We start from the raw sequence: 230,686 nt of genomic DNA on the forward strand, positions 1-230,686 counted from the left end.
GCTGTTAGTCCTCCGTCGGTTAGTTGTGGGTTCAACGTTGTCGGAGTATCTTGACCACAATACACAAAGCCTTGCTTCTTTATTGCGGTGTCATGTGACGGCTCTTTACAACCCAATAGGCCAAGTAAAGTGAAGCAAGCAATCAAAAGACGACTGTAAGCGCTCATATTTAATAGGCGTTAAATGAAATTAAGTCTTTAAATTTAACATTTTTCCCTTAGTGTCACCAAGTTATCCTGCTTTATTTAAAGGGAATTAGGTTAAAACCGTTACTTCTCTTGAATAATCAGGATAAATTGGTTGATTAATCACCGTTTACGGGGATGTCATATTTACGGATCAAGCCTCTTAACTGGTGATAACTTAAGCATAAAAGCTCAGCCGCTTTAGTTTGATTGTATTTGGCTTGCTCAAGAGCATTATTGATCAGCATGATCTCTTGATCTTGTAAGTATTGACGTAAATCTAATGGCAGTGTTGTTGTATTTACCGATAATTCATGAATTTTATTGGTCGTCGTTTTATCAATAACATTCGTATTGGCGGTTGTGGGACTAGGTTGCCATGCTGTTGCAAAAGGATCGGTATAAATCTCTTCAATTACTTGGTCTTCGATACCATTACGAAATACAGAACGTTCGACCACATTTTTTAGCTCTCGAATGTTACCTTACCATGTGTAGTCTAATAATTGCTGCTTAGCGTGATGAGAGAAACCAGCGAAATAACCAAAGCCTAACTCTCGGCACATACGAACAGCATAGTGTTCAGCAAGGGGAAGAATATCTTCTTTGCGCTCACGCAGCGGTGGAAGGTGAATAATTTCAAAGGCTAAACGGTCGAGTAAATCAGCGCGAAATTTACCTTCTTCAACCAGTTGTGGCAGGTTTTGGTTAGTGGCACAAATTAAACGTACATTGGCTTGGCAAGGTTTACTACCACCGACACGCTCATACTCTCCGTACTCAATCACACGTAACAACTTTTCTTGTACGCCCATAGGTGCGGTTGCTAATTCATCTAAGAATAAAGTGCCATTTTCTGCACGTTCAAAACGTCCTTGATGACGACCTTTAGCCCCCGTAAATGAACCGGCTTCATGACCAAACAGTTCTGAATCAATTACACCTTCGCTTAATGCGGCACAGTTAAGCGTAACCAGAGGGTGATCCCAACGTTTAGATAAATAGTGCACACGTTGTGCGATTAACTCTTTACCTGTGCCACGTTCACCCAAAATGAGGATAGGGCGATTAAGCGGCGCTAGGCGAGATGCTTGATCAAGCACACTTAAGAACGCTTCAGATTCACCGATTAAGTTTTCTGTTTTACGCATTGGTTAATCTCACTAAAAATTGGTTAAACTCACTATATCATAGTGATGGCTAAAAGTGACTTAATTTTAAGTTATTGTAATTTAAAGATATAAAAGTTGGCACACTACTTGATATATCTATGTGGTAACACAACTAAATTAAGTTAGTATCACTATATAAACCTGTAAGCGTGATCACTGTTAAATGGGTTTAATCAAGGAGTTTAATGATGGGTATTTTTTCTCGTTTTGCTGATATCGTAAATGCTAACGTGAATGCGTTACTGGATAAGGCTGAAGATCCTCAAAAACTAATTCGCCTGATCATTCAGGAGATGGAAGACACATTAGTTGAAGTTCGTACTTCTTCAGCACGTGCGCTTGCTGATAAAAAAGAGTTACACCGTCGTATTCAAGCGATTGAATCACAAATTGAAGATTGGCAAGGTAAAGCGAGCTTAGCGCTACAGAAAGGTCGTGAAGATTTAGCGCGTGCGGCACTGATTGAAAAACAAAAACTATCAGATGTAGTACTAACGCTGAACGAAGAATATAAGTTGGTTGAAGAAACCATTGAAAAATTATCATTAGAAGTGGCTGAGCTTGAGCGTAAATTACAAGAAACACGCGCACGTCAACAAGCATTAGTGACTCGCCATAAAGCAGCAGGTACACGTCGTGACGTTCGTCGTCAGCTAGATACCAGCAAAGTAGATGAAGCGATGTCGAAGTTCGAACAATATGAGCGTCGTATCGATGAAATGGAAGCGGAAGCAGATAGCTATAGCTTTGGTCGTGGTAAAAGCTTAGAGTCAGAATTTGCTGATTTACAAGCACAAGACGAAATTGAAAAAGAACTTGAGCGCCTAAAAGCGAACATCAAGGATAAAGAATAAACACAACGAAATAGCGTCGTTGTTTCATTGATTCTGCGCGAAAGGAGAATAAAAAATGTCGATGGGTTTTATTAGCGTTCCATTAGTGGTGTTCATGATTGTTGTCGCACCACTATGGTTAATCCTTCACTATCGCAGTAAACGTCAAGCTGATGAAGGGCTGTCAGGTGAGGATCAGAAAAAGTTAGAGACCTTAGTGGCACGCGCAGAAGATATGCAAGAACGTATTGTCACGTTAGAGCGTATTCTTGATGCGGAAGTGCCAAGATGGAGGCAAAAATAATGAGCAAAACCTTATACCGTGATCCTAAGAAAGGAAAACTGGGTGGTGTGTGTGCCGGGCTTGCTGAGTACTTCGGCGTAGAAATCTGGTTAATGCGTATCCTTGCGGTATCTGCTTTTCTTCTTGGACTAGGCTTTTTTGCTACCTTAGCCTACATTGCTGCTTGGTTGATTTTAGATAAAATGCCACCGCAACGAAAAGAGCAACAAGATCTGTATACCGAGCATAACGTAAAGCAAAAACCATGGCAGGCTGGGCGTTCTGCTCATCAAATTCTGCAAAGTGTCGAGTCTGAACTTGATACCGCAGAGAAAAAAGTACAGCGCATGGAAGCTTATGTAACCTCATCTGCATTTAAAGTGGATCGTGAATTTAGCAAGCTTTAACTGTTGATAGAGTAAATGGTGATAAGCAGGTACTGATAATGTTCAGACCTGCTTTTTTTTGTCAGAAAGGCGTAATATAGAGCAATCGCTTTATTAATGTTTTTTAGAATAAAGTTGTTAAACCTAAGAAAAAAAACGAAAAAAGTTAGGGTTAGTAATGAATCGAATAAGTAATGAGTTGAACAAAATTGTAAATCGTAGTTTAGATAGACATGTTCGACTTGCGGTAACGGGGTTATCTCGAGCAGGTAAAACTGCGTTTATCACATCTTTAATTAACCAATTGCTGCATGTAAGTACGAATGCACGTTTGCCTATGTTCAGTGCGGTGCGTGACGGTCATTTATTAGGGGCAAAACGTGTTCCGCAATTAGATTTGCATGTACCTAAGTTTGGTTACGATGAAGGCATGCAATCTATATTATCGACACCGCCAGCTTGGCCTGAGCCTACTCGCGATGTTAGCCAAACGCGTTTAGCACTGCGTTATAAACCACAGAAAGGAGCGTTGAAGTTATTTCAAGATACTGCCACCTTGTATCTCGATATTATTGATTATCCAGGTGAGTGGCTATTGGATTTACCACTGTTAGATTTAGATTTTCTTGCGTGGTCAAAACAGCAAAACCAAGTGTTAAAAGGTAAACGTCTTGAACTGGCAACGGATTGGTTAGCACTAACGGAAAGCTTCGATCCTTTTGCACCTGCTGATGAAAAGCAAATTGAGCAGATTTCAGCTGCATTTACGGCATACCTACATCAATGTAAAGCGGAAGGTGGGCTACATTGGGTACAACCGGGGCGTTTTGTGTTGCCAGGTGAATTGGCAGGCGCGCCTGTATTGCAGTTTTTCCCATTACTTTGGGATCAAAAATACCCTGAAAAACAACTGTTAGATGCCGATGAGAATACCAATATTGGTATGTTACGCAGTCGCTATAAGTATTATCAGCAACACGTTGTAAAAGCGTTTTATAACGATCATTTTTCTAAGTTTGATCGTCAAATAATCTTAGTCGATTGTTTGCAGCCACTAAATGCTGGGCCAGAATCATTTAACGATATGCGTCAAGCGTTAGATCAATTGATGCAAAGCTTTAAATATGGTCGAAGTTCTTTGCTACGACGCTTGTTCTCACCACGGATTGATAAAGTGTTATTTGCTGCAACGAAAGCGGATCATATAACACCAGAACAACATCCTAACTTAGTTGGACTATTACAACAGCTAGTGAACGAAGCGTGGCAAACGGCATCGTTTGAAGGCATTAATATGGACTGTGTGAGCTTGGCGTCGATTCAAGCGACAGAGCCGGGGTTTGTGACCCATCAAGGTCAGCAAGTACCTGCATTACGTGGCTCTGATATGGCTGGAAATCCACAAACATTGTTCCCTGGTGAAGTGCCAAAGCGTTTACCAAACGAGGCTTTCTGGCAGCAACATAGCTTTGATTTTATTAATTTCCGCCCATTACCACAGCAAAGTGACGAACCGTTACCGCATATCCGAATGGATAAAGCACTTGAGTATTTGCTGGGAGATAAATTGCAATGAGTGAGCAACTTAAAAGTAAAATTGTCTTTGATGAGCCATCAGCTCAAGTTGAGCAATTAAATATTGCGTCAAAATTAGAGTTTGCAGAAAAATCTGACTTTCTGCCGGATGTGACTCAAGAACCAGAAACAGAAATTGAGCAAGACTTAAAACAGGTCTTGGCAGCGAAACCTAAACGTCGTTATGGCTTTTTAAAAGCGTTAGCGGTGGCGGGTGCTGCAATGGTTGGGTGGCAAACAGTTGATCACGTAGTTACTGCGTATCAAAGTGCAGATTGGCTATCACTGGGCTGGAGCGCCATTGTTGCAGGTGTTGCGGTAACGGGTATTAGCGCTCTTGGGCGTGAATTCTTTAAGTTACGTCGTTTGAAGTTACGCCAATCTGAACGTGATGAAGCACAAATCTTGTTGGATGGAGACGGCATTGGTCATGGTAAAGCATTCTGTACCAAGCTTGCTCAGCATAGCCATATTAGCAGCGATAATCATGGTTACGATCGTTGGATTAATTCATTAGATGCAACCCATAACGATCGTGAAGTTTTAGAGCTATACGATCATTTAGTGGTAAGTCAGCAAGACAAATTGGCACGTAAGCTGGTGGCGAAATACTCCAGTGATGCGGCGGTCATGGTGGCATTAAGCCCGTTAGCGGTGGCTGATATGTTGCTAGTGGCTTGGCGTAACTTACGATTAATTGAACAAATCTCTCGTGTTTATGGGGTGGAATTAGGTTATTGGTCACGCATTAAATTGCTGAAGTTAGTATTAGCTAACATGGCATTTGCTGGTGCATCAGAGGTGATCACAGATTTAGGTATGGACATGCTATCTATGGATCTAGCGGGTCGCATGTCAACGCGTGTAGCACAAGGGGTGAGTATTGGCTTACTAACAGGGCGATTAGGACTAAAAGCGATTGGTTTAATGCGCCCATTACCTTGGTTACCGGGGGAGCAGCCTAAGTTAAGTGAGATCAGAAAAGATCTTGTCGCTCAGCTAACGCATAAAAAAGATGATTAAAAGATAGTCTTTTCAAATAATTAACATATAAGCTTATCGGTAACGGTAAGCTTATTTTTTATCTGAAGAATCATAGGGAATGAAATGAGAAAAACGACGCTGCTATTGCCATTAGTTTTTTTATTATTTGGCTGTGATGCGCAAACATCTGCAACGAAAACAATCGATGCAGCAACGGTTGAGCAATGTAGCCAAGGTGAATACGCCTATTCATTGCCTGTTGATCTGGAAAAATACACTCACGCGATGGCGCTATTTAGCCAAGAAGGGGGTGATAACCCTTATGAAACGACAAAATTTAAGCAAACTTGTCAGTCATTGCCACATATTGAAGATAAATTAGCGTATATAGCAGAGCAAAGTGCGCAAGCAACGTTACCTTACCCAGAAGCTGGCAAAGTGCTTTATTTCAAACAAGTTGATGATACGGCTTATGTTGTATTAGCTGCGCAAGAAGATGGATGGGCTGGGGTATCAGCCGCAATGGCAGCGGCTGAGCCTGTTATTACACGTAATATTCAGTTAAACAGTTCAATTCAGCATGTCACGTTTGGCTATGCACCTGGTGATGAAAAACAAAGCTAACGAAGATATTTATCAAACATAGACAGCGTTATCATCAATTGAGAATAAATGGTGGAAATTGGCTTACTCATCACCATTTAATCTCATATCTTAGATTTCTATCTTGACTATAAATAGGCTTAATAGCACACTGCGTGAATGTCACGTTAAGTTGACAACCCGAATGTTACCTCTTCTAAGTTATTATAATTTAATTGATTTTTTAAAACTTAGTTGAGTCAAGAATAGGCTACATCTAAGAAGGCGACAAGTATGAGGCTACAGGTATTTTGTGAAGATCGAGTTGGTATGACTCGCGAGCTGCTAGATATTCTGACTAGTCAGGAGATTGATCTTCGAGGGATAGAAATTGATCGTGTAGGTATTATTTACCTTAATTGTCCCGAAATTGAATTTGAGCAGTTTAGCCAATTAATGTCACAAATTAGACAGTTAGATGGCGTAACCGATGTAAGGAAGATTAGCTTCATGCCGAGTGAGCGTGAACATACAGAGCTTTCTGCACTGTTACAAACACTGCCAGATCCCTTCTTTTCTATCGATCTTAACGGCAAAATTGATTTTGCTAACCAAGCTGCTGAAAGGCTGATGACCCATCATCATAGCTCGCTTCACAATGAAAGTATCCATACATTATTGGGCTTTAATGTTCAGCGTTGGTTAGATAAAAAACACGCTGAAAAGCATACCGAAATGGTTGTGATAGCAGGGCTTGATTACCAAATGGAAGTGATGCCAGTTTACATTAATGATGAAACTGATGTCCCTGTACTTGCTAGCGCATTGATTTTGTTGAAATCCTTGTCTGAAGCGACGATGCCTATTGTGACTCGCCAACTAGACGGAGATAGTGGTTTTGAGCATTTAGTCGGTCAGTCTTCTCGTTTTAAGCATTTGGTGGCGCAAGCAAAAAAATTGGCATTGCTTGATGCACCATTGTTGATCCAAGGTGAAACAGGTACGGGTAAAGAAATGTTAGCGCGTGCTTGTCACCAACGTTCTACGCGACGTGATAAGCCATTTTTGGTTGTAAACTGTGTATCTATGCCTGATAACGCGGCTGAAACTGAGTTATTTGGCTTTGCAGGTAGTGCAACTGAGCCAAGTAAAAAAGGCATTTTTGAACAAGCTGATGGCGGTACGGTTTTCTTGTATGAAATCGGTGAGATGTCGAAGCACTTACAAATTAAGCTACTACGTTTTTTACAAGATGGTACGTTCCGTCGTGTAGGCGAAGAAGCAGAGAAGAAAGTTAACCTTCGTGTCATTTGTTCGACGCAAAAGAAACTACCCGATTTGGTTGCGGCAGGTGATTTTCGTGAAGATTTGTATTATCGCTTGAATGTATTGGCTTTAGTTGTGCCACCGTTACGTGAGCGTAGTGCCGATATTGTACCTTTAGCTGAGTTATTCCTTACTCAGTTATCACAAGAATTGCATCAAGCAAAACCGCAAATATCTGAAGAGTTAGCAGAATACCTTAAACAATATGCGTGGCCGGGCAATATTCGTCAGCTTCGTAATGTGTTATTCCGTGCTATGACGCAATTAGATAGTAGCGTTATGACCTCTGATGATGTGCAGTTACCTGAAAATGAATCGAGCAGTATTATTAGTGATGAAACGCTAGATGGTTCATTAGATGAGATCATGAAACGTTATGAATCAGGTATTTTATCTAACCTTTATCGTAGCTATCCATCTACCCGTAAGTTGGCAAAACGATTAGGGGTTTCGCATACTGCTGTTGCCAATAAATTGCGTGAATATGGTTTAACAAAACGTAACTAATCGTCGAATTAGAAAAGAAAAAAGAGATAATTTAATTATCTCTTTTTTTATGAATTCAGCATAAGTAGGGATAGCGTTAGGCTAGTTCATGCTGGTGGTCTTCAATCAAGATGGTTTTTCCAGATTCAAGCGCTAAGAGAAGGGCAACCATATCAGCACCATAGCGGTAACCACATAGGTTTTGATCGCTGTTAAGGACACGGTGACAAGGGATAATGATGGGAATAGGGTTAACGTTTTTCGCCATTCCGATAGCTTGGCTGGCAGCAGGGTTGCCAATATCAAGGGCGATTTGTTCGTAACTGGATGTTTTACCGAAAGGGATATCGGCAATGGCATGCCAAATTTGCTGTTGGAACAGCGTTCCTTGAGGAGCGAGTGGGAAAGTGAAGCGTTGGCGAGTGCCTAAGAGATATTCTTTTAGCTGTCTGATGAAGGGTTCCATAAAGCTTGGGTTATGTTGCCATGATTCATCAGGCATATAACCGGGGCTATTGACCGTTAACCTTCTCAAGCCTTGGTGATCGGCTAACAACATGATGCTGCCTAATTCAGTTTCTATACAATCGTAATACATCCATAACTCACTAAATGCGTTAGTAATTAATAACATTGCTGAGCTAAGATTAACAGATAACAGTTTGATAACATATAACAATCTGTTTATTAGTTATGCTAATCTTACGATAGCTTCAACGCTCAGAACCTCTCTTATTAACATCCTTGTGTCGAGGTAATATTTTGTTCCATTCAATTATAAACCGTTCATCAACGATTGTGCTTGATGATATAAAAATTCGACTGATTTCTAGTCAGGATGTAGCAAAAATAACTGTTTATTATCAAAAAAATAGAGCCTTTTTAAAAGCGTGGGAGCCAGTTAGAAATGAGCTGTTTTTTTCTGAGCTTGGATGGCAGAAAAGAATTGAGCAAATTGAGACATTGCATCGTCATGAAATGGCTTTTTACTTCGTGATTGAAGACAGAGAAACCAATGAAATTATTGGTGTGATCAACTATAGCAACCTAGTGAAATTTCCGTTTCATGCATGTCATGTCGGCTATTCGCTCGATCAGGATTATCAAGGGCGCGCAATCATGCGACGAGCATTGAAAGAGACTGTGAGTTGGATGTTTGAAGTAAAAGGCTTTCACCGCATTATGGCAGCCTATATGCCTCATAATGAGAAAAGTGCAAGCGTCTTATATGCCGTGGGTTTTGAAAAAGAAGGGCTCGCGAAAGATTATTTATTGATTGATGATCAGTGGCAGGATCATGTATTAACCTCATTAATAAACCGTCAATGGTCTGCGCCTGTTACTTGGTCGGCAACCTAATGTCTACTCAGCAATTATAAAAAAAGGCAACACAAGGTTGCCTTTTTTTGATCAGATAATGTGAGTGATTACTCAACCGTTAGGATACGCATATTGTTAGTAGAACCAACGGTATCCATTACGTCACCTTGAGTAATGATCACAAGATCGCCTACTTGAACAAAGCCAGCATCACGTAGTACGTCTAATGCATGTTTTGCAGCTTCTAGACCAGCATCGCTATCACGGTCGAAGTAAACCGGTGTAACACCACGGTAAAGTGCTGCTTGGTTTAGGGTATTTTCGTTACGAGATAGAGCGAAAATAGGTAGACCAGAAGAAATACGAGACATCATCAGTGGAGTGCGACCCGATTCAGTCATTGCCACCATCGCTTTCACACCAGCCATGTGGTTAGCTGCGTACATTGTTGACATCGCAATCGTTTCTTCAGGTGAAGTGAATGAGCGATCTAAACGGTGGTTAGACACGTTAATGCTTGGCTCTTTCTCTGCACCTAAACATACACTTGCCATTGCTTTAACTGTTTCTTCTGGGAACTGACCTGCCGCTGTTTCAGCAGAAAGCATTACTGCATCAGTACCATCTAGCACAGCGTTAGCCACGTCCATTACTTCTGCACGTGTTGGCATTGGGCTAGTGATCATTGATTCCATCATTTGCGTTGCCGTAATAACCGTACGGTTTAGGCTGCGTGCACGACGGATAAGTTTTTTCTGAACACCAACTAGCTCTGGATCGCCAATTTCAACACCAAGATCACCACGTGCAACCATTACAACGTCAGATGCTAGAATGATGTCATCCATTGCTTCAGTTGTTGCTACCGCTTCAGCACGCTCAACTTTAGCGACTAATTTTGCATTTAGCCCCGCTTCAGTTGCTAGGCGACGTGCATATTTCATGTCTTCGCCATTACGTGGGAAAGAAACCGCTAAGTAATCAACACCCATAGCTGCTGCTGTAGTGATGTCTGCTTTGTCTTTGTCTGTTAGTGCTTCAGCTGAAAGACCGCCGCCTTTTTTGTTGATACCCTTGTTGTTTGAAAGAGGACCAGCAACTGTTACTTCAGTGTGAACCTTGTTACCTTCAACGGCTGTTACTTTTAATTGAACACGACCGTCATCAAGCAACAAAATGTCACCTGTTGTTACATCTTTTGGTAACTCTTTGTAGTCAAGACCTACAGCGAATTGGTCGCCTTCACCTTTTGGAAGATCGCTATCTAGAGTGAATTTATCACCGATAGCGAGTTGGATTTTACCATGTTTAAACGTAGATACACGGATCTTTGGACCTTGTAGATCACCTAGAATCGCTACGTTCTTGCCTAGCTTTGCTGCAATCTCACGTACTTGTTTTGTACGTTGAATATGATCTTCTGGACTACCGTGAGAGAAGTTCATACGTACAACGTTTGCACCTGCGGCAATGATCTTTTCAAGGTTATTATCACGATCAGTTGCAGGACCAAGGGTAGTTACAATTTTTGTACGTCTTAGGCGTTCAGACATGTGAAACTCCATTTTATTGAAACGGGTTTTATTGGCGCTTAGCAGAAAATTTAGCATGGCTAAGTTAGCAATAAAACTTGAGATAGTTTTGATATCATATCTCGCTTATTGGGCTAAATGATGTATATCAAAAGACGATAAACTGTCACTGCTTTTATTCTCGTTAGTTGTAACAAAACGTATGTAACGAGATTATTGCAATAAAAAAGCGAAGCTTCAGGCTTCGCTTTTCATGGGTTACAAGCCAGGATTATCTTTGGAAAAACGGGAGTCTTTCAATGACTCTTTCACGCGTTTTAAGTTATCTCTAAAACCTGCACCACGACGTAGCGTAAAGCCTGTCGCTAACACATCAATAACGGTCATCTGTACGACACGACTCGCCATTGGCATATAAATATCAGTATCTTCAGGCACATCTAAACAAATAGACAGGGAGCATTCACGCTCTAAAGGCGAGTCTTTTGCTGTAATACCGATGACGGTAGCGCCATTAATACGTGCCATCTGCGCAATTTCAACCAAACTCTTAGTTCGGCCGATGTGGGAAATTACCACAACCACATCACCGTCAGAGCAGTTAATCACGCTCATGCGTTGCATCACAATATCATCAAAACAGACGATAGGAATGTTGAAACGGAAAAACTTATTTTGCGCATCATGAGCAACAGAAGCAGAAGCACCTAATCCGAAGAATGAGATTTTTTTGGCTTGAGTGAGCAGATCAACCGCACGGTTGATTTGCATTGAATCTAGGCTATTTTTGGCAACATCTAAACATGCCATGGTAGATTCAAAAATCTTTGCTGTATATGCCTCTGGGCCATCGGTTTCTTCGACATTACGATTTACGTAAGGTGTGCCGTTAGCCAAACTTTGGGCTAAATGCAGTTTAAAATCAGGGAAACCTTTAGTATCTAAACGACGACAAAAACGGTTAACTGTCGGCTCACTGACATCAGCCATTTTCGCGAGGGTCGCAATGCTAGAGTGAATGGCAGTTTGAGGAGAGGCAATAATAACTTCGGCGACTTTTCGTTCGGATTTACTGAAGTGTTCTAAGTTATTTTGAATTTTTTCTATGGTATTCATAGCTAGTCATGCACTTCGTTATTGAATTTCATTTGTAGCAAACTTGTCATCAAGATGCGTCTTTAATGAAACTATACTACTTAATTTTGATTATCTCCTAGCTAATCGGGTGATTTTGCGGGCTAATTTTATGAGTTTATGACCGGGATCGACTTTTGGCTTTCAGTTTTGAAACCCTGTTCGACGAATAATTACAAAATAATCTCTTTAGATTTCGATATTGTTGCTATTTCTTTCATATATAAGGATTTATTTTACAGCTTGAAATAATTGGCTTGTCGTTATTTATTATCATTTCTAGTAATAAATCAGAAAAGTGAGCGTTGTTGGTGTTATTTTTCTTATATAAAAAGCATTAATGTAAGGAGTTCGTATGCAGGTAGCAATTTGTGGGTGTGGTTGGTTAGGGTTACCACTGGCGAAAGCGCTATATCAGAAAGGGTACAATGTTTACGGCACTAAAACAGCCTTGGTGGATGCCAAATTGTTAGCACAATGGGGAATTAATGGCTTTCAAATGCAGTTGCCATTAGAGACAAACGAGCAAATGGAGTATTTAGCACCGTTACTAGCCAGTGATGTGATGGTGATCAATATTGCAGCGGGTCGTCAGAGTGTAGATAAAGAGCAGCATTATCAAAATATAATGTCGCTTTCTCATCGCGCAAAAAATGCTGGGTGTAAACGTATCATCTTTATTAGCACGACATCCGTTTATGATGGTCGACAAGGAAGAGTGGTGGAGACGGATGATGTAATGCCTGTCACTAATTCTGCCTTAGTTCATGTCAAGATTGAACAGGCGTTACGTGAACAGTGGGGTGAGCAGCTGACTATTTTGCGTTTATCCGGTTTGATTGGTGACGATCGACATCCTGTTAAGTTTTTAGCAGGTAGACAAGGTATTAAGGATGGTAATAGCCCTGTTAACTTGATTCATTTAGATGATTGTATTGCTGCAATCTGCCGTCTTGTTGAGAAGAAAGCGGAAATGCCTGTTTTACATTTAGCCGCGGATTTTCATCCTTCTCGTCATGACTACTATACCCAAATGGCAAAACAACGATCGCTGCCTTTACCTCAATTTGAGATAGACAGAAGTGATTACAATGGAAAGGTGATTGACGCCAGCGCAACCTTAGCGTGGTTGGGGATCAGTTTGAAGCATAACGATTTGCTTAGCAGTAAATAAAAAAAACGCTGAACATCTGTTCAGCGTAAAGTTGCAATTAAGAGTTAAATTGCAGTGGCAATTTGGATTATCAGTGAATGTTCGACGGCCAGTTAAACAAATTTCACTAATAATATGGATTCTATATATTCAGACTGTCAATCTAGCAATGAGTTCAATAAATATTGAAAAAAAAGCTGGAAAGATGATTTTTATTTAATGAACGATGTTTTTATTTGTTTTCTCTCAGCATTAGGCAAAAAAAATCCCATTAAAAATAGATTTAATGGGATAAAAAAGTTCCGTAAATATAACAAAAAAGTTCAGCAGTAGTGGATATCAAACATAAAAAAATCTGTAACATACTGATTAAATAACCAAAGGCATAGTAGGGTATTCAACCAATCATACTAGTAAGACTAGGCAAATTTCTGTTAGTTCAAAAAAAATGAAAAAAAATGCGATTTTCTTATGCTGCGGTCTAAACAAGCAATTTTTCGATAAAAAAAGCCCGCTAAAAAAGGTAGCGGGCGAAATAAAATTTACAATTAGGAGTTAAAGCAGTAGTGGCATTTACAATGATAAAAATCGTCTAAACAGCATGTTTCGTAAAATCTTTATCAATATGAATACATTAATTATGACTATGCCTATGGGCAAAGGTTCCTAAAATATTCACATTTTTTGATAGATAATTTTTGCAGCTTATAACTCTATGATTCTTATAGCTAATTAAATGCGACTGCTCACCATCATGCTGTTGCATTTACCTTTAATGATTCATTCTTTTCTGGTTGGGTATTAGTTGCTGTTTTAGCCGCAGGATTTTTGGTTAGGACTGAGAACACTAGCGCTACACCCATGATGGTTGCAGAGTAGAAGTAAGCCAGCTCATAAGTACCTGTTGAATCCACCGCTGCTGCAGCAATAACAGGACCAATGAAACCACTCACCCCCCATGCCGTGTAAACGACACCATAGTTAGTACCGTAGTTCTTTAAGCCGTAGAAACCAGCTGCTAATGATGGGAATACCGCTGGTAATGTACCGTAACAAAGACCTGCGACAGCCATACCAAGGATCAAGCCTGCATGGGTTGTGTAGTGTGGGAATAGGATCATATTGGCAATAGAAAGGACAAAAGACAGTGTTAGTGTCTTTAGACCACCAATTTTGTCACAGAGCATGCCTGCAAATACACGACCTGATGTATTGAATAGGGCAAGTATCACAACAAGGTGTGCTGCGTCTGTCATGTTCGCTTGTGTTGCTGCAATAGAAGTAATATTACCAATGATCATCAAACCAGTAGACGACGCACATAGGTACATGATCCAAATGCTGTAGAACTGCGTTGTTTTCAGCATATCTGTCCAGCGCATTTCTGCCTGTGCAACAACCGCTTTTTTCTCTTCTTTATTTGTTGATGCTACTACGACATAGTTTGCTGGTGGGTTTGTGATAGTAAAAGCAAGTGGTGTCGCGATGCACAACAAAGCAATACCTAAGATATTAAAGCTGTAATTAATACCGTAGCTTGCAATTAAAGATGTGAGTAATGGTGCTAGATATACGCCAGCAAGACCAAAACCTGCAGCAATTAAGCCATTCACTAAACCGCGCTTTGAAGGGTGAAACCATTTCATTGCAGCTGGACTTAAACAGGCGTAACTAAAGCCAATACCACCGCCAGCAAGAATACCAAACGTAAAGATTAATTGAGTAGGGCTAGTGATGTAACCCGACGCAATTAAGCCTAAGCCTGAGCAAATTGTACCTGCGATTAATACACGTTTAGGACCAAATTTGTCTTGCAGAATACCAGCTAAAAGAAGAGTTACAGAGAATGTAATAATAGCAACAGTATAAGGCAAAGATGCTTCAGCGTTTGACCAGCCTAAATTAACAACAAGGGCTTTTTTAAATACGCTCCAAGTAAACAAAATACCAATACATAAATTAATACAAAAACCAGCAATAAGAATTTGCTTTGCTCTATCAAACATGAAGTTTCTCTCTAATGTGTTTTTTATAACGAAATGTCATACAAATACAGCGGTGTAATATTTTGAAAAAATAACTTACAAATATTGCGTGTTAATTTCTTGCAATGGATTCTATTGATAAAAATGGTTATGACAAGTAAAAAAATGAATTTATATAAGGCTTTGATATTAAAGTAATTAATGGTGTTATTTTGATTTAAGATAAACGTTTAGTAATTGTTGTTTGTATAATAAATAACAAGCTGATTATAGCTATTTTTTAATGCTTAAAATAATCATATAAGTAGTTTTAATTATAATTAATAGAACTGATATTAATGATTAAAAACTGTCGGTTTGTATCTAATTATATTAAGTCATTATTTAAAAATGTGATTATTAAATAATGATTTTAAAAAAGGATAGATCTTTTTAGATGTGGTTTTATTTGTTCAAATAAATATATCTAAGAATGGTAAATGAGTAATTATTAATAGGGTTTGTGTAGCTAAGCGGTACTGATATCGAACCAATCAAGAGTAGTCTGTACGGAAAGCTAGTCTTAACCGACAAGATAAAGAAAACCTACTCCAAAAATGAAGTAGGTTATGAAGGAATAACTTCAAGAAAAAAGTAGTGGCATAAAATGAGACTCTTCACACAGAGTTAAGTTCCAAGATATGTGTTTTTTTTATCATTCTTTTTGTATTTGTTGGTTGAACTTATAGGTTTGCTTTATAACGGGCTGATTTTAAGCGGATAAATTGATGGTTTATAGATTTTAGAAAAGTATTAGCGTTAGGTCGCATTATGAAACAGTCCACTTGTTAAATTTGTTATCGAAATGTAATATTTAAACATGTGTTTAATACAGGTGAATTAAAATGGCAGGCAAAGGAGAAACCAAGAGTCGGATTTTAGATGCTGCAGAGTTGTTGTTTGCTGAGCATGGCTTTAATGAAACCTCATTGCGAACCATAACCAGTAAGGCAGGGGTAAATCTGGCTTCTGTGAATTATCACTATGGAGATAAAAAGACATTAGTTCGCGCTGTGCTAAGCCGCTACCTTGATGTTTTTATGCCAGCATTGGAAGGAGAATTAGAGCGGTTACTAACCCGTGATGACTTTACAATGGAAGATGTTTTCCAATGTGGGAAATCGCCTCTAGTGAGTTTAGATAGCTACCGAACTAATGGGGCAACTGTGTTTATGTCTCTACTTGGCAGGGGCTACACTGATGTGCAAGGGCATTTACGTTGGTTCATTACCAATCGTTACAAAACCGTACTGTCGTTGTTTGTTCAAGCGGTTTGTCGCGCTAACCCATCTTTAGATCCGGAAACCTTATTCTGGCGATTACATTTCACCTTAGGGGCGGTTGTTTTTACCATGGCTTCCAGTACTGCGTTGTGTGAAATTGCCGAAAATGATTTTTCTAGCCAGGTTAAAACTGAAGATTTAATTGATCGTCTTGTGCCTTATTTAGCCGCGAGTGTAGCTGCACCCATAGAGCCCAGCTTATTTCTCGTAAAACAAGTACAAAACTAAATTAAGAACGTATACCTACATGAACTAAAAACGATAAATATAAAAGAAACAAAAGGATCAGAATTATGAGCACTCTATCAGCGATGCGAAAACGTTATCTCAGCGATCCCGCCTTTAAGATGTTTAAGAAAGTGTTACCACCACTTTCTGACACCGAGCGAGAAGCAATGGAAGCTGGGAGTGTATGGTGGGATGGCGAGCTATTTAGCGGTCAACCTAATTGGAGCACGCTGCTTAACTATCCAAAACCTAAACTGACCGATGAAGAGCAAACTTTTATAGATACCAAACTTGAAGTTTTGCTCGCCATGTTGAACGACTACCAAATCGTACAAGAAGATAAAGATTTACCGCCTGAAGTGTGGCAATACCTCCGTGATGAAAAGTTCTTTTCACTGATCATAGGTAAAGAATATGGCGGATTAGATTTTTCAGCACATGCCAACTCAACCATCGTTGCTAAAATCGCCACACGCAGTTTAAGCGCTGCGGTGTGTGTCATGGTACCTAACTCATTAGGGCCGGGTGAATTATTAACTCATTACGGCACTCAGCAACAAAAAGACTATTGGCTGCCTCGTTTAGCACAAGGTAAGGATATTCCTTGTTTTGCGTTAACGGGACCAGATGCTGGCTCGGATGCTGGTGGTATTCCTGATGAAGGCATTGTTTGTTATGGCGACTATCAAGGTGAGCAAGTATTAGGACTGCGTTTAACATGGAATAAGCGCTATATCACGTTAGCGCCCGTCGCTTCAGTGTTAGGGCTTGCGTTTAAGATGAAAGATCCTGATGGTCTGATAGGCGATAAACAAGAACTTGGGATCACCTGTGCTTTAATTCCCGCTGATCATCCGGGGGTAGAAATTGGTGAACGTCATGATCCATTGAATATGGGTTTTATGAATGGCCCAATCCGAGGTAAAGATGTCTTTATTCCGATGGATTGGCTGATTGGTGGTCAAGAGTATGCGGGTAAAGGTTGGCGTATGCTGGTGGAGTGTCTATCAGCAGGGCGTGGTATTTCATTGCCTGCATTAGGCACGGCGATTGGTCATTTAACCGCGAAAACGACTGGCGCATATGCCGTCGTTCGTAAACAGTTCGGTACTTCAATTGGTAATTTTGAAGGTGTTGCACAAGCGTTAGGACGTATTGGTGGCTTTACTTATATGCTTGAAGCGTCACGTACATTAACAACAACCTCACTAGATATGGAACAAACACCGGGAATTGTGACTGCAATTGCCAAATATCATATGACAGAAATGGCACGAACGATTCTAAATGATTCGATGGATGTACATGCTGGGCGTGCGATTCAGCTTGGTCCAATGAATTACCTCGGCCATCACTATTTCGGTATGCCTGTTGCGATCACCGTGGAAGGGGCGAATATTCTTACACGAAACTTAATGATTTTCGGGCAAGGTGCCACTCGTTGTCATCCTTATGTACTAGATGAAATGGAAGCTGCAGCCAATCCTGATGCAAAACAAGGAGCAGAAGAGTTTGATCGCCTGTTGGCGAAACATATCAGTTTTGCAGTGGGCAATGTCAGTAAATCATTATTGAACGCTTTTTCTGGATCTTGTTTCAATCGCACACCCGTTAGTGGTGAAACCGCAGTTTATTACCGACACCTATCTCGGATGGCTAAAGCTTTAGCCGTGAGTGCTGATTTTGCTATGTTGAGTTTAGGTGGTGAACTGAAACGCCGTGAGCTTGTATCTGCCCGTTTAGGTGATGTACTGAGCCATTTATATTTAGCGTCTGCGGTATTAAAACGTTACGAAGACGAAGGACGTCAACAGCAGGATTTACCTATGGTGAAATATGGGGTAGAGCACTGTTTGCACCAATGTGGAATCGCATTTAATGATGTATTTAATAATTTTCCGCGCAAAGGTGTTGGGCGTTTATTACGTACACTGAATTTCCCATTAGGTATTCATTATCATGCACCTACAGATGATATAGCGATCAAAATATCAGCATTATTAATGTCACCAGGCGCTCATCGAGAGCGATTAACTCACCTTTGTTATGTTGGCGATAAAGCCGATGATCCTGTGGCAATTATGGAGCGTGCATTTCTAGCTATGCATGAGATCAAACCTTTAGAGCGCAAACTAATGAAAGCGACACGTAGAGGTGAGATCCCACGCAAAGCTTCATTAACAGATAAGTTACAAGTTGCATTGGATGCGGGAGTTATCACAGAAGAGGATGTGAAAAAAATAGAAAATGCTGAACAGCTAAGGCAGAAGGCGATTCAAGTTGATCACTTTTGTGCAGACCAATTTAAAAAAGCTAGCATACAACCAGGGAAGGCAGCTTAGGTAGCTTAGTTAATGATATATAAACCTGGAATCTCCCGTGTGCCACGTTTAACGTGGCACTTTTTTTGACCAAAATTTCTTATAACACCTCCAACCACTGCGTTTTTTACCGTTTTATGTCATAAATTTAATGCGCATTGGACGCTAACCTTTTATCCTATCGACAACTATGTAAGGGAAGTTGAAGATGATCATCAAACCTAAAACTCGTGGATTTATTTGTACAACAACGCACCCAGTGGGTTGTGAAGAGAACGTAAAAGAGCAGATTGCTTACACTAAAGCACAAGGCCCAATTGCAAACGCACCTAAGCGTGTACTTGTTGTTGGTTCATCAAGTGGTTACGGCCTATCGTCACGCATTGCAGCTGCATTTGGTGGCGGTGCTGCAACTATTGGTGTGTTCTTTGAAAAGCCAGGTACAGAGAAAAAGCCAGGTACTGCAGGTTGGTATAACTCAGCAGCATTTGACAAGTTTGCGAAAGAAGAAGGTCTTTACTCAAAAAGCTTGAATGGTGATGCTTTCTCTAACGAAGCAAAACAAAAAACGATTGATTTGATCAAAGAAGATCTTGGTCAAGTTGATATGGTTATCTACTCATTAGCGTCACCAGTGCGTAAATTACCTGAAACTGGTGAAGTTGTTCGTTCATGCCTAAAACCAATGGGCGAAACGTACACGGCAACAGCAGTAGATACTAATAAAGACGTATTGATCGAAGCAAGCATTGAACCAGCTACAGAGCAAGAAGTTGCTGACACAGTAACAGTAATGGGCGGTCAAGACTGGGAACTTTGGATTGATGCGCTATCAGATGCAGGCGTATTAGCTGATGGTTGTAAGACTGTGGCTTACAGCTATATTGGTACTGAAATCACATGGCCGATCTACTGGCACGGTGCGCTAGGTCAAGCGAAGATGGATCTTGATCGTGCAGCGAAAGAACTAAACGAGAAGCTAGCGAAAACTGGCGGCTCAGCAAATGTTGCGGTACTTAAGAGTGTGGTAACACAAGCAAGTGCTGCGATTCCGGTAATGCCACTGTACATCGCAATGGTATTTAAGAAGATGCGTGAAGAAGGTGTACACGAAGGTTGTATGCAGCAAATTCTACGTATGTTCAATGAACGTCTATTTAAAGCAGACGGTACAGCAGCAGAAGTGGATGGTGAAAACCGTCTACGTCTAGATGACTGGGAACTACGTGAAGATATTCAACAGCACTGTCGCGATTTATGGCCGAACGTAACAAATGAAAACTTATTTGATGTTGCTGATTACCAACAATACAAAGATGAGTTTTTAAAACTGTTTGGTTTTGGCATTGAATCAGTTGATTACGATGCTGACGTAAACCCAGAAGTTAATTTTGATGTACAAGACATCTAATTAATTCTGCAATAAAAAAACCGCCTAAGTTGAGGCGGTTTTTTTGTATCAAAAGAAAGTAACTTAGGAAGATTTCTTCTCTTTATGTAGCCAACCACACTGGTTACAAATATGAATTCTTCGTATATAAAGCCGATGCCATAACTTACGTTTTATCCTTGAGGTATCAAAACTTGCACACTTCTCGCACTGCATTTAATTAATCCTTTTCTTGCATCTATATACAATGAAAAATAATCATCAGTGACAATTTTGACGATAATAGAGAAGATGTCTATTAAAGCGTGTCAAATTATTGGCGTTTCATGCTAGTATATAGAAACTTGGAAGTTGTAACAAATTTTTAATATTAAAGTTAGTCATTGAGCTTCGGTAAGTTAATGACAAATGAAGCACCTTCTAATTCTGATTCTTCAACATAAATCTTACCTTGGTAGCTATCTACAATCTCATGGCAAACAGATAACCCGATGCCTTGTCCCGGATTAAGTTGATCAGAGCGAACGCCACGCTGAAAGATAGCTTCTCGCATATCAGGTTTTACACCTGGGCCATCATCTTCAATCTTGATCGTGATATAAGAGTCAGTATCTTCAACACTGATACGCACTTGGCTAATACAAAAACGAAATGAGTTTTCGAGCATGTTGCCGAACAGCTCCATTAAGTCATCTTTGTTCAGTGGCAGCATAACATCATCGCTAAAATTACAATGAAGCTTTGCTTGTTTATCAGCATAGATTTTACTCAGCATGTGATTAAGGCTAGTTACTACTGGCATTAATTTAGAATTACTCTTTTGTAATCCTTGCTGACCGACCATTGCACGTTTTAATTGATATTGAACCAAATCATCCATTTGGCTGATTTGCTCCATAATGCGCTGATTTAATTCGTGACGTTCTAGAGTTTTATCATCTAATAAGGCATTGGTTGCTGCGAGGCGAGTTTTTAAACTATGGGCTAAATCGTCCATTGCATGACGGTATCGACCTTTTTGATCGTGACTAATACGGCTTAAGCGGTTAACAGCTTTAGTCACTTCTTGCAGCTCCATTGGATAATCGTTATCCAAATTATCACGCTTTGCTTCAGCCATTTGATCTAGTTGCGCTGCCAGTTTACGTAGAGGTTGGAAACCCCAATGGAAAGCGGCGATCAGAAATGCGACAGCAATAAGCACAAACAAGCCTAGATAGAATGCTGTACGTTGGTGAAGTTTAGCGAGTGCTTTTTCGTAAGAATCGGCTGAGCGCAATACTACGAGTTGGTAAATATTACCATTTTCACGATCGCGGCTAAGGTTATAGGCAATATAACCTTTATCACCGCCCATCTTGATAAGTGTGGGGGTCGGGATCTCTTCTGGAAGATAACGGCAGACATTTTTTAGATTTGCTTTATCTGCTTCATGGGAGAGCCACGTAGTGTTATCTGCCTGATCACAAACAACTGCAATGTAGTCTGTATCGGATGGATCAAGAGAATCAATCCATTTGTCAACATCTTTGATCAAACCTGCTCTGTTAAGCTGCGCAACGACCATTGGCATTTGCGCAACAAGCTCAGAAGAATAAGACGCCATGTAACTTTGGGAATAAAGTTTATTAATCACAGCAGCTAATGCGGATGTGACTAAAGCAATAATAGCAACCGAGGTGATTAATACCCGGCGTCTTAAACGAGGTTGTATAAACTGCTTCATTGGGCACTCAGTTCAAAGATATAGCCCTGACCACGAATGGTTGAAATAGGGTTATCTTGACCTGTTTTGGTGAATTTCTTACGTAGACGACTGATCATCACTTCAATCGTATTTGGATCACCTTCTTGATCTTCATACAACACATCTAATAGACGTTGCTTCGATACAACTTGGCGACTGTGGCGCATTAAGTACTCTAATAGGTCGTATTCAAAAGCGGTAAGCTCAAGTAAGCTTTCTTGAACATAAACTTGCTTTGCTAATAAATCGACACGAATATCGCCAGCTGTCATTTCTGGTTTTACAAAACCTGCACTGCGGCGCACAAGTGCACTTAAACGTGCCACCATTTCTTCTTTTTGGAAAGGTTTCACGAGATAATCGTCAGCACCTGCTTCAAGGCCTGTGACTTTGTCTTGCCAGTTAGAACGTGCAGTAAGAATAAGGATGGGTAGGCGAAGACCTTTTTTACGCATGTCTTTGATTAAGCTAATACCATCACGATCAGGCAAGCCAATATCGACAATTGCGATGTCATTAGGGTAGTTTTCCGCAAAAAATAGGCCTTCTTCTGCAGTATTTGCACACTGAACTTGGTTGCCTAATTCACTGAGCTGAGACTTTAAGTGATGGCTAAGGATGGCATCGTCTTCGACAATAAGAATTCGCATAAATTAAAACACCCAAGGTAACTATTTGTATTTATAAGTATATATGGTACGAAATATTGCCATTATTCGCATTATTTATCGTTACCATAAATTGAAATTAGTGCGCTAAAGCAGAAAAGTGAGCGATGTATTAAGCTGCTTTGAGTTATCAATCCTAAGGGGTAATTAATAACAAATTAACGCTATGAGGGTTAGTGTAGGTATCTTGACTGAATAGGGGCTGACTCATGAGATAACTCATTTACCAGCCCCTATAATTTTGACAGGGTTAATGATTCAAGATCACTTCAATATGATAATCAATGTACCTGCAATGGTAAGTAATACGTTAGCAATAGCATAAGTACCTGCGTAACCTAATGCTGGGATCGTACTACGTGCGTGAGCGTTAATCATATCCATTGCTGGCGCACAGGTACGCGCACCAATGATGGCACCAAACAATAATGCACGGTTCATTTTCAGTACATAAGCACCGAATAGATACGCAAGTACAACAGGAATAATACTTACCATTAAACTGGTGACAAATACGGTTAAACCTATGTGTTCAATGGATGCAAATAGATTCGAACCTGCACTTAAACCAATTCCTACCATAAAGACCATCAAACCAAGATCCTTGGTCATATTCAGTGCTCCTTGCGGAACATAACCGAAAGTAGGGTGGTTAGCACGTAAGAAACCAAGTGTAATACCTGCAATAAGAAGGCCAGCCGCACTACCTAAACCAAAGGCAATATGACCAAACTTCATGGTGATCAAACCCAGTAGCAAGCCAATAATAAAGAAACAACAGAATGCTAATAGATCGGCAATTTGACTGTGGATCGAGATGAAACCAATGCGCTCAGCGAGACCATGCACACGACTCTTTTCACCACTGACTTGCAGAATATCCCCTTTGTTTAGCAAGATATTGTGATCCATCGGCATTTCGATCTGTGCACGAACTACACGGTTTAGGAAACAGCCGTATTCAGACAGGTTAAGCTCTGATAAGCGTTTACCTGCAATACTGTCGTTTTTCACCACGATTTCTTCTTCAATAACACGAAGATCAAGTAAGTCGCGGTCGAATACTTCTTTACCGTTACGGAAACTTGGGTCAAGACGCGCATGGCTATCAGGATAGCCCACTAATGCTATCTCATCGCCTTCTTGTAAAATCGCATCACCGTCAGGGTTCGCTAAGATACCGTTACGACGAACACGCTCAATGTAGCAACCTGTTTGGCGGTAGATACCCAATTCACGTAGATTGCGTCCATCAATCCAGTTAATTAGCTCTGGACCGACACGGTAAGCACGGATAATTGGTAGGTAAACTTTACGTTGTGCAACTTCACCGATACCACGTTCACGGGCGATCTGTTGTGATGATTCCGCAAGGTTTTGCTTTTGTAGTGTCGGCATTAATTTAGCGAGAAAGATCAAGCTAACAAGACCAACCAAGTAAGACATCGCGTAACCAACACTTAAGCTCTCTGTTAATTGCTTAATAATAGTGGGATCGCTAATACCAGAAAGCCCTGTGTTTAATGCATCTTTTGCACCCACAAGCACAGGTGTTGCTGTTAATGAACCCGCCATTAAACCCGTAGCTAAGCCAATATCCATATGAAGATAATGTGCCATAGTCATGGTAATAGCGATTGAAGATAGTAGAACAACAAGCGCTAGTAATAGGTAGTGTTTACCGTCCCGAAAGAAGATACCGAAAAAGTTTGGGCTAGCCTCAATACCTACACAGAAGATAAACAGCATAAAGCCGATATTTAGTGCATCTGTATCAAAGGTAAATCCAGCATTACCGAACAAAAGTGCGGTAACTAAAACGCCAATTGAATTACCTAAGCTCATCTTTGCAAAGCGTAATTTGCCAATACTTAAACCAACGGCAAGTACAACAAAGAGTAATAAAATATCGTTTTGGTGTAGAAGCGCTGCTACATCAATGTTCACAACAGAATTTCCGACAATAAAGTGGTAGTAAAAGTAGTCAAATTCTAGCTGATTTTTTCTAATGGTTATAGCGCATATTCCAAAAAAACATTGAAAACTAGCGTTAATATCTTCTGATTTAATGTCTTTTATTTTTTAAAAGAGAACAGCTGATAAAACAGGTTACTATACGTTAAAAATACTGTTCATTTAGGTTGAGTAAACGTGATAACTGAAAGGCAAAAATAAAAAAGGCCGAACAATGTCGGCCTTTTAAAAGATAAGTCTTGCTTATTGGAACAGTAGGTTATGTTCTTTTGAGTACGCTTCAAATTCAGTACAACCACCAATATGCTCTTGGTCAACGAAGATCTGAGGTACTGTTTCAACAGGTTTACCAACGGTTTTTTCTAGATCAGCTTTGCTGATACCTTCAGCATGAATATCAACGTAACGGAAATTAAAATCATCACGTTCAGCTTTAATCTTTTCTGCTAATTCCTTAGCACGTACACAGAATGGGCAACCTGGGCGACCAAAAATTACTACGAACATAAAATCTCTCCTGCAAAATTATGGTTGTACTATAGCGTGAGTTTATAAATAGAGAAAGAGGGTTTTACCTGTTAGAGCAATAGATAAAATCGATGAAAGACAGTGATAGCGAAAAATAAAAAAGCCAAGCGTAACAGCTTGGCTTTTTAGCGTATTTCAATATCGATGATTAGAAGTCGTAGCGAATACCTACTTGTAGTTCGTCATCTTCACCATCAATTTGGTTAAATAGGTAACCTGCGTATGTGCGTAGGTTTTTATTGAATTTGTAGATACCTTCTAATACGAAGTAATCTACATCATCTGTTTTAACGCCAGCTTCTTCTGATTGCTTAAAGTTGTATGCAGCTTGAGCAATGAACTTATCCATCTTAAATGCAGTTGCAAGCTCGTAACCTGTTAGATCGGTGTTACCTTTTTCACCGCTTGCATAAGTAGCACCAGCGTAGAAGTTATTGAACTCGTAGCTTGCTGCTAGGTTATACTGGTTTGCGTCAACGTCAGTACCGTCTTGACCATTAACATAACCTGCACCTAACGATAGACCAAATGGGAATGCGTATTGGGCTGCAATACCGTAGCTATCTGAATCTTTTTCTGCATCGTTGTTTTCAGCAATGTAGTTTGCAGCAACGGTGAAGTTGTTAAACTCACCTGCGTATAAGAAGTTATTTTCACGCTTATCTTTGTTGCCATCAACAAGGTCAACACCGTCGCCACCAAATGTAGCAAGGATATCAGTGTAGTCTGTTAGCATTACTTGCGCAGAATCTTGCTTACCGTAAGAGAAAGCGCCCGCTTGAGTATCGAAACCAGCATATACGTAGCGGCTCTTAACTGTAGTATCGCTGCTGTCTGAAATTTCAGCTTCATATTTACCGAAAGCTGTTACGTCATCAGTAATTTTCGCTTTACCTTTTAGGTTGATACGCGCACGGCTTTTATCTTTAAACGCGTTACCAGTACCATCATCACCTTTGTTTGCGTCTGAAATATTAAAACGTGCTTCAGCTCGGCCGCCAATACTTAGTGATTTACTATCATCTTCGTAAACAGTTGCTGCATTCGCTGTACCTGCTACGAGTGACGCTAAAATTGCTGATGCCAATACTGCTTTTTTCATTTTTTATTCCCCTAGAAATAATGTAATTCGGGCTTCTGTGCCTCTTGATTGGCAGCAGATTAGTGCAGCAATGTTAAAGTTTCGTGTAAGTAAAAAGTTACTTTTATTACATATATCAATGAGATAAATGTGTGTATTTTGTGAGCTGGTACGTATTATGGAAAAAGCTATATTTGATAACAGGAAAAGCTTGTTTTAGGTCAATACCTAGATGAAGTTACTAGATAACGTAAGTTTGCAACGGTGGGATTAAATTAATTATTTTGTTAATAAAATTTGCTTTTTAGCGCTAAGTTTCTGATTGCTTAAATAATCGCAATATAGGGAAGGGCTGTATGTTTCAATTTATGACATCAACGAGAATTGTTTTTGGTGAAGGGGCGTTGCAGGAGTCATTGTCTCTTTTGAATCAATTTGGTTATTGCGTCTTGTTGGTGACAGGTCGTGATGATGAACGTTCAAAGCCATTAGAAACCTATTTTAAGCAACAGAACATGCGTTATCAGCGTGTTGCTATTTTGGGTGAGCCATTAATCGCAACTGTAGAAGAACTTGCTGTGATGGGGCGGAAATTTCGTCCTGATATGATCATCGGTATTGGTGGTGGTAGCGTGATTGATGTGGCGAAATCATTGGCTGCGATGATCCCCAATCAAGGCTGTGTCTATGACTATGTTGATGTCGTTGGTCGAAACGTACCGCTTCAAGTTAAGCCTTTACCCATGATTGCAATACCGACCACCGCAGGTACTGGTGCAGAAGTGAGTAAAAGTGCCGTTCTTCAATCTGCGCAAGAGCAAGTTAAAGTGAATTTGAGTAGTTTAGAGTTGTTTCCCGATCTCGCGATTATTGATCCCACATTAAGCTATGGTATGGATCCAATTATTTCAGGCTACTGTGGTTTAGATGCGTTAACTCATTTAATTGAAGCCTATGTTTGTGGAGAGCCTAATCCGTTAACTGACATGATCTGTGAAGAGGGAATACGCAGAGTCAGTGGTGCATTATTTACTGCGTGTTTAGATGATCACTTACTATCACGAAGTGACATGGCATTTGCGGCAATGCTGGGTGGAATGGCTCGAACTAATGCAAAACTTGGTGCGGCACATGGTTTAGCATCTGCGCTTTCCGGTCGTTTAAAAGCACCTCATGGTTTAATTACCGCAAGGTTGTCTCCTTATGTAATGAGAGAAAATATCAATGTGGCGCTAGAGGTCGGGCGTAATGACGTACTAAGCCGTTATCGTAAAGTGGCAACTTTGCTTACGGGTGACGATATTGCAGATATTGAGCAGGGGATTGATTGGGTGGTGGACGCGATTGAAAAACTCAATCTACCAACATTATCTGAGTTTGGGTTATGTAATACCTTATTTGAGATAGTGGCTGATGATGCATTGCGCAGTCATGCCATAAAGGGAAATCCATTGCCGTTAACTCAGTTACGTTTGATCAATATTTTACAGCAGGTATGCCATTGTCATCGTGATACAGATGAGCTGTATATTGAGTAAATTTAGTTGGAGTAGGGTGTTCGTTTTTTGCACATTTTGCAATTTAATCGCTTTTAGGCATAAAAGTGGTTTAGATAGCTATTTTAAAGGCTAAAAACAAAAAAAATTACAATTTATCTTACAAATATCCACTTTTTCTCTGCTTAATATTGACGTGCATGCGTAAAAAAGAAGTGATTGTAACATGAATTTTTATTTGTATGACTTTTTTGATTTTATTTTAATCAATGGCTTAAGTGCTTTATTGGTTGATTAAATGGTTAATACGCAATAGTTATTCATATTTTTACGTTTCCTAACAAATTTCGGTCCTTGTTATTATCTGTAATCTTTACAAAATCGAATTCTTTCCAAAGATTTTTTATTTTGTTGCTGTTTTTGTCGTTTTTACGTTGATCTGGCTCGCTGCATTGATTAGAATTCGCCGCGCATTTCGCATGCAACCACATTTTAATCTTTATCACTTTTGTTGAATTACTCCTGCAGGGAAATTAGATGTCTACGAAATTAGCTAACCCAGCGCCACTTGGCTTGATGGGTTTCGGTATGACTACCGTTCTTTTAAACATTCATAACGCTGGATTCTTTCCATTAGATTCAATGATCCTTGCTATGGGTATTTTCTACGGTGGTTTAGGTCAAGTTCTTGTAGGCATGATGTGCTTTAAGCGTGGTGACACGTTCGGTACAACAGCATTTACTTCTTACGGTCTGTTTTGGCTAACGCTTGTTGGTCTAATTGCAATGCCTAAGATGGGCTTTGCTGCAAGCCCTGCACACTTCATGGGCTGGTACCTAGCACTTTGGGGTGTATTCACTGCATTTATGTTCGTAGGTTCACTACGCTACCCACGTGCTAAGCAAGTAGTATTCGGTTCACTAACGATCCTATTCTTCCTATTAGCAGCGCGTGATTTCACAGGTAATGCAACTATTGGTTTCATCGCTGGTATCGAAGGTATCTTCTGTGGCGCAAGCGCAATTTACTTTGCTATGGCACAGGTACTAAACGCTGAGTACGGTCGTACAATTCTACCAATCGGTGAATTGAAGAAAGAGCAAGCAAGTCTAAAAGCTGCTGCTTAATCTTAAAATATTAAGAATTGAAGAGCCTCGTTGAAAAACGAGGCTTTTTTATATCTGGAATTCGCCTCTATCAGATATAAAAAAACCTCGCGATAGTATGGCGAGGTTTTGTGTATGTGAAACTTATTAATTAACAGCAAGATTGTGTAATTTGCACATTTGGCTTATAGGTAAAATTACCATCAGTATTCACATCATTCTCTCTACGAGATGTCGTTCTAAATTGTGATGGGGTAATACCGTATTTACGCTTAAATGCATCACAAAAATAAGCGGCACTACCAAAGCCTGAACGATTACCTATTTGAGAAATAGAATAGTTGGAGAACGTTAGGTAATTCAATGCAAGTCCCATACGGACATCAAGTAACAACTGGCTAAATGAAACACCTTCTTTGGCTAAATGGCGACGCAATGTGGATTGGGTCGTAAATAATGCTTTAGCCATATCATCAACACTCCACTTGCGCTGAGGATCTTGCGTAATTAAACGAGCAATCGTGCGCTCTTTTGGCTCATCATAGTTAAAGCGGTAAACATTAAATACATCGATACCTGCTTCATTGAGTGCCATTAAGATAAAGGTTAAACACTGGTTTAATAGTGTTTTTTCCATTGTGGAGCCACAAATTGAAGGCAACAACTTATTAAATAGGGCAAAGTTTTGCTCTACTACATCAGGTGTTTCAATTGTGTACACTGGTGAACAACTGGCTGTCGGGAATGTTGGTTGCTTCAATGCACTGATATATTTGAATGCTTCAGTGATTGACTCTTCATCGATCATTAACAATTGTAGTTCAATGTTTTCTTGGCTATTAAGTTGGTTAATAGAACATGAAATATGACTAAACTTTGGCACTACAAACGTACTATTATTTTTTAATTCAATAGCATGACCGTTAATATGAACATCGCCTTGGACATTAGATAATTTTACAATTAAGTGATGGTCGACATAAAACTCTTTCAAAACCACGTGGCTTTGAGAGAGGATACGCTTATATTTCATAGCAATACTGCTTCTCTAAAAGTGGAAATAAATCCTTCATTACACACCAAAATTAGGCGACCGTTCTAAGAGTATAGCCATTCTAAAGAGGAATATATTGGGATGGCTTTACAAGCGTCTGAGTATAGGACTAAACGAAACGGATGGATAGTTGAAAATTGGCTAACACGTGTTATCAATCACATTGATTATCCGATTCTAAATTAAATGACCGTAAATCGACATTAATTTGTATTATGAATTAATCAAAAAGAAAAATTCCTTAAGAGAATGCTTTGATAAGTATTGGGATAAGGGAAATTAGAGATAAAAAAAGCTGCCATGTTAGGCAGCTTTTTGAAAGATAAGCTTAATGCTAAATTAGCAAATTACTTTAATTGCTAGACCGCCTTGTGATGTTTCACGGTACTTAGCATTCATGTCTTTACCTGTTTCAAGCATAGTTTCGATAACTTTATCTAGCGAAACGCGAGGATCAGATGAACGACGTAGTGCCATGCGAGATGCGTTGATTGCTTTAACTGCAGCAATACCGTTACGCTCGATACATGGAACCTGAACTTGACCAGCAACTGGGTCACACGTTAGACCTAGGTTGTGCTCCATAGCGATTTCAGCAGCCATACATACTTGCTCTGGGCTACCACCCATAAGCTCAGCAAGACCTGCAGCAGCCATAGAACATGCTACGCCCACTTCGCCCTGACAACCAACTTCTGCACCAGAGATAGATGCGTTACGCTTGTATAGACCACCAACAGCACCAGATGCTGCGAAGTAACGTGTGTACTCTTTAGGGCCAACAGACTGAACAAACTTATCGTAGTAAGCCAGTACAGCAGGGATGATGCCACATGCGCCGTTTGTTGGTGCAGTTACAACACGACCACCTGCTGCGTTTTCTTCGTTTACAGCGAAAGCAAACATGTTCACCCAATCAACCACAGTCATTGGATCGTTGCTTAGTTTTTCAGATGTCATTAGTTGTTGACGAAGTGCTGCTGCACGACGTGGAACACGTAGAGGACCCGGTAGGATACCTTCTTCGTTCATACCACGTTCCATACAATCACGCATTGTTTTCCAGATGTTAGCAAAGTAGTTGCTGATCTCATCTTCTGCGTTCATTGCACGTTCGTTAGCCATCACTAGAGAGCTAATTGATAGGCCATGTTCTTTACATTGTTCAACAAGCTCAGAAGCGTAGTTGAATGGGTAAGGAACAACAACTTTAGATTCTTGTGCTTTACCGAAGTTTTCTTCATCAACAATGAAACCACCACCGATAGAGTAGTAAGTTTTAGAGAAGATCTTCTCGTCACCAATCCATGCATGAATAGACATACCATTCTCATGCAGTTCAAGGTTAGTTGTGTGGAAGTTCATGCCGCCATCACGAGGGAAATCAACAGTGTGGCAGTGCATACCAACAGGTAGGCGCTCTGTTTCTTCAACGCGCGCGATAAAACCTGGAATACTGTCAATATCAACATGCTCAGGGCTGTTACCTGCAAGACCCATAATGATAGCGATATCAGTATGGTGACCTTTACCAGTAAGAGAAAGAGAGCCGTATACGTCAACAGTAATCTTAGTTACGTCACGTAATTTACCCATAGAGCGCAGATCATCGATGAACTCTTTACCTGCTTTCATTGGACCGACAGTATGTGAACTGGAAGGGCCCACACCGATTTTGTAAATATCAAAAACACTGATCATGTTATTACCTCAGTCGGGGGAAGCGGTTCTTGCCTCCGGCCAAGACTGTATGCGTTTTATAACTCGCCCCTTCCTTGGCGAGCGTACTTAAAAAAGTAAGAGCAGAACCTATAAAGCATCCTGCTCTTAATTATCGTATAGATTAAGTCTATTGTACCAGAACGCTATACCTTTTCTTACCTTTTATGCTTCAAAAAAGAAGTATTTTTCTGTCGGTATAGCGTCTGATTATCAAGCGATTAGAATGCGCCGTAGATCACTGATGTAATTGCTGCGATACCACACAGAGCGGTGAAAATACGTGCTGCTACAGAAGTCTTGTATTTCGCCATTGCTGGTACTTTTTGCATCGCAACTACTGGCATTAGGAACAGAATTGCAGCAATCATTGGTGCGCCCATTGTTTCAATCATGCCAAGGATACTTGGGTTGATGATTGCAACGATCCATGTAGTGATAACGATGAATGCTAGAGACAGTTTTTCAATCTTGCTTACAGGCATGCTGCTGCGAGACTTAGCTAGACCAACAAGACCTTCATGTGCACCTAGGAAGTGACCGAAGTAGCTTGATGTGATAGCAGCGAAAGCAACTAGTGGACCTAAGTAAGAGATTGCTGGTGAATCTTTAACGTTCGCTAAGTAAGAAAGAACAGAGATGTTTTGCTCTTTCGCCATGTTTAGTTGCTCTGGAGACATAGATAGTACAACAGAGAACACGAAGAACATAACAAAGCCCATTAGCATCATTGCTGCGCCGCCAGTGATCATGTCAGTTTTCTTCACTGCATCTTCACCGTAAACGTGACGTTGTTCTTTTGCAAACTGGCTAATGATTGGGCTGTGGTTGAAAGAGAACACGATGATTGGGATTGCTAGCCATACAACAGCTGGCATAGAAGACCAATCTGGTGTTACAGACATCATTGATGTGTTCCAGTCAGGAATTAGGTAGATAGATAGCGCTAGTAGGATAAATACTAGAGGGTAAACCATTGCTGACGTTGCTTTTAGCATCAGCTCTTTACCAAATACTACACCTGCAGTCATCAGTGCGATCAATACGCCTGATAGTAACCAACGTGGAATTGATTCCATGCCTAGCTGGTTAACCATGAAAGAGTCAACGGTGTTAGTAATACCTACGCCGTAAATAAGAACGATAGGGTAGATAGCGAAGAAGTAAGCAAAAGTAATTAAGTTTGCACCTGCTTTACCGTAGTGCTCTTCAACCGTGTCTGTAATATCAGCATTTGGGTTTTTCGCTGAAAGAACAAAACGCGCTAGGCCTTTGTGAGCAAGCCAAGTCATTGGTGCTGCAATTAGCGCCAAAATAACAAGTGACTAGAAACCGCCCGCACCTGCTTTAATTGGAAGGAATAGAACACCAGCACCTACGGCTGTACCGAATAGTGATAATGCCCATGTGAAATCTTTGTAAGTCCAACGTGTTTTAGCTGCACCAGTTTTCACTGCAGTTGATGTGTTTTGCATTTTTTGTCATCCAAAAAAAGGGAACGGAACGGAACGTTGTTTTAGGAACACGTGCATTTTCGTTATTTATGGCGGGAATACAATGATAAAGATCTCGTTATGTAATCCATTTTATTTGTGGTACAAAATAAAAAGACATCGATCACAGTTTAAGATTTGGCAGGAGCTAAAAAAACAGCTAAACGACTACAAATTATCATCCCAAATTTGGTCTGAAAGCAGCTTAATCATTTGGGCTGTGGCACCCCATATTGGATAGCCTTCATAAGGGATGTTGTAGACGTGATGATTTTTGCCATTGATAAGAAATTTATGCTGACGAATATTATCAGGATTTAGCAGATGATTGAGTGGTGCTTCAAAGATCATATCCACTTCATTTGGGTCTGGAATGGCGATGTAATCTGGGTTAATAGTGGCAATAAAAGGCGTCACCATATAACCACTTACGGTAGGTAAAGCTGGCAAATTACCTAGCACATCATGACGGTGACAGATGATATTGGTTTCTTCAAATGTTTCACGAAGTGCGGTACTGATCAAATCACTGTCAGTCGGTTCAAAACGTCCCCCTGGAAAAGCAATTTGTCCAGGGTGATGTTTTAAGTGCTCTGCTCGTCGTGTTAGCACCACATGAAAGCCATTATTTCGACGCACCAGAAGGATAAGTACAGCAGCTTGTTTAAAGGGATGAGATGCATTCCAATGCTGGCGAATACGATCTTCATGACTTTGATCGTATTGCAGACTTGGTGCAAGAATAAATCGACTTAAAATTTGCTGCTGTTCAACCATAAAACCTCTTGGCTTAAATATTAATGTGATGTATTTATCAATACCTCTTATAAGACTGGCAGAATTTTGCTCAATTTGTCGAGAGTTTCTTGATATTCGCTATCAGCATCACTGTCTGCCACGATACCACCGCCAGCCCAAGCATGGATTTTTTGCTCATTTGCCACCAGTGTTCGAATCGTAATACTGGTATCCATTGCGCCACAACGGCTGATATAGCCAATACTGCCACAATAAATACTTCGGCGATGTGGTTCTAACTCTTCAATGATTTCCATTGCTCGCACTTTGGGTGCGCCTGTAATTGAACCGCCAGGGAAACAGGCTTTCAACAAATCTGTGGCACTGTGTTCAGTGCCTAATTCACCGATTACAGTGCTTACAAGGTGATGAACTGCTGGAAAACTTTCAATTGCAAACAGGTGAGGCACTCTTACTGTCCCCGGCGCTGCCACACGACCAATATCATTACGCAGTAAATCCACAATCATTAAGTTTTCTGCGCGATCTTTATTTGCCTGTTGTAGTGCAAGGGCATTTTCTTTGTCTTGTGCTTCATCGTTACTACGAGGGCGTGTGCCCTTAATTGGCTTAGTTTCAATTTGTCCATTACGCAATTGCAAAAAGCGCTCTGGCGATACAGACAAAATGGCGCCTTGGTGTAAGCGAATGAAACCAGAGAATGGCGCGCCATTTTCGGCTTCAAGGGCAAGGTAGGCTTGCCATTCATCACCTTCATAATTAGCTGTAAAACGCTGGGCTAAGTTAATTTGGTAGCAATCGCCAGACAGTAAATACTCTTGAATATTGTTAAATTTGTTACGGTAGCTATCACGGGTCATGTTCGACGACCATGATGATGTTAATGAAAAGCTATGAGCAGTTGTTGGCTCTGTTGCTTTTTGCGTATGAGCAAAAGCGGTTTGATGCTGTTCTAGCCATGCTTTACGTTGTCCATTTTTAGGCTCAACTAATGTCACAGTTTGCTTTTTATGATCAACGATCAATGCCCAATCATAAATGCCAAGCGCTAAATCTGGCAGTGGAATATCGTGCTCAGCCAGCGTGGCAATTTGCTCTACTTGGCGACCTAAATCATAACTAAAGTAGCCCAGTGCACCGCCAATAAAAGGAAGATCGTCAATTGGGCTAAGTGCAGGTAATAATTGCTGTTGTAGTGATTGCACTTCTGCAAATGGATCGGCAGTGTTGGTTTTTACTTCGCCATTGGCATAAGTGATGGTGTTAGTGTCACTTTCTGACTCGATAGTGGCTAAAGGATCGGCAACCACAATGTCAAAACGGTTATCGGGATGATTTTCTGCGGCTGAGCGTAATATCATAGCCCATGGCAAACCAGAGAGTGGTGCAAACCATGTTAATGCAGCGTCTTTTGAATAGACGAGAGATGTAATGCTTAATTCTGGATGTGATTTACAAATCATTTTCTTTTTTGTGACAAGGGTTTGATTGGCGCGTAGCGCAATAATAAGTGCAAGAGTATCATATTCGGCGAAAGACGCCCAAAGATGAACATAGACTTAACGTGTACATCCCCCTACAAAATTGGAAGAATACTCCGGGCGCCATGGAATGATATTACTCAACGAGGGCAACTATGACAGTCATCCGTAAAGAAGATGTGATTAGTAGTGTGGCTGATGCATTACAATATATCTCTTATTACCACCCACTGGATTTCGTGCAAGCTTTAGAAAAAGCCTATAACAAAGAGCAAAGCCAAGCCGCAAAAGATGCGATCGCACAGATCTTAATTAACTCTCGTATGTCTGCCGAAGGACATCGTCCAATTTGCCAAGACACAGGTATTGTTACCTGTTTCGTGAAAATTGGTATGAACGTGCAGTGGGATAGCGATCTGACTGTGCAAGAAATGATAGATGAAGGTGTCCGTCAAGGTTACACCAATCAAGATAACCCATTGCGTGCCTCTGTGGTGGCAGAACCTGCTGGTCGTCGTATTAATACTAAAGATAATGCGCCTGCTGTGGTACACATTGATATGGTACCGGGTGACAAGGTTGAAATTCAGATTGCAGCAAAAGGCGGCGGCTCTGAAAACAAAACTAAAATGGTGATGCTAAACCCATCTGACGATATTGCTGAGTGGGTAGAAAAAACAGTACCACTGATGGGCGCGGGTTGGTGTCCACCGGGTATGTTAGGCATTGGTATTGGCGGTACAGCAGAAAAAGCAGCAGTACTTGCAAAAGAGTCGCTAATGGAATCGATTGATATCCATGATCTGAAAGAGCGTGGCGCACAAAATACTGAAGAAGCATTGCGTTTAGATATTTTTGAACGTGTTAACAAGCTAGGTATTGGTGCACAAGGGCTTGGTGGTTTAACAACAGTGCTTGATGTGAAAATCAAAACAGCACCAACACATGCTGCATCTAAGCAGGTTTGTATGATCCCGAACTGCGCAGCAACTCGTCATGTTCATTTCACACTAGATGGCACAGGCCCTGCGGAGCTTACACCACCTAAACTGGCTGATTTACCAGAAGTGACATGGGAAGTGGGTGACAACGTTCGTCGCGTTAACCTCGACACTATCACTAAGGCTGACGTTCAAGAGTGGAAGTCAGGCGAAACAGTACTGTTATCAGGCAAGATCTTAACCGGTCGTGATGCTGCTCATAAGCGCATTCAAGAAATGCTGAAAAATGGTGAAGGTTTACCTGATGGTGTCGATTTTAATGGTCGTTTCATCTATTACGTTGGCCCTGTTGATGCGGTAGGTGATGAAGTTGTAGGTCCTGCAGGTCCAACGACATCAACGCGTATGGATAAATTTACCGACATGATGTTAGGCGAAACAGGCTTAATGGGGATGATTGGTAAAGCCGAGCGTGGTCCTGCTGCAATTGAATCTATTAAAGAGCATAAAGCGGTTTACCTAATGGCTGTCGGTGGTGCAGCGTACCTTGTTGCGAAAGCGATCAAGAAAGCACGTGTTGTTGCGTTTGAAGATTTAGGTATGGAAGCGATTTACGAATTTGAAGTGGAAGATATGCCTGTAACGGTAGCCGTTGATTCAAATGGTGTGAATGCACACCAAACGGGTCCTGATACGTGGCGTGTTAATATTGCTGAAATGGAAAATTAATCTATTTCTTATTCATGAACTAAAAAGGAGCCTTGTGCTCCTTTTTTTATTTATTTAATAAAACAACAGCTTGGACTGTGACTTTGTCGCTATTTTAATGAATGAAACGAGAATGTTAAAAAATAAACATCTATTATTCATAAATATATTTTCTTTATAAATATTTTAACAAAACAGTGCCCTCGTTTATGGATGATGATGGAGAGTTCTATGAGGCGACAAGTTTATATAGCGGTTTTGGCATGTGTTGCCTTGATCGGCTGTAAAGAAGACAAAGCGATGGTGAAGGAACCAGAGTCGCGACCAGTGAAATTACAATCGGTATCAGTGGGTGATAATGAGTCACTGCGTTCATTTCCTGCCATTGTTGAAGCGGGTGATAAAGCAGTATTGGCATTTCGTGTCTCAGGACAATTAAATAATGTTCAAGCACATCCCGGAGAGTTTGTTCGCAAAGGGCAAACCTTAGCCACATTAAATCCAGATGAGTTATCGCTATTGGTGAAACAAGCACAGGCTCAATATGATTTAGCCAATGTGCAATTTAAACGTAATAGACAATTACGTAAAACTAACGTGGTATCAGAACTTGACTATGATGCGTCAAAAGCCAATTTAAAACAGGCAAAAGCGGCATTAGATAAAGCCAAATCTAATTTAAGCTATGCCAAGTTGATTGCACCTTATGATGGGCATTTATCGTTATCTATGATTGAAAACTTTGAATATGTGGCAGCTAAACAGCCAGTCATGCATATTCAAAGTGCCAAGTTGATCAATATGACCTTCCAGTTACCAGACTATTTACTCGCACGTTTTCAAGGTCATGCTGAAGAGATTAATCCGACGGTGGCATTTGATGCCTTAGCCAATCAAACCTTTCCTGCGCAATTTAAAGAAATTGACACCGAGCCCGATAGCAAAACGTCAAGTTACAAAGTTACTCTTTCTATGGCACGTCCAGAGGGGAGCAATATTATGCCGGGTATGTCTGGCTCTGTGACGATTGTACTTCCTCATGGTAATGCTGGGGCAATTCCAACTCGTGCTGTTATCACTGAAGGTAATAAACACTTTGTTTGGCGTGTGAATGACAAACAACAAGTTGAGAGAGTTGAAGTCACGCTAGATAAAAATAACCGTGTGATTTCAGGGCTCAATGATGGTGATGTGATAGCAACATCTGGTGTTTCTGAATTACAAGCTGGTCAAAAGGTCCGCTCATGGATCAAGGAGCGTGGACTATGATCAAGTCTTATCGTTTATTAACACTGACGGTGTGTGCTTCTTTTCTATTATTAGGTTGTGAAAAGCCGCAAGTCGAGCCTCGTGTCGCGCAACCGATTGTTAAAGTACAAACCGTAAAAGAGGGCAGTAAACCGCCTAAATTAACTTTCCCTGCGGTAGCTTCTGCTGCAGATAAATCTATTTTGTCATTTAGAATTGCAGGGGAAATCACTCAGGTATTAGTACATTCTGGGGATACGGTGAAGAAAGGGCAACTGCTAGCCAGACTCGATCCCCGTGATTACAAACTCGGTGTTGATGATGCTCAGGCAAAGTTTAATGTTGCTGATAGCCAATATCGACGTTCAGCTAAATTGTTACGTAATGGCTATTTACCGCAATCACAATTCGATGAACTAGAAGCACAGCGTAGTATAGCGAAAGCAAATTTAGAACTAGCGAAACTCCAATTGAGTTTTACCGAATTAAAAGCCCCTTTTGATGGTGTTATTTCCATTATTCCCGTCGAGCAATTTGAGAATATTAAAGTTGGTCAGCAGATCATGAATATCCATAGTGTTAACTCGGTGGATATCGAGATCCAAGCGCCAGATATGATTTATTCCAAGCAAAGTGTGTTGGATGTTGATAATGGTGATCGCTCTGCGGCAAAAGTTATCCTTCCTAATGGTGAAAAGCTACCTGTTAAATTAAAAGAGTTTACCACTGAGCCGGATCCTGAATCGGGATCTTTCCTTGTCACACTCACTATGCCAATGCCTAAGGATCAATTTATTTTGGATGGTATGTCGGTTGAAGTGGAAGCTGATGCTCAGAAATTACAGGTGTATAAAGTTGGTCAACAAATTGTCCCATTAGAAGCCTTATTTAACCAAGACGGTGACGCAATAGAAGCGACACATAAATATGTTTGGGTACTCACTCCTGAAAGCACAGTGACAAAACGTTTAGTTGTTACGGACAAAGTCGTCCCTGAAGGAGTGAGACTAAAATCAGGTCTTCAGGAAGGTGAAAAAGTTGTTATCACTGGAGTAAACCGCTTAAGAGAGGGACAAAAAGTGGTGGTGTTAGCTAAGGAGGGCCAACAATAATGAAACAAGATATAGCGACTTATTTTATCAAGAATAAGGTGATCAGCTGGATGCTGACGCTCATATTTCTTGTCGGTGGTACATTTTCTTTCTTTGGTTTAGGGCAGCTAGAAGATCCCGCATTTACGATTAAAGATGCCATGGTGGTGACGGCTTACCCAGGGGCTACACCACAACAAGTAGAAGAAGAAGTTACTTATCCAATAGAAAAGGCGATTCAGCAGTTAACCTATGTTGATGAAGTGAACTCCATTTCTAGCCGTGGTTTATCGCAAATCACGGTCACCATGAAAAACAACTATGGTCCTGATGATCTACCACAAATCTGGGATGAGCTCCGTCGTAAGGTAAATGATATTTCATCAAATTTACCGCCCGGTGTTGCTAAGCCTAAAGTGATTGATGATTTCGGTGATGTTTACGGTATTTTGCTGGCTATCACAGGTGATGGTTATAGCTATAAAGAGCTAAGTGATTATGTGGATTACTTACGCCGTGAAATTGAGCTGGTAGATGGTGTTGGTAAAGTCGGCGTTACGGGGAATCAGCAAGAGCAAGTCTTTATTGAGATCTCAATGCAGCGTTTAAGTAGCTTGGGGATTTCTCTCGAAACGATTTACAACATTTTAGCGACACAAAATTTAGTGACTAGCGCAGGCGCTGTACGTATTGGTGATGAATACGTGCGTGTTCATCCTACGGGTGAGTTTAAAAATGTTGATGAGTTGGGTGATTTGATCATTACCGAAAAGGGAGCAAATGGCCTTATTTATCTGCGTGATGTTGCTGATATCAAAAAAGGCTTTAAAGAAATTCCTGATAATTTAGTGGGCTTTAATGGTCATGAAGCACTGAATGTGGGGGTTTCCTTTGTCGAAGGCGTCAATGTTGTTGAAGTCGGTCAGCGTGTTATGCAAAAGCTGGCTGAACTCAAAGAGCAACAACCCGTTGGTATTGATATTGATGCAGTTTATAGCCAGCCAATAGAAGTTGATAAATCAGTTAGTGGTTTTGTGGTTAGCTTAGGTCAAGCAGTTGTCATTGTTATTGTCGTACTGCTGTTTTTCATGGGGCTGCGCTCAGGCTTACTGATTGGTTTGATCTTATTGCTAACAGTGCTGGGCACGTTCGTGTTCATGAAGTGGTTGGCGATTGATTTACAACGTATCTCATTAGGTGCCTTGGTTATTGCTCTGGGTATGCTGGTGGATAACGCCATCGTGGTGGTCGAAGGGATATTGATAGGGATGCAAAAAGGTCGAACGCGAATGCAGGCGGCCTCTGATATTGTTACCCAAACCAAGTGGTCATTATTGGGTGCAACGGTGATTGCGGTAATGGCATTTGCGCCTATTGGTCTATCGCAAGACTCAACCTATGAATATTGTCGAACGCTATTTACCGTGCTTCTTATTTCCCTCATGTTGAGTTGGTTTACAGCGATCTCGTTAACCCCATTCTTTGCTGATCTTTTCTTTAAGAATGTCAAAGTCGATCAAGCTGATGATCAAAAAGATCCTTATGGCAGCATTTTCTTTGTTGTTTATCGTAAGTCATTAGAGTTTTGTATGCGCCAAGCGTGGATGACAGTGATCGTATTGATCTTGATGCTAGGCGGTAGTGTGTATGGTTTTACATTATTGAAACAATCGTTCTTCCCGGCATCAACAACACCTATGTTTATGGTTGATGTTTGGCTCCCTGAAGGGACTGATATTCGTGCCACTAACGATACTTTAAAACAACTTGAGAAAGTGGTGGGGGCTGAAGAAGGGGTTGAATACGTTAGCTCAAGCGCAGGTAAAGGCTCGCAACGCTTTATGCTGACTTATGCGCCTGAGAAAAGTTATGCCGCTTATGGCGAACTAATTGTTCGGGTTGATTCGTTTGAAAGCGTAGTGCCTGTAATGAAAAAGTTCAGGGAGCAACTAGATAAAGATTTTCCTGAAATTGAATACAAAGCCAAATTGGTAATGTTAGGTCCTTCATCGGGTTCGAAAATTGAAGCGCGAATAGTGGGTTCCGATCCAACGGTACTGCGAGGTATAGCATCGCAAGTGGTTGATGTGATGAATGCCGATCCTGGGGCATTTAATATTCGTCATGATTGGCGTGAACGCACCAAGGTGATTGAACCTGTATTTAATGAAAGCCAAGCAAGACGTTACGGTATTACTAAAAAAGACGTCGATGAGTTACTGCAAATGGCATTCTCAGGGCTCAATATCGGTTTATATCGTGAAGGCACTAACTTAATGCCAATTGTGGCACGTTTACCGGAAGAAGAGCGTGTAGATATAAGCACAATTGAAGGGATGAAAATTTGGAGCCCTGCGATCCAAGGTTACATTCCGTTGCAACAAGTTGTGTTAGATGTGAATGTACGCTGGGAAGATCCGTTAGTGGTACGTAAAAACCGCAAACGTGTATTAACGGTTATGGCAGATCCTGATCCTATTGGTGAAGAGACTGCTGCAACCGTACAAAAGCGTATTATGCCAGCGATTGCTGCGATTGAATTACCGGAAGGTTATAGCTTGGAGTGGGGCGGTGAATATGAATCATCAGCAGATGCGCAAGCGTCACTGTTCCAAACTATGCCAATGGGTTATTTAGCGATGTTCCTTATTACTATTTTCCTATTTAATAAGGTAAAAGAAGCCTTGATTGTATGGGCTACCGTACCGTTGGCGATCATTGGCGTGACCTTAGGTTTGCTCTTATTAAATACCCCATTTGGTTTCATGGCATTGCTTGGTTTCTTAAGCCTATCGGGAATGCTGGTGAAAAACGGTATCGTTCTGCTCGATCAAATTGAAATAGAGATAGCAAGCGGTAAGGAGAAATACCAAGCAGTCGTGGATGCAGCAGTAAGTCGTGTACGTCCCGTTTGTATGGCGGCAATAACCACCGTGTTAGGTATGCTCCCACTGTTACCAGATGTGTTCTTTAAGCCAATGGCCGTTACCATTATGTTTGGTTTAAGCTTTGCCACGGTATTAACCTTGATTGTGGTACCTGTGCTATATCGCTTGTTCCATAAATTAAAAGTGCCAAGTAAGCAAACTGCATAACAGTCTGTTTAGTTAACAAGAAAGCGAAACACAAAAAACAAAAAGGCTTCCTGATGGAAGCCTTTATTTTATTCTGTGTTTGTTAGCGATTAAGCATTCACTTTCCAGCTCATGGTTTCGCCAGCTTTAATTGGTACAACTGTGTCGCTACCAAATTGCATTTCTTCAGCAACAGTCCATGACTCTTTTACCAGTGTAATAGTGTCTGTATTACGTGGTAGACCGTAGAAATCAGGGCCATTGAAACTTGCAAAGCCTTCTAGCTTATCTAATGCATTCGCTTGTTCAAATACTTCTGCATAAAGCTCAATAGCTGCGTGAGCTGTGTAAGAGCCAGCACAACCACAAGCTGCTTCTTTACGACCTTTAGCATGTGGCGCAGTATCTGTGCCTAAGAAGAACTTTTTGCTACCACTGGTTGCAGCATCAACTAATGCTTGCTGGTGGGTATTGCGCTTAAGGATTGGCAAACAGTAGAAGTGTGGGCGGATGCCGCCAACTAACATGTGGTTACGGTTAAACATTAAGTGGTGAGCCGTAATCGTTGCAGCAACATTATCACCTGCATTTTTTACGAACTTCACCGCATCTGCTGTGGTGATGTGTTCTAGTACAATTTTTAGTGATGTGAACTCTTCAACGATAGGGCCAAGCACTGTATCTAGGAAAGTTTTCTCACGGTCGAAAATATCAACGTGATCATGAGTCACTTCACCATGAATTAGCAGAGGCATACCCACTTCTTGCATTGCCACTAACGCAGGGCGAATTTTATCAATTGATGTTACGCCTGAGTCTGAGTTAGTTGTTGCACCTGCAGGGTAAAGCTTTGCTGCATACACATGGCCAGATGCTTTCGCTTTCTTAATTTCTTCAGGTGATGTGTTATCTGTTAGATAGATAACCATAAGTGGTGTGAAAGTTGGACTTGGTTGAGCGTCTAGGATGCGCTCGCGGTAAGCTAAAGCAGATTCTGTATCTGTAACAGGAGGGATCAAATTAGGCATGATAATCGCGCGTCCCATGTAACGGCTAATATCCCTTACTGTATCTTTTAATACATCGCCATCACGTAAATGTGTGTGCCAATCATCAGGACGAGTAATCGTTAATGTTGTCATTTTGTTTCCCTTCCAAAAAATTTGCCCGATTCTAAAAGCATCTCAAGGCTAAGTAAAGGTCATTAAACCCACAATGAGTTTGTTTGTTGAAATAAAATGCAATCGTTTGCGAAGTTTACCAAAGACGTAAAGGATCACAGCAATAGAGTAAAAATACCAGTATCATTACTCTCTTTTCTTCATGCTAACGACGGAATACACCACAAACACCATGCCAATAGCGTGAAACCAAGTAAAAGGCTCGCTTAAGATCGTAATGGCAAAAACAGCAGTAATAGCCGATCCCACATTACTGGTTAAACTTAGCTGAGATGGGGTGAGTTTCTGCATAGCTGCAGCAACGAAGAAAGAGGGAAGTACGGTACAGAAGATCCCAAGGGCGATCCCTAATCCGATTAGTTGAGGATCCAACGTGATCACATTGATGCCTTGCCACTGACTTTGAATCAAAATAACGATCCCAGCAGATCCCATACCAATACAAGTAAATAGCTGGCTTCCCATTTGGCTAATTAACTTTTTGCTCATAATTAAATAACAAGCAAAGATAAAAGCAGAAGCCACTGCCAATCCGCTCCCTAATAGAATGTTATTGCCGATATTATTCATGTCATGAAAAACAATTAAAGCAACGCCGATATAACCAAGAAAAATCGCTTTAAAAGTACCTTTTACGGGTGTTTGCTTTAATACAATCCAGCTGATTAACACGACAAAACTTGGAAATAAAAAGATCAATAGTCGTTCTAATTGCGCACTGATATATGCCATAGCTGCAATATCTAAATATGATGCTAAATAGTAACCAAGAATGCCCACAGCACTGGCAGCTAAGCCATAACGTTTGAAATTGGTTCGATTCTCTGTTTTTCTCAGCAACCAGAACATCATAATGATGTAAATAGGAACTGAGCTAAAAGCACGTAATGCCATAATTGAGACAGCATCGCCACCAAACTGGTAAGCAAGCTTAATAAAGACAGGTTTGATGGAAAATAACGCTGTACCAATTAGCGCAAAAAAGATGCCTTGATTGATATTAGGATAGGATGTTTCGCTATTTTCTATGGGTTTATCTTGGGTTGATTGTGTCATGTTATTTCTCGCTGAATGTTAATAAAAAGGCTGCGAGAAATGCGGTAGGTCACTGGCTGAGCATAACTCACAGCCAGATAGCAATAGACTACCGACCGGATGGCAGTAGCGTATTGAGGAGCCAAGTGTAGATAGTTGAGTGGTTCATAAGTTGCCTATTTATTGAGCATTAAAATCAACTTACGTGAATAAATAATGAGTTACAAGCTATTAATTGCATTCATTAATGATTTGTTTTCTGCACAAGTAAATTGCTCGGTTATAAAATCAATAAAAGCTCTCTGTCGATAAGGCATATTGAGGTTTGGAAGATACTGCATAAAGACTTCACCTTGGTAATTATCGAGTAATACCCAATGTGGCAGTACGGGGGTTAATGCACCTGACTCGATGGCTTTCTTAGCCACAAAAAAAGGTAATACAGCAATACCAAAATGATTCAGTGCTGCTTCTAACCGCATTTCAGTATGGTTAACAATATAACGACCATTAACAGTTACCGTTACTTGCTCATTGTCTGTTTTAAAACGCCATTGGTTATCGACAATGGTTTCTCCAAGATAAATACAATCATGATCGACTAACTGCTTGGGATGCTGTGGCATACCTCGTTGGGTGAGATATTGTGGTGATGCACATAAGACGAGATGGTTAGTGGCTAAGTTTTTTGCAACCAAGTTAGCTTGTGGTTTATTGGTAAGTTTAAAAACCACATCGACATCGTGATAGATAGGATCTATCGGTTTATCCGTTACTTCTATCTTTAGCTTAATTTTTGGATGTTGCTCTACAAATGACAGCAGTAAAGGCTGAAGCACTTGGCGACAAAATGCCTTTGGTGAAGCGATGGTTAATTGTCCTTCTACTTCTTGTGTATGGTTAGCCGCAAGATCTACCACATCCTGTGCATTTTGTAGGATATTCTTACCGTATTGATAAGCTTCTTGCCCTGCATGAGTCAGTGATTGGCTACGTGTACTTCTTTTGATCAGCTGTACTTGCAGCTCTTTTTCTAATCGACTTATCTGTCGGCTAATGCCTGATGGTGTCATCCCCAGCTTTTTTGCCGCAGCACTGAAACTGTCAGACTCCACAACAGTAACAAATGCTGCGATATCAGGTAGAAGCTGAATGATTTTATTTTTGTCCATCAGTCACAAATCCTTTGCTTAGAGTGTGGATTATCAATTATCAGTCAAACATATAACATTCATTCTTACAAGATTGCAGCGAAAGAAAGGAAGAATGAATGGAACACGTAGAACAGCATAAAGTCGGATCTTTGAATAAATCGTCAATAGCAATAATTGGCGTGTTAGCTGCTGCAGTTTTTTGGGGAACTAGTTTTGGTGTTGCCAAAGAAGCAATGCTTTATACCGGTGTATTAATGTTTTTGGTGATACGTTTTTGTTGCACTCTCGTGGTGATATATCCTTTAGTCGCGAAAAAAATAAATTGGAAAGTTTGGCGTCAAATAGCACCAACAGGCGCAATATTAAGCATTATTTATTTAGCTGAAACTTATGGTTTAAAGCACACCACGGCGTCTAATGCCGCTTTTTTAATCAGCCTATTTATTATCTTTACACCTGGTGTTGATGCACTGATAAATCGCCACAAAATAGCTGTAACAGATTTGTTTGCTGGGGTGATTGCAATTGCAGGAGTGTGGCTGTTAGTGGGGGACAGTTTAAATACTGTCGATTTTAATATCGGTAATATTTTAATTTTGATCGCGGCATTAGGGCGTGCAGCTTTTGTTGTAACAACGAAAAAGAAAATGGATACACAGCCTAGTGATCCTATGGTAGTGACTTTCATTCAGCTATCAGTAGTAACGTTAGTTTGTATATTTTTGCTGATCTTAACAGTACCTAGTGAGCAGTATGTTTTACCTAACGCGATGAATTTTTGGCTTTACATTGGTTATCTCGTGGTATTTTGCACCTTGTTTGCTTTTTATATTCAAAACTATGGTGTGAAACATACCAGCCCGACTCAAGTTTCATTTTTACTAGGGCTTGAGCCAGTGTTTGGTGGTTTATTTGCTCACTGGTGGTTAGGGGAAAGATTCGATAGCATTCAGTGGATAGGAGCAGGCTTGATTGTTTTTGCTGCAATGTTTATTTCACTCAAGTTCTCTTTTCGTCGACGAATAAAAATAAGCCATGTTGCAGAGATAGAAAAGCCGATCGGATGATCGGCTTAACATGAGTATCGCAATGGCAATGACCAATTGTTGATAAGTTTACAGCTTAAATTTATGTACCAATTGGTTTTGCTCTGTTGCCAACGTATCAAGCATTGAACTGGCTTCAGCCACTTCTTCCATTGCAGTGTAGTTGGTATCAGCAATATGACTGATGTCTTCTAGGCTGCGAGCAATATCTGCCGTTGTTGTGCGTTGCTCTTCAGCCGATTGTGCAATTTGGCTACTCATTTGGCTAATTTCAATGATAATCGCTTGGATCTCTTCCATTGCACTATTAGCATCAGATGCTTGGTTGATGCTGTTATCCATTTCGGTTACACAGCTCTGCATCATTTCCATTGCTTGGCCTGAACTACTTTGTAGGTTCTGGATCATGGATTCAATTTCAGAGGTAGAGTCAGTAGTACGTTTCGCTAGCACTCGTACTTCATCTGCAACCACCGCAAAACCTCGACCTTGATCGCCAGCACGTGCGGCTTCAATGGCAGCGTTAAGTGCTAGTAAGTTAGTTTGATCGGCGATATTACGGATCACATCTAAGATAGAGCCAATATTGCTACTCATTTGCTGTAGATCAGATACTGCTGTTACTGAGTCATCCAAACGAGTTGATAATTGGTGGGCAATATTGATGTTCTTACTCATCACTTCACGCCCTGTCGCGGATGCACGTTCAACCTCGTGAACACGTTCCATGGTGTTTTGCGCACTTTGAGAAACGTCGGTTACAGAATGTTCCATTTCCGTCATTGCTGTTGCGACAGAAACGGTTTGTTCACGTTGATCGTTTAAGCGCTGTTTAGCCAATGCCGTTGTGCTTTGGTTTTCAGCGGCAACTTTAGTTAAATCTTCTGAAGCCTGACTTAATTGGCTAAGGATTTGTTGCAAGTTACCAGCAAGTGTATTGATGTGATGGCTTAGCTTATTGAATTCAATAAACTGTGAGCGCTCGGTACGCTGCGTCATATCGCCATCAGTTAACGATTCTAGCGTTTTCAGCATAGATACCAATGGACGACGTACACTACGCGCTAAATACCAACCAATTGAAATAGCAAGTAAAATAACAATGATACCAATACCAACAGCTTTAGTAATACCTTGGTTGTATGTGCTATCTGCGGTTTGGATAGCTTGATCCATTTGGTTAGTTGCTTGTTGGTTAAACTGCTCAAGGATCGACATTGCTTGGTTAACTTCTTTAGTTAACGTGGCGATGTTGTTATATAGACGGGTTTTCGCTTCAATGTATTCGTAGTGCTGATCAAGTACACCACCTTTCTTACCAATATCTAGGGTGTATTGATTAATCGACTTACCGAATGAATCTTTTAAACCTGAAAGTAGGGTAGTTAAACTACGGAAAGCATTGGCTAGGTGGTTAACGCTACGCTTGTTTGCTTTGATGGCAGTTTCAATACTGCTGATATCGTCAGTCGCTAGTGCATCAGAGGTGATCGTTTCCGTCTCTTTTAATTTAACGAAGAAGTTTTTTGCCATCATTTTAACGGCCATATTATCTTGTTCGTTAATATACTCTTTCATGCCGATACTCAGTTCAGCTTGTAAGCGTTGGAAACGACGAGCTGACTGTTGACGCTCATCACCCGCTAGCATTTGAGTACGGTAGTTTTGCATCGCAACTTGTGCTTCAGCAAAATAACGTTGTTCAAGTGCTGTCAGTGCGTTGATATAGTTAGTGAGCTCTGGGTTACTTTCGGCAACCGCCACTAACTCTTGGCGAGCTGAGGCAAACTCTTTGGTTGCTTTATGAAAATCAGCTTCATAGGTTTTCATTGCAGCCGGATCTTGGCTAGTAAGAAAGTCTTTAAAGGTTTTATCGGCAGCAAGAAGTTTAACGCTTACTTTATTTGATATAGAGACTAAAGGAAGTGCGTCTGTTGTCACCGTTGTTAACTGATTATGGATACGGTTTGTTCCATCAAGCATAAGCACAATGGTTAAAACAAACAATGCAACCATAACCACAAAACCTGAGTACATACGGCGTATGACTGAAGTTTGGCTAGATTTCTTCATAATATCCCTATATTTAGCAAGAGTCAGTGTCATCATACTGCTGACCGATTAGTCAAAACTTTCAACCTGATAATTAATGAATCCTTTGCGCAAAGAATGCTAAATTCGCGACTGAAATTATCAAATTAACTTTAGTCTATACTATCGTCACTTCAGCTAGACTCTTGATAGATAAATCGATTCGGGCATCAATTGTTTGATCGCTGCATCAAAAAAACACGAAAGGATGAAATTTTTTCCTTATAAAATGTTAAAAACGGTGTTCATTATTGCGCAATAGTAATGACTGGCGCATACTCAAGAATCAAATTAATAACAATGAGTTGATGGAGTCAGAAATGGCGGAAGAAACTATCTTCAGTAAAATTATTCGTAAAGAAATTCCAGCCGATATTTTGTATCAAGATGATTTAGTAACGGCATTTCGTGATATTAATCCTCGTGCGCCAAGCCACATCCTAATTATCCCAAATAAACTGATCCCAACAGTGAATGATGTTGAAGCAGATGATGAATTAATGATGGGACGTATGTTCACTGTTGCGCGTCAACTTGCTGAAAAAGAAGGCGTTGCAGAAGATGGTTACCGTTTAATTGTTAACTGTAATCCTCACGGTGGACAAGAAGTTTATCACATCCACATGCACCTACTTGGCGGCCGCCCATTAGGTCCAATGATTGTTGGTTAATTGCTATTTTTGATTCTCTTGACGTAGTTAAGCGAAGAGAGAGAAATATATCGTGTTTATTGAAGCTTGAATATTGCATCTGTTTACATTGTAAATGTGACATTTTGCGCAATATTCAGGCTTTTTTATTGGTCGTTGCTGGTGATAAATACAGCAAAATTGAGAGAAATGCAGAACATTGTTGGCAATCATTGCTAGCTAACATTAAAATTCATTTCCGTTATTGATGAAATGACACAAAAGCAGGACGCACAGTAATAGTGTGGGGTTGTAGACATAAGCACCAGTGTTCTGGTGGTCGCGCTATTAGGAGGCGTGTAATGAAGTATTTAATGGCATTATTTTTAGCACTAATGGTTACAGCATGCAGTAGTGATCCCGCTGGCATTAGTATTGAAAATAGCAATCAAAATGTCGTTATTGGTAATGCTGTTCTTGCACGTAGTTTAGCGTTCAACAATGCCCACACATCTAAGGTTAACGGATTAATGAAAGCGTCTGTTGTAGTCGCGAGTAAAGTTAACACGGATCTGAACTTGCAATACCGATTTTACTGGTATGATGCGCAAGGTTTAGAAGTCAGTGGAAGTGATGCGCCTTGGCACCAATTTGTACTAAAGGGCAATGATACGATGATGCTACAAGGTGTTGCTGAAAAATCAGAAGCAAGCCAATATCGTATTTATGTACGCAAAGCCGAACACTGATTTAATTGAAAATATCATTAAGGTTTCATAATGAAAAAAAGCGTTCTTGCATTATTGGCGGCATCATCACTGTTAGGTGGTTGTGCTCAAACTGTCGATTATGTGAATTCACATATTCCTGAAACGCCATCCATTAACTTTGGCTCTAATGATTTAGAAAATACAGCATCAAAGATGACAACGAAGATGTTGTCTTCACCTGCAGTTGCTTCTATTACTTCTGGTCGTAAGCATCCTATTGTTGTTGTAAACAATATTCAAAATAACACCAGCGGTCATGTAGATACAGCATCACTGACAGATACGATCAAGTCTAAAATCTCACGTTCAGGCAAATTCAAGTTTGCTGAAAAGTCTCGTATTGATGCTGTTCGCCAGCAGATGAATTTCCAAGATGATGATCGTTTTGTTAATCAAAGTACAGCGATTCAATTTGCCAATATGGTGGGCGCGCAGTACATGTTATATGGCAATTTGACCAATACAAGTAAGCGTCAAAACGGTCAAAACGTGCCTTTCTATAAAATGACAATGCGTTTGATGAATACCAAATCTGGCGCGATTGAATGGGCTGACACAGGTTTAGCACCTAAAGGCGATTCTCAAGGTTGGTAATCGTCAACATGGTTTGGTAACGGTACTATTTAGTAATGAAAGATAACGAGCACTTTGATCCTACACCGTTGTCCCTGTTACCAGACGCACAATTTCTAGCAGCGACGCCTCTTTCTGGAGGATTAACCAATCGCTGCTGGAAATTATCGTTATATCACCCCTCAACTCAATCTTCTGCTGATTATGTATGGCGACCATTAACTCAATCGGCATATATGTTTGGTGTTAATCGCCAGCATGAATATCAATTACTGCAAGCTATTGCTGAAAGTGGTATTGCACCTAAGTCTTATTCATTATTACCGCCGTCATCATCAATGAATGAACAGGTATTAATAGTTGAGTGGCTAGAAGGAAAACAAGCTGCTGATGATGTTTCTGATACACAGCTATGTCAATTGCAGGCGCAGATCCATGCTTTACCTTTGCCGGAGCATCGTTTAGAGGTAAAACAGCGCTTATCATTTTATTGGCAACATATCCCCGAGCAATTTAAGTCCATTCAATTAGTGGCGATTCATCACTATTTTCAAGCGCAATCTTTTCCTCAGTATTTTTCAGATACTTGCTGTCATTTTGATTTAGGGCGATACAACATCATTGTACCTTGCGAGCATCAGTCGATTGCACAGGGTGAGCAACCGAGGTTAACAGTCATTGATTGGGAATATGCAGCTGCTGGCAATCCATCGTTAGATTTAGCCATGACCATTATTGCTAATGATTTAGATCTTGAGCGTGCCGTAACGGATTATTGCCGAGCAAGACTGCAACATGACGATACTTTTGTTGTTAATTTTGAGCATTGGGTTGAGGCTGTCAATGCATGGCAACCTTGGTGTGAGTATCTAGCACTGCTTTGGTATCTGGTTGGTTATCAAGTATGGGAAGATGAAGAGTATTTTTATCAAGCAAATAGATTAGAGCAAAAGTTAGCGTCACTCGTAAATTAATCATCCTGTCATTGTGATTGTGGCAAGCTATGATTATTGTTGAAGCGTTTGTACAAGGAGCTGTACTGATGTGGAAAAGAATAGTAACTGCGATACTGATGGTCTTTATGCTATCAAGTTGCACCTTAAAATTAGGTTATAACTCACTCGATTTTTGGATAGATTATTACCTGTCTGATTACCTTGATCTTAATTCAGCTCAACAAAGCCAGTTAGAGCAAGGCTTAGATAGCGCACTTGCTGAACATCGCAAACAGATCTTACCTCAATTTCATCGTTTAATTTTTTCTCTCCAAAACGATTTGAAACAGCCGCTCACTGCCGAGCAAATTGCCCATTATCACGATGCTTTCACCAAAGCAGGACAAGCCTCAGCTGTTGTTTTTGTCGCACCTATTACTAAGGTGGTTAAAACAATGGGGCCGAAACAAGTCAGTTACAGCTTACAAGCGATACAAGAAGAGATCAGCGAACGTAAAAAAGAGCGATTATCAAAAACAGCTAAAGAGCGCTTACAAGACCGTTACGATGAGTTAGAAGATAAAGCGACAGATTGGATAGGGCGGTTAACCCAACCTCAGAAACAGCTGATAATGCAATTAGCGCAATTGCAATTACAGCAATCGACAGTGTTTCAAAATATCGCACAGAATAATGTGTCACAGCTAACTAAGGCATTAAAGCAGCGTAGCGCCCCTGAATTTGAACAAATTATTACGCTACAAGTAAAAAATATTATTGGCTTTGAAAGTTCGATATATCAGTCGCAACTTGATAAATATTTGGCGCAGCGATTTGAAATAATGCGACAGTTAAACCACAGTTTAAGCCAGCAACAGTTACAGCATTTACAGGCAGAGCTGACGGAATTGCGTAAAGACATCGCGGAATTAATTCAAAACCGATAATGGTATTGATATTGCGCAGCGTACTTTTGCTGACTGGAATATCGATATATAGCTAGATTGTTGCAAAGTTTGCAGCGAAGATCATAAATTTTACAATCGTTCTGCTAAACCACATTAAAAGTGTTAGATTTATACAGTTCGAAAAGGACAGGATAATATTTAGTGAAAGCGAGAGGGAATTGAAATGATTATTTATTTGCACGGCTTCGACTCAACAAGCCCTGGTAATCATGAAAAGGTTTTGCAATTGCAGTTTATCGACCCTGATGTCCGCTTTGTAAACTACAGCACACTTCATCCTAAGCATGATATGCAACACCTATTAAAAGAGGTGCACAAGCTGGTGGATGAAAGTAAGGATGAGTCGCCATTGATTTGTGGTGTGGGGTTGGGGGGCTATTGGGCTGAGCGTATTGGCTTCTTATGTGGGATTAAACAAGTCATTTTTAACCCAAATTTACATCCTGAGTTGAATATGGAAGGACGCATTGATCGCCCTGAAGAATATTCTGACATTATGACGAAATGCGTAGAGGATTTTCGTAAAAAAAATGCAGGTAATTGTCTTTGCATACTTTCAACTAATGACGAAGTATTAGATAATCAAGCTACAAAAGATGAGCTAGATCAATTTTATGACATTATGTGGGATGAAAACGAAACACATAAGTTCAAGAAGATCTCGCAACATCTACAAAAAATAAAAGCGTTTAAAGCGCAATAGTAACGAAACATACTACCTCCTACATTACAGACGGATCATGGATCCGTCTGCCTACATATGTGGCCTTACTGGTCTCAGATACCTTTTTGCCTAGCAGTCTGGTTGCTCAATAAACAATCAAAAAACAGTCTGTTATGCAGTTAGGTATTTGTCGGTTTAAAAATTCATAAAATTAGAGAGGAAGTAATTTTGACTCGAATTATCGTTGTTGGAGGCGGTGCAGGTGGTTTAGAGCTTGCTACAAAGCTTGGTCGTACCCTGGGTCGTAAAGGTCGTGCAGAAGTTACTTTAGTGGATCGTCGTGCAAGTCACCTATGGAAACCGTTACTACATGAAGTAGCAACAGGTTCATTGGATGCAGGTGTCGATGCAATCAGTTATCGCGCACATGCGAAAAATCACCACTTTGATTTCCAAATGGGCTCATTAGAAGGCATTGATCGTGATAATAAAACCATCACACTTGCTGCACTGTATGATAAGCAAAATGAGTTGTTAGTGCCTGAGCGTACGTTAGAGTACGATATTCTTGTGCTAGCGATTGGTTCAACATCTAACGATTTCAACACGCCAGGGGTTCGTGAACACTGTATTTTCTTAGATAGCCCTGAGCAAGCACACCGTTTCCGCTCTGAAATGAACAATCAGTTCATGAAGTTACATGGTAATAAAGAGCAGAAAACTGTGGATATTGCGATTGTTGGTGCGGGTGCAACAGGCGTTGAACTTTCAGCTGAGCTGCACAATGCGGTACAAGAGCTACATAACTATGGTTTCGGTGACTTAGATAGCTCTCGTCTAAACGTAAACCTAGTTGAAGCAGGCGATCGTATTCTTCCTGCGCTACCACCACGTATTTCTCAAGCGGCACACAGTGAGCTAACGAAATTGGGTGTAACCGTTCGCACAGGCACTATGGTGACTAAAGCGGATGAAACTGGTTTAACAACTAAAGATGGCGATCATATTCCTGCACAAATCATGGTGTGGGCTGCAGGTATTAAAGCGCCTGATTTTATGAAAGATATCGCAGGTCTAGAAACCAACCGTATCAATCAGTTAGTGGTTAAGCCAACACTACAAACAACACGTGATGATGATATTTACGTTATCGGTGATTTGGCATCATGTGTACAAGAAGATGGTTCATTTGTACCACCTCGTGCACAGGCTGCACACCAGATGGCAAGCCGTTGTTTCTCAAACATCGTAGCGAAAATTACCGATCGTGAGCAAAAGCCTTACGTGTACAGTGATCATGGTTCACTAGTATCACTAAGCCGTTTCTCAACTGTAGGTAGCCTGATGGGTAACCTATCAAAAGGTTCTATGATGGTTGAGGGGCGTATTGCTCGTATGGTGTATATTTCGCTATACCGCATGCACCAAATGGCGCTACACGGTATGTTTAAAACGGGTCTTATTATGTTAGTAAGCCGTATTAACCGTGTGCTGCGTCCAAGCTTAAAACTACACTAAGCTTAGCTTTGATAAGTAAATAAAAAACGCCAGCATGATTGCTGGCGTTTTTGTTTTAAGCTGTTTAACAGTAGCTTGTTAGCACTTAGTTGATTTTGAATAACTCAACATCAAAGATCAGTACAGAGCCTGGGGGAATGCTACCTGCGCCATTGTTACCGTAAGCCAGATTAGCAGGGATGAAGAAACGGACTTTTTCGCCCACAACCATGTGCTGTAAACCTTCCGTCCAGCCTTTGATCACACGGTTCAGTGGGAAAGAGATCTTCTCGCCACGATCAACAGAGCTATCAAATACAGTTCCATCAATTAATGTACCGTGGTAGTGAACCGTTACACTGTCTGTTGCTTTTGGGTGCTCAGTACCTGTGCCTTTTTGTAGGACAAGGTATTGCAAGCCTGAAGGAGTTGTCTGTACACCTTCTTTTAATTTGTTTTCAGCAAGGAAGGTTTCACCTAACTTGATGTTCTCAGCTGCAACTTGTTTATTGTTGTATGAACGATAAAGGAAGAAAGCCAATAAAACGGCAACCACTACGGCGATAACAATTTTTGACACAATAGTATCCTTACAAATGAATTTGTTGCATCTTACCATTTCACCGTGTTTCTAACAGCATGAAAACGTAAAACAATGGGGCTGGTAACAGCTTTTAGTGATGGCACATATTCGCGATATTGGCGGTGACAATGTCATCGTTGATCGTCACTTTGTTTTTCTCAACAAAGAACTGAAGCAGTTGCTCAATGCTGAGATCTTTTAGTTTACAGGTATAGAAAGTCGCATCAGCGCCAAACTTGTCTGCTACTTCTGTTTTGAGTGTAGCTAAAGTGTATGGCGTGTCTGACTCAATCAGTAAATTTAAGATATCGTGTGCATGAAAAGTGTTCATAATGAAGCTGTCCTTGTTTATTTTTGCTACTTGAGAGCAGCATAAACCAAGGACAAAGCGTGAACGTTGATTTGAATTAATAAATAGCATTTAAAATACAACTATTGATTTCGTATCTTAAATTACACCATTAAATCTGTTGGTACTAACGAGAAGACGAGGCCGTCTAAAGGCTTATTGTGATAGAAAATGCGGTTACGCGCTTCACATTCAAATTGTGCATTGCAGGCTTTAGCTGTTTTTTGACTGGCGTAGTTATCAATGTGAGTAACGATCTCTAATCGTGTTAACCCTAACATTTGAAAGGCAAACTGTACTGCTGCAATATTGGCTTCGGTTGCAAAGCCTTGCTGGTGATAACTGCTTCGTATCCAATAACCTAAATTGGCACTGTTGGTCATTGGAATAATGGCACTGAGTGAAACTGTACCTAAAAATTCGTCATCAAAGCGGTTAAAAATCGCAAATTCGTAGCTAAAATCGGTTTGCCAACTTAGCCTACTAGCATTAATCCACTCATGGGCATCATGTTGATCAAAACGCTCATCACACCATTCCAGCCATGGTGACAAATCAACAGTAGATTCATGTACTGCAGTAAGAAAATCGCTGAGATCGGCATTTTTAAATGGGCGAAGAGTCAGTCGAGGCGTAGAAAGTTCGAAATCAAGTTTCATGGCTATCCTGCCTATAAAGAAGAAAAAGCGTGGAATGAAAAGTACTGACCCCGCGAGATCAGTACTTTCTGGTTGTTACTTAGTTACAGCATGTTTTGACGAAATTGCTCAAGCAGATCTTCAAGGAATTTAATGCGTTTCTTGCGATCTAATTGTTCAGCCAAAATCTTCAGTTTGGTTGGTCCTTCCATTCTAAAGATATTTGGTTGGGTCTGAAGTAAACCGACTAAGAATGTTGGGTTAATTGCTGCATTTTGATCAAATTCAAAATAGCCGCCTTTTTCACCATTCTCAATTTTCTTAATACCAATGGTAGCTGCTTTCAGTTTTACACGATTTACTGTTAATAAGTTCGCAGCTGCATCTGGTAACAAGCCAAAGCGATCGATTAATTCCACTTTGATTTCGTCTAATTCGTTATCGTCTTTGGCACTTGCGATGCGCTTATAAAGTGATAAACGGGTATTAATGTCAGGAATGTAGTCATCAGGCAACAGTGCAGGAATACGCAGTTCCACTTCAGTTTGCTGCTTAAGTAAGTCATCCAATGATGGCTCTTTACCTTCTTTTAGTGCTTCAACCGCTTGCTCTAGCATTTCCATAAATAGGCTGAAACCTACTGATTGGATTTGACCACTTTGCTCATCACCCAATAGCTCACCTGCACCACGAATTTCTAAATCGTGGGTTGCAAGGGTAAAGCCAGCACCCAGATCTTCAAGTGAAGAAATTGCTTCTAAACGTTTAACCGCATCTTTGGTCATACGTTTAGGATGTGGTGTTAATAGGTAAGCATAGGCTTGGTGATGGGAGCGACCAACTCGACCACGTAGCTGGTGAAGCTGCGCTAAACCAAGGTTATCGGCACGATCCATAATAATGGTATTGGCTGTTGGAACATCGATACTGGTTTCAATAATCGTGGTACAAACCAATACGTTGAAACGCTGGTGGTAGAAATCACCCATGATTTTTTCAAGTTCACGTTCTCGCATTTGACCATGGGCAAAAGTCACTCGAGCTTCTGGGATCAGCTTCGCCAGATCTTCGGTCGTTTTCTCAATAGTATCGACTTCGTTATGAAGGAAGTAGACCTGACCACCACGACTAATTTCACGGAGTACTGCTTCACGGATCACGGCATCTTCTGATTGGCGAACGAAGGTTTTGATCGCTAAACGACGAGCAGGAGGCGTCGCGATAATTGATAGATCACGCATACCGCTCATTGCCATATTCAACGTACGAGGAATTGGCGTCGCAGTTAGGGTTAAGATATCGACATTGGCACGGATCGCTTTGATTTTCTCTTTCTGACGAACACCAAAACGGTGCTCTTCATCGACAATCAATAGACCTAAATCGTGATAGTTAACACTGCTATTAAGTAGCTTATGGGTACCGATCAGAATATCAACTTTGCCTTCTTCAACATCGGCTAATATTTGCTTTTGCTCTTTCGCCGTTTTAAAGCGAGAAAGCACTTCAACACGAATTGGTGTGTTAGCGAAACGGTCACGGAAGTTTTCGAAGTGCTGTTGGGCAAGCAGGGTCGTTGGTACTAATACGGTGACTTGCTTGTTGTTATCTACCGCAACAAAGGCAGCACGCATAGCAACTTCTGTTTTACCAAAGCCAACATCACCACAGACTAAGCGATCCATCACTTTGGTTTGGCACATATCTGATAATACGGCGTTGATAGCTAAAGCTTGATCATAGGTCTCTTCATAAGGGAAACCTGCACTGAACTCAGCGTAAGCTTCGCGATCAAGGGTGAATTTAAAGCCTGGTTTTAGTTCACGTTTAGCATAAACATCCAGTAATTCAGCTGCGACATCACGAACTTTTTCAGCGGCTTTCTTACGTGCCTTGGCCCATGTTTCACCACCCAGTTTATGGATTGGTGCTGTTTCTTCAGCACCGCCTGAGTAACGGCTAATTAAATGCAATGAGGCTACAGGTACGTACAGTTTTGCGCCACCTTGGTATTCAAGGGTAACGTATTCTGTTTTTATCCCGCCAGCTTCAAGGGTTTGTAAACCTTGATAGCGACCAATACCGTGATCGATATGAACGACTGGTTGACCAATTTGCAGTTCAGCAAGGTTGCGAATAATGGTATCGGCGTTAACGGTGGTTTTTTTATCATCACGACGTCGGCGTTGAACAATACGCTCGCCTAACAGATCACTTTCACATAAGAAAGCAACGCTTGGTTTATCAAGAATGAAGCCGTTTTCCGCAGGGCCGATCACCAAGCTATGTTTTGTTGGGTTATCTAGCGCCTCATCTAATGTTTTGCAGACCAGTGGACGCACTTTAATACGAGCGAGAAGATCTAATAAGGCTTCACGTCGACCTTCAGAAGCAACCGAGAAAATGACTTTACCTTGGAACTGCTCATCAAAACGGCGTAACTCAGCAAAAGGTTCTTTTAGCTGGTGGTTGATAGTGATGCTTGGCACAGGTTCTAATTGCGGATTAAAACGTCCTGCTTTGTCATCATCAACGGTTTCTGGTTGGATGCGAACACGAGGTAAGGTTTTGAAGCCTGCAAACATTTCGTCTTTAGTTAGCCATAGCTCTTTAGGCTCAAGTAATGGACGAAGAGGATCAACACGACGCTGATCGTAGCGGTAATCAGCATCAGCAAGGAAGGTATCGACAGCTGGCTCTAGTTCACCTAAGGTCACTAGCAGTGCATTGTCTGGTAGGTAATCGAATAAGGTTTCTGTTTTATCGAAAAACAGCGGTTGCCAGTACTCTATACCTGCAGGCCAAGTACGTTTGCTGACTTGTTGGTAAATAGATTCAGGTTCACGACGGGCTTCAAAACGTTCACGCCAACGCATACGGAAATTTTCTACCGCAATGTCATCGGTTGGGAATTCATGTGCTGGCAGTAGATTAATACTGTCAATTTCACAGGTTGAACGCTGGTTATCAGGATCAAATTGGCGAATGGAATCCACTTCATCATCGAAGAAGTCGATACGATAAGGTGACTGGCTACCCATTGGGAATAGATCGAGCAATGAGCCGCGACTTGCATACTCACCATGTTCCATTACTTGATCAACATGGCGATAACCGGATACTTCAAGTTGTAAACGTAGTTTTTCCAGCGACATACGATCGTCTTTTTTCACCATTAGTGCATGTTGGTGAATAAATTCGCTCGGTGTTAGACGCTGTAGCAGGGTGCTAATAGGGACTAAAATAATGCCAGTTTTTTGTGTTGGCATTTTATATAGGCGTGCTAAACGCTCAGAGATAATGTCTTGGTGCGGTGAGAAGTTATCGTAAGGCAGCGTTTCCCAATCAGGAAAGACGTTAACATCGACATCGCAGAATTGGCTAATTTCGGGTTGTAGTTTTAGTGCTGTTTGGGTATCAGGTACAACCGCAAGAATAGGACCGTTATGCGATGCTGCAATCTCAGCAAAAGAGAGCGCGAGTGCAGCGCCTTTGATATTACCAATGTAGCGGTTATCCCCAGCCTTATTTGGCAAAGGTATCGAAAGTAAATGTTTGTTATTCATCGTTATTATTTAGTTGTCGTTGTTGAGCGCGTTGGCGTAGGAGCTTTTGCTGGCTATATAAGGCTGCGCGGATCAGTAAATCTCGATCATCTTCCAATAAACGGGTATAGCGCAGTTTGACGATAAATTTATCGTTGCTAGCAAGGCTTTCAATGACTTCAGCGTAGCAATAAATCGCCGCCGCTGGGTAGTCTAAAAACAGTTTTACTCTAACATTATCGCCAATGTGATAAGGCTCTGAACTGGTAAAACTTAGGTTGCTTGCACCAAAGGTTAACGTAGTAAAGCGGTGAGCTGGATCATCTTGTTGTGAAAGTACATAAGATAAGAGGAGATTGATTTTACTATTTTGTGCCGCAAGGTAATCCATTAGCGCTTGTGTTTCATTCTTATTGAAACTCGCAAATAAGCGGTCGGCATTATCCTCAAGGTTTGAACATTCACTGGCTATACGAAATAGCGGCGGAATTTCACTTTGAAAATCGTGCTCGTTTGGGATGCTCTCATCTTTTGCTAACGATTCAACGTTAATGGTTAGCCCTAGTTGGACTGAAAAATACTCATCTTGTTGTGTCATAACGCACTCACTGTGAATCAATCCTATTGATCAAACTTATAATAAGTGTTGATGATATAACGTACAGTAACACTATATTCAGCTTGATTTTATTGAACTGATTATTACTTAGCAGCTAGTTGTGAGCAAGTAAACTCGGCTGAGTGTTGATCATTTAGTCACTGAATTTACATTACATTTACCATGTTAGATGGTAATTAATGGTGTGAACGAGTATTCTTGAGCAACCCAATAAAGGAGTGGTTTCTCTATCCTATGTTTCATCCAGTTTCTTTTTTCATCGGCTTGCGTTATTTGCGTGGTCGATCGGGCGATCGTTTTAGTCGCTTCGTCTCTTATATGTCTACCGCAGGTATTACCATTGGCGTAATGGCGCTTATTACTGTTATGTCAGTGATGAATGGTTTTGAAGACCAATTAAAAGGTCGAATTTTAGGCGTATTACCGCAAGCTGTTGTATCAAGTGCTGATGGACGTGTACCGCTATCAGAGAACGCACCTGAAGTATTAAAAAAATTACCTCATGTCGTAAATGTAACCGCTATTACCCGTGGTGAAGCAATCATTCAAAGTGCGAGCTCTATTACGGCTGGCACTATGATTGGTATTGAACCTAACCAATATGAGCCAATTGCTAAACATCTAATGGTGGGGAGCTTATCGTCACTAACACCGGGCAGTTTTAAAGTGATTATTGGTCAAGCTATGGCGGTATCTCTTGGGGTACAGCCAGGGGATAAAATTCGCTTAATGGTAACCAGTGCGAGCCAATTCACGCCGCTTGGCCGTATGCCTAGCCAACGTAATTTTGAAGTGGCTGGTATTTATGACACTGGTTCTGATGTTGATCAGCAATTGGTATACACAAACATTTCGGATGCAGGCCGATTGCTGCGTTATAAACTCGATCAAATGACTGGTTGGCGCTTATACCTTGATGATCCGTTCACCGTTCCTGAACTGAAAGATAAATTACCTAATGGTTGGACATGGTCTGACTGGCGCGATCAACGTGGTGAGCTTTTCCAAGCAGTTAAGATGGAAAAGAACATGATGGGTTTAATGCTAGGTCTGATCATTGGTGTGGCAGCATTTAATATTATCTCTGCTTTAGTCATGGTGGTGATGGAGAAGCAATCTGAAGTCGCTATTTTGAAAACACAAGGGATGACACATCGCCAAGTGTTAACGATCTTTATGGTTCAAGGTGCAAGTAGTGGTGTAATTGGGGCACTACTCGGTGGCTTGTTAGGTGCATTAGTGGCACATAATTTAAATAGCATTCTTTCTGTATTAGGTGTTGATTTGGCATCGATTGGTGGCACGTTGCCATCGGTGATTGAACCATTACAAATTCTATTGGTTATTTTAGGGGCTATTAGCTTGAGCTTATTAGCGACTGTTTTTCCTTCTTATCGTGCGGCCGCTGTCCGTCCTGCTGAGGCTCTTCGTTATGAATAATGCGTTGTTATCTTGTCATCAACTTTGTAAGACCTATAAAGAAGGGCAGTTTGAGACAGAAGTTTTAAAACAAGTGAATTTAGACATTGCTGATAATGAGTTAGTGGCAATTGTGGGTTCATCAGGTTCTGGTAAAAGTACGTTACTGCATATTTTAGGTGCGTTGGATGAACCAAGCGATGGTGAAGTTTTCTTTAAAGGACAGCGTTTAGATACGTTAAGTGCGAATAAACAAGCGAAGATCCGTAACCAAGAGATAGGTTTTGTATATCAGTTTCACCACCTACTTGCAGATTTTACGGCGGTTGAAAATGTGGCAATGCCACTGTTAATTGCTGGTGTGCATGTTGGTGAAGCTCGAACTCGCGCGCAAGATATGCTTTCGATGGTGGGATTAAGTCATCGCCATGATCACCGTCCATCAGAATTAAGTGGTGGTGAGCGTCAACGTGTTGCTATTGCACGTGCTTTAGTGAATAACCCATCAATTGTACTTGCGGATGAACCAACGGGTAATCTGGATCATAAAACGGCACTAGAGATTTATGATTTGATGCGTAAATTGAATGCTGAATCAGGTACGGCATTTTTAGTGGTTACTCACGATAGTGAATTAGCAGGTAAGCTTGATCGCTGTATGCATATGCAAGATGGCGTGTTATCACAAGTTGTGGTGGAGGCTTAATGTTTCGCCCACTCTCTTTATATATAGGTAGCCGTTTTAATCGTTCTAAAAAACGTAACCGTATGGTGTCATTTATTTCAATGTCATCCATGTTAGGGATTGCTGTAGGTGTTGCGGTGATCATTGTTGGTTTATCGGCAATGAACGGTTTTGAACGTGAATTGGAAACACGTGTGCTATCGGTGATCCCACATGGTGAATTGCAAGCTGTTGAACCACCATTGAATGATTGGCAGCCGTTAGTTAAGCAAATTGAAAAGCATCCGGATGTGACGGCGGCAGCGCCTTATGTGGAATTTACGGCATTGCTTGAAAAAGGCACCAAACTTAAAGCGGTTGGTGTACGTGGCGTTAACCCGAAAGAGCAACTAAAAGTCAGTGAATTACCGCGTTATGTGCAAAATAATGCGTGGAGTAAATTTAGCGCAGGTAAAAAAGAGGTGATTTTAGGTCAAGGCGTGGCACAAAAGCTTGATCTAAAAGTAGGGGATTGGGTAACAGCTATGATCCCTAACTCTGATCCTGAAATGAATAAACTTCGTGCTCCACATCGTATTCGTTTGCAGGTAGCAGGTATTCTTGCGTTAGGCGGCGAAATCGATCATAAATTAGCGATTGTTCCACTGGCGGATGCACAAAAATACATGGATATGGGAAGCGGTGTTTCTGGTATTCAAATTAATGTTGATAAAGTGCTTGAAGCTCAACGTATTGTTAAAGAAGTGGGTAATACTCTGCCTGTTTACGTGTACCTGAAAAGTTGGACACAGCAATACGGTTATATGTACCGTGATATTCAGTTGGTTCGCACAATCATGTATCTCGTAATGGTGCTGGTTATCGGCGTTGCATGTTTTAATATCGTTTCTACATTGATGATGGCAGTCAAAGATCGTGCTTCTGATATCGCAATTTTACGTACTATGGGCGCAAGTGATCGTTTAGTGAAATCTATCTTCATTTGGCATGGTGTATTATCCGGGGTACTGGGTAGTGTAATGGGCTCGATTATGGGCTGTTTATTGGCCGTGAACTTAACTCACATTGTTCGTGTGATTGAAAAGATCATTGGGCATCACTTTTTGTCGGGTGATATCTACTTCATCGACTTCCTGCCAACACAATTAGCTTATAAAGATGTGTTAATTGTATCAATCACAGCTATCGTATTAAGTTTAATCGCAACTTGGTATCCAGCGCGTAGAGCAAGTAATTTGCAGCCAGCGCGTGTGTTAAGCGCAAAGTAACAGCTCAATATCATTGTTATGAACGGAGTCTTTTTAAGGCTCCGTTTTTTTATGTCTTTATTTGCTAAGTCTATATTTCTGGATATACAAATCTATTAGTATTTTTAAAGTGAATACTGTGATCGTAATTCATATTTAAATGGAATTATTTAGTCTGTTTTATAGATTGTGCTAGTTTTCCTGTCACAGCTTGTTGAGTTTATTGTGAGTAATAGTGTTTTTTTACTACCAATTAGTTCAATAAGTAATTTCTAGGGATGACGTTGACAATTTAGGAACAAAAAATGAAAAAGAATGCACTTAGCCTACTTGTAGCACTATCAGTTTTAGCACCTGTTGCAGCGCAAGCTGCGGTTCAATTACCTGAAGGTACACAAGAAATTGGTGTTTATGGTACAGCTAAATTAGGTAGCGGTTGGGATCTAAACCTAACAGGTTCTTATGGTTACTTTGTGCAAGATAATTGGGAAGTGGGTGGTACAACTTCGATTCATGCACAAGATGCAAATGATGCGTTTACTGGTAAATTAGGTGTGTTTACTGAGTACAACTTCGTAAACTCAACAAACTGGGTTCCTTATGTTGGTGCTGCAACACAGCTTGCAGGTCTAACTTATAACGAAAAAGATGGTTCTGAAGGTAACATTGGTAAAGATGGTAGCTCTTGGGCACTTAACGTGAAGTTAGCTGCGGGTGTTAAATACTTTATTAATCCAAATGTGGCGTTGACAAGTGAAGTGAACTACAACATTGCAACTGATGATATTGAGTTCTCAGGCGATAAAGCGAAAGATAGCTTAACGAATATCGTATTTGGTACACGTTTCTACTTCTAAACGAAGTGGAATCAAGTGTAAAAGGCCCGCTTCGTGCGGGTCTTTTTGTATTACGATAAAGCTATTTAGCTAAGTTTAAGGAAATTAAAGGTTTTATGGTTTGAATATGGCTTCTGTGATGTATAAAAACAGCGTAAGAATAGAGTAAATACGAACTGTGAAGCGGTTATTTGCTTATCACTTTTCGTAATGTTCTTTAATTAGTGTTTCATTCTACTGTTTTTAAATAAGATAAAATAAAACCATATTAAATAGCTGGTCATTTTTGATGAATTTACGGCTGTTTTGGTTTTAATTTAAGCTTCAATATAAAAAAGTCCCTCTGTTTTGTATTTTTTTGTGAATTTTATTTTTAGTTTATTTTTCACTGCGTTCTTTTATTTATCTATTTGGTTGTTTTTTGTGCTTTTAAGATATTGTTCAACTGAAAAATTGAACTTTTTTACTTATAAATTGTGAATGGTGTTCATTTGGGAATTAATTAAGTTGTTTCATTTAACAGACATGAAACTGCGTGCTAATTTTGTCGCCACTGATTTATGGATACAAGTTGTTGTTATACGGATTGTTACTTCTCTTTAAGTAACTAAGTAAAGGAACTGCATTTAAGTAGACAACTTGTTTAAAAGTAAAAACAATTAGGAAATATAATGAAAAAGAATGCACTAAGCCTTCTAGTGGCTCTATCTGTTCTAGCTCCTGTAGCAGCACAAGCAGCAGTTCAACTTCCAGCTGGTACTCAAGAGATCGGTGTTCAAGGTAACGCTAAACTAGGTAGCGGTTGGCATGCAGATCTTAACGGTACTTACGGTACTTTCGTAAAAGACAACTGGGAAGTGGGTGGTACTGCTACTGTTCGCGCACAAGATAAAGATGACGCAATCAGCGCTCAACTAGGTGCATTCACAGAGTACAACTTTGTTAACTCTACTAACTGGGTACCTTACGTTGGTGCAGCAGCTGAACTTGGCGCACTAAGCTACGATAACAAAAATGGCGGCGACATCGATGCTGGCGATAAGGGCGACAACAACTGGGCTCTTAACGTTAAATTAGCTGCTGGTGTTAAGTACTTTATTAACCCTAACGTTGCTATCACATCTGAAGTTAACTACAACATCGCTACAGATGACATCTTCTCAAGCGACGGTTACTCTAGCCAGAAAGCTAAAGACAGCCTAACAAACATCGTATTTGGTACTCGTTTCTACTTCTAAGTTTAAACAGTATTACGATGTAATAAAAACCCGCCATGTGCGGGTTTTTTTACGTCTAAATTCCACAGAAGACTAGCGTTCATACATGGAAGCTTCACATTTAAGTAGATGGGTTCGTCGCTATGTACAGCGACTTTGTTATTTAATGACAAATAATATATCGAGAGAACGTGAAGTTTATACCCAAGCGATTTCAAGATGCCTGATTAAGAGCGAGGTCACTGAATTGAATTCAATGTAGAACCACTATATCTACGAATCGTTGCCGCGCTTGAGAACTAAGGTCGTCTCGCTGAACACTGCATCTTGAAGTTACTCGGGTATAAAGCTTTATGTCGATATGAAGCTGATAAAAAAAGAGCCTGCCTCACACAATAGTGATAAAGCAGGCTCTATTTATACGGTGTATTGAAACTGTATTAATATAATGCGTTACGTTTTTTAACGCGCTTTATAATCCAGCTACTTGAAAGGCTAACAATTGCAATGGCTAGAGTAACAAACGGTGCAACCATTAAAATCATAGTTGCTACTTTGGCGATTTTTTCAGGTAGTAACGTTAATAAATATCCCAAACCTGTTAGTAGTAACACCCAAGCAGTCGCACTTAGCCAAGCAAAACGGAAAAAGTGAGACTGACTTTTAATACGGAAGCCCATCATCAAAGGTAATAAAGGACGTACCACAGGAATAAAACGTGCGGTAAATAGGGCAATTACACCATGGCGGATCAGCAAGTTATCGACAGTTTGCATCCTGTGCGGTGGCACCATATTCACCCAGCCTTTAACTTTTGGTAAATGATCCAGCCAGCGACCTTGTAAGTAAGCTAACCAACTACCAATGGCTGATGCCACAATCAGTAAGAAGACCACTAATTTAAAATCAATGATCCCCATTGCACCTAATGTACCAGCCAAGATCACGATGCTATCGCAAGGTAGCGGTGCTGCTAGTGAAAATGCACTTTCTAACCAGATAACAAATGTCACGCAGACATAAATCATCACCATGCTTTCTGGGTTTTGTAATGCGACAAAATCTTGGTGCCAGAGCGCAGAAAAAATAGATACAAATGAATCAAGCATCTATGTGTCCTTGTAAATAAAGTAGAAAAATGAATTGGTTTGATGTTATGAAAACAGCAAATTCCGGCTATGTGTAAAACGAAATTGAAAATTGGCGAGAGATAAAAGGTTCTTTCGTTTTAAACACGATTTTTCTATAGGTACCAGAGTGAAAGATAAAAAGACATTACTCTTTTGCTGTAACAAAGCAAGAAAATGTTCACACTCGTGATACAAGGGAGCTAGTTTAATCGTCGGTGAGGAAAAACGGTAGCGTTGGGGAGTCGTTAACAGCCCAAGATCTGCATTATGTGAGATTGACGATGATTCAAGATAACTATGGCTATCAATGTATTCAATATTTGCTGAAACATTATGACTAAAGAAAGCACTGCATAGCAATAATGTAAGAATGTATAGCAGTTGAGAACAGCGCATTTTATCTCTAACCAAGCCAAGGTAATTCACGCATATTAGTACTGAAATCACATTGAAAAGCAAATGATTAGTTGTGTATAAATATTGCGGGAAAGGTGTTTTTTGAGTGTAAAAAAGCCTCAACATTCCAATGTTGAGGCAATAGGCTAGTTTATGTTTTTATTTTTACATGTTTCGAATAACTTTCTTCATTTGTGTACCAATGAAAATGAAGCTGAAACCTTCAAATAGTAATGATACGCCGACGAAAATACCTAATAGAGACATTGAGAATTCAGGGTTATTCATCAAACTAAAGAAGTAGATACCAATAGCTGTTGAGATCAAGCCACTAAAAACAATCCAACGCCAACCAGCGAGATGTTTACGGCTATTAAAGCCAAATAACATACGGGTTACGCCGTTGAAAATCATGGTCGCAATCATTAATACCGTAATAGTCACTAAGCCAATAAAAGGCTGACCTAGAATAAACAGACCACCGATTAAGTAAAATAGTGCACTGATCACATACCAGGTTTTGGTTTTCCAATCTGGGATACTAAATGTGTGGTAAACCTGAACTAAACCGATAACAAGGAAGATGGTGCCCACAATTGTCGTAATTGTCATCCCTGCTGCAATAGGCAAGCTGATAGCGAAAACCCCGGCTAATGCCACGATAACCCCTACAATGACGAACCATTTCCAGCCCCTGTTAAGCATAGAACTTACTGGATTTTCCATAACGTATTCCTTAAACGCAAAAGTATAAATGAAGATGTTTTGTCTAATACTAGACCTAATTATTTGATTGGCTAGTAAATTTTTACTGATAATTAGCAATTTAAGTTTCTGAATACAAAACGTTTTAAAATACGGTCATGAAGAGTTAGATCTTGAAGTCATAGTAAAAATGATTGAAAGATAGAATTGAATATTACCTATGGCTGTTTTTCGGATCTAAAAAAAGTAAGCGGACACAAAAAAGCCTCACATCATTGGAGGCTTTTTGAGTATTTATAGCTGTAGATACTATGAACGGGCTGAGCCGATTCTAATTTTACGTTTATTCCAGCTGCGAACAACGGAGTAGCGCCATAGGCCACGAATACCAAAGTAGCCAATAAGGGCAGATACCACGCTACAAATAAAACAACCGAGTAAAAATGGAGGACCAATTTGGCTCATTTGGTTTAAAAGAAAGTCCCATGATAGCTCGAAGTGGAAACCCACATTAGGGCTGTTTAGTACCCAAGCACCAAGTTTATATGCGCCATAAAATAGCACAGGCATGGTAACTGGGTTACTTACCCATACCAAAGCGACGGAGAGGGGAAGGTTTACACCAAAGAGAATAGCCAAGCCTGCCGCCATAATCATTTGACTAGGAAGCGGAACGAAAGCCATGAATAAGCCAACGGCAAATGCGCCAGATGCAGAGCGGCGATTTAAACACCATAAGTTCGGGTTATAAAGCACATTACCAAAGATCTTAAGGGCTTTTTGGCGCTTAATCACTTCGTGGCTTGGTAAGAACTTTTTAATAAGATGTCTAGGCATAATCAGTATTTAATCAAATGGCGATAACAGCATGTTACAAATAGCATTAGGTATCGCAATAGGTTTTCATACACTGCTTGTGTTATCTGTTATTCCACCTTACTGGTGGTATATGACAGGGATAATAGTCAGTGTTGTTATTTATTATTATTGTCGAAACCATTTTTTATTTTGGTTTTCAATAAGTGCTTTCTTAGCGGCATTAAGTGCCGAACAATATCTTAAAAAGGTTGATGACGTTCCGCTAAATCGGACAAATCTTACCATAAATGTCCGAGTTAGTGCGGTATTAAATGAAAATATACCGAATACGTATTTTGAGGCAGTGGTTATTGATGCACATTCACCTTCAAATCGTGCGGGTCTCAGTTTATCTTCTTCCCATCACTTACTTATCTTGTGGCATGATGCTCCGGTATTAAAGCAAGGTCAGATCTGGCAATTACCCGTTAAATTGAGCCGTATTGTTGGCAGGATCAATCAAGCAGGATTTGATGCAGAACGGCACGCAGTAAGTCGAAACATTCATGGACGAGCAGTCGTGCGAGTAAGCGGATCTAACATTCCTGTTCTTATTTCTAACTATATAACATGGCGACAGCAGCTATTTGATCGGGTTACTCAACTAACCAACAACATGCCTTATCAAGCGTATTTATTAGCGTTGGCTTTTGGTGAGCGAAGTGGATTAGATAAAGACGATTGGGTAAAGCTACGAGACAGCGGTACGGCACACCTGTTAGCTATATCAGGCTTACACATCGCATTAGCCATGTTGTTAGGATGGGTTATAGGCGTAAAGTTAAAGTTATTGTTACCGCAAAAAACGCTATTTATTTGGACTCCTATGATCACGGGTTTAACTGTTGCATTGATTTATGCATGGTTAGCAGGGTTAACTATTCCGACAATTCGAGCATTATTTATGTGCTTGATTATCGCTAGCTTAAAAACGACAGGAGCATATTGGCGGCATTGGCAAGTATTATTGGTGACTCTATCATTGAGTTTATTGCTTGCTCCGTTTGCCATTTATAGCGCTTCTTTCTGGTTGTCTTTCTATGCCGTTGCTGTCTTGGTGTTATTTAGTGTAGGACAAAGGTATTTTCCTTTGGCAAAAATACCGCATCGTACGCTATCAACCACACACCTACATGATTCATTTCTTCAATTGGTTAAAATTCAATGTTGGCTGTTAGTGCTGATGTTACCTATTCAATGGCTCTGGTTTGGTGGCATTTCATTTGCGGCGCCTGTCGCCAATCTTTTTGCGGTTCCTTGGGTTAGCTTTATTACTGTCCCTTTTGTTTTAATGGCAGTGATGACCCTGTGGTTGCCTGTTTTATCGGGCATTTTATGGCAATGTGCTAATTGGTCACTGTTTCCCATTGTCGAGGGGATCGCGTGGTTGGAAGGGGCATGGTACGGATTATCAACGTCATACCAGCCTTTATTATGGAGTGTTATTGTTATCGTATTAGGCGCAACATTATTACCCATCAAACGTTTTAAATGGCTCTATCTCTCGATACTTTTTCTATCTGTAATGGGGATTTTAAAACCCAGCAAAAAGCCATTACAGTGGCAGATAATGGTGCTCGATGTTGGTCATGGCTTGGCTGTAATAATTCACAAAGCTGGACGAGCGATACTTTATGATACTGGTAATCGTTGGCAAGAAAATGTGGTCGCAGAAAGTACAATTTTACCCGTATTGGAAAATATAGGGATCAAACAATTGGACTACTTGGTGATCAGTCATGATGATAGTGATCATGCTGGAGGAAAAACACTCATTTCTGAAAAATTCTCTCCGCAATATAGATATAGCAGTAATTACAATGATGCAGGCTACTTACCTTGTATTAAAGGGCAAACATGGAACTGGCAAGGACTGAGGTTTACTGTGCAATGGCCGATGCAACAGGTAAGTCGAGCACGAAATCCACATTCATGTGTGGTACGCGTGCAGACAGAAAATCAGCAAGGACCATCGTTGTTATTAACTGGGGATATTGATGCGATAGCTGAGTTGATGTTAGTTAAATATACACCAAGGCTAACGGCTGACATTGTTTTAGTCCCGCATCATGGTAGTAAGACATCTTCTACCAATACATTTCTGGATCACGTTAAACCATCATTAGCATTGGTTTCAACCGGCTGGATATTTAATTCATGGAATTTGCCTTCGAAAACCGTCAAAGAGCGATATCAGCAGCGAAATATTCAATGGTTATCAACCGGTAGAGTAGGGCAGATAACGATTAATGTTGATGATGAAAGTTATCAGGTACGTACACAGCGTAGTATGACTGCAACGCAATGGTACCGTCCGAAATGGCTATAGCAGATGTTTTCTTAGTCACGCTGTTGAGTTAAGCAATAATATTGAATGATTAATTGTCTTTTTTTTAAGCAAAAGACAATTTTTTCAAAAGGATGAGTGACAAATTTGGTTGAGAGCCCAGTTAGGGGTAGAATATAAAAACTGTATTAGAAATAAATTGGTTTTCATGACTCAATCAACAGAAAAATCATCACGAGATACTTATAAGCGATTATGGCCTTATATCAGCGTCTATAAAGCTGGTTTAGCGGTGGCGGTAATTGCGCTTATCATCAACGCTGTCGGTGATACCCTGATGCTTTCTATGATCAAGCCTCTACTTGATGAAAGCTTTGGTGGTTTCGATAAAATCGATTCAGACTTTCTCGCGATGATGCCAATCTACTTAATTGGCTTAATGATCCTACGTGGTGTAAGTGGTTTTGTCTCAACTTACTGCCTATCTTGGGTTTCTGGTAACGTTGTAATGACGCTACGTCGTCAATTATTCCAACACTTCATGAAAATGCCAGTTGCATTCTTTGATAAAGAATCCTCAGGTGCATTGCTATCACGTATTACCTACGACTCTGAACAAGTTGCTTCTGCAACCAGTAGTGCGCTAGTCAGTATTGTCCGTGAAGGTGCTTCTATTATTGGTCTTATGGCGCTGATGTTTTGGAATAGCTGGCAATTGTCGGCAATTCTGATCGTGATCGCACCGATTGTGGCTTTTAGTATTCGTACTGTATCTAAGCGTTTTCGTAAGATCTCACGCAACATGCAAGATGCAATGGGCTCTGTAACTTCATCAGCTGAGCAAATGCTGAAAGGTCACAAAGTCGTCTTAAGCTATGGTGGTCAAGAAGTTGAAAAGCAGCGTTTTGATAACGTAAGTAACCAAATGCGTCGTCAAACCATGAAGCTTGTTTCAGCTCAAGCGATTGCGAACCCAGTTATTCAGGTTATCGCATCATTAGCATTGGTGGTTGTACTTATTCTTGCAAACACACCATCTCTTCGTGCTGAACTAACACCGGGTACATTCGCGGTTGTGTTTGGTGCAATGTTTGGTTTAATGCGTCCATTAAAAGCATTAACAAGTGTTACTTCTCAATTCCAACGTGGTATGGCGGCTTGTCACACCTTGTTTGAATTAATGGATTTAGAAACAGAAAAAGATAACGGTAAAGTAGAAGTTCAACGTGTTAAGGGTGATGTAGAAGTGAAGAATGTCACTTTTACTTATCCAACCAAAGATGCGCCAGCACTACGTGATGTGAGCTTTAACTTACCAGCGGGTAAAACATTAGCATTGGTGGGTCGCTCCGGCTCAGGTAAAAGTACCATTGCCAACTTGCTTACTCGCTTCTACGACATTGATTCAGGCGAAATTAACCTTGATTCGGTGGAAATTCGAGACTACAAACTGGCGAATCTTCGTGATCAAGTTGCTGTTGTTTCTCAAAACGTTCACCTATTTAATGACACCATTGCTAACAACATTGCGTACGCGAGCCATGACGCTTACAGCCGTGCAGATATTGAACGAGCTGCAGAGCTGGCTTATGCGATGGACTTTATCAAAGACATGGATAATGGCTTAGATACTGTTATCGGTGAGAATGGTGTGAGTTTATCAGGTGGTCAACGTCAGCGTTTAGCTATTGCCCGAGCATTGTTACGAGATGCACCAGTGCTTATTCTTGATGAAGCAACATCTGCACTAGATACAGAATCTGAGCGCGCTATTCAAAGTGCCTTAGATGAACTGCAAAAAGATCGTACCGTACTGGTTATCGCTCACCGCCTATCAACAATTGAAAATGCTGATCAGATCCTCGTGGTTGATGATGGTGAAATTGTTGAACGTGGTACACATGCCGAGCTTATCAGCCATGATGGTGCGTATGCCCAACTTCACCGTATTCAGTTTGGTGACTAATGGCATCGCTTATCGAAAAAATGTGGTTTCAGCGTCCTCTTAAAGGGGGGATGCTGTTTCTTTACATCCTACTTTGGCCTTTGTTCTGGCCGTTAAGTCGTTTATTTGGCGTGATCAGCCAAAACAAACGCCAACAATATTCTTCTGGTAAAAAAACGGCATATAAAGCGCCAGTTCCTGTTGTGGTGGTAGGTAATATTACCGCAGGGGGTAATGGTAAAACGCCCGTTGTGGTTTGGCTGGTGGAACAACTGCAGGCGAAAGGTTTAAAGCCGGGCGTGGTTTCTCGTGGTTATGGCGGTAAAGCGCCACATTATCCGTACTTTGTTGAAGCGACAACGAACACTGATATTGCAGGCGACGAACCTGTTTTAATTCAGCGTCGAACCAATGCACCTATTGCTGTTGCGCCTAAACGCAGTGAAGCGGTGAAGATGCTACTAGATCATAATGTCGATGTGATCATCACCGATGATGGTTTGCAGCATTATGCCCTTGAGCGTGATATTGAAATTGTTGTGATTGATGGTCAACGTCGTTTTGGTAACGAGCATTTACTACCATTAGGACCATTACGCGAAACTTGCCTGCGTTTAAACGAAGTCGACTTTCTAATTTGTAATGGTGGTACAGCACAAGGTAATGAAGCTGCTATGAAGCTGGTGCCGACTGATTTAATTAATGTCAAAACAGGCGAGCGCCGCGCAATTTCAACCCTAAATGATGTGGTTGCAATGGCGGGTATCGGGCATCCACCACGCTTTTTTACCACCCTAAATCAATTAGGCGTGACACCTGTGTTATGTCAGCCGTTTGTTGATCACCAAGCATTTGAAAAACAAACATTGTTAGATTTAGCCCAACAAGGGCAGCATTTAGTAATGACTGAAAAAGACGCCGTAAAATGTTACGGCTTTGCTGAAGAAAACTGGTGGTATCTTCCTGTTGATGCAGATATCGCACAGCCTCAGGCTACAGACATTATTAAACAGATCATTGAGGTAAAGGAAACTTATGGATCACCGTCTGCTTGAAATCGTTGCTTGTCCGGTATGTAAAGGCAAGCTGAATTACGATAAAGAAAAAAATGAGCTTGTATGTAAGTTTGATCGTTTAGCTTATCCTATTAATGATGGCATTCCAGTTCTACTAGAGCCAGAAGCACGTACATTAAGCTCAGACGAGGTTAAATAATAATGACATTTACCGTTGTTATTCCTGCCCGTTACCAATCAACACGGTTACCGGGTAAACCACTCGCAGATATTGCTGGTAAACCTATGGTGCAGTGGGTTTATGAGCAAGCGATGAAATCAGGTGCTGATCAAGTGATCGTCGCTACTGATGATCAACGCATTGTTGATGTGGTGAAGGGCTTTGGTGGTGAAGTGTGTTTAACACGCGCTGATCACGAATCAGGCACAGAGCGTCTTGCTGAAGTGGTTGAGCAATACCAATTAGCGGACGATCATATTGTAGTCAATGTGCAAGGTGATGAACCGCTGATCCCTGAAACCATTATTCGTCAAGTGGCTGATAACATTGCCCATAAAGATGCGCCTATGGCGACATTGGCAGTTGAAATTGATCACCATGATGAAGTCTTCAATCCAAATGCAGTAAAAGTAGTTACTGATAAAGATGGTTACGCACTGTATTTTAGCCGTGCATCAATTCCATGGGATCGTGACAACTTTGCCAAAGAGCCACGTATCGTTCACCATAACTTACTACGTCACATTGGTATTTATGCCTACCGTGCAGGTTTCATTAAAACCTACATTAATTGGGAACCAAGTGCGCTAGAACAAATTGAATCATTAGAGCAACTACGTGTGCTTTGGTACGGTGAAAAGATCCACGTTGATGTAGCAATTGATGCACCAGCGCCGGGTGTTGATACTCAAGAAGATCTTGAAAAAGTCCGTGCAATCGTTGGTTAATTGATCATCACGAATACTTTCATGAACACAAAAACCGAGCTTTAAATAGGCTCGGTTTTTTATTATCTGTTAAATGGATTTGCGTTTAACAATGGTTAAAACTGATGATTAAACTCTAATCTGAAATCACCGTATTTAAATTGGGTATCATGATCCCAGTTAGCAAACGTACGAATGGTTTGTCGATCATTAAGCTTATAACTTACTGCTGCTTCATGATGGAAACCATCAAGTAAATCAGACATATATTCATTGTTATTGAGTGTGGATATATACATCGGATTATAATTGAGCCAAATCTTATCAGTCACATCAACTTTGGAATATGTCCCTACAACCACATAACTACTTGGGATGGCGTAGCCAACACTACCATACTCATGATCAATGCCACGTATCTCAGCCGTATCTGTCACGGTGATCCCTAAACCAGCAAGAGGGTAAAGCTGCAGTGCTCCCCATTTCGGTAGTGCTTGAATCATACTATATGAGGTGCTACCTAGGTTATTATCGAAATTCCAATTTACATCAATTTGGCTACCACGCCCGTTTGTTAAATCTAATTGGAAGTTACGAAAGCGAATACTATCAATGGAGTCATCACCATCATGTGTGATGTGTTCTCCCATAAAGCCTTTAACCTCAAAGATATTCATTGCCATGGTAGTGGGATCTTTTGTGTCGTAAGATTTTCCCATCTTTAAATTTAAGCCGTTGTTCGACATACCCACACCACCTTGAGTGTAAACAGCAAGTGGATCAGACATGTCCTGTACTTCCGAACTGGCTACGGAAGCAGATGCAAAAGGGACAGAAAATCCAGCAGCAAAAAGGGTAAAGGTACGTGAAGTCATAACGGCTCCTACAAAAAAAGAGTTTGCTGAAAGCGGCAACTAGCCAAAAACGTGGATTAAGAAATAGAAGGTGGTGAGAGGTTGTCGGTTAGGCTAAACGCAAGAATAGCTATTGGTGTCGTTGATAATATTTTCATAGAAACCTACTTGTTTGAGATGAATGTCTTAACTCGATGAAGCCATTCTATGCAACCAAACCATCGTGATATATAAGGTAAAAGCCATATAAAACATAACCATTAGTTATGTATTCAGAGTGCTACGATGGAAAAAATTGATCTCAACTTATTACGCATTTTTATTGAGGTGTATAACCTTAAATCTATTACCTTAGCGGCAGAATCATTAGGGTTAACTCAGCCCGGTGTAAGCGGAGCGATTAAGCGATTACAGCAATATCTGGGTAAAGATTTATTTGTACGTGAAGGGCGAGGCATATCACCAACTTATACCGCCATTCAATTAACGGAATCGGTGAACCCTGCGCTGCAGCAAATAGAGATGGGACTCAGTAATGTTCATAGCTTTGATATTCAATCTAAGCGGACATTCCATGTATTGGTGAATGAGCCAATGATGCAGTTACTTCAACCGCTAGTGGAAGCTGATACCAGTTTAGGCAATTGTGAGATTTGCTTTGGTTTAACACCGCCACAAGAAGACGATTTATTCTCGATATTAAGTCTACAAAAGGCTGATTTAGCGATAGATGTTGGAATATATCCAGCAGCGGGGTACCACCAACAAGCGTGCTACAGCGATCATATTGTCGCGATATGCCGAAAAGGACATCCACGAATAGATAAGCAGTTAACCCAAGAGCAGTATTACGCAGAAAAACATATTACGTTAAAAATTAGACGTTCAGAGTTGTACGCCGCTGATTACTTTACGGAAGATACGATTTCGCAACGTCAGATAAGCTGCGAATGTGAGTCTCTACTCTCTATGATGACCATGGTATCTGAAAGTAATTGTTTAGGAGTTGCAGCTGGTAGTTTAGCGGAGAAATATGCAGAAAAATTAGGTTTAAATATATTAGCTCTTCCTTTTACTGTTAAACCGATTTCGCAAAAAATGGTGTGGCACAACCGACATAATAAAAGCCAAGCCCATATTTGGGTAAGAAATAAATTACTGGATTATTTAAGTCAGATTGAAAATAAACAATAAGGCTGGAATAAAGTAAAAGCGATCACCGAAATAAAGGATGAAAAACAGTGACCGCTTTTAGTGGCAAGATGATTTATAACTTAGCTAAAGTTTCGTCCTCTTCTTTAATTAAGTTATCTTTCTCTTTTTGTGCTTTTTCACTTAGGTGAGCTTGTGGCTTTTCTTTATGTTTGATGATTTGACGTTCTAGACGATCAAATGCTTCGTTGAATGCATCGATTAGCTCGTTAGCTTCACCAGTAGCGTCGATTTTACCTAGGTTAGACTTAGTTGCGATCTCAACAGTAAACTTGCGGCCTTCCTCAAGTTTCATAAATACATCTTTGCTTTGGAAAGCAATTTTGAATTTATCAAACTTGAAGAATGCTTCTTTAATGTGTTGTTCTAGGTAGTCAGGAAGTTCGAAACCACGTGCTGTAATTTTAATGCTCATAATAAGTTACTCAGAAATTTGTTGGAGTTCATGCTTATTAAAGTGAACCTAAAATGGAGTGCTTAATGTGACTTATGTCACATTTTGAGTTAAGTGTTCATTTGTTAATAAAAGCCTGTGGGTGGTGGTTTTTAACGCATTTAAAATTGTAGAAGGGAATAAAATGATTTGCTTTTATACAATAAGAATAAAATAGAAGGCATTAATTAACTATTTATCATTAAATTTGTTTTTAATTTGTATAATAAATGTTTTTCACTAAAAAAGTAATCTTTGATTGATTTTTGAAAAATAAAAAAAGCTGTGAAATTTCTCATCGTTAATAAGAGAAAATCACAGCTTTAATATATCCAAATACCTTGAGGTTACTTGGGTATAAAAATTAAATATTGTTATTAACTACTTCTGGTTGTTTTTCGTTATCAATATCAGTGGACTGGTTTAGACCTAGAATACGAGAAGTCATTGTACCCGCTGTCATTGAACCACTTACGTTTACTGCAGTACGACCCATATCAATTAGAGGTTCAATTGAAATTAGCAGGCCAGCTAACGCCACAGGCATCCCCAGTGTTGAAAGTACGATAATTGCAGCAAATGTTGCACCACCACCAATACCTGCGATACCAAATGAACTTACGGTGACAATCGCAACTAATGATGCAATGAAGCTAGGATCTAATGGATTGATGCCAACGGTTGGGGCAATCATTACTGCAAGCATCGCAGGGTATAAACCAGCACAGCCATTTTGACCCATAGTTGCACCGAAAGAGGCTGAGAAGTTCGCTACTGCATCACCATTACCTAAAGATTTAACCTGCGTTTCAATGTTCAGTGGGATAGTGCCTGCGCTAGAGCGTGAGGTAAACGCAAACGTCAGTACAGGTAAGATCGTCATAAAGAAACGGAACGGGTTAACACCAGTAAAGCTCACAAGCACTAGGTGTAGTACCAGAATTAAACCTAAACCAATATAAGAAGCGACAACAAAGTTCAGTAAGCTCAGAATGTCATCATAGTTTGAGCCAGCAACAACTTTCGTCATTAGGGCTAACACACCGTAAGGCGTTAGGCTAAGCACCATGCGAACAAGGGTACGTACAATTTCTTGGGCTACATGAATGAACTTCTCGAAACTTGCGCCAATTTCAGGGCTAGTTTTAATAACGGTTAAACCTGCCATACCAATAAACGCCGAGAAGATCACTACCGCAATGGTGGATGTTGGGCGAGTACCAGCTAAATCTGCAAACGGGTTTGATGGGAAGAAAGAAATAATCATGTCTGCAAACGACACATTCGCAATACTACCCAAACGGGTTTGTAGCGCTTCACCACGTGCAATTTCACGTGCACCTTCAACAATACCGTCAGCACTTAAACCAAAGGCATTAGTAACAGCGATACCAATTAAAGCGGATACTGCAGTAGTTGCTAGTAAAATACCAATGGTTAGGAAAGAGATCTTACCCAGTGAGCTAGAGTCTTTAACTTTAATGATTGCACCGATGATAGATACCATGATTAGCGGCATAACAATCATTTTCAGCAAGCTTACATAACCTGCACCAACAATATTTACATACTCAAGTGTATCGATAACAACAGAGGTTGCTGGGCCATAGAACCATTGAAGTGAGGCACCAAACAGAACACCTAAAAATAGGCCAGTAAATACGCGTTTTGAAAGTGTGCTGTCTGTGCGTTGTTGCTTGATAAGTAAAGCAATAAGTAGCGCAAAAATCGCTAAATTTAGTATTTGGTACATACTGCGAACCTTTGATTTATTCGTATATTTATAGTTAGAAGCAATAATTCGCAGTCAATAAAACTGATAGCGGTTAAATTTATAACTGAAAATGTTAAGCGATTTACTGTTTCTTGTTGGAAAGAATCATATTCGCAAATGTGCGTTTCAGATACACTTTTTATTGCTTTTGTTAGCTTAAAATGAATTTATATATAACTTTTAGTTATATTTGGTTGAAGTTCGAAGTTGCCAGAATGGTGTTTAACTCAATGATAAATAAACAGTTAACTTAGTTTAGAAGCGTAAAAAAGCCCAATAAGCAACGGATAGTATTGCTCATTGGGCTAAAGAAAGGGGAACCAAGTCTTTATGTTAACTTGGTTATATTTGTATTTTAGCCTGCCACTGTGAGTGCGTCAGCGTTCTCTTCGGTGTTCTTTTCGATCTTCTTTTGCTCGACGTTAGCGAGGAAATTACGGAGATCTTGCCACAACATGCCTAGTTTTTCATGCCAGTAACGCTCTGTTTGATTTAAGAACTGCGAACTAGGCGCATAGCGAACCCAAGGCTGTTGAATTTTATTGGTTGCCATGAAATTAGTTGGTGCAGGGATAGGATCTAAGCCAGCCTGATGGAACTCATTGAGCGCACGCGACATATGGCTTGCCGATGTTACTAGCACTAAATTCTTACTACCGACGACAGAAGCTGCTTGATGTGCTTCTTCCCACGTATCTTTTGCTGTTTCGAGTAGCAAAATGTCAGATTTACTCACTCCAAGTGCTAAAGCCACTTTCGCAAGCATACGGGCATGGCTCATGGTTGTACCGCCGCTATAGCCCGATAAGATCATTTTCGACCCCGGATACATACGGTAAATACGGATCCCTTCCGCAAGGCGCATTAACGCCGTGCGTGAAAGTTCTGACGTTATTGGAAAGGTTTTATCGATCACATGGTCATTACCGAGCACCATAATAAAATCGATAGGCTTTGAACTGCCAACAAATGCGCGGTGTTCTTGCTCCAAAGGACGTAATAGGCTGGTAGAAACGGGTTGGAAAGAGACCGCGAAAATGCCAAGAAAAGAGAAAGCGATAATCCCAGAAGCCAGTTTCGTTTTACGGCTAAACCATAAAACCAATAATCCTATAACACCGATGATCAGTAGCGCAGGCAAGGGCATAAGGAGTGTTGCGATTAATTTTTTTAATTCAAACATGAAATGTAGTCCGAAATTTCAGCAGTTGAGCTTGAAAAAGCATCACAAGCCTTTATTCCTTTACTGCTTGTGAGAAAATAAGTCACTTTTTAGATTCGCTATCATAACGTAAAGCAGCCGTGATAAAAGACCGAAATTTTGATGATTTGGCGCAAAAGTTCGCTGAAAACATATATGGCACTGCAAAAGGGCAGATTCGGCAAACTGTCGTTTGGCAAGATATTGAACAAATTCTCGCCGCGCTTAGCAGTGTATCACCACTTTCTGTACTCGATGCAGGAGGAGGACTAGGGCAGTTGTCACAAAAAATTGCATCACTTGGACATCAAGTGACGTTATGTGATCTTTCTAGCGAAATGTTGACACTAGCTCAACAAGAAATTGCTAAAAACGGTTTGCTTGAGCAATATCGTTTGGTGCACTGCCCGGTACAAGAAATCGGGGAGTTCTTATCTGAACCTGTTGATTTGGTATTATTTCACGCCGTAATGGAATGGCTAGCTGAACCAATTGAGGTACTCACGGGTCTATTAGAGAACGTGAAACCGGGTGGCGCTATTTCCGTGATGTTTTATAACTACAACGGACTACTGTTTAAGAACTTGATTTGTGGCAACCTGACTCACATTGAGCAAGGCATGCCCCATCGCAAGCGTTTTAAATTACAGCCGCAGCAAGGAATAAAACCAGACGATGTATATCAGTGCCTGACTGATGCAGGTTTTGAAATCATGGGGAAAACAGGGGTTCGTACCTTCCATGATTACATGCAAAACTTCCGAGTAGGTGACTACAGTTTTGAACAAGTTCTTGATATGGAGCAAAAGCTCTGTCGTCAGGAACCGTTTTTGTCGTTGGGTCGTTATATTCATGTTTATGCCCGTAAGCCTTTTGCTGAAGAAACGAGCATGACAACGACAAATACAAATAACAGCAATAAGGACAAGGGATGAGTGAAGTTACCCAGACGGTTCCTGAGTTGGTTAACTGGGTAAAGCAGAATGAATTTGCTTTAAACCTACCAACGGAACGGCTGGCGTTCTTGTTAGCCATTGCCGTATTAAGCGGTGATCGCTTTGATGAAGAATTAGGGGAAGGAGAACTGGTTGACGCATTTCGCATCGTAAGCGACATGTTCGGCCAGTCAAAAGAAACCCTGGCATTTCGCGCCAACAACGCCATTAACGAATTGGTAAGACAACGATTAATTTCGCGTTTTACCAGTGAAGTGACTGATGGCGCTAGTATTTACCGTTTAAGCCCGCTGGCACTTGGCATTACTGATTATTACGTTCGTCAACGTGAATTCTCAACACTTAAGCTATCTATTCAGTTAGCGATGGTGGCTGACGAAATTAATAAAGCCGCGACAGCAGCGCAAGAAGGCGGTGATGAAAAACACTGGCGTCAAAACGTTCATGCCGTATTGAAATATTCAGTGGCTGAAATTTTCGACCGTATCGATTTAAACCAGCGCACCATGGATGAACAACAGCAGCAAGTGAAAGTCGACATTGCTGAGTTGTTAAACCAAGACTGGCGTGCTGCGATCAGTAGCTGTGAGCAACTACTTGATGAAACTTCATCAACACTAAAAGAGTTACAAGATACTCTGCAAGCGGCAGGCGATCAGCTACAAGCGCAATTATTGACCATTCAAGAAGCGACCCAAGGTCACGATGATCTCGATTTCGTTGATGCAATGATTTACATCCTGCAAATGAAACTCGACCGTATTATCAGCTGGGGTCAGCAAGCGATTGATTTATGGATTGGCTATGACCGCCACGTACATAAATTCATTCGTACCGCTATCGACATGGATAAGAACCGTGCCTTTAGTCAGCGTTTACGTCAATCGGTTACTGATTATTTTGATGCGCCATGGCTACTGACTTATGCCGATGCAGAACGTCTATTAGACATGCGTGATGAAGCGCTCGTGCTTCGTGATGATGAAGTGACAGGTATTGTTCCTGCTGAGATGGAATTTGAAGAGCTGGATTTAGTCAACGATATTTTGGCTGAAAAAGTCGCAGCAATGCTTCAAGCGCATAAGGAAACTGGCGCCCCAATTAACTTAAGCCTACTTCTTAAAGATTATTTGGCTCAACACCCATTTGCCCAGCATTTTGACTTGGCAAGAATCGTCATTGATCAAGCAGTTAGAATGGGATACTCGGAAGCGGATTTCAACGCTATTCAGCCGGATTGGGAAGCAATTAACGAATACGGAGCCAAGGTACAAGCTCATGTCATTGACAAATATTGAAGAATTCATGCCGGAAAAGTTAGCAAAAGCGATTGCTAATCCACTTTTCCCTGCACTGGATAACGCGCTCCGCTCAGGTCGCCATATTTCTAGTGAAGATTTAGATAACCACGCATTCTTGATTGAATTTGAACAAGAATTAGCGATGTTCTACAAGCGTTACAACGCAGAATTAGTTCGTGCTCCTGAAGGTTTTCTATACCTTCGTCCACGTTCAACCTCATTAATTGGTCGTTCTGTTCTGTCAGAAATCGACATGTTAGTGGGTAAAGTGCTGTGTTTCCTATACCTAAGCCCAGAGCGTTTGGCGCACGAAGGTATCTTTACTAACCAAGAATTGTTTGACGAGTTAGTAGCATTAGCAGATGAACAAAAGCTAATGAAATTAGTGACTAACCGTGCAACGGGTTCTGATCTTGATCGTGAAAAACTGTTCGATAAAGTGAAAACCTCACTGCGTCGTCTACGTCGTATTGGCATGTTAATTCCGATTGGTGATCACGGTAAATTCCGTATCAGCGAAGCGGTATTCCGTTTTGGTGCTGATGTACGTACTGGTGATGACATTCGTGAAGCACAGCTTCGCTTGATCCGTGATGGTGAAGCCGTTGTTCACCACCAAGAGCCAAGCCAATCAAGCTTGCTAGATGAGATTGAACAAGAAAATCAAGAACCACTTGAAAAAGCAGAAGCAGAACAAGTGGAACAGGAGAGTAATATCTAATGGAACGCGGTAAGTATCAATCGCTCACCATGGTCAACTGGAACGGTTTCTTTGCCCGTACTTTTGACATTGATAATTTGGTGACAACGCTTTCAGGCGGTAACGGTGCGGGTAAGTCAACCACAATGGCGGCCTTCATCACCACACTAATTCCTGACCAAAGCCTTCTACACTTCCGAAACACCACAGAAGCGGGTAGCTCGAATGCGTCTCGTGATAAAGGTCTACACGGTAAGTTAAAGCCAGGTGCGTGTTACGCAGCACTGGATGTTGTTAACTCGAAAAAACAACGCATTATCTTCGCTGTTAAACTACAGCAAGTAGCGGGTCGTGATAAGAAAGTTGATATTAAACCTTTCTTAATTCAAGGTCTGCCATCACACATCAAACCAACAGATGTGTTGATTGAAACAATTTCAGACAACCAAGCTCGTGTACGTCAACTAAACGACGTAAAAGACATCGTAGCTGAGTTTGAAGGCGTTCAATTTAAAGCATTTAACTCGGTAACTGATTACCACGTTCAAATGTTTGAAATGGGCGTATTACCGAAGAAACTGCGTAATAGCCAAGACCGTTCTAAGTTCTATCGCTTAATTGAAGCATCACTTTACGGTGGTATTTCAAGTGCGATCACACGTTCTCTACGTGACTACTTATTACCGCACAACATCGGCGTTAAAAAAGCCTTCCAAGACATGGAGGCGGCACTACGTGAAAACCGTATGACGCTAGAAGCGATCAAGCTAACTCAAAGCGATCGTGATCTATTCAAGCATTTAATCACTGAAGCAACCAACTATGTTGCGGCAGACTACATGCGTCATGCCAACGAGCGTCAGAAGAAACTAGAGCAAACATTAAGTCTACGTGGCGATCTAATGGGCTCTCGCCAAAAGCTGATCGACCAGCAAGCATCGTTCAACAACATGTCGAATGAATTAAGTGAGCTAACCGATCAAGAAGGTGCATTAGAGCAAGATCACCAAGCTGCGTCTGATCACCTGCAACTTGTGCAAACAGCCGTTCGCCAAGCAGAGAAAATCGAGCGTTATAAAGAAGATCTTGAAGAGCTAACAGAGCGTCTTGAAGAGCAGGTAATGGTGGTTGAAGAAGCAGCTGAGCAACTTGCGATGGCTGAAGAACAATCACAATTAACTGAAGAAGAAGTCGATAGCTTAAAAACGCAGTTAGCAGATTACCAACAAGCATTAGACATGCAGCAAACCCGTGCATTGCAATACCAACAAGCATTGCAAGCATTAGAAAAAGCACGTGATTTGTCTGGCGATCATCAAATGCTACCAGACCAAGCGCCACCGTATCTTGCTCAGCTTAAGCAGCAACAAGATACTCAAACCACAGCACTTCTAGCTCTTAAACATAAGCTAGATATGTCGTCTGCGGCAGCGCAACAGTTTGATAAAGGTCTGGCGATTGTAACTACTATCGCAGGTGCTATTGATCGTGCCAACGCTAGTGATAAAGCTCGTGAATTGATTGACCACGGTCGTCAGCTTCGTGCAATTTCAGATCGTGGTGAGCAGCTAAAAGCGCAATACCGTGATTTAGAGCGTAGCGTTCGCAGCCAGCGCCAAGCGTTTGAATTAGCAGAAACTTACACCAAGAAATTCGCGACCACATTAGACAGCGAATTAGCTTTAGTGGAAGAGCAAGCGCGCCATGAAGCAACGCTAGAAAGTCTAGAGCAAGATCAAGCCGATCTTGTTGAGCAGCGCAATGACATGCGTCATAACGAGCAGCGTTTAGCTTCTCGCATTGCAACGCTTGAGTCACAAGCACCAACATGGATTGCGGCATCAGATGCGTTAGAAAAACTGTCTGAGCAAGCTAATGCTGAGCTTGATAGCAGCCAAGCTGTTATGGATGCAATGCAGTTAACGCTTGATAACGAGCGTGAAGCTTCTCGTCAACGTGATGCACTAGCGGCACGTAAGAAGCAGCTAGATAGCGATATTGAACGTTTAGCACAACCAGGTGGTAGCGATGATTCACGTTTACGTGCGTTAGCCGATACTCTTGGCGGTACTATGTTGTCTGAGATCTATGACGACATCACTATTGATGATGCGCCATACTTCAGTGCGATGTACGGTCCTGCGCGTCACGCTATCGTGGTACCTGATCTAAAAGGTATCAAAGAAAAGTTAGTTGCCTTAGATGATTGCCCAGATGACTTATACATCATTGAAGGTGATGCAGATGCATTTGATGACAGCGGCTTTGACGTTGATGAACTAGAAGATGCAGTTTGTGTTCACTTAAATGATCGCCAACTACGTTACTCACGTTTCCCGAAAGTACCACTGTTTGGTCGTGCGGCTCGTGAACAACGCCTAGATATTCTTCGTGATGAGCGTGAACAAGTTGTTGAAGATCATGCAAAAGCATCATTTGATTCGCAAAAGCTTCAGCGTTTATACCAAAGCTTCAACAGCTTTGTTGCAACGCACATGGCAGTGGCATTTAACCCAGATCCAGAAGTTGAGCTGAAAAAAGCCCGTGATGAGCGTAACCAAATCACTCGTCAACTTGCAGAATCACAAGCGCAAGAACAACAGCAACGCAGCCAATTGGCGGCAGCCCGTGAAGGTCTAGCACTACTAGGAAAACTAAACCCAGTAGTAACACTACTTGAAGATGACACGCTAACAGTACGTTTTGAAGAAGTAGAGCAGCAGCTTTCACAAATGGATGAAGCACGTAACTACCTTGACCGTCACGGTAAAGCGTTAGCCGAGCTTGAAACATTAGTCTCTGCACTAGAAGCCGATCCTGAGCAATTTGATGCGCTACAAGTTGATTACGAAGCCGCTGATCAGAAGCTACAAGAGCTGAAAACACTGATCTTCGCAGTCGCGGATTTAGCAGAGCGTCGTCACTACTTTAGTTATGCCGATGCTGTCGAACTATTAAGTAAGAGTTCAGAGCTAAACGAACAACTTAAAGCGAAGCTGGCAACAGCAGAGCAAGTACGTAATCGTAGCCGTGAAAGCTTAAAACAAGCTCGCGCACAAGCGAACCAGTACAACCAGTTAATGGCGTCACTGAAGAGTTCACACCAAGCGAAACTAGAAACGGTTCAAGAGTTTGAACGTGAACTACAAGAGCTAGGTGTACGTGCTGATATTGAAGCGGAAGAACGTGCGCGTCTACGCCGTGATGAGCTAAACGAGCGTCTACACAGTTCACGTAACCGTCGTAGCCAGCTTGAGCGTTCAATCACTTCTGTTGATCTAGAAATGAAGTCGCTAGTGAAGCGTCTGCGCAAAGTAGGCAAAGACTACCAAGACATTCGTAAACTCGTGGTTAACGCTAAAGCAGGTTGGTGTGCCGTATTACGTCTAGCACGTGAAAGCGATGTTGAACGTCGTCTACACCGTCGTGAAATGGCGTACATGTCAGCAGATGAACTGCGTTCGCTATCGGATAAAGCGTTAGGTTCACTACGTCTAGCTGTGGCGGATAACGAAGACTTACGTGATGCGCTACGTGCCTCTGAAGACGTGACTCGTCCAGAGCGTAAAGTACTGTTCTACATCGCCGTTTATCAGCATCTACGTGAGCGTATTCGTCACGATATTATTCGTACCGATGATCCAGTTGAAGCTATCGAAGAGATGGAAGTTGAACTAGGTCGTCTAACAGAAGAGCTAACCGCACGTGAACAACGTCTAGCTATCAGCTCAGATTCTGTTGCGAACATTATTCGTAAGACAATCCAGCGTGAGCAAAACCGTATTCGTATGCTAAACCAAGGTCTACAAAGCGTGGGCTTCGGTCAGGTTAATGGTGTACGTCTAAACGTGAAAGTACGTGAAACACACGAATCACTATTGGCTGGTTTAGTTGAGCAGAAAGATCAGCACCAAGATCTATTTGGTAACAACCGTCTATCGTTCTCAGAAGCGATTGCGAAATTGTTTCAACGTTTGAACCCACATATCGATATGGGTCAACGTTCACCACAGATCTTTGGTGAAGAGCTACTCGACTACCGTAACTACCTAGAGCTAAGCATTGAAGTTAACCGTGGTACAGACGGCTGGCTACAAGCAGAATCGGGCGCACTATCAACAGGTGAAGCGATCGGTACAGGTCAGGCAATCCTATTGATGGTAGTACAAAGCTGGGAAGAAGAATCTCGCCGCCTACGTGGTAAAGACATCATTCCTTGTCGTCTACTGTTCTTGGATGAGGCAGCACGTCTTGATGGTAAGTCAATCGCAACGCTATTTGAGCTTTGTGAACGTCTAGACATGCAGCTATTGATTGCGGCACCTGAAAATATTAGTCCAGAGAAGGGTACAACCTACAAACTGGTACGTAAGATTTTCAAAGATCGCGAACACGTACACGTGGTGGGCTTGCGTGGTTTTGGTAATACGCCAAAGATCGAAACTCCAGTCCAAACCGTATTAGAGATCGAAGAAGCCGAATAATTTGCTTCGTGCGTCAATACTAAGGTCAGCAGCAATGCTGGCCTTTTTTTGTATCTAAAATATGTAGTTAGCAACAAAGGCAAGAAAAAACATAGCTGGCAATACTGTGCGACGGATCGCTTTTTGACTGCTTTGTTAATGAACTGTAAATCCATTGACTATAATTCACTTTGAGCACTCAACAAGCCCTTTAGGAATATAAGGGCTTACTGATTAAGTGAGATAGCAATAATGTATAGTGATGAAATTGATGATAAAGAGAAAGGTCGCTACGAATGGCGCGCATTTCTTTTCATTGTTGTTCTACTGTTTCCTATTTTATCCGTGATGTTTGTTAGCGGATACGGCTTTTTTATTTGGGCGTTACAAGTGTTTTTCCTCGGCCCACCAGGGCATGGCTAAGCATTCGTCAACCTTCAATAAAAATGGGTAGGTAAATAATGAAGTCATCCTTAAAAAAATATTGGATAACGTTATGGCGTCCAGCAACCAAGATCAGTTTGGGCGTGTTGGCTTTAGGTGGATTTATTGCGGGGGTGATCTTTTGGGGGGGATTCAACACCGCACTTGAAATGACCAATACTGAGAAATTTTGTATTAGCTGTCATTCCATGAGAGATACCGTGTACCCCGAATTACAAGGAACGGTTCACTGGGAAAACCATTCAGGTGTGCGTGCCACCTGTCCTGATTGTCATGTTCCCCATAACTGGACAGACAAAATTGCCCGTAAAATGCAGGCAAGTAAAGAGGTGTTCGGTGCCATTGTCGGCACTATCGACACCCCTGAAAAATTTGAAGCAAAACGCTTAGAGCTGGCACAGCATGAGTGGAAACGTTTCTCGGCTAATGGCTCGCTAGAATGTAAAAGCTGCCATAGTTACGCCAGTATGAAATGGGATGAAATGTCGTTACGTGCGCAAGCCCAAATGAAGCAAGCAGCAGCGAAAGATCAAAGCTGTATCGACTGTCATAAAGGGATAGCACACCATCTTCCTGCTGATATGGCGTCATCGGGTGGGATTGGTTCAGATTTAGCATCAGCCTCTCACAGTACCGATTATTCAACGGGAGAAACCTACTACAGCATTCAATTCACCCCAATGTTTGAAGATCAGGCGAAATCGCAAGATGGCGGTTCATTAGAGCCAGCATCAGCGGTGAAAGTCGTCGATATTAAAGATGACATGCTGCAAATTGAACTAAATGGTTGGCGTAAAGAAAAAGGCTTTGGTCGGGTGATCAACCAAGATTTCGGATTAAATATTCCAACCGCAGCACTCAGTAAAAACGCAGCACAAAGCCCAGAAATAGTGAAAGGCTTTGATGAAAAAGAAGACGACGTAACGGGGCTTAAATGGCAGAAAGTGACAGCTACCTTATGGGTAGAGAAAAAGAACTTTGTCAGTGATATCAATACGATTTGGACAGCAGCAAAATCGGCATATAACACTAACTGTAGTGTGTGTCATACCCAGCCAGCAGAAAACCATTTTGATGCAAACACTTGGCCTGGCATGTTCAACGGTATGCTCGCATTTGTGAATTTCGATACCGATAGCGAAGCAATTGTATTGAAGTACTTACAAAATCATTCGTCCAACTTTTCAAAAGCTGAACATTAATCAAACTAAAGGTTGCTTAGCATTTACCTCTCTGTGCTAAGCAACCTTTTTACGTTTTAATCGTGAGGAATTTTTTATGTCACTGAGTAGGCGTAAATTTTTGCAAGGTTTAGCAACGACAAGCGCAGCTTCCGTTATTGGTCCCGGATTATTAATGCAAGTAGCCAAAGCCGCAGAAGAAGTGACCAAATCCACCGAGCCTCCGGGTATATGGAAAGTGTCAGGTTCACACTGGGGTGCATTCAGAGCCCGTATTTACGATGGGAAAGTCGCTGAAATCAAACCTTTTGATCTCGATAAACACCCAACCGATATGCTCAATGGCATTAAAGGGATGATTTATAGCCCAAGCCGTATTCGTTATCCCATGGTACGGTTAGATTGGCTTAAGAAAAACAAATACAGTGGCGAAACACGAGGTAGTAATCGTTTCGTACGAGTAACGTGGGATGAAGCACTCGAGCTGTTCTACCAAGAGCTACAACGTATTCAAAAAGATTATGGTCCTTGGGCACTCCATGCTGGGCAAACAGGCTGGCGTGAAACGGGGCAATTCCAAAGCTGTACCTCACACATGCAACGCGCTGTGGGGATGCACGGTAACTTCATTAAAAAGGTTGGGGATTATTCTACTGGGGCAGGACAAGTTATTTTACCTTACGTGTTAGGTTCAACTGAGGTTTATGCCCAAGCCACCACATGGACAACCATTTTAAAAGACACCAAAACCTTGATCTGGTGGTCGAGTGATCCAATTAAAAACGGGCAGGTTGGTTGGCAATGTGAAAGTCACGACGCCTATGGCTATTATGCCCAATTAAAAGACAAAGTCGCTAAAGGCGAGCTCACCATGATATCGGTCGATCCCGTGGTGTCGAAAAGCCAAAAATACTTCGGTTGTGAACATCAATACGTTAATCCCCAAACCGATGTACCATTTATGTTAGGGATCGCCCATACCCTATATAAAGAAAACCTCTACGATAAACAGTTCCTTGAAACCTACACTTTAGGGTTTGACGAATTCTTGCCTTATTTATTGGGTACAGGTAAAGACAAAACCGAGAAAACCCCTGAATGGGCTGAGAAAATCTGTGGCGTAAAAGCTGATGATATTCGTAAATTTGCCCGACTATTAGCCAAAGACAGAACCATGCTGATGTTTGGTTGGGCAGTACAGCGTCAACAACACGGTGAACAGCCTTATTGGATGGGGGCTGTATTAGCTTCAATGCTTGGGCAAATTGGTTTGCCCGGTGGCGGTATTTCTTATTCGCACTTCTACAGCGGTGTAGGACTGCCATACAGCACCGCAGCAGGGCCGGGGGGCTTTCCACGTAATGTTGACGAAGGACAAGTACCAGTTTGGAACAACAACGATTTCAAAGGTTATAGCGCGGTTATTCCTGTCGCTCGGTGGATTGATGCTATTATGGAGCCGGGTAAGAAGATCAAATTCAATGGCAGCGATGTCGTGTTGCCAGATATTAAAATGATGATCTTTAGTGGCTGTAATCCGTGGAATCACCATCAACAACGTAACCGGATGAAAGAGGCGTTCAGAAAACTGCAAACCGTAGTCAATATTGATTACACATGGACGCCTACCTGTCGTTTCTCCGACATTGTACTACCTGCTTGTACCCAATTTGAACGTGATGATATTGACCAATACGGTACATATTCCACTGCTGGTGTGTTAGCCATGCATAAATTGGTCGATCCGCTTTATCAATCGAAAACCGATTTCGCTATCTTTACCGAACTGTGTAAACGCTTTGGCAAAAGCAAAGAATACACCCGTGGTATGGATGAAATGCAGTGGATCAAAGAGCTGTACAACAACTGTCGTGATGCTAATAAAGATAAAAACCCAATGCCAGAATTTGATGAGTTCTGGAAAGAGGGTTTTGCAGGTTTTAAAACTGATCAAACCTACGTTAGTCACCAAGCGTTCCGAGATGATCCTGAAATCAATTCTTTGGGAACACCATCAGGCTTTATTGAGATCTACAGTCGCAAAATAGCCCGTTACAACTACGAACATTGCCAAGGGCATCCAATGTGGTTTGAGAAAGAAGAACGCTCTCACGGCGGGCCTAAATCCGACAAATTCCCATTCTGGTTGCAATCTTGTCACCCTGATAAACGCTTGCACTCGCAAATGTGTGACTCGGAGGACTTCCGTAATACCTATGCGGTGAAAGGACACGAACCTGTTTATATCAACCCAGACGATGCCAAGAAAAAAGGCATCAAAGACGGTGATATCGTCAGAGTGTTTAACGATCGAGGGCAGTTATTAGCAGGTGCAGTGCTTTCAGATGATTACCCAACAGGGGTTATTCGTATCTACGAAGGGGCATGGTTTGGGCCATTAAATAACGACATAGGCGCAATAGATACTTATGGCGATCCAAATACCGTTACCATTGATATGCCGACCTCTGAGTTAGCGCAAGCAACCAGTGCTAATACCGTGGTGGTAGATATTGAAAAACACAAAGGCGAAGTGCCACCTGTCACCTCATTCAGTGGGCCTATTCATGTTAGTTAAGGCGTGATTTTGCTAACAGAAACTAAACAATAAAGAGCCGATAGCAAGGCTCTTTATCATTTTTAGATATAATAAAACAAACGAGGACAGTAAAAGACAGTGAGTCGAGTTTGAACAATTCAGAATACCCAGAGCAAGATGAGATTTCAGGCGTAAAGAAAACCCAAGCCCCAGTTTATGGCGTAGGTGATAGCACCTTACAAGCCGCTGGTGGTGAGCAAGGCGTTAAAAAGCTGGTAGATGCATTTTATTATTATATGGATACCATTCCCGTTGCCGCCAAAGTACGTGCTATGCATAACCCTGATCTCAGTGAATCCAAAGCCAAGTTAACCACTTTCCTTATTGGCTGGATGGGTGGGCCTTCTCGTTATGCCGAGCTTTACGGCTCCATCAATATCCCCGGTGCGCACAGCCATTTAGACATTGGGCTTGAAGAGAAAAACGCATGGCTATTGTGTATGCAAAAAGCGCTCGATGATCAGCCTTATGAAGAAACCTTCAAACGCTATGTGATGGTACAACTTTCGTTCCCCGCGGAAATGTGCCGCAACCGCAGATAGCCTTTCAATCTAGCTTGTAAATATAAACAGCTGGTAATACCGCCTAATAAAACAATCACGGCAACCGTTTCCAAATAGGAATAGGTTGTCGTCTTGTTTTTCGCTATTGCATTATGATCAACAAAGGTAATATCTTACTATCGAGAACCACCTTACGACGTTGATTAACATGGAATTAAGTTTAGAGATTTTCGTTTTACTGTTTTTTGTTGCAGGTTTAGCGGGCTTTATTGATGCCATCGCAGGGGGCGGCGGGCTATTAACCGTGCCTGCTTTGTTATCGGTTGGTATTCCACCTGCTCAAGTGCTTGCCACCAACAAACTGCAAAGCTCCTTTGGTAGTTTTTCCGCATCCTTGTACTTTGTGCGTAATGGGTTAGTCAAACTCAGTGAAATGCGCCTTGCTATCGCCTGTACCTTTATTGGCTCAGCTCTCGGGGCATTGTTGGTACAACATATAGATGCAGGGATATTAACCAGCCTGATCCCCGTATTATTGATCTTTGTTTCGCTATATTTTTTATTAAGTCCTAACGTGGGTAAACCACAGGGCGAACCGAAACTGTCTGAAGCCATGTTTGCTTTTGCAGTTGGTACATCAATCGGCTTTTACGATGGTTTCTTTGGCCCTGGAACAGGCTCATTATTTACCATCTGTTTTGTTGCTATTGCCAAATTTGGCTTAGTAGAAGCAACCGCAAGAACCAAAGTTTTAAACTTCACCTCTAATATTGCGGCATTGATCTTCTTTATTATCGCAGGGCTACCGTTATGGAAATTAGGCTTAGTGATGGCGGCTGGTGGATTTATAGGTGCACGACTAGGCGCACATATTGTGATTAACAAAGGACAAAAGTTTATTCGCCCAATGGTGATCATTATGTCGATGATTATGGCGGTCAAACTGCTTTGGGAACAGCACCCACAATGGTTTCAACTAGGTTTTTAACCCTTGGGAGCTTGTAACTATTTTGACGATAAATCAGGTGAATAGGGCGAGTAAGTTCAGCAAGTTCGGCAAATTCAAAACAGTATTTATCGTCAATGCTTAACGTTTTCACAATCGATTGCGGCACAAGGGCAGGTGCCATACCTGCCAGTGCTAACTGCGCTGACGCAGTATAAGAATCCATTTCCATCAAGGGTGTAATGCCTAATTTCTGTAACACCGCCGCCTGAGAAATATTCGACGGGTTTTTCAAATCATTCACCACAATCGCTTTAGGTAGTGCCGTCAGCGGTTGGTTAAACACCAACTTAAATGGCTCATCCATCAAATGCTCGGCAACAAAACTGTATTGTGCTGGTAAATGTCCGGCACAAAAGCCAATTGATGCCTTACCAGATTGCACGTTCTCGACAATCACAGGGGTATGGTGAGTCGTAATGGAAATGTATTTATCTTTTTGAAAATACGTCCCTAACGCATTGGTAAAATAACCTGCCACCAAGGTTTCAGAACAATCTAAAGTGATAATGCTTTGATCATCCAAATTCTGATGTTCAAAAATCAGCCCACGAATTTCATTAAAACTCGGCCCAACGTTTTTGATTAACGCATGAGCATCGGGGGTGAGCTTAATTAACCTGCCCGAAGGGATGATCAGCTTAGTGCCTAACGTTGCTTCTAGCTTAGCAATCCGTTTGCTCACTGCCGACTGGCTAATATACAAACGGCTACCAGTACGGCTCATGGTGCCTTCTTCCGCTAACACTAATAAGGTTTCGATACCTTCCAGCAGCATAGTTCAATCCATTGATGAAAGAGAGGAATCAATGATAGTGGATGATTGGGGGAAGGGCTAGTGATAGCTGAATCTCAACATATTTATATACAGCAAATTAACTAAATAACAGAAATGCAACCAGATCGATTTTTTATTATCAGAATAATCCCTTATGGGAATTGGTTTGATGGATTTAAGTATTTATGTGTCAATTTTTAAAAATAGAATTTAGCTTTTTATTCATTTTGATATTTTTTACAAAATCAAACACTTAATCGAATAAATAGCATAGACAGATAAGTATATTAACTGTCAAAATTTTACAGTTTTGTATGTTTTTCTATGCATTCCAAAGGGGGGGGAGCATTGGCTAGACGTAGCAGCGGATTTAGAACAGCAGTTAAGATTGTAAAAGCTATAGATAGAGCAAATAAACAAGCTATTAGAGAATCTCAACGTAGGGAAAAGGCTCGTCAACGAGCAGAAGCTCAGGCTATTAGAGAGCATGAAAAATTTGTTAGAAATGCTCAGAGAGAACTCGCGCGTCAGGTTAGGTTGAAAGCTTCTGAATCTAAGAAAGCACTTAAAGATGCTTTGTTAGATGCTAATGAAGAGTACCTAGAACGTTGTAATGATAGAGCTGCTCTTAGAAAGCAATTTATACAAGAGGTTTTAAAATAAGTTATGGATACAAATATTCTTATATTAGTCAGTATTTCTTTTGTCTTAGTTTTACTAACTTATCTTTTAACTAAGAGGGCGTCAGATCAAAAAGTTAAAGAATATAAGTCTCTCGATGAAGCATTGACTAAAATTAAGCAAGAAAATGAAAATCTCGACGCATCAAATAAATCATTAAAAGTAACGATAGAAAAAGCAAAGAACGAACTTCAGATTCTAAATACTGAGATGGCGGAATTATTGGCGTTAAAAAGACGTGAAGACTCTCTTAAATTAAGTATTAAAGAAAAAGAAGACTCTTTAGAAATAAAGAGTGAATTGTTAAATGAGTTAGGTGAAAAAGTCGGGCAAAGTGAGTATCAACTGAATGAATTAATGGGCGAGATTGATCTCTATTCTCGACTTGATGAGTTCGTTACTCACGGTCACTTTGAAATGCCGAAGTATCTTTATGAGACGTCTAGCCGCTTTATGGAGGAGATAAAAGATATTAGGCAGCAACAAAAAGATATGATCAAAGATAAGACGGCAATAACGTTTCCTGAAACGTTATTGATTTCTAATGATCAGTCACTAAATAATAAAATTCTTAGTGGTCAAGTTAAGTTGATGCTCTCAGCTTTTAATATTGAGTGTGACAATCTTATTGGCAAGGTATCACCCAGCTCTTTTGCTCGCACATTAGAGCGTATAGAGAAGCTTGCCAATAATTTGGAAAAATCAGCAGCTACACTTAAATGTGGATTTGATATTTCATATATAGAGCTTAAATTCGAAGAGTGTAAACTGCAATATCAATATACTTTAAAGAAACAAGAAGAAATTTCAGAGCAGAAATTGATAAAAGAGCAAATTAGAGAAGAGCAACGAGCAATTAAAGAATTTGAAAAGGCTATTGCAGAAGCTGAAAAAGAAGAAAAAATGTATCGCTCTCTACTCGATAAAGCACAAGAAGAACTTGCGAAAGCTAACGAAACTGAACGTTCTGCAATGGAGCAAAGAATAGCTATTCTTGAACAGCAGTTAGCAGAAGCTGAAGCGAAAGAAGAGCGAGCTAAAAGCATGGCAGAACAGACACGTAAAGGCCATGTATATGTGATTAGTAATATTGGCTCTTTTGGTGAAGATGTTTATAAGATTGGTTTAACTCGTAGATTAGAGCCTATGGATAGAGTTAAAGAATTAGGTGATGCAAGTGTACCGTTCCCATTTGACGTACATGCAATGATATACACTGATGATGCTCCCGCTCTCGAAACGGCTTTACACCGAGAATTTAATGCACAACGGGTTAATGCTGTTAATCTTCGTAAAGAGTTCTTTAATGTAGATTTAGAGGAAATCAAAGAGGCTGTTGCGAGAATTGCTGGTGTTGAAGCGGAATTTAAAATGACTGCTTTGGCAGAGGATTATTACGAAAGTTTACGTCTTAATGATGCAGCATAACTTAATGTAATGTCTTTAGTTTTATTTAAAACCGATCTCTTGATCGGTTTTTTATTGTCTTTTTTTTACCTTCAGATATAACAAATCTCTGTTTACTAACATTGAATGTGGTTTTTTATTGTTAGGTATCAAATGCACGAATAGATTAATGCTGAATGTGAAAATATGCTGTTACGCTCATATTAATTAAACACTAGCTTGAGTAACATTTAATCAGTAACAAGGTTGTTTATTTATTTTTGTCATGGATTTGTTGGTGGAAAGGTTTTATGAAATATAAATTATTAGTTAGTGCGGCACTTCTAGGTTTATCTGGCTGTGCATCTGTTCCGACTGTTGATACTGCGGTGTCTAATGAAGCGAAGAAGTTTACTGCGCCACAAGAAGGTAAAGCGGGTATCTATATCTATCGTGAGGACTCTATTGTCGGCGGAGCATTAAAAAAATATGTTTATATTGATAAAGAATGTGTCGGTGAAACGGCACCTGGTGTCTTTTTCTACCATGAAGTAAAAGCAGGTGAAGAACACGTAGTCAGTACTGAATCTGAATTTTCTGAAAACCATATAACGTTATTTACTGAAGCGGGTAGAAACTATTTCATTAATCAATTTATTAAAATTGGCGCGTTTGTTGGCGGTGCAGGTATTAAATTAGTCGATGAAGAAGCGGGTAAAGCGGAAGTAATGAAAGTGAAAATGGCGAAAACCGCGGATTGTCCTGATCTCACTTAAAGTACGATCTAATATTTTAGATACAAAAAACCGAGCTGATGATCGGTTTTTTATGCACTGAAGATAAAAATGCCCTGTGCTTGAATAATCAAGAAACAGGGCATTGATATTGATTGTGGCTATAATTAGTTACTAATCACTTGTCGTGTCGTTACTAAGCAAAAGTTTGAGAACTGCTCTGTAAGAAACGCTTGTTTACCTTTGATTTTCTTACTCTTTAGCACATAGGTATGTTCATTCAGTTTCCCTTCAAAATCCCATTTGCTAAAAGCTTCATGGCGAGCGTCAGCACAAGAAGTTTGCAAAATATAACTTTCAGTGACAGAAGTATCACATCCACCTTCGATATTTTTCACACCATGAAAAGTCACATGGCTTTGACGATCACGATATGTGGTTACAGCCAGTGCATTGAAAAGATGTACATCATCAGACTTACTCACATAAGGTAGCATTCTATGAGGATTTTCTTTTAATGTGGCTGTTGCCAAATCCCTTAGTTCAGTAGAGCAGGGGATAGCTTGGCTCTCAAGAATACTGTCCATTGATGTTTTCGCTTGAGCGACATTAAGCAAGCTTGGTAACGCGAAAAGCGAACCTAGTACACAAGCAAATAACTTCATATTTACACTCCGAATCAATACTTGGTCATCGGCATAACAGTTAATTGCACGTCAAACTTTTCACCGTTGTCGGCAACTAAAGTCACTTTGATTTCTTGTCCAGGCTCTAAAGCATCTTTAACACCCATAAACATTAGGTGGTAATCTTTTGGCTTTAGTTCAACAGTGCCATTTGCAGGGATCTCAAGCGAATCAACTTTGCGCATCGCCATCTGACTATCACGCATAAACATACGATGGATCTCTGTATGTTCTGCTACAGATGATTTTGCCTCTACAAGACGAATAGGCTCATCTGTCTTGTTGGTGAGCTTCATATAACCAGCGCTAACCTTTACCCCCGGGATAGTTGCTTTAGCATGGGCATTCTCAACCGTAAGTACGTCATTAATGCTTTGTACTTCATGATATGTTTTAGTATTAGCGGCAGTAGCATCATGCCCACTGTGATCGTGTGTACTATGGTCATGTGCAGAAGCTTGGAATGCAGCGAGTGCTAATGCGATCGATAATACGGTCTTTTTCATAATATTCCCTATAAATTTTTAGTTATTAGCAAAGACTTTGCTATGAGCACGGTCAATACCTGCAGCTAGCTCGATAGGTGTTGTTGTGTGGCTCATTGCATCAACCAGCTTTCCTTCTGGGTTTATGATATAGAAACGAGATGCATGGTCTACGGTGTAGCTAAGTTCAGAAGACTCCATATCAACTAAGTCAAAGTAAACACCATACTGTTCTGTTAAGGCGTCTATTTCTTCTTTTGTTCCTGTTAGTCCCTTAATGCGTTTATCAAAATATTTAGCAAACTTGTCAAGAGAATCAAGATCATCACGACCTGGATCGACACTAATAAAGATACCTTGTACGTTTGCATATTCTTCAGGTGGCAACATGGAAAAAGCTGTCGCCATCACACCCATTGAAGAAGGGCAGACTTCTGCACAGTTAAGGAATCCAAAGTAGAGAACGACTGTTTGTCCTTTAAATTGGTTAAGATTAACGGTGCCATCAAGGCTATTTAACTGAAACTCACCGCCAAGATCTTTAAGTGCTTTCTGTTTTTCTCCAATCGGGGTTGTACTGTTACTTATGTAAAGCGCGAAAATGCCAGCGAGGGCAAGTGCTCCAAGAAGGAGCACAATTTTTACAGGGTTTTTAGTCATTAACTTCGCTCCAGCAGAGTAGAAACTACTGTATTACTAGCTTGATAATTTTCCGATAGGTCTCCCGCCGAAAAGTCTAGAGAAATAAGTAAACAAAACACCATGATGTTAGCGATTGAACATAGCAACATCTGCTTGCCCCATTGCGCATCTGGTACTTTTTGGTAGCCCACTTTGGCAATATATAACCAGTGAAGACTGACTAAACCAACACCCAGTGCATACCAGCTGCCCGCATAACCAAGGTAGTTAAGTGCTAAAGCTGCAACAGCAAACGCAATGATGTAAGCGATGATGTGTAAACGAGCACGTGCGATTCCCACTTCTACAGGTAGAACTGGAATGGATGCTGCTTTGTAGTCATCAAATCGGTAAATGGCAATGGCATAGGAATGCGGAAGCTGCCAGATACAGAAAGTAACGAATAAGATCGCAGCGCCTGCATCGAAGTGACCTGTTACAGCGCAATAACCGATAACTGGAGGACATGCACCTGAAAGTCCGCCTATCAGTGTGCCGTAAACAGATTTACGCTTGTAATAAAGGCTATATAAACCGACATAGACAACGAACCCAAGCACACCAAATTGCAATGCAACCGTTGTTGTAAATTGGCTTAGTATATAAAAGCCAGACAAACCTAATACCGTAGCCCAGATAAGCGCGTGAGATACAGGTATAACATTTTTAACGAGCTCTCTTTCACAGGTGCGTTTCATTAAGCGATCGATATCTTTATCGATAACGTTGTTGAAAACACAGCCTGACGCAACGATTAGGCTAGTACCCGTACAAACAGCAAGCAGTAATAGCCAATCGATATTGCCTTGAGAGGCGAGAAGCACACCACCGATGGCGGCAACTAAGTTGCCGCCGATAATACCGGGTTTGGTGATTTTTAGATAAGGTCTATACATCCTGTAACCCTATTAGTGACCCATCAGCATGTTGTGATTTAAGTGTTCCATAATCCACAACGAACCGATGAGGATAATTGCGACAATTACCACAACAAAAACAGCGGAAGAGGTATTCCACATTTGCTTTGATGAGGTGTTCATATGTAAAAAGTAAACAAGTTGAACAAAAATTTGCGCGACTGCGAAAACCATGATTACGCCGATAATTAGCGGCTTAGAGCCGATTCCAGCCATCACCATAACAAAAGGTACTACTGTTAGAATGATGGATAGAATCAAGCCATTCAAATACTCTTTTACGCTACCGTGAGCCTGTCCACCTTGACCGTGCTCAGATGAATTAGCCATTACAATACCCCCATCAAGTAAACAACGCTGAATACACAGATCCAAATAACATCTAGGAAGTGCCAGAATAAGCTCAGACAAGCTAGACGCGTTTTATTGTCTTCAGAAAAACCATCACGCTTGAAGTGGAAAAATAGAACAATCATCCAAATCAGGCCTGCAAATACGTGAAGACCGTGCGTTGCAACAAGTGCATAGAAAGATGACCAGTATGCACTGCTGTGGAAAGTGGCACCTTCATTACTAAAATGCCAGAACTCATAAAGCTCCATTACTAAGAAAGACAAACCGAGCGCAAAGGTAATGCCCAACCATTTGAGCATGCCCTTCATGTCTTCTTTATTTGCCTTAAGCATCGCCATGCCAAAAGTGAAACTACTTAGAAGAAGTAGGGCAGTTTCACAAGCAACGAAGGTTAAGTTGAACAGTTCAGTTGGTTCAATTTGTCCAGCAAAGCTGTTTGAGAAAACGGCAAACACTGCGAAAAGCGTACCGAATAACAAACAGTCACTAAGGATATAAATCCAGAAACCAAAGATCGTATCGCCTGCGTAATCATGATGGTCATGATCATCGTGATCATGACCGCCATGTGACTGAGCAGCGACGTTTGGTTCAAATGTATGTTTAACTTCTGTAGTCATAATTGCTGTCAGTCCCTATGCCGTAACAGGTTTTAGGTCAGACGAATCATCTTCATCCTGATCTTCGTCTTTGTTTTCTTCGCTAGTCGAATCTTGTTCGCCATAAACACGTGCTAGATGTGCACGCTCAATTGCTTCAACTTCAGCAACTTCAACGTAGTAGTCTTTGTTGCGCTCAAAGCTGTATGCAATCCATGAGGCTAAAATACCAACACCACTAGCGATTACCATCCACCAGATGTGCCATACAAAAGCAAAACCAAGGGTTAATGCAAATGCGCTGATTACAACACCTGCCCAAGTATTCTTCGGCATATGAATGCGCTTGTAACGTTCAGGTGCTTTGTACGCTAAACCGTTCTCTTTCGCATAGTGGTGCTCATCACGGTCATGAATCTTAGGTAGCGTCGCGAAGTTGTAGAACGCTGGTGGCGAAGATGTTGCCCACTCAAGCGTACGTCCATCCCAAGGGTCAGCAGTAAGATCAAGGTTCTTCTTACGGTCACGAATACTTACGTAAACTTGGTAGAACTGAGTCGCAATACCCGATGCAATGATGAATACGCCAAATGCAGAGATCCAAAGTAGTGGTGCCCACTCAGGGTTATCAGCAACATTTAGACGACGTGTCATACCACTGAAACCTAGAACGTAAATTGGCATGAAGGTTACGAAGAAGCCGACAGTCCAAAGAACACAAGAAAGCTTGCCTAGTTTTTCGTCTAGCTTGAAACCCGTTGCTTTCGGGAACCAGTAAGTGAAACCTGCAAAGTAACCGAATAGCGCACCACCGATAATTACGTTATGGAAGTGAGCGATAACGAATAAGCTGTTGTGAAGTACGAAGTTCGCTGCTGGAACTGCAAGCATTACACCTGTCATACCACCAATGGTGAAGGTAATTAGGAATGCAATTGTCCACCACATGCTCGCTGAAAACTCAACGCGGCCTTTGTACATGGTAAATAGCCAGTTGAATATCTTAACCCCGGTTGGAATAGAGATAATCATCGTAGCAATACCGAAGAAAGCGTTAACACTTGCCCCTGCACCCATGGTGAAGAAGTGGTGTAGCCATACCACGAATGACAGAATCATGATAACGGCTGTTGCCCACACAAGTGATACATAGCCGAATAGACGCTTACGTGAGAATGTCGCTGTGATTTCTGAGAAGATACCGAAAGCAGGTAAAATCAGAATGTATACTTCAGGGTGACCCCAAGCCCAGATAAGGTTAACGTACATCATTACGTTACCGCCCATATCTGTAGTGAAGAAATGGGTGCCAATGTAACGGTCAAGTGTTAGTAGCGTTAACGTTACTGTCAGAATTGGGAAAGCCAAAACAATCAGTGCGTTTGCACATAGTGATGTCCATGTAAACACAGGCATTTGCATCAGTTTCATACCTGGTGCACGCATGCGAATAATGGTCACAACGAAGTTAACACAGATCAGTAGGGTACCGATACCAGATATCTGTAGCGCCCATAGCCAGTAGTCGACACCTACCCAAGGGCTGTATTCCATACCTGATAATGGTGGGTAAGCAAGCCAACCAGTTGCAGCAAATTCACCGATAAACAGTGACATGTTAATCAGAATGGCACCAACAACAAATAGCCAGAAGCTCAAAGAGTTCAAGAATGGGAAGGCTACGTCACGTGCACCAATTTGAAGTGGAACGATGATATTCATCAAACCAACCACGAATGGCATGGCAACGAAGAAAATCATGATTACACCATGGGCACTAAAGATTTGGTCGTAGTGCTCTGGAGGTAGATAACCAGTTCCATTGATGGTTGCCGCTGCTTGTTGAGTACGCATCATGAAGGCGTCAGCAAAACCACGGAAAAGCATCACTGCCGCAACAATGATGTACATGATACCTATTTTCTTATGGTCGACGGAAGTCAACCATTGTTCCCACAAATGCTTCCACTTACCGTAATAAGTGATTGCAGCCACAAGTGCTAGTCCACCAAGAATGGCACCTAGCATAACAGGTAATATGACCGGGTCTGTATATGGAATCACATCCCAATTTAGTTTGCCGAAGATAGGATCCGGATCGGCGTAGACATCGCCTTTATAAGCCATTTTGGACTCCCGCGTGTTTTTCAATGATATCTTTGAATCGAAGAGGATCGACTGAAGCAAAATAAGTCACAGGGTGAGCTGTTTTAATTTGCTCTTTAGCATTTGCTGTTAGCACGCCATAGCTACTGTCGTTTAATACTTTGTCGGATGATTTAACTTTTTGAACCCATTGGTCAAAGTCGGCATTATCTACTGCGTGTGCTTTGAACTTCATGTTGGTAAAACCAAAACCGCTATAGTTCGCAGAAATACCGCGGTAAACACCTTTCTCTTCTGCCATAAGGTGAAGTCTATTTTCCATCCCAGCCATTGCATATACCTGGCTGCCAAGTTGTGGGATGAAGAATGAATTCATCGTAGTGTCAGATGTAACTAAGAATCTGACTGGGCGGTTAACAGGCAATGCAATCTCATTAACCGTAGCTATTTGCTCTTCCGGATATATAAAGAGCCATTTCCAATTCATCGCAACAACTTGAATAGTTAATGGCTTTTGTTCTGAGGCTATTTCTTTACGTGGGTCGAGAGAATATGAGGTTTGATAAGTGATCCAACCTAGCGCAAGAATGATTAAGCAAGGAACAGCCCAAACAATCACTTCAATTTTTGTAGAGTGTTCCCAGTTAGGTTTATATTCCGCATCTTTATTGCTATGACGGTATTTGTAAGGGAAATACACAGACATTAGCAAAACAGGAACGATGATTATAGCCATCAAAAGTACTGATGTAATGATCAGTGAAGATTGGGCTTGACCAATCGAGCCTTTTGAATCGAATAGAACCATGTTACTGCTAGTAAATAGGAACGTTAAGAGTGTTACTGATAATATTGCAAGGATCGTTATCCCAACTTTCCTGCTGCGTGTTATCTTCATTTTTCCTCCCTGACTTGTACTACTTTCATTTAATCCAGTAATGAAAATCAGAAGACTGCTTTAAAAGAATTGTCAAATATTTATTGTTGATTTGTAATTATTTAACGTGTAAACAAAATTTAGAAATTTGTTATTCGTTATTGATATTAACCGTGTCTGTTTTCCTTCTTTTCTTTATAAGGTTTATGAGTGCAATTTAATGGCAAAAGTAAGCAATGTAAAACACATGTTGTATTTTGTTGCAAAATAATGACTCGCGTTGCAAATATTACTGAATTTGTACTTCACATTGATTAATTTTTCCCTATTTTATAACGTATTCGCCCTAGCTTTCACCCTTGTTGATCACTAAATTTTACATTGCTAAATGATTCTGGTTACTAAATTGGTACTTTTTTGTAATTCAAGAATTGATATTACATTCTCTTTATTTATGATTTCCTTAGTAATTTATGTTTTAAAGCACGATGTGGATCATCTTTTTCGTCACTTTAATCCCGATGTTTTATGATTTTCTAATACAAAATTATATGGTGATTCACATCAGCCTTTTTTGTTTCTAAATTATTTTTTGTTACCTAAATGCAACATTACATACGTCACTGGATTTTTTGACTCTCTGCTTGCGTACTCTTTATTGATGATTAGCTTATTGCATGCTTTATCAACAGGTAGGTAATGACTGTTAGTAGCGTTAGAATTGAGAACAGATGTAGCATTCACTAAGTAAGTTTATCGTTGTCAAAAATCAGTAAAAGTATGATTAGGTCAACAACGATTTGAATGAATAGAGATATCCTTTAAAAGGCGGGTGTTTTGATATGGGTACTGTAGGATAAATTACCATTGCAGAAATGGGGGTAACGGTATGTTTTGCTGATGATGGTCAATCAACTAAGTTATACCGCGTTGGTCAAAACGTGGCTAACCAGTAACAGCTAAGAGAGAAAATGAGGTAGTGATTATGCTGGGTTCATTATGCAGATTTATCAACTTTGGAAAGATGCGTTGACGTTTCCAAAAGCCGTAAAGGTACCCAAATACCCAAAAGTAAAAAAACCGATCAATCGATCGGTTTTAAATTTAAAATCAAAATTATATCTGCGAGTTATTCTTCTAATTCGCTTTTGGTTTTTTCTTGCTGAGTAATGCTTCCCACTTCAAGCAGTGGTGCAACATCTAAATGCTCGGCGTTCATCATGGTTGAGATTCGCTGAACAGAAGAAAGCAGTAGCGATTGTTCCCAATCTTCCAACTCTTGGTATTGGGAAATAAAACTGTCTTGCAACGGTAGCGGTGCTTTGTCTAACAGGGCATTGCCTTCTTCTGTTAGATGCGTGTGCACTTTACGCTTATCTAGCTGGCTACGTTTACGAACCACTAAGCCACGTTTTTCTAGTCGATCTAAAATGGTGGTCGCTGTTGCTTGGCTCATGTTGGTGTTATTAGAAAGCTGACGAATAGTCACTTCTTCGCCTGATGCTTTAATGGCACGCATCAACACTAATTGTGGCCCCGTTAAACCTGCGTTTTTATTCAGTTTTCGTGAATGCAGATCGATAGCGCGAATAATTTGTCGAAGAGCAATCAGAACTTCTTCGTGCTTGTCCATGTAAATCTCCAATGTTACAGCGGCAATAACTCGGGGGTGCAATATGTCTAGCTATGTATTATATAGCAAGGATTATACGTGAATTATTAATAGTTAAGTGCGATATCTTACAGACTTGGCTATTTTTTTAACACTCAATGCAAATTGTTATCATTAATTGAATCAAAATTGTTTCAAAATGTTATTGTTCTGATACACTATCGAAATAATAACTATTATCACTTAGATTTTTATTCTTAGGTTATGTTAAGTGATGCTTTACAAGGAAGATGATTTAATGACTAAAACATTTACTCGCTCACTCATTGCTGTCGCTCTATTTTCTCTACCTGCTGTTGCTCAAGCAGCTACCACCAAACAAGATGTTGTGACTCACTATGCCGATCTTGCTCATAGTGTGTATAGCGATGCGCTAACAACGGCACAAACATTAGATAAGGCGATTGCGGCATTGGTTGCTAACCCTTCTGAACAAACACTTTCAGCAGCCCGTGAAGCGTGGAAAGCCTCTCGCGTTCCTTACCAACAATCTGAAGTATTCCGTTTTGGTAACGGTATTGTGGATGATTGGGAAGGGCAATTAAACGCATGGCCGTTAGATGAAGGTTTGATTGATTACGTGGCTAAAGATTATCAACATGAGCTTGGTAATGAAGGCGCAAACGCAAACATTATTTCTAATAAAAAGATTAATGTGGGTAATAAGGAAATTGATGTTGCGAAAATCACGCCTGAATTAATTGCTGATCTTAACGAATTGGGTGGTTCAGAAGCAAACGTGGCATCTGGCTATCATGCGATTGAGTTCCTACTATGGGGACAAGATCTTAACGGTACAGATAGCGGTGCTGGCGATCGTAAATTCACTGATTTTGTGAAAGGCGAGGGTTGTACTAATGGCAACTGTGATCGTCGTGCTGATTACTTGACTGCATCTTCTCAGCTATTGATTAACGATCTGCAATGGATGGAGAAACAGTGGTCTGCAACTGAGGCGAAAAACTACCGTAGCGAGTTATTAGCGGAATCTGCGGATAACGGTTTACGTAAAATGCTGTTTGGTATGGGTTCATTGTCGCTAGGGGAATTGGCGGGTGAGCGTATGAAAGTGGCATTAGAAGCAAACTCGACAGAAGATGAGCACGATTGTTTTTCTGATAACACGCACAACTCTCACTACTACAACGAGCAAGGGATCTTTAACGTTTATACCGGTAGTTACACCCGTGTAAATGGTGAGGTGCTAACTGGCCCAAGTATCCACGATTTAGTGGCTGAGAAAGATAAAAAAGCAGCGGCTGAAATTAAAGCGGAATTTGTACAAGCACGCGCTCAACTTCAAACATTGGTTGATTCTGCTGAGAAAGAGAACCAACACTTTGATCAGTTAATTGCAGCAGGTAATAAAGCTGGCAATGCTTTGGTGAATAAGTCGATTATGGCGTTAGTAAAACAAACGGCTGAAATTGAAAAAGCGGCAAGCATTATTGGCGTGAGCAACTTAAATCCAGATACTGCTGATCATCAGTTCTAATTACCGCTCTATGCATCGTAATCATAAGTCGCCTGCACCTTGGGCGACTTTGTTCGTATTTTAATAATAAGAAATAAGAGTGGATGTATGAAGTTCCATTTAGCAACAGTGATCATGTCGTTAGGCTTGTTGCCGTTAAGTGTGTGGGCAGAATCAAGCCCTGAAAAACCAAAATATACTAAAGAGCAATTAGCCAAAATTAAATCAGGCGGTAATACCACAACTCCTAAAACAGGTGCGAATGCTTTTTCTTTACCTGCCAGCAATCTGCCTATGTCTAAACGTTTGGACTTTAGTGTCGGTAATAGCTTTTTCCGTAATCCTTGGGTACAAGCGCCTGCCACTACCGATGCTCGTGATGGATTAGGTCCGATTTTTAATACCAATGGTTGTCAGAACTGTCATATCAAAGATGGGCGAGGTCATCCGCCAGAAAAAGACGATATGAATTCGGTATCCATGTTGGTACGCATGAGTATTCCTGCTTTAACGGATGAGCAAAAACAGCAATTAATTAAAAGTGGTGTGATCCCAGAACCCACTTATGGCGATCAGCTACAAGACTTTGCCTTACCCGACGCCAAACCTGAAGGAAAAATCGCGTTAACTTACACCGATGTGCCTGTCACGTTTGCCGATGGTGAAGTGATCACGCTGCGCAAACCTAACTTATCTATTACCGATTTAAATTATGGCCCAATGGCAGACGATGTAATGCTTTCTGCCCGTATTGCACCGCCTATGATTGGTTTAGGTTTACTTGAGCATATTCCGGAGCAAACTTTAAAGAACTTCGTGGTTGAGCAAGCCGCTGAAAATAAAGGTGTAAGCGGCAAGTTAAACCAAGTGTGGGATGTGCGAGCCAATAAAACCGTGACTGGTCGTTTTGGTTGGAAAGCAGGACAACCGAATTTAATGCAACAAAATGCCGCAGCCTTTAATGGTGATATTGGTTTAACCAATGCTTTGTTTGAGCAAGAAAACTGTACTGATAAACAAACTATCTGTGCGGAATTACCCAATGGCGGCAAACATGAAGCCTCTGAAAAAGTGCTGACGTTTGTTGAGTTTTATTCTCAACATTTGGCTGTGCCTGCCCGTCGTAATATTAATGATCCTCTAGTGATGAAAGGTGAAAAGCTGTTTGCCGATATTGGCTGCCAAAGCTGTCACCGTACGCAAATAAAGACGGCAAAAGTGCCTGAACGTCCTGCGTTATCTGAGCAAATGATTAACCCGTATACCGATTTGCTATTGCACGATATGGGTGAAGGTTTAGCTGATAATCGCTCTGAGTTTTTAGCCAATGGGCAAGAGTGGCGAACACCGCCATTGTGGGGACTAGGTTATACCGAGGAAGTAAACGGACATACTAATTTCTTACATGATGGGCGCGCACGCTCCGTAATGGAAGCGGTGCTATGGCATGGCGGTGAAGCACAAACAAGCCGTGACAAGGTATTGCAATTATCAAAATCCGACCGCCAAGCGCTGGTGGCATTTTTAGATTCACTATAAATCAGGTGTTGTAATAATGATGTATACAAAACCCTTTTTAAATTCATCCCTGCTTTGTGGTGTTGCACTGGGTGTGGCGACGTTGCTGACAGGGTGTGGTGAGGCCAATAATGATAAACTATCAACTCAGTTTGCGAGTGTGGCTGATAATCATGTTCATCCCGAGCAAACAGGATTTAATTTAACACCTGTGCACGAAATGTCGGTAAATGCTGCCAAAGGTTACGTGCTATCTAGCCATGTATTAGATAAGCAAATGGGGAAATTGTGCCAGCGTTACAGTGAGGAAACGTTACAAGCGGCACAACAAGCATGGCTGCAAAGCATGCATAGTTGGATGAAGTTTCAAGGGCGTGAGAAAGGCAGTGAAGCGGCATTAGCATTGGGTTGGAAAGTGCAGTTTTGGCCTGATAAGAAAAACACCACAGGAAGAAAGATCAAGCAGTTGTTACAAGCAGAAACCCTACCAACCAGCCAAGGGATTGCAGATCAAAGTGTAGCCGTACAAGGATTAGGTGCTGTTGAGTGGTTTTTATTCCAAGAGAAAAAACAGTTAGCTGCTCCGAAATACTGTCAGTTAGCCCATGCCATCACTGGCAATATGCTGACAACGGCAAAAGCGTTAGAAATGGCATGGGAAGAAAATCCATGGCAAGACTTAACACCTCAACTGGCCTTGGCGGAATATTTAGGGGCGCTTAATAACCAGCTTGATTACACCTTAAAAAAGCTTACTCGTCCGATGGGGAAACCAGGACAACCCAAGCCTTATCAAGCAGAAGCATGGCGTTCACAAACTTCTATGTTGAGTTTGAAAGCCAGTGTTGAGGCGTTGCATCAGCTATATCTTGCCAATGGTAAAGGTTTGAATCATTTGTTGATTGAATCAGGCCATGAGGTCACGGCAAATCGTATTAATCAGCGTTTTGAATTGCTGCTAGAAGACTGGCCGAAGCAAAACAGTATGGTGGCGATGATGAAAACCAAAGAAGGTTATCGTGAGCTGATCAATGTGTTTAACGGTTTGGAATATATTCAGATTGCGCTGCATGATGATGTAGCCGCAGAGCTGGGTATTGTGATGGGGTTTAATGCAACTGATGGCGACTAATTTAACAAGACGTAAATTATTGCAGTATGCCTTGTCATCTGCTGGCACATTGCCTTTGATGTCATTAATGGGCTGTGATGCTAATGCAAAACATGGTTTATCTTCCCAATCTTACCAACAGCCTAAGATCATTGGTTGTAGCCGTACTGCAGCAGGTAAGTATGCCGCTGTTGTTGCTGATTTATCGGGCAATCCGTTAATGCAAGTGATGTTGCCTGCAAGGGGACATGGTATTGCGTTGCACCGTAACGGCTCGTTGGTGGCGGTATTTTCTCGTCGTCCGGGGCAATACGTCCAAGTGTTTGATCATCAAACGGGTAAAGAGTGGGGATTACGTGCCGCTGATCCAAATCGTCACTTTTATGGTCATGGTGTGTTCTCTCGTGATGGACAGTATTTGTATGCAACAGAAGGTGAATCAGCAACCAGTCGCGGCGTGATTGGTGTATACGAGGTCAAACAAGGTTTGCCAAAAGTCGCTGAATTTACCGATTTTGGTATTGGTCCCCATGAAGTGATTTGGGCTGATGATCAAACGTTAGCTATCGGTGTCGGTGGTGTTCATACCCAAGGACGAACGCCACTAAACCTTGATTCAATGCAACCTGCGTTGGTGTATGTGGATAAAACCAACGGTGAATTGGTTGAACAAGCCGAGCTTGCTGATAAGCGATTGAGTATTCGTCATTTAAGTTTGATGGATAACGGTGGCATTGCATGTGGTCAACAATACCGTGGCGAGCCTGAACATGCAGCGCCTTTGGTGGCAACCCATCAACGAGGACAAGCTTTACAGCCGTTAATTGCGGAAGATGAAGAATGGCTGCGGTTTAATCATTACATTGCCAGTATCGGTACATTAGATGGTTACTTGCTGGCGACTTCACCAAGGGGAAATTGTTACGGTATTTGGGATCAAGATACTCGTGAGCTGATTTCACTCAAGCCACTCACCGATGCTTCTGGTGTCGCAATGTTAGATCATCATTGGATTGTTGGCTCTGGTGCTGGAAAAATTGTCAGTGTTGATACCAAGCAACAAGCAAAGATAAAACAAAGCACGATTATGTGGGATAACCACTGGCAGTTATTTATTTAAACGCCTATGTTATTCAAACGCATATGGGAACACTATCACTTGTTTTGGCTTTTCTAAACTGGTGATATTACTCTGGTTAAGAAAATAACCCTATAAATGATGACGCTGTTTCTTACAAATAAGAAATAGCGTTGTTTTTGTAATAGATACCCGTTAATTTCAGTTAATCATTCTGATTTAGCCCCATTCTTAAAGATTTTATTCAAATTAATCAAATAGCGTCTATAGTTAATGCTCTAAATACTATTATTAATAATAGCAGAAGCAGTGCTAGGGGGCTTCGATGACTGTTTGTAAGTACTGGTATTTCACCTCTGTGTTGTGTTTAGTGCCTTTTAACCTTTCCGCTTCATCTGATCTACCGACTAATTCAGAGGCTGAAGGTAAACCTATTGTTATAAAAAGCAAGACGATTATTACTTCTGAATTGATGAACTCACCAGATAAAGAACTCTTTGCTAACGACCAAGCTACTCATCAACAATTTCAAATAGCTAAAGATTGGGTAAAAAATATTACACAGAATGTTTCTGGTATTCATTATTTTGATAAATTGGCTGAGGTATATTTAGCAATTGGATATGGTCAAATATGGCAAGATCAAATTGCTATTGCTGAATTTGAAGAACAGATTCGTATATTATCGCTGACTAAGATATCTTCTGATTTAACACGTCGTTATCAAAACTTAAAAAGATATAAAAAAAATAGTGACTGGCGATATTACGATATATTAGCTACTGATACATTATTTGCATATATGGGGTTTATTGAAGGTATCCAAAAAAAAGGAAACTTATGGTTATTTGGTGATATATCTCCAGGTGTTTTTCCTGCTCCGTCAGAAACATTTATAAATAGTTTTCTACACAACTATGAAAAACAAAACTTTCGTTACTTTATTTCCCAGTTAAAGCCTCAAAAAAATGATTATATTAAATTAGTTGAAGCGTTAGATGAATTGATTGATATAAAAGATATGCGTTGGTAGGTATTTTTATTTAAAGGCATTATTCGCCCAGGGCAATATGTGAATAATATGGATGGGGTGGTGACTGTCTTAGAGACATTAGGCGATATGACGTTTTTTGAGGCAGAAAATATACGCAGTAAAAATAATACGTATTTGTCTAGTTCAGTGGTTGTATCTATAAAGCGTTTTCAAGAACGCCATGGCTTAAAAGTCGATGGTATTATTGGTACGGAAACACAACAATGGTTAGCGTTAAGTATTAAGCAACGCATTCGCTTATTGGCGTTAAATGCCCAGCGTTTAAGGTTATGGTCAGTTCAACCGAGTACAGGTATAGTTGTAAATATTCCTAATTATCATATGAAGTTATGGCTTGATGGTGAGAAGAAACTTGAAAGTAAAGTTATTGTAGGACATCCATCTCGACAAACACCGATGATTGATTCGGATATTCAGTCAGTAGTGTTTAATCCTTATTGGAATGTGCCTAATTCAATCATGAAAAAAGATATCATGCCTAAAGTTCAAAAAAATCGAAGTTATTTAACTAATAATAATTATGAGGTACTCAAAGGGTGGGACAGTGAAAATAAAATTTCTATAAACACTATTCCTTATCATTTGTTATCTCCTAATGACTTTCCTTATCGATTAAGACAAAAGCCAGGAAAGCGTAATTCATTGGGGTTATTTAAATTTAACTTCCCTAATAGCCAAGCGATTTATTTACACGATACTTCTTCACATTCATTATTTGATAAGCATGAACGTGCTCTAAGTTCTGGATGTATTCGTGTTGAAAAGGCAAAAAGCTTAGCCAAAGTGTTATTAGAATATTCTGGTAGTAGTGAACAGCGTTTTAATAACTTATATAGAAGTAAAAAAACGAGAACAATAGTGTTGGGTAATGGTAAATTTGTACCTGTAGATCTAATTTATCAGACTGCATGGGTAGATGAATTAGGAGTAGTGAATTATCGAAACGATATTTACATGTATGACAGAGTTCAAGGAAAAATAGTCTATTAATCTTTGCTTACAATTACTAATGCTTATAACTAGCTGAAAATTAAAAATAGCTTTTATGATATTCTAAATATGTGATTTGCGTCTTTGACTAGTTTGTCAGTGATGGATACCTTTCAGATAAAGTAATTGGTATACACTTTGCTTTCTTACAATAAAATGCATTTTTATCATGAGTTGGTATGTCAGAAATTAATATTAATCGCCGTAATTTCCTTGCTCTCGGCGGAGTAGTTGTGGGCTCTTGTCTATTGCCTAATATCGCTATTGCTAGTCCATTTAAAGCATCAGAACCACGTAATATGTTGATTCGTAATCTTCATACTGGTGAAGAGTTAGAAACAAAGTATTTTAATGGTAAAACCTATGTGGGTTCTGCTGTAAGAAAAATTGATCACATTTGTCGAGATTTTAGACAAAACGAAGTCGCCCGCATTGATAGACGTTTATATGATGCCATTTCGCAAATTCAGACGTATGTAGGCCATGAAGGCTACGTGCAACTTATTTCGGGATATCGTTCGCCAAAAACAAATAAGATGTTAGCAAAACGCAGTGGTGGGGTAGCGAAGAAGAGTTACCACATGACAGCACAAGCGATCGATTTCAATTTAGAAGGTGTACCACTATCTAAGATCCGTAAAGCGGCAATGGACTTGAATATTGGTGGTGTGGGTTATTACCCAGGCAGCCAATTTGTACATATTGATACAGGCCCTGTTCGTAACTGGCGTGGTTAATCATTGAATAACAATCGTACCTGTATTTTTATAAATAATCGTGGCATCCTTTTGGCACTTTGTTTTTGGCTAGGATGTTAGACGAGTATGAGTCTTAAGTATCAAATTGTTCCTGTTACACCGTTTCAGCAAAACTGTTCAATCATCTGGTGTGATGAAACAAACCAAGCAGCGATTGTCGATCCCGGTGGCGACGTTGAACAATTGAAGAAAGTGGTTGAGGAATTAGGTGTTACCGTTACTCAGCTTATTTTAACTCATGGTCATCTTGATCACGTTGGTGGTACTGAACCATTAGCTGAAGCGTTAAATGTGCCAGTGATTGGTCCACATAAAGATGATGTATTCTGGCTACAAGGTCTGCCTCGTCAAAGTGAAATGTTCGGTTTCCCAATGACGGAAGCATTTGATCCAACACAATGGCTAGAAGACGGTGATGAAATTAAAGTAGGCAATCAAACGCTACAAGTATTCCATACGCCGGGTCATACTCCAGGTCACGTTGTGTTATTTAACGATGACGCAAAGATTGCCTTTGTTGGTGACGTATTATTTAAAGGTGGTATTGGTCGTACTGACTTCCCACGCGGTGATCATCCAACTCTGATCAACGCAATTAAAACTAAGCTATGGCCTTTAGGTAACGATGTGACTTTTGTACCGGGTCACGGTCCGTTATCAACATTTGGTCATGAACGCGCAACAAACCCATTTGTTGCCGATGAAATGCCGCTATACTAATTTTTGTTAATTAGTTTCTTATCTCTATAAAGTGAGGTTTATCGCCTCACTTTATCCTACATATCGCATATTAACTATTTGCGCTCTGTCACACTTTTTCGGACACTTGACCAAAACTAGGAATTTTTCCTAGTTGTTCTAGGTTCGCTTCTCATGCCTTGCTGATCCTCAATCGATAAAATTATTCGATACGATCACCTATCCATTTTGATTGGCTTTCCCCAATTGAGTCACAAGTTTTTCAATGACGGTGATCCCTGCACTGTGAATGTTTATATGAGCCTTTGGCTTATTAATCATAAAAGACATCCATAGCATCGACTTTTCAGTGACTATCTGAGGATTTCACATGTTTAAACTGCTTACACAGGTAAGAAAACCAACGCTGGACTTGCCTTTAGCTGAACGTAAGAAGATGTGGCTTGGTCCATTCTTACGTTCATACCTTGTAGTGTTTGTTAGCTACATGGTGATGTACTTTATTCGTAAGAACTTCAACATTGCGCAAAACGACCTGATCTCTGATTACGGTATGACAATGACGCAATTAGGTACTATTGGCCTTGGTTTCTCAATTACTTACGGTATCGGTAAAACAGCATTAAACTACTGGTGTGATGGTAAGAACTCGAAGAATATTCTGCCATTAGGTCTGTTGCTTTCTGGTCTATGTATGCTGGGCTTTGGCTTGGTAATGGGTCCATCAATGGGCTCTTTCTACATGATGATCGGCCTATACGCACTGTCTGGTTTATTCCAAAGTGTGGGTGGTTCTAACTCTTACTCAACGATTACTAAGTGGACGAGTAAAAAGAACCGCGGCACATTCCTAGGTATGTGGAACATCTCGCACAACATCGGTGGTGCAGGTGCAGCAGGTGTGGCGCTATTCGGTGCTAACTATTTCTTTGATGGCAATGTGGCAGGTATGTTTATCGTGCCATCAATCATTGCCATTGTGGTTGCGCTTATTGGTTTCACTATGGGTAACGACAGCCCTGAATCGTACGGTTTAGGTACTGCTGAAGAGTTATTCGAAGAGCCGATTTCTGAAGAAGATAAAGCGGTTAACGAAAACCACATGAGCAAGATGGAAATCTTCAAGAAATACGTACTGTTTAACAAGGTTATTTGGTTGCTGTGTTTTGCGAACGTATTCCTTTACGTGGTTCGTATCGGTATTGACCAGTGGTCTACTGTTTACGGCTACGAAGTGCTTGGTTTTGATAAAGAAACAGCGATTTCTGGTTTCACTATGTTTGAAACAGGCGCACTGATTGGTACATGTCTATGGGGCTTTTTCTCTGACTTGATCAATGGTCGTCGTGGTTTAGTGGCGTGTATTGCGTTATTAGGTGTGATTGCTACGCTGGGCTTCTACCAACACGCACATACTATTTTCGCATACCAAGCATCACTATTTGCTCTTGGCTTCCTAGTGTTTGGTCCTCAGTTATTGATCGGTGTTGCTGCGGTAGGTTTCGTACCTAAGCAAGGTATCGCGGTTGCTGACGGTATCAAAGGTACATTTGCTTACCTTATCGGTGACAGCTTTGCGAAGCTAGGCCTTGGTATGATTGCTGATGGTACGCCAATCTTCGGTCAAACTGGCTGGAAAGGTACCTTCGTAGCATTAGATACTGCAGCTGTTATCTGTTGTTCGATCATGGCGATTGTTGCGATTCTTGAAGAACGTAAGATCTACCGTGCAAAGAAAGAACAGAAGGCAATGCTAGCTAACTAATTGGCTCGTAATGTTTGAAAAAGCGCTTAGGTTTGGCCTAAGCGCTTTTTTTATATCTATATTTTATCTCTCCAGGCTAACAAGCCTAATAGCTCTAAATCACTTGTGTATATGTGGATTAGGAATAAAACTCTGGCAAAGCGCTTGCTCGCTTATTATGTAAGAGGTAGTTTATGCAGGTTTTTCTCTGTAGATATTAGGTATTCAGGTAATGATCAAAGTTGCTTTAGTTGATGATCACATTATTGTGCGCTCTGGCTTTGCTCAGCTATTAGCGTTAGAACCTGATATGGATGTTGTTGGACAGTTTAGCTCTGCGGCAGAAGCACGAGCAGGTTTACCGGGCTTGGATGCCTCTGTGTGTATTTTAGATATTTCGATGCCCAATGAGAGTGGTTTATCTTTGCTTGAAGATTTGCCATCGGGTATTGCTTGCATCATGTTAAGTGTCCACGACTCTGCAACTGTAGTGGAAAAGGCATTAAGTTTGGGGGCAAAAGGCTTTTTAAGTAAGCGTTGTAGCCCTGATGAGTTAGTGCAAGCCGTAAGAACAGCTGCGCAAGGTGGTTGTTATTTAACCCCAGATATTGCTATTAACCTTGTGTCACCTAATCAAAATAAACAAGCACTAGGCAAATTAACCAAACGTGAACATCAAATCAGTGAGCTTTTAGCCACCGGACTCGATGTAAAAGCCGTTGCGGTAAAGCTAGGCTTAAGCCATAAAACGATACATGTGCATCGAGCCAATGCGATGGATAAACTCGGTGTGAAGAATAATGTTGAGCTCGCTAAGTTCTTTAGTGGAGAAGTGATCTAGTGCGTAGCTTTGGCTTAACGTCACTGTGTATTTGGCTATTTGTTAGCTGTAGTTGGTTCTGCTTATGGGGTATTTCGTTTTACTTCATTATGGATCCGATATTGGCGACAGTGTTTTTCCCTTTTGCTTTACGATTGGGGTTAACGCTACACAGTGTTAAAAAGTATTGGCTAGCGATATATGCCGCTGAATGGAGTGGCTTATTACTTCTGGCGGTATCTTTACCGAGTTATCATTGGCAGGCATTAGTGACAGCGAGTGTGCTTTCTATTCCCGTAACCTTATTGGCTCGTCGCTATTATAAAGGTGTGCAGTGGCGCTTACTGGTGGTAATGGCAGTGAGTATTACAGTATTAGCTGTGCTCAATACGTTAGCGTTAAGCAGTTTTCACTTTTTTGATATTTCAAATACCCAACGTTTAGGTTTTGTGTTTTTAGTCAGCCTGACCAGTGGGTTAATGTTGGTGCCGAGTTGTTATCTTATTTGGAATTATCTGTTCCAAAAGTCTTGGATACCATTAACGGTTGATGTGGTATCTCGTCCGGTTGAATTTCGCAGCCAGCATTTATTTTTCTTCTGCCTATTATTTATTGCCAATATCTTGTTGCAGGTACATTTGCCTGAGCAACTCAGTTTATTTGCGCCATTTTGTTTGGCGATCCCCATTATTGTGTTGGCATTCCGTTATGGCTGGGAAGGGGCGTTACTTGGCACTTTGTTAAACAGTATTGCTTTGATCGCGGCTCGTAGCGAAATTAGCTCGATTGAAATTGTCGATTTACTGTTATCACTATCAGCACAAAGCCTAACAGGGATTTTGCTGGGGATTGGTATTCAGCATCAACGTGATTTGAATACGCGACTCTCTAAACAACTAAAGCGTAACTATTCTTTATCGCGGCAGTTAGTTACTGCAGAAGAGTCGGTTCGTCAAAATATTGCCCGTGAATTACATGATGAAATCGGGCAGAACATTACAGCCATCCGCACTCAAGCCAGTATTTTAAAACGGTTAGAAACTACGCCAGCTGGTGGGCAATGTGCAGACTCTATTGAGCAACTATCGCTTAATATCTACGACACTACGAAAGGCTTGTTATCGCAATTGCGCCCTAAAACGTTAGATGATCTAGGGTTGAAAGCGGCAATCGAGCAGGTGATCCGAGATTTAGATTTTGAATCACAAGAGATTGATGTTGCGATGTCATATCCTAAAGTTGTTGATACGGTAATGACCGATATGCTGCAAATCACCTTGTTCCGTGTAGTGCAAGAAGCGCTGAATAATATCGCTAAATATGCCAATGCGTCAGAAGTGCTGATTGCGTTTTCTATCGATAGCAATATCACCATGGAAATTGAAGATAACGGCATCGGTTTTAAAACCAGTGATACGTTAAAAGGCTTTGGTTTACGAGGAATGAAAGAGCGTATAGAAGCTTTGGGTGGGCAATGTGTGATCACCAGTTTCGCTCAGCCTAAAATGCCTCTAAATATACCCGCAGACAGTATTCGACCATCAGGTACAACGATTCGTGTGGTATTACCGCTATTTGCACCTAATTACTCTCAGCAACAATATAAAAGTCACTAAATGATGAATACGGAATTTTCTCCAGAAACAGCACAACGTTATCGCTACTGGCGTATTCATATTATGGTGAGTATGTATATTGGCTATGCGGTGTTCTATTTAACTCGTAAGAACTTTAGTTATGCGATGCCAGCCATTATTACCGATTTAGGCTGGGATAAAGCCGATATTGGTTTAATGGGTACCTTGTTTTATCTCACATACGGTATCTCTAAGTTTATATCGGGTATTGTCAGTGATCGCTCAAATCCTCGTTATTTTATGGGCTTGGGCTTAATTGCGACGGGCATCATTAATATCTTATTTGGTTTATCCTGCTCGATTGTCGCACTCAGTATTTTGTGGGTGCTGAATGCTTGGTTCCAAGGGTGGGGCTGGCCTGCGTGTTCTAAATTATTAACGACTTGGTATTCTCGCTCTGAGCGTGGTGGTTGGTGGTCGGTTTGGAATACGGCACATAACCTTGGTGGTGCGATGATCCCCATTATTGTGGGTTATACCGTATTGCACTATGGCTGGCGTTATAGCTTTTTTATTCCCGGTGTCATTGCAGTGATTGTTGGTTGCTTATTGTGCTGGCGATTACGAGATAAACCGACCACCATGGGACTGCCTAGTATTGGTCATTGGCGTAAAGATTATCTAGAAATTGCTCATGAAAATACAGGGAAAGGCTTATCGCAAAAGCAGATCCTGACTCGTTATGTATTAAGTAATAAATATATCTGGCTGCTTGGGCTAAGTTATATCTTGGTTTATATCGTGCGAACCGCCATTAACGATTGGGGTAATTTGTACCTGACAGAGCAATATGGCTATAGCTTGATCACGGCGAATAGTGCGTTATCGCTATTTGAAATTGGCGGCTTTCTTGGCTCGCTGGTGGCTGGTTGGGGTTCTGATAAGATCTTTTCAGGTAACCGAGGCCCGATGATCTTATTGTTCTCGATGGGGATTTTCTTATCTGTAGCTGCATTGTGGTTGATGCCGATTGTCAGTTTTGCGCTGCAAGCGGTGTGTCTGTTTGCGATTGGCTTTTTTGTTTTTGGTCCACAAATGCTAATAGGCATGGCCGCAGCAGAATGTTCTCATAAAGACTCCGTAGGAGCCGCAACAGGGTTTGTCGGTTTGTTTGCTTATATGGGCGCAGCGTTAGCGGGTTATCCATTGGCAATCATTACCCAGCATTTCCATTGGACAGGCTTTTTCGTGGTGATCTCTGTGGCTGCGGCAGCTATTGGTTTGTTGCTACTGCCATTTTTAAAAGCGCAGTATAACGAAACTGTCTAATTCGCTCGTTTTTAATTTATAGCGGCGGCTTTATAACGTCTTAGCAGACCAAGAAAATCATTCATTGGTCTGTCTAAGGCATCTTCTGAAATGAAAAAATCAAATCCTAAATACTGACGGTTATAATGCATTCTATTCGCGAGCATGGCTCTTAATCCTTTAAAAATGCAGCCGTTATGCCCTTGATAGGGTTCATCATCAAACAAAATATCTTCAATAACACGGTTGTCCTCTTCACTGTTTTTGATCGCCATGATCAGTAAAATCCGTTGTTCAATGATCATCCGCGCTGCTAAACGCGGGCTGATATTGCAAATAAACTCATCATAATCTTTCAGTTTTACACCAATCCATGGCAATGGTTGTTGCCAGCCTTGGCGATCGAGCTGTGCTGTACCGAGCTGGGAAATATTACCCCAAGGCGTTGACCAACCACCGTAACGACTATGATATTGGCAGTGCATAAAGGTCAGAGTGAAGATGTATTTCGATGCACAGATAAGACGAATAAGAGCAACAGCACAACTAGCAATGATCAGCGTAGTAAGGATTGTGGTGATCAGTGACATGCTAGAGACAAAGAAGATCATCATGCTGGAGCTAATAAAAGCGGTAAATGTGAAAACGAATAGCATGACCGTTATTGTGATAGGGGCTGACTTCACATGATAGGTGTCCATTGTACTCTCCAAACCAATTCGTTCTTTCTATCATACGTTATGATTATTATAAGCGATCGGCATTCAGCACTCGCGGTGGCTGTTTCTCTTGCTGTAGACCCTAGGTGCTTACATTTGTTGTACCTACTAAGTATACATAATGAAAATGCGAGGAATATTTTGCTTAAAATCATATTTATTGTGTGAAAAAACACCGTTTGCTGGCATTTCTCTGACATCCTTGATATAAAACGCGCTTACTTTTTCCCGCTGTCATAGTGGTGACTGAAAGTAGTGCAACGGAGTAGGAAATTTAATGAGAATCTCTCACAAACGTAAAGTACAGCTAAAACTTCAGAAGCAAACACCTGTTTTTGCAGAGTTAGCAACCAAGGCAGCGCCTAAAAAGGTAGCAAAAGCAGAAACAGTGAAAGCTGCACCTGTAGCAAAAACTGAAGAAGCTAAAAAAGTAGTTAAGGCAGCAGCACCTGCGAAAGCAGCGTCTGCAGTAGCATTAACTCCTAAGCAGCGACAAGTGCTAGATATTGTTGTTAAGAATGCAGAAGGTCTAAATCCTAAAGGCATTGGCTTAGAAGCTGGTCAAGAAGACGCGAAAGCAGCTTCTTGGGCAACAGGTGCGTTAAAAAAACTGACGGAAGAAGGTTTAGTTGAGCGCATCCAATTGGCTGGAAACAAAGTTTTATACAAAGCAATTTAATCAGCCAATCCCGCTTCTTCCCAAGAAGCGGGGGTTTTTATTCTCATTTCTATTCTTTCAAAGCTATAATCTTCTGCTAATATAAATTATTACTTTATTATTTTTGTATTATCCCTATTATTCTAAAAAATAATTAATTTAATGCTATAAATATAATAACGAGTTAATATCCATTATTACTTTATATTACTGTTGAGATTTTACTCTTCGCTATAATGTTATTTGGATGTTAATTTGAAGTTGCTCGAAGCATTTGGAGTTAATGATCTTATGACAATGATAAGTGCGAGAGAATTTTCAGATTGGTTGATTGATCGCTTTGCAGAAGATGGTCAAGGTGTATCCTTAACGCGAGAAGATATAAATATACTAACAGGTAGGCAAAGCTTCTCTTTAGGGTTTGTTCACGATATTCATTATGAAGTAATGCGTCATAATATGGCCTTTGTGACTGATACTACTAGGGAAATTTTCTATCTGGTTCCTGTGTTAGAAAGACCCTGGAAAAATCAGCTGAAAAGAAATTATGAGCGTGATTTGTATTATAATGTGTTGCCATTAAATAAATCTGGATAATTGATAAATATCTAAAAGAATGTAGTTATTCTTTTATTTAAGATTAATCCTTTATTCTAGATAAAATAAAAGAGGACATAATGTCCTCTTTTTTTGTTTATTTAGTTTATATTATAAAACCGCAGCGATACCTTTACATAAAGGCAGCATATTTTCTTTTGTCATACCTGCAACGCTAATACGACCAGAACCTACGATATAAATAGCAAAGTCATTTTTAAGTTGTGTTACTTGCTCTTTAGATAAACCAGAGAATGAGAACATACCATTTTGACGTTCAATAAAGCTAAAGTCGTTTGTAATACCAAGCTCTTTTAATGTTGTTACAAATAACGTACGCATTTCTTGAATACGATCACGCATATCAGCAACTTCTTGTTCCCACTCTGCGCGTAGTTCAGTGCTGTTTAGGATTGTCGTAACAATCGCTGCACCGTGTGCAGGTGGGTTAGAGTAGATAACACGAGCAATGGATTTTACTTGGCTAAATGCAGTTGCTGCTTGCTCTGCGTTTGTACCAACCAGGGTAAATGCACCTACACGCTCATTGTATAGGCCGAAGTTTTTAGAGAATGAACTTGCTACTAATAGCTCTGGTAGTTGGTCGGCAAAGATACGTAAGCCTTGTGCATCTTCTTCTACGCCGCGAGCAAAGCCTTGGTAAGCAAAGTCGAACATTGGTAGTAGTTTTTTCTCTACACAAAGCTGTGCAAGTGCTTGCCATTGTGCTTGCGTTGGATCGATACCCGTTGGGTTATGACAACAACCGTGTAGTAGAACAATATCACCTTCGTTAGCTTGGCTTAGGTCGGCAATTGCAGCTTCAAAATCAATATCTTTAGTTTCTGCGTTGTAGTAAGAGTATTGCTTTGTCTCAAGACCTGCAGCACCAAATACACCATGGTGGTTCGCCCAAGTTGGGTTACTGATCCATACTTTCACATCGCCAAGTTGACGTTTAATAAATTCAGCAGCAACACGTAGTGCGCCTGTACCACCTGGTGCTTGTGCTGTTTGTGCACGTTTTTCAGCAATGATCGTTGCATCTTTACCGAATAGAAGTTGCTGAACAGCTAGACCGTACTCAGGCGTACCTGGAATGCTTAAGTAAGACTTTGTCTTCTCAGTGTCTAGCAAGATAGCTTCTGCTTTTTTAACTGTTGCAAGTACTGGTGTATTGCCTGTTTCATCTTTGTAAATACCAACGCCAAGATTAATCTTTGTTGCGCGTGTATCAGCTTTGAATTCTTCAGTTAAACCTAGAATAGGATCAGCAGGAGCTGCGGTGATTTTTTCAAACATATTCGGTCATCCGTGGCGTTAATAAATAGTGATACCTATTTATACCCTTTGTCGTAGAAGATTTACAACATAATGCAACAAATTAGTCATAATTTTTATAGATGAATTAAGTATGTGATTTTCTGGTTGTGAATTGGCTAAAGGCATTCACCGCTTCATGTTCTTTAACTAGCTTAAAAATAAGATTATTTTCCTTATTTATACAGTCAATAAGTTGCTTTCTACTAATTTGAGATAAGAGCTGTTTGGTGTTTTGTAATGCGAGTTTAGGCTGGGTTGCAAGTGTTGCCGCATAAGTTGCAGCCAGTTGTTCTGGTTGAATAGTAATTTGATCAATAAAACCAAGTGATAGGGCTTCTTTAGCGTTCATAGATTCGCCGAGTAACAACATGGCTTTCGCTTTTCTTGTACCTATTATTTGGGGCAATAATAAGCTTGAGCCAAATTCAGGGCATAAACCGAGTTTGACAAAAGGTAGGCTAAAGTTGGCCGAAGGGCAGGCAAAGACAAAATCACAATGTTGCAGCATGGTCATCCCGATACCAATCGCATTTCCAGATACGGCAGCAACTATAGGAACAGGGCAATCAATCATAGCAAACATAAAGGCTTCAATGATGCTACGACTATGTTGGCATTGGTCGGCATCTGCTGTTGTTAGTGAAATAAAGTCTGTAATGTCATTACCACTACAAAAAACATCACTCAGGCTGGTAAGAACGATGACATGAACATTTGGATCATTGGCTTGATGTAAATATTGTGTGAGTTGTTGGTACATCTCAAGGTTCAAGGCGTTTTTCGCATGAGGGCGGTTAATTGTTAAAGTAAGGATATGGTGAGAGAGTGATGAAGCGATCATAAAGCCATCCTTGAAATGTATAAGACACATAACAAGGATGGCAGAGTAGCGAGATATTTATCTGATAAATGTAAAATTTACGAGCAAGCTATCAGTTTGTAAGAAACGGTCAGAAAGCTGCAATTTCAACTAAGAACTAGACGATAGTTGATTGATTTCGACCATTATGTTTTGACTGATACAGTGCTTTATCTGCCGTTTTATAGGTTTGGCTGAAAGATGTATTTGTCGCAACCGTACCACCAATCGAGATCGTCACATTTAGATTTTGGATTGGGTATAACTGCACCATGTATCTAATTTCTTCAGCTTTTAATTGCAACTGCTCCTTTGTCATCGATGATGGGAAGCTGACAATAAACTCTTCACCGCCCCAACGCACCGCGATATCAGTCTGACGAATACTTTGGTTGATTCGCTTCGCTACTGTTCGTATGACGTCATCACCAAATTCATGACCGTAGGTATCATTGATTGATTTAAAGTTATCAATATCAATGATTAATAAACAGAAATCTGACTGTTTCTGGAATTTTTTCTCGTAAAAATCACGACGATAAAAATGCGTCATATGGTCGCGTTGAAGCGAGAATTTCTTAGTTCTCACGCTTTTTGTTAGGTATTGGATCAGAAAACTGAAAAATAACGCTGGGAAAAACGCAAATTTGAAAACAGAGAATAAGTTTACACCCACGTAAAATGGGTCTTGTGTCGCACAGGGCAATAGTTTTTTGATATGAAAACTATGGGCTGATGGGTTACGTTGTAATACCGTTAGGTGCGCTTTATTGTATTCTGCGATATCAGTGCTTAATAGATCATCATTGATATCGATAACCAAGAGTGCGTTTAACACTCTTTTGTTATAAATCGGGTAGTACAGCGTTCTGATGGCTTTATCTGTCCCATCTTCTACATAGCGTTCAGTCAGCTTTAAGTTACAGCCATAGAAGTAGCGAAACGTCTCTTTTAGGCCTTCACGATCAATAATACGTTTCATAACTGAGCCTTTCTCATAGTTTTTGAAAGACTGTAAGTATTCAGGGCGAACGGGATCAAAGTGGGCGTAAGTTGCTGGGTTTTCAAAAACAGCAATTGTCCAAATATGATGGTCAGTGATTTGCTCTAATTGTGAACGAAGACGATTGATACCTTTAGATAGCACTTTCACATTAGAGAAATGATTAACAACAACAGAAACACCGTTATAGTCATGAGTGCCCTTAGGGATAGGGGTTGTTCCTGTGTTGTTATAGTAAGAGCCAAAACGTCGACTGACAGAGTAGATAGTGTTTACTTTTTCAAAGTATTCGTCATGAAATTCGTCTAGTTGATAGGCATTGTAGGCAAAGTAGCCACTAGAGATAATGAAAAAGAATAGTAAGAAAAGCTTGATACTTGTTAATAAGCTTTTGTTTTTAAGTTTGAAATTACTATTCATATATTGTTTCAGCGAAAATTAGTAAGGTGGGGATTTTATAATTAAAAAATATTAATTCAATATAAAAAACCACAACATTAGTAAGATTATATTATGAATACGATTTTTTAAATTAATCCCATAAAGTATATTACTTTTGGGTATAATTTAGTGGAAGTATTAGGTTTTTCTTAGGATAAGGTATAGCAGTGTCATTGAACCCTATAGTAAAAATAGCGCGACTATTGACTGCTATCATTGTATTAATTTTACTCAGCTATGGTATTGCAAGGGGAACAGCCTCTTGGTTATCTTACTTTGTTGCATATTCTACTATCTCGTCAGATATGAAGCAGTACAGTGATAAATTACAGCAAGACTATATTTTAGAAACCAAACAACTCAAGCAATTACAGAATATTGAGCAGTGTGATAATAACTCTCAATCTGTATTAAGGACGCTAGAATATAAAAGTAATGAGATTCGCTTTCTCGGCGTAAAGATGGCGGAGCACTTATGTACTTCAAACGGATTAATTGATTTTCCTACCATTGAAGCCCAGCAGTTTCCTTACGTTCGTTACGTATCACCCATAACTAAGAAAAAAGAAACATCAGTACTGATTAACGTTAATGATAAGACGTTTTTAGTTGATTCGAATGAAGCCGATTTTGCCGAATATTTCGTCTACTTTTGCAATAAGTGTTTATCATTTCATTACGAATACGATATTGAACATCATAAAGATGAAGTAAAGCCGACTACGTGGTTCGTTGTTCATGGCAATTTAGGCAATATTAAAGGCGTGATTGTTGTTGATCGCTACTTGCAACAAAAGCTGAACGAGCAAAACTTCTATTATTATTGGTTAGTTTATTTCTTGTTGCTGTGTCTTATTGCGGCTGGGATTGTCTATTACTACAACACCCGACATGACTTACAAAAAATGTTAGTGGTAGGGTGTAAGAAAAATGAATTTATTCCTTACTATCAACCAATTATGTCGCTTGATGACAAGCTTCAAGGGGTGGAAGTACTGGTGCGTTGGAAATTAAGTGACGGCAGTTTATTGCTACCAGCATACTTTATTGAAGTCGCTGAACAGATGGAAGTGATTAATGAAATCACCATTACGTTAGTGAAAAAAGTACAGGCTGATTTTCGACGATACAGTAGTAATTACAATCGAAAAGTTTTTTGTGCATTCAATCTAACGGCTCAACAAATAGAGAATAAATCCTTTATTAATTTACTGATCTTAACTTTGAAGAAAGAGGAAAATTTTGTTCCTTCTTTTGAAATCACAGAACGCCAGCATTTTAATAACTTAGCTTTGGCTAAAGCGAATATTCGCCGTTTACAAGAACAAGGCTATCAAGTGAAGTTAGATGATGCAGGGACGGGTTATGGTGGTTTTAGTTATTTTATGGACTTCAATTTGGATGGCGTGAAGATCGATAAAATGTTTATTGATGTTATTGGTGTGGATGATGTGAAAGTTGAAGTGCTAAATTCGATCATCATGATGGCAAAGCGTTTAGGTATTGATATTGTGGCAGAAGGGGTGGAAACCCAGCAACAAGTTGATTTCCTACGTAAACATAATATCGACTATATTCAAGGGTACTATTACTCGAAACCTGTACCGTTTAAAGACCTCAATTTTGATAACTGATTACGTTAGAGTTCACGTTAAGTTGATATTGTCGTCAATCAGCGGCAAAACATAAATTATTGATAAAAATAAAAAAGGCTGCCAATTGGCCTGTCTCTTATACACAAATCCCTAAGCCAATGCTTGGGGATTTTTTTGAACTAATTTTATGTTTCATGATCTGATCATCTAAGCAATGATAAGGATGATTATGATGACCTATATAGAACCAACTCTTTGGGCTCAAAAACAATTCGGTCAAGCCGATCTTAATGACCCAAGACGCACTCAAAGACTCGTTGCTCTAGCTACCTCTCTGGCTGAACAACCTGGTATCCCTATCTCAAAACTCATCATCTCCCCAGCCGATATGGAAGGGGCTTATCGCTTTATTCGTAATGACCAAATCAAAGCAGAAGATATTGCAGAAGCTGGATTCTATGTCACAGCACAAGAAGCTTTTGAACAACAAACACTGCTTGCATTGGAAGATACCACTTCTCTAAGTTACTCACATCACAGCATACAAGATACACTCGGGCATTCCAATCAAGGTAATCGACACCGAGCAATGTTCGTTCGTTCAACGTTGCTTTTTGCTCCCGAAACTCACACTGTAGTTGGTTTAATCGAACAACAACGCTGGACCCGAGATATTGAAAAACGTGGTCAAAGACACCAGCATGCAACTCGACCATACAAAGAAAAAGAAAGTTATAAATGGGAACAAGCATCTCGCCATGTTGCAGAGCGACTAGGCGAGAAAATGTCAGAGGTTATTTCTGTATGTGATAGAGAAGCCGATTTATTCGAGTACCTCACTTACAAGCACGAGCAACAACAACGATTTATCGTTCGCTCAATGCAAAGTCGCTGTATCGAGGAGCATGATAATCGTCTTTATGACTACGCTTCCAAGTTGTTATCAGCAGGAAGCAAAGAGCTAAAAATACCGCAAAAAGGCGGTCGTAAGTCCCGCACGGCTCATCTAGACATCAAATATGCTCCCGTGACACTTAAGTCTCCCGCTAATAAAAAAGAGTTCGATAATATCTCTCTCTACTATGTTGGATGTATAGAGCAAGGTGAGAGTGACGACAAGCTCGCATGGCATTTACTGACATCAGAGCCTGTAACGAACAAAGAGGAAGCACTTAACATCGTCAGTTATTATGAGCGTCGTTGGCTGATAGAAGATTTTCACAAGGTTTGGAAAAGTGAAGGCACGCAAGTTGAACAACTGAGAATGCAAAGTAAAGATAACTTAGAAAGGCTCAGTGTTATTTTGGCATTTATTGCTACTCGTTTACTCCAGTTAAGATTTATGAACGAATCTAAAGAGTTATCTAGTAGCTGTTGTGAACGGGTGTTAAAAGGTAAAGCGTGGAAGCTTATGTGGTTAAAATTGGAGAAGAAAAAGCTGCCCAAAGAAGCACCAAATATATCGTGGGCTTACAAAAGTATTGCACGGTTAGGTGGTTGGAAAGATACCAAGCGGACGGGTCGCGCTTCTGTAAAGACATTATGGCAAGGATGGTTTAGGTTACAAACCATCCTTGAAGGATATGAACTAGCTAAGTCTCTTGAACACAATGACTTGTGATCAAGAGACAGGCCAATTGGCAGCCTTTTACGTTCTGTTCTAAATATAACAAAGATTAGAAGTTTGCAGAGCGTGGGGTACGTGGGAATGGGATCACGTCACGTACGTTACCCATACCTGTTACGTAAGATACTAGACGCTCGAAGCCTAGACCGAAACCAGCGTGTGGTACACTACCGTAACGACGTAGGTCGCGGTACCAGCCCATGTGCTCAGGATCTAGCCCCATTTCAACCATACGTGCATCAAGGATGTCTAAACGTTCTTCACGCTGAGAACCACCGATGATTTCACCGATACCTGGTGCTAGTACGTCCATTGCTGCAACTGTCTTACCGTCGTCATTCAAACGCATGTAGAATGCTTTGATGTCTTTCGGGTAGTTCTTAACGATTACAGGTGCTTGGAAGTGCTCTTCTGCAAGGTAACGCTCGTGCTCAGAAGACATATCAATGCCCCACTCAACATCGAACTCGAACTTACGGCCAGAGTCTTGAAGGATCTTAATTGCATCAGTGTAATCAACTTGTGCAAAGTCAGATGTTACGAACTTCTCTAGACGAGAAATTGCGTCTTTGTCGATACGCTGAGCAAAGAACTCAAGGTCGTCACGACGCTCTTCAAGTACAGCTTTGAATACGTACTTCAGCATGTCTTCAGCAAGCTTAGCTACATCGTCAAGTTCAGCGAATGCAACTTCAGGCTCAACCATCCAGAACTCAGCTAGGTGGCGGCTTGTGTTTGAGTTTTCAGCACGGAAAGTAGGGCCGAAAGTGTAAACCTTGCTTAGTGCACAAGCGTAAGCTTCAGCGTTTAGCTGACCGGATACTGTTAGGAAAGTCTCTTTACCAAAGAAATCTTTGTCAAAGTCTACTTCGCCTTTATCAGTCATTGGCAGGTTAGCCATGTCTAGCGTAGATACACGGAACATTTCACCTGCACCTTCACAGTCAGATGCTGTGATAAGTGGCGCAGACATCCAGAAGAAGCCTTGCTCGTGGTAGAAACGGTGGATCGCTTGAGATAGACAGTTACGAACACGTGCTACAGCGCCGATCACGTTAGTACGTGGACGAAGGTGTGCAACTTCACGTAAATACTCAATTGAGTGACGAGTTTTAGCCATTGGGTAAGAATCTGCATCTTCAACCCAACCAACCACTTTAACGTTGGTTGCTGCTAGTTCAAAATCTTGACCTTTAGCAGGAGATGCTACGATTGTACCAGTAACCTCAACAGAGCAACCAGTTGTAAGCTTAAGCACTTCATCCTGGTAATTATTTAACTCATTAGGGACCACGGCCTGAATCGGGTCGAAACAAGAGCCGTCATAAATGGCAAGGAAAGAGATTCCAGCTTTGGAATCACGACGTGAGCGAACCCAACCGCGAACAGTAACTTCACTGTCTACCGCTAGTTTGCCGCTTAATACGTCTGTTACAGGCGCGTAAGTCATGTTTAAATCATTCTCCGTTTAGGCACTGACTTCGGAATTAAAGTATCTCGTGCTTAAAGATATCTAAGTATTAGTCATATTACCTTTCTTACGACAAGCATCAAGCATTGATATCAATCAAATGATAAATTGATGAAAGAAAGCGGTAATTTTAGCAAATGATTGGTTAATTATCGGTCATTTACTTTAAGTCGTCCTAGCTTCGTATTGGAAAATGTAGACCTAGGACGTCTTAGCTAAATTTTTTATAAATCAATTCAAGCAAAAGCTGTTTAAGCAATGGCTAAGTATTTGTGTGTTTGAATTGATAAACGCCAATTACGGGCAATACAGGTTTCGATACAAAGCTCAGTTGCGCGTGGCTTTTGGCTGATAGGCTGTAGTGCAATTGTAACGTCTGATTTAAGACTCTTGCCCTCTAATAAAGCGTCAAGTTGCTCGATGTCTTTACTAGTACCAACCGGGTGTTTGATCTCGTTAGCGCGTTCTAGCGCAGAAGCTAATACAGGAAGCTTGGCTTTCATATTGATTTTTGGTGATACCGTTACCCAAGTGTTGTTACTAGCTTGGATCTCAGAAGTACCACTGGTTTCAATTTGGCAATTAAAGCCTGCCGCTTCAAGCGCTTCTGTTAGGGGATATAGATCGTAAATGCATGGCTCACCACCCGTGATAACAACATGCTTTGCGGTGTACTTTTGATCAATCAGTAGCTGTACAACACCATTAGCGTCAAGTTGAGTCCAAAGTGGAGAGTCTTCAGTTTTTGCCATGATTTGTTCTAAAGATGCCAAGTCTTGTGGCTCAGCAGTCCATGTTTGTTTGGTATCACACCATGAACAACCCACAGGGCAGACTTGTAATCGAACAAAAATTGCAGGAACGCCTGTAAATACGCCTTCACCCTGAATAGTCTCGAATACTTCGTTAATTTTGTACACGTTGAACCTCTTTTTTCACCCGAATTGCTGACTTTCTATTGTGAAACTGGTTTCTTTTAGAAAGGTTACGGCGTGAAATAAATCCGCTAATTGAAGAAAAATAGTCGGCAAAAAAGCCGTTTTGCCATTATCGCAGAAGCGAAACTCAATGTCTTTAGTCATTGATAGTGATACTTGTCACGTACTGAAGACAAGAGGCTTCACAATTACTTCGCAAAGTAAAAAAATTAACATACGAAGGTTTTATAGCTGATTTTTCAGGAGTATCGACATGTACGTCGCTCAGCCAGGCCATATCGATCATATCAAAAGAAATAATGCTGGGAGCGTATACAAACTGATTGATTTGTACGGACCAATCTCTCGCATTGAATTATCAAAACGTAGTCAGCTAGCCCCTGCAAGTATTACTAAGATCACTCGTGAACTTATTGATGCGCATTTAATTAAAGAGACACAATTTCAAGAATCAAGTAGCCGTGGGCGTCCTGCCATTGGACTTGTGCCTGCTAATGAAGGTTGGCAATTTTTATCTATTCGCTTAGGGCGTGGTTACTTGACGATTGCGTTACATGCATTGGGTGGTGAAATCCTTGTTGAAGAACGTCAAGATATTGAGCAGTTACATCAGGTTGATGTGGTTGAAAAGTTACTACAGGAAATTAATGTCTTTTTTGCTAATCATGTGAGTGAGCTTGATCGTATTACCGCGATTGCAGTGTCACTGCCGGGGTTAGTGAATACCAGTGATGGTGTGGTACTGCAAATGCCGCATTATAACGTTTCCAATCTTCCGCTTGGCGAGATCATTCATCAAGAAACAGGTCTGCCTGTTTTTATTGGTAACGATACTCGCTCATGGGCATTAGCTGAAAAGCTTTTTGGTAACTCTCGTGGTATTGCGAACTCGATTTTAGTCTCGATCCATCACGGTGTTGGGGCTGGTATTGTACTTGATGATAATGTGCTACAAGGCAAAACCGGTAATGTTGGTGAGCTTGGGCATATTCAAATCAAGCCTTATGGAAAGCGCTGTTTCTGTGGCAATCATGGTTGTTTAGAAACAGTTGCCAGTTTACAGGCAATATTAGAACAAGTGGAAACCCAGTTAAAAGCAGGGCATGAATCTATATTGAGTAATATGCCGCTGACCATTGAAGCGATTTGTGATGCAGCTGTTGAAGGGGATAGTTTAGCAAGACAGATCATCATTGAGCTTGGACATAATTTAGGTCAAGCCATTGCGATTATGGTCAATTTATTTAATCCACAACGTATTCTGATTGGTGGTGAATTTAACCGTGCTAAATCGGTGTTATATCCAGCGATCATGGAGCGAATTCGCTCTCAAACATTGCCTGTATATTTTCGTGATTTAGAGATTGAGCAGAGCCGTTTTTATACCCAAGCAACCATGCCCGGCGCTGCTTTGGTAAAACAGGCAATGTACGACGGGCATTTGCTTATGAAGTTAGTAGATGGTTAATGGTATGATTTATATGGAAATTAAAACTTTTCTTTAATTTCCATATAGCTTTCTCGAATATGCTCGATAAGTGCTTGAATGCGTTTAGCGGGCTTTCTAGTGTAAGGATATACAGCATAAATCCCGACCACTTTACCAGCATGTGTTGGTAATAATTCCACCAAATCTCCGCGCTGTAATTCATCATAAATTAAGCAATTAGGAAGATAGGCGATGCCATTACCTGCAAGCACTACTTTCTTTAATGCTGCTGCGTTATCTGATGAGAAATTACCGCTCACTTTCTGGGTGTAAACTTTGTTTTGTTTTAGAAATTGCCAGTCAAAAGGACCTGTGCTTTGTGGGTTGTAACCCAAGCAATTATGACTTAATAGATCTTTCGGTTTTTCTGGTTTGCCGTAATGCTCTATATAAGCAGGGGAAGCACAGATCACCCAGCGAGAATTAAAAATATGACGTGCAATCAGGCTTGAATCTTCTAAATAGCCAGTACGGATCACCAGATCATAATTGTCTGCCACAAGATCAACAAAGTGATTATCTAGCGACATCTCCACCGATAAACCGGGGTGTCTTTGGCAGAAATCAGCCACGGCATTGGCAAGGACTAATTCTCCTGAAATGGTGGGTACAGACATACGGATTTTGCCTGACAAGGCTTCGCTATAACCTGTTACAGAATCAAACGCTGCTTGTGCAACATGACTGATGCTTTTGGCGCGATGATAGAGGACTTCACCGGGTTCGGTGAGGGTCAATTTACGGGTGGTGCGGTAAATTAACTGTAAACCTAATTCTGTCTCAAGTTTACTAATGCGTTTACTAACAACCGATTTAGTCACGTTATTGAGTTCAGCCACTTTGCTGAATGATCCATGTTCAATTACTTGAGTGAATAAAACGAGATCGTCGATAGCTGGCATTCTTTATCCCATACAAAGTCTAAGAGGCAAGGATTATATACTTAACTCATATTATGGCGCTATATTCAACAAGCGTGATTTGGCAGAGAGTCAAAGAGGGGATGTGGAACTTGAATAAAAAAACGCAGCCCCGATAGCTGCGTTGTTCTTATTCCCGTGTGTGCTTAACTACTAGCGTCCTGCTAGCTGTTATCACTATTGGTGATAGGTAGACTTACATATCATCAATAATGATGTAGGTGGCAAAGACGGGCCCATGCACACCAACAACTTTGATCAGCTCGATATCTGCAGTCGAGCTAGGACCTGAAATGAAGTTAACACATGATGGAATACGTTCACCATTTTGTGCTTTCTGATGAAGAATTTCAGTTGCCTGTGTTAAACGCGCAACGATACAGCTTTTTGGCACAACGAAGACTGATGCTTCTGGTAGTAGGCTAACTGCACGACCTTGCGCTGGGTTGCTGTAAAGTACCATAGTGCCTGATTCAGCTAGTGCTTGCTCTGCAAATACAACACCCACTTTTGCACGTTCTGCAACGGTAATATTTGCTTCATAGCCTGCTGAGTGATCCCAAATGTAAACGCCATGCTGTTCTGCACTAAGATCTTTAGGATAAATCACATCAAGTAGACGTTTATCTGCGGTGAAAATGGTTTCACCAACAGGGGTGATTTCTGTTTGATCGGCACTACAGTATTTGAAACATACATCGCGTAATGCTTCTGTTAGTTGTGCTTTGGTGGTTACAACTGCTTGCGCACCTAAAGAAGACTCAGTGTAGTTTACCAAGATGTCTTTTAGTTCATCTTGAGATTTACCTGCAAATACTTCTTTGTGGCAATTATATTTTAAGTTTGGACGTGCAACTGGGGTAGTGATGCGATCACGACCTAGTTGTTTGGCGATGTTATTAAGGAAACTATCGCGATTATAGATGCGTTGCTCATTTTGAGATGACATACGGAAAGCCCCTTAATTACTTATTTTTGTTCTTAAACCAGCTGCGGAACGATTCACCAGATGGTGTTGGTAAATCACGAGTTTGTGTCCATGCGTTTAGCAGACCAACTTTAAATGGTAGTTGACCATCTTTAATCAGCTTGCCTGCAACAATGGCACCGATCTTAACTGTCTTATCCCATAGTGCAGGGTGGGCGTTAACAAAGCTAAAGCCACTAACAGAAGCACGTTCCATAGGATCAGTAATTTTCTCTTCGCCCATGATTTGACGGTGCTTAAGCAGTAGATCTGATAGTGGGATCTTCACTGGGCATACATCATGACAAGCACGACATAAGCTACATGCGTTTGGTAGATCTTTGAAATCTTCGTAGCCGCCAAGTAGTGGAGACAGTACAGCACCAATAGGACCAGAGTAGATTGAACCGTAAGATTAGTCACCGATGTGACGGTAAGCCGGACAGGTGTTTACACACGCCGCACAACGTACACAACGTAGGATTGAACGGAATTCAGAGCCTAAAATCTTAGAGCGACCGTTATCAACAATAACTAGGTGGAACTCTTCAGGACCGTCACAGTTACCTTCTTCACGAGGGCCAGTTAGTGCCGTTACGTAACCAGTCAGTGGTAAACCAACTGCACTACGACATAGCAGGCTTGCCACAATATCGAACTCTTCAAATGTAGGAACGATACGCTCCATACCCATTACAGCGATATGTGTTTTAGGTAGGCTGGTTGCAAGACGTGCGTTACCTTCATTAGTAACAAGGGTTACGGTGCCAGATTCTGCAATGGCAAAGTTACAGCCAGTGATACCGATTTCTGCTTCTAGGAAATCATGACGGATATGCTCACGTACGAAACGTGTCATTTCTTCTGGATCTGATGAGCCTTCGTAACCTAGCTTCTTGTTGAATACGTCACGAATTTGAGTTCGGTTTTTGTGAAGTGCAGGAACAACGATGTGTGAAGGAGCATCACAATCATCAACCTGAAGGATGTATTCACCTAGATCGGTTTCAATCACTTCACAGTTGTTACGTTGGATCACATGGTTCATACCGATTTCTTCGGTTACCATGGATTTAGACTTTACAACTTTTTTCGCATTCTTTTGTTGAATGATTTTTTCGATGTAATTCGTTGCATCTTCAGCAGTTGCTGCGAAGTAAACGTGACCACCGTGCTTTTCAACGTTGTCGCTAAGTTGTTGTAGGTAGTAATCTAGGTTTTCAAGCACATGGTTACGAATATCCATGCCCATTTCACGCCATTCTTCCCAGTTACCAAGTTTTTCAGCAGCGATAGCACGGTTTTTGAACATGCGTTCTTGTGCGTTAGCAACAGCGGCACGCATAGATTCGTCTTTCATTTTTACATGAATACGATCTTTAAATTTCTGGTTGCTTGTTTTCATTGACATAATAATGACCTCTTAACGACTCATCAGCACATCAACAATGTGCATCACTTTGATTGGTTGACCTTCACGGCTAATGCGGCCACCAATGTTTAGTAAACAGCTGATATCAGCACCAATTAAGAAGTCAGGTTCAGCAGCTTTGATGTGACGTACTTTCTCTGTCACCATCTCACCAGAAATTTCAGACATCTTCACAGAGAAGGTACCACCGAAACCACAACAAGTTTCTTGGTTTTCAATTGGAAGAAGTTCAAGACCTTCAACGTTGTTTAGTAGAATAAGCGGCTCTTCACGTACACCAAGCTTACGGATCAAGCTACAAGAAGGGTGGTAAACACCTTTACCTTCCAAGCGAGCACCTACATTTTCAACACCAAGTTGGCGAACAACAAACTGAGTCAATTCAAATAGACGATCAGCCACTTTTTTCGCACGCTCTGCCCACTCTGGCTCATCAGCTAAGTACTCTGGGTATTTCTTTACCGCAGCAGCACAAGAGCCCGCAGGTGTTACGATAGGGAAGTCGTTGATCTCAAATGCTTCGATCATGTTTTTCATTGCAAGCTTACTTTTTTCAATGTAGCCACTATTTAACGCAGGCTGACCACAACAACCTTGACGCTCAGGGAAGATCACTTCACAGCCAAGTTGCTCTAGTAAACCTACTGTTTTTTTGGCAACTTCAGCTTTCACTGTATCGCCTAGGCAGGTGACAAAAAAGTTTACCTTCATCTCATTGCTCCAGTGGCGGCATACCGCCTAATTGTTCACATTAGCAATTGGCTTATCCGAAGATAAGCCAATCATTTATCTTCACGTTGTAGGGACGTTTAGATAAAAATACTGACAACAGCTGCAATCACACCGTATAGCACCATAGGGATCACTGTACGTTTAATGATGTAGCCTTCTTTATTTGCAATACCAAGGATGGTTGATACAGCAATAATATTGTTAATACACACCATATTACCCATTGCACCACCAACAGACTGCATGGCTAAAATGGTGTTTTCAGGTAAGCCAACATTGTGAGCGATGCTTTGTTGAATCGCGCCGAATGTCAGGTTTGAAACCGTTGCAGAGCCTGAGAAAAACGCACCTAACGCACCTAAAGAAGCAGCGCAGTATTGCCAGTTTTTACCGATAAGATCAGCAAACGCATTACCTGTTGTCATGATTGGTGAATGTTCACCACCAATCATCATGAATTTCACCATAATTAACGCACCGACAAGGGCGATAAAGGGCGTTTTGATACGTGATGCTGTATCACTAACGACTTGTTTGACTTGGGTCTTATTCATCTTTAAAAGAGGAATAGAAATAAGTACAACCAAAAAAAACGGAATCAACGCAGGCACATACAATGTTTTGTACGCCCATGAAGTATCCGTGCCTAAAATATTGCTTAATTTAATAATTAGCGCTTGGCTTAGGTGTAAATCTGCAAACCCTAAGTTTAGGTGTAGCAGTGGCGTTGCATCGTTTAGCATGCCTTTTAAACCCAGCTGTTTAATGCGTGTCACGATCAGAATCAGGATCAACAGCAGTGTAGGAGCCATCGCTTTAAACACCACATGGAAAGGCAGTGTTGTTGCTTTGTTTTCTTCTTCTGACGTTGTTTGTTTTTCTAAACCAATGTTGTAACGCGCCAGCAGAATAGACAGTGTTAAACCAATCGCACCACCAATCAGCGCTGGGAATTCATAGTTCCACTGGGCAAGCCATACATAAGGTATAGTACATGACCAAATACTGAGTTGAATGAACACAAAGTTGCGTTTAATTTGCTGCCAATTCACAACGAATTTCAGTGCGATTACAGGAATAATCACAGCCGCCACAGTGTGCATGATGGCTGATAATCAGCCTACATCTAATAACTCAGCATCAGGTAATCCTAAGTTACCTAAACCAAACCATGTCGGTGTACCTACTGCACCAAAAGAGACTGGAACAGAATTCATAACCAGTGCAAGCATAGCGACACGTAATGGGTTAAAACCCAGACCCACTAAAATTGGAGCGGCAATCGCAGCTGGTGTACCAAAACCAGATGCACCTTCAATCATGAAGGCAAATGCCCAACCAATGATCATTAACTGACCAACTTGGTTTTTACTGATGCCTTCAAGCCATTGGCGAATCACATCTTCCGCACCCGACACATTCAAAGTACGGTTTAATAAAATAGCACCAGCAATAATCGAAATTGGTGTCAGGGCAGAAAGCGCACCTGAAATAACATTTGCTGCCAGTAACTGACTGCTTGTACCAAAATAGACAAGCTGTAATAAACCAATAAGTAATGCTGTTGCTGGCAATGCAACATGAGATGGCAACGCGTTCCTTTTCGTCATCATCCAAATTAAAAGCAAAATAGGGATAACCGATATTGCAAGATTTAACATAAATACCCACCTTGGTTATTTCGTTGTTCCACGAAATTAATTTTGTTGTTTTTATTAATTATCTACTTAGTAATACGTATTTATTCAGCGCATAACCGTAGTGGGGTGAGTATTGTAGGGTCGAAATAGACGATGACTATCTATTTTTTTGCGTTAAAGATGATGAAAAATAAGATAAATGTGAGCTAAATAAATTAATTAAAAATAGTCTTAATTTTCTTTTTAACTATTTATCAAGAGGTTGAGTTGTCTTTTGGGGATTTATAAAAATTCAATTAGATAACTATTGGAAACAAATATTTTGCAATATCGGACTAATAAAACCGCTAATAAACTGAATATTTAAGAAGTTATAAAATATTAAGATAAGAATGATATTCAATACGGAAACATTATTGTTGTAATAATACAACAAAATGGAATATGTTTGATTGTGAATATAAATGAATAACGTGGATTGTTTATTTATATGGCTGTTATTATTCTTAAACTATTAAGAGATGTAAAAGCTTTTTTGTTATTTTAGGCTTAAAATCGCTTAATAAAAGTATATGTGAACAAAATAGAAACAGATGTGGGAAGTAGAAATAAAAATGCCTCTATTTTATAAAAGAGGCATTTCGGTTTAGTAAATGATATTACCGATACTGTTAAAGAGTTGGCTCATACCTTGGGTGAAGTGCAGTGGTGCATTCGAGACGGTATAGCATAAACATCCATTGGTCGTTTTCGGACTATGATCGTGATGGGATTCATCCAGTAAAATAAAATCACCAGCTACATAATGTCCGTTTTCATCACTAAAATCACCAGCAAGCAATAAGGTGAGCTCGTAACCTTTGTGTTTGTGGGCAGGAATAGCACCACCGCTGTCGATGTGCAGTAGACTTGAGCGTACTTCACCTTCATTAACTGGTAATCTCGCTCGACTAATTTTGCCTAAGCCATGCCAATTGAGCTCGTTAAATTGGTTAAATGCGCGAGGTAAAGTATAAGTTAGACCTTTGCACTCAATCACCTTAGGCTTTGGTGGCTGATACAGAGTCAAATCTTCATCATTTTCAACAATGTCACTTAACATTGCAGCAAAAGAAGCATCCACTTTTAGATCTTGGTTGAGATCATTTGTCTTGTTTTGACATTGCGACCAAGAAATATCTGCAATCTTTGGCGTTAAGCTGGCTTCCAGATGTTGGCAATGTGGGCAAAGCTCAATATGTGCCGCAACAGCAATTGACAATGAAAGCGATAACTGACCCTGAATATGTTGTTCTAACAGTTGCTTGCTAGGATGATGTTTAATAAGTGGTATCTTAGTAGTCATCGTCTTTCTCCAATTGCAAACGTAGCTTCTGCAAGCCTAAACGTAACCTTGATTTAACTGTGCCAACAGGCAGTCCCAATTGATCAGCAAGATCTTGGTGAGAGCGCTGGTTTAAATATATCTCTTTCACCACGGTTTGCTGGGCTTCCGGTAGGGTAGATATAAGTGTGATTAGCTCATCACCCAGTTGTTTATTACTTGGATCATCATCTGTCACTAACTTTTGCTCAAAGATAGGCCAGATGTCATCACTGTAATTATCTTCTTTTGTAGCCTGTCGCTTACGTAAAATATCAAAACACTGGTTACGCATGATGGTGTAAACCCATGTTGATACTGCACCTTTCTCGGGATGAAAAAGATGGGCTTTACGCCACACGGTAAGCATAGTTTCTTGCACAAGCTCCATTGCATTCGCTTCTTGTTTAAGGTGCTTCAACCCATAAGAGCGAATTTTTGGTGCGAAATGAGAAAAAATTGTCGCAAAGGCGGTTTTATCACGCTCTTTTGCAACGCTTACGAGTAATTGTTTTTGTTGCTCAATACTGATCTCATTCATTGTGGGATGTCCCAACCTATGATGATGACTAGATTGAGAGTAAGGGTATGTAATAACAGACATAATCTCAACGTGTATTGGTTAGACAAATTAGACATTACATAGAGATACGTCTGTTATTCAGCTATCGATCATTTTTTTTGCAAATTATCGTCAATCACCGTATGAAGAAATGACAATGCAGCAGTATGGTCATTTCGACTCATAAACCACTGTTTCTGATTGACTTCTAGTGGTAGAATTTCTAACCATCGTTGGCAAACCCATGTCATGTTGTTGAAATCTGGTGACGGATAATAACTTGCGTGATCAGGATGCTCTTTGAACAGTAGTTTAAGACTATTGGCTATTTCAACATCGTTATAGTTTATATCAGTACTTTGCCAATTCGGCACTTTCGATGCTTTACCAAAATAGAGCCCATCATCATCCTGCCAATAATTATCGAGAAGAAAAAGTTCTTGAGCAGATATAGTAATACTTAATACACCATCAGGTAGTGAATCAAAATCAGTGATCACAACACGTGTACCAAAGTGACAAATGTTATTGTCAATGGACATACACAACCCGAATCCATAGTTGTTTGTTGCAGCAATTTTTATCAGTTTGATATAACGAGGTTCAAAGATCCTTAATTTACTGACCCCGCCTGGTAGTAGATAAATATCTAGTGGAAACAGAGGTATTTGCATAATTTTATGCCCTAGCTGACGTGTTATCGTTAATACCACACTAGTTCTTTTAAATTTATTTAGTTGTGGTATCGTTTTTTAAAGTGTAAGCAGACAAAATTAATAGCTCTGTCTGCTTTTTAATAAAAAACGATATAATTAACTTAGTATTACTTTGATAGCGTATGTTAAATGAGAAAGTTCACTAGGTGTGATAATAAATGGTGGCATAATATAAACCAGTTTACCGAAAGGTCTAATCCATACACCTTGCTCGACAAAGGCTGCTTGAATCGTTTCCATATCAACAGCTTGGTGAAGCTCTACTACACCGATAGCGCCTAGCCAACGCACTGATTTTACTTTTTCAAGCTCTGCTATAGGTGGAAGTTCCTGCGCTAATTGTTGTTCAATGCTAGCAACTTGTTGCTGCCATTTGTTTTCAGCCAAGATATCTAGACTTGCATTGGCAACAGCACAAGCTAATGGATTTCCCATGAATGTTGGGCCATGCATAAAACATTGTGCCTCTCCGCTACATACTGTATCAGCGACATGTTTAGTCGTTATCGTCGCTGATAACGTCATATAACCACCAGTCAATGCTTTACCTAAACACATAATGTCAGGGCTGATATCTGCATGCTCACAAGCGAAAAGCTTTCCTGTTCGACCAAATCCCACGGCAATTTCATCGGCAATCAGCAGGATATTATATTGATCACACAATTGGCGAATACGCTTTAAATACATTGGGTGATATAAGCGCATTCCACCCGCACCTTGAACAATAGGTTCAATGATCACCGCTGCAATATCGAGATGATGTTGCTTCAGCTTTTCTGCAAAGTCGTTAATGTCGTTTTCGTTCCACTCATCCCAAAAACCACACTCTGGTGATTTGGCAAAAATGTGCTCAGGAAGAAAACCTTTATAGATACGATGCATGGAGTTGGCTGGATCAGTGACTGACATCGCAGCAAAGGTATCGCCGTGGTAACCGTGGCTAACCGTTAAAAACTTCGAGCGGGGTTCATTCTTCGCATGCCAATACTGCAATGCCATTTTAAGTGCTACTTCTACTGCAACCGATCCTGAATCAGCCAGAAACACTTTTTCTAATGGTGCTGGGGTGATGTTGACCAGCTTGCGACAAAGTTCTACTGCTGGCTGATGAGTAATACCACCAAACATCACATGAGACATTTTATCTAGTTGGGCTTTAGCTGCTTCTGTTAATACTGGGTGATTGTAGCCATGGATGGTTGACCACCAAGAAGACATGCCATCAATCAGTTTAGTGCCATCTTCCAATGTTAAATAGACACCTTGCGCTGACGTTACAGGATAGCAAGGCAGTGGTGTCACGGTGGAAGTATATGGATGCCACACGTGTTCCTTATCAAATTCAATATCAATACTGTTGCTTTTTTGCACAGATGTAAACCTCTGTTATTATCCGTAGTTGACAGTCTACGTGCTGTTAGTAGACTAGCCAAGTAGTAATAGTTCATAGAGTTATCATTTATCAATATTTTGCTTATAGAAAGTGAAACAAAACGTTAACAACTAAAACTGTGTAATACATTGATAAAACGAAGGATCGAGCAAGTCCTTGTGAGTCGAAAATAACAATAACTGAGGTCAACACTGTGGAAGTACGTAATAATTGGACAGTAAAGGAAGTCCAAGCTTTATTCGATAAACCATTTATGGATTTGGTATTTGAAGCACAGCAGGTACATCGTCAATATCATCAGCCAAACCAAGTTCAAGTCAGTACATTACTTTCGATCAAAACAGGTGCTTGTCCTGAAGATTGTAAGTATTGCCCGCAAAGTGCCCATTACCGTACCGACGTTGATAAAGAGCGTTTGTTAGAAGTTGAGCGTGTTTTAGACGCTGCGAATAAAGCGAAACAATCAGGTGCTACACGTTTTTGTATGGGTGCTGCATGGAAGAACCCTAAAGAGCGTGATATGCCGTATCTGCTTGATATGGTGAAAGGGGTGAAAGCCATGGGGCTGGAAACCTGTATGACGCTCGGCATGATCACTCGAGTGACCAAGCGAATACTCTCGCTGAAGCTGGGCTTGATTATTACAATCACAACCTAGATACCTCGCCTGAATACTACGGCAATATCATCACTACTCGTACTTACCAAGATCGCCTTGATACTTTATCTCACGTCCGTGATGCAGGTATGAAGATCTGCTCTGGCGGCATTATCGGAATGGGCGAGTCTTCTCGTGATCGTGCTGGCTTATTAGTAGAGCTTGCAAATCTACCTGTGCATCCTGAAAGTGTGCCAATTAACATGCTTGTGAAAGTAAAAGGTACACCACTTGAAAGTGCAGAAGATGTCGATCCATTTGATTTTATTCGTATCGTAGCTGTTGCACGTATCATCATGCCTAAATCTGCTGTGCGTTTATCAGCAGGTCGTGAAGATATGAATGAACAAATGCAAGCACTGTGTTTTATGGCAGGTGCTAACTCTGTTTTCTATGGTTGTAAGTTACTGACCACACCAAACCCAGGTGAAGACAAAGACATGCAGCTATTTGCCAAGTTAGGCATTAATAGTGAGCAACAAGCGGCTAAGCCTGACGAAATTCAAGAGCAAGAGCTACTCGGTCAAGTGGCACAGCGTGTTGCGGCACGTCCGGCAAAAGATGACATGTTCTACGATGCCTCACTTTAGTCAGCGTTTTCGTCAGGCATTAATTGAGCGAGATAAACAAGGGCTATATCGCAGTCGAACTTGTTTATCTCGTCAACAGCAAGCTCATCAACAACAATCATCGCAGGTGAGTGTTGATCAGCAATCGTTAATCAATTTCTCCAGTAACGATTATTTAGGGCTGGCGCAATCACCTGAGTTGATTAATGCATGGCAACAAGGGTTAAGTTTGTACGGAGCGGGCAGTGGTGCATCCCCGTTAGTTACGGGGTTTCACTCGCCTCATGCCAAGTTAGAAGCGCAGTTATCTGAATGGCTAGATTATGATCGCGCACTGTTGTTTAGTAGTGGCTTTAGTGCAAACCAAGCTTTGCTTTTTACGCTATTGCAAAAGCAAGATGTGGTTTTTCAAGATAAGTTAAATCATGCCTCATTAATGGAAGCGGGGATGTTATCACCTGCGTTAATGAAGCGCTTTGCTCATAATGACGTTGAAGCACTTAATACATTATTGAAAAAAAATACGGTTGGATCGGAACAAGCTAACATGGTGATCACGGAAGGTGTGTTCAGCATGGATGGGGATTGCTCTCCATTATCGAAACTGCGCCAAACCTGTGATACCCATCATGCATGGCTGGTGGTCGATGATGCTCATGGCTGTGGCGTGCTTGGTGAAGAGGGCAAAGGTAGCTGTGCTGCTGCCAATATAAAAGCGGATATTTTGGTTATCACTTTTGGAAAAGCCTTTGGTTTACAAGGGGCTGCAATTCTATGTGATAACGATACCGCTGAATATTTAATTCAATTTGCCCGTCATTTTATTTACTCAACGGCGATGCCTCCGGCGCAAGCTCATGCATTAAGCAAAGCTTGTGAGCTAATTCAACAACAAGCATGGCGACGTGAAAAGTTGCATGATTTAAGTGAACTACTGAGTGATAAATTAGATCCTGCTATTCCGCTGCAGCAAACAAGCACACCGATCAAACCTATCGTGATTGGTGAGAGTGAACGTACCGTTGTTATTTCTGAGCAGTTAAAACAACGAGGCTTATGGGTTGGTGCTATTCGTCCACCGACTGTGCCGAAAAATACCGCGCGTCTTCGAGTCACATTGACTGCTACTCATAATGAACAAGACATTCGGCTGCTTGCTGCATCATTAAATGAGGTGATTAATGAGCAATATAATGGATAAATCAAATACAGCTATTCAAACAGAACTTGCTGTGAGTATGGATAAACAAGCCGTCGCCTCGGCTTTTGGAAAAGCAGCAAAACACTATGATAAAGCAGCTGCATTTCAACGCCATGTTGGGCATTTATTATTAGATAAATTGCCTCACCTTCATGCGGTGGATAATCCAAAAGAAGTGATCGATGTAGGCTGTGGCACAGGGTACTTCAGTGCAGAATTACTCAAATTAGGCTTTAAAGTTACAGCAGCGGATTTGTCGGCTGAAATGTTAGCGCAGGCAAAGCAACGTTGTGGTGATGATTGTCGCTATTTACATGCTGATGCCGAAAACCTACCTGTTGCTGATAATAGCTACGATTTAGCGTTTAGCAGCCTTGCCTTGCAATGGTGTGATGATTTATCAGTGCCATTAAATGAATTAAAGCGTGTGGTGCGCCCCGGTGGGATGATTTTTTTCACAACATTGGTTGATGGCTCGCTGGATGAGCTAAAAAAGGCATGGTCACAAATTGATCACTATCAACATGTTAATGAATTTAAAGCAGAAAATGAGATAAAAGTTGCGCTGGCGCAAACGGGATTACAAATTGATAAATTAATATTTTCGCCCATCGTGACGCATTATCAATCTGCAGTAGGTTTGATGAAAGATTTAAAGGGGATTGGTGCGACGCATTTGCAACATAAGCGACAGAATGTGTTATTCGGGCGTCAAACACTGAATGCATTAGAGCAAGCCTACGATGTTTATCGCGATGAGAACAACCTGTTACCCGCAACTTATCAAGTATGTTTTGGAGTATTAATTAATGACTAATGCTTTTTTCCTTACTGGTACGGATACCGAAGTCGGTAAAACTGTCAGTAGTCGTGCTATTTTACAAGCAGCGAGTCAGCGCAATATAAAAATGGCGGGTTATAAACCTGTAGCATCGGGAAGTGATGACACACCTGATGGCCTACGAAATTCAGATGCGCTATTTATTCAAGAGGCATCACCAGTTGAATTAACCTATGAAGAAGTGAATCCATATACCTTTAAAGAGCCTGTATCTCCCCATTTAGCCGCAGAGCGAGAAGGGAAGTGTATTGATTTTGACGTGCTTTCTGACGGTTTAGCAAAGCTAAAAGCGAAGTCTGATGTGGTATTAGTGGAAGGAGCTGGTGGTTGGCGTGTTCCTGTTACCCATACTGATTATTTATCAAGCTGGGTTAAACGTGAAAAGTTGCCTGTTATATTAGTAGTGGGTGTCAAACTGGGATGCTTAAGCCATGCCATGCTGACTGCGGAAGCAATTAAAGCCGATGGTTTAGAGCTCGTTGGCTGGGTGGCTAACCGTGTAAATCCTGGCACTGAAAATTACGCTGAAATTATCAAAATGTTAGAGCTTAATTTACCAGGTAAAAAGTTGGGTGAGATCCCTTATATGCCAGGTATTAACAGACGCGATCTTTCGACCTATATCCAGTTAGATGCTATTGGTTTGTAATTGGTAGGCTGTTTTACTGTAATAGAATAAGAAAAAGGCACTCATTGAGTGCCTTTTTCGTGTAACTGAGTAACTGTGGCTATTAACTGTCTTGAGTTAGACCAATTAGCAGCTCTTGTGTTTCCGTTGCTGACGTCGTGCCTGGCTGATCGATACCTAGCTCTTTGTGAGCTTCTTCTAAAGACATGCCAAGGTGACAACGTAAAATATCAATGGCAACTTGGTAACTTTCTTTATTAGCCATGAATCCTCCCTGGTTCAAATGCGATGCTATTAAGAGCACGTTTACAATAATCGAGAATGCATTTATTGGCAATAAGACTAAAGTCTAACGAGTCGTATAATGCATGGTGTTGATTTGTATCTATATGAATTTATTGAATTAAATTTTTCAAAAAATATGCAATTGTTTTTATATTGGCGTGGTTTTTAAGGCTGATTATAGTCATTAGCATGTTTTTTGATAACGAGCTTAACCTATCCTGTATTAAAACAGCTTAGTTATCGATTGCTATTGATAAATGCCTTCATTGCACATATATAAAGAATTAGTAACAATTAAACTCTTTAAATTAAAAACGTATTCATTGAAGATAGCGTTAAGTAAAAGATTTTGTTAAATACAGAATCATTATAAGAGATAGCATCAATCCTGCTAATGAGTAGTAGGTATTTGAATAGTTTCTAAGTGGAGAAAGTTAGAAATATGAAGCGTATTGCCTTGTTTTTATTAACAAACTTAGCAGTAATGCTGGTGTTCAGTATTGTATTGAACATTGTCTATGCTGTAACAGGGATGCAACCAGGTAGCCTTTCTGGCTTATTGGTAATGGCAGCTCTATTCGGTTTTGGTGGTTCAATTGTGTCTTTGATGATGTCAAAGTCGATGGCACTTCGTTCTGTTGGCGGTATGGTTATTGAGCAACCTCGTAACGAAACAGAACATTGGTTAATGGAAACCGTTTCACGCCAAGCTCAACAGGCGGGTATCGGTATGCCAACTGTTGCGATTTATGATTCACCAGATATTAATGCATTTGCGACAGGTGCAAAGCGTGATGATTCTCTGGTTGCTGTATCAACAGGTCTACTTCACAGCATGACCCGTGATGAAGCAGAGGCGGTACTAGCACACGAAGTGAGCCACGTAGCAAACGGTGACATGGTAACCATGACCTTAATGCAAGGTGTTGTGAATACCTTCGTTATCTTTGTTTCCCGTTTAGTTGCAGGCGCAATCAGTGGCGTGAATAACAGTGATGAAGAAGGCGAAGGTGGCGGTAGCTACATGACTTACTTCATCGTATCAACCATCATGGAAATTCTATTCGGTTTCTTAGCAAGTATCCTGACTATGTGGTACAGCCGTCACCGTGAGTTCTACGCTGATGCTGGCTCTGCGAAACTGGTTGGTCGTGAGAAGATGATTGCAGCACTTGAGCGTCTTAAAGTGAGCCACGAGCCACAATTAGAAGGTTCAATGATGGCATTTGGTATTAACGGTAAGAAGTCATTATCTGAATTATTTATGACGCACCCACCGCTAGAAAAGCGTATCGATGCGCTTCGTCAAGGTGAATACCTAAATAAGTAATCAGCATTTGATGACATAAATGAGATAACAAAAAGCCCTACTGAGTAGGGCTTTTTTAATGTCTGAATACCTAAGAACCAGCAAATCAACTCGCGTGATGTGCTACTAAACGCGGTACAGGTTTGTCGTTAATAGGTAAATGAATTAACGCAGCAATGAATGCCATTACCACTGTTAACCACCAAATTGGTGTGTATGAATGATAGTAATCATAAATGCGACCACCAACCCAAGCACCAAGGAAACTACCCACTTGGTGAGTAAAGAATACTAGGCCGTATAAGGTTGATAAGTAGCGTGCTCCAAAGATCTGGCGAACAAGACCAGATGTTAATGGTACCGTCCCTAACCAACAAAAACCGATAGCTCCACCAAAAATAACCGCAGTATTTTCAGTGACAGGTAATGTTACAAATGCGGCAATCACGACTGTTCGTACTAAGTAAAGTGACGTCATCACATAACGTTTGTCGAACTTGTCACCCATAATGCCCCAAAAATAAGAGCCGAAAATATTAAAGATACCCACGTATGCAAGCGCCATCGCAGCGGTTTGCGCAGGTAAGCCTTTATCAGCTAGATAGCTAGGTAAATGAGTCGCGATAAACATCACATGGAAGCCACATACGAAGAAACCCATATGGATCAACCAGTAACTTTTATTTGAAAACGCTTCTTGTAATGCTTCTTTTAAGGTTTGGCTATCATCAACCATTGGTGCATTGGCAGATGTCTCATTTTCTTTCGTAGCCTTCATGAATGAAGCAAAAGCAATCATTACACAGCACATAAGTGCGAAGATTTGCATCGCTGTTTGCCAATCAAACTGGTTTAGTAATGCTTGTGCTCCTGGGATCACCGCAAACATACCGAAAGAGCCAGCAGAGGTCGTTAAACCAAAAGCTTTAGCTGTGTGTTCAGCAGGCACAACACGTGCAATTGCACCTAAGATGATCACATAGCTAGTCGCACTTAAGCCAAGGCCGATTAATGCGCCAATGCTCAAGTACAGCATGCTTGGCTCTGTAGCAATAGAGGTGAGGTATAAACCTAAACCATAAGCGACAGCACCGCCAATAATGATTTTTTTTGAGCCAAAGCGATCCGATGCCATACCAATAAAGGGTTGGAAAAAGCCAAATAACAGGTTTTGTAAAGCAATCGCAAAGCTAAAAAACTCACGTCCAGTACCGAATGTATCGGAAATCGGCATCATAAAAATACCGAATGACTGCCTGATCCCTAGGCTAAAAATTAAAATGCCAATACCTAACCAAACTAGGAGAGGAAAGCGGAAAATACTCATTAATGATGCTCGTATTAAAAGAACTATTGGTGCATATGATGATGGTGGTGCATAGGTTGCTCACCATCCATTGTGTTTTGTTGGTGGCATCCACCACTGGTCGCATGTTTTGCAAGTGCATCTAATAATGGTTGGCAGTGCTGAACCGCCACCAAAGTTATAATGAGAAGTACAAGCATTCGACCTAGTTGTGCAGGTGTTGACTGTGAAAACATTGTGGTCTCTAAGTTTAGTGTGCAGCGTGCGTTAAAAAGCGAGCGCGCATACTAAAGAAAGCATCAAAATGACACAAATGAATAAAATGCAAAGTATTTATGCATTTTTTGCATAAATAGAAGGTGAGGAAATATAAGGAAGATAAGCGAAAGCCAGTCAATAATACTGGCTTTGTGAAACTATTAGGCTAATTGCTGCCAAGGAGTAAGAGCATGGCGTTTGGCACTGTAGTGATAGTATGCCGCCATAGACACACCTGCAGTGATACCAGCAAAAAGCGAAGTGATTATGGCTGAAATAACAGCAATAGAGCTATTGCTTAACAGCTCAGCAATGAAAAAGATTATTACAAAAAGAAGGCTATACCAAGCTGTGAATACCGCAATATTAGTTTTAAAACTGCAGTAATGAGGAAGTGGCATTTTTATTCCTCCCCAATGAAGTAAATGAAAACTGATAGGGTGGCTATTCGAAGATTGAATACCACAGCGGCTTAACTCTTGTTGTGCTAAGGTTATTTGCTGTTCAAATTGCATTATTTTATCCCTAAAAACACAGTACTTATAACAATGCTAAAAATAGTTAATATTTTCTAGCGACTTAAGACGTTCATATTAGTAATTGTAAAATAAATACAGTAATAAATTGTAAAGAAATATTTATCAAACCGATTAAGTATTTTTATCGATAAGTATTATTTATTGTCTTAAATCAATTCTTAGAGTATTGTGACGGGGTAATATATAAAACGGTATTTAATTAGAATTCCTATCCATTTTTCACCTTAATTGAGTGGTTAAAGTGCGTAACTTATTGTATCTATTTTTTATTATATCTTTTCCTTCCTTTGCAATTACGGTTAACGATAGTTCAGCAAAAGCACAGTTAATGAAGGTAAAAAAACAGTATGAAAATCAGATAAATAGATGTCATCTCCTTGAAAGTAGAGAATTAACACCGATTAAAGATTCTTGGCTAAAATCACTACCATCAGAAAGAAAGCAGATTGTATTACAAGAATTAAATGAGAAAGCTTTAGAAAGATGTGTAATGACACGAGAAAAGGATTTTACTTATCAATTAATGGATTACACAGCTAAAACCTATGACAAACTATTTTTGAATAGCTGGCTGATATTAAAATCAGCGATGTATAATGACAGTAATGATGTATTATTAACAGATAATGAACAGAAGAACTTTAAGCGATTGTCCGCAATGCCAAAATATTATTACCCATTTAATATAAAGGTAATTAGTTAAGTTTATTGGATTATAAATTTTAAAAAAGGGAGTAGTTCACTCCCTTTTTTATTTTTAAATATTAATAAAAGGTGAAAGTATAACAATACCTAGAACAGCCATTAATAAACTGATACTTGTTGGTATAATCCATTGATTCTTTTCTTTCTTGGTTGTCATTAGCAATTAATCTCCTCAATCCATTGTAAGAGTCGCGTTCTCTAACATCCTGTTACGCGCTTCGCCTCTGCAATCCAGTATAGATATTAATCCCATACCAAGTGTAAATGAAATGTTAACTTGTGATCTTGAGTCAATTTAAGTATTAGCATTAAAAAACGTAGAAAAAATAAGATATATGCATGTTGTTTAGTTTGTCGAATTAAATAACAAACCGAAACTCAATATTCCATTTTTATCACTACTCTTTTTAATAAATTAGGAATAATTTAACGCATACTTCCTTTGTATGGAGTTTCACCATGACTAATTTCAAATATGCTAGCGAAGAATTACCATGCTTTATCTGTCACACCCGTAAAGCGACAACAGAGTTAGGTTGGTTCACACCCAGTATGAAAGAGGATGTTATTGATCAAATTAAGGACATCCTATCTCATGCTGACACGGATTATGAAGAGTATTTTTCTGTCAACATTGTGTGTACAGAAGACGAGGCACGTGATTACTTGCTACTTAACTACTATGGTTATTCAGAGCATGAAATTAATCATGGTCAAGTCAATCCTGAAGATTTAACAGAGGTTAATGATTTAATTTCAGAGCACATGACAGCTGAAGGCGTAGCGACATTTAAACATGAGGTCGCCTTACAAAGTTGTGAGCATTGCACACCAGAAATTGATGAAGATTATTAACACTAAAAAAGGGAAATTATGCTGTGGGATATAGGAAATAAAAAATCAGTCCAAGGTGTTATTACTGGCGAATTACTACCATTAACAAATAACGATATTGTTGTTAATCAGAATGGTATTGATTTTATTGTTAATGATAAGAAATTTGATTCAAGAGAATGCATGTTTGTATCTTAAATAAGTTTCCTATTGTTGTTCCTCATTTATTAATTTGTGCAAAAGATTATATTCCACAAACTTCACCTCTTATTTTGAGTGATTTTAAGGCTTGGGTAGAAGGGATTTCTGATAGTGGTGTTTTAGGCTTTTTTAATTCAGGGGCAATAGCTAGTTCAAGTCAAATGCATCGCCACATGCAGCTGATTCGAACATCATTACCGTTAGAATCAGCCATATTAAAAGGCCTGCTACCTTTTAAACACGAGTTGTTGCTACTTGATGATTTAAATCCAGAGCATCTTTATCAGCAGTATTTAGCTGTAATGGATAAAATGCAGCTTTATACATCATCAACGGTTAACGGCTTAACTGAATGTTTACCCTATAACATTTTATTGACTAATCGTTGGATGTTAATCATTTCTCGTACCACCAATGAAGTGGGCACTGTCAAAGGGCATGGTGTGAATTTTATTGGGCGATTTTTAGTCAGTTCACATGAGCAATTACAGTGGTTAACAAATTATGGCTTTATGCACTTTTTGACTGACTGTGGTGTAGTGAACTGTTAAATAGCATCATCAAATAAACTTAAAAGTTTACTTTTTGACATTGTGTTGACGTATATAGCTATATTGAAAGTAATATCTAGCTATGTACTAATAAACATAATGATAAGAAATATAACGATGACACAAGTATTTGAAGAGATAAAACAGTACTTTGAATTACCAGGGCTTATGATTGATATCTCGCAGCAGGATATTGATACGCAGAGCCTTTCCAGCATGAACGTCAGTTTTGATGAAGCATTAAAGCAAGCGGTATTTAGCCTACTCAATGATGGCAGTATGGATGAAAGTCCAATTTGGTTACTGAGCGAAATGCCAGAAGAGTATGGGCTCTCAGGTGATATAAATTCTGAGGTACTCACTCAACATGCACGTACATTAATTAACGAATCTTCTGCAACATTAACGTTGTTTACAGAGGAAACCTCTAGTGATGATGAGTGGGTTGGTGTTGTAATGAATGGAAGTACGGGTAATAAGTACACAATTAAAGATTATTGGATCTTTAAGTTAGTCAATAATCCATTTATCGATCTTAACTATGTCGTCGTTGATAAGTCAGGTAATCAACCTACATGTTGTTGGGGCGCAAATTAACGTTAAGCCGCTGAATCACTCAGCGGCTTTTTCTTATTTATCATTTTAGGTAAATGCTTTTGATAAGTTCACTAATTGTGCTGAATTTTCTGTCATGTCTGACATGGTTTCAGTAATGGTATTAATCTCTTTTAAATTGAGTTTAGCGGCATCGTAAATCTGGTAACTATTGCTATTGATCTCTTTCGCTACCATGGCTTGTTCTTCTGCCGCCGTCGATATTTGATGAGAGAGTTGTGATATTTGATCCATCAGTGCCAAGATATTACCGATCTGGTTAGAGACATTTTCCACGTCAGAGACACACACTTGTGACTTTTCATTACCGCTTTTCATGCGATCTACCACGTCATTGAGTGACGATAATATATAGTTCACTGATTTTTGGATCTGTGATGTTGCATCATGGGTTCTCACGCTTAACGTTCTGACTTCATCTGCGACAACAGAGAAGCCTCGGCCATGCTCTCCGGCACGCGCCGCTTCAATGGCCGCATTTAATGCTAGCAAGTTGGTTTGTTCTGAAATGCTTTCGATTTCCTGCAAAATTCCCGTGATCATGGTCGCTTCATTAGACAGCTTTTCCGTAATATTGCTGGTTTCGGTGATCTCGTCTGTTAGTAAAGAAATATGTTTTGAGGTGAGGTTAATCAACTCAGACGACGCATCACAGGCTTTTTCGCCATCAGAAACTGTCATTAGGGTGTTTTGGCAGTTTTCAGCAACATGAGTAATACTTGATGACATTTCTTCAATCGCAGTTGAAATACTGTCGAGGTGCGCATTTTCTTCCACTATTTTCTCTTTGCAGGTAGCAGCAAGTGCTGCAACCGTATTTATCTCACCATCGACATTTGAAGAGGCTTCATGAGTACGGGCAAGAATGGCTTTTATCTGAGCATCTCGTAATCCCATTACAAACTCAGCGTGGTTATTAATATTTTCGTTATAAATATGAATGCCGATACTGTCGTAATGGTTCTTGAGACGGTTCTGCCACGCAGGAAAGACAATGACTTCTTGCTGATAAATTGCAGCAAACAGTAGAGGGAAAAGTAAGCAGAAATAAGGTGAGACTATGATAGTCAGCAAAGCTGAGATAATACAACCTAATACAAATAAGCTGTTTTTGGTAACAGAAGAGGTCGCAGTTTTCAGTCTTTTACCTTGTTTAATGCTTTTATAAATATTTTCGGCTTTATTTTTTAATTCATTAGACAGGGGTAATCGGACAGATTGATAACCAATCACTTCATTGTTTTCATAAATTGGCGTAACAAAGGCATCAACCCAGTAATAGTCGCCATTTTTACAACGGTTCTTTACCGCACCACGCCAAAACTTCTTTTGTTTAATGGTTCTCCAGAGATCACCAAAGGCTTCATTGGGCATATCGGCATGGCGTAAAATGCTGTGATTTTTTCCCATGACTTCTTCACGGGTATAGCCTGATATTTCACAAAACGTATCGTTCACATAGGTAATGTTACCTTTGATATCAGTAGTTGAAACGATTTGCTCATGGGCGTTCAGTTTTATTTCTGCTGATCTACCAGTGTCTGTCATAACATAATCCTCTGAGTTGATAGGGTTAATTATGACGAGAAATTCGATATGCGCAAAGTTGCTTAGTGGGTAATTTTTACTTTTTGCTTTATTTGTGAGAACTATTTCTAATTTGCAGAAGTTTGTTTTGCAATCGAGAAACTTATAATAAAAAGCTGCGTTTACAGCTTTTTATTATGTGAGGCGAGATTATATCTTTTTGATAACTTTCTCAGCAGGTAGGCGTGACTTTGGTAACTTCGCATTGAAATCACTTTCATCATGGTAACCGATAGCGAGTGCAACAGGGCAAGAGAAACCTTCAAGCTCCTGGCTAAACTCTTTCTCCACTAATTGAATATCAATGCCTTCAAGTGGTGTGGAATCGATTTTTAAGCGAGCTAATACATGCAGCATGTTACCAAAAGCAAGGTATAGTTGTGCTTTCGTCCAGTTCGCGTTGTAACCATTAGGTTCGGTATATAAATCGGCAAAACTAAACTTGCTCACAGCGTCGTCTTTTTTATCTTCAGTAAGACGACCATCCAGAATATTCTGATCAATCACGGCTTCAAAATCTTGTTTGGAATAATGAGTATTATGAGCAAACAAAATGATGTGGCTGGCATTAGTAGCATGTGGCTTATTTGGAAAGAATTTATTCGCGAATGTGTTGCTAAAGCGCTGTTTCGCTTCATCAGATTCTAAAATAATAAAACGCCAAGGTTGCGAGTTAATAGAAGAGGCGGATAAGCGTAGTGCTTCTTCAATAATCGCCATATTTTCAGCGGAAATCTTCTTGGTAGGCTCGTAACTTTTGGTGGTATAGCGCCAAGTTAAGTCATCTATAATTGGACTGTTCATAAGTTATAAATACCACGTTACATGTAACTACAGTTAACTAGCTGTTTTACATGACTTTGTTCATTGTTACGATTTATTGATGATTAGACATCAATAAATCGCCAAGTTTTTAATATTATTACTCTTTAATACAGCTAGTTACTGTAAACTATCTGAGTAATATTGCTGTTTGTTTCACTTCCACTACTTAATGCCATATTTTTCCGTATTAACGTAGCATTTTGTGACTGAACTTTAGCTAACATTGCTTTTAGCTCTGCCACCTCAGAGCGCAATTCTCGATTGCGCTCTTTATATTCTTTGAGTTCATGTTGCTTGGCATCACGCTGTTGTCGAATACCTTTATTAACACCGCCCTTAATGCGCTCTAACAAATCAGGACAATCTCGATGAATCAACGCTCGGCTTACACCCGCTTCTTCGGCAACAGCAGCCACACTCATTTTACGACCAGCATCAACAATATTAGGGCGACCTTTTTCTATGCGAATAATGGCAAGCCGAACCGCTTTGTGTGTCGCTTTTTCTTTTTGGTTAGACATTTATCACCTCAATATGCTCTCTCTGATTAATCTCTTGCTTCATGACTTCAACATCAACTCCCAAAGCGGTTAATACCTTTTCACAACGTTCCATACCTTTTTGGGCTGCGGCTCTACCAGCCTCTCCAATGTCATCCAACTGCATCAACTTCATTTGCTGAACGAGCAACCCTCCCCAATAAGGCAAGTGCCGCTTATCGACAATACCGCTTTCACAACTGTCTGGTTTGCCACACTTGCACTCATCATCATTCGTACACCACCCAAGACCTGTTGAGCGAATAGGTATAGAACTTGAGAATGCTTTAGCCATATCACTGAGAGAGCCAAAGACTTTAATCAGTTCGCCATCTTTACGGACTTGCATGATTTTTTGAGCCATAGCCCCCCCTGTAATGGGTGTATCTAGCTCAAACCAATCTTGCTTAATTTCTTCTTCAACCAGATACTTCTCTCGGAGCAATTCTTCAAATAGTTCCGCATCCAGATTATCGTTAAAGGCATATAAGGCGGTCATGGTAATAGACCAATGTTTAAAGTGGTCTTTTAATGCCCTCAAATCACCCAATTCTGAATGCACGACATAATTAGCAAAGGTGCGTCTAAACTGATGCGATGATAGATTCCAATCACTAGCAACTTGCTTGCATAAATTTGGCAACCTATGATTTGTAATGGTATTGCCAGACAGGATGGTGACGGATTTAGTTTTTGTGGATTTCGCTAGACAAATGTGGTCTGAAATCTGTTCAAGGCGATGCACTTCTGAATGGTCATTGCTTGCTTTCGCTTTTACTAAATTACGCTCAAGCTGCGCTTGAAGTGGCGCACTTAGACGACCAAGAATATCAATCGCTTGAGTAGCAATCTCTGGGGCAATCCACTCTGCTAACCCTGTATGCGTTTTTTCAGATACAGTTTCGATATAGTAATAGGTGATGTCATCCCGCGTTTCAGAGCGATACGCCCCACGCTTAATACCTAGCACTTCATGGATGCGCATACCTGTGGTCAGCAATAACCAAAAGATACAGCTATCTCGCAGTAGCAATGATTCTTTCTTTCCTTTTGATGCCAGAATTTCATCAGCTCTGTCTAGGTATGACTTGGTGAGCTGGCATAGTGGAATTAACACCCCATCTGGAATAATGGGCGTTTTGGGCTTACCGATTGTTTCTTTATAAGCTTCACCAACCATTCCTGCTTGCTCACTAGCACTTGATTCAGACCAAGGATTCTCTTTTACAAAATCAAACTCTTTGCAATAGCGATACAAGTTTTCTAGGGCAATAAATTTTTGCGTTTTAGTAGATGTCGCCAGTGGTTTAATTTCACCCTTTTGCTTTGAGGTAAGGGTATTTACATGCTTAACATAGGCATTGGACGTAAAAGCGGTGAGTCCATGTGTCACTGTGGTATCTGAACTCAACACCCACTGAAAATAAGTGTTCAAGTGATTCAAAACACTTTTCAGAGAGCCAACTGTCAAATCCTCTTTCATCTTGCTCCATACTACCCATTTTGCCATGCGCTTCATTTGAGTATCTGAAATAGCGGCAAAGTTAAGTTTCAAGGCATTCGCTGTGGTGGCTTTAGTGCCTTTACTGGCTGGAAACACCCATATGTCGTGCTCATATCGAGAGAGCGTTTGATACTCACCGTTATCAAGTTTAATGTAGGTCACGATACCTGAAAGCGAGCCATCAATGGCTCGCTCTAGTGAGCTATCGCTTGGCTGTGGGCATTGTTGAGCTATAAATTTAGCTTGCGTAAGTATTAACTCAATAGCACTCATTTCGTCACCTTTAACATATCAAGATTTTGCCAGTATGGGTGTGGGTCGGTTCTTGCTCGTTCTTTTTCAGCCGCTACACGCTGCAATTGACCAAGTTTTGCAAACTCAGGGACAACTTCTTCATCCACAATTCTGAGGACATGTTTTAAATGGCGTTTCCAATCTTTACGTCCAAATTCATCACGGTTGCGAATAATCGCCCAATAAAAGCTAAAGAGCTTATATAAATCATCACCTGTGATAACGAAGCTCTTACAACGGAAACACCCTAGAAAGTCATTACAGAACGTGCCATCTTTAGGGGCTTTATCACCATGCTTAGGGTCTTTACAATGCCCAACAGGAACACTCGGCTCTGCGCTCGTTAACTCTTTGACTCGTATCTCGCCCATTAAGCCTAAATTGCGCTTTGATTGCTCAGGGGCTTGTAAATAGTGATCAAGCGTTCCTGTACCACTGTGCTTGGCTTGCTGTGCGGCAATCAGTAAGCTCTCTCCACTTAGATCGTAGATGCCATTAATGAACGTCTTGCGAAAGCGGCTTACATTAAGCTTCATCGTCCGTCCATCTTCATCTTTTAGGTCGTACTGTTTGATGAATTTGTTGATGTGGTACTCAAGAGAATGTTTTTCTAAGGAAGTGGCAGTGTCTTTCTTTGTACCTTTGCCCCCACTTGTAGCCTCATAGACAAACACTACGTCGCTATTGGTTGCCTTTCTTATATGGGCATTGCGCTCAATAATCGCCTCAATCAGATAAGCCACATCGAGTTTAATCCCTTGCGCCACCTCAAGTTCTTCTGATTTACGCAGATTGTGCAACTGCGTTGCATTGCCTCGTTTTTTAAACACAGTCAACAGTTTGCGACTCTCTTTAAGTGGGTGGTCGCTCAATGCTTCCGTTGTCATGTTAAGAAGTGGGTAGGTGTTAATGCCTGTCTTCATCGCTATCGATAATAAGCACACCGTTAATTCATAACCTGTCAGTGGTTCAATCTTATTATAAATTGGCTTAATTGCTTGCTTTAGCGCAACCACCACCTGTCTTTTTTCATGTTCAGTAAGTGGCTTTTGCCCTCCGCCACCACGCTTGTTTGAATTGGGAAATGGGTTCTTGGGGAAGAAATCACTGTTTAGATTGATGTCACCAACAGCAGACCAGTAACCCTTTTCTTTCATGCGTGTCAGCAATGATTTGAGTTTTGAATAAATTTCTTTTTGAGAGACAAACGCCAACTCGCTGCCTTTAAGGTGCAGTAAATACTGTTCGATTAACTCTGGCGTGATATCCGCTTGCGTTAAGTCCTGACCAGTTGCACAGCGAAATAGCGCAAGGTATTCAGCAAAATAGGTAAAGCCGCTTTTTAGATAACCTCGTTGAGTTTCTTCGGTCAAAGCATCGGTATTTTTTAGCAATGCTTTTGCGGTGTAGAACGCTCGGTTGGTGATGTCGTCATAGCCCTTGCCATAGTAAGAGGTAAAATCGAAATTAGAGCCATTCCCCCCTTTTGAGCCGAGGCTGGGATAGTTCACAACAGGGTTGAGTGGGCGAACAGACTCTTGATTTTGAGCTGCAACAATTGTTGGTTCAACCACTGATGTTTTCTTGAGCTTGTCTTTGTTAATCGTCAGATTTTTTCGTTGTCTCGCCATACTTCACCTACACAATCGCATCAATTTGTTGTTGATATTCAATCGATAAGTCATCAACCAAGTCATTCACCAAGTGCAAATACTTCATCGTGGTTGTGATACTTGAATGTCCAAGCCGAGCTTGTAGGTACATCAACGGCTCAAACTTGCTGGTTTTGCGCTCCAACAACCCTTTGAGCATGTGTGTTGCATACGTGTGTCTTAGCATGTGCGGTGATACATGAAAGGGTAAATTGAGCGACTTGAGAGCCTTGCCAAAGGCTGAGCCTTGAGAAGTCCACTCTTGACCATCAGACGTTAAAAACAAGCAATCTGACACCACTCCTGATTCTTGTTGTTTCTGAAATCGAGCCTCATTGACATAACGCCACAAGTCTTCCATCAGTCTTGATGGAATGTGTATTTTGCGCTCTTTTTTACCTTTAGTTCGTGAGATATTAACTTCGTAGTAAGCTCGGTTTCCTGTAGGTTTTCGTATTACATGCAATGGGAAAAGCAACAGCTCATTAAGTCTAATGCCTGTTTGTAGACATAAGCGCACCATCAGTTTTAGCGTTGGGTTCTTTATGGCATTTAATAGCTCTTGCACTTCAATAGCTGACAAAAACTCAGCTTTCTTCTCAACGGTTTTCATCATCAAATCAGGGCTGTACTTCTTACCACCGTTTCTTTCGGTATGAGCCAAAAACTGCCGCCCTTTTTTCACTGAAACGGATTCTAGGGAGTAAGGCAATGATTTAAACCACTTACCGACACCATAAGAGTAAAAACGCACTATCGTCCTTAAATGCTGATTCGTCGAATTAACGGACATACCAAACTCGCCAACGCAAAGGTCACGATAAGCACTGACCAGCATTTCATCTTCACTGCTTTCTGAAATGTCTCGCCAATCCAAACTGTTCTGCTCACAGAATGTCAGGAATTGACTTAAATGATTGCCATACGTCCACCAAGTGTTCTCACTATTCACTCGACCTCGTTTTAAGCACTCATAGATCAAGAACTGCATTGCCTCTACACAAAGCATTCCAGATTCAATTCCTAATTCTGGATTGTCAGCTTCCCAAGTTAGTAAAGGGAAATTGGGATATTTGACGCTCTCTATCTCAAAGTCAGATGTTGATTTTAGAATAATCATACGCACTCAATTTAACTGTACATAAGCACAGTATAGGCGTGCGATTTATGCTTGGCTACTCAACAAACGATTTTTTATGCGTAGGTGGGCGTGTAACATTTTTCTGGACAGAACTTTGTTAGATAGCCAGCTCTATTCAGGCTGATTGATATTAGGAAAAGTATTGGTAACTTCTTCACAAGTACCTTTAGGGTACAAAAAGACCGCCACTGTGGGCGGTCATTTAACAATAAAGCTATTTATGCGCATTGAATAAAAAAATCCCAAAATTTAATATTAATGTCACAGGAAACCTTAAAGGCAATTATGGATAATTTATGGATTTACTAAATTTAGTGGCTTCATTGGGATCATTGGGATCATTTCTACTTGGTGTTGTAGGAACAGGTCTTACTGCCTATGTGGTATCAAGAAACAAACTGTCAGGGAAAATTGATGAAATTGATGAAAAAATCGAAAAAATCATACATCAGGAAAAATCTATATCTAAAGCAAAAGAATCTGGAAGATTACAAGCTATAAGTGAAAAAATAGATAGTATTATTGATGAACAAAAATGCATAACACTTACAACAGAGACTATAAAGTCAGATATAGAAAATAGTAATTGGAGAAAGAAAATCAGAAATTGCGAAGACAAAAAATAGAGCTGCTATACGAGAAAGTTGTTGAATATTATAGTATTAGGGTAGACTTTCTTTATCCGAACAATATACAAGAAAATGAGCTATTCGATAGTAGGAGTTATTTTTATAGCTTGTATTCAGAGATAGTCATGATTATTGAATTGTATTTCAATATAAATAATGAATTATCGGACGTATCTTTGAAATTTTCCGAAAACCACAATAAGACTATAAAACTTGCTACTAAATATACCTTGAATAAAATCCAACCTCCATTAGATAAACATGAAGAGTTATTAAAAGAATACACGGAAATATACCTATCACTAAAATTTTACTTGGTGCAAAGCATGAGAGTAGAGCTTGGTGAAAATAATTAAAATGAAATTTTCGACATTTAGCTTCTATTTAACAATATGCATCTTTAACGAACTTCGTGATCGAAGCTCAAGACAATTGTACAGTAAAGCATGCATATCTATAAGAAAAAGCATATAAAACAAGTACAAGTTTGACGTTATAATTTTGTTAATGATGTTACTGGTTTCAGAATATTCAATCAGGGCGGTGTTTGCGCATAAAAGTCTAAAAAGTGACGTTTACTAACAGATTAAATCACTTGGTGATCACATGAGCTAGTAACAGCTACTAGCTCAATATTGGACAAAAGTTAGTTAATTGCTTGTTCTATTTTGGGGAGTAAGTATTAGGAAAAGTAAGGGTAACAATCGACGTATTTTCAACGTTACCCTTTATATCATTTGCAATATTTATATAAGGTGGCTTGGGCTTGTCCAACACTTCGGATAGGTGTTGGCTGCGCGACACATATCCTTATTTGTTAACTGTTTTTACCGTTATGCTTTAAAATGTTGTTTTTATGGTGAGCCAACTCTTCTACACCAAGAATAGCTCTTATTTTTTTCGATAACGTAATCAACGATGCATCATGGTCATGTGTCGATTTTTCAAGGACATCAATAAAAGCTGATTTAATGTCTAACAATTCTCGTGCTGCGTTATCTCTATGCTCTTGAACGGTACCTTCACCTTTTGGCATTTTTATATATTGAGAATTAGCACCAAGTTTTCTTAGTTGTCTTTCGAAACCTTCGAGGTTGCTATCAATTTCTTCAGTTAGCCAGTTCATATACTCTAACCGAAGAATAGTTAAATCAGCAGCAAAAGCATGAGCTTCATCGTAGTCAGTTTTAGTTCTAAGATCATTGAATGCTTTTAAAACGAGTTTCACATATTGGTCTGAAAACTCTGCTTGTTTATCGAATACCGCATTTGCCATATGAGATGAGGACGCCAAAGCTAGATTTTGTTTTTGTAGGTTTAGCTCTTTGTTCCGCTCATGAGCTGAGTTATCACGAACAAGTTGATATAGAGCAGCAACCATCGCACCAACGGCAGGAATTGCAGTAACACCCTTAAATATCTCATTAATTGGAGCAGCAAAGGTTACGCATAGCGAAATAAATGCTATTGCACCTAAGGAAATATAGAATCTAATGGTAACCTCCAAATCTTCCGTAACAGTTAATGCTCTATTGAGCTGTTTGTTAGCTGCGTTTAACACTTTTCCACTTTCGATAATTCGTCAACCACGAAAAGCTATGTAGATTAGACCTAAAACGAGGCATTTTAGAGAAGCTAACTACTCCGTCAGAGTTAATATCAGTTACAAGAAAAGTATCTTTAACCACAAGCTTAGATGTATCTGGCATATAAAGGTCAAAGCTCATCTCATAGCATTCGCCTTTCTCAAAATAAACAGAGACAATATCAACACTGACCAAACAGGTTGTTCTACACGGTATGTAAGTTTTAACGGGAAAGTACTTTGCCGAATCAACCTTATCTGTACTTTTTCGAACAAAGAGCGCATCAATGTAAACTGCTTGATTACCTAAACTCGATGCGACTAACTCGACTATACGTTCGCGTTTTATTGAATCTGAAGTAACCGTTTTTCTATGGTGTATATTTGCCAACCTAGCCGCAAACTTAAACGATCGCCAATAGCTTGTTACGTACAATGAAAATAATGAAAACATAAATGCAGCAAGCGCAATAACTTCTGCGAGCCCCAACTTCAACTCATTTCCTCCTTTAACTACAAAGCAACTAACAAATAATTAGCAAGCACTCTTACTTTTACGCAAAAGAATGCCCATAAATCTCGATAATCATAATCAATTTAATTAATAAATATCATGAGCTTGATTGCATTATTTTGTTTCAAAGTATTTATTGGGAATGTTGAGAGTAAGAGATGTATTAAATAAGTTTGATTAACTACAAATAAAACTAATCTGAAATCAGGTTAACACGATATGAATGAGTATTTGATCTAAGTAACATTGGGGCATAAATGAGTTTGCCAATACCACGTCAACTAAACCTCAACCTATAAGTAAGATACTAACCCTACAAGAATTAAGTTTTGGTTTCGTTTGGCTACACAACCGTAGATATCAATCATTATAACTAACGTTACACTTATAGGGATTCATAACATATTACCTTCTGAATCTTATTATTAATTCTCTTTTTAATAGATGGGGCTTTACAGTCAGATTTCAAGAGAGCGGTAAATAGTCAGTAGTAGATAGGGCAATAGCTATGGTGTACAGCGCTGCACACCATAGCGAAGGTGGTTACTCAGGGCAGCAAGCATTACAGCCTTGTAGGGCAATTTCATGCTCGAGTTCAATCATGCCATCAGCGTTTTTGCTGGTTTTGATTTCTCTTTCAATTTCAAAAAGATCATCTGGGTCAACGCCGATGGTTTGCATTTCTTCTTCAGAATAAGCAAAGGCATTTAATAACAGGTAGTATTTTGCTTCATCAACTGAGCAAGTGACTGTTGTGACGATATCATCAGGGTAATCATTGCTATCATTAACAATAGCGTTTACTTGCTCAAGCACAGATTCATGCATAGCGGGTGTTAGCCAACCTAGGCTTGCTTCTGCTTTTTGCTGGCGGCAGTCAAAGCAAGGTAAAAGGGCAGTATAAAGATTAAAATTGCTCATGGTGGATCCTAAAAATAGCTATGGCGATGAAGGTGTTATTTATTACGATCATAAACGCATTTGAATAGCGGGTATATTAGGAAATTATATTATCTACGTCTAATGAATGATGGTGTTTTATGTTGGTTTATACACAGGTAAGACTACAATTTGCAGATGGTATGATATTCTACTGATAAATCATTAAGATAAAGTTTAAGAGAAGGATGTTTGATGAAAAAGCAGGTGTTATTTTCACTGATTGCATTGGGGCTAGTGGGCTGTTCGGGAACGCCATCAAATAGCTATACCGTAAAAGATGCAGCGGGTGTTTCTTCTTGGGAGCTTTGTCGTAATATCGGCTATCACGAGTTCTTTAACCGTAATGATAAAGCAGCAGAGCTTCAGCAATATGTTGTCGAGCGTGGTGATATTGCACCTGATTCCTGTGCTACTGCAACGGAAAAAGGCAAAGAGTTTGCCGAACAAGAATACCATCGTAATACCGGATTATGAGTGGTAAGCCACAGCCAATGTATCACGCTGTGGCTTTTCTTTAATTACAAATCGGTGGTGATGATCTGCACTTTTACTGCTTCGTTAGGCTTACCTGTTAGTTTCAAGGTATAGCTCCCCCATTCATGGGTGTTTAAATGGGTGAGGTATTGGTTTTGCTTTTCACATTGTAAGTTAACAATATCTGCGCCTAGTACATCAGCGCCAGCCATGGTGACTTGCACTTTTGGTGTCACACCAACAATAAATTTCTCATCCCACTCTTTAATTGCTAGCTGAATGTAGGTTTCACCTTTGGCATTTAGCTTAGTATCAAAGCCTAACTGCTTATCTAAAATAAACTCTTGCTGGCTTGCTGCATCAAGGGTTGATGCTGTCGCAATAACTTTGGTCGGCATTGCACATAATGGCTGATAACTCTTAGCAAAATAGTCGTTACGTCCTTTGTGCTCAGGGTTCACTTCAGTTGCTGCACTTACTGCCATTGATTGGCTGAATAACACGCCTAAAGTAATTAATTTAATCGTCTTGCTCATGGTTTTGTTTATGGTGTTCATGACTTCACTTTAAAAGGTGGAAGACAGTTCGGGCTGTCTTTTTTATTTTTTAATGGTACTAACTGGCAGAAAGGATCTTGGTGTTGCTGCGCAGGTAGTTTGGTTATTGTTAAACTTTGAAGAAAGGCAACAAGGGCTTTTTTCTCCGTCGTAGATAATCTAAATTCTGTGATTTTCGGATCTTTGTTGAGGTGTAACCGACCATCACCAGCATTCTTGCCAACAGTGATAACTCGTCCACCAGCAGCATAATGTTCAATATATTGTTCCAGTGATTGTACGCTGCCATCATGTCCCCAAGGTGCGGTTTCGCTAACGTTGATCAATGATGGAATACGGTATTTACCATCATCTGAGTCGTTATGGCTAAAGCTGGCTTTTCCACGTTCATGGGATGGGTATAAATAGCTACCGTCTTGGTTTTTAATTCCATATAACCCCGTGCTGACATACACAGGATCATCTTTATCTTTAGGTGTATTAAGTAACTCGCCACTGTGGCATTGCGAGCATTTAAGCCGTTCGCTATTAAATAGTGCCAATCCCACTTTTTGCTGATCATTTAATGCTGCTGAGTTACCTGCTAAATAACGGTGATATGGAGTATCTAAACTCGTAATGGTGGTCACATAGCTTGCTAGTGCATCTATCACTTTGCTGGTGGAAAACTCAGGTGACTGAAAACTGGCTGTAAATAAAGGCGTATAAATATCAGATGCTTGTTGTAAACGTTGCAGTAATAACGGTTCTGTCATCCCCATTTCTGTTGGGGTTGTGCCAAACAATGGCAGCATAATGGTTTGCTCAAGCGTATTAAGTCCATCACGGCTTTGCATGAACTGTGAATAGTGCGCAGTATTGAGTAAAGCAGGGGTATTTAATGTGGTTGGCTTGCCATTAATATCTGGAACTTTGCTAAAGCGATTAGTCCAGCCAAGATCAGGAGAATGACATAAAGCGCAGCTACGATTGCCGAGTTTTGATAAGCGAACATCATTGAACAGGTATCGACCTAAGGTGATTTTCGCTTCTTGTGATGGTGATGAAGCAAAAACAATGCAAGGTACGAATAGCAAAAATAGTGAGCTAACAAGTGTAAGGAGTGTTCGCATTTTGTTGAATAAAGGTAAATTCGATGCCTACATCATATAAGATGCGAGAAAAGAATATATATCCCAATTGTTTCAAAATGCGACACTGAGCCGAGATGAAAATAAGAGACCACCCTGCCTCTTATTGTTGACGCTATTTATGCACCTTCAAAGTGATAAAGCATGTCGGTGTCGTGGGTCATTTTTGTTAATAACGTATTTGTCAGATCATGGGTAAGTGTTAGCGCATCATCGACGGTTTTTTGCTCAAACTGGTTGATCAGTGCTTGGGCTTTTTTAGGCTCTTTCTTGTAAATCGCTAAGTATTGCTTTTCTAACGCTTGCTGTTTTACTGCAGTTTGCTGCTCAAATTGTTGATAGGCTTTTTGCACAATAGGCGCAAACTCATTCCAGTTTGTCATTGCAAGGGTTTGTAGTTTGCGGAACTGCCAGTTAGCAGATTGGTCGTCAGCTTTATCGTTACCTAATGTCAGGGCTTTTGGTACCTGTGTCATGCCTTGGTAGTAAGGGATATAAACACTTAATGCTGACATACCATAAGCCATGTATTCCGTTTCACCAATCGCAATTGGCAATGATGGACGTACTTGAAGAATATGGGATTCTTGGGTTCTGAATACGGAAATAGGGCGGTAAGGTTCTTTCGGATTGTTATTGGCGTACGGATCGTGAGACGTACCTTGGTAATGATTTCTTAAACCTTGCTCAACGTCATTAATCGTTAATTTGTGTGTTGGCGTTAAGAATACTGGGAAGTTTTGACCCTGATCGATTTTGGTCTTTAGCCCTTGGGTATACATGTGCTGTAACGTCCACACACGTGGGTAGTTATAGGTCACATCGTTTTGGGTGTCTTGTGAGTAAGCTTTGTGGAAATTAAAGGCTTCGCCTGTCACTGGCGTATATAAAGCATGATTTTCGGCAAAGCTAACTAACGTTGGTGACGCTAAGTAATCCGGATTATGAGGTTTATAAGTGCTTAAACGACCTTGGTTGGCAGAAACAAAGTATTTATCCGCAGGAAGCTTTTGCGCCATCCACTGGTGACCACTACCAGTTTCTAAATACCAAATACCCGTTTTATCAACAAATGCAACACCAAAGCCTTCAGATGCACCTTGCTTTTCGATGATCTTACCGAGTAATTCAACACCTTCTTTAGCTGTATGTACGCGAGGTAGGATCACGTTCTCAATCGCATCTTCACCAATACCCGTTTTAGTGACATATGGATCGGCCGCGAGTGCTTTGCTGCCGTTATAAATGGTTTCTGTCGCAGAAATACCAACACCAGCAGAGTTAAAGCCAGCTTCTCCCATGCTGGTACCTTTAGTGTCGTAATCAGACAATGAAGTGTATTCCAATGCATGTTCAGCAGCAGGGTAAGTAAAGTCGTTAGCGTTAGATTTAAAGTCGGCTTTTTGTTTAGCTTCTGCTGGGTGATAGATAAATTGTTTGGTGTTATTGGCTTGGTAATCTTCATTACGTGCCACAATGAATGAACCATCTTTGGTTGCTTGGTTGCCAACTAAAATGGTGGTACAGGCAAAGCTTGGCACACTGAGTGTGGAAGCAATAAGTGCGGAAAGTAGTGTGATTTTTTTCATCGTCTGTATTTAAGTGAACGTCATAGTGCATACAGTTAAACAGGCGAGGAGAAAAGAAAACGTGACACCTGTCATATAAAAAATTTGACGAAGTGCACACTAATTTTGCACAGATTATGGAAGTAAAAATCGGTTTGTGATTAAACCTTCAGATAAAAATTAGCAATAGTAGAGAAAGAAGAAGATATTCATCTTTCTCTACCGTTATTTCGATTTAGCCATTGAGCATTATCACGATCGCCATGATTGAGACTAAACCTACGACATTGAGCACACTATAAAGAATCGTTTTTGGCATGGTAAATGTCAGGTGATTGAAATCGTATTTAGAGCCAATGGAAGTAATGGTTAAAGGTAGTATCACCAGTAAGCCGAACATCCAGCGAATAGTTGGGGTGATCAAATAACCGATTTGGGTTTCAGCGATAATAAAGCCAATTACAGCGATAACCAGTGTGGTAATTGAGACCGCAAAAGTGCGGTTGTAGGAATCCATGAGCTCAGCTAACGCTTTGTACTCTTCATCGGTAAATTGGGATTGCTTGCTCATATTAATTACGCCTACAAGGATAGAGAAAAGAAGACTGATTGTAACGGATAATGAAGCAGAGTTAAAAATCCACGCTTTGCTTTATTGGTATAACTATCAATAAAAATGAGATGTTTTATTTTTGACGCTAAAGAGTCAAATTCTTTATTAGTATAAGATCCTGAACGATCAAAAGGGATTTAAAGCTCGCCCCAAGAGATGGATAACAGTTAGAAATACCAAATAAGTGATTGTATTAATAGATATTATTTATAGTCATGAATTAACATTTTAGATGCAATATCATGCGTCAAAAAATCGGTGTTTCAGGGCTGTTTTTTTGACGTTTTTAGGTTTAATAAATTCTTACAAATCAGTAAGATAAATTGATTTTCACCTTCTTATTTATTCACTATATTCGCGCTAGATATGTTAATTTTGTGTGGATGTAATGAAAAAGAAATATTTAGTTAGTTTGCTACCTGCATTGCTAATGGCGCAATACGGTTACGCAGAAACAAAATCAACCACAGCACCAGAAACGCTTTATTTTAATAAGAAAGCATTACCTTCTGATACACAAGGTAGCCTACAAGGTAGCGTAAGTATTGCTCAAAGCGTGATCATGCAAACGAGCAACAAAATTGAAAACGATCGTCAACCGCACCTCGTATCACTACGTCGCAGTTTAGTGATGTTTGAACCACAAGCTGACATGCTTGAAAGCGGTGAAGCACTAACAGTGACAGCGAAAAACGCAAACAATGAAGTGGTTTACCAAACCGTTATGCGTTTGCCGCAACAGTTGCCGCAAGTAGCGGGTAAATTAGATAAATATGTTGAGATTATTAAGCCTGAGCAATTTTCTCTCACTGTTACTAGCAATAACGATCTTGGTCAAATTGCTGGTGAAGCTGGCAAATCCCATTTTAAAGCGCTGATTGCGCAGCACGATACTATCCATGTTTCTACTGGTGATGGTCATTGGGCTCGTCATTTTATTCTGCCAGATGACAAAGCTTTCCATAATAAGAAGATCACTTTTACCTCGGATGCAGGTTACAACTCTCAAATCGATTACTCACAGGGCACAGATACCATTAGCCGTGGTAATCAATTCACTTACCAGAATGTTGATGGTATTTGGTACGGTGAAGCAGATATGGCAATCAGCCGTGTTGCTTACAGTGATAAAGCCTATTCAGCTGTGCTACCAGCAGAAGCCATACTACCAGGTTTGAGCTTAACTTTTAGCGCAGAGAGCAATAAAGAAGGGACTGTTTCAGGCATTAAGATCGGTGCTAATACCAGCATGATCTTAAATACGATCGATATTGGTTTATTAACTGAGCCAAGAGATCAATTCCAGTTCATGAAAGATCCTGATCTTCATCGTCAATATTTCCAAAATATTCAGATCAGTAAATTGATCGTTAACCCTTATGAGTCAGTGCATCTTGAAGAAATCATGTTGCCTGATGGTCGTGTGTTGGTTGGCGTTGATCCAAGTGAAGCTGATGCTTATGGCAGTGACTCGCACTACCGTATTGCCCGTGAGTTAATTTCATCTGGTATCAACAGTGCAAGTTATGGTGTGAACTCGTCAATTGTACGTCCTGCAAGCCAGTGGAATATCAGTGCGCCATATCATGCAGCGCAAGTGACTGTGAATAACTCTATTGGTAACTACACTGATGGCTTAATAGCACATGGTTTATTAGGTTCATACGCAGGTGTTGCCTCTGTTGTTGGTTCGACAGGCAATGAATTTAGCCATGAAGTTGGTCACGAATTAGGTGTGGGCAATCACTACCCAGGTGGTTACAACGGTGCTATTCATAAGAGCTCAACGGAAGTGAACTCAACATGGGGTTGGGATGTTCATAAAAACTTCTTTATTCCAAACTTTACCAAAGGTGTAACGAACCAAGAGTCATGTTACGAAGGGGAGTGTGTTGCACCGTTTGAAGGTCATAGCTTTGGCTTTGGCACTATGTCTGGTGGTTCAGCCTTATACCCTAAATACAACGCTTACACCTTACATGCCCCATACGAGCTAAGCGTATTCCAAGACTTCTTAGAGAACAAAGCTAATTTTGATCCTGCATCACCAACAGGCTTTAGTAAGTGGGATCATAATGAGAAAGTCATGAAACCGTGGACGAATAAAACGGCAGATGATCTTGCTCTCTCTATTGTTGTTAGCCCGAATGAAAGTTTAGGTCCTGATGAATACGGCCCTGAAAGTGACAAGTTCTACCAATTATTTGAAAACAACGATGTGGTATTTGTACACGTTAAAAACCACGCATGGATTGGTAATATTTACCTGCCAAGTGATGCAGCATTTGAAGGTAAAACAGCTTATCTACAAGTTACGTCATTGTGGAATACCAATGTTCACTACAACGATCAAAGCTTTACGCTAGTTCGTGATAAAAAATACGCGTTCACTTACACCAATGGACTATGGGTATTAGATGAGAACGTGACAATTGGCGATCAGCTTGACTTGATCCCATACAAGCAAGGTATTCCAGTCACAACATTAGTGGGCTACTACGATCCAGAGAAAGCATTACCAACTTATATGTACCCAGCACTGCATGGTGCTTATGGTAGCGTTTACGTTGATAACTTCACGGCTTCATCTTGTAAGGTAGATGTATTCACCCACGAAGCAGGAACTAAAACCTTTAACTTACATAGCCGTCGCCTACAAGCGGGCTTTATGAACCGTTTCCACATCAACGTTGAAAGTGCACTGAAGCCATACCGTGCAGAAGTAAGCTGTGGTGGTGACGTATTAGATACAATGGATATCACTCCTGCGAAAACAACATTGAAAGCCAATATTGTTTCGACAGAAGCAGGTAAAGCGCCTGTGATCAGTGGTGTTGAAGATGTGGTAATCGCACACCGCGATCTGTTTGCGCCATTAGCAGGTGTAACAGCAATGGATGATTACGAAGGCGATGTAACAGCATCTATCGTCGTTGAAGGTAGCGTTGATACGAATAAAGCGGGTCATTACAGCTTAACTTACAAAGCATACGACAGCGCATTAAGCGAATCGGTTGTGGTACGTAATGTAGAAGTGTTCAGTGAAAAACCAGTGTTATCTGGCATTACAGACACCACCATTCAATTTGGTGATGCATTTAATGCTAAAGCAGGCATTACCGCTTCTGATGTTGAAGACGGTGATTTAACAGCAAACATCATTATTGATGGTGAGGTTGATACTAACCAAGCGGGTACATACACACTGACTTACCAAGTCACAGATAGCGCACAACAAACCACACAGGCACAACGTGTAGTGACGGTTGAAGGTAGCGCAGTTTGTGAAAACACGTGGAGTGCAAACAACACTTATGTCGCGGGTGATGAAGTGAGCCACAACGGTGTGGTATGGCAAGCAGGCTGGTGGACACAAGGTGAAGAACCAGGAACAACAGGTGAGTGGGGCGTTTGGAAGCAAGTAGCAACAGAAGGTTGTACGTCTGTAAAACCTGAAATCACGCCACCAGCACCGGGTGAATACCCAACGTATCAAGCAGGTACTGCTTATAAAGAAGGTGACATTGTTCGTGCAAGTGATGAGCAACTTTACCAATGTAAGCCTTGACCAAACTCAGGCTGGTGTTCAAACGGTGCTTACGCGCCAGCAACCAGCGTTTACTGGCAAGATGCTTGGACAAAGCTGTAATAACTAAAATGATATAGATAAACAAAAGCGGTGAGTGATCACCGCTTTTTTCGTTTTTACTAACTCAAGGTATTAAATCTAATTTATTTACCTCGTAGCTAATTATTATTTGTACCTCACAATGAGAGGAAAAAACGATTAAAAAATTTCGATTGCTATCGTCAAGTTAATTGAAATGACTCTATCTCAAAAGAGCGTATTATTTTAATAAAACATAGTTCATTACAAATTAAGTTATGGAGAAACAGTCATGACAATTAAAGTAGGTATTAACGGTTTTGGTCGTATCGGTCGTTTTGTTTTCCGTGCAGCGCAAGAGCGTAATGATATTGAAGTAGTTGGTATTAACGATCTTATTGATGTTGACTACATGGCATACATGCTTAAATACGATTCAACTCATGGTCGATTCAGCGGTACAGTTGAAGTGAAAGACGGTAACTTGGTTGTTAATGGTAAAACAGTACGTGTAACCGCAGAGCGTAACCCCGCAGATTTAAAATGGGATGCAATTAATGTTGATGTTGTAGCAGAAGCAACAGGCTTGTTCTTAACTGATGAGACGGCACGTAAACACATTGAAGCGGGTGCGAAAAAAGTGGTACTAACGGCACCATCGAAAGATGCAACGCCAATGTTTGTTATGGGTGTTAACCAAGATATGTATGCAGGTCAAGATATTGTATCGAATGCGTCTTGTACCACTAACTGTTTGGCGCCTATTGCTAAAGTACTTCATGATAACTTTGGTATTGAATCAGGCTTAATGACAACGGTTCACGCAACAACAGCAACACAAAAAACAGTTGATGGTCCATCAATGAAAGACTGGCGTGGTGGTCGTGGTGCTTCTCAAAACATCATCCCATCATCAACAGGTGCAGCAAAAGCAGTAGGTAAAGTATTACCAGAGCTTAACGGCCTACTAACAGGTATGGCATTCCGTGTACCAACCGCGAACGTTTCAGTGGTTGATTTAACGGTTAACCTTAAAAATGCAGCTTCTTACGAAACTATCTGTAAAGCAATGAAAGCAGCATCAGAAGGTGAACTAAAAGGCATTCTTGGTTACACAGAAGATGCAGTGGTTTCTACAGATTTCAACGGTGATACACATACCTCAATTTTTGATGCAGCAGCAGGTATCGCACTTAATGATAACTTCGTTAAAGTCGTATCTTGGTACGATAACGAAATTGGTTATTCAAATAAAGTGCTAGATCTTATTGCTCACATCTCTAAATAATATAAGCATTAATTAGCTTTATTTATTAAATGAGTATATAGGCGACGTATTTAGCGTCGCCTTAATTTTATATTTATTAACATCATTTCTTATTTAAAAAAGAGTATTCATTAAATACGAATAGCTTTTAATTAAATAAACTGCTTTTCTTGATTGATATAGGATGGATATATGAATAGCGTCCTTCAACTTCTTGATAAATTCTCAATTGATTATCAACTTGTAGAGCACCCATCATCCATAAGCTGTGAAGAATCTGAAGCATATATATCTGATGATATACCTGGGATCCAATTGCGACATTTGTTTTTACGGGATCGTAAAAAACACAGCTTCTTCTTATTTGCTTATAACGCTCAGCGTAAAGTATGCCTAAAAAAAATGGGGCAGATGCTCGGTGTTAAAGGTTTGACGATGGCAAGCATTGAAGATTTAAAACAAATGCTTAATGTTGATTCTGGCGCAGTATCACTTTGTGCAATGATCAATGATACAGAGCATAAAGTGATCCCCTTACTTGATGAAGAGCTTCGAACCGCAACGCACTATTGCGGTGTGCCCAATGTTACCACCGCCACACTTATTTTAAGCAATCAAGCATGGCAACAGTTTTTTAAAGCGATTGATCGTTCACCTGTTTATATTGATGCGCCAGCACGTGAAACAGAACGTGTCGCAGGTACGCCAAGACGAAGGGCGTTAACCGAAAACGAAAAACAACAAATAGAGCAGTTTGATCGGATATTGGATTAGCGGTGAGAGATCACCGCTTTGTTGGGAGTTATAAGTTTACATACTCATAATCTTAGTTACTTAGTGAGTAACTATATGACTCATAAAATTAAATTACTTTTATATGGTCTATGGTGTTTTTGTATCTTTAACATCAATACTGAACAAAAGTTGAGAAATGTCTTGAGATATAAGGTTTTTATCCGATAACCCAACCGAATTTCTAATTTGAATACATAAGTGGGTAAAAGCAAGAATTTCTTGTTCTGTTTGTAAAGTACCTCCAGCTCTTAGAAATGTAGCTAATTGCCTTATTACGAATGAGTCGCCATAAACGCAAATGCGAGATTTAGCATCTGCTAGATTTGCGAGTTCATTCTCAACTTCTTTGCGATCATTGTTTCGTTGAGCAATTGCTATTTTTGATGCTGCGTTCAAAAAATCAGCATATGATTTGTTTTGCAATTCTGTGAGATGACTTACTTTTTGGTTTTTTCTATTAAAGAAAGCTTGGATTAGTGCGCCTATTATTACTCCGCATAAACCAATAACCGGAACTACAAATATAAGTATGCTGTCCATCATTTTCTCCTATAAAAACTTCTAATTAGCAGCAGATATAGAAGTTTGTTTATATCTTTTCATGTCTACAAAGTAAGACAATCATACTAAACTTACTCCTTATAAATCATGATCCTAGTAACGCTTTGTTACTCTTAAAACGGGATTTCAATAAAAGAGTGCTCTGTTGATATCTAGTAGAGTGAAACGTTAATGAGGATGACGTAATCAGAAGTAGGGGATGGTTAGCTGCCAAGGAGTTAAAATAAATTTCAGACACAAAAAATCCCGCTTAAAAGCAGGCTTCTTCGTATCTTAAGAGAATTTGGTGCGTCTGAGTGGACTCGAACCACCGACCCCTACCATGTCAAGACAGTATAATTAAACTTAATCACTATCTTTAAAGTTTTGTTTTATCAGTTTTTAGCTGTAAAACAACAGATTAACCAATATTCATCATGGCTTTTTTTGAGCGCTATCGCATAAATAGCAGTGCTTTTGGTCGCTTTTTGGTCACAATGCTAAAGTTCCTAAATAGTAAATTAAATTTGCATTTAGGGTGTTTATGTTTGAGATTATTGAGCGCTTTCATGATCAACTTTTGGATAATTATGAATTCACTTCTGTATGCGTAGAAGAAATATTTTACGATGATATTCTCAAAGAGCTTTTTGAAGAAGCGAACCCTATATCAGGCCTTAGGGGATGTAATGTTGAAAATGGCGATACTGCTAATTTATTCAATTTAGCGGCGCTACAAAGTCCTATTATTTGTTACAGATATCGTAATCACTTTCGAGTCGTTGCAGGTGTATTTACCCTTAATATGATTCGTAAAGGGATAGCTCAAAGGCATGTACACTCAGATTATAAAGTACCTGTTTTTATACTAAGTAAAAAACCAATAGGTTTAGTTAGAAAACATATTATTCAGTTTGATCTTACTAATATGCTGCTTACAAAATGCTTTATTAGCGATACAAAAAAGATCAGCTTTTTCCTTCACGCATGGTTTGAAAAAGATCAGGGGAAGCGAAGTATTTACCAGTCTAAAGAATGGCTATCTTTATTTCCAAATCTAGATACGACAGAGAAAGTATCTAATTTCTTGTCTATATCAAAAAAGAGCTTGTAGTTTATGGAATCTGAATATGCGCTCAAAAACCTGGTTCCTAAATTAGATGATCATAATGTAGCTCAAATAGATAACTTTCTTGAGAAGATTGAGTGCCCTGAATCATTCAGAGGGTTATATCATGTGGTGAGTTATTTAGAGAACATATCCACTAATCATCATGAAAAATTTAAAGAAATCTTTGGTATTAAAGGGGAGGTACTTGGTTGCTTTGCAGATATTAACCCAGATAAATGGAAAATATTTTCTTTAGATCGCTTAGCAAAAGGTTGGATGAGTGAAAGGCCAATATACGCGTTAATTATTACATTATCTAAGCTTGATAATGATTTCTTCAATAAAGCGGCGTTAACTTTTTTAAAGCATTTTTTTTCTAATGAGGCAAAAATTAAAAATGTTGGTCGTGAGGAAGTATCAGTACGTGCATTTCGATTATTTGTTACCGATAGAAATGCAGATCAATCTATTTTAGATGGTGATAATTCTCTTCTGATTGCTGAGCAGCTACAACATTATAGACATAAGCTTAAAGGTGATAAACCTCGAAATCATACACTAGAAGGTTATGTTAGAGATCTTGAGCATTTTTATCGATTAGATTGGAAACCAAAGCTTAATTTTCAAAGGATACATAAAACGAAGTTAAGAGGTTCATACTGGAGAAATAAAGTTGATCGTATTGAAGGTAGCGAAGACTTATACACATTTACTTTAATAAATAAGCAGATAAACCAGTTTCATGTAGAAGGAGGTTTAGATAGTTCCGAAGATTATCCCTCTTTAACAATTGTTAGGCACTTACCAGAAAACAAGGTTAAGCCTAAACATGAACGACCTGATATATCTATAATTCGAGACAGTCATAAAGATAAAAGTCGAAAATTAGCAATACAGAAAGAAGTAAAAAAGTCACATAACCTTACTGCTTGCTCATCGAATATTTTACAACCTCATGAGCTGTTCTATTTGACTGAGTCACTCTTACAGCAGAGAAAGAAAGATATATTAAAAACCCCAGTGAATGTATTACAGCGTGTGATATTTTTAACGCTATTTCTGGGTGTAGACATAGATTTAATTAAAACGCTGAAAAGAATAGAAAGAAAAGATTCAGAAGGTAATGGAATCTTTTGTGATACTGATAACTGGCACCTAAAATTCAATATAAGCCCTACGGTGAAAATGGGGAAACACAGAACGAACTCCCGTTTATTAAAAACGAAGCCATATACAACGATTCTATTGCCAGATTTTTTTGTTACTTTTTTAAACCTTAAAGACTTAGCTATAGGGGAGAAACTGCTTCCTCTGAAAGGCTCTACAGCGGTTAAAGATGCAATTAAGCAATACCTTAAAACACTTAATCGCTGATATCACATTCAAATAAGTTATAAGTCCATTAGGTATTACCTCACTAATAAAATAAAGTCAGAGTCAAAAATTGACCCCGTTATAATGGAGTGCCTAAGTGGGAAGAGTAATTACTATACAAGATCAATGAGGCACTATAGTTGGCGTGACGATACGGAAAATACGCAAGAAGTGTATAAACTATGGAATGCCGTGAGAAAGGACATTGAAAACTATCAACCTTCAAATTTAATACCTACCCTCAATTACTCTCAACCTCAGCGAGATAGATGTGACAAAGGTATTGGTTCTCAGTTCACGCCTACTAAAGAATCGATAGCATTGTTAGTCGAGTATTTAATTGAACAGCTCGAACTTTCTAACACATTTGATACGATAAAAAGTATCGAGAATTTAAAAAATTATCATAATAATTATACGCTTTACACAGCATATATGTTGTTGAACAGTACCGGATATCGCGCAGTTCATAACCCTTTACCTAGCCTGTCTCTGTTTCTCCCGAACAAAAGTGCTTTATGTATATCTGATAAAGATGCTCAAAAGAGTTTTTCTCACTTTAGAATTGTTGCTGTACCCGAAATCTTGAAACAGCAGTTGATAAACTATTCCGAACATTTGAACAGTATGGGGAACCTGTTAAGTGGCTTGTACCTAAGTGACTCTCAGTCTATGCATTGGCATACATCATTAAATCCCTTGATAGAATCTCACTCTAAAGTAGAGAAACTTGAATGGTTTCTTTCTGAGAAGCACTCGAGAGGAAATGAAGGCGTCTTTAAATTCTTTGATCCAAATACTCATGTCACGACAAATATGAGTCCAAAAATTTTATCTGAGTTAATACCCGAATCAATGCGCTTACCTATCAACTTTGGTCGTCATTATATACGACGTTATTTAGCAAAATTAAATGTAGATATAGAGCTTATTAACTTCCAACTTGGTCATTGGGTGAATGGAGAATTACCATTATCAAATTTATCAACATTCGAACACAGTAAGGCAATTGAAGAGCTCAAAACTCATTTAGATCCAATGTTGGAAGAATTAGGTTGGAAAGTCATTCGCTCAAACTTAACGATGAGAAGAAAATGACAAAGAAAGAGATATTCACAGCTCAGTTACTAAATATTTATAAGAATTACGCTGAAAAAAATATTGGAGAGTATCTGGTATTGTGTGAGCTGTCATTACCTTCTAAAGACGAGCAGAGTAAGCATATTATCAATGTTTATCATTTCTCTTTAACATTATTTGAAGTTGATGGTGGGTATGTCGAATATGAGTCAATAAAAAAGGTAATAAATAAACTTTCTACTTCTTTTGAATTACATAACCTTCAGTTGAAATTACTCAACCTACTGTTATCAGTTATTGAAAAAGTGACTGGTTTGAAGGCAGGCCCACTACCGACATCCTATCAATTAAAACAAGAGCAACCGATTCTCTCTCCAGATATGTTATTAAATTCGAATTTATATCGTGGAATGTATAAGTTGCTGGAAAATAACGATGTTTGTAAGCGTTATATAGCGAACCCATCAGAGTATTGTGGTTTTTTGATCTTGTGGTTGGTATTGAAAGAAGGAATTCGAAACCTCAGTGATGTTATAGCTTTAATTGATAATGAAAACGCAGTTTATACAATTGATAAGCATTGGTTTTTTGAATCCAAGGAAAAGCGATTCTGGTTGTCTACCAAAGCGGAATTATTACTATCAGCTTATTATCAAAAGCAAGGTCATAAAATAAGAAGTAAAGCGCTAAAAGAGGTCAATAGATTCGCCTACAAACATGGGCTTATTTCAAAACTAGAAAAGATAAGATTTTCAGCACTCACAGAAGCTTTAAAAAATGAACATACTCTTTTATGTGGTCCAATTGAATGGGGTATGTCAGCTTATAGTCTCAAATCCACCCACATTAAAAAAGAAACGCTTTATCGTTTAGTCACAGGTATCCCTGTAGAGATAAAAAATACGAACGATGAACATCTAGTGACGACAGTTCGTCAGAATAGGGCGTGGTTTTCTGCATATGATGTCGATAATTCATTAAGAAAGTGTCCAAAATCCAACATCGAAGAGGTAACAGTTAAAGAGCAACTGGCGATCATTAATAAGTTTACAATCAAGATGAAAAAATCTGGCATCTCAGGGAGAAAAGAAAGCACAACGGCACTTCGTAATGAGTTAAGACTTTTTTTGGAGGATAGCGAGCGTTCAAAATCATACCCATGGTGTTGGTTAATCTTGGGGTGGATGTATCAGCTCTTAGATAAAGGTGGGAAAGTAAAGAGCAGCCTTAAGTTAAACACGATTAGATCATATATTGATTATGTTGCTCTCCCATTCATTACAGAGTTTTCTGGTTGTGACCCTTCGCTGCTAAGTGCCTTAGATTGGGCGGAGAAAATAAATATTGCCGCTGAAAAAATACAAGCACCGACCAAAAAAGCATACCTTATTTATTTTTCTGAGTATTTAATCGAAAGTGGGATTACGAAAGGGTTGTGTCTATCGGATATTGATATACCAACTGCAGGCATATTAGTGAATGCAAATATTATTACCCCTAGTGAGGCTGATAAAATAATCCGGGAGTTTGAAAAGCAGGAGGGCATGGTTGGCGAAATCGCCCAGATAATTTTTAACTTAGGGTTCTATGCGGGATTACGTCGTGGGGAAATTAAAGGACTACAGTTTAAAGATTTTCATTCAAATAACGATTTGAGTTATTTCAATCTCCATATTAGACCAAATAAATACCGTGAGCTGAAGTCATCTGATAGCTCACGTAATTTACCTTTAGACGTACTCCTACCAGAAGCAACGAAAGTCCAGCTGAGAGACTATTTAGAGACTCATAAGACTAAATTTAAGCACTATGACTCATTGATATTTGACGACTCAGCATTAGTGGACAAAGCCTTTGATGTTGTCACGATGGTGATGCAAATGGTGATTGGTGACCAAACAGTCAGGTTTCATCATTGTCGCCACTCTTTTTGTAACTGGAGTTGGATCCGTATTCACTCTTATGATCAAGATACGACTAACTCGTTTTCATTTTTAAAGCATGCGTATTTCTCAGAAGCGTCATGTTTAGCATTAAAGCGTAGACTTTCACTGACAGATTATTCGCGGAAAAAAATGTGGGCCTTATCAACATTATTGGGTCATGCTTCACCAACAACGACAATTTCATCTTACTTACATATAGCGGAGTGGATACGGCGAACGAGGTTTGCTTCTCATTGCGCAAGTGAGTCTGAGTTGAGAGCATTCTGGGGAGAAAGGATAAAAACAGATGAATGTGGAAGAGTTAAATGTGATGGAAGAATACGACAAAGGGTTCACGAAATAATGCCTCCAGCCCTTGAATTTGTTCATCATGAAATGTCTATATCTCCCCCCGTTAAGGGTTCACTTCATGATGATAAAAAAGCACTCAGTGATATCAATATTTCATTAGTATGGCGAGTGATTCGACGGTTGGGAGAGGGGATAAAAATAGAGGAAGTCTCTGAAGGATTAAATGTAAGGCAAAGTGCAGTAGAAAAGATCCTTGCCATGGACAAAGAGTGCTCGACACTTGCCTATCAACAATCCAAATATTCGTTACAACCATTACTTAATTATCAGAAACTGAACCGTGGTAATATTGATACATTACAAAAGCTTATTATTCGGTTTGAAAAAGTAAAAGAAACCGATGAATTCAAAAAGCTTGATTTGGCATATATACCAATGATTGTCAGCGCATTTGTAGGGGCGAAAGATGGGTTGATTCGAACTTATCATCCCAAAGCGGCGTTGACTTTAATTCGGCTTTTCAAATTATTAAAAATTCCAACGGATAATATCAAAATCAAATGGTACTTTCCTTGTGAGCAGAATATTTCCTTATGCACATTGCAAAGTTATCTTAAGCACTTTAATTTTTGGCAAGAATCCATCACAAAACATTGTGGGTATCGTGGCTTGAACGTTGAGGTTATTGCACCACATATATTGAGAGGTCAGATACCGCCGTTCGTTGATGCAATCACTTGGAGTGATGATGGTAAGTATCTCGCTTATAAAGCGCCAGGTTATATCAGCATTCATGTGAGACAAACAAGATTTCAAAATCAAAGATGTAATGCGCAAGGTGAAATAATCATTACCCCTCAAAGAACCAAAGCATTGATAAGTTTCATTCGCTTACTGTGTATTAAGTATTGGATAACTTGAATAAGTTATTCAGCCTACGAGTTAATGGCTGTGCCTACAAACAACCGTATTTTGTTGTTGCGGTAATTATTTAAAGCAGACGCACAGTAGTTGATTGATGATATGAGCTAAGCATCATCTCTGGCAAGAACGTCTCCAACAGCAAAAAGATAGCGGTAGTACTATTAACGACTGATGTCAGTGAGCTGTTGTCACATAGCAACAGATCAGTAAAAAGCTAGGTGGGTAGAAATACCCGCTTACGAAAAAGGATTCATAAGTTATGGAATGCACCTGAATAAATAAGTAAAATCCGCAAATTCCTATCAAGCACTACAACTAGTTTTTTATATATGACCGATATACTCGCTGACATCATTGCCTCATTTAGCGCTGCTGCAATTTCAGATGCATTTATCTACAGCATTTTCTTTCTATTAGTACTCTCTGGTGTACTCGCCTATGTGGGGAGAGCACCTAGGTTTACCGCGAGCACTACAAATCTTCTTACCTCACTAGGAATATTGGGTACTTTTGCAGGTATTGTTGTTGGTTTGATGGAGTTTAATCCAACCGATATTGATGGCAGTATCGAATCTTTGCTTGCTGGTCTTAAAACAGCGTTTTTAACAAGCCTTGTCGGTATGGCGAGCTCAATCATATATAAAGCTATTCTTGGCACTATCCCGCAACGCGATAAAGAAGTAGTTAAAAATGTAGGACCGGAAGAGATTTTCTCAGTTATGTCTGCTCAACTTAATGCTTCACATGAATTGTTGTCGGCGATCAAGGGTGATGAAGACTCTTCCTTAACGTCGCAGATTAAGAATCTTCGAACAGATATCAACGATGGACAAAAATCACTTAGCCGATACATGGAGAGAACAGCAGATAATAGAGACCAATTCCAAAAGATGTTATGGCAGAAGATGGATGAGTTTGGTGATCTGCTATCTAAATCAGCAACAGAGCAAGTTATTAATGCGCTTAAAGAAGTAATTATTGAGTTTAATGACAAACTAACTGAACAGTTTGGTGAAAATTTTAAGCGTTTAGATGAGTCTGTGAAGAAGCTAGTCGATTGGCAAGAAAACTATAAAAATCAACTTGAAGATATGGCAACCAAATATCAATTAGGTGTTGACGCTATTTCATTAACAGAAAAGTCAGTGGCAAGTATCAATGAGCGCACAGAGTCAATTCCAGCAACGATGGAAAAGCTTCACCAAGTGATGGAGTTAGGTCATGGTCAAGTAACGGAGTTAGAACATCGCTTAGAAGCATTCAAAGATCTTCGTGATAAAGCAGTAGAAGCAATGCCGCAAATTCGCGAGCAAATGGATAATACCATGTCTATAATTGGTGAATCAGTTAAAGCAGCATCGACACATTATGAGTCAATGCTGCAAGAGTCACAAAATATTATTGACAACTTTAGTTTAACTGCTGCTCAAAGTGTAGAAGTCATGAGAGTAAACCTAGAGGAAGGTGCGGTTAAAGTATCGCATGAGCTTGAAAATAGAGCAGTAGAGATCGGTAGTAGCCTCGCCGCAGCGTCAAATGATATTACTGAAAACGTTACAACTGCGTCTGGTGCTCTTCAAAACAGCGCATCATATATAGCGAACAATTCAGAGCAGATCAAACAGCACTTAGAAGATGCAATGGTGGAACTAAATGGTCATTTACGTGTTCTTGTTGCAGACATTAAAGACGATGCACGAGAAACGGGTAATGTTCTAAAAGAAGCGAACCAAGAGTTGCTAAATAGTACGAAGGAAATTCAGTCAGAAACAACATCAGCGATCGCAAAACTTCATGATCGCTTAGAAACCACTTTAGAAGAAGTGTTCAAGGTGCAGGCTGAGGCGGTACGTAGAACATTTGATAGCTTAGAAGATCAGATCACTCAGTCAGTAGGTAGAACTGGCAGTGCGGTAGAGAAACAAGTGGAAGTACTTGATCTGCAAATGCAGCAAGAAATCAACCGAACCATGAATGAAATGGGTGAAGCGCTTGCGACGATTACTCAACAATTTACCCGCGATTACCAAGCGTTAACACGTGAAATGTCGAATGTTGTAAATAGTAAAACTGCAGTGTAACGATGGAAAAGTTATTCGGAAAAAACAAATCTACGGGTGATAGCGGTGAACATTGGATGTCAGTATCAGACTTGATGGCAGGCCTGATGATGGTGTTCTTGTTCATTTCTGTTGCGCTAATGCGTGAAGCTATGGTTGAGCGTGACAAAATAAAAGAAGTCGCAGAAACTTATCAGAAAACCCAGCAGGCCATCTATATTGCTCTGCTAGAAGAGTTTGCTAAAGATCTTGATACATGGGGAGCTGAAATTGATCGAGATACATTGAGTGTCAACTTTACTGCGCCTGAAGTACTGTTCGGCAATGGTAAGGCGAACTTATCTGAGCAATTTCAAGTAATTTTGAATGATTTCTTTCCTCGTTACCTTGAAGTGCTAGAACAATACAAACCGATTATTCAAGAGATCAAAATTGAAGGGCATACTTCTAGTCGTTGGAACCAAGATTCTAGTGATTACGAGGCTTACTTCAATAATATGCGTTTATCACAGTCACGGACGCGTGCAGTACTTGGCTATGTAATGAAGCTTGATGATGTTCGTGCACAACATTATGGCTGGGTAAAAAATAACGTTGCGGCAGTAGGTTATTCTTCATCTAAAGCAGTTGTTAAAGATGGTGTAGAAGACGAAAAAAGCTCTCGTCGAGTGTCTTTTCGTGTAATCACTAACGCTGAAGAGCAGATATTGAAGATCCTGGGGGCGGAATGAAACTAACGCTTAATCTTCATTCCCTTATGCGTGCGATTGAAATTATGGAGCCAGAGAGAAGTGGTAAATTCACTCTGGAACTTCACGAGACTCACATCGATAAAATAACGGCAGAACTAGAGAAAGGTAAGGATGTAGAGCTTAAGGATGTAGAGATAGAATCAGGTCTTTTAAGTTATAAAGGACGTCATGTCACACTCTATATAAAAGCGAATGGAACCAGTGCTCGTTTTCATGTTTCTGACTGTTCAACATTGCAAGGTATGAGGGCAAGTGGAAGATTTGAGCGTTACGTGGTCACAAACAATACTTCAGGAGAATTCCTAGTTGATACCTCCTATGGAGAGAAAAAGGCGAGGCTAAAGGTATGTCAAAACTGTCTACGTAAGCTTAATTATAAAGGTTGTAATACGACAACAAACATAACGTCGATAGTTCAGAGCTTTAACATGGCGGAATTTTTTGCTACCTATAGTTCTTTCTTTCCGCACATGCCGTCGCGACGAGCTGAGACCGCTGAGAGTGGCTACAGTGATGATTGGTCAAAAATATCCTCCCACTATCGAGTAGAAAAAAACTTTGAGTGTGAAGAATGTAAAGTGAACATGCGTTCTAACCGTGCGCTTCTGCATGTTCATCATGTTAATGGTGTTAAATCAGATAACAGGCCGTCAAACCTTCGTGCACTGTGCATCGACTGCCACAGCAAACAACCCATGCATGAGCATATGGCACTCAGCCACAGAGAGCGTCAGACAATAAATGATCTGCGTAAACAGCAAGGTTTACTTGATGACCTCGGTGAGTGGCAAGAGTTGTTTGATTATTCAGATCCAGGTGTACATGGCGTACTGCATGCTTGTCGACAAGCGTATTTGAAACTCCCTGAAATTAACTTTTTTGTTGAAGACAGTTTCGGAGGGTTAGCCGCACGGCTTGAACTTGCGTGGCCGAAGCACAAATTTGGTGTCGCAATATCAATGAATGATATTGAAGATGCAAACAGTAATGGTTGGCAGGTCGTGGGTATTAATGACTTTTTGGAAAATTACAAATCACAAGCTTATAACTTAAGGCACTAAATAAATGCAGGTTAAGCTAGAAGAGATAATTGAGAGAATCATTTCAGTCAACCATGCTTGGAAGCTCTCAAGAGAAGAGTTTGGCAATGAGTTCGCTGCAACTCAATCTCTCAGACACACAAAATCGTCATTACAAGCAACATTGCTCCGGGAATTTCCTCATGACGCCTATCTTTTAAAAGCGACAGATAGTGATACTCAAGACGAAGATATGTATAGCGTTCGGTTGGAGTCGCCAATCCTTATCAACGGATTCGAAAGATATGATGCGGAACACCTTCCTGTTCGTGTAGCTGATGAAATTTTAACGAAACAAGAAATTACTAAATTCCTAAAAAAATAGGTGCGATTTTATATGTACGACCACTTGGCTTTCATTTCTGGTGACTGGGTTACAGACGCTATTATTTTAACGACTGCAGCGGTTTTCTTGTTCTTCTCTTTCCGAGAGTTAGTGGCCGTTATTAAAACAAAAATTCAACTCAAAGGGCTTGGCAAGATTAAATTAAAAGCTTCGTCGAACATTCTTGATTCGAAAAGCTTGAAAAAAGATCAGCTGGTATGGGTGACCGATCATCTTGTGTATACACCGACTCAAGATGGTATCGCCGTGGAAACAAAAGGTGATTTATGGTTAACCAAATCACCAATTTCACAGATGCTTCCAACAATCGATTCTTCTCGTTACAAGCTGATCCCCGCATTATTAACCAGCATCGGTATTACTGGCACATTCCTTGGTATAACGCTAGGTCTAAGCGAATTTACTATGGCTGGGGACTCGAAAGCGCTATTGGCTTCTGCTGCTGAACTGCTAGAGGGGATGAAAACTGCGTTTTATACATCACTTGCAGGTTTAGGTACCTCTGCTCTATTTATGGTGTGGATGAAAATATCTTCAAGCGTATTAGCAAAAGCTCAGAAACAGCTAATCAGCACACTCTCTTCTCAATACTTTGAAGCGAGCCCGATCTATTACCTGAAAAACATGTCCAACGAGGGGCAAAAAGAAGTCCTGGAAGCCCAGCTTCGCACTGCGTCGGCAGTGGAGTTAATGGATGAGAAAATGGAGGCGACAAGTCATGTTCTTGCGCAGCTTGGGACTTCATTTAATGGTGAAGTTATTGCAAAGCAGATATCGACAGCATTAGTTGAGTCCATCGAAACAAGTATGTCTCCAATGCTTAGAGATATTAAGCAAGAGCTTGGCGCACTCAAAGATATTAAAGAACAATCACAGAAAGAGTTAGTTGAGCTTCTGATCCAAGAAATGAAATCAGAGCTAATCGCCCCAGTTGCTGAAGAGCTAAGTAAAACCAGTGCGGCAGTAACAAGCAGCAACGAGGTTACCTCACAACTGAATAGTAATATTGAACGAGTAGTGACCAGTACCTCGGAAACAGTTGATACGATCAATGAGTTCCAAAAAGAGACGATGCTTAAACTGCAATCTTTTGCTGAGTCACTTAAGGGAATACTAGCCAGTTTCAAAGAGGATACACAGGGTGCAATGACCTCAATAGCTTCAGAAGTTAACACTATGCTGAATAATGCATCGCAAGGTATGGATTCTCAACGAGTAGCGTTTGAACAAAGTGCAAACAAAGCTGCGAGTGCATTTGAAGGCATGAAAAATTCGCTAGAAGTAGCACTCGATGAACGCCAAAGTGCAGAAAAAGTTCTCTTTGAAAATGTAACAGGCCGCATTAACGGTTTGCTATCAGAAATCTCGACTTCATTCGAGAATCAAACATCGGTGTTGGCGCAAACGGGTGAAACTGCATCTAACTTGATGAATCAGGCTCAAAAAGACTTTGAAGTATCGGTCCAAATACGTCGAGATGAAGAGTCTCACCTGTTTGGAGAAATGGAAGGCAGAATCAATGGGTTAGTTCAAAACTCACAAGTCATTTTCCAAGAGCAGGCGGAAGCAATCAAACTTGTTGGTGATGAAGCAAGTAGTGTTATGCAGTCGGCAAAATCTGAACTTCAGCAGGGTCTTGGTGACATTGATTCAAAAGTAAAATCAATGTCGGCAACCGTTCAATCAGAACTAGAAACGTTCCGAGAACAATACCAACAAAACCTAACTTCTTACTTTGAACAGCAGAATAACCTACTAGAAGGTAGCCTCAGCAAGCAACGTGATGGCTTAAATGATGTGGTAGACAACTTCCGCAAAGTATTTGAAAGTGAATACCAAGCACGCCATAACTTATTACAAGAGTTAACGGCTCAGTATCAAAAGCTTGAAGCATCAGCTCAGACGGTGGAACGTGTAGCTAAAGCTATTGGTTTGAACGAAGCATCTAAAATGGCTGAACTTCAAGACGCTGCTCATACAATGAGCCGAGAAATTGCGTTGCTGAAAAAAGAGTATGCAAAAGCATCGGCAACATTCACTGATATCACTGAGAATTTACCAAAAGCGATGGATGAATATTTCACTCGCGCAAATGAAAGCTTTGAAACATTCTTTAATGACTTCGACCAATCGGCAAGTAGTATTCACAATAAATTGTCTCAGGCTGCTGGCTACCTAATTAACTCACAAGTATTACGCCGTGAGTTCGAAGCTGACGAGGTGAAAGCATAATGCGTGGTTTAGGAGCAGCGCCCAAAACGGCGGATGTTGAGGAATCAGGCGTTTGGCTTTCTGTTGGGGACTTAATGTCTGTGCTTCTTATGATATTTGCATTATTGCTTATCAGTGCATTAGTACAAATATCTGAAGTATATGAAGAGAGTCAAAATACTCGAGTTGTCATTATTAAAGGTATCAATGATGCGTTAAATGCAGCAGGCATTGAGGTTAAAGCCGACTCTGATACGGGAGATATCTCTATTACGGATTCGATTCTCTTTGACTTGGATGACTATAGGTTAAAACCTTCGGGTAAAGAGTTTTTGAACAAATTCATACCAATCTATTCGGATGTGGTATTTCAATCGAAAGCCACAGCAGATGAAGTCAGTCGAATTGTTATTGAGGGGCACTCGAGCTCTGAAGGATCTTTCAATCGAAATATGGAACTTAGCGTCTTACGAGCGAATAGTGTTACTGCTTTTGTAAACTCAATGCGCTTTGAGAATAAGCATCGTTTCTTTGACAAAGTGGTAATTTCAGGAAGAGGCCCTATTGAGGCAGATCAGTCTATAGCGCAAGCGTCTGATAGAAAGGTAAAGTTTCGTTTCCAGTTTAAAGATGATGAGTTCTTAGGAAACTTCTCAGAGGTAGAGAAAGTTGAAAAATAGCGTTATTTCATTTGCTCAACCATCCTTACCATGCAAAGTGGGTATTGAAAAAATTTCATTTGATGACTTTTTTGATATGGGGAAAGGCGCAACTGTCCTTCCTAGTTTTCCACCCAAAACTTTATTGCAGATCGTTAACTTAGTGGATGCTGGTCGTGCGGATGAAATCTCAATTTTCGAGTGGTTGGAGGTTACAGAAAATACAGACCAATGGACTGAACTAACGGATGATCAAACCTTAGATGCCTGCCGTGCAATATGGATGGCAATTTGTTGTACCCCCGTTTTGGGGGATATCGCGTTCTTTAAAGTCGCATTAGCAATTGATGGTAAGCCTAGCAGCATAGTCCCTCAATTATTGGAGACGATGAGCATTGTGCGCACGGTAAATGGGCTTGATGAATTATGCTCAGAAAAAATTGACTGGTTATTATCTCTTCAAGCGCAACAGTATCGTGAGCTGGCTAATGTCTGCTGGAATGCAAACCTAACGCCTTATTATAAAACGAAGTGGTTGCGTCTGCCGCTAGCGAATACCTACCTGACTCAAATACAGCAGGAAGTATGCTCGGTTATTGATCCTCAATCATACGATGAGAAAAGCGATAATTGGTTGTATGAGTGTTTTCTCTCTTTACAAACAACCAAAGAGAGAATCGCTTTTTGTGAACGCTTTATTCTGCGTTTTTCAAAAAATGCATATTCCTATCTATGTGGAAAAACGATTGAAGAGCGCTGTTTGCCATTTAATGAAGATTGCTACTGGTATCTGTTAAGTGAATCAGCTAAGGAAAAACTTAAAAATCAATTCGGTTTATCAAACTATTATGAGTTGCATGGTATATCAAGACTACTTTCTCAAGACAACACCGAGGATGCGTTAGGATTTGATGAGCAGAAGCGGCGCCAAATTCACAGTCGGACAATGTTTTGGTCTAACTATACTAAGCATTTTAAACGTATTAGAGCGCTACTCCCTGACTCTAGTTTCAATTATATCGCACAGTTTAATGATGGCTTACCACCGTTCGTTGATAAACTTGCACCATCGGAAAGTCAGGATAGTGAAGTGTATATCTTTGAGTTGAGTAAACTCATCGTAGTCGAGTTTTTAAGAGGCGGGTTGAGTGAGACACGTTTTTTCAATGCCACGGATTGGAATCTAAAGCGCTTGTTTGATAGTAGAGAGCTTTCAATTGATGACATTCGCAGTCTGTCGCAGCAAGAAGTACATGACCACTTAGTGGGATGGCAGTACTTCTGTGAGAAGTTGCTGCGAATGAAGTTTAAACTCACTCCTACAACAGGTAAGCCTTATTTTAAGGGGTTACCTCCAAGTGTGAACAGTTATTGTGAAACTAAGGGAATATTGAGCGCACTAGACCCGAAAATGATGACTGAGCGAAAGATTGCACTTGCTCCTTGGGTAGAACAGTTCTGGAATGTTGAGTTTAAAACAGGTAAATACGGCGAGTTTAGTGATACTCAAAAACAAAGCAGTGTATACCTGAAGAAAGCACTAATGGCGAAGCAGTTAGGAAGTCATGATGAGTATGAAATGTTTATCAGTAAAGCTGCCGAGCATGGTAATCCTGAGGCGATGTGGCAGTTAGGTAGAACTATGTTACTTGGTGCAAGAAGCACTTCAGCAATGAGAAAGCAGGGAGAGGATTGGGTCGGAAAAGCTGCCAGTCTCGCACACCAGGAAGCGAAAGAAACGGCAATCAGATTTCGCATTCCTTTTGTAGAGTATGTACAGCCAAAAGCTGAAGAGATAATTTTGCATGAAAAGAAAAGTGAGCTTGAATCTTGTCTTGATTCCTTAGCGGCTTCACGATACTGGGACCAGCAACAAGGATTGAAACTTGCGAAGAAATTGTTATCGAATATCGATTATAAACCAGTTCTACTTCACGCATTGGTAGCACTACTCTCGAAGTCACAAAGAATTGAAATTCGCTTCGAGATTACGTCTATGGTACAGAAAGAGGGTGATGTTAATGCATTGATGAATACTGCTCTCGAGTTAAGTAATGGTTCGGTAATAGAGCAAATTAAAGCTATTGAGTTATATGAGCATTTGCATGAAAGAAACGTAGATGTGAAAGAAAAAGTGAACGCTTTGGTTAAGTTTGCAGATGATTACCAGCGTAGATCCGTTCTAGTAGTTGGACTGAGAACGCTGTCTAATTGGGGCGATTTAGATGCTACTTACCAGTTGGCAAAAATAATGCGAGTAAGTGAATCAGCAGAAGAACGACAACTTGGTTTAACGTTGATGAATTTTGCCGCTAGTCGAGGGCATGATAAAGCTAAAGAAAGTCTCAAGCTTTAGGAATAGTTGGCGCATCTCGTAAGAGATGTGCTCTGTTTATAGTGAGAATAAATCAAGAAATATGAAGATTGTTGCGCTTTAATAAGCGTAAGTCATGTAATATCAATTCATTCAGTATATTAGCGTTAGAATCATCCCAACTCATCTCAGATTACTCTATGAAAAACATCCTCCTATCTACAACTGGCGCAAGCCCGCAAGTGCTGACAGAAACCTTGTTCGCCCTCCATCAAAGTGGGCGAACATTTCCAGAGGAAGTGTACGTTATAACCACCCAAAGCAGCCTAGAAACGTTAACCAACGGCTTATTTCGAGATGGTCACTTAAATGCACTTAAAGAAGAGTACCAACTACCAGATTTCAAATTTGATCAAAGCCACATTTGGCTGATTGAAGACGAACAGGGTGAATACATTGATGATGCTAAGTCGATAGAAGACCAAACCTCCATGGCGAACTTTATCACTCGCAAGGTTTATGAACTCACTCAAGATGAAAATGTCAGCATTCATGCTTCGTTAGCGGGTGGGCGCAAAACTATGGCATTTTACTTTGGCTACGCCATGTCCATCTTCGGGCGAGAGCAAGACACACTAAGCCATGTCTTTGTTGATGATCAATACGAGTTTGTGCGCGACTTTTGGTATCCAACCAAAGCCCCTAAGTGGGTAACGGGGAAATACGGACAAGGGGATATTGATCTGAGCAAAGCGACGGTCACGCTAGCGGAAATTCCATTTGTGCGTATGAGAGCCTCTATTGAACCAAGCTTAATTGCTTCTTTAGCTAACCTATCATTCAGCCAAACCGTAGGTATGCTCAATGCGGGTCATAAACAGCAGATCAACGTCGTGCTTGACACCTCAGCCAAGTTAATATCAACACTAGGGATTGATATTAAGCTCACCGCAAAAGAGATGGCATTTTACGTCTGGTTGCTAGATAAGGGGGGCAACGGCTTGTTGGTTGATCGCTATTTTGAAGAAGAGACCGAGCATAGTATTAGCTTTCTGGCTCATTATTGTGAGGTGGCGACCGATCCGCGTATATTCAACACCTTTAATACGACGCCCGAAGACTTTAAAATTGGTGACTACACATCATTAAAGGGCATGGAGCGAAGTTTTCTTCAACCCGTGTGCTCTACAATAAATAGTAAGCTTAGAAAAGCCCTACCAATCCAAACCGCTGATAAACTGGAAATACAATCCAGAGCAGTAGGAAACGATCAGCACTACAGCATCACGCTGGCGGATAGTGACGGTTTGGTAACGTTAGTTTAATGGTCAGAATTTGTATGCAAACGGAGCAGCGAATGGCAACGTCCAATTTTGAATTTCTAAAAGGCGTTAACGACTTCTTATTTTCGATCGCACGAGCGGCAGAAAAGAACTACCCGGATGATCCCAACACGACTTTGTTCAAGGTGCGTGTTTTCGGCGAATCAACCGCTAAACATCTTGCGAAAATTCTGGATATTGAAACGCCAGATAATCAGCATGACTTGCTACGAGAATTAGCCAAAGTTCCGTTTGTCGATGACAATATTCTCAAAGTCTTCCACCAGTTGCGTCAAATTGGCAACCAAGCAGTGCATGAATACCATAACGACCTTGAAGATGCCGCTATGTGTCTGCGCTTGGCATTTCGTATTGCGGTTTGGTACTACCGTCTGGTCACCAAAGACTACGATTTTGCCGTGCCAGTTTTTGTATTGCCAAGCTCGGAAAATAGCGACAAGTTTGAACAAGAAATTCTCTCGCTAAAAGCGCAGCTTGCTTCTGCATATCAAACGGAAACGCAAACTAAAGCAGAAGTCGCGGCGCAAAATGCCAAGCTCATCGCGTTAACAGGTTACATCTCAATTCTTGAGAGCAACAAAGATGAAACCCAAGAGCAAACACAGCAACGCATTGAAGCGCTAGAAGCCCAACTAAAAGAAAAAGACGCAGAGCTAGCGAAGAAAACCGAAGTTGAACGCAAAGCTTATAAGAAGCAAATGCTTGATCAAGCTGCTTCACGAACGCTAGATCTGAGCGAAAGCGAAACCCGCTACCTGATTGATCGCCAACTGTGCAAAGCGGGTTGGGATGCAGACAGCGAAAATCTAAAATTCTCGAAAGGTACTCGTCCACAAGTGGGTCGCAATATGGCGATTGCGGAATGACCAACAGGAAAAGATGAAACTGGAAAGCTAGGGTATGCAGACTACGTTCTGTTTGTTGGTCTCAAACCTATCGGCGTGATTGAAGCTAAAAAAGCCAATAAAGATGTCGCAGCTAAACTGAGCGAATCTTACCGCTATAGCCAATGTTTTGATCATGATTTTCTGCGCAGTGAATTGCAAGATGCAGCCAATGATCCGCAGTCATTAGACTTAATAGCCGAATCACTACCCGCTTATGTGCCGACATGGTCGGATTCATCGTCAACTACGCCGTATAAAATTCCGTTTTGCTACTCAGCCAATGGGCGTGACTATCGTGCGGCGGTGAAAACCAAAAGTGGTATTTGGTGCCGTGATGTTCGCCACCCAACCAACATGACCAAAGCGCTACCAGAATGGCATCGCCCAGAAGAACTGATCGCCAAGCTAGAAAGCGACAACCAACTTAATAACCGTTGGTTTCGTGACAACGCAGATATGAGCGACCTTGGGTTACGTTACTATCAAGAAGAAGCGGTTCAAGCGGTTGAAAAAGCCATTGTGTCTGGTCAGCAAGATATCTTACTTGCCATGGCAACCGGAACAGGCAAAACCCGCACAGCGATTGCTTTGATGTACCGTTTGATCCAATCTCAACGCTTTAAACGCATCCTATTTTTGGTCGATAGAACCTCGTTAGGCAAGCAAGCGTTAGATTCGTTTGAAGATACCAACATCAAAGGCGATACCTTCAATAGCATCTTCAACGTTAAAGGGCTGACTGACCGCTTCCCGGAAGACAGCACCAAGATCCACGTAGCAACGGTACAATCACTGGTGAAGCGTACCTTACAGAGTGATGAGGTGATGCCAGTTGGTCGCTATGATTGCATCATCGTTGATGAGGCGCACCGTGGCTATATTCTTGATAAAGAACAGACCGAAGGGGAAGAGAAGTTCCGCAACGAACTGGATTTTATCTCTTCTTATCGCCGCATTATCGATCACTTCGATGCGGTTAAAATTGCCTTAACCGCGACACCTGCGCTGCACACCATTGATATTTTCGGTGGTGAGAAAAAACAGCCCGTGTATCGCTACAGTTATCGTAAAGCTGTGATTGATGGCTACCTTACCGACCAAGAGCCACCAATCCGTATTGTGACGCAATTGAGCGAAGGTGGCGTTTACCTTTCACAAGGTGCTGAAGTGCAGCGTTTGTCCAACCAAGGCGAACTGGTTAACGATACCTTAGTTGATGAACAAGGCTTTGAAGTCGCTGATTTTAACCGCGCACTAATCGCCTCCAATTTCAATAAAGTGATTTGTGAAGAGCTGGCGAACAACCAAGATTTCGCGATTGACCCAACCAGCCCACAAAAAACCTTGGTCTTTTGTGTCAACAATACCCACGCAGACATGGTGGTGGAAGAGTTACGCACTGCGTTTAAAGCCAAATATCCGCAGCTAGAACATGATGCGATCATCAAAATCACTGGGGATTCAGACAAAGACGCCACCAAAGTCCAATCCATGATCACGCGCTTTAAGAAAGAACGCTTACCCAACATCGTGGTCACCGTTGATTTGCTTACCACGGGTATCGACATTCCGAGTATTTGTAACTTGGTGTTTATGCGTAAAGTGAAAAGCCGAATTTTGTACGAGCAAATGAAAGGGCGAGCGACGCGTCTTTGTCCAGAAGTAGGCAAAACGTCTTTCCGTATTTTCGATGCCGTGGATTTGTATTCAACCCTGCAAAGTGTCGACACCATGCGCCCAGTCGTGGTGCGCCCAAGTGTTGATTTAGAAACACTAGTCAATGAAATTACCGATTCGGAAACTTACAAAACCATCGAAGCGGACGGCCGTAGTTTTGCTGAGCATAGCCACGAACAATTGGTTGCTAAGCTGCAACGCATCATTGGTCATGCTCAGTTTAACCGTGATAAATCCAAAGACATTGAAGCGCACATCAAACGTTTTGATGAAATCTGTACCGAAACAGCAGGGTGTGACTTCTTAGGTTTAGCTAAAAAACTCAAAGAGAAAGGGCCAAAATGGTCGGCAGAAGTATTTAATAAGGCCACCAACCTCATTAGCCGTTTTGAGCAATTGAAAACCGAGATCAACGCGCTGCGGGACATGCCGATTTTTACCGATTTGCCGGATGCTGTCACTGGGGTCAGCCAAGTATGGGGTGACCATGACAGCGCCGATGATTTCTTAGAAGCGTTTGATCAGCTGGTGGATGTGTCGGTCAACCAACAAGAAGCGCTGGATATCATTATCAACCGCCCTAGGGATTTAACTCGCAAAGGGTTGATTGAGCTTCAAGAATGGTTTGATGCACAAAACTACAATGATGCTACCTTGCGCCATGCGTGGAACGTCGCCAAAAACCAAGATATTGCTGCCAAACTGATTGGTCATATTCGCCGCGCCTCGATTGGCGATGCGCTCATGCCATTTGAACAACGAGTTGATCTCGCATTGGCACGTATTCTCAAAGCCAATGATTGGAATGATGAGCAAGTCAATTGGTTAGAACGTCTAGCTAGCTCAATTAAAGAGAAAGTGGTACTGGATGATGACACCTTTAAAACCGATAACTACAAGCGCAAAGGCGGAAAACGTAAGCTTATGAACGTATTTAATGATGAATTAGACATCATACTCGCTGAGTTCAACGAATATATGTGGGATGAGCGCGCCTAGCCCATTACAATAACCCTAATCCTTATCCATGATTTCCTGCTGTGGTTAAAGATGTGCAGCAGGAACGGAATACTAGTGAAGAGAATCAAATGAACAATAACGATCTGGTCGCCAAACTTTGGAAACTGTGTGACAACCTGCGTGATGGCGGGGTGTCTTACCAAAACTACGTTAACGAGCTAGCGTCTTTACTGTTTTTAAAAATGTGTGAAGAGACAGGGCAAGAAGACGAGTTGCTACCAGAGGATTTTCGTTGGGCGAACCTGAAAGCCAAAATTGGTCAAGATCAGCACCAGTTTTACCGCAATATGTTGGTACAGCTTGGCGCCGATGAACACGCCATTGTTCGTGCGATTTTCCAAAACGTGAATACCACCATTACGCAACCTGCACAGTTGACTGAACTGGTTGCCAATATGGACAGCCTAGATTGGTACGACGGCGATGCAGGTAAAAGCCGTGATGACTTCGGCGACATGTACGAAGGCTTATTACAAAAAAATGCCAACGAAACTAAATCAGGCGCAGGTCAATACTTTACGCCGCGCTCGCTTATCAGCACCATCATCAAAGTGATGCAGCCACAGCCGCGTGAGATTATTCAAGATCCGGCGGCAGGTACAGCAGGCTTTTTGATTGAAGCGGACAAATACATCAAAGCCAACACCAACGATTTGGAAGATTTGAGCAATGATGACCAAACTTTTCAAATGAAAAAAGCTTTTGTTGGCTTAGAGCTAGTACCAGAAACGCGCCGCCTTGCGCTGATGAACTGCCTACTACACGATATTGAAGGCGATGACAACGAAGGGGCGATCCGTTTAGGCAACACCCTGGGCAGCGCAGGTGAAAACTTGCCAAAAGCGGATGTGATTTTAACCAATCCGCCATTTGGCAGCGCAGCCAGCACCAACATTACTCGCACCTTTGTCCACCCAACGGGCAACAAACAGCTTTGTTTTATGCAGCATATTTATGATGCCCTAGAGCCTGGCGGTCGTGCAGCCGTGGTGATCCCAGATAACGTCTTGTTTGAAGGCGGCAAGGGCACAGACATTCGACGTGATTTGATGGACAAATGTAACCTGCACACCATTTTGCGTTTGCCAACCGGCATTTTCTATGCGGCTGGGGTAAAAACCAACGTCTTGTTTTTCCAAAAAGGCACGTCAGAAAACCCACACCAAGATAAAGGCTGCACCGTCGATACATGGGTATTCGATATGCGAACCAACATGAACACCTTTGGTAAACGTCGCCCGTTAACTGAAAAACACTTTGATGTATTTGTGAACGCTTATGGCGCGGATAAAAACGGTCAATCAGCTCGTGAAGAGGGGGTTTATGAAACTCTCGGCAACATCTTTGCTGAAGGGGAAGACTCTGTAGAACACATCATTGAAAACGCTCGCTTCCGCAAGTTCAGCCGCGAATATATCCGTGATCAAAAAGGCGATAGCTTAGATATTTCATGGCTCAAAGACCTAGAAGCGACCAGCGTAGAAAACCTGCCTGCGCCAGAGTTGCTGGCAGGCGAAGCAATGGCAGAACTGACCGAAGCGATGGCAGAGATTTACCAGCTGATGCAAGCGCTAGGGGCGGATGATGTCGCTGAAGGGCAAAAACAGCTTGTGGCAGAAGCCTTTGGTTTGGCTGAAAAGCCGGAGGCAGAGTAATGAGTGAATTGCCGAAAGGGTGGGTAGGAAGTACGATCGGTGAAGCATGTTTGATCGAAAATGGTCTGCGTAAACCTATTTCATTAAAAGAGCGAGCAGGCTGTCAAGGTGACTTTCCTTACTATGGGGCAACTGGGGTCATAGACTATTTAAATAGCTATACTCATGAAGGCGAGTATGTTCTTATTGGTGAAGATGGTGCCAACCTTTTATCTAAGTCTAAACCATTGGCTTTCATTGCCAATGGGAGGTATTGGGTAAACAATCATGCTCATACATTAAGATGCCTTGCAGACAGCCCAAATTTATATTTAGAAAAGTATTTCAATTCTCTTTCTTTAGAATCGTGGGTTACAGGCTCCGCGCAACCGAAGCTTACTAAAAAGAACCTAGAAAGTATTCCTTATCCTCTAGCCCCACTAGCCGAACAAAAACGCATCGTCGAAAAACTCGATGAGGTATTGGCTCAGGTCGACACCATCAAAGCCCGCTTAGATGGCATTCCAGCATTACTAAAACGCTTCCGCCAATCGGTACTCGCTTCTGCGGTGTCGGGTAAGTTGACGGAAGAATGGCGTAAAGACAATGAAAGCGGTTGTCCACAACAAGAAGTAGAAAGCATAATCGAGAGTAGAAAAACACTCGTTACTAAGCGAATGCAAGTACCTCAGGAGCATCTAAAAAACGAGGAATACCCGATTCCAGAAGATTGGAAGTGGGTATCGTTGGACTCCTTATCTTCAAAAATTGTAGATGGTGTTCATCACAAGCCAGAGTACGTAGACGAAGGTGTTCCCTTTATGTCAGTTAAAGACATAAAGGGAGGTAAAATCTACTTTGATAATTGTAAGTATGTTTCGTTAGAAACACATGACGAAATTCATCCACGATGCAATCCAGAAAAAGGCGATTTATTGGTAACTAAAAGTGGCACTATTGGTCGAACGGCTATCATCAAAACTGATGAAATATTCGATTTGTTTGTAAGTGTTGCGTTGATCAAACCAGCCTCTAAAAAAGTAAACATGGAGTTTATAAATATTGCTTTGATGCACTGGGTAAATAGCATTGACGTTTCGAGTCGAGTAGTTGGAACAGCAATAAAAAATTTGCATCTACGTGATATGAGAGTTTTAGCTGTTCCATTTGCACCACTTACCGAACAAAAAGAAATCGTTCGCCTAGTTGACCAATACTTCGCCTTCGCTGACACCGTCGAAGCGCAAGTGAAAAAAGCGCAGGCGAGGGTAGATAACCTAACCCAAAGCATCTTGGCAAAAGCTTTCCGTGGTGAGCTGGTGGCGCAAGATCCAAACGATGAGCCAGCTGATAAACTGCTAGAGCGCATCTCCGCCGCTCGCAAAGAAGCCGAAGCACTTGCTAAGACAGCGAAAAAGGCAGAGGCGGCCAAAAAAAGAGCCGCAAAAAGTGTATAAGTTCTAAGCTTTACTTTGTTGTTTTAATAAAGGGGCGAAAGCCCCTTTTTAGTGTTTGTTATCTGAGAGTTTTAAATGTTTAAAGCTATTTTTGAGTTGGGTAAAACAGTTGTGTCATTAGTAGGGGGTATTTTTTCTCTCATCCTAACACTGTGCCAAATTTTCGCTAATTTATATCGTGCTAACAAAATTGAAAAAGACACCAATCAAGAAATTGATCGGCTAATGCGAGAGATCGAGTTAGCTGAGCGTAAGCGCAGTCTGGAAAACAGGTTAGAGAACCACAATAAGTAATTGTTTCCGCCATCATTTAGATTTTTTATAAGCAAATAATATGTGTTGCAAATAGGGCGTAATTTGCGTCTGTGCGAAAATCACTGACGTACAGCTTCTTTTATCAGGGCAATCGCTAGAGTCTCTTAGCCTAGTTAATAATGCTTGGTGAGTCTGCGTGGCCTTGTTTCAATAAATGTCATTGTTATTTTTGAGTCTATAAATTGGGTATATTTCGTACATGTGGCAGCATTCTTAGCAATGTTGTCACGCTTGGTGGTGCAAGCGAGTTAGAACACCAACGTGATCTTTATGAACACGAATATAAATATTATCAGCATCTTCACGGTTTAATCAGTGATTGTAAGCTTCAGATTGAATCGGATTTATCTGATCTTGGGCAGTCAATATCCGCTGTACAGCAGACTTTAGTGAGTGTTGAAAAAATCCTTACTACCACATACAAACTGGATGCGCTGAAGTTCGACAGGCCTGAACTTCTCGTCAATCAAATGAGTAAGTTCCATTCCAGTTATTCGAGTGCGCTAAGCGTGGGTTTTGGTGGCGTGTTAGGTGGTACCGCCGCAGTAGGTGCATGGGGATTAGTGTCTATCATTGGCAGCGCTTCAACCGATACAGCAATCGCCACACTTTCGGGGGCTGCAGCAACCAACGCGACTTTAGCTTGGTTTGGTGGTGGCGCATTAGCTGCGGGTGGCGCAGGTATGTCAGGCGGAATGATGGTGCTGGGTGGAATTGTCGCTGCACCTATGATCTTTTTTGCGACCAAAAAAGCGTACGAAAAAGCAGAGCAGCTTGAACAAGCAACTCAAGAGCTTAAAGATGCTTTCCCTGAGTTAGAGCAACTTCTTGTATCAGCGAATGAGCAGCAAACCGAGGTTATAGTTTATACAGAACGAATGCGCACCCTCTGTGATAATTACGTTTTTGAAGCCCAAACGCTAATGACGTTGATTCATCCGAAAGGAAGGTGGAGCCGTTTTTACCAGTGGTTACGTCGTTTGTTCAAGCTTGATGTCTTTACTGAAAAGCAAGAAAGTGCCATTGAATCGTTATCGAATAAAACTCATGTTCTCCTGTCAAACTTTAACCGCTCTCATGGATAATTTTTAATTAAGCTAGTTGGTAAATCTTTTATCACTAACTCACTGTTGGTGTTAGGTCAAAGATATAATCGATATGAAATGATAGGCTTATTATGTGGTTGGCACGTAGTAAGCCGCCTTATTAAATAAAATGAATATTGTTAAGGAGAGTTGCATGGAACTTAAGTTTATTTTAGAACAACGTAATCGAGCGGAGTTTCAGCAATTACTCGAGCAAAACGATAGATATTATCGACATCGACTACAGATGTTAGAAATGGCGGCTTCTCTGTTTCAAACTAATAAAAAACTATCACAGATGACTGCTCCAGAACGTAGTTTGTTTCTTGGTCAAAATAGCAATAAAAATAATCCGTATGAATTTGATGTAAATCTTTTTGGAGCACCTGGTGGAAATGGTGAGGTCAGAAGTGTCATTGCTTCTAAATACCAATTTTTAGATGATTTTTTCGCTGCAATTCCTAGAACTGGGGTAGTAACAACTCCGCAATACGAAAACTTAGTTTCGCTATTTAAGCAAGGTATTGAGGCTTCAGGTTGTTCTAAGTTTCCCCTCGTATTGTTTACTCGGATATTAACTATAACTCGTCCAGACACTTTTGTTTCTTCGGCCGCCAAAGCACTTGAACCAATATGCAAAGCATTGGAAGTAAAACAGGTGAAAGACACTGAGAGTTATTGGAATCGGTTGTTGCCAGAATTGCATAAAAACGAACTTTTTAGTGAAAGTGTCGGCGTTCCAGCGAGCAATTACCTAGCATTACTTGATGGGATTGTATGGGTTGAAAGTGAAAACAAGATAAATGAAGAAACTAATAAATATGTAATGAAAGAACCCACCAATAAGTTGAAACAGCCTTGTAACTCACTCAACTCCATTCTTTATGGTCCTCCTGGTACGGGTAAAACATATCACACGATCGAAGCCGCAGTGAAAGCTGCAGAGCCAAGCTTTAGTTGGCATAGCCGGGAAGAGCTAAAAGCTGAGTATGATCGCCTTGTTAGCGACAAGCGCATCCGGTTTGTCACTTTTCACCAGAGCTATGGCTATGAAGAGTTTGTTGAAGGTTTGCGAGCGGTTTCTAACCAAGATAATCAGATTGAGTATCCAATTCAGTCGGGAATTTTTAAACAGATTTGCCAAGATGCGACAGCAAGTGCGATTAACCAGCCAGCAACGCTGAAGCCAAGTGCGAAGATCTGGAAGCTTTCTATTGATGGCGTTAAATCGAGTCGAGTTCGTGATTATTGTTTTGAAAATAATCTAGCAGCAATTGGCTGGGGTGATACGGGTGATATGTCTTCGGAAGAGCGCAGTGCCGAAGAGCAAGATTACTTTGAAAGTTTGGGAGCTCTAGCCAAGTCATCGATTATGGAGTTTTCCAATCGCATGGCTGAAGGCGACATTGTGGTTTGTGTAAAGGGACAATGGTCAATTCAAGCGGTTGGTGTGGTGTCCGGTGATTATCAGTTCCGTGAAGAAGGCGTCGAAGACCGTTTAGATTTTTGTCATGTTATGCCGATTGATTGGTTAGCAATAGGATTGGATGTGAACTTGTACGAGCTAAATGACAATACTCGACTAACGCTAAAGACTTGTTATGAGCTAACACGATTTACTTCAATTGAGCTCTATGAGGTTCTCGAGAAATCGGGTGTTAAGCTAAAGAGCTATTCGCAAGCAGACAGCAAACGACAAAACTATGTATTAGTTATCGATGAAATTAATCGAGGCAATATCTCAAAAGTATTTGGTGAGTTGATTACCTTGATTGAGCCTTCTAAGCGTAAAGGCCAAGAAGAAGCTTTAGAGCTAACACTGCCATATTCTGGTAAGCCATTTTCGGTGCCAGATAATTTATACATTATCGGTACGATGAACACTGCTGATCGTTCACTAGCCATGATGGATACCGCGCTTCGTCGTCGCTTTGACTTCGTAGAAATGATGCCAAAACCTGAGTTACTTGAGAGTGCAGTAGTGAAAGGCATTGATTTACAGCGTTTACTAGAGGTTCTGAATCAACGTATTGAAATCCTCTATGATCGTGAACATACGCTTGGTCATGCGTTCTTAATGCCGTAGAAGGCGCTCGTTGATAAAGATAAGGAAGAGTTGGCATTTACTGAGCTTCAGTCGGTATTCCAGAATAAGATCATTCCTTTATTGGAAGAGTACTTCTTTGAGGATTGGAACAAAATTCGTTTAGTACTTGCTGATAATCAAAAACCACTAGAAAAACAGTTTATAAAAGAACATGTTCAGGAAAACCAAGAGCTTAATGCTTTGTTTGGTGTTAAACACAATCTCGATCTGTATGGACAATCTGTTGTGAAATATACGTTGGTAGATAAGGCGGACGAGGTTTGGTGTGATGCTGAATCCTATATAGGCATCTACTCAAAAGGCTCTAAAACTTCGGACGAAAACCAAGAGTTTGAATCGAGCCGTCAAATGGTGACAGAGCAGTAACCATGCATACAACCGTATTTGAATATGGCTATTTGAGCTTCGATAAATCGGCTCGTGATGAATTAGGCGCAGAGCTTATTTCAAAAAGTGCTTTCGAGTATTTAAAAGAAGTGTGTTTGAGCGCTAACGAATCAGAAACCAGTAAGTGTTTAGGCTTAACGAAGCGCTATGGATATGAGCTCATTCAAGTGAAAAACTACGTAGGTGTATTATTTACACCTACAGGTGAGCATATTGAAGTGTTGCCGAAAACAGGTCGCAAGGCTGCCGACCGTGAAACAGCAATAATCGAGTCTAGCCAGATGCTGTTGATGATGCTGCAACATTTAGGTGCTTTTCGTTATCTTGTAACGAATCAAGCTCTTATTGCCACTAAACGTATGCCTTTGCTTGAGATTTTCATTGAACAGTTTTTGCAATCGGTTAACCGATTAGTAAAACGAGGCATTAAAAGTGACTATGTAACGCAAGTTGATAACTTGTGCTTTCACAGAGGAAAGTTGCAGGTGAACAATCAAGTCAGGCATAACATAGTCAATAAACATAAGTTTTATGTTGAGTATGATGAATATCTCATCAATCGACCAGCTAACCGTTTGATTGCTACTGCATTAAATAAACTAGTAGCATATACTCGCTCACCATCGAATCAACGATTATTAAGAGAGCTCCAGTTCGCATTTTCTGAGGTCCCTTTATCGAAATCAGTCAAACACGATTTAATGGCACTCAAGCTGGATCGAAGTATGTTGGACTATCAAGAGCCAATTTCTTGGGCGAAGTTGATCTTAGACGGTTTTTCTCCTTTGAGCATGAAAGGTGAAAGTCGGTCACGATCTCTGTTGTTTCCAATGGAAGCAGTATTTGAGAGTTATGTCGCATCGGTGCTTAGAGCAGAACTTTCTGATAACGAAGAGCTTACGACTCAAGCTCGTTCTGAGCATTTAGTTAGACACAATGAACAAGAACAATTTCAACTTCAACCTGATTTACTCATTTCCAAGCCTGACGATTCGATGATTGTTCTAGATACAAAGTGGAAGATCTTAGACCTAGAAGCACATCATTATGGTCTTTCCCAATCCGACTTATATCAAATGTTCGCCTATGGGCATAAGTATTTAAATGGTGTTGGTGATCTTTACTTGATTTACCCAGCACATGAGAGTTTCACCAAGCCTATTGAGTACAGTTTTGATTTTACGGATGAATTAAGGCTCTGGGTGGTGCCGTTTGTGATTGATCTAGATGGAAAAAGTCGAGTTATATGGCCCGCACATGACTATGTCAAAAGTGTGACTGTTTGAAAGCTGTTAATCAGTTAGAACACAAGCTTATGAAAATATGTAGGGATATTACCTGTTATATAGTGTCATTAGGTGACTTTAGTACTGTTTAGTACGTATTTGTTGAAGTGATTTCAATCAGATATCTAAGTGCAATATGCGCAATAAGGAAAAACATGATAAGGGATATATTATTAGAGCGTTTAAACACCCAGTTTGGCGAACCAGAACGAACCACAAAGAAAGTAATGGCGTGGTCAATTACTCAAAATTTTGGCTTTGTGGTAGAAGTAGATGTACCGCAAAATGGGGCATTTGCTAATGTATGGCTGCCATACCCTAATGGCAATTCTACAGCTCTCAATATACCACATCTAGTGTACCCAGCTGACAAAGGACGTCACAGTAACACATATCAAACAGCGGGACTTCATCGAGGAGAAATGGCTCTTAAATTGAAGATTAGCAATGCAGAGGATGTTGAGTTGTTACTGCAATATTTGACTCTCTAATGTTCGATTTCAATTCTCGACCTTTCCATATCATTTGCTTTTTGGGGTAACAATGAAAACATTTCGCCATTGCATTGCAGATATTTTGTCATCACGCGATTTAGAACGTGTGAGTGGTGCGCCTTTATATAGTTATAAATTGACGGATAGCGAATATTCATTATTGCAAACGTCACTCACAGATAGTTTACGTAAAAATCATATCGAGAGTTATATCCCTAAGGGTAGGAGTTCTGAGTGGGCTGGGGCATTTGTTATGTATGCCGCAGAATGGTGGCGAAAGGAATTCAATGGTGGACACTGGAGTTGGGAACCGATTTTTAAATCGTTACTCGTTAAGGATTCAGACCTTGCCGCAAGTCAACGAAATAGATTGATTGAAGCTGGTTTTCGCTTTTGGCGCCGTCCTGTACTGTGTAATGGTCAGGGGAGGATGTTCCTTGGTACCGTTGCTGTAGAGGGGGGCTTGCCGCTGCAATTGATCACTGATCCAAACAACAAGCTTTCCCATTATTTCGAGCAAGTGATTAAAGACTTTGGCAAGTATGCACTCTCCAAACCAAATGCAGTTGCTATTGCTCATGCTCATGATCACTGTATCGTACCGTCATTTCGTACCGATGCGGTGTATTCTGTTGTCGGAAAAATTGCAGAAACGATTTTTCAGTTAACGGACCAATATGGTTTGGATGAGCAGCGTGACCCTTTACGTTTTCTGGATGCAGTGGCTCCGGACTGGCTAGCTGCATTACCACTAAATGTTGATCATGATGTGGCGAAAGGTTTGTTAAATCGTGCATTGGGTCAGGCGATTGCTGTCCAACGCCGCTTGCCTCATTCATTACGTCTTATCCGGAGATTAACACAAACTTATAATCCTCACGCTTTTGTTGATGATGATTTCAAGAAAGAGGATCAGTTGTGGACGTACCAATTGTCTATTTCGCTGCGACCGCGGTTGAGTGCTCAGTATATTCAACAGCTCTTTGGTATGCAGGTTTTACCTGAAAGGTTTAGCTTGTTTGCAATGGGGAAAAAACCGTTGTTGTTAGCAAAAGCGTTCAAGCCCAAAAACAACACAGAACGCTATTTGTTGGATGTTATGACTTGTGATTTACCCGATGATTGGTTTGATTGTGAAATCCAACTAATGGCAAGAGGCGATGAAGGACAGTCATGGTATGCCCCATTGTTGGGAGGCAGTGCTTTAGATGCGGATGAGCCGTGGGTTTTTACCGATAATAATGGTGAGTGGACATTTGTTGGGGCAGGAGATGTGAACTGCGAATCTAGCAGTGCTGTGATTACGTTGTCTTCTGAGCTTGCAGATGCCTCTCTGTCTTCCGTTTCTTGTGTAATGGGAACAGTATCCACACAGTACGCACAATCTTTGTATCTATTCAATGAGACGGGGCAATACAGCTTTGGTAACTATGTAGTGCAACTCGGTGAGACTAGTGAGCCGAATAAGGAATATGTATGGCAAGGCGAGGAAGTGCCTTATCAGACTTTGCCTACTAAGTGTTTTATCGGCAAACCAAACTTGTTTTCTCTTTCTTCACAAGGAATACAACAACGGATACCAGTAGACCGTTTGCGCTGGTATGACGGTACAAAACAGCAATGGAGTTCGTTGGAAACTTTGCCATTTGGGCAAAGTGAAGTGGCCTATATTGAGGATGGGCGAGTTAAAAAGCGTTTTCGATTGGCCAGTTTGCCTAATGATATCGAGATTGAATTTTTTCCAGGTAGCCAGATCAATCGTGGTCAAATTGTTATTTCATCATCACGTCCGCCGATGGTTGCTTTGGCACAATCTGCGGTCGGCCTGCTTGATTACCAAGTCTCGCAAGCATGTGATGCAGTGACGATTGATCTGTTTTGTGCTCAGGAGCAACCGCCAGCTGTACTGGACATTAATCTTTGGTGGCAGGAAAAGCCGAAAGCCATCTCGCTGACATTGCCATTTCCAAGCAAAGGCATTTGTTTGTTGGATGCCAACCAACAATTAGTACCGTGCCATAGCGAATTGCTGGTGGATAAAATCAATGGCTATGAGTTGTATGGCTATGGTGTTGAGGGTGAAATAGAGCTGCAATTTTTGCTAAAAGCTCAAGATGTTCGCGGTGCATTCAGTCGAAGTGCATATTTCAGTGCGGTATTGCCTTCTGTTGACGTATTAGCTTCTGGCTTATCTTTGTCCAGTTTCCGTACGGAAATTCAGGCATTGTTTGCCCTTTCATCGAGTTTGGACGCGAAAGTCCAACTGACGGTGTCTCATCATGGGCAGGCATTGTACACGTGTGCTCTAGCAGCATATGAGTGTGCGCTAATTCCTGAACGAGAAATCAACTGTGTGGCGCTAGCTCAGGCGATAGATACCAAAGGTACACCAGAACTCTACACTATCCCCTTAGATAGACCGGATCAACAACCGTTAGCACTAATGTCTGCTTCACTGACAGATGACGTGCCGATGCAGTGGTTATTTCCGCAAGAGGAAATAGACGCAGGTGCGTGGCTGGTTTATAGCGATAATCCGCAGTTTGGACTGCGCCCGCTAATGTGGAGTAAAGACTTAGAGTGTTTACCAGCGCCAAGGAACGGTTTTGAAATGGCAGCAGGCATCGGTCGCCGTGCCGACAGATTAGAAGCATTTGCCTCGGTGGCATTAGATATGGCATACGATTTTACCCGTCCTGAATGGAAATATGTGCGTACATTACTGGCGTTTAACCATGTTCCATTAACCACGTTTGACCTGTGGCGTGGTGTACTACGGCAACCTGAATTCATGTTGGCACTGCTGCTGAATGCTAACAAGAAAGAAATTGATCAGGTTTGGAAAATGGATAAGCAGTTCCCGCTACTCTGGTATGCATTGAAAGTGACTTCTGCCGTAAAAGTGGTAGAGGCGTTCTATCAATATTTACTGGAGCGGTTGGGCGAAGATATGTCAGATGCCGCTCAATTGCGCATTCAGAAGAAGTTGGCTGAGCTGGTGTCTTATTTCCCAGGACTGGAGCCACTTGCCAAGCTATTGCAATTTAAGCTTGGCATGGTTGAGCAAAAACCGTCAGTGGAACCCGCGGCATATGTGCAGCACTTGTTCGATTGTCGAAATGCGCTTTCTCAGCGCCAGTCTGACGTATCGTGGCTAACGATTTTCGCCGATCATATTTTTCAGTCTGTGATGAAAAATATTAACTCGCAATTGGTTCAACTTTGTTTAACGACCAAGCATGGATTCAAAAATAATGTGATGAATGCGCCAGTGTTACTCGCGCTGGCAACGAGTAATCAAGCTGAGTTGACGATGACGCCAGAAGTGGTGCATGCAATGCATGAGTATCGTCGATTTGACCCTGAGTATTTTGACGACAGTTTTGCATTAACCCAGAAAATGATCATTGGCTTGCTGACCATTTAATGTTTAGGAAAGATAAGTGGAATATTTTGAATCTATTATTGAACAGCTGACCAAACGTGCTGCTCGAGCAACATTAGGACAGTTTGGTTTACGCTCAAAGCCTTTACGTGAGTTTCTATGGCAAGCCTTTTCTAAAGCACCTGGACAGGAAGGTGCATTTTTGGGTGATCCGGTGTTTGAGGCGACATTTGGTTGGAAGCCTCATACGGAAACCATGCAGGCATTGTCGGGGAAATTGTTGTCTTCCCGTGTTGTGCATGCGATGGCGAATCCGCCCAAAGCGTTGAAAGAAGATTACCAGTTTGAGTCTTCATGGTTTCCCTATGCCCATCAGCATGAAGCGTGGCAGCATTTGTTGCAGGACGAACCTCGCTCCGTCATCGTGAGTAGTGGCATCGGTTCGGGTAAAACCGAATGTTTCCTTGTGCCTATTTTGAGTGATATTGCCGCACGTAATAGCAAGGCGGAAGGCGTTGAAGCCCTCTTTTTGTATCCGCTGAATGCCTTGATCAATAGCCAGCGAGATCGTTTAGCGGCTTGGACCCATGAGTTGGGTTCAGATGTGAAATTCTGTTTGTATAACGGTGAAACGAAAGAGCAGATACCGGTCGCAAAGCAAAAAGCAGAGCCGAATCAGCAGCTTTCTCGTAAGGCTTTGCGTGATGATCCTGCACAAATTTTGGTGACCAATGCCACCATGTTGGAATACATGCTTGTTCGTCAAAAGGATGACCCAATCTTACGTAAATCGCAGGGTAAGTTACGTTGGATCGTCTTGGATGAAGCGCACACCTACATTGGTTCACAAGCTGCAGAGCTTGCTTTATTGCTGCGCCGCGTGATGCATGGTTTTGGTGTTACGCCGGATCAAGTAAGGTTTGTGGCGACATCGGCCACAATTGGTGGGGAAGATTCTGATAATGATCTGAAAGCATTTTTAGCTGATGTAGCAGGTGTCGATATTACGCAAGTACACTTAGTGAAAGGGCATCGTGAAATCACTGGGCTGGCTGAATTAACGACGCCGCAAGCAATGAATTTGCAGCAAGTTAAATCGATTGAAGATGAAGTAATGCGCTATCAGGCGCTCGAGTCGATTGTGCCACTGCGTGTATTGCGTCAGCATTTGAGCTCTGATGATAACCGAATGTCACTGTCGCAAATTGGCAAGTTATTGTCGGCAACCGATGAGCCACTGGAAGAAAAAACCGTTTTGCAGTGGCTTGATGTGTGTGCATCAACCAAAGGCAGTGACGGGCAGGCATTTATTCCATTTCGTTTACATTTGTTTCATCGGGTTGCCAGTGGTTTATGGACATGCGCTAATTCAAGCTGTAAAGCGAAGGTGGGCACTGCATTGGATGCGTTGGATTGGCGCTTCGGGATGGTATATATGTCACGCCGTGAACGTTGTGGTTGTGGCTCACCCGTATTTGAAATGACCAGTTGTAATGGGTGTGGTACGAGTCTACTACTTGCAGATGAAAGTATCGACAAAGAAACTGGAGAAAGTGTGCTTAGCCTGACTAAGCCTGATTCGAGTATTGATGACTTTTCACTCGATATTGAGGTGGATGACTCGGATGCCTTATTAGAGCTCGATGAAGAGGAATCGGAAACCCATGCCCGTCTGTGCATGATGGCTGAACATGATCGTGAGGAAACGGGTCAGTATTGGTTGAATAATGAAGGCGTGTTAAAGCCGTCTACCCACAAAGGTGCATTCCAAGTTCACCGCGTGGAAGGGTACAGTAAGTCAGACGGTACAGGGGTGGCGTTGCGTTGTCCTTGTTGCCAGCATACAAAAATTCAGAACTATGATTTCTATCGCCATTTCCGTAATGGTGCGCCGTTTATGCTGTCAACGGTGATCCCAACGCTGTTGGAGTTTTGTCATGATGGCAAAAAAGAACAGCTTAAAGGGCCTTGGCATGGTCGTCGAATGATCACGTTTACGGATAGCCGTCAGGGAACTGCCCGCTTTGCCGCAAAATCACAGCAAGATGCCGAGCGCCAATTTTTGCGTGCTGCATTGTTTCATTTAGTCGCAGATAGAACGTTGAAAAGTGGCGCTTTGACACCGGAGCAAGAAGCGGATTTGAAAAAATATAAATCACGCTTGGCAATGTTCATCGAAGACGGTGACGATGACATGGTTGAAATCATGGAAGAAAAAATTGCAGCACTGTGTGGGGGCGGTGATGTTTCGATTCCATGGTCAGATGTTGAACATGAGCTCGCTAAAGAGAAAGAGCTGCAATATTGGATCAAGGATTCCTATCAGCGATTTGATGACAAAATGACCATGGTGAAGGATCCTGTCCTGCTTACCAGACTCTTGTTATTGCGGGAGTTTAATAGTCGCCCTAAACGTCAGAATACGCTAGAAACCTTGGGGTTGATCCGCATGGAGTACCCATCCATCAAAGATAAGGGCAATACTGCTCCTACTGAATGGGTCGCATTATTTGATGATCGGGACAGAGCGCAATCAGAGTGGGTTAATTTCTTAACGTTGTGTTTAAACTTCCACGTGCGTGCCAATAAGGCCATTTCGTTAACCGAAGAGCAGCAGCGCTGGATTGGTGCGAAGTTCAGCCCGGGATTGATTTCTGCGCCGGATGACGACAGTCCGTTTCGTAATGTTCAAAGTTGGCCTCAGGTCAGAAAAGGCTCGGTACAGCCTCGGTTGGTTAGACTACTTGCAACGGCATTTAATCTGGACATTACCGATACTCAAGATAAAACGCAGCTCAATATTATCCTGCAAGACGCTTGGAATGTGCTGCAACGCTATGTGCTGGCAGGGAGTGGAGATGGCTACCGCCTGGAGCTAGAGCATCAGGTAAGTTTTAGTTTGTTGGCTGAAAAATGGCAGTGCCCGCATACGCAAAAAATTATCGATACGCCACTAGCTAAAATTACGCCGTACCTGAACGTAAAAGGTGAGCGGGATGAACAAGTCTGCCGCTTATTAGAAGCGCCAGTTTATCCGTATCCTTATGGTCGTCAGATTGAGGACGGATCACCCGTTGCGCTTACCGTTGTGAGGGACTGGCAAGAACAGTCTGACATCGCTAACTTGCGTAAAGAAAATGCGTGGTCAGACATTTCGGACCGTATTATCGAACGTACGCCATATTTCCGTGTGGCTGAGCATTCTGCACAATTACCTGCTCCTTTACTGCGTGATTATGAAGATAAGTTCAAAAAAGGTGCCATTAATGTGCTGAGTTGTTCGACAACCATGGAAATGGGGGTGGATATTGGTGGTATCTCTGTGGTGGCAATGAATAATGCGCCGCCTAACCCTGCAAACTATTTGCAGCGTGCGGGTCGTGCAGGTCGTCGCGGAGAAACGAAATCTGTCGCATTAACTTTGTGTAAAAATACACCGCATGGCGAGCATATTTTCAGCCACACGCGGTGGGCATTTGACACGCCTATTCATGTACCGAATGTATCGCTATCCAGCGAATACATTGTAAGGCGTCATATTAATGCATTGCTATTGTCGGTATTCCTACGTCAGAAAAATATCAGCGACAACTCTCTGCGTTTGAGCTGTGGCAACTTCTTCCTGTCTTTGCACGAGCAGTGTGCATCACAGGCCGAATTGTTTATTAACTGGTGCGTGAAAGATGCGCTTGACCATATGAGTGACGGATTAGAAACTTTGCTTCGCCGAACAAGCTTAGAAGCAACGACGAAGATGAGTCTAGTGCAGGAATCAGCACAGCAGATGAAGACTATTTTGTGCAGTTGGCAGAAAGAACATCAGTTGCTGTGTGAGCAGAGTGAAGCGGTAAAAGCTGATACTAACCGCCTTTCTATTGCACAGGCGGCGGTGGAAACGCAAATTCAGCGTTTAGAAGGGGAATACCTACTGTCAGAATTGGCACGAAAAGGGTTCTTACCGGGCTACGGTTTCCCGACCGATGTGGTGTCGCTAAATAATGATAATGCTGAGTCCATCAATCGCAGAAAAGCATTGATTCAAGCTGCAAAAGAAGCCAAATCTGCGAAAAATGATACGTTAGAGCACCGTATTGATAACCTGTACAGTTCGCGTGATTACCCATCCCGAGATTTATCTGTCGCGATTCGTGATTACGCTCCGGGCAGTGAAGTCGTGCTGGATGGTCGTGTGTATCAATCGGCAGGCGTGATCTTAAATTGGCATAGTCCTGCCTCTGCGGATCAGGTGAGTGAAATTCAATCTTTGAAGTGGGCGTGGCGTTGTCAGCAGTGTGGTGCAAGTGGAACAGAGCGACAAATGCCGAAGGAGTGCAGTTGCTGTGAGGCTCAGTTAGCGTCAGACAGTTACCACCGTTTCATTGAGCCAGGTAGTTTTGCGGTCGATATTCGTCATAAACCACATAATGATATTTCTCGCTTGGTGCATGTGCCTTTCCAAGATCCTTGGGTAACGGTAGAGCAAGAGCAGTGGGAAGAAATGAGCGTAAACCCAAGTGCTTTGTTTCGTTCTAGCCATAACGGTCATGTGTATTACCACAGTGCAGGGTTGTCCAATACGGGATATGCACTCTGCTTAGAGTGTGGCCGCATGGAGGCTATGCCAGATTCGCAGGATGTGACGCCTTATCAAGTTTTGGAAAATCACACCCGTTTGCGTGGTGGTAAAGGGGAAATCGAGCGTGACAGTGAGCATTTCTGTGGCGGTAATGAACGTGATTTTGCTATTAAAGGCCCGATTAAGTTAGGTCATAGTACGCGTACGGATGTGTTTGAGTTATTGCTTTTCCATGCAGATGGCTCGGTTCTGAACAATCGTACGATTGCCCGTTCTATTTCTGTACTGTTACGAAATGAGTTGGCTGCGAAATTAGGAATCAATAGCGATGAGATTGGCTGCACCACAAAGCCAGTGAATTATCAGGGTCATGAAGCGCAGGCAATTGTGCTTTATGATTGTGCGGCGGGTGGTGCGGGCTTTGCGATAAAAACGCCTGAGTTTTTGATCGCGTTATTGCAAGCTGCGAAGAAGAAAGCCGTGGATTGTCACTGTGATAAAGCGTGCCATCGTTGCTTAGTGGACTACTCAACGCAGCATGCTCTGGAATTGCTAAATCGTTGGAAAGTGATCGAGTTTCTCGATAATGATTTTTTTGCACGCTTATCGCTGCCAGATGAATTTAAGTTATTTGAGCGTGATAACCGAAGAGAATTACGTCCCTTGATGACAGCCATCGAGCAATCATTGGCGCATACGATAGATCCTGAGTTATGTCTGTATATTCAGCGAGATACTCTAGGTGATTTAAGTAAATGGCTGCTTGTTGATGCAATGTATAGTTGGGCAAGAGAGCAGACGGTGAAGGTGGTTTTACTTAGCTCTGAGTCATCGGCTTTAACGACGCCTGAACAGATAAGTTTGTCATGGCTTGCTAATCACCCGAATATCGAACTACTTCAGCGAGACGACGCAATAAAATGTGATATGACGTTATGTGCTGAAATTCTAAGTGGCAAGAGCGCTCAATCGTGGGGTTACCATAATGAATGTGACAATCAGTTAGTGACAGGTTTCGGAAATAGACCGACATTGTCAGCGATTAAGCTGGATGCACTGACGCACCCAGAGAGAATCGGAACCGTGAGTATTCATCATGAGCTGAATAATTCGGTGAAAGCATTCGGGTCATTATTTTGGAGTAAAGTGCTTAAGGCATCTGATTTGTTGTTAAAAAAGATGCAGACACATCAGATCGTAGAGGTTGAGTACTGTGACCGTTATTTGGCTGCACCTTTACCATTTAGTTTATGTTTAAGTGCTGTAGGGGCGTTGTTGGGTCACTATAAGGATTGTAAGGCTTCGATTATCACGAGTAGTTTGAAAGATGGGGGATATTTACCAGAATCAGTTCAAGATAATTGGCCGTCTGATGACACAAGATCAGCAGTCGTAAACCGCTGTATTGATAAAACACAGCTGGATATAACATTTGAGGTAAGGCCTAAGTACCGTTTACCACATGCACGTACCATGACTTTTACTTTTGATGATGGGGTAACAGTTACACTTTGGTTGGATCAAGGCTTTGGGTATTGGTGGGTAGATAAATATTTGCGAGAAAATCAATTCACGGCTGATTTAACAGTTGATGAACAGGCTGAATGTATTGTTCGGGGGCAATGGCACTTGAAAAGTGGCGATTGGCCGACTGTGGTTTTCTTTTCTATTGAGGAATAATGCAAGCGGGTAGCAATGAATGCTACCCGTTTATTTTTATATAAATGAAAAATAAATAAAGTAAAGCAGATGAGGTCTATTGTAAGCTTGAGAGGCGAACATTGAGATAGTTTCTTCTGAGACCACGTTTCAGCTTGAGTGTACAGATTGCCAAACCCCAACTAATTACGAATGCCATTTTGGGATCTCTTTAGACTAGCAGAATCAATTATTCAGACGCAGAAGTGTCATCCGGTTTATATTCCATTACATCTTCTACTCGACAATTAAAGAATTTACACAGTGCCTCGATTGTCGAAACACTAGTATTGTACCCTGTGTTGTTAGCAATTTTAGACATCGCTGAACTTTGAATCCCTACATGATCCGCCAAATAACTTAGTGTCACTTTACGCCCGTTGTGCAAAGGATGCTGGCTTATCAATTCTCTAATCTTATAACAAATCATAATATATTATATCTACTGGCTATATAAATCGTCTTGATAAGACGAAAAATGACCCTTATATTTGTCTTGTGAGGACGAAAAGGGGGGCTTATGAGCCACACATTACTAACTACTAATGAATTAGCTGAACGAATAAAATTTAGTGCTAACTATATAAACTCAACGTTAAGAGATTCAGTTTTTATAGAAGGTAAGCACTACATTCGACCTTTCAATGGTAGGAAAATTCTTTATCTATGGGAAGAGGTAGAATCTGATTTATATAAATCAGCAACGAGAAATGTTCATTACATACCAATGGCTGGTGGGAGAGTGTGTAATGGGTAGCATTAACTCAAGACAAGGGAAATTATATTTGGATTTTCGGTATAGGGGAATTCGTTGTCGGGAACAAACAGATTTAAGTGATAGTAAGACTAATCGCCGTAAGCTTACAAAGTTACTTTCTCAGATCACAGCTGATATTAGATTAGGCTGTTTTGTTTATTCAGAGTATTTCCCTGGTTCTAAACGAGCAAGTCTGTTTGTTGATGAAGATAGGCTATCTACGAATCGTAGAACTGGATTTTCAGAAAAATACACATTGGCAAATAATGAATTACAAAGCATATCAACTATCTACTTTGTAGACTTTGCTAAAGAATGGTACGAGGAAAATGAAGTTCGCTGGAAAGATAGTTATAAAGAGAGTATGAGAATTTATATTGATGTCTATCTTCTCCCTAAATTTGGCCCTGTCTGTGTAGATAAAATTACTCGTCCCGATATTCTCAAATATCGTGCAGAACTTGTAAAAAAGAAGGTTAAAGGTAAAGAGCTATCGGCTGATTATATAAATCATATTATGACGCCATTAAGAATGATTTTATCGGAAGCTGCTGCTCGGTTTGGATTCAAAACACCTTTTGAGAATATAAAACAATTACGCGTAAACAAAAGAGATGTTAATCCCTTTAGCTTGAGGGAGGTAAATGATTTTCTATCTGTAGTTCGTGGCGACTATAAACACTACTTTACGGTCAGATTTTTTACTGGTATGCGTTCCTCTGAAATTGATGGCTTAAAGTGGAAGTATATTGATTTTGAGAGGAAAAAAATTTTGATTCGGGAGACATTTGTTTTTGGGCAGATGGATACTCCGAAAACACAAGGATCTAATCGAGAAATAGATATGTCTTCTGTTGTAGAGAATGCATTAAAGGCACAGTTTTTTATAACAGGGAAGGGGACTTATGTCTTTTGCAATAAATTAGGTAATCCATTGGATAAGAAAAATATTCTTGCTCGTATATGGAAACCTGCATTAAAAAAATTAGGTATGGCTTATCGTCGTCCATATGAGACAAGACATACCGCTGCAACATTATGGTTAGCAGCTGGTGAGTCACCAGAATGGATAGCTAAACAGATGGGACATACAACAACAAAGATGTTATTTGAAACATATAGCCGTTACGTGCCTAACTTAACGAGGCAGGATGGTAGTGCTTTTGAGTTGTTATTGCAGCAACAATTAGATCAGGGGGAAGAATGAAATCATATTGTCCTTTAACGATTCATTGTACAAGTTTATGTCTTGATATCATTCATAATGAAAAATTTGAATGTTTATCATATGAGCAGATTAATGACTTTTATGATGAGATCTATGAAATGATAGAGTTGCGAACATCTCTAGACACTTTTAATTATTCATGTAGTTCCGTATTTGTGGAAGCCGTTACAACTGGAATAATTAAGGTATTACATCTCTGCAAAAAATATTATCAAGTGAGAGATACAGATTGGTTGCTTAACGCGATGGAATCAAGAATAAGAAATATACCTTAGAGTATTTATGTAAAAGAAGTGAAGTGTATGCAAAAGCTAATTTAACCGCATTGTATTAGGCATGCGGTTTTTTTTGGTCACCGCTTGGTCACAAAGCTAAGTAGTTAAGACAAATGATATGACTACATTTTGGTCACATCGATTATTTTGGGATTTTTAAATCGAAGATAGTGAAAAGAGTAATGAATATAAATTCACATTAATTGTTATTGATAAAGCAGTGAATTAAGGTTTATTTGATAGAGATACAACAAAGCCAAGCAAAACGCTTGGCTTTGTTGTGTAATTTGGTGGATCCGGGCGAACTCGAATCGCCGACCCCCACCATGTCAAGGTGGTACTCTAACCAACTGAGCTACGGATCCAAATAAGTTTTTCTATATGCCATCTAAAAGAAATTGGTGGAACCGGGCGAACTCGAATCGCCGACCCCCGCCATGTCAAGGCGGTACTCTAACCAACTGAGCTACGGTTCCAATTTTCTATATAGTTTACTTAAATAAGTATCCACATATAGATGGTGCGTCTAGGCAGACTCGAACTGCCGACCCCTACCATGTCAAGGTAGTACTCTAACCAGCTGAGCTACAGACGCATATTGTATTTTTTATATGATTAAATCTGGTTGGTTTAATCATTGAATTTGGTACGAACGAGTGGACTCGAACCACCGACCTCTACCATGTCAAGGTAGCGCTCTAACCAGCTGAGCTACGCTCGTATAACATGAACTGATTGAATTCATCACTTCATAAAATTTGGTGCGTCTAGGCAGACTCGAACTGCCGACCCCTACCATGTCAAGGTAGTACTCTAACCAACTGAGCTATAGACGCAAATTGTGTATTTATGATTTCTGGTTTTAATCATAAATTGGTACGAACGAGTGGACTCGAACCACCGACCTCTACCATGTCAAGGTAGCGCTCTAACCAGCTGAGCTACGCTCGTACAGATGTTCCAAGGAACGACAAGCATATTAGCGAGTCACCTGTAACGAGGCAAGTGTTAAAATCGGCTTTTTTAGTAAATTCAGTGCGTTTGCTTGCACAATAGCCAGTTTCAATAAAATGATGCTGATGAAATAGTCTAAGTTACGAGAAGACAAAAGAAACTGTGATACAAAAAGAGAAGTAAAGCAGTGGCGGATAATGTGATTTAGCCACTGCTCTTGGATTAATTCAGTAATTCATGATCGGGTGGAAGTAGGCGACTGATCCATAACACCAGCTTGTGCTTCATGTGTACGCCATCTTCTTGATCAACGGCGAGTGGGGTAATTTGCTTGCATTCGACTAATAAGCGATAAATACACTCGACACGGTCAGTGGAGCCAACACTGCGGTCAAGATCGGAAAATCCTTGTTTTTTGGCAAAGGCAAAGCCAAGTTCTAGCGCTTTTTTCAGAAGTTTCGCTTCATTCTTATTTTTCTTCATGAATGTCTCCTATCCCTAATATGAAAAATGCGTAAAGCCTAAGCTATCTGTGATTCTATCTCTGCGTGTTTAAATTTTAGTGTAAACCCGATAATTTTGAAGTGAGTTGATCGCTTGTTTGAGCATTTTTATTGTCCTACTTTAAAATTGCATTGTTTGAATAATCGTTGCCAAAATTTTACATGATCTAATGTTGCTTGATGGAATTGGCGGTAGGCTTCTCCATTGATATAGGCATCTATATAACCTTGCATATCCGGTGTGACTTGTATAGGTGCTTGATTTAATTGTTGATGTATTTGCTGCAAAACAGGCTGAATTTGTTGGTACTGTGAGTCAAGGTGGGCTAAATAGCGTTGAATATCTGCAACATAGAATTTGTAGAACACGTTACGTAAGTATTTGGCTTTTTGCTGATTCATGTTGTTACCACACAAGATCAAATCTTGATTGGCGTTGAGTTGCGCGGTGATGGTATTAAGCCAAGTGGTAGTGCGAGCGAGCGAGTAAAACAGATCACCAATATAGCGGCTGTTATAAATTTGCTGTTGATGATGAAGCAGATCTTGGTATTTCTTTTCTATTAACGCAGGGGCAATCGGTGCAGATGTTGTCGTTACGTTGTTATTGACCAGATCGGCAACATAGCTAAAAGCACTGAGGCTGGTGAGAAATGCACTGTTTTTCTCGCTGTCGACGAGTTCATGCCCTAAGGTAAGTTGTTTGCGCCATTCTTCACCTGTGAAGATCATGTTCCAGAAGATCATTGGAAGCTGTTGTTGTTTTTGCTGATAGATGGGTGTGAGTTCTGCAACTAAATCTGAATCAGGCTTAAGTTGGGTAAGGCAGTAACTTAAGCCGTTTAAAAATAACAGTTCGTATTGCAAGCTGCGGGTTTTGTCTTGCACTTTTCCGAGAATAGAATTGCGCTCAGCAATCAGTTGAAACAAGCCACATTGACGCAGTTCATAAGCATCTAATAAGCCAATACGAATATCAGGCAAAGCTTGGTTGAGATCGCGCTTTTGTGGCAGTGGCAATACATCTGTGTTGGGGATAGGCGTTGGATCGATATCTAATACATTGGTGAGGCGCTGGTGGTAGTTATCAAATGCTGCTTCACTGCTATTTTGTTTACAGCCAGCAAGCAGTAATACTAGCCCCAATGCCAGTGTGAATGTTTTTAGTGTGGAATTAAACGTGTTTGGCATAGTGCTGGCTTAATCGCTTATGTTTAGTTTTATCATACTGATTATTATTGATATTAGATCAAAAAAGGCGATCTGATGATCGCCTTTTTGTTTATCGGTATGACATTTCTAATTGTTTGCCAACATCCAGCTTATGAACATAAGCTAATCGCCAACCTAGCATTACTGCCGCTGAACTTAGGCCAAGAATAAAGCCAATCCAGAAACCTTCAGGGCCCATAGCAGGAACAACAAGATTGGTTAAACCAAGAATGTAGCCCGATGGTAAGCCAATCAACCAGTACGCAATAAAGGTACAAATGAAGATTGCGCGCATGTCTTTATAGCCACGTAATGCACCAGCTGCCACAACTTGGATAGCATCACTACATTGGTAGATGGCTGCAAATAATAGTAGTTGTCCTGCAAGTACAATCACGTGCGGGTTATGAGTATATAGCTCTGCAATATGTTCACGGAAAATCACCGTAAGAATTGCAGTACAGATTGAAAGGGCAGTGCCAACCAATAAACCACAGTGGCTGGCGATACGTGCGCCATCAATGTCTTTTTCACCCATCTTGTGACCAACACGGATACTCACTGCTGCACCAATACTCATTGGTAACATGTAAACCAGTGATGAGAAGTTCATCGCTATTTGGTGAGAAGCGACTTTATTCGCACCCAAAGGTGAAATTAATAAGGCAATTACAGCAAACAGCGACACTTCAAAGAAGATAGAAGCAGCAACAGGGAAGCCTAATTTAAATAAACGGGTTAATGCTTTTAATTGTGGGCGATAGATATGCGAGAAAAGCCCAATGCTGTTAAGTCGTTTATTCAGTTTTACAAAAATCAGTAGCGCAATGAACATGAACCAGTAAACAATTGCTGTGGCAACACCACAACCAATACCGCCTAGCTCTGGCGCACCGAATTTACCGTAAACAAAGATCCAGTTAAGTGGAATGTTTGCTAGTAAGCCTAAAAAGCCAATCACCATACCGGGAATAGTAAATGAAAGCCCTTCAGAGAAACTCTTTAAGGTTTGGAAAAACAGAAACGCAGGCACTGCAAACAACACAGCGTGTAAATAACCCACTGTTTTTTCTGCAAGTACGGGTTCAACATCCATATAGTGGATTAAAATACCGACTTTATAGAGGATCAGCATCGTCGGTATCGACACTAATACAGCAAGGTAAAAACCGTGTTGAACCTCAAAGGGAACTTTGTCTTTTTGTCCTGAGCCACTTAACTGGGCAACAATGGGTACAAGTGCCATAAGCAGACCCACACCAAACAGAATCGATGGTAGCCAGATACTCGCAGCTACAGCTACGGCTGCCATATCGACAGCACTGACACCACCTGCCATAACGGTATCAATAAAGCCCATGGATGTTTGAGCCACAGCGGCAATAAGGACAGGCACAGCCAGTTTTACCAGTTGTGCTGTTTCACGTTTGTAGTTCTGCACTATTTTTGGCTCCAAAAAATGGGAATAGATAGAAGGGGAGTCAAGAATATTAATGCTTGGATGGCATTATATTTCGTACTGCCAGTAGATTTTTGGGATTATATAAATAAAAGTGGGATAGCTAAAACAGAAATATGACAAATTTAATATTTATTGATCTGTATAAAAAAACGACAGCTTATGAAAAGGTATTCATTCCTTACATAAGCTGCCGTTTATTCACTGTTTTTTATCAAAAAAGCGTTAAACCGTAAACATCATATGGCTGTAGAAACCAATTGCAATAAAGGTACTAGCGGAACTGAATACACATAGCATCGGTGTTTTGATGAATGGGTAACGTTCAATGATCAGCAGTAAGCCAAGAAATGTTGGATACAGACCAAATGCGTATCGCGGCATTGCGTTGAGGTTTGATGATAGTGGTAACACTAAACAGATAAACATAAACAGTGCTTCTGCGTAGTATTTGCGTACAACCAAGTAAATATTTAACGCAAATGACAATAGGGCAACGATAGCGAGATACAGCTTAGGGCCACCTTTTTCAAAGCCAAACATGATCCAATGGAACGGATTGGTTAATTGGCGACCCCACGCAATTTGAATATGACCAAAGGCCAGTGCATCACCGACATGGAAATAGAGATAAGCCATGTAAGTAAAGAAGCCAAATGGAATAATCCAAATCGCGGCGATAACTTTTACTGCTGGTGTTTTAAGGCGTAAGAAGCTATTCACACCATAATGCTGAATCGCAATGATCAACACAGGGAAAACCAAAAATACCCCAAGGTTACGAGTAATGGCTGCCAGTAACCCCAGAATCGCTACCCATGCCCACTGTTGACGATAACTAAATAGGAATACGCCAGTGACAAACGCGATGAACAGTGGCTCGGTGTAACCTGCGGTCGAGTACACGGTATAGGGTGAAAAGCACAATAACCAAATCGCTGCGTATTGGGTGCCTTTGCTAAAACGTAACTGTTTTAATGCCATTAAGATCATTGGCAAGCTGATTAAGAATGCAAGGTTTGAGGCTATGACTAAACCAAGACGTGCATTATTAATTGGATTTTCAAAAGAGAAAAACTTCGAAAAAATCCAACCAAGGAACGGCTGCAACGGCATGAATGCCCAGTTAGCGGCATTTTTTTGGCTTAGCCATTGAGGTACTAAGTCGTAACCATCTTGGATAATGCGATAAAACCATACACAGTCGAAACGGCAAATGGTTTGTAGCAAGGGTTGTTCAGCATAGTGACCTGATGTAAATTCAGTTACACCCCATAGACCTAAGCAATAGATAACAGTACGGCTAACAACCATTGCAAAAATGAGCATTAGCCATTCTTGCTTACTGATCTTAATGGATGGCAAAGATATCGTATTCATTTAAACACCCAGAACTTAGCCAAAATAAACGTAATGATCGGTACACATAAGGTTGAAATAGTGACCGCAATCCAGCCTGAAAACATCGCACTTTTTAGCAGTGATGCAAGGATAATGTTATTGATAAAAAAGCCCATTAGCGATACGGCTAGGAACTTTAAAAATGATCCTTTTTGTCCAAATGTAAAATGGCGATGACCAAAATAAGATACTAAAAACGCAATACTGAATCCCACAACGTTGGCAGTGTATTCAGACGGTTCTTGAATTTGGAAAAAATATAACCTAACAACGGATAAGTGTACGGCTGTTGCAAGTAAACCAATGATCGCAAAACGATTTAATTGCCAAAAATGCTTTAAAAATGACTCATTCATTAGTGACTTCTAACTCTTTTTCAATGGCTTTATCTACATCAGAATCTTGTTGTGTTTCTTGACTGTACTTACCGTAAACACCTTCGACTAAATAGATAGGGCGCTGTTTAAGCTCAGTATAAATACGACTAATGTACCCACCAATAATGCCCAGTGAAATTAACTGAATACCACCTAAGAACAACACCACCGAGATAGTTGAAGCATAACCTGGGGTATGCACACCAAAGAAAATGGTACTGATCAATACGTACATCAAGAACAAAAAGGATAAGAAAGATATTCCGAAACCAATGAATCCCCATACACGTAATGACTAAGCGGTGAAGCTTGTGAAGCCATCCATTGCGAAGTTCCATAGTTTCCAGTAGTTAAACTTGGTATCACCGACATTTCGTTCAGGGCGTTGAAAATCAACACCAATCGAACGGAAAGATGACCATGCTAATAAACCTTTCATAAAGCGGTTGCGCTCAGGTAATTGTTTCACCGCTTCAATTACGCAGCGGTCAATTAAGCGAAAATCACCGACGTTTTCAGGCAAGGTTGTTTCTGCAGATAAGAAGTTGAAGAAACGATAAAAACCGCCTGCAGTGACACGTTTTAAGAAAGTATCTTGTGAGCGATCAACACGAACGCCATACACGGTGTCGTATTCACCGGCTTGCCATAGGCGAACAAATTCAAGAATTAATTCTGGTGGATCTTGCAAATCTACGTCTAATATAACTGCGGCATCACCTTTTACGTAATTGAGTCCGGCAGTCATGGCCGCTTCTTTACCAAAATTACGAGCAAAGTTAATGAGAGAAATGGAATCATCTTCAGCAATTGCAGTTTCAATTACTGCTTTGGTTTTGTCTTTACTGCCATCATTAATAAAAACAATGTCGATATGAGGGCGAATAGAGGCAAGCTTCTCGTTAATTTCATTTAAAAACGGTGTGATCGCCACTTCCTCGTTATAAACAGGAACGATCAGCGATAACTTATAATCAGGGTTCTTAAGGTTATTATTCATGTTATGTACCTTAGTGGTTCACGGCAGGAGAAGTATCCTGCGAATGTGATGCTGTAATAGTTTGATGAGCTAAAGCACCTTCTTGGTATGAAAAATCAATGTGCTTAATCGCGATAGGCGAGGTGGTATCAATAGTGAAATGCTGTAAAGCGTCACCTGTAATCAATGCATTATAGGGAATAGAAGCCACTAACGTATTTGCTTGCGTTGTTGGAGTCAGTACACCAGTCCATTGATTTAAATGAATATTCAAAGGTGTTGATAGTGGTGTCGAGAGGCTTACTGTTAAATGAATATTTTTTTGTTCAGCCTTTGGCACTGTAAAGTAAAGGCCGCCAGTGCTGTTTAATAGACGTGCATTATTATCAGCGTCTTCTTCCCAACCAGCACGAGATAAGTAAGGCACTTTAGTTGTCATATCGAGTGACGATGGAATGGTAAGCGCTAGTTTAGGCTGTTTTGGTTGCCAGAAAAGTGTCTGATTTTTAATGTAGTAAGCTTTGTAGGCAATACTGACATTAGGTGTTACTGCTTTATATAGTACCCATAGGTAATAGCACGATAGAATCGCTATTAAAGCAATAAGTGTAATGCGCAGCGTCTTCGAAGAACTCGCCTGATTACTGTCTGCTTTGATGGCATCATTAGCGATGTCAGTGTTCATAGTATACCTTTATATGGTGATGGAACTATTCAGTATCTCATTGATATAGAATTATATTTTATATAATCATTCTTAATGAGGATACGATTTTAGTTGTTAATATGCTTATTTGACAATAATTTGTCATTACGAGATAGCATGAGAAAGATGAATCTGAGCTGTATGGGATTTCACCATTGACCAATTGCTTTCTTAGGTTTGATACCATTACTTTTAAGTATTAGCGTTATTACAGCTTTTGCTATAAAAAATAGCTTTTAAAATCAAATCGCTGTCGATAAACGCAGTGATTAAATACTCAGTTGAGGAACACTATGTTTACTGGGATCGTACAAGGCACCGCTGAAGTGGTTTCTATTGATAAGAAAGAAAATTTCCAAACTCACGTCATTCGTATGCCGAAGCATCTGTTGGCTAATGTTGAGCTAGGTGCATCAATTGCACATAACGGCTGCTGCTTAACGGTGACTAATATTAATGATGATCTGCTGTCATTTGACTTGATGCAGGAAACACTCAACGTGACTAACCTTGGTTTATTAAAAGAAGGGGATGAAGTTAATGTTGAGCGAGCGGCAAAGTTCGGTGATGAAATCGGTGGTCACTCAATGTCTGGACACATTATGTGTACAGCGATAGTTTCTGATGTTGTGACCTCAGAGAATAATCATCAAGTGTGGTTTAGCTTGCCCCAAGCACAAATGAAGTATGTGTTTACCAAAGGGTATATCGGCATTGACGGTATTAGCTTAACGATAGGTGATGTGGTGGAGAACCGTTTTAACGTTAATTTGATCCCTGAAACATTGCAGCGTACAAACCTTAAGAATCGAGCTGTTGGTGATGTGATTAATATTGAAATTGATCCGCAAACTCAAGCGATTGTCGATACAGTAGAGCGTGTTATTGCTGCAAGAGCATAATGGTTAAAAAAATCCACTAGGTTACTTATCGCATTAGTCTAGTGGATTTACGTTATACATATTCAGATTAAAAAATTTGCTCATCATCGGCATCGATAAATAAGTTGATGGTTTTATGTAGCTCATCAACCTGCATGTTGACATGAATAGGGTTACAGCATGCTGGGCAATCATCATAAAACTCTTGGCTACCCGCACTTGCATCAAGCGATATTTGGATCATGTGACCGCAATGGGGGCAACTTACGTTCTGTTCGGAATAATTTCTCATTTTGTACTCCTTCACCTTTTCATCTTGTTAGATACTCAAGCTTCTCTTTGTTCTATACCTAGCATAGCAATAGATTGATAAATGTATTGATAGCTACGTCATGAGAATCATTTTTATTGAAAGATAAGAACTGCTATGAGTACAACATGAGGGGAAACAAAAGGGAGCAAAATAAAAGAACAGTGCGATAAGTATGGCATAAGAGCAATTGCAGAACTTATGCCATAAGCGAGAGGGGATTATTCGTCGAGTAAACCTAACTTGGCAATGATGTATTCGGCTTGTCCCATATATTCACCACCAAATAAAATGCAGTGATTAAGAATATGATAAAGATTGTATAGTTCTTTTCGTTCTTGGTATTCCTCTGGAAGTGGATAGATAGCGTTATAACCATCGTAAAAACTGTCAGGAAAACCACCGAATAGTTCAGTCATTGCGATATCACATTCACGATCGCCCCAATACGTCGCAGGATCAAAAATAATGGGGCCAGATACAGTTAAAGCAGTATTACCATGCCATAAATCACCATGTAATAGAGATGGCTTTGGCTGGTGGTTAAGTAAACGTTTGATCACATTGCTGGTAATAATATCGATACTGCCAAAAACAATCCCTCGCTCTTCACATAACTGAAGCTGCCAAGCGATACGTTGTTCAGCAAAAAAACGACTCCAACGGCGATGCCAGCGGTTAGGTTGTGGCGTAAGTCCGACATAGTTATCAAAGTCAAAGCCATATTCAGCTTGTTCACCCCATAAATGGAGTTTTGCCAGTTGTTGACCTAAAAGATAACCCGCTTCGTCATCGATTTTTTTTATTGGTAGATAGTTTAAGGTGAGGAAAGATTTATCACGGCAAGTACCGACATGGATATATTGTGGCACTTGTACACAATTAGCTTCATTTAAGATGCGGAGGCTTTCCGTTTCAGTTTCAAAAACGACCAATTGCTCTTTGTCATTGAGCTTTAGAAAGAACCGTTGTTCACCGTCACTGACGCAATAGCAATCGCTGACGTCACCGCCTTCAAGAGATTGCCTTTCAACAATTTTAAATGGTCGACCTAGTACATCTGACAGTTGGTGAGAAATGGCTTGCCACATAATCATCCTCCGCGCACTGAAACGTATGTATACAACTTGTCTATCAACATCTTAGACCATTTATAGACTGAAGAAATGTGAACTCAGTGTGATTTGTAAACAATGACTGATAAAACAGTTAAATATGAAAGAAGAAAAAACAATAAAAACAAAGTATTAAAAATAAGTTATCTGTAAAAAAGACGTGATTAATTATTTAAAATAAAAGATGAAATCTATGTCATTGATAATGAATGAGATGATTATAGATACGCACAAATAAAGATATATTACTCACTGCCATAAAATATAGTTACAAAACAAAATATACGAATTCATAAAAATAGGAGTAATCTGACGTAGGCGTTAATTTAAAAAGAGAAGTAAAAATGAACTCGCAAACTATTCCTACAGAAATGACATTCTTTGAACGTTTTGAAGCAGACATCTTATCAGGCAAAAAAACAATCACCATTCGTGATGAAGCAGAAAGTTACTATGTACCTGGCACACAAGTAAAAGTATCAACTTTTGAAGATGGCCGTGAGTTCTGCATATTGGCAATTGATAGTGTCGAGCCGATTTTATTTTCAGAACTAAATGACTTCCATGCGCAACAAGAAAATATGACGTTAGAGCAACTCAAAGCGGTGATTCAAGAAATATATCCAGGTATCGAAAAACTGTACGTAGTGAGTTACACATTAGTTGAGTAAATAATTGAAATTTATTTAAGGGGATTCTTTGCAATCCATGAATTGCGTTTGCTATAGTAGCGCGTCGTTTTTATTTCAGTATGTCGCTCTGTATTGCAGCATCGAAATTTAAACGCTTTTTATTCGTCAAAGCTTCCAAGCTTTATAAATTCAACATGTGCTACTTGGTGTGTGGCACCACTGTTAAAGGACATTATTCATGCCTGTAATTACTCTTCCTGACGGTAGTCAACGTCAATTCGATGCGCCTGTATCAACTATGGACGTGGCACTTTCAATCGGTCCTGGTCTTGCAAAAGCAACGATCGCAGGGCGTGTTGATGGTGTACGCGTAGATGCATGTGATCTAATTGAAAATGACGCAAGCCTTGAAATCATCACTGCTAAAGATGAAGAAGATGGTTTAGAGATCGTACGTCACTCATGTGCTCACCTATTAGGCTACGCAATTAAGCAGCTTTACCCAGAAGCGAAAATGGCTATTGGTCCTACAATCGATAACGGTTTCTACTACGACATCGATCTAGAGCAATCACTAACTCAAGAAGATCTTGAAGTGATTGAAAAGCGCATGCTTGAGCTTGCTAAAACCAAATATCAGGTTGTTAAGAAAAAAGTAAGCTGGCAAGAAGCGCGTGATGCTTTTGAAGCTCGCGGCGAAACTTACAAAATTGAAATTCTTGATGAGAACGTAGCACGTGATGACCGTCCAGGTCTTTACCACCACGAAGAATACATTGATATGTGTCGTGGTCCACACGTTCCTCACATGGGCTTCTGTCAAAACTTCAAACTATTAAGCGTTGCTGGTGCATACTGGCGTGGTAATAGTGACAACAAGATGCTGCAACGTATCTACGGTACTGCATTCCACGATAAGAAAGCATTAAAAGCTCATCTAACTCGTTTAGAAGAAGCGGCTAAGCGTGACCACCGTAAGATTGGTAAGCAACTTGATCTGTTCCATATGCAGCAAGAAGCACCGGGTATGGTGTTCTGGCACCACAATGGTTGGACTATCTTCCGTGAGCTAGAAGTATTCGTACGTGAAAAACTAAACGAGTACGATTACCAAGAAGTGAAAGGTCCACTAATGATGGACCGCGTTCTTTGGGAACGTTCTGGTCACTGGGACAAGTACGCAGATGCAATGTTCACAACAAGTTCTGAGAACCGTGAATACGCAATCAAGCCAATGAACTGTCCAGGTCACGTACAGATCTTCAACCAAGGTCTAAAATCTTACCGTGATCTACCATTACGTATGGCTGAGTTTGGTTCATGTCACCGTAACGAGCCATCAGGTTCTCTACACGGTATCATGCGCGTACGTGGCTTTACTCAAGATGATGCGCACATTTTCTGTACAGAAGCTCAAGTACAACAAGAAGTTACATCTTGCATCGAAATGGTGTATGATACTTACAAGACATTCGGTTTTGACAACATTGTAGTTAAATTATCTACTCGTCCAGAAAAACGTGTAGGTTCTGATGCAATGTGGGATAAGGCTGAATCTGACCTAGTTACTGCACTTGAATCAATGAACATTCCGTTTGAGATTCAAGAAGGCGAGGGTGCATTCTACGGTCCTAAGATCGAGTTCACTCTTCACGACTGTTTAGATCGTGCATGGCAATGTGGTACCGTTCAGCTAGACTTTGCTTTACCAGAGCGCTTAGGCGCAACTTACGTAGGCGAAGATAACGAACGTCATACTCCGGTTATGATTCACCGTGCAATTCTTGGCTCACTAGAGCGTTTCATCGGTATTCTGATTGAAGATTATGCAGGCTTCTTCCCAACATGGTTGGCGCCTCAGCAGGCTGTAGTGATGAATATTACTGACGCTCAGTCTGAATATGTACAAGAAATTGTAGAAAAACTGAAAAAATGCGGAATTAGAGTCAATGCGGACTTGAGAAATGAGAAGATTGGCTTTAAAATCCGCGAACATACTTTGAAGCGAGTACCATTTATGCTTGTTTGTGGCGACAAAGAAGTCGAAGCAGGCGTTGTAGCAGTTCGTACTCGCAAGGGTAAAGATTTGGGTAAATTTAAGATTGATGAACTTGTTGCATTTATGCAGGAAGAAATTAGCAGTCGTAAGCTCAATATTGTGGAGGAATAAGGTATTAAAGGCGGAAAAAGAACCCAAGCACCAGTTAAGCAAAACGCGCATCGTCTAAATGAAGAAATTCGTGGCGTACGTGAAGTTCGCCTAACTGGCCTTGATGGCGAATCAGTTGGTATTGTTTCATTAGATGAAGCAATGGATGTTGCTCTTGAAGCTGGTGTGGATCTAGTTGAAATTAGCCCTAATGCCGAGCCACCAGTTTGTCGTGTGATGGACTATGGCAAGTACCTGTTCGAAAAGAGCAAGGCTGCTAAAGAGCAAAAGAAAAACCAGAAACAAATCCAGATCAAGGAAGTTAAATTCCGACCTGGTACAGACGAAGGCGACTATCAGGTAAAACTACGCAACCTGACTCGCTTTTTAGAAGAGGGCAACAAGGGTAAAGTAACGCTACGTTTCCGTGGTCGTGAAATGGCCCACCAAGGCATTGGTATTGAACTTCTAAATCGTATTAAGAGTGAGCTTGAAGAAATCGCGGTTTGTGAAAGCTTCCCTAATCGAGTAGAAGGACGTCAAATGACCATGATGCTTGCCCCAAAGAAGAAGTAATAAAGGCATTCAAGTAGCTAAAAGCGCTGCTTAGGCAGCGCTTTTTGTTCGCCCTATTACTGTGATTATTAACTATCAACAATGCGGAGTTATCATCTCATGCCAAAGATGAAAACAAATCGTGGCGCAGCTAAGCGCTTCAAAAAAACAGCTGGTGGCTTTAAGTTTAAGCACGCTACTAAGCGTCACATCCTGACTAAACGTACTACTAAGAACAAACGTCAGCTTCGTCCAAATGCAATCCTTCCTAAGTGTGAAGTGGCTGCAGTTGCTCGTATGCTTCCGTTCGCTTAATCGTTTTTAGTTTTATATTTAATTATTTTAGTTAGGAGTCTCCTATGCCTCGCGTAAAACGTGGTGTACAAGCACGTGCACGTCACAAGAAAGTTCTTAAACAAGCTAAAGGTTACTACGGTGCACGTTCACGTGTTTACCGCGTAGCTTTCCAAGCTGTTACTAAAGCTGGTCAATACGCTTACCGTGACCGTCGTCAGAAGAAACGTACTTTCCGTCAACTATGGATTGCACGTATCAACGCTGCTGCACGTCAAAACGGTATGTCTTACAGCCGTTTAATCAACGGTCTGAAGAAAGCATCTATCGAAATCGATCGTAAGATCCTTGCAGATATCGCTGTATTCGACAAAGCTACTTTCACTGTTCTTGTGGAAAAGGCAAAAGCTGCACTGTAATTTCTCAGTTTAGTTTTTAAGTTAAAAGGAGAGCCTCGGCTCTCCTTTTTTCATATTTACGTATTTTCATTTCTTATAAATCTCTTCTTTTATATAAGCGTGTTACCTCGACACATTACCGTCGATGTTATAGCTCTCTAATGTCAGTAATAACTTTATCTCGAGTTGGTTAAGTTGGAGTAAGAGTTGTATATCAATGGCTTCTCTGTTTACTACTTGCCGTTTATAAGCCCTGAGCATGTTGGT

At 40.6% G+C, this 230,686-nt stretch carries 188 protein-coding genes, 6 tRNA genes and 9 pseudogenes (2 of these 203 only partly in view); 110 read left to right on the top strand and 93 right to left on the bottom strand.

Annotation, left to right across the window (positions count from 1 at the left end):
- Together sapA and pspF are read right to left on the bottom strand one after the other, a co-directional pair.
- Positions 1 to 167, bottom strand: partial view of an ABC transporter substrate-binding protein SapA gene (gene sapA, locus Q7674_RS12725; protein ID WP_305423910.1) — the 5' end (the start) only. 1,453 nt of this gene lie to the left of the window's left edge; only the first 167 of its 1,620 coding nucleotides appear in the window; the start codon lies at positions 165 to 167; the stop codon falls past the left edge of the window.
- A 137-nt stretch (positions 168 to 304) separates the two neighbouring features.
- Positions 305 to 1,336, bottom strand: a pseudogene (gene pspF, locus Q7674_RS12730) (phage shock protein operon transcriptional activator).
- 209 nt (positions 1,337 to 1,545) lie between these two features.
- Between pspF and pspA the strand changes: the two are divergent.
- The 7 genes from pspA to tyrR all read left to right on the top strand — a co-directional run bounded on the left by pspA (position 1,546) and on the right by tyrR (position 7,833).
- Positions 1,546 to 2,211, top strand: coding sequence for a phage shock protein PspA (gene pspA, locus Q7674_RS12735; RefSeq protein ID WP_008986724.1), 666 nt, complete (start codon positions 1,546 to 1,548; stop codon positions 2,209 to 2,211).
- A 55-nt stretch (positions 2,212 to 2,266) separates the two neighbouring features.
- Complete coding sequence (gene pspB / locus Q7674_RS12740; RefSeq protein ID WP_305423912.1) at positions 2,267 to 2,494, top strand: envelope stress response membrane protein PspB; 228 nt, start codon at positions 2,267 to 2,269, stop codon at positions 2,492 to 2,494.
- Entirely contained in the window at positions 2,494 to 2,880 is a 387-nt protein-coding gene (pspC, locus tag Q7674_RS12745) for an envelope stress response membrane protein PspC (RefSeq protein WP_045063000.1), read from the top strand. The genes pspB and pspC overlap by 1 nt, the downstream gene beginning before the upstream one ends.
- A gap of 157 nt (positions 2,881 to 3,037) precedes the next feature.
- Entirely contained in the window at positions 3,038 to 4,435 is a 1,398-nt protein-coding gene (locus Q7674_RS12750; protein ID WP_045063001.1) for a YcjX family GTP-binding protein, read from the top strand.
- Entirely contained in the window at positions 4,432 to 5,457 is a 1,026-nt protein-coding gene (locus Q7674_RS12755; protein ID WP_045063002.1) for a YcjF family protein, read from the top strand. Before Q7674_RS12750 ends, Q7674_RS12755 begins: the two co-directional genes overlap by 4 nt.
- Before the next feature lie 84 nt (positions 5,458 to 5,541).
- Positions 5,542 to 6,042, top strand: a complete 501-nt coding sequence (locus Q7674_RS12760) for a hypothetical protein (RefSeq protein WP_045063003.1) — start codon at positions 5,542 to 5,544, stop codon at positions 6,040 to 6,042.
- 252 nt (positions 6,043 to 6,294) lie between these two features.
- Positions 6,295 to 7,833 (top strand): transcriptional regulator TyrR, encoded by a 1,539-nt coding sequence (gene tyrR / locus Q7674_RS12765; RefSeq protein WP_045063004.1) that lies wholly within the window; start codon positions 6,295 to 6,297, stop codon positions 7,831 to 7,833.
- Between the two features lie 76 nt (positions 7,834 to 7,909).
- On the opposite strand, the gene Q7674_RS12770 is transcribed toward tyrR, so the two are convergent.
- Positions 7,910 to 8,491: a methylated-DNA--[protein]-cysteine S-methyltransferase gene (locus tag Q7674_RS12770; RefSeq protein WP_179946517.1), complete on the bottom strand. Its 582-nt coding sequence runs from the start codon at positions 8,489 to 8,491 to the stop codon at positions 7,910 to 7,912.
- Between the two features lie 83 nt (positions 8,492 to 8,574).
- Between Q7674_RS12770 and rimJ the strand changes: the two genes are divergently transcribed.
- Positions 8,575 to 9,171: a ribosomal protein S5-alanine N-acetyltransferase gene (gene rimJ, locus Q7674_RS12775; protein WP_045063005.1), complete on the top strand. Its 597-nt coding sequence runs from the start codon at positions 8,575 to 8,577 to the stop codon at positions 9,169 to 9,171.
- A gap of 68 nt (positions 9,172 to 9,239) precedes the next feature.
- On the opposite strand, the gene pyk is transcribed toward rimJ, so the two are convergent.
- Positions 9,240 to 10,685, bottom strand: a complete 1,446-nt coding sequence (gene pyk, locus Q7674_RS12780) for a pyruvate kinase (protein ID WP_045063006.1) — start codon at positions 10,683 to 10,685, stop codon at positions 9,240 to 9,242.
- Positions 10,686 to 10,922: 237 nt separating this feature from the next.
- The gene (locus Q7674_RS12785; protein WP_305423915.1) at positions 10,923 to 11,780 is read right to left on the bottom strand and encodes a MurR/RpiR family transcriptional regulator; all 858 of its coding nucleotides are present in this window, start codon (positions 11,778 to 11,780) and stop codon (positions 10,923 to 10,925) included.
- Positions 11,781 to 12,153: 373 nt separating this feature from the next.
- Between Q7674_RS12785 and Q7674_RS12790 the strand changes: the two genes are divergently transcribed.
- Positions 12,154 to 12,972, top strand: a complete 819-nt coding sequence (locus tag Q7674_RS12790) for an SDR family oxidoreductase (protein WP_045063007.1) — start codon at positions 12,154 to 12,156, stop codon at positions 12,970 to 12,972.
- A 731-nt stretch (positions 12,973 to 13,703) separates the two neighbouring features.
- On the opposite strand, the gene Q7674_RS12795 is transcribed toward Q7674_RS12790, so the two are convergent.
- Positions 13,704 to 14,957, bottom strand: coding sequence for an L-lactate MFS transporter (locus tag Q7674_RS12795; RefSeq protein WP_305423916.1), 1,254 nt, complete (start codon positions 14,955 to 14,957; stop codon positions 13,704 to 13,706).
- A gap of 863 nt (positions 14,958 to 15,820) precedes the next feature.
- Here Q7674_RS12795 and psrA point away from each other — a divergent pair.
- From psrA to fabV, 3 genes are all read left to right on the top strand, one after another.
- Positions 15,821 to 16,486, top strand: a complete 666-nt coding sequence (psrA, locus tag Q7674_RS12800; protein ID WP_305423917.1) for a TetR family transcriptional repressor PsrA — start codon at positions 15,821 to 15,823, stop codon at positions 16,484 to 16,486.
- 65 nt (positions 16,487 to 16,551) lie between these two features.
- Positions 16,552 to 18,828: an acyl-CoA dehydrogenase gene (locus Q7674_RS12805; protein WP_107229568.1), complete on the top strand. Its 2,277-nt coding sequence runs from the start codon at positions 16,552 to 16,554 to the stop codon at positions 18,826 to 18,828.
- Between the two features lie 187 nt (positions 18,829 to 19,015).
- A complete protein-coding gene (gene fabV, locus Q7674_RS12810) occupies positions 19,016 to 20,218 on the top strand; it encodes an enoyl-ACP reductase FabV (protein ID WP_023932771.1) in 1,203 nt (400 codons plus the stop codon).
- Between the two features lie 355 nt (positions 20,219 to 20,573).
- On the opposite strand, the gene Q7674_RS12815 is transcribed toward fabV, so the two are convergent.
- The 5 genes from Q7674_RS12815 to Q7674_RS12835 form a co-directional block, all read right to left on the bottom strand.
- Positions 20,574 to 21,923, bottom strand: a complete 1,350-nt coding sequence (locus Q7674_RS12815) for an ATP-binding protein (protein ID WP_008986740.1) — start codon at positions 21,921 to 21,923, stop codon at positions 20,574 to 20,576.
- Positions 21,920 to 22,594, bottom strand: coding sequence for a response regulator (locus Q7674_RS12820; protein ID WP_008986741.1), 675 nt, complete (start codon positions 22,592 to 22,594; stop codon positions 21,920 to 21,922). The genes Q7674_RS12815 and Q7674_RS12820 overlap by 4 nt, the downstream gene beginning before the upstream one ends.
- 282 nt (positions 22,595 to 22,876) lie before the next feature.
- Positions 22,877 to 24,559 (bottom strand): aspartate:alanine antiporter, encoded by a 1,683-nt coding sequence (locus Q7674_RS12825; protein WP_305423919.1) that lies wholly within the window; start codon positions 24,557 to 24,559, stop codon positions 22,877 to 22,879.
- Between the two features lie 270 nt (positions 24,560 to 24,829).
- The gene (locus Q7674_RS12830) at positions 24,830 to 25,093 is read right to left on the bottom strand and encodes a GrxA family glutaredoxin (protein ID WP_008986743.1); all 264 of its coding nucleotides are present in this window, start codon (positions 25,091 to 25,093) and stop codon (positions 24,830 to 24,832) included.
- Between the two features lie 169 nt (positions 25,094 to 25,262).
- The gene (locus Q7674_RS12835; RefSeq protein WP_008986744.1) at positions 25,263 to 26,216 is read right to left on the bottom strand and encodes a porin; all 954 of its coding nucleotides are present in this window, start codon (positions 26,214 to 26,216) and stop codon (positions 25,263 to 25,265) included.
- 335 nt (positions 26,217 to 26,551) lie between these two features.
- Here Q7674_RS12835 and Q7674_RS12840 point away from each other — a divergent pair, with 335 nt between their 5' ends.
- Positions 26,552 to 27,733, top strand: a complete 1,182-nt coding sequence (locus tag Q7674_RS12840; RefSeq protein ID WP_045063010.1) for an iron-containing alcohol dehydrogenase — start codon at positions 26,552 to 26,554, stop codon at positions 27,731 to 27,733.
- Between the two features lie 495 nt (positions 27,734 to 28,228).
- The gene (locus Q7674_RS12845; RefSeq protein ID WP_008986746.1) at positions 28,229 to 28,819 is read left to right on the top strand and encodes an acetate uptake transporter; all 591 of its coding nucleotides are present in this window, start codon (positions 28,229 to 28,231) and stop codon (positions 28,817 to 28,819) included.
- A gap of 130 nt (positions 28,820 to 28,949) precedes the next feature.
- On the opposite strand, the gene Q7674_RS12850 is transcribed toward Q7674_RS12845, so the two are convergent.
- The 5 genes and pseudogenes from Q7674_RS12850 to pabB form a co-directional block, all read right to left on the bottom strand.
- Positions 28,950 to 29,831, bottom strand: coding sequence for a helix-turn-helix transcriptional regulator (locus tag Q7674_RS12850; RefSeq protein ID WP_045063011.1), 882 nt, complete (start codon positions 29,829 to 29,831; stop codon positions 28,950 to 28,952).
- A 360-nt stretch (positions 29,832 to 30,191) separates the two neighbouring features.
- Positions 30,192 to 31,553 carry an L-serine ammonia-lyase gene (locus Q7674_RS12855; protein WP_008986748.1) on the bottom strand — a complete coding sequence of 454 codons (1,362 nt, stop codon included), beginning with the start codon at positions 31,551 to 31,553 and terminating at the stop codon, positions 30,192 to 30,194.
- Positions 31,554 to 31,792: 239 nt separating this feature from the next.
- A pseudogene (locus Q7674_RS12860) lies at positions 31,793 to 33,046 on the bottom strand (aromatic amino acid transport family protein).
- A gap of 186 nt (positions 33,047 to 33,232) precedes the next feature.
- Positions 33,233 to 33,841 carry a CoA pyrophosphatase gene (locus Q7674_RS12865; protein ID WP_045063012.1) on the bottom strand — a complete coding sequence of 203 codons (609 nt, stop codon included), beginning with the start codon at positions 33,839 to 33,841 and terminating at the stop codon, positions 33,233 to 33,235.
- Positions 33,842 to 33,888: 47 nt separating this feature from the next.
- Positions 33,889 to 35,286: an aminodeoxychorismate synthase component I gene (pabB, locus tag Q7674_RS12870; RefSeq protein ID WP_305423923.1), complete on the bottom strand. Its 1,398-nt coding sequence runs from the start codon at positions 35,284 to 35,286 to the stop codon at positions 33,889 to 33,891.
- Between the two features lie 173 nt (positions 35,287 to 35,459).
- Here pabB and Q7674_RS12875 point away from each other — a divergent pair, with 173 nt between their 5' ends.
- From Q7674_RS12875 to Q7674_RS12890, 4 genes are all read left to right on the top strand, one after another.
- Entirely contained in the window at positions 35,460 to 36,974 is a 1,515-nt protein-coding gene (locus Q7674_RS12875; protein WP_305423925.1) for a fumarate hydratase, read from the top strand.
- 210 nt (positions 36,975 to 37,184) lie between these two features.
- Positions 37,185 to 38,222, top strand: a complete 1,038-nt coding sequence (locus Q7674_RS12880) for an efflux RND transporter periplasmic adaptor subunit (protein ID WP_045063015.1) — start codon at positions 37,185 to 37,187, stop codon at positions 38,220 to 38,222.
- Positions 38,219 to 39,313 carry an efflux RND transporter periplasmic adaptor subunit gene (locus Q7674_RS12885; RefSeq protein ID WP_045063016.1) on the top strand — a complete coding sequence of 365 codons (1,095 nt, stop codon included), beginning with the start codon at positions 38,219 to 38,221 and terminating at the stop codon, positions 39,311 to 39,313. The genes Q7674_RS12880 and Q7674_RS12885 overlap by 4 nt, the downstream gene beginning before the upstream one ends.
- Positions 39,313 to 42,387, top strand: coding sequence for an efflux RND transporter permease subunit (locus Q7674_RS12890; RefSeq protein WP_305423928.1), 3,075 nt, complete (start codon positions 39,313 to 39,315; stop codon positions 42,385 to 42,387). Before Q7674_RS12885 ends, Q7674_RS12890 begins: the two co-directional genes overlap by 1 nt.
- Positions 42,388 to 42,476: 89 nt before the next feature.
- Here the strand turns inward: Q7674_RS12890 and pyrC are convergent, their stop codons facing one another.
- From pyrC to Q7674_RS12905, 3 genes are all read right to left on the bottom strand, one after another.
- Complete coding sequence (pyrC, locus tag Q7674_RS12895; RefSeq protein ID WP_045063018.1) at positions 42,477 to 43,508, bottom strand: dihydroorotase; 1,032 nt, start codon at positions 43,506 to 43,508, stop codon at positions 42,477 to 42,479.
- A gap of 165 nt (positions 43,509 to 43,673) precedes the next feature.
- On the bottom strand, positions 43,674 to 44,603 hold the full coding sequence (locus tag Q7674_RS12900; protein WP_305423929.1) for a DMT family transporter: 930 nt from the start codon (positions 44,601 to 44,603) through the stop codon (positions 43,674 to 43,676).
- 200 nt (positions 44,604 to 44,803) lie between these two features.
- Positions 44,804 to 45,754, bottom strand: a complete 951-nt coding sequence (locus Q7674_RS12905) for a LysR family transcriptional regulator (RefSeq protein ID WP_045063019.1) — start codon at positions 45,752 to 45,754, stop codon at positions 44,804 to 44,806.
- Between the two features lie 98 nt (positions 45,755 to 45,852).
- Here Q7674_RS12905 and Q7674_RS12910 point away from each other — a divergent pair, with 98 nt between their 5' ends.
- Positions 45,853 to 46,803, top strand: coding sequence for a DMT family transporter (locus Q7674_RS12910; protein ID WP_107229567.1), 951 nt, complete (start codon positions 45,853 to 45,855; stop codon positions 46,801 to 46,803).
- 48 nt (positions 46,804 to 46,851) lie between these two features.
- On the opposite strand, the gene Q7674_RS12915 is transcribed toward Q7674_RS12910, so the two are convergent.
- Entirely contained in the window at positions 46,852 to 48,819 is a 1,968-nt protein-coding gene (locus Q7674_RS12915; protein ID WP_080892186.1) for a methyl-accepting chemotaxis protein, read from the bottom strand.
- Positions 48,820 to 49,193: 374 nt separating this feature from the next.
- Here Q7674_RS12915 and hinT point away from each other — a divergent pair, with 374 nt between their 5' ends.
- The 7 genes from hinT to Q7674_RS12950 all read left to right on the top strand — a co-directional run bounded on the left by hinT (position 49,194) and on the right by Q7674_RS12950 (position 54,930).
- Complete coding sequence (gene hinT / locus Q7674_RS12920; RefSeq protein WP_008986761.1) at positions 49,194 to 49,544, top strand: purine nucleoside phosphoramidase; 351 nt, start codon at positions 49,194 to 49,196, stop codon at positions 49,542 to 49,544.
- A gap of 320 nt (positions 49,545 to 49,864) precedes the next feature.
- Complete coding sequence (locus tag Q7674_RS12925; RefSeq protein ID WP_045063020.1) at positions 49,865 to 50,251, top strand: YcfL family putative periplasmic lipoprotein; 387 nt, start codon at positions 49,865 to 49,867, stop codon at positions 50,249 to 50,251.
- Between the two features lie 30 nt (positions 50,252 to 50,281).
- On the top strand, positions 50,282 to 50,866 hold the full coding sequence (gene lpoB / locus Q7674_RS12930) for a penicillin-binding protein activator LpoB (protein ID WP_045063021.1): 585 nt from the start codon (positions 50,282 to 50,284) through the stop codon (positions 50,864 to 50,866).
- Positions 50,867 to 50,901: 35 nt separating this feature from the next.
- Positions 50,902 to 51,819 carry a phosphotransferase gene (locus tag Q7674_RS12935; protein ID WP_045063022.1) on the top strand — a complete coding sequence of 306 codons (918 nt, stop codon included), beginning with the start codon at positions 50,902 to 50,904 and terminating at the stop codon, positions 51,817 to 51,819.
- Between the two features lie 68 nt (positions 51,820 to 51,887).
- On the top strand, positions 51,888 to 52,727 hold the full coding sequence (locus Q7674_RS12940) for a DUF6279 family lipoprotein (protein ID WP_237156717.1): 840 nt from the start codon (positions 51,888 to 51,890) through the stop codon (positions 52,725 to 52,727).
- Between the two features lie 184 nt (positions 52,728 to 52,911).
- The gene (ycfP, locus tag Q7674_RS12945; protein ID WP_008986766.1) at positions 52,912 to 53,451 is read left to right on the top strand and encodes an alpha/beta hydrolase YcfP; all 540 of its coding nucleotides are present in this window, start codon (positions 52,912 to 52,914) and stop codon (positions 53,449 to 53,451) included.
- Between the two features lie 189 nt (positions 53,452 to 53,640).
- Positions 53,641 to 54,930, top strand: a complete 1,290-nt coding sequence (locus Q7674_RS12950) for an NAD(P)/FAD-dependent oxidoreductase (RefSeq protein ID WP_008986767.1) — start codon at positions 53,641 to 53,643, stop codon at positions 54,928 to 54,930.
- Between the two features lie 85 nt (positions 54,931 to 55,015).
- Here the strand turns inward: Q7674_RS12950 and bamJ are convergent, their stop codons facing one another.
- The 5 genes from bamJ to Q7674_RS12975 form a co-directional block, all read right to left on the bottom strand.
- On the bottom strand, positions 55,016 to 55,489 hold the full coding sequence (bamJ, locus tag Q7674_RS12955) for a BamJ family beta-barrel-assembly machinery protein (RefSeq protein ID WP_008986768.1): 474 nt from the start codon (positions 55,487 to 55,489) through the stop codon (positions 55,016 to 55,018).
- A gap of 94 nt (positions 55,490 to 55,583) precedes the next feature.
- On the bottom strand, positions 55,584 to 55,823 hold the full coding sequence (locus Q7674_RS12960) for a YecH family metal-binding protein (protein WP_008986769.1): 240 nt from the start codon (positions 55,821 to 55,823) through the stop codon (positions 55,584 to 55,586).
- Positions 55,824 to 55,945: 122 nt separating this feature from the next.
- Positions 55,946 to 56,500, bottom strand: a complete 555-nt coding sequence (locus Q7674_RS12965; RefSeq protein WP_045063024.1) for a GNAT family N-acetyltransferase — start codon at positions 56,498 to 56,500, stop codon at positions 55,946 to 55,948.
- An 83-nt stretch (positions 56,501 to 56,583) separates the two neighbouring features.
- Positions 56,584 to 60,045, bottom strand: coding sequence for a transcription-repair coupling factor (gene mfd / locus Q7674_RS12970; protein WP_305423932.1), 3,462 nt, complete (start codon positions 60,043 to 60,045; stop codon positions 56,584 to 56,586).
- Positions 60,038 to 60,622, bottom strand: a complete 585-nt coding sequence (locus Q7674_RS12975) for a PilZ domain-containing protein (protein WP_008986772.1) — start codon at positions 60,620 to 60,622, stop codon at positions 60,038 to 60,040. The genes mfd and Q7674_RS12975 overlap by 8 nt, the downstream gene beginning before the upstream one ends.
- Before the next feature lie 255 nt (positions 60,623 to 60,877).
- Between Q7674_RS12975 and lolC the strand changes: the two genes are divergently transcribed.
- The 5 genes from lolC (at position 60,878) to Q7674_RS13000 (ending at position 66,068) form a co-directional block, all read left to right on the top strand.
- Complete coding sequence (gene lolC / locus Q7674_RS12980) at positions 60,878 to 62,083, top strand: lipoprotein-releasing ABC transporter permease subunit LolC (protein ID WP_043128950.1); 1,206 nt, start codon at positions 60,878 to 60,880, stop codon at positions 62,081 to 62,083.
- Complete coding sequence (gene lolD / locus Q7674_RS12985) at positions 62,076 to 62,768, top strand: lipoprotein-releasing ABC transporter ATP-binding protein LolD (protein WP_023932731.1); 693 nt, start codon at positions 62,076 to 62,078, stop codon at positions 62,766 to 62,768. The genes lolC and lolD overlap by 8 nt, the downstream gene beginning before the upstream one ends.
- The gene (gene lolE, locus Q7674_RS12990; RefSeq protein ID WP_045063025.1) at positions 62,768 to 64,015 is read left to right on the top strand and encodes a lipoprotein-releasing ABC transporter permease subunit LolE; all 1,248 of its coding nucleotides are present in this window, start codon (positions 62,768 to 62,770) and stop codon (positions 64,013 to 64,015) included. The genes lolD and lolE overlap by 1 nt, the downstream gene beginning before the upstream one ends.
- A 284-nt stretch (positions 64,016 to 64,299) precedes the next feature.
- Positions 64,300 to 64,851: an outer membrane beta-barrel protein gene (locus tag Q7674_RS12995; protein WP_008986776.1), complete on the top strand. Its 552-nt coding sequence runs from the start codon at positions 64,300 to 64,302 to the stop codon at positions 64,849 to 64,851.
- A 650-nt stretch (positions 64,852 to 65,501) separates the two neighbouring features.
- Positions 65,502 to 66,068 (top strand): outer membrane beta-barrel protein, encoded by a 567-nt coding sequence (locus Q7674_RS13000; protein ID WP_008986777.1) that lies wholly within the window; start codon positions 65,502 to 65,504, stop codon positions 66,066 to 66,068.
- A 419-nt stretch (positions 66,069 to 66,487) separates the two neighbouring features.
- On the opposite strand, the gene Q7674_RS13005 is transcribed toward Q7674_RS13000, so the two are convergent.
- The 3 genes from Q7674_RS13005 to Q7674_RS13015 all read right to left on the bottom strand — a co-directional run bounded on the left by Q7674_RS13005 (position 66,488) and on the right by Q7674_RS13015 (position 69,115).
- Positions 66,488 to 67,156, bottom strand: a complete 669-nt coding sequence (locus Q7674_RS13005) for a DedA family protein (protein WP_305423934.1) — start codon at positions 67,154 to 67,156, stop codon at positions 66,488 to 66,490.
- 582 nt (positions 67,157 to 67,738) lie between these two features.
- Positions 67,739 to 68,299 (bottom strand): HdeD family acid-resistance protein, encoded by a 561-nt coding sequence (locus Q7674_RS13010; protein WP_045063027.1) that lies wholly within the window; start codon positions 68,297 to 68,299, stop codon positions 67,739 to 67,741.
- A gap of 288 nt (positions 68,300 to 68,587) precedes the next feature.
- On the bottom strand, positions 68,588 to 69,115 hold the full coding sequence (locus tag Q7674_RS13015; RefSeq protein WP_008986780.1) for a DUF2062 domain-containing protein: 528 nt from the start codon (positions 69,113 to 69,115) through the stop codon (positions 68,588 to 68,590).
- A 31-nt stretch (positions 69,116 to 69,146) separates the two neighbouring features.
- On the opposite strand from Q7674_RS13015, the gene Q7674_RS13020 reads away from it, so the two are divergent.
- The 5 genes from Q7674_RS13020 (at position 69,147) to kdsB (ending at position 75,332) form a co-directional block, all read left to right on the top strand.
- Complete coding sequence (locus Q7674_RS13020) at positions 69,147 to 71,465, top strand: DNA internalization-related competence protein ComEC/Rec2 (RefSeq protein ID WP_305423936.1); 2,319 nt, start codon at positions 69,147 to 69,149, stop codon at positions 71,463 to 71,465.
- Positions 71,466 to 71,631: 166 nt separating this feature from the next.
- A complete protein-coding gene (gene msbA, locus Q7674_RS13025; protein WP_008986782.1) occupies positions 71,632 to 73,389 on the top strand; it encodes a lipid A ABC transporter ATP-binding protein/permease MsbA in 1,758 nt (585 codons plus the stop codon).
- The gene (gene lpxK / locus Q7674_RS13030) at positions 73,389 to 74,423 is read left to right on the top strand and encodes a tetraacyldisaccharide 4'-kinase (RefSeq protein ID WP_045063029.1); all 1,035 of its coding nucleotides are present in this window, start codon (positions 73,389 to 73,391) and stop codon (positions 74,421 to 74,423) included. Before msbA ends, lpxK begins: the two co-directional genes overlap by 1 nt.
- Complete coding sequence (locus Q7674_RS13035; protein WP_008986784.1) at positions 74,404 to 74,583, top strand: Trm112 family protein; 180 nt, start codon at positions 74,404 to 74,406, stop codon at positions 74,581 to 74,583. Before lpxK ends, Q7674_RS13035 begins: the two co-directional genes overlap by 20 nt.
- A 2-nt stretch (positions 74,584 to 74,585) precedes the next feature.
- Entirely contained in the window at positions 74,586 to 75,332 is a 747-nt protein-coding gene (gene kdsB, locus Q7674_RS13040) for a 3-deoxy-manno-octulosonate cytidylyltransferase (RefSeq protein WP_045063030.1), read from the top strand.
- A 95-nt stretch (positions 75,333 to 75,427) separates the two neighbouring features.
- On the opposite strand, the gene Q7674_RS13045 is transcribed toward kdsB, so the two are convergent.
- Positions 75,428 to 76,186: a hypothetical protein gene (locus tag Q7674_RS13045; RefSeq protein WP_045063031.1), complete on the bottom strand. Its 759-nt coding sequence runs from the start codon at positions 76,184 to 76,186 to the stop codon at positions 75,428 to 75,430.
- A gap of 264 nt (positions 76,187 to 76,450) precedes the next feature.
- Between Q7674_RS13045 and Q7674_RS13050 the strand changes: the two genes are divergently transcribed.
- Entirely contained in the window at positions 76,451 to 77,359 is a 909-nt protein-coding gene (locus Q7674_RS13050) for a LysR family transcriptional regulator (RefSeq protein WP_045063032.1), read from the top strand.
- A gap of 73 nt (positions 77,360 to 77,432) precedes the next feature.
- Here the strand turns inward: Q7674_RS13050 and hpf are convergent, their stop codons facing one another.
- The 3 genes from hpf to elyC form a co-directional block, all read right to left on the bottom strand.
- Positions 77,433 to 77,792 carry a ribosome hibernation-promoting factor, HPF/YfiA family gene (gene hpf / locus Q7674_RS13055; RefSeq protein WP_045063033.1) on the bottom strand — a complete coding sequence of 120 codons (360 nt, stop codon included), beginning with the start codon at positions 77,790 to 77,792 and terminating at the stop codon, positions 77,433 to 77,435.
- A gap of 382 nt (positions 77,793 to 78,174) precedes the next feature.
- Positions 78,175 to 79,563, bottom strand: a complete 1,389-nt coding sequence (locus tag Q7674_RS13060) for an L-cystine transporter (protein ID WP_045063034.1) — start codon at positions 79,561 to 79,563, stop codon at positions 78,175 to 78,177.
- 376 nt (positions 79,564 to 79,939) lie between these two features.
- Positions 79,940 to 80,767 (bottom strand): envelope biogenesis factor ElyC, encoded by an 828-nt coding sequence (gene elyC, locus Q7674_RS13065; RefSeq protein ID WP_305423938.1) that lies wholly within the window; start codon positions 80,765 to 80,767, stop codon positions 79,940 to 79,942.
- 119 nt (positions 80,768 to 80,886) lie between these two features.
- On the opposite strand from elyC, the gene cmoM reads away from it, so the two are divergent.
- The 9 genes from cmoM (at position 80,887) to Q7674_RS13110 (ending at position 93,920) form a co-directional block, all read left to right on the top strand.
- Positions 80,887 to 81,720, top strand: a complete 834-nt coding sequence (cmoM, locus tag Q7674_RS13070) for a tRNA uridine 5-oxyacetic acid(34) methyltransferase CmoM (RefSeq protein WP_045063036.1) — start codon at positions 80,887 to 80,889, stop codon at positions 81,718 to 81,720.
- Positions 81,717 to 83,039: a chromosome partition protein MukF gene (mukF, locus tag Q7674_RS13075; RefSeq protein WP_008986793.1), complete on the top strand. Its 1,323-nt coding sequence runs from the start codon at positions 81,717 to 81,719 to the stop codon at positions 83,037 to 83,039. Before cmoM ends, mukF begins: the two co-directional genes overlap by 4 nt.
- Positions 83,020 to 83,763 (top strand): chromosome partition protein MukE, encoded by a 744-nt coding sequence (gene mukE / locus Q7674_RS13080; RefSeq protein WP_305423939.1) that lies wholly within the window; start codon positions 83,020 to 83,022, stop codon positions 83,761 to 83,763. Before mukF ends, mukE begins: the two co-directional genes overlap by 20 nt.
- The gene (mukB, locus tag Q7674_RS13085) at positions 83,763 to 88,226 is read left to right on the top strand and encodes a chromosome partition protein MukB (RefSeq protein ID WP_305423940.1); all 4,464 of its coding nucleotides are present in this window, start codon (positions 83,763 to 83,765) and stop codon (positions 88,224 to 88,226) included. Before mukE ends, mukB begins: the two co-directional genes overlap by 1 nt.
- Positions 88,227 to 88,457: 231 nt before the next feature.
- Positions 88,458 to 88,628, top strand: coding sequence for a trimethylamine N-oxide reductase system protein TorE (gene torE / locus Q7674_RS13090; RefSeq protein WP_008986796.1), 171 nt, complete (start codon positions 88,458 to 88,460; stop codon positions 88,626 to 88,628).
- Positions 88,629 to 88,666: 38 nt separating this feature from the next.
- Positions 88,667 to 89,851: a pentaheme c-type cytochrome TorC gene (torC, locus tag Q7674_RS13095; RefSeq protein ID WP_008986797.1), complete on the top strand. Its 1,185-nt coding sequence runs from the start codon at positions 88,667 to 88,669 to the stop codon at positions 89,849 to 89,851.
- 76 nt (positions 89,852 to 89,927) lie between these two features.
- Complete coding sequence (torA, locus tag Q7674_RS13100) at positions 89,928 to 92,408, top strand: trimethylamine-N-oxide reductase TorA (RefSeq protein ID WP_045063039.1); 2,481 nt, start codon at positions 89,928 to 89,930, stop codon at positions 92,406 to 92,408.
- 110 nt (positions 92,409 to 92,518) lie between these two features.
- Entirely contained in the window at positions 92,519 to 92,971 is a 453-nt protein-coding gene (locus Q7674_RS13105; protein WP_045063040.1) for a group II truncated hemoglobin, read from the top strand.
- Positions 92,972 to 93,140: 169 nt separating this feature from the next.
- Positions 93,141 to 93,920 (top strand): TSUP family transporter, encoded by a 780-nt coding sequence (locus Q7674_RS13110; protein ID WP_023932698.1) that lies wholly within the window; start codon positions 93,141 to 93,143, stop codon positions 93,918 to 93,920.
- Here Q7674_RS13110 and Q7674_RS13115 read toward each other — a convergent pair.
- Complete coding sequence (locus Q7674_RS13115; protein ID WP_305423943.1) at positions 93,871 to 94,716, bottom strand: LysR family transcriptional regulator; 846 nt, start codon at positions 94,714 to 94,716, stop codon at positions 93,871 to 93,873. The two genes, Q7674_RS13110 and Q7674_RS13115, sit on opposite strands and share 50 nt — an antisense overlap.
- A gap of 348 nt (positions 94,717 to 95,064) precedes the next feature.
- Between Q7674_RS13115 and Q7674_RS13120 the strand changes: the two genes are divergently transcribed.
- The 3 genes from Q7674_RS13120 (at position 95,065) to Q7674_RS13130 (ending at position 97,559) form a co-directional block, all read left to right on the top strand.
- Complete coding sequence (locus Q7674_RS13120) at positions 95,065 to 95,379, top strand: hypothetical protein (protein WP_045063042.1); 315 nt, start codon at positions 95,065 to 95,067, stop codon at positions 95,377 to 95,379.
- Positions 95,380 to 95,382: 3 nt separating this feature from the next.
- The gene (locus Q7674_RS13125) at positions 95,383 to 96,825 is read left to right on the top strand and encodes an SNIPE associated domain-containing protein (protein WP_045063043.1); all 1,443 of its coding nucleotides are present in this window, start codon (positions 95,383 to 95,385) and stop codon (positions 96,823 to 96,825) included.
- 269 nt (positions 96,826 to 97,094) lie between these two features.
- Positions 97,095 to 97,559, top strand: coding sequence for a DUF2846 domain-containing protein (locus Q7674_RS13130; RefSeq protein WP_107229566.1), 465 nt, complete (start codon positions 97,095 to 97,097; stop codon positions 97,557 to 97,559).
- Between the two features lie 125 nt (positions 97,560 to 97,684).
- Here Q7674_RS13130 and Q7674_RS13135 read toward each other — a convergent pair whose 3' ends face one another.
- The 9 genes from Q7674_RS13135 to Q7674_RS13175 form a co-directional block, all read right to left on the bottom strand.
- Complete coding sequence (locus Q7674_RS13135) at positions 97,685 to 98,182, bottom strand: hypothetical protein (protein ID WP_045063044.1); 498 nt, start codon at positions 98,180 to 98,182, stop codon at positions 97,685 to 97,687.
- Between the two features lie 14 nt (positions 98,183 to 98,196).
- Positions 98,197 to 98,709: a copper chaperone PCu(A)C gene (locus Q7674_RS13140; RefSeq protein WP_045063045.1), complete on the bottom strand. Its 513-nt coding sequence runs from the start codon at positions 98,707 to 98,709 to the stop codon at positions 98,197 to 98,199.
- Between the two features lie 18 nt (positions 98,710 to 98,727).
- Positions 98,728 to 99,348: an SCO family protein gene (locus tag Q7674_RS13145; RefSeq protein ID WP_045063046.1), complete on the bottom strand. Its 621-nt coding sequence runs from the start codon at positions 99,346 to 99,348 to the stop codon at positions 98,728 to 98,730.
- Positions 99,348 to 100,265, bottom strand: coding sequence for a heme o synthase (gene cyoE / locus Q7674_RS13150; protein WP_045063047.1), 918 nt, complete (start codon positions 100,263 to 100,265; stop codon positions 99,348 to 99,350). Before cyoE ends, Q7674_RS13145 begins: the two co-directional genes overlap by 1 nt.
- A gap of 12 nt (positions 100,266 to 100,277) precedes the next feature.
- Complete coding sequence (gene cyoD / locus Q7674_RS13155) at positions 100,278 to 100,616, bottom strand: cytochrome o ubiquinol oxidase subunit IV (protein ID WP_005367198.1); 339 nt, start codon at positions 100,614 to 100,616, stop codon at positions 100,278 to 100,280.
- Positions 100,616 to 101,260: a cytochrome o ubiquinol oxidase subunit III gene (cyoC, locus tag Q7674_RS13160; RefSeq protein WP_305423949.1), complete on the bottom strand. Its 645-nt coding sequence runs from the start codon at positions 101,258 to 101,260 to the stop codon at positions 100,616 to 100,618. Before cyoC ends, cyoD begins: the two co-directional genes overlap by 1 nt.
- A gap of 15 nt (positions 101,261 to 101,275) precedes the next feature.
- Complete coding sequence (gene cyoB / locus Q7674_RS13165; protein WP_305424131.1) at positions 101,276 to 103,327, bottom strand: cytochrome o ubiquinol oxidase subunit I; 2,052 nt, start codon at positions 103,325 to 103,327, stop codon at positions 101,276 to 101,278.
- Positions 103,328 to 103,355: 28 nt separating this feature from the next.
- Positions 103,356 to 104,243, bottom strand: coding sequence for a ubiquinol oxidase subunit II (gene cyoA, locus Q7674_RS13170; protein ID WP_045063049.1), 888 nt, complete (start codon positions 104,241 to 104,243; stop codon positions 103,356 to 103,358).
- A 1,108-nt stretch (positions 104,244 to 105,351) separates the two neighbouring features.
- Complete coding sequence (locus Q7674_RS13175) at positions 105,352 to 105,855, bottom strand: MarR family winged helix-turn-helix transcriptional regulator (protein WP_023932670.1); 504 nt, start codon at positions 105,853 to 105,855, stop codon at positions 105,352 to 105,354.
- A 277-nt stretch (positions 105,856 to 106,132) separates the two neighbouring features.
- On the opposite strand from Q7674_RS13175, the gene Q7674_RS13180 reads away from it, so the two are divergent.
- The 11 genes and pseudogenes from Q7674_RS13180 (at position 106,133) to Q7674_RS13235 (ending at position 120,046) form a co-directional block, all read left to right on the top strand.
- Positions 106,133 to 107,389 carry an imelysin family protein gene (locus tag Q7674_RS13180; RefSeq protein ID WP_045063050.1) on the top strand — a complete coding sequence of 419 codons (1,257 nt, stop codon included), beginning with the start codon at positions 106,133 to 106,135 and terminating at the stop codon, positions 107,387 to 107,389.
- 87 nt (positions 107,390 to 107,476) lie between these two features.
- Positions 107,477 to 108,907 (top strand): di-heme oxidoreductase family protein, encoded by a 1,431-nt coding sequence (locus Q7674_RS13185; protein ID WP_107229565.1) that lies wholly within the window; start codon positions 107,477 to 107,479, stop codon positions 108,905 to 108,907.
- A gap of 16 nt (positions 108,908 to 108,923) precedes the next feature.
- Positions 108,924 to 110,018 carry an imelysin family protein gene (locus tag Q7674_RS13190; protein ID WP_237156716.1) on the top strand — a complete coding sequence of 365 codons (1,095 nt, stop codon included), beginning with the start codon at positions 108,924 to 108,926 and terminating at the stop codon, positions 110,016 to 110,018.
- Positions 109,999 to 111,117, top strand: coding sequence for a DUF1513 domain-containing protein (locus tag Q7674_RS13195; RefSeq protein ID WP_439788124.1), 1,119 nt, complete (start codon positions 109,999 to 110,001; stop codon positions 111,115 to 111,117). The genes Q7674_RS13190 and Q7674_RS13195 overlap by 20 nt, the downstream gene beginning before the upstream one ends.
- A 283-nt stretch (positions 111,118 to 111,400) precedes the next feature.
- Positions 111,401 to 113,139 (top strand): annotated as a pseudogene (locus tag Q7674_RS21950) (L,D-transpeptidase family protein).
- Between the two features lie 168 nt (positions 113,140 to 113,307).
- Positions 113,308 to 113,856 carry a peptidoglycan L,D-endopeptidase MepK gene (mepK, locus tag Q7674_RS13210; RefSeq protein WP_190274780.1) on the top strand — a complete coding sequence of 183 codons (549 nt, stop codon included), beginning with the start codon at positions 113,308 to 113,310 and terminating at the stop codon, positions 113,854 to 113,856.
- 87 nt (positions 113,857 to 113,943) lie between these two features.
- Positions 113,944 to 114,597 carry an MBL fold metallo-hydrolase gene (locus Q7674_RS13215; protein ID WP_008986813.1) on the top strand — a complete coding sequence of 218 codons (654 nt, stop codon included), beginning with the start codon at positions 113,944 to 113,946 and terminating at the stop codon, positions 114,595 to 114,597.
- 349 nt (positions 114,598 to 114,946) lie between these two features.
- Positions 114,947 to 116,341, top strand: a complete 1,395-nt coding sequence (gene uhpT / locus Q7674_RS13220) for a hexose-6-phosphate:phosphate antiporter UhpT (RefSeq protein WP_045063052.1) — start codon at positions 114,947 to 114,949, stop codon at positions 116,339 to 116,341.
- Positions 116,342 to 116,552: 211 nt separating this feature from the next.
- Positions 116,553 to 117,161 (top strand): response regulator transcription factor UhpA, encoded by a 609-nt coding sequence (gene uhpA, locus Q7674_RS13225; RefSeq protein WP_045063053.1) that lies wholly within the window; start codon positions 116,553 to 116,555, stop codon positions 117,159 to 117,161.
- Entirely contained in the window at positions 117,161 to 118,756 is a 1,596-nt protein-coding gene (gene uhpB / locus Q7674_RS13230) for a signal transduction histidine-protein kinase/phosphatase UhpB (protein ID WP_045063054.1), read from the top strand. The genes uhpA and uhpB overlap by 1 nt, the downstream gene beginning before the upstream one ends.
- 3 nt (positions 118,757 to 118,759) lie before the next feature.
- Positions 118,760 to 120,046 carry an MFS transporter gene (locus Q7674_RS13235; RefSeq protein WP_045063064.1) on the top strand — a complete coding sequence of 429 codons (1,287 nt, stop codon included), beginning with the start codon at positions 118,760 to 118,762 and terminating at the stop codon, positions 120,044 to 120,046.
- An 11-nt stretch (positions 120,047 to 120,057) separates the two neighbouring features.
- On the opposite strand, the gene Q7674_RS13240 is transcribed toward Q7674_RS13235, so the two are convergent.
- Complete coding sequence (locus Q7674_RS13240; RefSeq protein WP_023932654.1) at positions 120,058 to 120,726, bottom strand: DUF2982 domain-containing protein; 669 nt, start codon at positions 120,724 to 120,726, stop codon at positions 120,058 to 120,060.
- A 295-nt stretch (positions 120,727 to 121,021) separates the two neighbouring features.
- On the opposite strand from Q7674_RS13240, the gene Q7674_RS13245 reads away from it, so the two are divergent.
- A complete protein-coding gene (locus Q7674_RS13245; protein ID WP_305423959.1) occupies positions 121,022 to 121,423 on the top strand; it encodes a MarR family transcriptional regulator in 402 nt (133 codons plus the stop codon).
- Positions 121,424 to 121,693: 270 nt separating this feature from the next.
- Entirely contained in the window at positions 121,694 to 121,999 is a 306-nt protein-coding gene (locus Q7674_RS13250; RefSeq protein WP_045063065.1) for a hypothetical protein, read from the top strand.
- 111 nt (positions 122,000 to 122,110) lie between these two features.
- Here Q7674_RS13250 and Q7674_RS13255 read toward each other — a convergent pair whose 3' ends face one another.
- The 3 genes from Q7674_RS13255 to Q7674_RS13265 form a co-directional block, all read right to left on the bottom strand.
- Positions 122,111 to 123,301, bottom strand: a complete 1,191-nt coding sequence (locus Q7674_RS13255; protein ID WP_008986821.1) for an amino acid aminotransferase — start codon at positions 123,299 to 123,301, stop codon at positions 122,111 to 122,113.
- A 106-nt stretch (positions 123,302 to 123,407) separates the two neighbouring features.
- Positions 123,408 to 124,163 carry an enoyl-CoA hydratase/isomerase family protein gene (locus Q7674_RS13260; RefSeq protein WP_305423961.1) on the bottom strand — a complete coding sequence of 252 codons (756 nt, stop codon included), beginning with the start codon at positions 124,161 to 124,163 and terminating at the stop codon, positions 123,408 to 123,410.
- 136 nt (positions 124,164 to 124,299) lie between these two features.
- On the bottom strand, positions 124,300 to 125,604 hold the full coding sequence (locus tag Q7674_RS13265) for a GGDEF domain-containing protein (protein WP_045063057.1): 1,305 nt from the start codon (positions 125,602 to 125,604) through the stop codon (positions 124,300 to 124,302).
- A gap of 224 nt (positions 125,605 to 125,828) precedes the next feature.
- Between Q7674_RS13265 and Q7674_RS13270 the strand changes: the two genes are divergently transcribed.
- Positions 125,829 to 127,259, top strand: coding sequence for an EAL domain-containing protein (locus tag Q7674_RS13270; RefSeq protein ID WP_052679863.1), 1,431 nt, complete (start codon positions 125,829 to 125,831; stop codon positions 127,257 to 127,259).
- Between the two features lie 193 nt (positions 127,260 to 127,452).
- Positions 127,453 to 128,841, top strand: a complete 1,389-nt coding sequence (locus Q7674_RS13275) for an IS4 family transposase (protein ID WP_305424134.1) — start codon at positions 127,453 to 127,455, stop codon at positions 128,839 to 128,841.
- Between the two features lie 55 nt (positions 128,842 to 128,896).
- Here Q7674_RS13275 and asnS read toward each other — a convergent pair whose 3' ends face one another.
- A complete protein-coding gene (asnS, locus tag Q7674_RS13280) occupies positions 128,897 to 130,297 on the bottom strand; it encodes an asparagine--tRNA ligase (protein ID WP_008986825.1) in 1,401 nt (466 codons plus the stop codon).
- Between the two features lie 272 nt (positions 130,298 to 130,569).
- Positions 130,570 to 131,238 carry a 7-carboxy-7-deazaguanine synthase QueE gene (gene queE, locus Q7674_RS13285; protein WP_023932640.1) on the bottom strand — a complete coding sequence of 223 codons (669 nt, stop codon included), beginning with the start codon at positions 131,236 to 131,238 and terminating at the stop codon, positions 130,570 to 130,572.
- A 271-nt stretch (positions 131,239 to 131,509) separates the two neighbouring features.
- On the opposite strand from queE, the gene mlc reads away from it, so the two are divergent.
- The gene (gene mlc, locus Q7674_RS13290; RefSeq protein WP_045063374.1) at positions 131,510 to 132,724 is read left to right on the top strand and encodes a sugar metabolism global transcriptional regulator Mlc; all 1,215 of its coding nucleotides are present in this window, start codon (positions 131,510 to 131,512) and stop codon (positions 132,722 to 132,724) included.
- 20 nt (positions 132,725 to 132,744) lie between these two features.
- Here mlc and Q7674_RS13295 read toward each other — a convergent pair whose 3' ends face one another.
- The 9 genes and pseudogenes from Q7674_RS13295 to bioA all read right to left on the bottom strand — a co-directional run bounded on the left by Q7674_RS13295 (position 132,745) and on the right by bioA (position 142,451).
- Positions 132,745 to 133,647 carry a LysR family transcriptional regulator gene (locus Q7674_RS13295; RefSeq protein ID WP_023932635.1) on the bottom strand — a complete coding sequence of 301 codons (903 nt, stop codon included), beginning with the start codon at positions 133,645 to 133,647 and terminating at the stop codon, positions 132,745 to 132,747.
- Positions 133,648 to 133,861: 214 nt separating this feature from the next.
- Positions 133,862 to 134,614, bottom strand: a complete 753-nt coding sequence (locus Q7674_RS13300; RefSeq protein ID WP_045063376.1) for a LutC/YkgG family protein — start codon at positions 134,612 to 134,614, stop codon at positions 133,862 to 133,864.
- Between the two features lie 16 nt (positions 134,615 to 134,630).
- Positions 134,631 to 136,043, bottom strand: a pseudogene (locus Q7674_RS13310) (LutB/LldF family L-lactate oxidation iron-sulfur protein).
- A 12-nt stretch (positions 136,044 to 136,055) separates the two neighbouring features.
- Entirely contained in the window at positions 136,056 to 136,775 is a 720-nt protein-coding gene (locus Q7674_RS13315; RefSeq protein WP_305423969.1) for a (Fe-S)-binding protein, read from the bottom strand.
- Positions 136,776 to 136,873: 98 nt separating this feature from the next.
- A pseudogene (locus tag Q7674_RS13320) lies at positions 136,874 to 138,457 on the bottom strand (L-lactate permease).
- Positions 138,458 to 139,082: 625 nt separating this feature from the next.
- Entirely contained in the window at positions 139,083 to 139,781 is a 699-nt protein-coding gene (locus Q7674_RS13325; RefSeq protein ID WP_023932627.1) for a ChrR family anti-sigma-E factor, read from the bottom strand.
- Complete coding sequence (locus tag Q7674_RS13330) at positions 139,771 to 140,340, bottom strand: sigma-70 family RNA polymerase sigma factor (protein ID WP_023932625.1); 570 nt, start codon at positions 140,338 to 140,340, stop codon at positions 139,771 to 139,773. The genes Q7674_RS13325 and Q7674_RS13330 overlap by 11 nt, the downstream gene beginning before the upstream one ends.
- Before the next feature lie 131 nt (positions 140,341 to 140,471).
- Positions 140,472 to 141,035, bottom strand: a complete 564-nt coding sequence (locus Q7674_RS13335; RefSeq protein WP_023932623.1) for an LON peptidase substrate-binding domain-containing protein — start codon at positions 141,033 to 141,035, stop codon at positions 140,472 to 140,474.
- A 138-nt stretch (positions 141,036 to 141,173) separates the two neighbouring features.
- The gene (gene bioA, locus Q7674_RS13340; protein WP_045063382.1) at positions 141,174 to 142,451 is read right to left on the bottom strand and encodes an adenosylmethionine--8-amino-7-oxononanoate transaminase; all 1,278 of its coding nucleotides are present in this window, start codon (positions 142,449 to 142,451) and stop codon (positions 141,174 to 141,176) included.
- Positions 142,452 to 142,666: 215 nt separating this feature from the next.
- Between bioA and bioB the strand changes: the two are divergent.
- The 4 genes and pseudogenes from bioB (at position 142,667) to bioD (ending at position 146,391) form a co-directional block, all read left to right on the top strand.
- Positions 142,667 to 143,721, top strand: a pseudogene (gene bioB / locus Q7674_RS13345) (biotin synthase BioB).
- Entirely contained in the window at positions 143,708 to 144,901 is a 1,194-nt protein-coding gene (gene bioF / locus Q7674_RS13350) for an 8-amino-7-oxononanoate synthase (RefSeq protein WP_045063386.1), read from the top strand. The pseudogene bioB and the gene bioF overlap by 14 nt, the downstream one beginning before the upstream one ends.
- Positions 144,894 to 145,718, top strand: coding sequence for a malonyl-ACP O-methyltransferase BioC (gene bioC / locus Q7674_RS13355; RefSeq protein ID WP_045063388.1), 825 nt, complete (start codon positions 144,894 to 144,896; stop codon positions 145,716 to 145,718). Before bioF ends, bioC begins: the two co-directional genes overlap by 8 nt.
- Positions 145,711 to 146,391: a dethiobiotin synthase gene (gene bioD / locus Q7674_RS13360; protein WP_045063390.1), complete on the top strand. Its 681-nt coding sequence runs from the start codon at positions 145,711 to 145,713 to the stop codon at positions 146,389 to 146,391. The genes bioC and bioD overlap by 8 nt, the downstream gene beginning before the upstream one ends.
- A gap of 82 nt (positions 146,392 to 146,473) precedes the next feature.
- Here bioD and Q7674_RS13365 read toward each other — a convergent pair whose 3' ends face one another.
- Complete coding sequence (locus Q7674_RS13365; RefSeq protein ID WP_008986841.1) at positions 146,474 to 146,635, bottom strand: hypothetical protein; 162 nt, start codon at positions 146,633 to 146,635, stop codon at positions 146,474 to 146,476.
- A gap of 462 nt (positions 146,636 to 147,097) precedes the next feature.
- Here Q7674_RS13365 and htpX point away from each other — a divergent pair, with 462 nt between their 5' ends.
- Complete coding sequence (gene htpX, locus Q7674_RS13370; protein WP_045063392.1) at positions 147,098 to 147,985, top strand: protease HtpX; 888 nt, start codon at positions 147,098 to 147,100, stop codon at positions 147,983 to 147,985.
- A gap of 85 nt (positions 147,986 to 148,070) precedes the next feature.
- Here the strand turns inward: htpX and Q7674_RS13375 are convergent, their stop codons facing one another.
- The 3 genes from Q7674_RS13375 to Q7674_RS13385 all read right to left on the bottom strand — a co-directional run bounded on the left by Q7674_RS13375 (position 148,071) and on the right by Q7674_RS13385 (position 150,043).
- Positions 148,071 to 149,291 carry an MFS transporter gene (locus tag Q7674_RS13375; protein ID WP_045063393.1) on the bottom strand — a complete coding sequence of 407 codons (1,221 nt, stop codon included), beginning with the start codon at positions 149,289 to 149,291 and terminating at the stop codon, positions 148,071 to 148,073.
- Positions 149,292 to 149,314: 23 nt separating this feature from the next.
- Positions 149,315 to 149,506: a hypothetical protein gene (locus tag Q7674_RS13380; RefSeq protein ID WP_045063395.1), complete on the bottom strand. Its 192-nt coding sequence runs from the start codon at positions 149,504 to 149,506 to the stop codon at positions 149,315 to 149,317.
- A gap of 183 nt (positions 149,507 to 149,689) precedes the next feature.
- Entirely contained in the window at positions 149,690 to 150,043 is a 354-nt protein-coding gene (locus Q7674_RS13385) for a DUF6404 family protein (RefSeq protein ID WP_045063396.1), read from the bottom strand.
- A 265-nt stretch (positions 150,044 to 150,308) separates the two neighbouring features.
- On the opposite strand from Q7674_RS13385, the gene Q7674_RS13390 reads away from it, so the two are divergent.
- From Q7674_RS13390 to Q7674_RS13415, 6 genes and pseudogenes are all read left to right on the top strand, one after another.
- Entirely contained in the window at positions 150,309 to 150,770 is a 462-nt protein-coding gene (locus tag Q7674_RS13390; protein ID WP_305423974.1) for a hypothetical protein, read from the top strand.
- A gap of 461 nt (positions 150,771 to 151,231) precedes the next feature.
- Positions 151,232 to 151,627: a hypothetical protein gene (locus tag Q7674_RS13395; protein ID WP_008986847.1), complete on the top strand. Its 396-nt coding sequence runs from the start codon at positions 151,232 to 151,234 to the stop codon at positions 151,625 to 151,627.
- Between the two features lie 18 nt (positions 151,628 to 151,645).
- Complete coding sequence (locus Q7674_RS13400; RefSeq protein ID WP_237156770.1) at positions 151,646 to 151,804, top strand: hypothetical protein; 159 nt, start codon at positions 151,646 to 151,648, stop codon at positions 151,802 to 151,804.
- A pseudogene (locus tag Q7674_RS13405) lies at positions 151,786 to 151,944 on the top strand (phosphorylase); the annotation flags it as partial. The gene Q7674_RS13400 and the pseudogene Q7674_RS13405, both read left to right, overlap by 19 nt.
- A 36-nt stretch (positions 151,945 to 151,980) precedes the next feature.
- Positions 151,981 to 152,358 (top strand): hypothetical protein, encoded by a 378-nt coding sequence (locus Q7674_RS13410; RefSeq protein WP_237156767.1) that lies wholly within the window; start codon positions 151,981 to 151,983, stop codon positions 152,356 to 152,358.
- Between the two features lie 117 nt (positions 152,359 to 152,475).
- Complete coding sequence (locus Q7674_RS13415; RefSeq protein WP_107229641.1) at positions 152,476 to 152,955, top strand: hypothetical protein; 480 nt, start codon at positions 152,476 to 152,478, stop codon at positions 152,953 to 152,955.
- Between the two features lie 45 nt (positions 152,956 to 153,000).
- Here the strand turns inward: Q7674_RS13415 and Q7674_RS13420 are convergent, their stop codons facing one another.
- The 6 genes from Q7674_RS13420 to Q7674_RS13445 form a co-directional block, all read right to left on the bottom strand.
- On the bottom strand, positions 153,001 to 154,521 hold the full coding sequence (locus Q7674_RS13420; RefSeq protein WP_045063401.1) for a methyl-accepting chemotaxis protein: 1,521 nt from the start codon (positions 154,519 to 154,521) through the stop codon (positions 153,001 to 153,003).
- A gap of 189 nt (positions 154,522 to 154,710) precedes the next feature.
- The gene (locus Q7674_RS13425) at positions 154,711 to 155,364 is read right to left on the bottom strand and encodes a nitroreductase family protein (protein ID WP_107229640.1); all 654 of its coding nucleotides are present in this window, start codon (positions 155,362 to 155,364) and stop codon (positions 154,711 to 154,713) included.
- Positions 155,365 to 155,498: 134 nt separating this feature from the next.
- Complete coding sequence (locus tag Q7674_RS13430; RefSeq protein ID WP_045063403.1) at positions 155,499 to 155,906, bottom strand: ATP-binding protein; 408 nt, start codon at positions 155,904 to 155,906, stop codon at positions 155,499 to 155,501.
- Positions 155,899 to 157,701, bottom strand: coding sequence for a site-specific integrase (locus Q7674_RS13435; RefSeq protein WP_045063405.1), 1,803 nt, complete (start codon positions 157,699 to 157,701; stop codon positions 155,899 to 155,901). Before Q7674_RS13435 ends, Q7674_RS13430 begins: the two co-directional genes overlap by 8 nt.
- The gene (locus tag Q7674_RS13440; RefSeq protein WP_045063406.1) at positions 157,698 to 159,353 is read right to left on the bottom strand and encodes a hypothetical protein; all 1,656 of its coding nucleotides are present in this window, start codon (positions 159,351 to 159,353) and stop codon (positions 157,698 to 157,700) included. The genes Q7674_RS13435 and Q7674_RS13440 overlap by 4 nt, the downstream gene beginning before the upstream one ends.
- Before the next feature lie 7 nt (positions 159,354 to 159,360).
- Positions 159,361 to 160,494 carry a tyrosine-type recombinase/integrase gene (locus Q7674_RS13445; RefSeq protein WP_045063407.1) on the bottom strand — a complete coding sequence of 378 codons (1,134 nt, stop codon included), beginning with the start codon at positions 160,492 to 160,494 and terminating at the stop codon, positions 159,361 to 159,363.
- Between the two features lie 317 nt (positions 160,495 to 160,811).
- On the opposite strand from Q7674_RS13445, the gene Q7674_RS13450 reads away from it, so the two are divergent.
- A complete protein-coding gene (locus Q7674_RS13450; protein ID WP_045063409.1) occupies positions 160,812 to 161,141 on the top strand; it encodes a hypothetical protein in 330 nt (109 codons plus the stop codon).
- A gap of 820 nt (positions 161,142 to 161,961) precedes the next feature.
- On the opposite strand, the gene Q7674_RS13455 is transcribed toward Q7674_RS13450, so the two are convergent.
- The 3 genes from Q7674_RS13455 to Q7674_RS13465 form a co-directional block, all read right to left on the bottom strand.
- The gene (locus Q7674_RS13455) at positions 161,962 to 162,705 is read right to left on the bottom strand and encodes a hypothetical protein (protein WP_045063412.1); all 744 of its coding nucleotides are present in this window, start codon (positions 162,703 to 162,705) and stop codon (positions 161,962 to 161,964) included.
- Positions 162,689 to 163,225 (bottom strand): hypothetical protein, encoded by a 537-nt coding sequence (locus Q7674_RS13460; protein WP_045063413.1) that lies wholly within the window; start codon positions 163,223 to 163,225, stop codon positions 162,689 to 162,691. The genes Q7674_RS13455 and Q7674_RS13460 overlap by 17 nt, the downstream gene beginning before the upstream one ends.
- A 561-nt stretch (positions 163,226 to 163,786) precedes the next feature.
- Positions 163,787 to 164,164 (bottom strand): hypothetical protein, encoded by a 378-nt coding sequence (locus tag Q7674_RS13465; RefSeq protein WP_305423983.1) that lies wholly within the window; start codon positions 164,162 to 164,164, stop codon positions 163,787 to 163,789.
- Positions 164,165 to 164,377: 213 nt separating this feature from the next.
- Between Q7674_RS13465 and Q7674_RS13470 the strand changes: the two genes are divergently transcribed.
- A complete protein-coding gene (locus Q7674_RS13470; protein WP_045063417.1) occupies positions 164,378 to 164,659 on the top strand; it encodes a putative periplasmic lipoprotein in 282 nt (93 codons plus the stop codon).
- 44 nt (positions 164,660 to 164,703) lie between these two features.
- Here the strand turns inward: Q7674_RS13470 and Q7674_RS13475 are convergent, their stop codons facing one another.
- The 4 genes from Q7674_RS13475 to Q7674_RS13490 form a co-directional block, all read right to left on the bottom strand.
- Complete coding sequence (locus Q7674_RS13475; RefSeq protein WP_045063418.1) at positions 164,704 to 165,216, bottom strand: hypothetical protein; 513 nt, start codon at positions 165,214 to 165,216, stop codon at positions 164,704 to 164,706.
- Positions 165,213 to 166,328, bottom strand: a complete 1,116-nt coding sequence (locus tag Q7674_RS13480; RefSeq protein ID WP_052679867.1) for a cytochrome-c peroxidase — start codon at positions 166,326 to 166,328, stop codon at positions 165,213 to 165,215. The genes Q7674_RS13475 and Q7674_RS13480 overlap by 4 nt, the downstream gene beginning before the upstream one ends.
- A 137-nt stretch (positions 166,329 to 166,465) precedes the next feature.
- Positions 166,466 to 167,935 (bottom strand): C69 family dipeptidase, encoded by a 1,470-nt coding sequence (locus tag Q7674_RS13485; protein WP_045063420.1) that lies wholly within the window; start codon positions 167,933 to 167,935, stop codon positions 166,466 to 166,468.
- 214 nt (positions 167,936 to 168,149) lie between these two features.
- Positions 168,150 to 168,485 carry a hypothetical protein gene (locus tag Q7674_RS13490; RefSeq protein ID WP_045063422.1) on the bottom strand — a complete coding sequence of 112 codons (336 nt, stop codon included), beginning with the start codon at positions 168,483 to 168,485 and terminating at the stop codon, positions 168,150 to 168,152.
- Positions 168,486 to 168,915: 430 nt separating this feature from the next.
- On the opposite strand from Q7674_RS13490, the gene Q7674_RS13495 reads away from it, so the two are divergent.
- From Q7674_RS13495 to Q7674_RS13505, 3 genes are all read left to right on the top strand, one after another.
- Positions 168,916 to 172,095, top strand: a complete 3,180-nt coding sequence (locus Q7674_RS13495) for a M66 family metalloprotease (RefSeq protein ID WP_305423987.1) — start codon at positions 168,916 to 168,918, stop codon at positions 172,093 to 172,095.
- Positions 172,096 to 172,426: 331 nt separating this feature from the next.
- Entirely contained in the window at positions 172,427 to 173,422 is a 996-nt protein-coding gene (gap, locus tag Q7674_RS13500) for a type I glyceraldehyde-3-phosphate dehydrogenase (RefSeq protein WP_045063427.1), read from the top strand.
- A gap of 171 nt (positions 173,423 to 173,593) precedes the next feature.
- Positions 173,594 to 174,175: a YbaK/EbsC family protein gene (locus tag Q7674_RS13505; protein WP_052679868.1), complete on the top strand. Its 582-nt coding sequence runs from the start codon at positions 173,594 to 173,596 to the stop codon at positions 174,173 to 174,175.
- A 108-nt stretch (positions 174,176 to 174,283) separates the two neighbouring features.
- On the opposite strand, the gene Q7674_RS13510 is transcribed toward Q7674_RS13505, so the two are convergent.
- Positions 174,284 to 174,739 carry a hypothetical protein gene (locus tag Q7674_RS13510; RefSeq protein WP_305423990.1) on the bottom strand — a complete coding sequence of 152 codons (456 nt, stop codon included), beginning with the start codon at positions 174,737 to 174,739 and terminating at the stop codon, positions 174,284 to 174,286.
- A gap of 541 nt (positions 174,740 to 175,280) precedes the next feature.
- Between Q7674_RS13510 and Q7674_RS13515 the strand changes: the two genes are divergently transcribed.
- The 22 genes and pseudogenes from Q7674_RS13515 to Q7674_RS13625 all read left to right on the top strand — a co-directional run bounded on the left by Q7674_RS13515 (position 175,281) and on the right by Q7674_RS13625 (position 214,216).
- On the top strand, positions 175,281 to 175,850 hold the full coding sequence (locus Q7674_RS13515; protein ID WP_045063431.1) for a hypothetical protein: 570 nt from the start codon (positions 175,281 to 175,283) through the stop codon (positions 175,848 to 175,850).
- A gap of 3 nt (positions 175,851 to 175,853) precedes the next feature.
- Complete coding sequence (locus Q7674_RS13520; protein ID WP_305423992.1) at positions 175,854 to 177,221, top strand: hypothetical protein; 1,368 nt, start codon at positions 175,854 to 175,856, stop codon at positions 177,219 to 177,221.
- 192 nt (positions 177,222 to 177,413) lie between these two features.
- The gene (locus Q7674_RS13525; RefSeq protein WP_305423994.1) at positions 177,414 to 178,319 is read left to right on the top strand and encodes a hypothetical protein; all 906 of its coding nucleotides are present in this window, start codon (positions 177,414 to 177,416) and stop codon (positions 178,317 to 178,319) included.
- Positions 178,316 to 181,459 carry a site-specific integrase gene (locus tag Q7674_RS13530; RefSeq protein WP_305423996.1) on the top strand — a complete coding sequence of 1,048 codons (3,144 nt, stop codon included), beginning with the start codon at positions 178,316 to 178,318 and terminating at the stop codon, positions 181,457 to 181,459. The genes Q7674_RS13525 and Q7674_RS13530 overlap by 4 nt, the downstream gene beginning before the upstream one ends.
- A gap of 332 nt (positions 181,460 to 181,791) precedes the next feature.
- A complete protein-coding gene (locus tag Q7674_RS13535) occupies positions 181,792 to 183,543 on the top strand; it encodes a coiled-coil domain-containing protein (protein ID WP_045063436.1) in 1,752 nt (583 codons plus the stop codon).
- A 2-nt stretch (positions 183,544 to 183,545) separates the two neighbouring features.
- Complete coding sequence (locus tag Q7674_RS13540) at positions 183,546 to 184,253, top strand: OmpA family protein (RefSeq protein WP_045063438.1); 708 nt, start codon at positions 183,546 to 183,548, stop codon at positions 184,251 to 184,253.
- Positions 184,250 to 185,335: an HNH endonuclease gene (locus tag Q7674_RS13545; RefSeq protein ID WP_045063440.1), complete on the top strand. Its 1,086-nt coding sequence runs from the start codon at positions 184,250 to 184,252 to the stop codon at positions 185,333 to 185,335. Before Q7674_RS13540 ends, Q7674_RS13545 begins: the two co-directional genes overlap by 4 nt.
- Positions 185,336 to 185,339: 4 nt before the next feature.
- Entirely contained in the window at positions 185,340 to 185,678 is a 339-nt protein-coding gene (locus Q7674_RS13550; RefSeq protein ID WP_045063441.1) for a hypothetical protein, read from the top strand.
- Positions 185,679 to 185,690: 12 nt separating this feature from the next.
- Complete coding sequence (locus Q7674_RS13555; RefSeq protein WP_107229639.1) at positions 185,691 to 187,931, top strand: chemotaxis protein; 2,241 nt, start codon at positions 185,691 to 185,693, stop codon at positions 187,929 to 187,931.
- Positions 187,931 to 188,590: an OmpA/MotB family protein gene (locus tag Q7674_RS13560; RefSeq protein WP_045063442.1), complete on the top strand. Its 660-nt coding sequence runs from the start codon at positions 187,931 to 187,933 to the stop codon at positions 188,588 to 188,590. The genes Q7674_RS13555 and Q7674_RS13560 overlap by 1 nt, the downstream gene beginning before the upstream one ends.
- Positions 188,580 to 190,925, top strand: a complete 2,346-nt coding sequence (locus tag Q7674_RS13565) for an EH signature domain-containing protein (protein ID WP_237156765.1) — start codon at positions 188,580 to 188,582, stop codon at positions 190,923 to 190,925. The genes Q7674_RS13560 and Q7674_RS13565 overlap by 11 nt, the downstream gene beginning before the upstream one ends.
- A 158-nt stretch (positions 190,926 to 191,083) precedes the next feature.
- A complete protein-coding gene (gene csm6, locus Q7674_RS13570; RefSeq protein ID WP_045063444.1) occupies positions 191,084 to 192,208 on the top strand; it encodes a CRISPR-associated ring nuclease Csm6 in 1,125 nt (374 codons plus the stop codon).
- Between the two features lie 32 nt (positions 192,209 to 192,240).
- Positions 192,241 to 195,789, top strand: a pseudogene (hsdR, locus tag Q7674_RS13580) (type I restriction-modification system endonuclease).
- An 89-nt stretch (positions 195,790 to 195,878) separates the two neighbouring features.
- Complete coding sequence (locus tag Q7674_RS13585) at positions 195,879 to 197,465, top strand: N-6 DNA methylase (RefSeq protein ID WP_045063447.1); 1,587 nt, start codon at positions 195,879 to 195,881, stop codon at positions 197,463 to 197,465.
- Positions 197,465 to 198,901 (top strand): restriction endonuclease subunit S, encoded by a 1,437-nt coding sequence (locus Q7674_RS13590; protein WP_045063449.1) that lies wholly within the window; start codon positions 197,465 to 197,467, stop codon positions 198,899 to 198,901. Before Q7674_RS13585 ends, Q7674_RS13590 begins: the two co-directional genes overlap by 1 nt.
- A 75-nt stretch (positions 198,902 to 198,976) precedes the next feature.
- Positions 198,977 to 199,195, top strand: coding sequence for a hypothetical protein (locus Q7674_RS13595; RefSeq protein WP_045063451.1), 219 nt, complete (start codon positions 198,977 to 198,979; stop codon positions 199,193 to 199,195).
- 203 nt (positions 199,196 to 199,398) lie between these two features.
- Positions 199,399 to 200,301, top strand: a complete 903-nt coding sequence (locus tag Q7674_RS13600) for a hypothetical protein (RefSeq protein ID WP_305424006.1) — start codon at positions 199,399 to 199,401, stop codon at positions 200,299 to 200,301.
- A gap of 298 nt (positions 200,302 to 200,599) precedes the next feature.
- Positions 200,600 to 202,774, top strand: a pseudogene (locus Q7674_RS21915) (DUF8426 domain-containing protein).
- A gap of 2 nt (positions 202,775 to 202,776) precedes the next feature.
- The gene (locus tag Q7674_RS13610) at positions 202,777 to 204,081 is read left to right on the top strand and encodes an McrC family protein (protein ID WP_045063457.1); all 1,305 of its coding nucleotides are present in this window, start codon (positions 202,777 to 202,779) and stop codon (positions 204,079 to 204,081) included.
- A 155-nt stretch (positions 204,082 to 204,236) separates the two neighbouring features.
- A complete protein-coding gene (locus Q7674_RS13615) occupies positions 204,237 to 204,572 on the top strand; it encodes a hypothetical protein (RefSeq protein WP_045063459.1) in 336 nt (111 codons plus the stop codon).
- Between the two features lie 52 nt (positions 204,573 to 204,624).
- On the top strand, positions 204,625 to 208,002 hold the full coding sequence (locus Q7674_RS13620) for an STY4851/ECs_5259 family protein (protein ID WP_305424008.1): 3,378 nt from the start codon (positions 204,625 to 204,627) through the stop codon (positions 208,000 to 208,002).
- A gap of 16 nt (positions 208,003 to 208,018) precedes the next feature.
- Positions 208,019 to 214,216 (top strand): DEAD/DEAH box helicase, encoded by a 6,198-nt coding sequence (locus Q7674_RS13625; protein WP_305424010.1) that lies wholly within the window; start codon positions 208,019 to 208,021, stop codon positions 214,214 to 214,216.
- Positions 214,217 to 214,424: 208 nt separating this feature from the next.
- On the opposite strand, the gene Q7674_RS21885 is transcribed toward Q7674_RS13625, so the two are convergent.
- Positions 214,425 to 214,664, bottom strand: a complete 240-nt coding sequence (locus Q7674_RS21885) for a helix-turn-helix domain-containing protein (RefSeq protein WP_080892195.1) — start codon at positions 214,662 to 214,664, stop codon at positions 214,425 to 214,427.
- A 319-nt stretch (positions 214,665 to 214,983) separates the two neighbouring features.
- Here Q7674_RS21885 and Q7674_RS13640 point away from each other — a divergent pair, with 319 nt between their 5' ends.
- A complete protein-coding gene (locus Q7674_RS13640; RefSeq protein ID WP_045063465.1) occupies positions 214,984 to 216,198 on the top strand; it encodes an Arm DNA-binding domain-containing protein in 1,215 nt (404 codons plus the stop codon).
- Positions 216,199 to 216,782: 584 nt separating this feature from the next.
- Here Q7674_RS13640 and Q7674_RS13645 read toward each other — a convergent pair.
- The 14 genes from Q7674_RS13645 to Q7674_RS13710 form a co-directional block, all read right to left on the bottom strand.
- Positions 216,783 to 216,859 (bottom strand) — tRNA-Val (locus Q7674_RS13645).
- Between the two features lie 34 nt (positions 216,860 to 216,893).
- Positions 216,894 to 216,970 (bottom strand) — tRNA-Val (locus tag Q7674_RS13650).
- Positions 216,971 to 217,012: 42 nt separating this feature from the next.
- Positions 217,013 to 217,089: transfer RNA gene (locus Q7674_RS13655), tRNA-Val, on the bottom strand.
- Positions 217,090 to 217,138: 49 nt separating this feature from the next.
- Positions 217,139 to 217,215: transfer RNA gene (locus Q7674_RS13660), tRNA-Val, on the bottom strand.
- Between the two features lie 38 nt (positions 217,216 to 217,253).
- Positions 217,254 to 217,330: transfer RNA gene (locus Q7674_RS13665), tRNA-Val, on the bottom strand.
- A 38-nt stretch (positions 217,331 to 217,368) separates the two neighbouring features.
- Positions 217,369 to 217,445: transfer RNA gene (locus tag Q7674_RS13670), tRNA-Val, on the bottom strand.
- A 225-nt stretch (positions 217,446 to 217,670) separates the two neighbouring features.
- Positions 217,671 to 217,931, bottom strand: coding sequence for a DUF5062 family protein (locus Q7674_RS13675; RefSeq protein WP_008986862.1), 261 nt, complete (start codon positions 217,929 to 217,931; stop codon positions 217,671 to 217,673).
- Between the two features lie 128 nt (positions 217,932 to 218,059).
- Positions 218,060 to 219,142 (bottom strand): DUF3080 domain-containing protein, encoded by a 1,083-nt coding sequence (locus Q7674_RS13680; protein WP_045063467.1) that lies wholly within the window; start codon positions 219,140 to 219,142, stop codon positions 218,060 to 218,062.
- A gap of 91 nt (positions 219,143 to 219,233) precedes the next feature.
- Positions 219,234 to 220,604: an MATE family efflux transporter gene (locus Q7674_RS13685; protein ID WP_305424013.1), complete on the bottom strand. Its 1,371-nt coding sequence runs from the start codon at positions 220,602 to 220,604 to the stop codon at positions 219,234 to 219,236.
- A 243-nt stretch (positions 220,605 to 220,847) separates the two neighbouring features.
- Positions 220,848 to 222,002, bottom strand: coding sequence for a membrane protein (locus Q7674_RS13690; protein WP_045063470.1), 1,155 nt, complete (start codon positions 222,000 to 222,002; stop codon positions 220,848 to 220,850).
- Positions 221,999 to 222,379, bottom strand: coding sequence for a GtrA family protein (locus tag Q7674_RS13695; protein WP_045063471.1), 381 nt, complete (start codon positions 222,377 to 222,379; stop codon positions 221,999 to 222,001). Before Q7674_RS13695 ends, Q7674_RS13690 begins: the two co-directional genes overlap by 4 nt.
- Entirely contained in the window at positions 222,372 to 222,635 is a 264-nt protein-coding gene (locus tag Q7674_RS13700; protein WP_305424016.1) for a hypothetical protein, read from the bottom strand. The genes Q7674_RS13695 and Q7674_RS13700 overlap by 8 nt, the downstream gene beginning before the upstream one ends.
- 60 nt (positions 222,636 to 222,695) lie before the next feature.
- Complete coding sequence (locus Q7674_RS13705) at positions 222,696 to 223,400, bottom strand: glycosyltransferase family 2 protein (RefSeq protein ID WP_305424018.1); 705 nt, start codon at positions 223,398 to 223,400, stop codon at positions 222,696 to 222,698.
- A 10-nt stretch (positions 223,401 to 223,410) separates the two neighbouring features.
- The gene (locus tag Q7674_RS13710) at positions 223,411 to 224,064 is read right to left on the bottom strand and encodes a hypothetical protein (protein WP_045063475.1); all 654 of its coding nucleotides are present in this window, start codon (positions 224,062 to 224,064) and stop codon (positions 223,411 to 223,413) included.
- Between the two features lie 314 nt (positions 224,065 to 224,378).
- Here Q7674_RS13710 and Q7674_RS13715 point away from each other — a divergent pair, with 314 nt between their 5' ends.
- The gene (locus Q7674_RS13715) at positions 224,379 to 224,987 is read left to right on the top strand and encodes a riboflavin synthase (RefSeq protein WP_045063477.1); all 609 of its coding nucleotides are present in this window, start codon (positions 224,379 to 224,381) and stop codon (positions 224,985 to 224,987) included.
- A gap of 67 nt (positions 224,988 to 225,054) precedes the next feature.
- Here the strand turns inward: Q7674_RS13715 and Q7674_RS13720 are convergent, their stop codons facing one another.
- Both Q7674_RS13720 and Q7674_RS13725 read right to left on the bottom strand, forming a co-directional pair.
- Entirely contained in the window at positions 225,055 to 225,258 is a 204-nt protein-coding gene (locus tag Q7674_RS13720; RefSeq protein ID WP_042116864.1) for a CPXCG motif-containing cysteine-rich protein, read from the bottom strand.
- 239 nt (positions 225,259 to 225,497) lie between these two features.
- The gene (locus Q7674_RS13725) at positions 225,498 to 226,367 is read right to left on the bottom strand and encodes a fructosamine kinase family protein (protein WP_023932559.1); all 870 of its coding nucleotides are present in this window, start codon (positions 226,365 to 226,367) and stop codon (positions 225,498 to 225,500) included.
- Between the two features lie 368 nt (positions 226,368 to 226,735).
- On the opposite strand from Q7674_RS13725, the gene yqfB reads away from it, so the two are divergent.
- From yqfB to rplT, 5 genes are all read left to right on the top strand, one after another.
- The gene (gene yqfB, locus Q7674_RS13730) at positions 226,736 to 227,062 is read left to right on the top strand and encodes a N(4)-acetylcytidine aminohydrolase (RefSeq protein WP_045063483.1); all 327 of its coding nucleotides are present in this window, start codon (positions 226,736 to 226,738) and stop codon (positions 227,060 to 227,062) included.
- A gap of 199 nt (positions 227,063 to 227,261) precedes the next feature.
- Positions 227,262 to 229,193, top strand: a complete 1,932-nt coding sequence (thrS, locus tag Q7674_RS13735; protein ID WP_305424022.1) for a threonine--tRNA ligase — start codon at positions 227,262 to 227,264, stop codon at positions 229,191 to 229,193.
- Between the two features lie 66 nt (positions 229,194 to 229,259).
- Positions 229,260 to 229,748, top strand: a complete 489-nt coding sequence (infC, locus tag Q7674_RS13740) for a translation initiation factor IF-3 (RefSeq protein WP_434144985.1) — start codon at positions 229,260 to 229,262, stop codon at positions 229,746 to 229,748.
- Between the two features lie 99 nt (positions 229,749 to 229,847).
- Positions 229,848 to 230,042, top strand: a complete 195-nt coding sequence (rpmI, locus tag Q7674_RS13745; RefSeq protein WP_005367387.1) for a 50S ribosomal protein L35 — start codon at positions 229,848 to 229,850, stop codon at positions 230,040 to 230,042.
- Positions 230,043 to 230,086: 44 nt separating this feature from the next.
- Entirely contained in the window at positions 230,087 to 230,440 is a 354-nt protein-coding gene (rplT, locus tag Q7674_RS13750) for a 50S ribosomal protein L20 (RefSeq protein ID WP_005367388.1), read from the top strand.
- Positions 230,441 to 230,542: 102 nt separating this feature from the next.
- On the opposite strand, the gene Q7674_RS13755 is transcribed toward rplT, so the two are convergent.
- On the bottom strand, positions 230,543 to 230,686 hold the final stretch of the coding sequence (locus Q7674_RS13755; RefSeq protein WP_305424024.1) for a hypothetical protein. It continues 330 nt past the right edge of the window; only the last 144 of its 474 coding nucleotides appear in the window; its start codon lies beyond the right edge, outside the window — the gene reads right to left on this strand; its stop codon occupies positions 230,543 to 230,545.

The sequence above is a fragment of the Photobacterium leiognathi genome, from assembly GCF_030685535.1.
Classification (GTDB): domain Bacteria; phylum Pseudomonadota; class Gammaproteobacteria; order Enterobacterales; family Vibrionaceae; genus Photobacterium; species Photobacterium leiognathi.

Coding starts and splice junctions, on each gene's coding strand:
- Q7674_RS13410 (WP_237156767.1), top strand. CDS start 151,981: ATGCAGCTGATTCGAACATCATTACCGTTAGAATCAGCCATATTAAAA.
- Q7674_RS13695 (WP_045063471.1), bottom strand. CDS start 222,379: ATGAATGAGTCATTTTTAAAGCATTTTTGGCAATTAAATCGTTTTGCG.
- Q7674_RS13445 (WP_045063407.1), bottom strand. CDS start 160,494: ATGATTATTCTAAAATCAACATCTGACTTTGAGATAGAGAGCGTCAAA.
- Q7674_RS13545 (WP_045063440.1), top strand. CDS start 184,250: ATGAAACTAACGCTTAATCTTCATTCCCTTATGCGTGCGATTGAAATT.
- Q7674_RS13610 (WP_045063457.1), top strand. CDS start 202,777: ATGCATACAACCGTATTTGAATATGGCTATTTGAGCTTCGATAAATCG.
- Q7674_RS13115 (WP_305423943.1), bottom strand. CDS start 94,716: ATGCTGCTGGAAGGTATCGAAACCTTATTAGTGTTAGCGGAAGAAGGC.
- Q7674_RS13300 (WP_045063376.1), bottom strand. CDS start 134,614: ATGTCATCTCAAAATGAGCAACGCATCTATAATCGCGATAGTTTCCTT.
- Q7674_RS12840 (WP_045063010.1), top strand. CDS start 26,552: ATGTTTCAATTTATGACATCAACGAGAATTGTTTTTGGTGAAGGGGCG.
- Q7674_RS13520 (WP_305423992.1), top strand. CDS start 175,854: ATGGAATCTGAATATGCGCTCAAAAACCTGGTTCCTAAATTAGATGAT.
- Q7674_RS13175 (WP_023932670.1), bottom strand. CDS start 105,855: ATGGACAAGCACGAAGAAGTTCTGATTGCTCTTCGACAAATTATTCGC.
- cyoD (WP_005367198.1), bottom strand. CDS start 100,616: ATGGCTAATTCATCTGAGCACGGTCAAGGTGGACAGGCTCACGGTAGC.
- mfd (WP_305423932.1), bottom strand. CDS start 60,045: ATGAATAACAAACATTTACTTTCGATACCTTTGCCAAATAAGGCTGGG.
- Q7674_RS13245 (WP_305423959.1), top strand. CDS start 121,022: ATGAGAATCTCTCACAAACGTAAAGTACAGCTAAAACTTCAGAAGCAA.
- Q7674_RS13260 (WP_305423961.1), bottom strand. CDS start 124,163: ATGATCGCTTCATCACTCTCTCACCATATCCTTACTTTAACAATTAAC.
- Q7674_RS13505 (WP_052679868.1), top strand. CDS start 173,594: ATGAATAGCGTCCTTCAACTTCTTGATAAATTCTCAATTGATTATCAA.
- uhpA (WP_045063053.1), top strand. CDS start 116,553: ATGATCAAAGTTGCTTTAGTTGATGATCACATTATTGTGCGCTCTGGC.
- Q7674_RS12940 (WP_237156717.1), top strand. CDS start 51,888: ATGTGGAAAAGAATAGTAACTGCGATACTGATGGTCTTTATGCTATCA.
- Q7674_RS12975 (WP_008986772.1), bottom strand. CDS start 60,622: ATGACACAACAAGATGAGTATTTTTCAGTCCAACTAGGGCTAACCATT.
- lolC (WP_043128950.1), top strand. CDS start 60,878: ATGTTTCATCCAGTTTCTTTTTTCATCGGCTTGCGTTATTTGCGTGGT.
- Q7674_RS13510 (WP_305423990.1), bottom strand. CDS start 174,739: ATGATGGACAGCATACTTATATTTGTAGTTCCGGTTATTGGTTTATGC.
- Q7674_RS12885 (WP_045063016.1), top strand. CDS start 38,219: ATGATCAAGTCTTATCGTTTATTAACACTGACGGTGTGTGCTTCTTTT.
- Q7674_RS12820 (WP_008986741.1), bottom strand. CDS start 22,594: ATGCGAATTCTTATTGTCGAAGACGATGCCATCCTTAGCCATCACTTA.
- Q7674_RS13180 (WP_045063050.1), top strand. CDS start 106,133: ATGACTAAAACATTTACTCGCTCACTCATTGCTGTCGCTCTATTTTCT.
- Q7674_RS13515 (WP_045063431.1), top strand. CDS start 175,281: ATGTTTGAGATTATTGAGCGCTTTCATGATCAACTTTTGGATAATTAT.
- pspA (WP_008986724.1), top strand. CDS start 1,546: ATGGGTATTTTTTCTCGTTTTGCTGATATCGTAAATGCTAACGTGAAT.
- Q7674_RS13680 (WP_045063467.1), bottom strand. CDS start 219,142: ATGCCAAACACGTTTAATTCCACACTAAAAACATTCACACTGGCATTG.
- lolE (WP_045063025.1), top strand. CDS start 62,768: ATGTTTCGCCCACTCTCTTTATATATAGGTAGCCGTTTTAATCGTTCT.
- Q7674_RS13620 (WP_305424008.1), top strand. CDS start 204,625: ATGAAAACATTTCGCCATTGCATTGCAGATATTTTGTCATCACGCGAT.
- Q7674_RS13675 (WP_008986862.1), bottom strand. CDS start 217,931: ATGAAGAAAAATAAGAATGAAGCGAAACTTCTGAAAAAAGCGCTAGAA.
- Q7674_RS13265 (WP_045063057.1), bottom strand. CDS start 125,604: ATGAATAGTAATTTCAAACTTAAAAACAAAAGCTTATTAACAAGTATC.
- Q7674_RS13595 (WP_045063451.1), top strand. CDS start 198,977: ATGTTTAAAGCTATTTTTGAGTTGGGTAAAACAGTTGTGTCATTAGTA.
- Q7674_RS13400 (WP_237156770.1), top strand. CDS start 151,646: ATGCTGTGGGATATAGGAAATAAAAAATCAGTCCAAGGTGTTATTACT.
- Q7674_RS13190 (WP_237156716.1), top strand. CDS start 108,924: ATGATGTATACAAAACCCTTTTTAAATTCATCCCTGCTTTGTGGTGTT.
- Q7674_RS12910 (WP_107229567.1), top strand. CDS start 45,853: ATGGAACACGTAGAACAGCATAAAGTCGGATCTTTGAATAAATCGTCA.
- psrA (WP_305423917.1), top strand. CDS start 15,821: ATGGCAGGCAAAGGAGAAACCAAGAGTCGGATTTTAGATGCTGCAGAG.
- thrS (WP_305424022.1), top strand. CDS start 227,262: ATGCCTGTAATTACTCTTCCTGACGGTAGTCAACGTCAATTCGATGCG.
- Q7674_RS13020 (WP_305423936.1), top strand. CDS start 69,147: ATGTTACAAATAGCATTAGGTATCGCAATAGGTTTTCATACACTGCTT.
- Q7674_RS13530 (WP_305423996.1), top strand. CDS start 178,316: ATGACAAAGAAAGAGATATTCACAGCTCAGTTACTAAATATTTATAAG.
- Q7674_RS13005 (WP_305423934.1), bottom strand. CDS start 67,156: ATGCTTGATTCATTTGTATCTATTTTTTCTGCGCTCTGGCACCAAGAT.
- Q7674_RS13710 (WP_045063475.1), bottom strand. CDS start 224,064: ATGAACACTGACATCGCTAATGATGCCATCAAAGCAGACAGTAATCAG.
- Q7674_RS13110 (WP_023932698.1), top strand. CDS start 93,141: ATGGAATTAAGTTTAGAGATTTTCGTTTTACTGTTTTTTGTTGCAGGT.
- Q7674_RS13195 (WP_439788124.1), top strand. CDS start 109,999: ATGCAACTGATGGCGACTAATTTAACAAGACGTAAATTATTGCAGTAT.
- torA (WP_045063039.1), top strand. CDS start 89,928: ATGTCACTGAGTAGGCGTAAATTTTTGCAAGGTTTAGCAACGACAAGC.
- Q7674_RS13475 (WP_045063418.1), bottom strand. CDS start 165,216: ATGAACACCATAAACAAAACCATGAGCAAGACGATTAAATTAATTACT.
- asnS (WP_008986825.1), bottom strand. CDS start 130,297: ATGACTTACGCGCCTGTAACAGACGTATTAAGCGGCAAACTAGCGGTA.
- lpoB (WP_045063021.1), top strand. CDS start 50,282: ATGAAAAAAAGCGTTCTTGCATTATTGGCGGCATCATCACTGTTAGGT.
- Q7674_RS13720 (WP_042116864.1), bottom strand. CDS start 225,258: ATGAGAAATTATTCCGAACAGAACGTAAGTTGCCCCCATTGCGGTCAC.
- Q7674_RS13495 (WP_305423987.1), top strand. CDS start 168,916: ATGAAAAAGAAATATTTAGTTAGTTTGCTACCTGCATTGCTAATGGCG.
- cyoE (WP_045063047.1), bottom strand. CDS start 100,265: ATGTATAGACCTTATCTAAAAATCACCAAACCCGGTATTATCGGCGGC.
- Q7674_RS13295 (WP_023932635.1), bottom strand. CDS start 133,647: ATGCCAGCTATCGACGATCTCGTTTTATTCACTCAAGTAATTGAACAT.
- Q7674_RS12760 (WP_045063003.1), top strand. CDS start 5,542: ATGAGAAAAACGACGCTGCTATTGCCATTAGTTTTTTTATTATTTGGC.
- Q7674_RS12905 (WP_045063019.1), bottom strand. CDS start 45,754: ATGGACAAAAATAAAATCATTCAGCTTCTACCTGATATCGCAGCATTT.
- uhpT (WP_045063052.1), top strand. CDS start 114,947: ATGTTTAAACTGCTTACACAGGTAAGAAAACCAACGCTGGACTTGCCT.
- Q7674_RS13330 (WP_023932625.1), bottom strand. CDS start 140,340: ATGAATGAGATCAGTATTGAGCAACAAAAACAATTACTCGTAAGCGTT.
- cyoA (WP_045063049.1), bottom strand. CDS start 104,243: ATGAAGATAACACGCAGCAGGAAAGTTGGGATAACGATCCTTGCAATA.
- Q7674_RS13275 (WP_305424134.1), top strand. CDS start 127,453: ATGACCTATATAGAACCAACTCTTTGGGCTCAAAAACAATTCGGTCAA.
- Q7674_RS13715 (WP_045063477.1), top strand. CDS start 224,379: ATGTTTACTGGGATCGTACAAGGCACCGCTGAAGTGGTTTCTATTGAT.
- lpxK (WP_045063029.1), top strand. CDS start 73,389: ATGGCATCGCTTATCGAAAAAATGTGGTTTCAGCGTCCTCTTAAAGGG.
- yqfB (WP_045063483.1), top strand. CDS start 226,736: ATGAACTCGCAAACTATTCCTACAGAAATGACATTCTTTGAACGTTTT.
- bioC (WP_045063388.1), top strand. CDS start 144,894: ATGGATAAATCAAATACAGCTATTCAAACAGAACTTGCTGTGAGTATG.
- Q7674_RS13555 (WP_107229639.1), top strand. CDS start 185,691: ATGTACGACCACTTGGCTTTCATTTCTGGTGACTGGGTTACAGACGCT.
- fabV (WP_023932771.1), top strand. CDS start 19,016: ATGATCATCAAACCTAAAACTCGTGGATTTATTTGTACAACAACGCAC.
- elyC (WP_305423938.1), bottom strand. CDS start 80,767: ATGTTTGAATTAAAAAAATTAATCGCAACACTCCTTATGCCCTTGCCT.
- Q7674_RS13010 (WP_045063027.1), bottom strand. CDS start 68,299: ATGGAAAATCCAGTAAGTTCTATGCTTAACAGGGGCTGGAAATGGTTC.
- Q7674_RS12805 (WP_107229568.1), top strand. CDS start 16,552: ATGAGCACTCTATCAGCGATGCGAAAACGTTATCTCAGCGATCCCGCC.
- Q7674_RS21885 (WP_080892195.1), bottom strand. CDS start 214,664: ATGATTTGTTATAAGATTAGAGAATTGATAAGCCAGCATCCTTTGCAC.
- Q7674_RS13540 (WP_045063438.1), top strand. CDS start 183,546: ATGGAAAAGTTATTCGGAAAAAACAAATCTACGGGTGATAGCGGTGAA.
- Q7674_RS13000 (WP_008986777.1), top strand. CDS start 65,502: ATGAAAAAGAATGCACTAAGCCTTCTAGTGGCTCTATCTGTTCTAGCT.
- hinT (WP_008986761.1), top strand. CDS start 49,194: ATGGCGGAAGAAACTATCTTCAGTAAAATTATTCGTAAAGAAATTCCA.
- Q7674_RS12995 (WP_008986776.1), top strand. CDS start 64,300: ATGAAAAAGAATGCACTTAGCCTACTTGTAGCACTATCAGTTTTAGCA.
- Q7674_RS13365 (WP_008986841.1), bottom strand. CDS start 146,635: ATGGCTAATAAAGAAAGTTACCAAGTTGCCATTGATATTTTACGTTGT.
- bioF (WP_045063386.1), top strand. CDS start 143,708: ATGCCTCACTTTAGTCAGCGTTTTCGTCAGGCATTAATTGAGCGAGAT.
- Q7674_RS12865 (WP_045063012.1), bottom strand. CDS start 33,841: ATGGTTGAACAGCAGCAAATTTTAAGTCGATTTATTCTTGCACCAAGT.
- Q7674_RS13130 (WP_107229566.1), top strand. CDS start 97,095: ATGAAATATAAATTATTAGTTAGTGCGGCACTTCTAGGTTTATCTGGC.
- Q7674_RS13435 (WP_045063405.1), bottom strand. CDS start 157,701: ATGAGTGCTATTGAGTTAATACTTACGCAAGCTAAATTTATAGCTCAA.
- ycfP (WP_008986766.1), top strand. CDS start 52,912: ATGATTATTTATTTGCACGGCTTCGACTCAACAAGCCCTGGTAATCAT.
- Q7674_RS13465 (WP_305423983.1), bottom strand. CDS start 164,164: ATGAGCAATTTTAATCTTTATACTGCCCTTTTACCTTGCTTTGACTGC.
- Q7674_RS13060 (WP_045063034.1), bottom strand. CDS start 79,563: ATGTACCAAATACTAAATTTAGCGATTTTTGCGCTACTTATTGCTTTA.
- cyoC (WP_305423949.1), bottom strand. CDS start 101,260: ATGACTACAGAAGTTAAACATACATTTGAACCAAACGTCGCTGCTCAG.
- Q7674_RS12900 (WP_305423929.1), bottom strand. CDS start 44,603: ATGACACAATCAACCCAAGATAAACCCATAGAAAATAGCGAAACATCC.
- Q7674_RS13700 (WP_305424016.1), bottom strand. CDS start 222,635: ATGTACGTATTGATCAGTACCATTTTCTTTGGTGTGCATACCCCAGGT.
- Q7674_RS13470 (WP_045063417.1), top strand. CDS start 164,378: ATGAAAAAGCAGGTGTTATTTTCACTGATTGCATTGGGGCTAGTGGGC.
- Q7674_RS13325 (WP_023932627.1), bottom strand. CDS start 139,781: ATGACTACTAAGATACCACTTATTAAACATCATCCTAGCAAGCAACTG.
- Q7674_RS13145 (WP_045063046.1), bottom strand. CDS start 99,348: ATGACTAAAAACCCTGTAAAAATTGTGCTCCTTCTTGGAGCACTTGCC.
- Q7674_RS13480 (WP_052679867.1), bottom strand. CDS start 166,328: ATGCGAACACTCCTTACACTTGTTAGCTCACTATTTTTGCTATTCGTA.
- Q7674_RS13485 (WP_045063420.1), bottom strand. CDS start 167,935: ATGAAAAAAATCACACTACTTTCCGCACTTATTGCTTCCACACTCAGT.
- pspB (WP_305423912.1), top strand. CDS start 2,267: ATGTCGATGGGTTTTATTAGCGTTCCATTAGTGGTGTTCATGATTGTT.
- pyrC (WP_045063018.1), bottom strand. CDS start 43,508: ATGACAACATTAACGATTACTCGTCCTGATGATTGGCACACACATTTA.
- Q7674_RS13615 (WP_045063459.1), top strand. CDS start 204,237: ATGATAAGGGATATATTATTAGAGCGTTTAAACACCCAGTTTGGCGAA.
- Q7674_RS13125 (WP_045063043.1), top strand. CDS start 95,383: ATGGATACAAATATTCTTATATTAGTCAGTATTTCTTTTGTCTTAGTT.
- Q7674_RS13045 (WP_045063031.1), bottom strand. CDS start 76,186: ATGACTTCACGTACCTTTACCCTTTTTGCTGCTGGATTTTCTGTCCCT.
- Q7674_RS13430 (WP_045063403.1), bottom strand. CDS start 155,906: ATGTCTAACCAAAAAGAAAAAGCGACACACAAAGCGGTTCGGCTTGCC.
- Q7674_RS12835 (WP_008986744.1), bottom strand. CDS start 26,216: ATGAAAAAAGCAGTATTGGCATCAGCAATTTTAGCGTCACTCGTAGCA.
- pspC (WP_045063000.1), top strand. CDS start 2,494: ATGAGCAAAACCTTATACCGTGATCCTAAGAAAGGAAAACTGGGTGGT.
- Q7674_RS13140 (WP_045063045.1), bottom strand. CDS start 98,709: ATGAAAAAGACCGTATTATCGATCGCATTAGCACTCGCTGCATTCCAA.
- Q7674_RS12875 (WP_305423925.1), top strand. CDS start 35,460: ATGACAGTCATCCGTAAAGAAGATGTGATTAGTAGTGTGGCTGATGCA.
- Q7674_RS12830 (WP_008986743.1), bottom strand. CDS start 25,093: ATGTTCGTAGTAATTTTTGGTCGCCCAGGTTGCCCATTCTGTGTACGT.
- pabB (WP_305423923.1), bottom strand. CDS start 35,286: ATGATTTGTAAATCACATCCAGAATTAAGCATTACATCTCTCGTCTAT.
- Q7674_RS12755 (WP_045063002.1), top strand. CDS start 4,432: ATGAGTGAGCAACTTAAAAGTAAAATTGTCTTTGATGAGCCATCAGCT.
- rpmI (WP_005367387.1), top strand. CDS start 229,848: ATGCCAAAGATGAAAACAAATCGTGGCGCAGCTAAGCGCTTCAAAAAA.
- Q7674_RS13585 (WP_045063447.1), top strand. CDS start 195,879: ATGAACAATAACGATCTGGTCGCCAAACTTTGGAAACTGTGTGACAAC.
- Q7674_RS12850 (WP_045063011.1), bottom strand. CDS start 29,831: ATGAAATATAAGCGTATCCTCTCTCAAAGCCACGTGGTTTTGAAAGAG.
- Q7674_RS13385 (WP_045063396.1), bottom strand. CDS start 150,043: ATGCAATTTGAACAGCAAATAACCTTAGCACAACAAGAGTTAAGCCGC.
- csm6 (WP_045063444.1), top strand. CDS start 191,084: ATGAAAAACATCCTCCTATCTACAACTGGCGCAAGCCCGCAAGTGCTG.
- mukE (WP_305423939.1), top strand. CDS start 83,020: ATGTCATTGACAAATATTGAAGAATTCATGCCGGAAAAGTTAGCAAAA.
- Q7674_RS12935 (WP_045063022.1), top strand. CDS start 50,902: ATGAAAGATAACGAGCACTTTGATCCTACACCGTTGTCCCTGTTACCA.
- lolD (WP_023932731.1), top strand. CDS start 62,076: ATGAATAATGCGTTGTTATCTTGTCATCAACTTTGTAAGACCTATAAA.
- mukF (WP_008986793.1), top strand. CDS start 81,717: ATGAGTGAAGTTACCCAGACGGTTCCTGAGTTGGTTAACTGGGTAAAG.
- Q7674_RS12750 (WP_045063001.1), top strand. CDS start 3,038: ATGAATCGAATAAGTAATGAGTTGAACAAAATTGTAAATCGTAGTTTA.
- Q7674_RS13420 (WP_045063401.1), bottom strand. CDS start 154,521: ATGACAGACACTGGTAGATCAGCAGAAATAAAACTGAACGCCCATGAG.
- Q7674_RS13690 (WP_045063470.1), bottom strand. CDS start 222,002: ATGAATACGATATCTTTGCCATCCATTAAGATCAGTAAGCAAGAATGG.
- Q7674_RS13135 (WP_045063044.1), bottom strand. CDS start 98,182: ATGAAGTTATTTGCTTGTGTACTAGGTTCGCTTTTCGCGTTACCAAGC.
- Q7674_RS13640 (WP_045063465.1), top strand. CDS start 214,984: ATGGGTAGCATTAACTCAAGACAAGGGAAATTATATTTGGATTTTCGG.
- Q7674_RS13415 (WP_107229641.1), top strand. CDS start 152,476: ATGACACAAGTATTTGAAGAGATAAAACAGTACTTTGAATTACCAGGG.
- Q7674_RS13035 (WP_008986784.1), top strand. CDS start 74,404: ATGGATCACCGTCTGCTTGAAATCGTTGCTTGTCCGGTATGTAAAGGC.
- Q7674_RS12790 (WP_045063007.1), top strand. CDS start 12,154: ATGCAGGTAGCAATTTGTGGGTGTGGTTGGTTAGGGTTACCACTGGCG.
- Q7674_RS13215 (WP_008986813.1), top strand. CDS start 113,944: ATGAGTCTTAAGTATCAAATTGTTCCTGTTACACCGTTTCAGCAAAAC.
- Q7674_RS13315 (WP_305423969.1), bottom strand. CDS start 136,775: ATGAAGGTAAACTTTTTTGTCACCTGCCTAGGCGATACAGTGAAAGCT.
- Q7674_RS12925 (WP_045063020.1), top strand. CDS start 49,865: ATGAAGTATTTAATGGCATTATTTTTAGCACTAATGGTTACAGCATGC.
- Q7674_RS13560 (WP_045063442.1), top strand. CDS start 187,931: ATGCGTGGTTTAGGAGCAGCGCCCAAAACGGCGGATGTTGAGGAATCA.
- gap (WP_045063427.1), top strand. CDS start 172,427: ATGACAATTAAAGTAGGTATTAACGGTTTTGGTCGTATCGGTCGTTTT.
- Q7674_RS13440 (WP_045063406.1), bottom strand. CDS start 159,353: ATGGCGAGACAACGAAAAAATCTGACGATTAACAAAGACAAGCTCAAG.
- Q7674_RS13550 (WP_045063441.1), top strand. CDS start 185,340: ATGCAGGTTAAGCTAGAAGAGATAATTGAGAGAATCATTTCAGTCAAC.
- Q7674_RS13375 (WP_045063393.1), bottom strand. CDS start 149,291: ATGAGTATTTTCCGCTTTCCTCTCCTAGTTTGGTTAGGTATTGGCATT.
- Q7674_RS12915 (WP_080892186.1), bottom strand. CDS start 48,819: ATGTACTCAGGTTTTGTGGTTATGGTTGCATTGTTTGTTTTAACCATT.
- Q7674_RS12890 (WP_305423928.1), top strand. CDS start 39,313: ATGAAACAAGATATAGCGACTTATTTTATCAAGAATAAGGTGATCAGC.
- Q7674_RS12880 (WP_045063015.1), top strand. CDS start 37,185: ATGAGGCGACAAGTTTATATAGCGGTTTTGGCATGTGTTGCCTTGATC.
- Q7674_RS13050 (WP_045063032.1), top strand. CDS start 76,451: ATGGAAAAAATTGATCTCAACTTATTACGCATTTTTATTGAGGTGTAT.
- Q7674_RS12815 (WP_008986740.1), bottom strand. CDS start 21,923: ATGAAGCAGTTTATACAACCTCGTTTAAGACGCCGGGTATTAATCACC.
- Q7674_RS13425 (WP_107229640.1), bottom strand. CDS start 155,364: ATGAACAGTCCAATTATAGATGACTTAACTTGGCGCTATACCACCAAA.
- Q7674_RS13235 (WP_045063064.1), top strand. CDS start 118,760: ATGAATACGGAATTTTCTCCAGAAACAGCACAACGTTATCGCTACTGG.
- Q7674_RS13250 (WP_045063065.1), top strand. CDS start 121,694: ATGACAATGATAAGTGCGAGAGAATTTTCAGATTGGTTGATTGATCGC.
- Q7674_RS13535 (WP_045063436.1), top strand. CDS start 181,792: ATGACCGATATACTCGCTGACATCATTGCCTCATTTAGCGCTGCTGCA.
- Q7674_RS13450 (WP_045063409.1), top strand. CDS start 160,812: ATGGATTTACTAAATTTAGTGGCTTCATTGGGATCATTGGGATCATTT.
- Q7674_RS13015 (WP_008986780.1), bottom strand. CDS start 69,115: ATGCCTAGACATCTTATTAAAAAGTTCTTACCAAGCCACGAAGTGATT.
- htpX (WP_045063392.1), top strand. CDS start 147,098: ATGAAGCGTATTGCCTTGTTTTTATTAACAAACTTAGCAGTAATGCTG.
- Q7674_RS13590 (WP_045063449.1), top strand. CDS start 197,465: ATGAGTGAATTGCCGAAAGGGTGGGTAGGAAGTACGATCGGTGAAGCA.
- Q7674_RS13240 (WP_023932654.1), bottom strand. CDS start 120,726: ATGGACACCTATCATGTGAAGTCAGCCCCTATCACAATAACGGTCATG.
- Q7674_RS13395 (WP_008986847.1), top strand. CDS start 151,232: ATGACTAATTTCAAATATGCTAGCGAAGAATTACCATGCTTTATCTGT.
- Q7674_RS12785 (WP_305423915.1), bottom strand. CDS start 11,780: ATGAATACCATAGAAAAAATTCAAAATAACTTAGAACACTTCAGTAAA.
- pyk (WP_045063006.1), bottom strand. CDS start 10,685: ATGTCTGAACGCCTAAGACGTACAAAAATTGTAACTACCCTTGGTCCT.
- hpf (WP_045063033.1), bottom strand. CDS start 77,792: ATGAGCATTAAAATTACAGCACGTGGTTTCGAACTTCCTGACTACCTA.
- Q7674_RS13335 (WP_023932623.1), bottom strand. CDS start 141,035: ATGCAAATACCTCTGTTTCCACTAGATATTTATCTACTACCAGGCGGG.
- Q7674_RS13185 (WP_107229565.1), top strand. CDS start 107,477: ATGAAGTTCCATTTAGCAACAGTGATCATGTCGTTAGGCTTGTTGCCG.
- Q7674_RS13380 (WP_045063395.1), bottom strand. CDS start 149,506: ATGTTTTCACAGTCAACACCTGCACAACTAGGTCGAATGCTTGTACTT.
- Q7674_RS13725 (WP_023932559.1), bottom strand. CDS start 226,367: ATGTGGCAAGCCATTTCTCACCAACTGTCAGATGTACTAGGTCGACCA.
- tyrR (WP_045063004.1), top strand. CDS start 6,295: ATGAGGCTACAGGTATTTTGTGAAGATCGAGTTGGTATGACTCGCGAG.
- rplT (WP_005367388.1), top strand. CDS start 230,087: ATGCCTCGCGTAAAACGTGGTGTACAAGCACGTGCACGTCACAAGAAA.
- msbA (WP_008986782.1), top strand. CDS start 71,632: ATGACTCAATCAACAGAAAAATCATCACGAGATACTTATAAGCGATTA.
- mukB (WP_305423940.1), top strand. CDS start 83,763: ATGGAACGCGGTAAGTATCAATCGCTCACCATGGTCAACTGGAACGGT.
- bioD (WP_045063390.1), top strand. CDS start 145,711: ATGACTAATGCTTTTTTCCTTACTGGTACGGATACCGAAGTCGGTAAA.
- Q7674_RS12845 (WP_008986746.1), top strand. CDS start 28,229: ATGTCTACGAAATTAGCTAACCCAGCGCCACTTGGCTTGATGGGTTTC.
- kdsB (WP_045063030.1), top strand. CDS start 74,586: ATGACATTTACCGTTGTTATTCCTGCCCGTTACCAATCAACACGGTTA.
- Q7674_RS12795 (WP_305423916.1), bottom strand. CDS start 14,957: ATGTTTGATAGAGCAAAGCAAATTCTTATTGCTGGTTTTTGTATTAAT.
- mlc (WP_045063374.1), top strand. CDS start 131,510: ATGTACGTCGCTCAGCCAGGCCATATCGATCATATCAAAAGAAATAAT.
- torE (WP_008986796.1), top strand. CDS start 88,458: ATGTATAGTGATGAAATTGATGATAAAGAGAAAGGTCGCTACGAATGG.
- Q7674_RS12855 (WP_008986748.1), bottom strand. CDS start 31,553: ATGATCAGTGTTTTTGATATTTACAAAATCGGTGTGGGCCCTTCCAGT.
- Q7674_RS13490 (WP_045063422.1), bottom strand. CDS start 168,485: ATGAGCAAGCAATCCCAATTTACCGATGAAGAGTACAAAGCGTTAGCT.
- Q7674_RS12965 (WP_045063024.1), bottom strand. CDS start 56,500: ATGAAACTTGATTTCGAACTTTCTACGCCTCGACTGACTCTTCGCCCA.
- Q7674_RS13705 (WP_305424018.1), bottom strand. CDS start 223,400: ATGAATAATAACCTTAAGAACCCTGATTATAAGTTATCGCTGATCGTT.
- Q7674_RS12960 (WP_008986769.1), bottom strand. CDS start 55,823: ATGAACACTTTTCATGCACACGATATCTTAAATTTACTGATTGAGTCA.
- Q7674_RS13255 (WP_008986821.1), bottom strand. CDS start 123,301: ATGTTTGAAAAAATCACCGCAGCTCCTGCTGATCCTATTCTAGGTTTA.
- torC (WP_008986797.1), top strand. CDS start 88,667: ATGAAGTCATCCTTAAAAAAATATTGGATAACGTTATGGCGTCCAGCA.